At 44.6% G+C, this 222,990-nt stretch carries 211 protein-coding genes and 1 other RNA gene; 73 read left to right on the forward strand and 139 right to left on the reverse strand.

Annotated features, from left to right (window positions below; genetic code table 11):
* A partial coding sequence (galT, locus tag Q4592_RS12750; protein ID WP_303513634.1) for a galactose-1-phosphate uridylyltransferase occupies positions 1 to 830 on the reverse strand: 830 nt, incomplete at its 3' end.
* 54 nt (positions 831 to 884) lie between these two features.
* Positions 885 to 1,904: a UDP-glucose 4-epimerase GalE gene (gene galE, locus Q4592_RS12755; protein WP_137672305.1), complete on the reverse strand. Its 1,020-nt coding sequence runs from the start codon at positions 1,902 to 1,904 to the stop codon at positions 885 to 887.
* A gap of 252 nt (positions 1,905 to 2,156) precedes the next feature.
* On the opposite strand from galE, the gene Q4592_RS12760 reads away from it, so the two are divergent.
* The 3 genes from Q4592_RS12760 to Q4592_RS12770 are packed head-to-tail and all read left to right on the forward strand — an operon-like array spanning position 2,157 to position 5,232.
* Positions 2,157 to 3,476 (forward strand): hypothetical protein, encoded by a 1,320-nt coding sequence (locus Q4592_RS12760; protein ID WP_303513637.1) that lies wholly within the window; start codon positions 2,157 to 2,159, stop codon positions 3,474 to 3,476.
* Positions 3,473 to 4,495, forward strand: a complete 1,023-nt coding sequence (locus Q4592_RS12765) for a sensor histidine kinase (RefSeq protein ID WP_303513640.1) — start codon at positions 3,473 to 3,475, stop codon at positions 4,493 to 4,495. Before Q4592_RS12760 ends, Q4592_RS12765 begins: the two co-directional genes overlap by 4 nt.
* Positions 4,483 to 5,232: a LytTR family DNA-binding domain-containing protein gene (locus tag Q4592_RS12770; RefSeq protein WP_303513642.1), complete on the forward strand. Its 750-nt coding sequence runs from the start codon at positions 4,483 to 4,485 to the stop codon at positions 5,230 to 5,232. The genes Q4592_RS12765 and Q4592_RS12770 overlap by 13 nt, the downstream gene beginning before the upstream one ends.
* Before the next feature lie 75 nt (positions 5,233 to 5,307).
* On the opposite strand, the gene Q4592_RS12775 is transcribed toward Q4592_RS12770, so the two are convergent.
* Together Q4592_RS12775 and Q4592_RS12780 are read right to left on the reverse strand one after the other, a co-directional pair.
* The gene (locus tag Q4592_RS12775) at positions 5,308 to 7,011 is read right to left on the reverse strand and encodes a solute:sodium symporter family transporter (protein WP_137672309.1); all 1,704 of its coding nucleotides are present in this window, start codon (positions 7,009 to 7,011) and stop codon (positions 5,308 to 5,310) included.
* 66 nt (positions 7,012 to 7,077) lie between these two features.
* Positions 7,078 to 9,180, reverse strand: a complete 2,103-nt coding sequence (locus Q4592_RS12780; protein ID WP_303513648.1) for an alpha-galactosidase — start codon at positions 9,178 to 9,180, stop codon at positions 7,078 to 7,080.
* Positions 9,181 to 9,443: 263 nt separating this feature from the next.
* Here Q4592_RS12780 and Q4592_RS12785 point away from each other — a divergent pair, with 263 nt between their 5' ends.
* The gene (locus tag Q4592_RS12785; RefSeq protein ID WP_303513650.1) at positions 9,444 to 10,505 is read left to right on the forward strand and encodes a LacI family DNA-binding transcriptional regulator; all 1,062 of its coding nucleotides are present in this window, start codon (positions 9,444 to 9,446) and stop codon (positions 10,503 to 10,505) included.
* On the opposite strand, the gene Q4592_RS12790 is transcribed toward Q4592_RS12785, so the two are convergent.
* Positions 10,502 to 10,822, reverse strand: coding sequence for a hypothetical protein (locus Q4592_RS12790; protein WP_235836160.1), 321 nt, complete (start codon positions 10,820 to 10,822; stop codon positions 10,502 to 10,504). The two genes, Q4592_RS12785 and Q4592_RS12790, sit on opposite strands and share 4 nt — an antisense overlap.
* A gap of 213 nt (positions 10,823 to 11,035) precedes the next feature.
* On the opposite strand from Q4592_RS12790, the gene Q4592_RS12795 reads away from it, so the two are divergent.
* Positions 11,036 to 11,836: a PEP-CTERM sorting domain-containing protein gene (locus Q4592_RS12795; RefSeq protein WP_303513653.1), complete on the forward strand. Its 801-nt coding sequence runs from the start codon at positions 11,036 to 11,038 to the stop codon at positions 11,834 to 11,836.
* Between the two features lie 372 nt (positions 11,837 to 12,208).
* Here Q4592_RS12795 and Q4592_RS12800 read toward each other — a convergent pair whose 3' ends face one another.
* The gene (locus Q4592_RS12800; protein WP_303513655.1) at positions 12,209 to 12,865 is read right to left on the reverse strand and encodes a cupin domain-containing protein; all 657 of its coding nucleotides are present in this window, start codon (positions 12,863 to 12,865) and stop codon (positions 12,209 to 12,211) included.
* A 169-nt stretch (positions 12,866 to 13,034) separates the two neighbouring features.
* Here Q4592_RS12800 and Q4592_RS12805 point away from each other — a divergent pair, with 169 nt between their 5' ends.
* Positions 13,035 to 13,499, forward strand: coding sequence for an OsmC family protein (locus tag Q4592_RS12805; protein WP_303513658.1), 465 nt, complete (start codon positions 13,035 to 13,037; stop codon positions 13,497 to 13,499).
* A 72-nt stretch (positions 13,500 to 13,571) separates the two neighbouring features.
* Here the strand turns inward: Q4592_RS12805 and Q4592_RS12810 are convergent, their stop codons facing one another.
* Positions 13,572 to 14,057 carry a VOC family protein gene (locus Q4592_RS12810; RefSeq protein WP_303513661.1) on the reverse strand — a complete coding sequence of 162 codons (486 nt, stop codon included), beginning with the start codon at positions 14,055 to 14,057 and terminating at the stop codon, positions 13,572 to 13,574.
* 346 nt (positions 14,058 to 14,403) lie between these two features.
* Between Q4592_RS12810 and Q4592_RS12815 the strand changes: the two genes are divergently transcribed.
* The 8 genes from Q4592_RS12815 (at position 14,404) to serA (ending at position 21,528) form a co-directional block, all read left to right on the forward strand.
* Positions 14,404 to 15,033, forward strand: coding sequence for a hypothetical protein (locus Q4592_RS12815; RefSeq protein WP_303513664.1), 630 nt, complete (start codon positions 14,404 to 14,406; stop codon positions 15,031 to 15,033).
* A 9-nt stretch (positions 15,034 to 15,042) separates the two neighbouring features.
* Positions 15,043 to 15,729, forward strand: coding sequence for an ABC transporter ATP-binding protein (locus tag Q4592_RS12820; RefSeq protein ID WP_303513666.1), 687 nt, complete (start codon positions 15,043 to 15,045; stop codon positions 15,727 to 15,729).
* Positions 15,717 to 16,931 (forward strand): FtsX-like permease family protein, encoded by a 1,215-nt coding sequence (locus Q4592_RS12825; protein ID WP_303513667.1) that lies wholly within the window; start codon positions 15,717 to 15,719, stop codon positions 16,929 to 16,931. The genes Q4592_RS12820 and Q4592_RS12825 overlap by 13 nt, the downstream gene beginning before the upstream one ends.
* Complete coding sequence (locus Q4592_RS12830) at positions 16,924 to 17,667, forward strand: outer membrane lipoprotein-sorting protein (protein WP_303513669.1); 744 nt, start codon at positions 16,924 to 16,926, stop codon at positions 17,665 to 17,667. Before Q4592_RS12825 ends, Q4592_RS12830 begins: the two co-directional genes overlap by 8 nt.
* Positions 17,668 to 17,826: 159 nt before the next feature.
* Positions 17,827 to 18,549 (forward strand): YebC/PmpR family DNA-binding transcriptional regulator, encoded by a 723-nt coding sequence (locus Q4592_RS12835; protein ID WP_137672320.1) that lies wholly within the window; start codon positions 17,827 to 17,829, stop codon positions 18,547 to 18,549.
* Positions 18,550 to 18,663: 114 nt separating this feature from the next.
* The gene (locus tag Q4592_RS12840) at positions 18,664 to 19,254 is read left to right on the forward strand and encodes a 5-formyltetrahydrofolate cyclo-ligase (RefSeq protein WP_303513675.1); all 591 of its coding nucleotides are present in this window, start codon (positions 18,664 to 18,666) and stop codon (positions 19,252 to 19,254) included.
* Between the two features lie 136 nt (positions 19,255 to 19,390).
* Positions 19,391 to 20,044, forward strand: a complete 654-nt coding sequence (rpiA, locus tag Q4592_RS12845; RefSeq protein ID WP_303513677.1) for a ribose-5-phosphate isomerase RpiA — start codon at positions 19,391 to 19,393, stop codon at positions 20,042 to 20,044.
* Positions 20,045 to 20,298: 254 nt separating this feature from the next.
* Positions 20,299 to 21,528, forward strand: coding sequence for a phosphoglycerate dehydrogenase (serA, locus tag Q4592_RS12850; RefSeq protein ID WP_137672322.1), 1,230 nt, complete (start codon positions 20,299 to 20,301; stop codon positions 21,526 to 21,528).
* Positions 21,529 to 21,596: 68 nt separating this feature from the next.
* On the opposite strand, the gene Q4592_RS12855 is transcribed toward serA, so the two are convergent.
* The 4 genes from Q4592_RS12855 to Q4592_RS12870 all read right to left on the reverse strand — a co-directional run bounded on the left by Q4592_RS12855 (position 21,597) and on the right by Q4592_RS12870 (position 24,201).
* Positions 21,597 to 21,998, reverse strand: a complete 402-nt coding sequence (locus tag Q4592_RS12855; RefSeq protein ID WP_303513679.1) for a RidA family protein — start codon at positions 21,996 to 21,998, stop codon at positions 21,597 to 21,599.
* Between the two features lie 86 nt (positions 21,999 to 22,084).
* Complete coding sequence (locus Q4592_RS12860; protein WP_303513682.1) at positions 22,085 to 22,984, reverse strand: LysR family transcriptional regulator; 900 nt, start codon at positions 22,982 to 22,984, stop codon at positions 22,085 to 22,087.
* 195 nt (positions 22,985 to 23,179) lie between these two features.
* Positions 23,180 to 23,470, reverse strand: a complete 291-nt coding sequence (locus tag Q4592_RS12865; RefSeq protein ID WP_303513685.1) for a putative quinol monooxygenase — start codon at positions 23,468 to 23,470, stop codon at positions 23,180 to 23,182.
* Positions 23,471 to 23,652: 182 nt separating this feature from the next.
* Positions 23,653 to 24,201 (reverse strand): thioredoxin family protein, encoded by a 549-nt coding sequence (locus Q4592_RS12870; protein WP_303513687.1) that lies wholly within the window; start codon positions 24,199 to 24,201, stop codon positions 23,653 to 23,655.
* 275 nt (positions 24,202 to 24,476) lie between these two features.
* On the opposite strand from Q4592_RS12870, the gene Q4592_RS12875 reads away from it, so the two are divergent.
* Genes Q4592_RS12875 through Q4592_RS12890 form a run of 4 tightly spaced genes read left to right on the forward strand, consistent with a single transcriptional unit; the run spans position 24,477 to position 26,780 of the window.
* The gene (locus Q4592_RS12875; protein ID WP_303513690.1) at positions 24,477 to 25,448 is read left to right on the forward strand and encodes a CsgG/HfaB family protein; all 972 of its coding nucleotides are present in this window, start codon (positions 24,477 to 24,479) and stop codon (positions 25,446 to 25,448) included.
* Complete coding sequence (locus Q4592_RS12880; protein ID WP_137675335.1) at positions 25,448 to 25,774, forward strand: hypothetical protein; 327 nt, start codon at positions 25,448 to 25,450, stop codon at positions 25,772 to 25,774. The genes Q4592_RS12875 and Q4592_RS12880 overlap by 1 nt, the downstream gene beginning before the upstream one ends.
* Positions 25,775 to 26,143 carry a DUF4810 domain-containing protein gene (locus Q4592_RS12885; RefSeq protein ID WP_303513694.1) on the forward strand — a complete coding sequence of 123 codons (369 nt, stop codon included), beginning with the start codon at positions 25,775 to 25,777 and terminating at the stop codon, positions 26,141 to 26,143.
* Between the two features lies 1 nt (position 26,144).
* Positions 26,145 to 26,780 (forward strand): GNA1162 family protein, encoded by a 636-nt coding sequence (locus Q4592_RS12890; protein WP_137675333.1) that lies wholly within the window; start codon positions 26,145 to 26,147, stop codon positions 26,778 to 26,780.
* 43 nt (positions 26,781 to 26,823) lie between these two features.
* Here Q4592_RS12890 and Q4592_RS12895 read toward each other — a convergent pair whose 3' ends face one another.
* The gene (locus Q4592_RS12895; RefSeq protein WP_303513699.1) at positions 26,824 to 27,813 is read right to left on the reverse strand and encodes a LacI family DNA-binding transcriptional regulator; all 990 of its coding nucleotides are present in this window, start codon (positions 27,811 to 27,813) and stop codon (positions 26,824 to 26,826) included.
* Between the two features lie 351 nt (positions 27,814 to 28,164).
* On the opposite strand from Q4592_RS12895, the gene Q4592_RS12900 reads away from it, so the two are divergent.
* The 6 genes from Q4592_RS12900 to Q4592_RS12925 are packed head-to-tail and all read left to right on the forward strand — an operon-like array spanning position 28,165 to position 34,098.
* Entirely contained in the window at positions 28,165 to 29,217 is a 1,053-nt protein-coding gene (locus Q4592_RS12900) for a sugar phosphate isomerase/epimerase (protein ID WP_303513702.1), read from the forward strand.
* A gap of 10 nt (positions 29,218 to 29,227) precedes the next feature.
* On the forward strand, positions 29,228 to 29,404 hold the full coding sequence (locus Q4592_RS12905) for a hypothetical protein (RefSeq protein WP_303513706.1): 177 nt from the start codon (positions 29,228 to 29,230) through the stop codon (positions 29,402 to 29,404).
* Positions 29,397 to 30,566 carry a Gfo/Idh/MocA family protein gene (locus tag Q4592_RS12910; RefSeq protein ID WP_303513709.1) on the forward strand — a complete coding sequence of 390 codons (1,170 nt, stop codon included), beginning with the start codon at positions 29,397 to 29,399 and terminating at the stop codon, positions 30,564 to 30,566. The genes Q4592_RS12905 and Q4592_RS12910 overlap by 8 nt, the downstream gene beginning before the upstream one ends.
* The gene (locus tag Q4592_RS12915; RefSeq protein ID WP_303513711.1) at positions 30,553 to 32,088 is read left to right on the forward strand and encodes a sugar ABC transporter ATP-binding protein; all 1,536 of its coding nucleotides are present in this window, start codon (positions 30,553 to 30,555) and stop codon (positions 32,086 to 32,088) included. The genes Q4592_RS12910 and Q4592_RS12915 overlap by 14 nt, the downstream gene beginning before the upstream one ends.
* A complete protein-coding gene (locus Q4592_RS12920) occupies positions 32,085 to 33,086 on the forward strand; it encodes an ABC transporter permease (RefSeq protein ID WP_235836274.1) in 1,002 nt (333 codons plus the stop codon). Before Q4592_RS12915 ends, Q4592_RS12920 begins: the two co-directional genes overlap by 4 nt.
* A gap of 37 nt (positions 33,087 to 33,123) precedes the next feature.
* A complete protein-coding gene (locus Q4592_RS12925; protein ID WP_303513717.1) occupies positions 33,124 to 34,098 on the forward strand; it encodes a substrate-binding domain-containing protein in 975 nt (324 codons plus the stop codon).
* A gap of 126 nt (positions 34,099 to 34,224) precedes the next feature.
* Here the strand turns inward: Q4592_RS12925 and Q4592_RS12930 are convergent, their stop codons facing one another.
* The 12 genes from Q4592_RS12930 to tkt form a co-directional block, all read right to left on the reverse strand.
* The gene (locus Q4592_RS12930; protein WP_303513720.1) at positions 34,225 to 34,914 is read right to left on the reverse strand and encodes an SIMPL domain-containing protein; all 690 of its coding nucleotides are present in this window, start codon (positions 34,912 to 34,914) and stop codon (positions 34,225 to 34,227) included.
* Between the two features lie 20 nt (positions 34,915 to 34,934).
* Positions 34,935 to 36,866: an EAL domain-containing protein gene (locus Q4592_RS12935; RefSeq protein ID WP_303513723.1), complete on the reverse strand. Its 1,932-nt coding sequence runs from the start codon at positions 36,864 to 36,866 to the stop codon at positions 34,935 to 34,937.
* A gap of 9 nt (positions 36,867 to 36,875) precedes the next feature.
* Positions 36,876 to 37,547 (reverse strand): transglutaminase-like cysteine peptidase, encoded by a 672-nt coding sequence (locus Q4592_RS12940; protein WP_303513725.1) that lies wholly within the window; start codon positions 37,545 to 37,547, stop codon positions 36,876 to 36,878.
* Positions 37,548 to 37,556: 9 nt separating this feature from the next.
* Positions 37,557 to 38,159: an OmpA family protein gene (locus Q4592_RS12945; protein WP_137675324.1), complete on the reverse strand. Its 603-nt coding sequence runs from the start codon at positions 38,157 to 38,159 to the stop codon at positions 37,557 to 37,559.
* Positions 38,159 to 39,454 carry a TolC family outer membrane protein gene (locus Q4592_RS12950; RefSeq protein ID WP_303513727.1) on the reverse strand — a complete coding sequence of 432 codons (1,296 nt, stop codon included), beginning with the start codon at positions 39,452 to 39,454 and terminating at the stop codon, positions 38,159 to 38,161. Before Q4592_RS12950 ends, Q4592_RS12945 begins: the two co-directional genes overlap by 1 nt.
* Before the next feature lie 48 nt (positions 39,455 to 39,502).
* Positions 39,503 to 40,897: an HlyD family type I secretion periplasmic adaptor subunit gene (locus Q4592_RS12955; RefSeq protein WP_303513729.1), complete on the reverse strand. Its 1,395-nt coding sequence runs from the start codon at positions 40,895 to 40,897 to the stop codon at positions 39,503 to 39,505.
* Complete coding sequence (locus Q4592_RS12960) at positions 40,890 to 43,049, reverse strand: type I secretion system permease/ATPase (protein WP_303513731.1); 2,160 nt, start codon at positions 43,047 to 43,049, stop codon at positions 40,890 to 40,892. The genes Q4592_RS12955 and Q4592_RS12960 overlap by 8 nt, the downstream gene beginning before the upstream one ends.
* A gap of 82 nt (positions 43,050 to 43,131) precedes the next feature.
* Positions 43,132 to 49,548 (reverse strand): retention module-containing protein, encoded by a 6,417-nt coding sequence (locus Q4592_RS12965; RefSeq protein WP_303513733.1) that lies wholly within the window; start codon positions 49,546 to 49,548, stop codon positions 43,132 to 43,134.
* Between the two features lie 435 nt (positions 49,549 to 49,983).
* Positions 49,984 to 51,060 carry a class II fructose-bisphosphate aldolase gene (gene fbaA, locus Q4592_RS12970; RefSeq protein WP_137675319.1) on the reverse strand — a complete coding sequence of 359 codons (1,077 nt, stop codon included), beginning with the start codon at positions 51,058 to 51,060 and terminating at the stop codon, positions 49,984 to 49,986.
* A gap of 98 nt (positions 51,061 to 51,158) precedes the next feature.
* Positions 51,159 to 52,322, reverse strand: coding sequence for a phosphoglycerate kinase (locus Q4592_RS12975; RefSeq protein WP_303513736.1), 1,164 nt, complete (start codon positions 52,320 to 52,322; stop codon positions 51,159 to 51,161).
* 58 nt (positions 52,323 to 52,380) lie between these two features.
* Positions 52,381 to 53,406: an erythrose-4-phosphate dehydrogenase gene (gene epd / locus Q4592_RS12980; RefSeq protein WP_303513737.1), complete on the reverse strand. Its 1,026-nt coding sequence runs from the start codon at positions 53,404 to 53,406 to the stop codon at positions 52,381 to 52,383.
* Positions 53,407 to 53,492: 86 nt separating this feature from the next.
* On the reverse strand, positions 53,493 to 55,487 hold the full coding sequence (gene tkt / locus Q4592_RS12985; RefSeq protein ID WP_137675316.1) for a transketolase: 1,995 nt from the start codon (positions 55,485 to 55,487) through the stop codon (positions 53,493 to 53,495).
* A gap of 208 nt (positions 55,488 to 55,695) precedes the next feature.
* Here tkt and Q4592_RS12990 point away from each other — a divergent pair, with 208 nt between their 5' ends.
* The 9 genes from Q4592_RS12990 to Q4592_RS13030 all read left to right on the forward strand — a co-directional run bounded on the left by Q4592_RS12990 (position 55,696) and on the right by Q4592_RS13030 (position 64,312).
* Positions 55,696 to 56,967, forward strand: coding sequence for a chloride channel protein (locus Q4592_RS12990; RefSeq protein ID WP_303513740.1), 1,272 nt, complete (start codon positions 55,696 to 55,698; stop codon positions 56,965 to 56,967).
* A 419-nt stretch (positions 56,968 to 57,386) separates the two neighbouring features.
* Positions 57,387 to 57,932: a hypothetical protein gene (locus Q4592_RS12995; protein ID WP_303513742.1), complete on the forward strand. Its 546-nt coding sequence runs from the start codon at positions 57,387 to 57,389 to the stop codon at positions 57,930 to 57,932.
* 407 nt (positions 57,933 to 58,339) lie between these two features.
* Positions 58,340 to 59,491, forward strand: coding sequence for a methionine adenosyltransferase (gene metK, locus Q4592_RS13000; protein ID WP_137675313.1), 1,152 nt, complete (start codon positions 58,340 to 58,342; stop codon positions 59,489 to 59,491).
* A 116-nt stretch (positions 59,492 to 59,607) separates the two neighbouring features.
* Positions 59,608 to 60,078 carry a SprT family zinc-dependent metalloprotease gene (locus Q4592_RS13005; protein WP_303513743.1) on the forward strand — a complete coding sequence of 157 codons (471 nt, stop codon included), beginning with the start codon at positions 59,608 to 59,610 and terminating at the stop codon, positions 60,076 to 60,078.
* Positions 60,079 to 60,199: 121 nt separating this feature from the next.
* The gene (gene rsmE / locus Q4592_RS13010) at positions 60,200 to 60,931 is read left to right on the forward strand and encodes a 16S rRNA (uracil(1498)-N(3))-methyltransferase (RefSeq protein ID WP_303513744.1); all 732 of its coding nucleotides are present in this window, start codon (positions 60,200 to 60,202) and stop codon (positions 60,929 to 60,931) included.
* Positions 60,932 to 61,888, forward strand: coding sequence for a glutathione synthase (gshB, locus tag Q4592_RS13015; RefSeq protein ID WP_137675310.1), 957 nt, complete (start codon positions 60,932 to 60,934; stop codon positions 61,886 to 61,888).
* A 27-nt stretch (positions 61,889 to 61,915) separates the two neighbouring features.
* Positions 61,916 to 62,479, forward strand: coding sequence for a YqgE/AlgH family protein (locus tag Q4592_RS13020; protein ID WP_303513748.1), 564 nt, complete (start codon positions 61,916 to 61,918; stop codon positions 62,477 to 62,479).
* A gap of 94 nt (positions 62,480 to 62,573) precedes the next feature.
* Positions 62,574 to 63,002 (forward strand): Holliday junction resolvase RuvX, encoded by a 429-nt coding sequence (ruvX, locus tag Q4592_RS13025; protein WP_303513750.1) that lies wholly within the window; start codon positions 62,574 to 62,576, stop codon positions 63,000 to 63,002.
* Between the two features lie 65 nt (positions 63,003 to 63,067).
* The gene (locus Q4592_RS13030) at positions 63,068 to 64,312 is read left to right on the forward strand and encodes a DUF3592 domain-containing protein (RefSeq protein ID WP_303513753.1); all 1,245 of its coding nucleotides are present in this window, start codon (positions 63,068 to 63,070) and stop codon (positions 64,310 to 64,312) included.
* A 59-nt stretch (positions 64,313 to 64,371) separates the two neighbouring features.
* On the opposite strand, the gene Q4592_RS13035 is transcribed toward Q4592_RS13030, so the two are convergent.
* Complete coding sequence (locus Q4592_RS13035) at positions 64,372 to 65,781, reverse strand: sodium:alanine symporter family protein (RefSeq protein ID WP_303513756.1); 1,410 nt, start codon at positions 65,779 to 65,781, stop codon at positions 64,372 to 64,374.
* Between the two features lie 305 nt (positions 65,782 to 66,086).
* On the opposite strand from Q4592_RS13035, the gene Q4592_RS13040 reads away from it, so the two are divergent.
* Positions 66,087 to 66,254 (forward strand): DUF3545 family protein, encoded by a 168-nt coding sequence (locus Q4592_RS13040; RefSeq protein ID WP_137673748.1) that lies wholly within the window; start codon positions 66,087 to 66,089, stop codon positions 66,252 to 66,254.
* 49 nt (positions 66,255 to 66,303) lie between these two features.
* Here Q4592_RS13040 and Q4592_RS13045 read toward each other — a convergent pair whose 3' ends face one another.
* Positions 66,304 to 66,855 carry a hemerythrin domain-containing protein gene (locus Q4592_RS13045; RefSeq protein ID WP_303513759.1) on the reverse strand — a complete coding sequence of 184 codons (552 nt, stop codon included), beginning with the start codon at positions 66,853 to 66,855 and terminating at the stop codon, positions 66,304 to 66,306.
* A 429-nt stretch (positions 66,856 to 67,284) separates the two neighbouring features.
* Here Q4592_RS13045 and grcA point away from each other — a divergent pair, with 429 nt between their 5' ends.
* Positions 67,285 to 67,665 (forward strand): autonomous glycyl radical cofactor GrcA, encoded by a 381-nt coding sequence (gene grcA, locus Q4592_RS13050; protein WP_303513762.1) that lies wholly within the window; start codon positions 67,285 to 67,287, stop codon positions 67,663 to 67,665.
* 73 nt (positions 67,666 to 67,738) lie between these two features.
* On the opposite strand, the gene tesB is transcribed toward grcA, so the two are convergent.
* The 4 genes from tesB to thrA all read right to left on the reverse strand — a co-directional run bounded on the left by tesB (position 67,739) and on the right by thrA (position 73,564).
* Positions 67,739 to 68,599: an acyl-CoA thioesterase II gene (gene tesB, locus Q4592_RS13055; protein ID WP_137673745.1), complete on the reverse strand. Its 861-nt coding sequence runs from the start codon at positions 68,597 to 68,599 to the stop codon at positions 67,739 to 67,741.
* 252 nt (positions 68,600 to 68,851) lie between these two features.
* Positions 68,852 to 70,129, reverse strand: coding sequence for a threonine synthase (gene thrC, locus Q4592_RS13060; protein WP_303513764.1), 1,278 nt, complete (start codon positions 70,127 to 70,129; stop codon positions 68,852 to 68,854).
* Positions 70,126 to 71,091: a homoserine kinase gene (thrB, locus tag Q4592_RS13065; RefSeq protein ID WP_137673742.1), complete on the reverse strand. Its 966-nt coding sequence runs from the start codon at positions 71,089 to 71,091 to the stop codon at positions 70,126 to 70,128. Before thrB ends, thrC begins: the two co-directional genes overlap by 4 nt.
* Before the next feature lies 1 nt (position 71,092).
* The gene (gene thrA, locus Q4592_RS13070; protein WP_303513767.1) at positions 71,093 to 73,564 is read right to left on the reverse strand and encodes a bifunctional aspartate kinase/homoserine dehydrogenase I; all 2,472 of its coding nucleotides are present in this window, start codon (positions 73,562 to 73,564) and stop codon (positions 71,093 to 71,095) included.
* A gap of 567 nt (positions 73,565 to 74,131) precedes the next feature.
* On the opposite strand from thrA, the gene aceK reads away from it, so the two are divergent.
* Both aceK and Q4592_RS13080 read left to right on the forward strand, forming a co-directional pair.
* Complete coding sequence (gene aceK, locus Q4592_RS13075; RefSeq protein WP_303513768.1) at positions 74,132 to 75,838, forward strand: bifunctional isocitrate dehydrogenase kinase/phosphatase; 1,707 nt, start codon at positions 74,132 to 74,134, stop codon at positions 75,836 to 75,838.
* Between the two features lie 134 nt (positions 75,839 to 75,972).
* The gene (locus Q4592_RS13080; RefSeq protein WP_303513770.1) at positions 75,973 to 76,524 is read left to right on the forward strand and encodes a hypothetical protein; all 552 of its coding nucleotides are present in this window, start codon (positions 75,973 to 75,975) and stop codon (positions 76,522 to 76,524) included.
* Here Q4592_RS13080 and Q4592_RS13085 read toward each other — a convergent pair.
* Positions 76,521 to 77,018, reverse strand: a complete 498-nt coding sequence (locus Q4592_RS13085; RefSeq protein WP_303513772.1) for a putative 4-hydroxy-4-methyl-2-oxoglutarate aldolase — start codon at positions 77,016 to 77,018, stop codon at positions 76,521 to 76,523. The genes Q4592_RS13080 and Q4592_RS13085 overlap by 4 nt on opposite strands.
* A 750-nt stretch (positions 77,019 to 77,768) precedes the next feature.
* Here Q4592_RS13085 and arcA point away from each other — a divergent pair.
* Together arcA and pykF are read left to right on the forward strand one after the other, a co-directional pair.
* Complete coding sequence (gene arcA / locus Q4592_RS13090) at positions 77,769 to 78,479, forward strand: two-component system response regulator ArcA (RefSeq protein ID WP_137673737.1); 711 nt, start codon at positions 77,769 to 77,771, stop codon at positions 78,477 to 78,479.
* 251 nt (positions 78,480 to 78,730) lie between these two features.
* Positions 78,731 to 80,143, forward strand: a complete 1,413-nt coding sequence (gene pykF / locus Q4592_RS13095) for a pyruvate kinase PykF (RefSeq protein ID WP_137673736.1) — start codon at positions 78,731 to 78,733, stop codon at positions 80,141 to 80,143.
* Positions 80,144 to 80,193: 50 nt separating this feature from the next.
* Here the strand turns inward: pykF and Q4592_RS13100 are convergent, their stop codons facing one another.
* Both Q4592_RS13100 and Q4592_RS13105 read right to left on the reverse strand, forming a co-directional pair.
* Positions 80,194 to 80,790 (reverse strand): gamma-glutamylcyclotransferase family protein, encoded by a 597-nt coding sequence (locus Q4592_RS13100; protein ID WP_303513780.1) that lies wholly within the window; start codon positions 80,788 to 80,790, stop codon positions 80,194 to 80,196.
* 48 nt (positions 80,791 to 80,838) lie between these two features.
* A complete protein-coding gene (locus Q4592_RS13105) occupies positions 80,839 to 81,408 on the reverse strand; it encodes an SOS response-associated peptidase family protein (protein WP_303513783.1) in 570 nt (189 codons plus the stop codon).
* 113 nt (positions 81,409 to 81,521) lie between these two features.
* On the opposite strand from Q4592_RS13105, the gene Q4592_RS13110 reads away from it, so the two are divergent.
* Positions 81,522 to 81,977 carry a methylglyoxal synthase gene (locus Q4592_RS13110; RefSeq protein WP_303513786.1) on the forward strand — a complete coding sequence of 152 codons (456 nt, stop codon included), beginning with the start codon at positions 81,522 to 81,524 and terminating at the stop codon, positions 81,975 to 81,977.
* Between the two features lie 8 nt (positions 81,978 to 81,985).
* Here the strand turns inward: Q4592_RS13110 and Q4592_RS13115 are convergent, their stop codons facing one another.
* The 3 genes from Q4592_RS13115 to Q4592_RS13125 all read right to left on the reverse strand — a co-directional run bounded on the left by Q4592_RS13115 (position 81,986) and on the right by Q4592_RS13125 (position 84,492).
* Positions 81,986 to 82,624, reverse strand: a complete 639-nt coding sequence (locus tag Q4592_RS13115; protein ID WP_303513789.1) for a super-infection exclusion protein B — start codon at positions 82,622 to 82,624, stop codon at positions 81,986 to 81,988.
* Between the two features lie 116 nt (positions 82,625 to 82,740).
* On the reverse strand, positions 82,741 to 83,733 hold the full coding sequence (dusA, locus tag Q4592_RS13120) for a tRNA dihydrouridine(20/20a) synthase DusA (protein ID WP_303513792.1): 993 nt from the start codon (positions 83,731 to 83,733) through the stop codon (positions 82,741 to 82,743).
* Positions 83,734 to 83,874: 141 nt separating this feature from the next.
* Entirely contained in the window at positions 83,875 to 84,492 is a 618-nt protein-coding gene (locus Q4592_RS13125; protein ID WP_303513794.1) for a hypothetical protein, read from the reverse strand.
* A gap of 359 nt (positions 84,493 to 84,851) precedes the next feature.
* On the opposite strand from Q4592_RS13125, the gene Q4592_RS13130 reads away from it, so the two are divergent.
* Positions 84,852 to 85,319, forward strand: coding sequence for a chemotaxis protein CheX (locus Q4592_RS13130; protein ID WP_137673729.1), 468 nt, complete (start codon positions 84,852 to 84,854; stop codon positions 85,317 to 85,319).
* A gap of 65 nt (positions 85,320 to 85,384) precedes the next feature.
* Here the strand turns inward: Q4592_RS13130 and Q4592_RS13135 are convergent, their stop codons facing one another.
* From Q4592_RS13135 to Q4592_RS13210, 16 genes are all read right to left on the reverse strand, one after another.
* Complete coding sequence (locus Q4592_RS13135) at positions 85,385 to 85,990, reverse strand: peroxiredoxin C (RefSeq protein ID WP_137673728.1); 606 nt, start codon at positions 85,988 to 85,990, stop codon at positions 85,385 to 85,387.
* Between the two features lie 167 nt (positions 85,991 to 86,157).
* Positions 86,158 to 87,237, reverse strand: a complete 1,080-nt coding sequence (gene alr / locus Q4592_RS13140; RefSeq protein ID WP_303513796.1) for an alanine racemase — start codon at positions 87,235 to 87,237, stop codon at positions 86,158 to 86,160.
* Positions 87,238 to 87,243: 6 nt separating this feature from the next.
* Positions 87,244 to 88,662: a replicative DNA helicase gene (dnaB, locus tag Q4592_RS13145; protein ID WP_137673756.1), complete on the reverse strand. Its 1,419-nt coding sequence runs from the start codon at positions 88,660 to 88,662 to the stop codon at positions 87,244 to 87,246.
* Positions 88,663 to 88,792: 130 nt separating this feature from the next.
* Positions 88,793 to 89,086 (reverse strand): cytochrome c, encoded by a 294-nt coding sequence (locus tag Q4592_RS13150; protein ID WP_137673726.1) that lies wholly within the window; start codon positions 89,084 to 89,086, stop codon positions 88,793 to 88,795.
* A gap of 123 nt (positions 89,087 to 89,209) precedes the next feature.
* Positions 89,210 to 89,842, reverse strand: coding sequence for an ATP-binding cassette domain-containing protein (locus Q4592_RS13155; RefSeq protein ID WP_303513799.1), 633 nt, complete (start codon positions 89,840 to 89,842; stop codon positions 89,210 to 89,212).
* Complete coding sequence (locus Q4592_RS13160; protein WP_303513800.1) at positions 89,842 to 91,530, reverse strand: ABC transporter permease; 1,689 nt, start codon at positions 91,528 to 91,530, stop codon at positions 89,842 to 89,844. The genes Q4592_RS13155 and Q4592_RS13160 overlap by 1 nt, the downstream gene beginning before the upstream one ends.
* Entirely contained in the window at positions 91,527 to 92,711 is a 1,185-nt protein-coding gene (locus tag Q4592_RS13165) for an ABC transporter substrate-binding protein (RefSeq protein WP_303513802.1), read from the reverse strand. Before Q4592_RS13165 ends, Q4592_RS13160 begins: the two co-directional genes overlap by 4 nt.
* A gap of 157 nt (positions 92,712 to 92,868) precedes the next feature.
* Complete coding sequence (gene rplI / locus Q4592_RS13170; protein WP_137673722.1) at positions 92,869 to 93,321, reverse strand: 50S ribosomal protein L9; 453 nt, start codon at positions 93,319 to 93,321, stop codon at positions 92,869 to 92,871.
* Between the two features lie 49 nt (positions 93,322 to 93,370).
* Complete coding sequence (gene rpsR / locus Q4592_RS13175) at positions 93,371 to 93,598, reverse strand: 30S ribosomal protein S18 (RefSeq protein WP_137673721.1); 228 nt, start codon at positions 93,596 to 93,598, stop codon at positions 93,371 to 93,373.
* Positions 93,599 to 93,602: 4 nt separating this feature from the next.
* Positions 93,603 to 93,917 carry a primosomal replication protein N gene (priB, locus tag Q4592_RS13180; protein WP_137673720.1) on the reverse strand — a complete coding sequence of 105 codons (315 nt, stop codon included), beginning with the start codon at positions 93,915 to 93,917 and terminating at the stop codon, positions 93,603 to 93,605.
* Positions 93,918 to 93,922: 5 nt separating this feature from the next.
* Positions 93,923 to 94,372: a 30S ribosomal protein S6 gene (gene rpsF / locus Q4592_RS13185; protein WP_303513809.1), complete on the reverse strand. Its 450-nt coding sequence runs from the start codon at positions 94,370 to 94,372 to the stop codon at positions 93,923 to 93,925.
* A 197-nt stretch (positions 94,373 to 94,569) separates the two neighbouring features.
* On the reverse strand, positions 94,570 to 95,304 hold the full coding sequence (gene rlmB, locus Q4592_RS13190) for a 23S rRNA (guanosine(2251)-2'-O)-methyltransferase RlmB (RefSeq protein WP_137673718.1): 735 nt from the start codon (positions 95,302 to 95,304) through the stop codon (positions 94,570 to 94,572).
* A 2-nt stretch (positions 95,305 to 95,306) separates the two neighbouring features.
* Positions 95,307 to 97,835 carry a ribonuclease R gene (rnr, locus tag Q4592_RS13195; RefSeq protein WP_303513812.1) on the reverse strand — a complete coding sequence of 843 codons (2,529 nt, stop codon included), beginning with the start codon at positions 97,833 to 97,835 and terminating at the stop codon, positions 95,307 to 95,309.
* Positions 97,836 to 97,912: 77 nt separating this feature from the next.
* Positions 97,913 to 98,632 carry a tetratricopeptide repeat protein gene (locus Q4592_RS13200; protein ID WP_137673716.1) on the reverse strand — a complete coding sequence of 240 codons (720 nt, stop codon included), beginning with the start codon at positions 98,630 to 98,632 and terminating at the stop codon, positions 97,913 to 97,915.
* 117 nt (positions 98,633 to 98,749) lie between these two features.
* A complete protein-coding gene (gene mdh, locus Q4592_RS13205; protein WP_303513817.1) occupies positions 98,750 to 99,679 on the reverse strand; it encodes a malate dehydrogenase in 930 nt (309 codons plus the stop codon).
* 180 nt (positions 99,680 to 99,859) lie between these two features.
* Positions 99,860 to 100,567 (reverse strand): transporter substrate-binding domain-containing protein, encoded by a 708-nt coding sequence (locus tag Q4592_RS13210; protein WP_303513820.1) that lies wholly within the window; start codon positions 100,565 to 100,567, stop codon positions 99,860 to 99,862.
* Between the two features lie 189 nt (positions 100,568 to 100,756).
* Here Q4592_RS13210 and argR point away from each other — a divergent pair, with 189 nt between their 5' ends.
* A complete protein-coding gene (gene argR, locus Q4592_RS13215) occupies positions 100,757 to 101,224 on the forward strand; it encodes a transcriptional regulator ArgR (RefSeq protein WP_137673713.1) in 468 nt (155 codons plus the stop codon).
* A gap of 24 nt (positions 101,225 to 101,248) precedes the next feature.
* Here the strand turns inward: argR and Q4592_RS13220 are convergent, their stop codons facing one another.
* The 15 genes from Q4592_RS13220 to ampD form a co-directional block, all read right to left on the reverse strand.
* Entirely contained in the window at positions 101,249 to 102,301 is a 1,053-nt protein-coding gene (locus Q4592_RS13220) for an ABC transporter ATP-binding protein (RefSeq protein ID WP_303513821.1), read from the reverse strand.
* Positions 102,302 to 102,308: 7 nt separating this feature from the next.
* Positions 102,309 to 103,994 carry an iron ABC transporter permease gene (locus Q4592_RS13225; protein WP_303513823.1) on the reverse strand — a complete coding sequence of 562 codons (1,686 nt, stop codon included), beginning with the start codon at positions 103,992 to 103,994 and terminating at the stop codon, positions 102,309 to 102,311.
* Positions 103,995 to 104,096: 102 nt separating this feature from the next.
* Positions 104,097 to 105,131: an extracellular solute-binding protein gene (locus Q4592_RS13230; RefSeq protein ID WP_303513825.1), complete on the reverse strand. Its 1,035-nt coding sequence runs from the start codon at positions 105,129 to 105,131 to the stop codon at positions 104,097 to 104,099.
* 133 nt (positions 105,132 to 105,264) lie between these two features.
* Positions 105,265 to 106,536: an ammonium transporter gene (locus Q4592_RS13235; RefSeq protein WP_137673709.1), complete on the reverse strand. Its 1,272-nt coding sequence runs from the start codon at positions 106,534 to 106,536 to the stop codon at positions 105,265 to 105,267.
* A 45-nt stretch (positions 106,537 to 106,581) separates the two neighbouring features.
* On the reverse strand, positions 106,582 to 106,920 hold the full coding sequence (locus Q4592_RS13240) for a P-II family nitrogen regulator (protein ID WP_016400812.1): 339 nt from the start codon (positions 106,918 to 106,920) through the stop codon (positions 106,582 to 106,584).
* A gap of 349 nt (positions 106,921 to 107,269) precedes the next feature.
* The gene (locus Q4592_RS13245) at positions 107,270 to 107,617 is read right to left on the reverse strand and encodes a YacL family protein (RefSeq protein ID WP_303513836.1); all 348 of its coding nucleotides are present in this window, start codon (positions 107,615 to 107,617) and stop codon (positions 107,270 to 107,272) included.
* Positions 107,618 to 107,627: 10 nt separating this feature from the next.
* Complete coding sequence (locus Q4592_RS13250; RefSeq protein WP_303513841.1) at positions 107,628 to 108,446, reverse strand: winged helix-turn-helix domain-containing protein; 819 nt, start codon at positions 108,444 to 108,446, stop codon at positions 107,628 to 107,630.
* 229 nt (positions 108,447 to 108,675) lie between these two features.
* Positions 108,676 to 111,273 carry a bifunctional aconitate hydratase 2/2-methylisocitrate dehydratase gene (gene acnB / locus Q4592_RS13255; protein ID WP_303513844.1) on the reverse strand — a complete coding sequence of 866 codons (2,598 nt, stop codon included), beginning with the start codon at positions 111,271 to 111,273 and terminating at the stop codon, positions 108,676 to 108,678.
* 233 nt (positions 111,274 to 111,506) lie between these two features.
* The gene (locus tag Q4592_RS13260) at positions 111,507 to 113,723 is read right to left on the reverse strand and encodes a patatin-like phospholipase family protein (RefSeq protein ID WP_303513847.1); all 2,217 of its coding nucleotides are present in this window, start codon (positions 113,721 to 113,723) and stop codon (positions 111,507 to 111,509) included.
* Between the two features lie 80 nt (positions 113,724 to 113,803).
* Positions 113,804 to 115,234: a dihydrolipoyl dehydrogenase gene (gene lpdA, locus Q4592_RS13265; protein ID WP_137673704.1), complete on the reverse strand. Its 1,431-nt coding sequence runs from the start codon at positions 115,232 to 115,234 to the stop codon at positions 113,804 to 113,806.
* Between the two features lie 131 nt (positions 115,235 to 115,365).
* Positions 115,366 to 117,228 (reverse strand): pyruvate dehydrogenase complex dihydrolipoyllysine-residue acetyltransferase, encoded by a 1,863-nt coding sequence (gene aceF, locus Q4592_RS13270; RefSeq protein WP_303513852.1) that lies wholly within the window; start codon positions 117,226 to 117,228, stop codon positions 115,366 to 115,368.
* Between the two features lie 11 nt (positions 117,229 to 117,239).
* Entirely contained in the window at positions 117,240 to 119,897 is a 2,658-nt protein-coding gene (gene aceE, locus Q4592_RS13275; RefSeq protein ID WP_303513855.1) for a pyruvate dehydrogenase (acetyl-transferring), homodimeric type, read from the reverse strand.
* 57 nt (positions 119,898 to 119,954) lie between these two features.
* Positions 119,955 to 120,719, reverse strand: coding sequence for a pyruvate dehydrogenase complex transcriptional repressor PdhR (gene pdhR, locus Q4592_RS13280; RefSeq protein WP_303513857.1), 765 nt, complete (start codon positions 120,717 to 120,719; stop codon positions 119,955 to 119,957).
* 257 nt (positions 120,720 to 120,976) lie between these two features.
* Positions 120,977 to 121,831, reverse strand: coding sequence for a beta-lactamase regulator AmpE (gene ampE / locus Q4592_RS13285; RefSeq protein WP_303513860.1), 855 nt, complete (start codon positions 121,829 to 121,831; stop codon positions 120,977 to 120,979).
* Positions 121,832 to 121,905: 74 nt separating this feature from the next.
* Positions 121,906 to 122,445 (reverse strand): 1,6-anhydro-N-acetylmuramyl-L-alanine amidase AmpD, encoded by a 540-nt coding sequence (gene ampD, locus Q4592_RS13290; protein WP_303513863.1) that lies wholly within the window; start codon positions 122,443 to 122,445, stop codon positions 121,906 to 121,908.
* Positions 122,446 to 122,602: 157 nt separating this feature from the next.
* On the opposite strand from ampD, the gene nadC reads away from it, so the two are divergent.
* The 8 genes from nadC to yacG all read left to right on the forward strand — a co-directional run bounded on the left by nadC (position 122,603) and on the right by yacG (position 129,686).
* Complete coding sequence (gene nadC / locus Q4592_RS13295) at positions 122,603 to 123,442, forward strand: carboxylating nicotinate-nucleotide diphosphorylase (protein WP_303513866.1); 840 nt, start codon at positions 122,603 to 122,605, stop codon at positions 123,440 to 123,442.
* 254 nt (positions 123,443 to 123,696) lie between these two features.
* Positions 123,697 to 124,155, forward strand: a complete 459-nt coding sequence (locus Q4592_RS13300) for a prepilin-type N-terminal cleavage/methylation domain-containing protein (RefSeq protein WP_303513867.1) — start codon at positions 123,697 to 123,699, stop codon at positions 124,153 to 124,155.
* Between the two features lie 11 nt (positions 124,156 to 124,166).
* A complete protein-coding gene (gene pilB / locus Q4592_RS13305; RefSeq protein ID WP_303513870.1) occupies positions 124,167 to 125,870 on the forward strand; it encodes a type IV-A pilus assembly ATPase PilB in 1,704 nt (567 codons plus the stop codon).
* 86 nt (positions 125,871 to 125,956) lie between these two features.
* Entirely contained in the window at positions 125,957 to 127,204 is a 1,248-nt protein-coding gene (locus tag Q4592_RS13310) for a type II secretion system F family protein (RefSeq protein WP_303513872.1), read from the forward strand.
* 2 nt (positions 127,205 to 127,206) lie between these two features.
* A complete protein-coding gene (locus tag Q4592_RS13315; protein ID WP_303513874.1) occupies positions 127,207 to 128,085 on the forward strand; it encodes an A24 family peptidase in 879 nt (292 codons plus the stop codon).
* Positions 128,085 to 128,687, forward strand: coding sequence for a dephospho-CoA kinase (gene coaE / locus Q4592_RS13320; RefSeq protein ID WP_303513877.1), 603 nt, complete (start codon positions 128,085 to 128,087; stop codon positions 128,685 to 128,687). Before Q4592_RS13315 ends, coaE begins: the two co-directional genes overlap by 1 nt.
* Positions 128,688 to 128,745: 58 nt before the next feature.
* Positions 128,746 to 129,486, forward strand: a complete 741-nt coding sequence (zapD, locus tag Q4592_RS13325; RefSeq protein WP_303513879.1) for a cell division protein ZapD — start codon at positions 128,746 to 128,748, stop codon at positions 129,484 to 129,486.
* Positions 129,486 to 129,686 (forward strand): DNA gyrase inhibitor YacG, encoded by a 201-nt coding sequence (yacG, locus tag Q4592_RS13330; protein WP_137673691.1) that lies wholly within the window; start codon positions 129,486 to 129,488, stop codon positions 129,684 to 129,686. Before zapD ends, yacG begins: the two co-directional genes overlap by 1 nt.
* On the opposite strand, the gene mutT is transcribed toward yacG, so the two are convergent.
* The 3 genes from mutT to Q4592_RS13345 form a co-directional block, all read right to left on the reverse strand.
* A complete protein-coding gene (mutT, locus tag Q4592_RS13335; protein ID WP_303513883.1) occupies positions 129,683 to 130,090 on the reverse strand; it encodes an 8-oxo-dGTP diphosphatase MutT in 408 nt (135 codons plus the stop codon). The two genes, yacG and mutT, sit on opposite strands and share 4 nt — an antisense overlap.
* A gap of 61 nt (positions 130,091 to 130,151) precedes the next feature.
* Positions 130,152 to 132,866 (reverse strand): preprotein translocase subunit SecA, encoded by a 2,715-nt coding sequence (secA, locus tag Q4592_RS13340; protein WP_303513885.1) that lies wholly within the window; start codon positions 132,864 to 132,866, stop codon positions 130,152 to 130,154.
* Between the two features lie 35 nt (positions 132,867 to 132,901).
* A complete protein-coding gene (locus tag Q4592_RS13345; RefSeq protein WP_303513887.1) occupies positions 132,902 to 133,825 on the reverse strand; it encodes a M23 family metallopeptidase in 924 nt (307 codons plus the stop codon).
* Between the two features lie 18 nt (positions 133,826 to 133,843).
* On the opposite strand from Q4592_RS13345, the gene Q4592_RS13350 reads away from it, so the two are divergent.
* Positions 133,844 to 134,299 carry a DUF721 domain-containing protein gene (locus Q4592_RS13350; RefSeq protein ID WP_137673687.1) on the forward strand — a complete coding sequence of 152 codons (456 nt, stop codon included), beginning with the start codon at positions 133,844 to 133,846 and terminating at the stop codon, positions 134,297 to 134,299.
* 22 nt (positions 134,300 to 134,321) lie between these two features.
* On the opposite strand, the gene lpxC is transcribed toward Q4592_RS13350, so the two are convergent.
* The 18 genes from lpxC to rsmI all read right to left on the reverse strand — a co-directional run bounded on the left by lpxC (position 134,322) and on the right by rsmI (position 153,481).
* Complete coding sequence (gene lpxC / locus Q4592_RS13355; RefSeq protein WP_137673686.1) at positions 134,322 to 135,239, reverse strand: UDP-3-O-acyl-N-acetylglucosamine deacetylase; 918 nt, start codon at positions 135,237 to 135,239, stop codon at positions 134,322 to 134,324.
* A gap of 107 nt (positions 135,240 to 135,346) precedes the next feature.
* On the reverse strand, positions 135,347 to 136,495 hold the full coding sequence (gene ftsZ, locus Q4592_RS13360) for a cell division protein FtsZ (RefSeq protein WP_137673685.1): 1,149 nt from the start codon (positions 136,493 to 136,495) through the stop codon (positions 135,347 to 135,349).
* 38 nt (positions 136,496 to 136,533) lie between these two features.
* On the reverse strand, positions 136,534 to 137,790 hold the full coding sequence (ftsA, locus tag Q4592_RS13365; RefSeq protein ID WP_137673684.1) for a cell division protein FtsA: 1,257 nt from the start codon (positions 137,788 to 137,790) through the stop codon (positions 136,534 to 136,536).
* A complete protein-coding gene (locus Q4592_RS13370) occupies positions 137,771 to 138,529 on the reverse strand; it encodes a cell division protein FtsQ/DivIB (protein ID WP_303513891.1) in 759 nt (252 codons plus the stop codon). Before Q4592_RS13370 ends, ftsA begins: the two co-directional genes overlap by 20 nt.
* Positions 138,529 to 139,452 (reverse strand): D-alanine--D-alanine ligase, encoded by a 924-nt coding sequence (locus tag Q4592_RS13375; RefSeq protein WP_303513892.1) that lies wholly within the window; start codon positions 139,450 to 139,452, stop codon positions 138,529 to 138,531. Before Q4592_RS13375 ends, Q4592_RS13370 begins: the two co-directional genes overlap by 1 nt.
* Positions 139,452 to 140,906 carry a UDP-N-acetylmuramate--L-alanine ligase gene (murC, locus tag Q4592_RS13380; protein WP_303513893.1) on the reverse strand — a complete coding sequence of 485 codons (1,455 nt, stop codon included), beginning with the start codon at positions 140,904 to 140,906 and terminating at the stop codon, positions 139,452 to 139,454. The genes Q4592_RS13375 and murC overlap by 1 nt, the downstream gene beginning before the upstream one ends.
* Entirely contained in the window at positions 140,907 to 141,992 is a 1,086-nt protein-coding gene (murG, locus tag Q4592_RS13385; protein WP_303513894.1) for an undecaprenyldiphospho-muramoylpentapeptide beta-N-acetylglucosaminyltransferase, read from the reverse strand.
* Positions 141,985 to 143,193: a cell division protein FtsW gene (gene ftsW / locus Q4592_RS13390; RefSeq protein ID WP_137673679.1), complete on the reverse strand. Its 1,209-nt coding sequence runs from the start codon at positions 143,191 to 143,193 to the stop codon at positions 141,985 to 141,987. The genes murG and ftsW overlap by 8 nt, the downstream gene beginning before the upstream one ends.
* Positions 143,190 to 144,494, reverse strand: a complete 1,305-nt coding sequence (gene murD, locus Q4592_RS13395) for a UDP-N-acetylmuramoyl-L-alanine--D-glutamate ligase (protein ID WP_303513896.1) — start codon at positions 144,492 to 144,494, stop codon at positions 143,190 to 143,192. The genes ftsW and murD overlap by 4 nt, the downstream gene beginning before the upstream one ends.
* Positions 144,495 to 144,515: 21 nt before the next feature.
* The gene (gene mraY / locus Q4592_RS13400) at positions 144,516 to 145,598 is read right to left on the reverse strand and encodes a phospho-N-acetylmuramoyl-pentapeptide-transferase (protein WP_137673678.1); all 1,083 of its coding nucleotides are present in this window, start codon (positions 145,596 to 145,598) and stop codon (positions 144,516 to 144,518) included.
* Positions 145,592 to 146,971 carry a UDP-N-acetylmuramoyl-tripeptide--D-alanyl-D-alanine ligase gene (murF, locus tag Q4592_RS13405; RefSeq protein ID WP_303513897.1) on the reverse strand — a complete coding sequence of 460 codons (1,380 nt, stop codon included), beginning with the start codon at positions 146,969 to 146,971 and terminating at the stop codon, positions 145,592 to 145,594. The genes mraY and murF overlap by 7 nt, the downstream gene beginning before the upstream one ends.
* Positions 146,968 to 148,443: a UDP-N-acetylmuramoyl-L-alanyl-D-glutamate--2,6-diaminopimelate ligase gene (gene murE / locus Q4592_RS13410; protein ID WP_303513899.1), complete on the reverse strand. Its 1,476-nt coding sequence runs from the start codon at positions 148,441 to 148,443 to the stop codon at positions 146,968 to 146,970. Before murE ends, murF begins: the two co-directional genes overlap by 4 nt.
* Positions 148,430 to 150,160 carry a penicillin-binding transpeptidase domain-containing protein gene (locus tag Q4592_RS13415; RefSeq protein WP_137673675.1) on the reverse strand — a complete coding sequence of 577 codons (1,731 nt, stop codon included), beginning with the start codon at positions 150,158 to 150,160 and terminating at the stop codon, positions 148,430 to 148,432. Before Q4592_RS13415 ends, murE begins: the two co-directional genes overlap by 14 nt.
* Positions 150,160 to 150,477: a cell division protein FtsL gene (ftsL, locus tag Q4592_RS13420; protein ID WP_137673674.1), complete on the reverse strand. Its 318-nt coding sequence runs from the start codon at positions 150,475 to 150,477 to the stop codon at positions 150,160 to 150,162. The genes Q4592_RS13415 and ftsL overlap by 1 nt, the downstream gene beginning before the upstream one ends.
* A complete protein-coding gene (gene rsmH / locus Q4592_RS13425; protein ID WP_303513902.1) occupies positions 150,477 to 151,412 on the reverse strand; it encodes a 16S rRNA (cytosine(1402)-N(4))-methyltransferase RsmH in 936 nt (311 codons plus the stop codon). The genes ftsL and rsmH overlap by 1 nt, the downstream gene beginning before the upstream one ends.
* 1 nt (position 151,413) lies before the next feature.
* Complete coding sequence (gene mraZ, locus Q4592_RS13430; protein ID WP_303513904.1) at positions 151,414 to 151,869, reverse strand: division/cell wall cluster transcriptional repressor MraZ; 456 nt, start codon at positions 151,867 to 151,869, stop codon at positions 151,414 to 151,416.
* A gap of 347 nt (positions 151,870 to 152,216) precedes the next feature.
* Positions 152,217 to 152,600, reverse strand: an RNA gene (gene rnpB, locus Q4592_RS13435) — RNase P RNA component class A.
* A 41-nt stretch (positions 152,601 to 152,641) separates the two neighbouring features.
* The gene (gene rsmI / locus Q4592_RS13440) at positions 152,642 to 153,481 is read right to left on the reverse strand and encodes a 16S rRNA (cytidine(1402)-2'-O)-methyltransferase (protein ID WP_303513906.1); all 840 of its coding nucleotides are present in this window, start codon (positions 153,479 to 153,481) and stop codon (positions 152,642 to 152,644) included.
* Between the two features lie 139 nt (positions 153,482 to 153,620).
* Between rsmI and Q4592_RS13445 the strand changes: the two genes are divergently transcribed.
* From Q4592_RS13445 to dolP, 4 genes are read left to right on the forward strand one after another with little or no spacing between them, the layout of a single operon-like run.
* A complete protein-coding gene (locus Q4592_RS13445) occupies positions 153,621 to 155,510 on the forward strand; it encodes a penicillin-binding protein activator (protein ID WP_303513907.1) in 1,890 nt (629 codons plus the stop codon).
* A complete protein-coding gene (locus tag Q4592_RS13450) occupies positions 155,503 to 155,850 on the forward strand; it encodes a YraN family protein (protein ID WP_303513908.1) in 348 nt (115 codons plus the stop codon). Before Q4592_RS13445 ends, Q4592_RS13450 begins: the two co-directional genes overlap by 8 nt.
* Before the next feature lies 1 nt (position 155,851).
* Positions 155,852 to 156,442 carry an SIS domain-containing protein gene (locus tag Q4592_RS13455; protein WP_303513909.1) on the forward strand — a complete coding sequence of 197 codons (591 nt, stop codon included), beginning with the start codon at positions 155,852 to 155,854 and terminating at the stop codon, positions 156,440 to 156,442.
* A 3-nt stretch (positions 156,443 to 156,445) separates the two neighbouring features.
* Positions 156,446 to 157,018 carry a division/outer membrane stress-associated lipid-binding lipoprotein gene (dolP, locus tag Q4592_RS13460; RefSeq protein WP_303513911.1) on the forward strand — a complete coding sequence of 191 codons (573 nt, stop codon included), beginning with the start codon at positions 156,446 to 156,448 and terminating at the stop codon, positions 157,016 to 157,018.
* Positions 157,019 to 157,062: 44 nt separating this feature from the next.
* Here the strand turns inward: dolP and Q4592_RS13465 are convergent, their stop codons facing one another.
* The 8 genes from Q4592_RS13465 to zapE form a co-directional block, all read right to left on the reverse strand.
* Positions 157,063 to 157,464, reverse strand: coding sequence for a ClpXP protease specificity-enhancing factor (locus tag Q4592_RS13465; protein WP_303513912.1), 402 nt, complete (start codon positions 157,462 to 157,464; stop codon positions 157,063 to 157,065).
* 11 nt (positions 157,465 to 157,475) lie between these two features.
* Entirely contained in the window at positions 157,476 to 158,111 is a 636-nt protein-coding gene (sspA, locus tag Q4592_RS13470; RefSeq protein WP_137673666.1) for a stringent starvation protein SspA, read from the reverse strand.
* Positions 158,112 to 158,197: 86 nt separating this feature from the next.
* Positions 158,198 to 158,932, reverse strand: a complete 735-nt coding sequence (locus Q4592_RS13475) for a cytochrome c1 (protein ID WP_303514037.1) — start codon at positions 158,930 to 158,932, stop codon at positions 158,198 to 158,200.
* Complete coding sequence (locus Q4592_RS13480) at positions 158,932 to 160,143, reverse strand: cytochrome bc complex cytochrome b subunit (RefSeq protein WP_137673665.1); 1,212 nt, start codon at positions 160,141 to 160,143, stop codon at positions 158,932 to 158,934. The genes Q4592_RS13475 and Q4592_RS13480 overlap by 1 nt, the downstream gene beginning before the upstream one ends.
* A 1-nt stretch (position 160,144) precedes the next feature.
* Complete coding sequence (gene petA, locus Q4592_RS13485) at positions 160,145 to 160,735, reverse strand: ubiquinol-cytochrome c reductase iron-sulfur subunit (RefSeq protein ID WP_137673664.1); 591 nt, start codon at positions 160,733 to 160,735, stop codon at positions 160,145 to 160,147.
* A gap of 242 nt (positions 160,736 to 160,977) precedes the next feature.
* Entirely contained in the window at positions 160,978 to 161,370 is a 393-nt protein-coding gene (rpsI, locus tag Q4592_RS13490; RefSeq protein WP_040306930.1) for a 30S ribosomal protein S9, read from the reverse strand.
* A gap of 17 nt (positions 161,371 to 161,387) precedes the next feature.
* Positions 161,388 to 161,816 carry a 50S ribosomal protein L13 gene (rplM, locus tag Q4592_RS13495; protein ID WP_137673663.1) on the reverse strand — a complete coding sequence of 143 codons (429 nt, stop codon included), beginning with the start codon at positions 161,814 to 161,816 and terminating at the stop codon, positions 161,388 to 161,390.
* Positions 161,817 to 162,008: 192 nt separating this feature from the next.
* Positions 162,009 to 163,127, reverse strand: a complete 1,119-nt coding sequence (zapE, locus tag Q4592_RS13500) for a cell division protein ZapE (protein WP_303513921.1) — start codon at positions 163,125 to 163,127, stop codon at positions 162,009 to 162,011.
* Positions 163,128 to 163,234: 107 nt separating this feature from the next.
* On the opposite strand from zapE, the gene Q4592_RS13505 reads away from it, so the two are divergent.
* The 3 genes from Q4592_RS13505 (at position 163,235) to degS (ending at position 166,282) form a co-directional block, all read left to right on the forward strand.
* Positions 163,235 to 163,642, forward strand: a complete 408-nt coding sequence (locus tag Q4592_RS13505) for a YhcB family protein (RefSeq protein WP_137673661.1) — start codon at positions 163,235 to 163,237, stop codon at positions 163,640 to 163,642.
* 80 nt (positions 163,643 to 163,722) lie between these two features.
* Positions 163,723 to 165,090, forward strand: coding sequence for a DegQ family serine endoprotease (locus Q4592_RS13510; protein WP_303513924.1), 1,368 nt, complete (start codon positions 163,723 to 163,725; stop codon positions 165,088 to 165,090).
* Positions 165,091 to 165,187: 97 nt separating this feature from the next.
* The gene (degS, locus tag Q4592_RS13515; protein ID WP_303513926.1) at positions 165,188 to 166,282 is read left to right on the forward strand and encodes an outer membrane-stress sensor serine endopeptidase DegS; all 1,095 of its coding nucleotides are present in this window, start codon (positions 165,188 to 165,190) and stop codon (positions 166,280 to 166,282) included.
* Here the strand turns inward: degS and murA are convergent.
* Genes murA through Q4592_RS13550 form a run of 7 tightly spaced genes read right to left on the reverse strand, consistent with a single transcriptional unit; the run spans position 166,266 to position 170,798 of the window.
* The gene (murA, locus tag Q4592_RS13520; RefSeq protein ID WP_303513928.1) at positions 166,266 to 167,531 is read right to left on the reverse strand and encodes a UDP-N-acetylglucosamine 1-carboxyvinyltransferase; all 1,266 of its coding nucleotides are present in this window, start codon (positions 167,529 to 167,531) and stop codon (positions 166,266 to 166,268) included. The genes degS and murA overlap by 17 nt on opposite strands.
* 15 nt (positions 167,532 to 167,546) lie before the next feature.
* The gene (locus Q4592_RS13525) at positions 167,547 to 167,801 is read right to left on the reverse strand and encodes a BolA family protein (protein WP_137673657.1); all 255 of its coding nucleotides are present in this window, start codon (positions 167,799 to 167,801) and stop codon (positions 167,547 to 167,549) included.
* Between the two features lie 22 nt (positions 167,802 to 167,823).
* The gene (locus Q4592_RS13530) at positions 167,824 to 168,102 is read right to left on the reverse strand and encodes a lipid asymmetry maintenance protein MlaB (RefSeq protein WP_303513931.1); all 279 of its coding nucleotides are present in this window, start codon (positions 168,100 to 168,102) and stop codon (positions 167,824 to 167,826) included.
* Positions 168,102 to 168,740 (reverse strand): phospholipid-binding protein MlaC, encoded by a 639-nt coding sequence (locus Q4592_RS13535; RefSeq protein WP_303513933.1) that lies wholly within the window; start codon positions 168,738 to 168,740, stop codon positions 168,102 to 168,104. Before Q4592_RS13535 ends, Q4592_RS13530 begins: the two co-directional genes overlap by 1 nt.
* A gap of 2 nt (positions 168,741 to 168,742) precedes the next feature.
* Positions 168,743 to 169,210, reverse strand: a complete 468-nt coding sequence (mlaD, locus tag Q4592_RS13540) for an outer membrane lipid asymmetry maintenance protein MlaD (RefSeq protein WP_303513935.1) — start codon at positions 169,208 to 169,210, stop codon at positions 168,743 to 168,745.
* Positions 169,211 to 169,224: 14 nt separating this feature from the next.
* The gene (mlaE, locus tag Q4592_RS13545; RefSeq protein ID WP_303513937.1) at positions 169,225 to 170,001 is read right to left on the reverse strand and encodes a lipid asymmetry maintenance ABC transporter permease subunit MlaE; all 777 of its coding nucleotides are present in this window, start codon (positions 169,999 to 170,001) and stop codon (positions 169,225 to 169,227) included.
* On the reverse strand, positions 169,998 to 170,798 hold the full coding sequence (locus Q4592_RS13550) for an ATP-binding cassette domain-containing protein (RefSeq protein WP_303513939.1): 801 nt from the start codon (positions 170,796 to 170,798) through the stop codon (positions 169,998 to 170,000). Before Q4592_RS13550 ends, mlaE begins: the two co-directional genes overlap by 4 nt.
* Before the next feature lie 147 nt (positions 170,799 to 170,945).
* Between Q4592_RS13550 and Q4592_RS13555 the strand changes: the two genes are divergently transcribed.
* From Q4592_RS13555 to mgtE, 12 genes are all read left to right on the forward strand, one after another.
* Positions 170,946 to 171,914, forward strand: coding sequence for a calcium/sodium antiporter (locus Q4592_RS13555; protein ID WP_303513942.1), 969 nt, complete (start codon positions 170,946 to 170,948; stop codon positions 171,912 to 171,914).
* A 40-nt stretch (positions 171,915 to 171,954) separates the two neighbouring features.
* Positions 171,955 to 172,920 (forward strand): KpsF/GutQ family sugar-phosphate isomerase, encoded by a 966-nt coding sequence (locus tag Q4592_RS13560; RefSeq protein WP_303513945.1) that lies wholly within the window; start codon positions 171,955 to 171,957, stop codon positions 172,918 to 172,920.
* Positions 172,920 to 173,471: a 3-deoxy-manno-octulosonate-8-phosphatase KdsC gene (gene kdsC / locus Q4592_RS13565; RefSeq protein WP_303513947.1), complete on the forward strand. Its 552-nt coding sequence runs from the start codon at positions 172,920 to 172,922 to the stop codon at positions 173,469 to 173,471. Before Q4592_RS13560 ends, kdsC begins: the two co-directional genes overlap by 1 nt.
* Positions 173,468 to 174,025 (forward strand): LPS export ABC transporter periplasmic protein LptC, encoded by a 558-nt coding sequence (gene lptC / locus Q4592_RS13570; RefSeq protein WP_137673648.1) that lies wholly within the window; start codon positions 173,468 to 173,470, stop codon positions 174,023 to 174,025. Before kdsC ends, lptC begins: the two co-directional genes overlap by 4 nt.
* Positions 174,026 to 174,050: 25 nt before the next feature.
* Positions 174,051 to 174,527, forward strand: a complete 477-nt coding sequence (lptA, locus tag Q4592_RS13575) for a lipopolysaccharide transport periplasmic protein LptA (RefSeq protein WP_137673752.1) — start codon at positions 174,051 to 174,053, stop codon at positions 174,525 to 174,527.
* Positions 174,528 to 174,529: 2 nt separating this feature from the next.
* Complete coding sequence (lptB, locus tag Q4592_RS13580) at positions 174,530 to 175,255, forward strand: LPS export ABC transporter ATP-binding protein (RefSeq protein ID WP_303513952.1); 726 nt, start codon at positions 174,530 to 174,532, stop codon at positions 175,253 to 175,255.
* A gap of 50 nt (positions 175,256 to 175,305) precedes the next feature.
* Positions 175,306 to 176,808 carry an RNA polymerase factor sigma-54 gene (locus tag Q4592_RS13585; RefSeq protein WP_303513955.1) on the forward strand — a complete coding sequence of 501 codons (1,503 nt, stop codon included), beginning with the start codon at positions 175,306 to 175,308 and terminating at the stop codon, positions 176,806 to 176,808.
* Between the two features lie 23 nt (positions 176,809 to 176,831).
* A complete protein-coding gene (gene hpf, locus Q4592_RS13590) occupies positions 176,832 to 177,119 on the forward strand; it encodes a ribosome hibernation promoting factor (protein ID WP_137673645.1) in 288 nt (95 codons plus the stop codon).
* An 8-nt stretch (positions 177,120 to 177,127) separates the two neighbouring features.
* Positions 177,128 to 177,571: a PTS IIA-like nitrogen regulatory protein PtsN gene (ptsN, locus tag Q4592_RS13595; protein WP_137673644.1), complete on the forward strand. Its 444-nt coding sequence runs from the start codon at positions 177,128 to 177,130 to the stop codon at positions 177,569 to 177,571.
* Positions 177,572 to 177,597: 26 nt separating this feature from the next.
* On the forward strand, positions 177,598 to 178,455 hold the full coding sequence (gene rapZ / locus Q4592_RS13600) for an RNase adapter RapZ (RefSeq protein ID WP_303513958.1): 858 nt from the start codon (positions 177,598 to 177,600) through the stop codon (positions 178,453 to 178,455).
* On the forward strand, positions 178,421 to 178,711 hold the full coding sequence (locus tag Q4592_RS13605) for an HPr family phosphocarrier protein (protein ID WP_174235950.1): 291 nt from the start codon (positions 178,421 to 178,423) through the stop codon (positions 178,709 to 178,711). The genes rapZ and Q4592_RS13605 overlap by 35 nt, the downstream gene beginning before the upstream one ends.
* 69 nt (positions 178,712 to 178,780) lie before the next feature.
* A complete protein-coding gene (mgtE, locus tag Q4592_RS13610) occupies positions 178,781 to 180,142 on the forward strand; it encodes a magnesium transporter (protein ID WP_303513962.1) in 1,362 nt (453 codons plus the stop codon).
* A gap of 82 nt (positions 180,143 to 180,224) precedes the next feature.
* Here the strand turns inward: mgtE and pmbA are convergent, their stop codons facing one another.
* Positions 180,225 to 181,562: a metalloprotease PmbA gene (gene pmbA, locus Q4592_RS13615; RefSeq protein ID WP_303513965.1), complete on the reverse strand. Its 1,338-nt coding sequence runs from the start codon at positions 181,560 to 181,562 to the stop codon at positions 180,225 to 180,227.
* Positions 181,563 to 181,666: 104 nt separating this feature from the next.
* On the opposite strand from pmbA, the gene yjgA reads away from it, so the two are divergent.
* Positions 181,667 to 182,170 carry a ribosome biogenesis factor YjgA gene (gene yjgA, locus Q4592_RS13620; protein ID WP_137673639.1) on the forward strand — a complete coding sequence of 168 codons (504 nt, stop codon included), beginning with the start codon at positions 181,667 to 181,669 and terminating at the stop codon, positions 182,168 to 182,170.
* Between the two features lie 25 nt (positions 182,171 to 182,195).
* Here yjgA and tldD read toward each other — a convergent pair whose 3' ends face one another.
* The 32 genes from tldD to Q4592_RS13780 all read right to left on the reverse strand — a co-directional run bounded on the left by tldD (position 182,196) and on the right by Q4592_RS13780 (position 217,527).
* Positions 182,196 to 183,641, reverse strand: a complete 1,446-nt coding sequence (gene tldD, locus Q4592_RS13625; protein ID WP_303513971.1) for a metalloprotease TldD — start codon at positions 183,639 to 183,641, stop codon at positions 182,196 to 182,198.
* A 5-nt stretch (positions 183,642 to 183,646) separates the two neighbouring features.
* Complete coding sequence (locus Q4592_RS13630) at positions 183,647 to 184,471, reverse strand: carbon-nitrogen hydrolase family protein (RefSeq protein WP_303513974.1); 825 nt, start codon at positions 184,469 to 184,471, stop codon at positions 183,647 to 183,649.
* On the reverse strand, positions 184,471 to 188,337 hold the full coding sequence (locus tag Q4592_RS13635; RefSeq protein ID WP_303513976.1) for a YhdP family protein: 3,867 nt from the start codon (positions 188,335 to 188,337) through the stop codon (positions 184,471 to 184,473). The genes Q4592_RS13630 and Q4592_RS13635 overlap by 1 nt, the downstream gene beginning before the upstream one ends.
* Before the next feature lie 4 nt (positions 188,338 to 188,341).
* Positions 188,342 to 189,811, reverse strand: coding sequence for a ribonuclease G (rng, locus tag Q4592_RS13640; protein WP_303513977.1), 1,470 nt, complete (start codon positions 189,809 to 189,811; stop codon positions 188,342 to 188,344).
* A gap of 6 nt (positions 189,812 to 189,817) precedes the next feature.
* A complete protein-coding gene (locus Q4592_RS13645; RefSeq protein ID WP_303513979.1) occupies positions 189,818 to 190,393 on the reverse strand; it encodes a nucleoside triphosphate pyrophosphatase in 576 nt (191 codons plus the stop codon).
* Entirely contained in the window at positions 190,393 to 190,878 is a 486-nt protein-coding gene (gene mreD / locus Q4592_RS13650; RefSeq protein WP_137673634.1) for a rod shape-determining protein MreD, read from the reverse strand. The genes Q4592_RS13645 and mreD overlap by 1 nt, the downstream gene beginning before the upstream one ends.
* Before the next feature lie 27 nt (positions 190,879 to 190,905).
* Positions 190,906 to 191,721, reverse strand: a complete 816-nt coding sequence (mreC, locus tag Q4592_RS13655) for a rod shape-determining protein MreC (protein ID WP_137673633.1) — start codon at positions 191,719 to 191,721, stop codon at positions 190,906 to 190,908.
* Between the two features lie 76 nt (positions 191,722 to 191,797).
* Positions 191,798 to 192,841 (reverse strand): rod shape-determining protein, encoded by a 1,044-nt coding sequence (locus tag Q4592_RS13660; RefSeq protein WP_016400728.1) that lies wholly within the window; start codon positions 192,839 to 192,841, stop codon positions 191,798 to 191,800.
* A 181-nt stretch (positions 192,842 to 193,022) separates the two neighbouring features.
* Positions 193,023 to 196,928, reverse strand: a complete 3,906-nt coding sequence (locus tag Q4592_RS13665) for a DUF6701 domain-containing protein (RefSeq protein WP_303513987.1) — start codon at positions 196,926 to 196,928, stop codon at positions 193,023 to 193,025.
* Positions 196,925 to 197,389 carry a hypothetical protein gene (locus tag Q4592_RS13670; protein WP_303513989.1) on the reverse strand — a complete coding sequence of 155 codons (465 nt, stop codon included), beginning with the start codon at positions 197,387 to 197,389 and terminating at the stop codon, positions 196,925 to 196,927. The genes Q4592_RS13665 and Q4592_RS13670 overlap by 4 nt, the downstream gene beginning before the upstream one ends.
* Positions 197,361 to 198,194, reverse strand: coding sequence for a PilW family protein (locus tag Q4592_RS13675; RefSeq protein WP_303513990.1), 834 nt, complete (start codon positions 198,192 to 198,194; stop codon positions 197,361 to 197,363). The genes Q4592_RS13670 and Q4592_RS13675 overlap by 29 nt, the downstream gene beginning before the upstream one ends.
* Positions 198,194 to 198,721, reverse strand: a complete 528-nt coding sequence (locus Q4592_RS13680) for a prepilin-type N-terminal cleavage/methylation domain-containing protein (RefSeq protein WP_303513992.1) — start codon at positions 198,719 to 198,721, stop codon at positions 198,194 to 198,196. Before Q4592_RS13680 ends, Q4592_RS13675 begins: the two co-directional genes overlap by 1 nt.
* On the reverse strand, positions 198,708 to 199,184 hold the full coding sequence (locus Q4592_RS13685) for a type II secretion system protein (RefSeq protein WP_303513995.1): 477 nt from the start codon (positions 199,182 to 199,184) through the stop codon (positions 198,708 to 198,710). The genes Q4592_RS13680 and Q4592_RS13685 overlap by 14 nt, the downstream gene beginning before the upstream one ends.
* 47 nt (positions 199,185 to 199,231) lie before the next feature.
* The gene (locus Q4592_RS13690) at positions 199,232 to 199,696 is read right to left on the reverse strand and encodes a prepilin-type N-terminal cleavage/methylation domain-containing protein (protein ID WP_303513998.1); all 465 of its coding nucleotides are present in this window, start codon (positions 199,694 to 199,696) and stop codon (positions 199,232 to 199,234) included.
* A gap of 36 nt (positions 199,697 to 199,732) precedes the next feature.
* On the reverse strand, positions 199,733 to 200,383 hold the full coding sequence (locus Q4592_RS13695) for a Tfp pilus assembly protein FimT/FimU (RefSeq protein WP_303514000.1): 651 nt from the start codon (positions 200,381 to 200,383) through the stop codon (positions 199,733 to 199,735).
* Between the two features lie 25 nt (positions 200,384 to 200,408).
* Positions 200,409 to 200,900, reverse strand: coding sequence for a hypothetical protein (locus Q4592_RS13700; protein ID WP_303514002.1), 492 nt, complete (start codon positions 200,898 to 200,900; stop codon positions 200,409 to 200,411).
* Positions 200,901 to 202,130, reverse strand: a complete 1,230-nt coding sequence (locus Q4592_RS13705) for a type II secretion system F family protein (RefSeq protein ID WP_137673625.1) — start codon at positions 202,128 to 202,130, stop codon at positions 200,901 to 200,903.
* Positions 202,130 to 203,878, reverse strand: a complete 1,749-nt coding sequence (locus Q4592_RS13710) for a GspE/PulE family protein (protein WP_303514006.1) — start codon at positions 203,876 to 203,878, stop codon at positions 202,130 to 202,132. The genes Q4592_RS13705 and Q4592_RS13710 overlap by 1 nt, the downstream gene beginning before the upstream one ends.
* A gap of 2 nt (positions 203,879 to 203,880) precedes the next feature.
* Positions 203,881 to 205,086 carry a lipopolysaccharide assembly protein LapB gene (locus tag Q4592_RS13715; protein ID WP_303514008.1) on the reverse strand — a complete coding sequence of 402 codons (1,206 nt, stop codon included), beginning with the start codon at positions 205,084 to 205,086 and terminating at the stop codon, positions 203,881 to 203,883.
* Positions 205,083 to 205,988 (reverse strand): ExeA family protein, encoded by a 906-nt coding sequence (locus Q4592_RS13720; RefSeq protein ID WP_137673622.1) that lies wholly within the window; start codon positions 205,986 to 205,988, stop codon positions 205,083 to 205,085. The genes Q4592_RS13715 and Q4592_RS13720 overlap by 4 nt, the downstream gene beginning before the upstream one ends.
* 9 nt (positions 205,989 to 205,997) lie before the next feature.
* Entirely contained in the window at positions 205,998 to 207,713 is a 1,716-nt protein-coding gene (gene mshL / locus Q4592_RS13725) for a pilus (MSHA type) biogenesis protein MshL (protein WP_303514011.1), read from the reverse strand.
* Between the two features lie 3 nt (positions 207,714 to 207,716).
* Complete coding sequence (locus Q4592_RS13730; protein ID WP_137673620.1) at positions 207,717 to 208,058, reverse strand: hypothetical protein; 342 nt, start codon at positions 208,056 to 208,058, stop codon at positions 207,717 to 207,719.
* The gene (gene gspM / locus Q4592_RS13735) at positions 208,051 to 208,704 is read right to left on the reverse strand and encodes a type II secretion system protein GspM (protein WP_303514012.1); all 654 of its coding nucleotides are present in this window, start codon (positions 208,702 to 208,704) and stop codon (positions 208,051 to 208,053) included. Before gspM ends, Q4592_RS13730 begins: the two co-directional genes overlap by 8 nt.
* Positions 208,697 to 209,308, reverse strand: a complete 612-nt coding sequence (locus tag Q4592_RS13740) for a PilN domain-containing protein (protein ID WP_303514014.1) — start codon at positions 209,306 to 209,308, stop codon at positions 208,697 to 208,699. Before Q4592_RS13740 ends, gspM begins: the two co-directional genes overlap by 8 nt.
* Positions 209,305 to 210,186, reverse strand: coding sequence for a hypothetical protein (locus tag Q4592_RS13745; RefSeq protein WP_303514016.1), 882 nt, complete (start codon positions 210,184 to 210,186; stop codon positions 209,305 to 209,307). Before Q4592_RS13745 ends, Q4592_RS13740 begins: the two co-directional genes overlap by 4 nt.
* Before the next feature lie 185 nt (positions 210,187 to 210,371).
* The gene (locus Q4592_RS13750; RefSeq protein ID WP_303514018.1) at positions 210,372 to 212,264 is read right to left on the reverse strand and encodes an EAL domain-containing protein; all 1,893 of its coding nucleotides are present in this window, start codon (positions 212,262 to 212,264) and stop codon (positions 210,372 to 210,374) included.
* 150 nt (positions 212,265 to 212,414) lie between these two features.
* A complete protein-coding gene (gene ilvN, locus Q4592_RS13755) occupies positions 212,415 to 212,909 on the reverse strand; it encodes an acetolactate synthase small subunit (protein ID WP_137673615.1) in 495 nt (164 codons plus the stop codon).
* Positions 212,909 to 214,627, reverse strand: coding sequence for an acetolactate synthase 3 large subunit (locus Q4592_RS13760; RefSeq protein WP_303514020.1), 1,719 nt, complete (start codon positions 214,625 to 214,627; stop codon positions 212,909 to 212,911). The genes ilvN and Q4592_RS13760 overlap by 1 nt, the downstream gene beginning before the upstream one ends.
* Positions 214,628 to 214,912: 285 nt before the next feature.
* Entirely contained in the window at positions 214,913 to 215,068 is a 156-nt protein-coding gene (locus tag Q4592_RS13765; RefSeq protein WP_174235948.1) for a hypothetical protein, read from the reverse strand.
* A gap of 17 nt (positions 215,069 to 215,085) precedes the next feature.
* Entirely contained in the window at positions 215,086 to 216,192 is a 1,107-nt protein-coding gene (locus tag Q4592_RS13770) for an MJ1255/VC2487 family glycosyltransferase (RefSeq protein ID WP_303514023.1), read from the reverse strand.
* A 10-nt stretch (positions 216,193 to 216,202) separates the two neighbouring features.
* Positions 216,203 to 216,691 (reverse strand): phosphatase PAP2 family protein, encoded by a 489-nt coding sequence (locus Q4592_RS13775; protein WP_303514025.1) that lies wholly within the window; start codon positions 216,689 to 216,691, stop codon positions 216,203 to 216,205.
* 182 nt (positions 216,692 to 216,873) lie between these two features.
* Positions 216,874 to 217,527, reverse strand: a complete 654-nt coding sequence (locus Q4592_RS13780; RefSeq protein WP_303514027.1) for an NAD(P)H-binding protein — start codon at positions 217,525 to 217,527, stop codon at positions 216,874 to 216,876.
* 180 nt (positions 217,528 to 217,707) lie between these two features.
* On the opposite strand from Q4592_RS13780, the gene leuA reads away from it, so the two are divergent.
* Both leuA and Q4592_RS13790 read left to right on the forward strand, forming a co-directional pair.
* Positions 217,708 to 219,282: a 2-isopropylmalate synthase gene (leuA, locus tag Q4592_RS13785; protein WP_303514029.1), complete on the forward strand. Its 1,575-nt coding sequence runs from the start codon at positions 217,708 to 217,710 to the stop codon at positions 219,280 to 219,282.
* A 25-nt stretch (positions 219,283 to 219,307) separates the two neighbouring features.
* Positions 219,308 to 220,273, forward strand: a complete 966-nt coding sequence (locus Q4592_RS13790) for a hypothetical protein (protein WP_303514031.1) — start codon at positions 219,308 to 219,310, stop codon at positions 220,271 to 220,273.
* Here Q4592_RS13790 and Q4592_RS13795 read toward each other — a convergent pair.
* The 3 genes from Q4592_RS13795 to Q4592_RS13805 all read right to left on the reverse strand — a co-directional run bounded on the left by Q4592_RS13795 (position 220,257) and on the right by Q4592_RS13805 (position 222,691).
* On the reverse strand, positions 220,257 to 220,535 hold the full coding sequence (locus tag Q4592_RS13795) for a PilZ domain-containing protein (RefSeq protein ID WP_137673608.1): 279 nt from the start codon (positions 220,533 to 220,535) through the stop codon (positions 220,257 to 220,259). The genes Q4592_RS13790 and Q4592_RS13795 overlap by 17 nt on opposite strands.
* A 10-nt stretch (positions 220,536 to 220,545) precedes the next feature.
* Positions 220,546 to 221,931, reverse strand: coding sequence for a PhoH family protein (locus tag Q4592_RS13800; RefSeq protein WP_303514033.1), 1,386 nt, complete (start codon positions 221,929 to 221,931; stop codon positions 220,546 to 220,548).
* A gap of 121 nt (positions 221,932 to 222,052) precedes the next feature.
* Positions 222,053 to 222,691, reverse strand: a complete 639-nt coding sequence (locus Q4592_RS13805) for a hypothetical protein (protein ID WP_303514035.1) — start codon at positions 222,689 to 222,691, stop codon at positions 222,053 to 222,055.
* Positions 222,692 to 222,990 lie beyond the last annotated feature (299 nt).

Consider the following 222,990-nt stretch of genomic DNA (forward strand, 5'->3'; position numbering starts at 1 on the left):
GGGAATGAGCACTGAAATAGGTTGTCGTAACGGCTGGTGAGTTTTTTCATCGCCAGTGCTAAGTCATCACGCTGAGCGTCACTGAGCTCACTCATCCGGCGAATATGGGTTTTAGGCATGAGCATGGTTTCAAAAGGCCAAGCGGCCCAATACGGCACGACCGCTATCCAATGTTCAGTTTCCACCACAGTGCGGCTGCCATCGGCTTGCTCTCGAGTGGCGTAATCCACCAGCAAGTTGCTGCCGTGCTGGGCGGTATAATCACGCAAGTGTTGGTCTTTACGCTCAATCTCGTTAGGGAGAAAGCTGTTGGCCCAGATTTGGCCATGTGGATGAGGCTGCGAGCAGCCCATGGTTTCGCCCTTGTTCTCAAAGGCTTGTACCCACAGGTAATCTTTACCTAATTCTTCAATTTGTTCATTCCAGGTATCAATCACCCCGCGAATTGCCGTGGTGGATAACTCCGGCAGGGTTTTACTGTGGTCTGGCGAGAAACAAATCACCCGGCTTAAGCCCCGGGCTTCCATGCTGGTAAACAAGGGGTCGGTGGCAGCGGGTACGCTGGGTGAATCGGTCATCAGTGCGGCAAAGTCATTACCAAAGACATAAGTGCCTGTGTAATCCGGGTTTTTATCACCCGATACACGGGTATTACCAGCACACAAAAAACAGCCGGCATCGTAGCTAGGCAAGGTCGCCGCAGACGGCGCTTCATCTTGGCCACTCCAAGGACGTTTAGCACGGTGCGGCGACACCAATATCCACTGTCCCGTTAAAGGGTTATAACGGCGATGCGGATGCTCGGTAGGGTCAAAGTCTGTGTTTAACATGGGGTCTAACTCCGTTCAAAGCGCCCTTTTAAGGCGCTCATTATTTCTAAAATTCTAGTTGTCGTAACCGTTAGGGTTATTGGATTGCCAATGCCACGTATCTGCTGTCATATCTTCAACACTGCGGCTAGCCTTCCAGCCCAGCTGTTGCTCGGCTTTGTCGGTAGCAGCCCAACATTCGGCAATATCACCGTTACGGCGCGGGCAAATCTCATAGGCAATATCTTTACCGCAAGCGTTGCCAAAGGCCTTAAGCATTTCCAGAACAGAACTGCCTTTACCGGTGCCTAAGTTAAAGATGTGCAAGCCAGCTTGCTCGCCCACTTTGGTTAACGCGGCTACGTGGCCATCGGCTAAGTCCATTACGTGGATATAGTCGCGAACACCAGTGCCATCAGGTGTTGGGTAATCATCACCAAATACTGATAGGCTTTCGCGACGCCCTACTGCCACTTGGGCAATAAACGGCATAAGGTTGTTAGGAATACCTTGCGGATCTTCACCCATAGTGCCGCTTGGATGGGCACCTACTGGGTTAAAGTAACGTAGCAAAGTAACGCTTAAGTCAGGTGCGGCTAATTGAATATCACGGTAGCACTCTTCCACCATGTATTTGCTGCGTCCGTAAGGATTGGTTACATCACCGGTAGGTGTGTTTTCATTAATAGGCATTTCGCTAGGTTCGCCATAAACGGTAGCTGATGAGCTAAATACAATGCTTTTCACGCCCGCTTTTCGCATTACGTCGATCAGCACTAAAGAACCATTTACGTTGTTATCATAATACTCAAACGGCTTTTGCACCGACTCGCCCACGGCTTTTAGGCCAGCAAAGTGAATCACCGAGTCAATCTTGTGCTCGTTAAATATCTTTTCTAGCACGCTGCGGTCTCGCACGTCACCTTGATAAAAAACCGGTTGTTGTTGAGTTAAGCTTTCAATACGCGCCAGCACTTCACTTTTACTGTTGCATAAATTATCCAGAATGATCGGAGTTAAACCGGCGTTAATCATTTGCACGCAAGTGTGGCTGCCAATGTATCCCATGCCACCAGTTACTAAGATCTTATTCATTTGCTCTCCTTATTGATTGAGCGCCTTACCCATACTTTATGGCCGCGTTATACGACCGTTCAGAACCAACTAACAGTATTTAATCACAAAAAGGGAAAACGTTTCCACAACTATTCATTGAAAAGTCAACGAATCCCACCATAAACTTGATCTTCTGCACAAATACGCCTCACCACAAAGGGAAAACGTTTACCCAAAAAGTCATAATATTAAACAAAAACGGTAAGAAAACCGTGTTACTGCTGCTCTTTGGTGAATCAGAATGATTATCCAACACCCACAATTAACCGTTTATCTGAGTTAATCCCCCTTTATCGCATTTACCCTGAGCTTTGCCAGCAGCGCTTTATGCTAAGGCTAAAAGGAATTGACCTAGGACGCATTTTGCTTGGTATTCGAATATGTAGTTACTGCTTTGCTGCTTTGATAAGCCTTAGTGCCCATGCAGCTTGGCAGCAACAATGGCAATTAGAATTAGACAGCGGCTATGCTCAAGCGTCGGCTAGCCCGGTATTTGCCAGCCAAGACCAGTGGTTTGCCGATGCCGCCTTACGCTGGTATCCACAATACCATAATCTGCAAGGGCAGCTGGTCGCCCTGAGTCAGAGCAAACAAAAACAAGACAATCAACATGACTTGATTCTTGCTGAGTTATTTTGGAAAACAGAACTGGCCGAACGTGACTTACTCGTTGGCAAGCAACGGATCGACTTAGGGGTGAGTTATGGATTCCGCCCACTAGACATGTTTTTACCCTACCGGCGCAATCCGGTCGCGATTCAAGTAGAGGAAGGCGTAGGCGTGTTTAGCCTAAGCCAGTTTAGTGGCAATGGAGAATACGCTCTGTTTTACACTGATTCTTATTTGGCGACAGATTCAGAAGGTTTACAACAACGCGGAGCAGGCTTGCGCTGGTATCAACTTAGCAATAATAGTGAATGGCAAACCCTTGCTTACTACGATAATCAACGGGCACTAAACTTAGGCGGCAGTTGGGTAAGCACCTTTGGTGATGCCTGGGAAGTGCACGCCGAGAGCCGTTACCAGCAACATTACCGGCGCATGGTAAGCCACTTAACACAAACCAACATTGGCCAAGTTGCTCCCATCTCTGAGCAAGAGTTTGATGATGGCATACAAGCGCTGCTGGGAATGACATGGGCAAACTTAGCCGGCGACAACCTAATAGTGGAATATTGGTTTGATAACCGCGCATTAAGCCAGCAGCAGTGGCAACAGGTAGCCGATGTTAGCCGCTATTTAGCCCAACAGGATGGTGGTTTGAATCAACTACGCTATTCGCAGGGCGCGGTGTTTAACGGACAGAATTTAATGCAACACAATGTAATGCTGCATTGGCATCGCGATATAGAAGATTGGCAACCAGCCTTTGACTTAATGCTAACGCCTGAAGATGGCGGCGTGATCGCCACAGCAAGGCTGGACTATGAATTTGTCCAAGGATGGACGCTTGGTGCAAGGCTGCGTTATCTTGGAGGTGCTGACAACGCCGTTTACCAATTATTACCAGAAAGTAGAGTTGGCTTAATAAAACTTGAGGGACGCTTTTGAAATCGAATTGCTATAAATCACTAGGGCGTTCACTAGCCATATGTGCATTGTTTTCTATTCCCATAGCATACCTTACCAATGCAATTTGGGGCGGCCCATACTGGATGCACTTTATTATTGCCTTAGTATTTGGCTGCGTGGGCACCATGGCCACCATGCTCATCGATTGGCTTTTCCCCAAATTAGATACCTTTTGGAGTTTTGTACTCAGCGCCCCTATTACTTTAAGCTTAGGCAGTGCCCACACCTGGTATTGGATCAGCCCTTATTACGACAATTTTAATTGGCCATTAATGTTAAAAGTTGTCTTGATTGGCCTGCTATTTTGCGCGGCGATTTACTACTACTTTTTTAGCCGAGAACAAAACCTTGAAATGTCCTCTGCCCTACAAACCGCCGAGTTAGAAAAGCTTAAAGCAGAGCAAGCACTTACCTACAGCCAGCTTCAGTTATTGCAAAGCCAAATAGAACCACATTTCTTATTTAATACCTTAGCCAACTTAAAAGCCCTCATCGCAGTAGAACCCAAACAAGCTGAGGTGCTTTTAGATAAGTTTACCGAGCTACTCAGGGTCACCCTTAAAAAGAGCCGCCAAGAAAGCATTCGCTTAGAAGATGAAGTAGCAGGAATTAGCGCTTATTTGGCGATTCAGCAAATTCGCTTAGGCGAGCGCCTGCAGTTTAATATTGAATTAGACAGCCCTAATCTCACGCAACAACAAATCCCCCCCATGTTGTTACAACCACTGGTAGAAAATGCAGTATTTCATGGTATTGAACCCAAACCTGAAGGCGGCGATGTGAGTGTTCACATAGCGATGCAAGACCAGCGCTGGAAGATAGCAATTAGTGATACTGGCATCGGTTTTCAGCCATCACCGAAGCAAGGTAATGGTATGGCATTGGCCAATATTCAGCAGCGCTTAGCCAGCCTTTACCCTAATCAGGCAAGTTTGAGCATAAGCCCACAAGCAAGCGGTGGCACCTTGGCTACCTTGGAGTTTCCATGCGAGCAATAATTGTTGATGACGAACCGCTATTACGCTTTCACCTAGACAAAATGTTAGCTGAATGCTGGCCAGAACTAGACATAGTAGATAAAGCCGGTGATGGACCAAGTGCACTTACCGCCGTAGAACAGCTCGGCGCCGACATTGTGTTTTTAGACATTCGCATGCCCGGCATGACAGGTATAGAAGTCGCCCAAAAGCTTAATCAACTTGAGCAACCTCCACACATTGTGTTTACCACCGCATTTGATGAATACGCCGTACAAGCCTTTGAGCAGCAAGCCATTGATTACTTGCTAAAACCGCTTGATGAACAGCGTTTGTTACAAACTTGCCAACGAATTCAGCAGCGCCAAGCTAGCCCACAAACCAAACCAGATTATGACTTACAAGCCCTAGTGACGGCACTGGACGACAAGCCGCAATATCTACAATGGATTAAAGCCAGCAAAGGAGAATCGCTAGAGTTAGTGGCCATAGACAGCGTATTGGCTTTTGTTGCCGAAGATAAATACACCACGGTGCGCAGCCAGCAAGGCGATTATGTTATTCGAACTCCGCTAAAAGAGTTGCTGGGACAAATTCAGCCAGGGCATTTTTGGCAAATTCATCGCTCCACCTTAGTCAAAGTGAATAGCATTAAGCGCGTTAACAAGAACATGTTAGGCAAGCTAACGGTAGAGTTAGTGGATGGCAGCCAATACCCCGTTAGCCGCAGCGCTAATCATTTTTTTAAAGCAATGTAAGCCCTGACTCATTACCGCCTCTAATACAAAAAAGCCCAGCTAGTTAGCTGGGCAAATAACACAACGAACTAGGAATTAACCTGCTTCAACCTCTGGTTGCAGTTGCTTGCGTTTCATATGTCTAAAGAAGATCCCCACTAACATAATCAAGCCACAGAAACCGTAGGTTTGCATAATCGTTGGATCGTCTGACATTAGGCCCACGTCAGAGAACATAATGAAGGCACCTAGCACCATATAAAGCACCACGGCTGAGGCTTCAAAACGGAATTCCCACGGCGTAACGTCCATGCTTTCATTAATTGGCATCACATAGGCCTGCTCACGCGGTTTAATAGCGCCAATCACAAACATTAAGATGGTACACACCACAAACAGAATCGCTAATTGGTGTAAGAAGTGTAGCGGCGTTTCGAATACCAACTGCATCGCTGCGTAAGAAGATACAAACACAACTAACGACACTTTAGCGGCAATAGCGGGTACCCGTTTTGAAATATAACCTACAAATACAATGGTGAAAATTGGCACACTAAAGAAGCCGGCAACCATTTGTAAGTATTGGAATAGACCTTCTGGCGCAAACATAATAAACGGGGCAATACATACTGCAATAATGGCAATCAATACCCCAAAGATTCGGCCTTTAGCCACCAGCTCTTGGTCTGATTTACCTTCACCAAATAATGGCTTGTAAACGTTAAGCGCGAACAAGGTTGTTGAGCTGTTCAGTACACCGTTAAAGGTACTAAGAATGGCACCAAACATTACCGCGACAAAAAAGCCCACTAATGGTTTTGGCAGTACTTCATTCACTAATCGGGTGTACATAGTGTCTGGGTTGCCTGCGTCGGCGCCAAACATATGAAATGCAATAATGCCTGGAATAATCAAAAATAGTGGCGAGATAACCTTAATGGCACCGGCTAAAATCACCCCTTTCTGGCCTTCTTTAAGGTTTTTAGCACCTAAAGCGCGCTGGATAATCGATTGATCGGTTCCCCAATAATATAAGTTTACTAAAAGCAAACCGGTAAACAGCGTTGAGAACGGCAGTGGGTCACTGGATGTGCCTACCGATTGTAACTTCTCTGGCGCAACAGTAATGATTTGGTGTAAACCGTCACCAAAGCTGCCGCCACCTAGCACCATTAAACCAAACACTGGGATCATTAAACCACCAATGATCAAACCAACACCATTGATCGTATCGGCTATCACCACAGCTTTTAAACCACCATAAATGGCGTAGAAAAAGCCGAGAATACCAATGGTGGCAGAAATAATCGCAATCGCAGCAAACTCAGAGACACCCAGTAAGGTTTGAATATCGAAGATTTCACCCAGTACCACTGCACCTGCGTACAAAGTGGTAGGCAAAATGTTAATCACGTACTGGCACAAGAACAGCAAGGTAACGAACTTCTTCACCGATAAGTCGTAACGGCTTTCTAAGAAGTCTGGAATGGTAGTAATACCTTGCTTTAAATAACGCGGCACTAATAACAGCGCAATAATCACTAAGGTAACGCCCGACGCCACTTCCCAGCCCATTACACTCATATTGTGAGTGTAAGCTTGGGCACTCATGCCCACAAAACTGGTGGCACTAAGGTTGGTTAAAATCAGCGAGCTAGCAATTAAGCCGCCGGTTAAACTGCGGCCACCTAAAAAGTAGCCATCTTGTGAATCGTGCTTGTTTTTCTTCACTTTGTTGTAGGTAAACACCCCAACAAAGCCAGTAAACAGCAAGAACGATAAGAACACTGTTATAGACATAGTTAATCCTTCATAAAGTTGGCGAGTGGCGGTCACTGGCCACTCGGTGAATACAAAAATTGTTGGTTAGATGCGTTTTAGGTGCACCATTAGTGCTGACTCTGGATCGAGAATCGGTAAGGTAAGGCCAATTTCTCGTAGGTTATCGCCGCTCAAGGTGAGGGTTTTATCAAGCCAACTTGGGCGCTGCTTCATCAGTTGAAAACTGGTTTCTGGCATTTCTACTAACTTCACTTGGTAGTGCGCATTTTTGTCTACACAGCTCACTCGTAAAGGAGCAGGCAAGGCGTAATCGGGCATGGCTAGTTGGCAAACAGTAATCAACATTTCGTCGTCACTTTGCACACCGTTGATATGCTGGCGATGGTCTGAGGCATTTAAACGGAAACTACGGCCAGTATGTAACAACTGGCGATACTGCTTATGCAAGGCAATGTAATGAGCAAATGCTTGTTTCTCTTGCGGGTCGACTTTTACAGGATCTAGCTCTACGCCCATATGGCCGCTAAGTGCGGTCATGCCACGCATATTGATGTGGTGACAACGACGAGTAGTGTGGCTTTCTCCAGGACCAATATGTGCACCCATTACTTCTGGTGGGAAGAAATAGCTCATACCACGCTGAATAGTTTGACGCTCTAAGGCATCGTTACAATCAGAAGCCCAAAAACGGTGAGTACGTTTAAGAATTTCAAAATCGATTCGACCACCGCCCGACGAACAAGACTCAATTTCAACTTTAGGGTGTGCAGCAAGTAGTTTGTCGAGTAAGGCATATAAGGCCTTGGTTTGGCCGTTTACTGCTGGGCGACCAATATGTCCAGGCTGCACCAATTCTCGGTTCATATCCCACTTAAGGTAGGCAATATTGTAACGCGTCAACAATTCGCTTAAGCGCTCAAATAAGTACTTAAAGCAGTCTTGGTTTTGTAGATCCAATACATACTGCCAACGGCCTGAAGGCTGGTGATAACCTTTAAGCTCCAATACCCACTCTGGGTGCTCGCGGAACAAAATGGAATCTTTGCTGATCATCTCTGGTTCAACCCATAAACCAAATTCCATGCCCTGTTGGTTCACGTGTTCAATAACCGGCTCTAGGCCATTAGGATATTTTTTCTCATCGAGGTACCAATCGCCTAAAGCACTGCGCTCACCATCGCGGCCAATAAACCAGCCATCATCAATAATGAAGCGCTCTACACCCATCTCGGCGGCTTCGCTAGCCATTTTCATAATGTATTCAGGATCATGTTCAAAGTAGATCCCTTCCCATGTATTAAGGTGCACCGGACGAGGTTTGTTCTCTGGGAAATGAATAATGTTGGCGCGAACATAACGGTGGAAGCGATCTGAAATGCCATTTAAACCGGTATTGCTGCAACAAGCATATAACCACGGCGTACTATAGCTTTGCATATAATCTAGGCGTACTTCACCAGCTAATAGCAGTTCACCGGCTTGAACAAACCGGCGGCCGTCACTTTTTACATCGGCGCGCAATTGGTGATTACCGCTCCAGCCTAGGTGGAAACCCCACACTTGGCCATTTTGTTGGTCAAAGTTGTTACTGCCTGCAAATAGCCCTGGAAAGTTTTCATGCGATGTACGACCGCGACGATTCTCCTGCATAAAACCACCGTGAGAGAATGCTTGGCGATGGGTTTGAAATTCTCGGCTCCAGCGGCCATGAAAAGTCATTAGTTCGTTAGCATGATGTGGCAACGGCAAGGTAGCAGACAACTTAGTGAGGTAGTATTTGGTATGAACCAAATTGGTCACAGTAATACGCTTTTTCACCACATCACTGTCGTAATCTAATTCAATCTCAATACTTAACTCTAGGTTAGCGACCTCATCGCGTAGGGTGAACACCGCGCAACCATCACTAGCGTAATGATTGGTGGTGGTAAACACCGGCGCCCAATCAAATCCATTGCGGTGTCCTTCAATACCCGGTGCATTAAAATGACCACTACCCAGCTCAGGACATAGCGTTAAGGGTACATCTACGTCTAAACGTGCTTGTGAAATCGGCCGCTCAGTAGACAGCAGTAAATCTTCATCAATTTGTTCAATCTTGTTTCCCCAATGCAAAATTTCGGGAACACGTTCAACTTTAATAATCAGGCTGCAATTTTTGCTACAAAGGTGAATAATCTGGCTCATCGCTATATCCATGTGTTTGCGTAAACATTGAGCGCAATATGCGCTTTTATTGCTTAATAAACTAACAAACCGGTTTTAATGCGTGACACAGATCAAAAGGGAAAACGTTTACTTGTGACAAGGATCAAATAATGTTTACGAAAACATGCAAGTGATAGGAAGCCTTATTCGCAGTTTAGGTGCATCGATAAGATTTCCTTAGATCGCAGTGTTACACTTTGCCACTATAAGTAACTAGGTCGGAAGAAGTAAGGGATTTACAGGTGAACGTGACATTCAAACAAGTGGCAGAATTAGCCGGCGTATCTACGCAAACCGTGTCACGAGTCACCAATGGCGCCAGCAATGTTGCCCAAGATACCCGTGACAAAGTGAATGCGGCCATTGAACAGCTAGGTTATGTGCCCAACAAAGGGGCTCAGCTGTTAAGTGGTGCTAAATCAATGGTAATTGGGCTAATTACTTTGGACGTGTCGTTACACGGTATTTCGATTATTGCTAACAACATCCGTAAACAAGCCAAATTGCGCGACTACGGTATTGCATTGTCGGTGGTAGACGAACACGCCTTTGACAAAATTGTAGAGGCCACTCGCGAACTAAAATCACAACGCATTGAGTACATTATTGTCAATCTGCCGCTTACCAAAGTGGAAGCCGAGCAACTTGTGATGTTATTTGCCGACTTACATTTTGTATTTATTGATGTGCCCTACGATAGCCAGGTAAACCTAGTTAGTGCCGCTCATCAGCAGGGTGCAGCCGATGCCGCCAGTATAATGTTAAAACAGCAGCGCAATCGCTTATTGCTGATTACGGGTCCCAGTGACTCCAGTGCTTCACAGTTGCGTTTACAGGGTTGGTTAGAACAAATCCACCAGCACCAAGCTACCGTAGTAGCTCAGTTGGAAGGGGACTGGCTAGCCAGCAGTGGTTACCAACTAACCCGAGAGGCTTTAGCTAATGGCGCAAACATAAACGGAGTACTGGTAGCCAGTGACCAAATGGCGTTAGGGGTGTTGCGCGCCTTACACGAACAAGGCTTAAGCGTGCCTCAACAAGTGGCGGTAATAGGCTTTGATGACAGTGCCGACAGCGCCTATTTTTACCCGCCGCTAAGCACCATTAAGCAAGATTTTGCTCAAATATCGGAGCAGGCCGTTGCCATGTTATTTAGTGATGAAAGCAGCCCTCGCCCTACTAAAGCATCCATTGCGACTCAAGTTGTTGAACGGCAAAGCACTCAAGTATTCACAGAAAGCAGCTACCAAAAATCAAATATTGAGCAATTACTTCAGCAAATTAAAAATGCCCTACCCGATTAGCTAAAAGCGGGTGCTAACAGCCTTACTTTTACGCTTTGCTCTTCGATAAGACTAAACACAGTGGGCCGAATATTGTCTATCCACCACTGATCATAGAGATTTTCATAAATCTCTTGGCGGCTCACTTCATCGTCAAATTCACGCAGCCAAACAAACCACTCTCGGTTTTCCTCATCTCGATATAAGTAGCTGTTAAGTAACTTAACCCCCTTGCTGATCTGGTAAGGCAGAATCTCTTGATTCATCAACGCCAACCATTGCTCAGTTTTACCCGCTTGTATTCGATACTCGCGTAACTCTATTACTGCCATATTCATTGTCTCTATTTAACTAAGCTATTGATATTAAAAGCATGTCAGCTTCTTTTACAAATGCAACTATTTGATATGTAAAAGAAAAGTTAAATCCCATACTAATCATAAGGTTATAAACATCGGACCAGTTATTGCTTATAGATAATTGAATCAATATATTTGCTGATTTAGCAAAAATCAATTAATACCAATAACTTACCAATGGAATGTATAAAAATGAAATATTTCCCCTCTCTTTGTTCCGCATTACTATTAGCTGCTTCGAGTGGAGCAAGCGCGGTACCGTTTTACTTAGATTTGGGCGGTAATACCACGGCCACCGCAGACTACCTTACAACCAATGTTCAGGCTCAATCTACCTTACAAAATGGCAGTTGTTCAGCGGGTGTATGTGGGCCAAACGCTAACTCTACCTTTACCGAAGAAGGTCATGGCAGCGCTACAGGCATATTCAGAAACCCAAATACGCCATTGTATTCAGCTGGGTTAGGTAACAACTGGGCGATGTCATTTGACTACAACGATTTGGGTGGCAACTTCAATAACGATGGCAAAGTATTTTTTGATGCTGGCGGCCACATCAATGTTAGCTACAGCGAAATTTTAGGTTTTGACCAAGTCAGTGGCGAAGTAGTCTACGGCGACAGCATTAAAGTCGCTCAACTAGTGGTTGATTCTGGTACCGCGGTTATGGGTGACGTTGCACTTAAAGGATCTTTAGATTACAGCTGGTACGATCAAGCCGTTGATGATGCCTTGGCTGAAGGGTTCTTTGGCACCGATTACGGCTCGTTATACGAGCTTTGGTTGAATGACGACAATCTAGTATGGCAGCTTAACTTTAACATTACCGATAATACGTCTAATCCTTACCTAGGTGACGAAAACAGTGCTGTTAGAAGTAGCTCACTAAACGGTAAGTTCGCCATTGTATCAGTACCAGAACCAGGCACTATCGCACTATTTGGTTTTGGCTTAATCGCTTTAGGTTTACGACGTCAACACAGCAAATCCTAATCCTTTAGGCGTTGTTTACTTGCAGGTGCCACTATTTGTCCCTTTGGCATCTGCATTTTTTACTAAAACACCCACTCCCTCACGTTTAAGCCAACCGCAATCTTCAAGAATCTTTACCTTTACAGCGAGTTACCCCCTAATCCGATAAACTGAATGACAATACGCTGAACAGGTACGTTGTTTAATTTTCAGTCCTTCTTGGTTTGTTTTGCAAGCAGTATCACAAATTGTAATACAATATTAATATAAAGTATTACTCATTAAGCTACTGCAATGTTGCTAACACTTAAACGTTCAACATTGCACAAGGCAAAAAGTTTGTAAGGGCGGTGCCCGCCCGACTCTCCTCATTAGGGCACCGCTTTTACACCTTCAGTACTCAACGGGCAAATGGCCAGTTTTCACCAAAATAATGGTGTCCTGTTCAACAAAAGGGTGGTGTTTGCTCATGTGCGGGCTACGCAGCCAAGTATGTTTAGGGTAGTCTCCATGCTCGTCTTTAAATTCACCTGACAACACCATTATTTCTTCACCACCAAAATGACTATGGGGTTGAAAAACTTCTCCGGCAGGCCATTTCACTAAGGCAACATGTTCATGTTCAAAGGCATGCAAGGGCATTACCTGTAAGCCTCCTATCCCCGGTAACCAAGCGGTACTTCTGGTATCTACCCTCACCTCTTCAAGGTCGTTGGCATTGAACTGATTGAGCTTTACAAAAATCACACAGCCTTGCTTACTAAACGGGCTATGTTTACTGCCTGGTGGATTACGGATATAAGTACCCGTAGGGTAGTCACCCTGTTCATCAGAAAACACCCCCTCTAGCACAAATATTTCTTCGCCCATTGGGTGCGGGTGTTCCGGAAAATACGAATCAGCGTGATACTGCACAACACTAGTCACATGGCCTGATTCTTTCGCTTCACGCTCAAGCGGTTTACGCAGTACGCCTGCCGATGGGCTGGTTAGCCAATCCATTTGCTCGGTATTAATTGCCAAGGCTTGGCTAAAATCCATATTCAACATTACCGTTCCTCTTTTACAGCTGTATCTAATAGAGTCGACTTGTTAGCAACAAATTTCAAGCTCAGCCAAGATGACATTGACAGTACTCATCGCAATACATTGACACGGCATTCACCGAGCAGCATGCTAACGCTTAAATAGCTGATGTGAATGAATACAAGGAAGTGAGATGTCTAAGTATTGCGCCACCATTGAATGGCAACGCCAAGAGCATGAGAACTACACCGATAACCAGTACAGCCGCGGTCATTTATGGCATTTTGATGGCGGCCAAAGTGTGCCAGCATCTTCTTCGCCGCATGTGGTTCCGCTCCCTCATTCAGTAGAGGCGAACGTAGATCCCGAAGAAGCCTTTGTCGCGTCTTTATCTAGCTGCCACATGCTTTTTTTCTTGTCGATTGCCGCTAAAAACCGCTTAGTGGTAAATAGCTATGTAGACCAAGCGGTAGGCATAATGGCAATGAATGAACACGGAAAAATGGCTATGACCGAAGTAATACTTAACCCTAAGGTAAGCTTTGCAGATAAAGAGATTAACTTCACAAAGCTGGAAAAGATGCACCATCAAGCTCATCAGCAGTGTTTTATTGCTAATTCCGTTACCACCAAAATAACCACTCATATCGTGGCGTAATGCTAAAGCACTTATGGCTAAAGTAGATCGAAAAAGGGTTGGCCTATAGCCAACCCTTTCTTTTGCTCTCTATTATTCGTACTCAGAAGAATAGGTTTCTTCGTAGCTATGAGAGTAAAGCTCAAACAAGGTGCCAAACGGGTCTTCTAGGTACACCATTTTAGCTTGCTTGCTGTCATCTTCTGGGTGATAACGCATGATGTCCATTCTCACTTTACCGCCATACTGCTCGGTCTTTTTAATCACGCCTTCAAAGTCATCGGTTTCAAGGCTAAAGTGAAATAGTCCGATGCGAGAAAAATCTACATCGTGGCGCTGTTCACGATCTTTCATTTCAAACAGTTCAAAACCAACACCGTCGCTGGTAACTAGGTGTGCAATATTAAAACCTTTAAACCCTTCACCAAATACTGCAATACACATACGGCCAATCGCCGTTTCATGTTCTTCCACGACTTCGCTTTTACCCATTACTACCTTAAGGCCTAGTACTTTGGTGTAAAATTCAACGGCTTTATCCATATCGGCAACCATGATACCTACATGACTCATTTTCATAATTTGCTCCACAATCTGTTGTTAATTCGTGACTTGTTTTGATGGGATGAGTATATGGAACAACGCCAATCACAGGAAATTATAAAAACTTATAAAAATGATAACAATTTATTATGGATTGGCAGTACGGATAATCATGAGGCTCACAGCCGCTAGGTGCGATACCAAAACCTAGCGAGTAGCTAAAGCCTGATGGCTGTGTTTGTTGAAGCAAGCAAAGTTTGATTTCACTTATCAGCAAACCAATCCCTTGGTCAGATTATGTCACCATTCATCGCATCGAGATGTTTAAACCAAGCGCTAATCGTAACCTTAGTCAGCAACCTCACACTGACAAGGAATGATCATGAAGACGCTAACTCTCGCCAGCCTATTACTCGTTTGCAGTTACTCAGCCACCGCCAGTATTAACGACCAGCAACTCGCCTCGTACTACCAGGCAGCGCAAGGTGACTATTCACAACTTGACCAACTGTATAAAGAGTTGCAGCAAGCTCACCAGCAGCAACCCACAGACCCTTGGACATTATTTTACCTAGGCGGCACCGAAACTTTTAAAGGGGATGATGCCTGGCTACCGTGGACAAAAATGAGTTACACCGAAGATGGCTTGGCTCGAATAGACAAAGCCTTAAACATGATTACCGAGCAGCAATGGCAACAACAATATCGCTACTTGCCTCAGGCCATTTATATGCAAGCAACCGCTGCGGTCACATTCACCAAAGTACCCGACTTTTTTAACTACCAACAACAAGGCATGAGCTTGTTTAAACAAGTGCTAAACGATAGCCGTTTTTTGCAATCTCCTGCGCAAGCCACCAGCTGGGTATTTAGCTACGCCATTGAAGCAGCATTAGATGCCGAGCAGCCAGAACTTGCCGAGCAATGGTTTAGCCAGCTAAAACAACGTGGCTTAAACGACGAGTTTGGTAAAAATGCTGAACAGTTAATGACGCAACACGCCAAGGGTTAGGGATCAGTTATGTTGCAATTTAAGCAGGTATCTAAGTACTACCAAACTGGGCAAATACAACAGCAAGCACTAAAGCACATCAGCGAGCAAATTCAAACGGGCGAGATGATTGGTTTGTGTGGGCCTTCTGGTTCCGGTAAAAGCACGCTGCTAAATATTTGTGGCTTGCTCGACCTAAGCTATCAAGGAGAACTGTATTTTGATGGTCACAAGTTAGATAACGACCCACAACACTGCATGATACTGCGTAGACAACAGTTGGGATTTGTCTTTCAGCGTTTCAATTTGGTGCCGGTTATGAGTGCCTTCGAGAACGTTGAATACCCGCTCATGCTAAACAAGGTAGCCACCAGCGAACGCAAACAACGAGTGATGCAAATATTGGATGCCGTGGGCATGGCCGAGTTTGCACACTCAAAACCTGATCGCCTATCTGGTGGTCAGCAACAACGTATTGCCGTGGCTCGCGCTTTGGTACACAAGCCCCGTTTGGTCATCGCCGATGAACCCACCGCCAGCCTAGATAGCCATACCGCGCATCAAGTAGTAGAGCTAATGAAAGACATTGGTAAAAGCCACCAAACCACCTTTGTGATTGCTACTCACGATAGCCGTATGAGCGAACATTGCAGCCGGCTGATTCAACTACAAGACGGACAAATACTGGCTAAGGAGGCTGCCGCATGCGTCGCTTAAAACATGCTTTACTCAACGTGCAACGCAACCGCCGGCGCAGCGTAATGTCGGTGTTAATTATTGCCATTGCGGTACTCGCTTTAATCAGTGCCGGGGGCTTTGGATTATTCACTTATCAATCGCTAGCTGAAGCCGCCGCCAGAGATACCGGACACTTAACCCTATCCAGCCAGCAATACTTTACAGAGCAAGAAGACTTCCCGCTGCAATACGGCTTAGCTGACTGGCAACAGCAACGCCAAGCGTTAATGGCGATTAATGGCATAAAAGCCGTACAACCAAGAATAGAGTTTAGTGGGCTGATCAGTAACGGCGATAAATCAGCGATATTTATTGGCCAAGGCGTTCTCGCCAGCGAGTTCACTCAAAAAGGGCCATTTTTAGATGTAAAAGCAGGCCAACTGCTAAACCCAGAAGAACGCCAAGAACAACCACAAATTTTATTAGGCGAGGAGCTCGCTCGTAACATGAAGGCCAAACCGGGCGATTGGATAACATTGCTCAGCACCACCACCGAAGGCGCGCTCAATGCTTACGACTTTATGGTGCAAGGTATTGTTTCTACTGGTGTACCAGAAATGGACAAACGCTTGGTATATGTATCATTAGATTTTAGCCAAGCCTTATTAGCCACCGATAAAGTAAGTTTGATGTCGGTATTTGCCTTCGCCAATCAAGACATAGAACAATTAAAACAACAGGTTGAGCAGCAACAAGCTAGCTTGTTAGTCACCCCTTGGTGGAAACAAGCTTTCTTCTACGAAGCCGTGAAAGGTTTGTATAACCGCATTTTTGGTGTAATGGGCATCATCATGGCTTTAGTGGTATTTGTATCGCTGTTCAATACCTTAAGCATGTCGGTGACCGAACGCACTCGAGAAATTGGCACTTTGTCGGCACTAGGCACTGCTAACTCGGAACAACTAATAGGTTTTGTGTTAGAAGCGGTTGTACTGGCGGTTATCGGCAGCTTAATAGGTCTGCTTTTAAGTGGGTCGGTATCGCTGTTTTTATTGTTCGCCGATATTCAAATGCCACCGCCACCCGGGCGCAGCGTAGGTTACCCCTTGCATATTACTTTCTCTTTGTTTCTTGCAGCTATCGTCTCCTTCGGCGTGGTGTGTATTTGTGCGCTAGCCTCGGCTATTGCCGCGAACAAAGGTCTAAAGAAACCCATCACCGAGGCACTTATTTATGTTTAGTCTCTTTAAGTTGTGGCTGCTCGGCAGCTTATTTTCAATCGGCTTTGCTCAGGCCAATGATGAGGTCACGCTGCGCTTACTGGAAGCCGATAGTTATCGGCTGCAAAGCAGCTCGGCAAAAATAGTCACTCAAGTCAGCCAGTTTGAAAAGCAAACCCTAAAAAAGAAACACTATTACAACGTGTATATTCGCCCAGAACGGGAGTCTTTAGTGGTGTTTAAAGCCCAGTCGGAACTGGGACAAAAAATGTTGATGTTAGGTGATAACTATTGGTTATTGATGCCAAACAGCCGCCGACCGATTCGCATTACGCCAATGCAAAAGCTGCTTGGCGAAGCCTCGGTAGGTGATGTGTCTACCTTAACTTGGAGTGAGGATTACCAAGGTGAACTGGGTGAAACCAAACAAATAGAGGGTGTGAAGGCGATTCACTTAAAACTGGAGGCGAAAACCAGTGGCGCGAGTTATCAAAAAATTGATTTATGGCTCGCCCAAGAAAGCAATTTTCCACTGCAAGCCGATTTATATTTAAAGTCAGGAAAGCTCGCCAAGCAAGCCTACTTTGAGCAAGGCCAACGGCAGGGCCGCGCCGTAGTAAAAACCATGACCTTGGTGGATAGTATTCAAACCAGTAAAAGCACGGTGATTAACTATCAGTCGGTCGAACCCCACAGCTTAGCCGACAAATATTATAACCCGGCTTATTTGAGTAAACAGTCACTAGAGCAGCTCTAAACATCAATAAATCGTGAGGTGGTAACAGTTAAATGCCTCACGATTTAGCAACTTTAGCCTTATTCTTTGCTCCTAAACCGCGCCAGCCCTTGTTCCTTGCGTTTCAGCTGGTAAAATCCTCCTCAGAATTTTTAAGCATCGATAAAAAAGAGCATCCCAATGGGCAGAAGTTTTGAAGTACGTAAGGCCTCTATGGCCAAAACCGCTGGTGCAAAAACCAAGGTTTATTCTAAATACAGTAAAGAAATTTATGTTATCGCCAAAAACGGCGGTGCCGACATTGAAGCCAATCTACAGCTACGCAGCGTAGTAGACCGCGCCAAAAAAGATCAGGTGCCTAGCCACGTGATCGACAAAGCCATTGATAAAGCCAAAGGCGGCGCAGGTGAAGACTACGTGCCAGCCGTTTACGAAGGTTATGGCCCAGGCGGATGTATGGTGATTGTGGAGTGTTTAACCGACAACAACAGCCGTACCTTTACCGACGTTCGCCAAGCCTTTGTAAAAACCAAATCTAAAATTGGTAACCAAGGCAGTGTGGCTCATATGTTTGACCACCAATCAATTTTTGCATTTAAAGGTGACGACGAAGACGCCATTCTAGAAATTCTATTAATGGACGACGTAGAAGTGACTGACGTTGAGAGTGAAGACGGCATGATTACCGTATTTGCCCCGCACACTGAATACTTCAAGGTGAAAACCTCGCTGACTCAGGCTATGCCAGAGCTAGAATTTGAAATGGAAGAAATTAGCTTTATTCCGCAAAACTACACCACAGTAAGCGGCGACGACGTAGCCATGTTTGAAAAATTTCAAGCCATGTTAGATGACTGCGACGACGTTCAAAATGTTTACCATAACGTAGAGTTAGCAGACTAGTTAGTTTACCTCTAGTGACTTCAACCAAGCCTGCACCTCAGGCTTGGTGGCCTCTCGGCCTTGCTTGATTAACCATCTCCATGCACACTGATTGTTCTACTTAACCATCTCGTTATGTTTATGACTCAGCCAGATACTCGCCAGCAATTACGCCAACAAGTTCGCCAACAGCGCAGCGCGTTAAGTCACTCTCAACAGCAAGAAGCCAGCCAAGCGATTCTCGACTTGCTACAACACGATCCTAACATCGCCAATATGCAACACATTGCCTTGTATTTAGCCTTTGATGGCGAAGTAAATCTCACTGGATTAATAGAATGGTTATGGCAACAAAACAAACACGTTTATGTGCCACTTATCGACCCACATCAAGATGGCCAAATGTGCTTTCATCGCTATCAAGCCACCAGCCCAATGCAAACCAATCGCTTTGGCATTAGTGAGCCCGTGTTTGATAAAAGCCAAGTAACAACCAGCCAACAGCTCGACGTAGTGCTAGCGCCATTGGTCGCCTTTGATTCTCAAGGTAATCGCCTAGGCATGGGTGGAGGTTATTACGATCGTTTATTGGCCACAATAAACGGCGAGCAACCTTTGGTAATTGGCATGGCACATGATTGCCAGCAAATTAACCAAGTGCCCGTTCAAGCCTGGGATCAGCCTTTAAAACAAATTATTACCCCTAGCAAGCACTGGCGTTGGTAAGCTAATAATTTGTCACATTGCTTTACTAAAAAACCAGCAATCTCAATTGGCGTTAATTGCAACGCTTGGTTATAATCCGCGCCAAATTAGCCAGCTTAATTGGCACCCCACTCTTCACTTTGCTCGGAGCACTGTAATGACACAAGATGAAATGAAAAAAGCCGCTGGCTGGGCCGCATTGGAATATGTTCAAGAAGACACCATTGTTGGCGTAGGCACAGGCTCTACCGTAAACCATTTCATTGACGCCTTAGCGACCATGAAAGACCGTATCCAAGGCGCTGTATCTAGCTCTGAAGCATCAACCGAAAAGCTACTAGGCTACGGCATTGAAGTGTTTGATTTAAATAGCGTTAGCGAACTATCGGTATATGTAGACGGCGCAGATGAAATTAACGAACATAACCACATGATTAAAGGCGGTGGCGCAGCGCTAACTCGCGAGAAAATCATTGCAGCGGTTGCCGACCAGTTCATTTGTATCGTAGACAATACTAAAGAAGTGCCTATTTTAGGTGAGTTTCCGTTACCCGTAGAAGTGATTCCAATGGCTCGTAGCTATGTTGCTCGCCAATTAGTGAAATTAGGCGGTGACCCGGTTTACCGTGAAGGCGTAACCACCGACAATGGCAACGTGATTTTAGATGTGTACAACATGAAAATCATCGACCCAGTGAAAATGGAAAAAGATATTAACGCTATAGTGGGCGTAGTCACTAATGGCTTGTTTGCAGATCGCGGTGCAAACCAAGTGATAATTGGTACTCCTGAAGGGGCCAAAGAACGCTAAACCAGCAAGCCATTGAGAAAAAAGAGCGCAGCAAGCGCTCTTTTTTTTGTGAAATATTCCAACACACCAAAGAATACTTCGGTAAAACTTCAGATAAACATAATATTTAAGCGATAAAGTTCACCAATTACCACTTTAGCAGTGAATTATTCACAATATGAATATATTTTGATGTAATAAAATTACATTCCCTAAGTGCTGCTTTTTTGCTAAATTTAGCCGCTCAGCGGTAACATGGGTATTAGGAAGCAAACATGGCAAAGTATTCGTTAGGCAAGGAAAAAATCAAAGTATTGTTGTTAGAGGGTTTACACCCTAGCTCACTGCAATCTTTCCAATCTGCGGGTTATGAAAATGTAGAAATGATCAAAACCTCGCTAGCAGAAGAAGAACTAATTGAGAAAATCAAAGATGTTCACTTCATTGGTATTCGCTCCCGTACAGACCTAAACGAACGTGTGTTAGCAGCCGCTAACAAACTGGTAGCTATTGGTTGCTTCTGTATTGGTACCAACCAAGTTGATCTTAAAGCAGCTCAACAAAAAGGTGTGCCAGTATTTAACGCCCCTTTCTCTAATACTCGAAGCGTAGCTGAACTCGTATTAGGTGAAATTATATTACTACTGCGCGGCATTCCAGAGAAAAACGCCAAAGCTCACCGCGGTGAGTGGATAAAATCTGCCGACAGCTCATATGAAGCGCGCGGTAAAAAGCTAGGTATTATTGGTTACGGCCACATTGGTACTCAGCTAGGTATTCTGGCAGAAACCTTAGGTATGCAAGTTTACTACTACGACATCGAAAACAAACTGTCGCTAGGTAACGCTACTCAAGTTGCAGACTTAGATCAGTTACTCGCCATGAGCGACGTAGTGAGCCTACACGTACCAGAAACAGCACAAACCAAATACATGTTTGGCGAAGCGCAACTGGCAGCAATGAAGCAAGGTTCTATTCTTATTAATGCCTCTCGCGGCACAGTGGTAGAGATTGACTCATTGGTGTCTGTACTCGAAAGCAAAAAGCTTGCTGGCGCGGCCATTGATGTGTTCCCAACCGAGCCTAAATCAAACAAAGAAGAGTTTGTGTCTGCATTACGCGGCTTTGACAACGTAATTCTTAGCCCACACGTAGGCGGCTCAACTCAAGAAGCACAAGAAAACATTGGTATTGAAGTAGCCTCTAAACTGGCTAAATACTCTGATAACGGTTCAACCCTATCAGCGGTAAACTTCCCAGAAGTTGCTCTGCCTGAGCATACTGGCACCAGTCGTTTGTTACACATCCACCATAACCAACCGGGTGTGCTAACCAAAATCAACTTGGCCTTTGCTGAAGACTCAATCAACATTGCCGCTCAGTACCTACAAACTAACGACAGTATTGGTTACGTAGTGATTGACGTAGAAACAGCTCAAGCCGAGCAAGCAATTAACAAACTTAAAGAGATTGAAGGCACAATTCGCGCCCGCATTCTTCACTAAAAGCTAATTGCTAGAATGTAAAAAAGCCAGTCAATTGACTGGCTTTTTTTATTGCCGCTAAAAGAGGCTTAATCCGCTAGTTCGGCCACCGCTTCTATCTCAATAAGCATCTCTGGACTTGCTAAAGAAGTCACGCCGACCCCAGTTAAAGCAGGACGAACTTCACCTAAGTATTTGGTTAATACAGGAGCAATACTTTGCATATGTTCAGATACTTCACCTCTTACAAAAATTCGCACTTGCAGTAGCTTTTCCATCGACGAGCCAGCCGCATCCAATACAGTTTTTAAGTGAGTAAAAGCGACATCAGCTTGGCCTGCAATATCGCTATTTTGTACGACGAAATCGGCTGACCAATCAACTTGCCCCGACACAAACACCAAACCAAGTTTGTTTGATACTGTCGCTTGAGATAAGCCATTTGCAGAACCATCGTAAAGATTGTCAGGGTTTACTTTTACAATATTCATATTCTTCTCCTAGAGTGTTAAACACCCTGAAGAGTAATCAGCTCGCTTAAACCAAACAATCAAGCACAGCTTGTAGCAGCTACAAGCTAGGCAGATGCAAGCTCCTTAGCAATCAACTTAACTTGTTCAATCAACCATTGTATTAAGGGGTCGTTAGCCACACTGGGATGAAATGCTGCGACCAGTTCATAACCAGGCGGATATTTAACTAGGGGAATCGCATGCAAACCATCTTCTGGTAGCAAACGTGAAGGAATAAAGCCGACCAAATTACTCGACTTGATAAGCTGTTTAGCCAAATAGAAGCTAGGAGCAGAGACCGCGACCTTACGCTGTAAGCCTTGCTGCTGAAACCATGCATCGGCTGAACCCAACAAGCTGCTGCTAGCGGGGTTGGTCACCACAAACTCATGCTCAACTAACTCCTTCAAACTCAAATGGCCTTGCTCGCTCTCCAAAGGTTTCGCTGCTACGCAACAATACTTCTCGGTAAGCAAAGGCTCTAGGTTTAGCCCCTCTGGAACATAAGCAGATGTAGTGAATACCAAATCTATTTCACCTTGGCTCATTTTCTTATTCAAAGAATTGAATTCTACGTTTGTTATCAGCACCTTAGTGTTGGGGCTGTATAGTTTTAGCCTTATCGCCAGCTCTTTCACTAGCACCTGTTGCGCATAATCGGTGGCCGATACAACAACAGCTCTTGGTAAGTCACGATGATCTATTTGCGAGGCAACGGGAATTGCATTGAGGTTGCTAAGCACCGACTCAACATAAGGTTGAATATGCTTCGCATAAGGTGTTGGCACCACCCCATGCCCCTCAGCAACAAATAAGCGATCACCAAGTAACGCTCTCATTTTCTTTAGTTTTGCACTAATGGCCTGCTGAGAGATATGCAGCTTTTCAGAGGCCAAAGACAAATTTTGACTGGCATAAAGCGCATTTAAAGTGCGTAAGTGATGAAGCTCTAAGTTATCAATCATATGCCTCCCTACTAGATACACAAAATGTATTCGTCAACCGGTGTACCTCAGCTTAAGTCTTAGCTGGTACTGCCTGTAAAGCCGCACTTAAAGCGGCTTAAGGCTAACGCATATAGCTAGGATAATATAAACTAAAAGGCTGCTAGATCACTATCTAGCAGCCTTTCACATACAACTTGAATTCGCAGTTTCACACTAGGCAATTTGGGTCATTTCATTCAATACAAACTCTTCTACTGCGCCTTCGGTGGCTGCCATGTACTCAGCTAAATGAGTATTACCCATGTGAGTTTGCCATAGCTCGCGAGAGGTCCAATTCTCGTAAAACATGAAATGAGCTGGGTTATCATTGTCTTGATGAAGATCGTAATTAATACAGCCTTCTTCTGCACGAGTTACTTCGATTAGCTTTAACAACTCGGCTTTTACCAAATCAATCTTATCTGCATTTGCTTTAATGTTTGCAACAATTGTTAGTGTAGGCATGGTGAATTCCTCTCAGTGATATGTCGTGCTTTGCTCTAACATAATCAATACTAGCTTTGCTTCGTGAAACGTAAAACAGCCTTAAGTTTGAATTATTATCAATTACTTTTTGATAATTTTTACTCTAATCTTTTAAGAACATAGTTGTCTCCCAACAACACCACGTAAGTAAAAACCAGCTGTTAGTTTCGCCATTTTATTGAGCAGCCCATACTTGGCACTTGCTCTTTTGGTCCTAGATCTGTTGCGGCGATTAGCCGCATTGCATTAATTAGCTCAGGCGTTCTAACCGATGCTTCCCCCATGCGAGCATCATCTAAACGCCCTCGGTATTGCAACTCTCCTCGGTGATTAAAGCCAAAGAAATCAGGCGTACATACCGCCTTGTATTGCTTACCTACCACTTGGTTTTCATCGACCAAATAAGGAAACTCAAAAGCATGTTTTTTGGCAAACAGTTTCATGTTCGCTGGTGAATCTTCAGCGACCGTCCGGTAGTCATTCGACATAACAGCCAGTACATTGATTCCTTCACTCATTAGCTGCTTAGTGTCTTCGGCTAAGCGTTCAGCAATTCGTTGAACATAAGGGCAATGATTACAAATAAACATAATCAACGAGCCTTTATCGCCTAAGTGCTCACTCAGGGTATAAGCATTTCCGTCAGCATCTTTTAAGCTAAAGTTAGGAGCCTGCCAGCCAAAATCACAGATGGTGGAATCTAATAGCATCGATAATCCTTACACGACAAAACAACAATTAATTCGCTTTAAGATAGCAGATAAAACCAATTGTAGGCGTTCAATACAAAATGAATTGTTTGGTGACTTTATAGCCATTTCACAAATCTAGAAAACAAAGGAAGAGTAATGCTATGTCAATGAAAAACAGTACATTTCCGTTTTATACTATTTTATAAAAATACTTATCAGATCAAACCTTCCGCATCGCATTGTGATATATTCCCATCACTATTGATAATGGAAATATTAATGTGAGTTTACTTATGACAAAACAACCCCATCGTATCGGATTAGCAATATTAACCTCGGTCCTACTATCGGCTTGTTCTACTCAGTCCCCTCAGGTTGAATCAGTCGAGAATAATAACTCGCAAGAGCAACAACTCGAAGCTCAACAAGCCTTAACAACTCCTGCCCAACCTCTACTAAAGAGAAAAGTGGCTTTGGGCCGTATAACAAATGAAACGATTTACGGGAAAAGCCTACTCAGGGACTCAAAAGGGGACGTATTAGGCAAGCAGGTAACGGATATGTTATCTAAAGCTCTGACAGAGTCAGGAAGTTATTTAGTATTCGAACGCCCTGATATAGAACGCTTAAAAGACGAAGCAGCCCTGACCGGTGAAAGCTTGGATTTAATCGGTGTAGATACACTAATTATTGGCTCCCTAACAGAGTTTGGCAGAAAAACTGAAGGTGAATCAGGATTTCTGTCTTCAACTAAGACGCAAGTAGCACATGCAAAAGTAGACCTGCGCTTGGTCGACTCTAAAACCGGACACGTTTACCACTCTTTATCTGGTGCCGGCGAAGCGTCGACGGAATCTGCTTCAGTAGCAGGGTTTGGGTCTAAAGCTTCATATGATGGCACACTCAATGATTTAGCTATTTCCAACGCTATTTCTGATGCGGTCAACAAACTAACAGCGCAAATCCAAAAAAGGCCTTGGAAAACTGACATTCTTGCCATTGAAGACGGACTCATTTACATCAGTGGTGGTGCAAGCCAAGGTGTTTCCGAAGAAATGGAGTTTGATATTGTCACCAAAGGGAAAGAGGTAAAATCCAAGCAAACAGGATTTACAGTTACTCTTCCTGGTAAGAAAGTAGGAAAAATCAAAGTTATTCAACTATTCGGCGAAAGCGAAACCAATGAGGGCGCGATCGCAGAGGTAATTGATGGCCCAATGAATAATTTAGACATTACCACCGTTGACGTAATGGAGACCAAATAATGATTAGAAATACTCTTATTGTTCTGCTGCTAAGTTTAGTCGGCTTGTCAGCATGTGTACAAATGCCCACGTCTACCAGCACAACGATAGATAACCGACCACAATTGTCATTTATTGCCGCATCAGAGCAAATAAATTTAAGCGATTATTCTGTTTGGGTTGACGGTTTAGAGTCAGGACTTGCTTCAGATTACCAAGCTGAAAAAGCCGCTCTAAGAGTGTTATCTGGCACTCACCAAATTGAGCTAAAAAAGGCTGGTGAGATCATCCAAAAAGAGACCATTTACTTGGGTGATGGCGTTACTAAACATATGGTAGTGAACTAAATGAACGATTTACGATTTTGCTTAATACTATTTGTTAGTTTTTTATCTGGATGCACGTCAACGCAAACGACTCTTTATAACTGGGGAGGCTACGATGAAGGTATTTATGAGTATTACTACGACCCTGTTGAAGCGGCAAACTTTCCCGAATTAATGGAAGCTCATATTCTTCAATTAGAAAACAATAATCAGACTCCAGCGCCAGGTCTTTATGCTGAAGTTGGAACTTTTAAACTGAAAACAGGCGATACTAATAACGCGATCAGTTTTTATAAAAAAGAAGCTGAAACATGGCCAGAAAGTAAGCCTTTAATGGATGCCATTGTACAAAATCTAGAACGACAAACTGATACTGAAGAGAGTAAATAACATGTTAAAGCCATTAGTTTTGTTTTTCATGGTAACTCTTTTAGCAGCTTGCCAGTCTACCCCTGTTCCTGAACAAGAATTCGACCTAGGAGAGCCTCGTTCAATTCTAATCTTACCCGTGGTTAACCATAGTGTAGATGTTGAAGCCCCGCTTTCAGTTTACAGCTCACTACCAGTGATGCTAGCTGAAAAAGGCTACTATATTTTTCCTATCAATACGGTGAAAACTATACTGGAATATGAAGGTCTATATGAAGCTGAAGAGATCCATCAACTACCAAGCACTTCTTTAGCAGAAATGTTTAATGCAGATACGGTTCTCTACGTAACGATTAACCGCTGGGACACAACATACCTATTACTTTCTAGTACCACAATTGTGGATATCTCATACGAGATTCGAGGTAAACAAGGAGAAGTCCTTTGGCAAGCCGACAAGCATATGGAATATACCCCGCAGAATTCTTCTACAGGAAACTTACTAGGAGATTTAATCGGCGCTGCAATTACAGCGACAATTAATCGAGCGGCGCCTGATTATATGCCTTTAACAAGAACAGCTAATTACCAAGTGTTTTACGGTGATGCCGCTACTTATCTACCAAATGGCCCTTACTTACCTGAAGCGGTGAAATAGTCACTTCAACAAAGGCCTATAAGTTTAAATAAACCAATAGGCCTTACTTTTTCGGCGAAGTACAACTGGCTCGGACTAACAACTGGGTAGGAACAATAGTGTCTTGGTTGGCTTTTCCGCCTTGCAAAATCTTCATTAAGGTATTAGCTGCCGTTTTGCCTATATCTTCTTGAGGCTGGCGAATGGTGGTGAGTTCTGGGTTGGTATATTCAGCAAATAGCAGATCGTCGAAGCCGACTATTGATAAGTCTTGCGGCACTTTTATGCCCAGCTGTGTAGCGGCTTTCATTGCGCCCAGTGCCATCATATCGTTAAAGCAGAATAATGCGGTCATTGCATAATGCTGATGCAGGCGCATAAACGCGCTATAGCCTGATTGAAAACTAAAATCACCATCCTCAAAAGCGGCTTCATCGCTCTCTATATTTACTTGCTGCAGGCCATCCTGATAACCGGCTTTTCGGTCTACACATATTGGGTTTTCCATAGGTCCTGTAATGCAACCTATTCGGCTATGGCCGATATCTAGCAAATAATCTACCGCCCGCTTGGCCGAGCCTCGATTATCAATTCGAACAGTAGGAATCGGAAAACCAGGGAAATACTCACAAGCCATGACCATGGGTATTTCGGTGCCTTGGCGAATTTCCATCGGCAGTTCTGCGGTCAGTGAAATAATGCCATCGGCTTGCTTACTGCGCACTAAATCCATATAAGCCTTAGCTTGTGCAACGGTATGAATAGAGTCCCCCAGCAGTACCTTATAGCCATTATTTAAAGCGACTTGCTGAATACCACGAACAATACTGGCAAAAAACATGTTGGCAATATCTGGCACAATAACCACTATGGTCTTGGACTCACTACGGCGTAAATTACGCGCAATAACGTTGGGCGAAAAGCCTGACTCCGCCACCGCTAATTCCACCTTCAAGCGCGTTTTTTCAGACACTTTTTCGGGGTTCATCATCGCACGTGATACCGTTGCGGTAGAGACTCCCGCCAACTTGGCAACATCTTTAATGGTCGGCATAGTGCGTCCTTTCTAGCCACAAAACTTAGCAAAAACTGCTTAAACTCTGCACAAAATGTAACGGATTACATCAATTATTGTAAAGTACTTTATTTTAAATCACTTACAGTCGCCCACCCTCAATCGTTCAAAAAATAAACTTTTACAGCCGTCACATTTTCGCAACATCATCTAGATAAAAGGAAAAATATTGTATAAGTTTTATTCAGCTACTAAATAAATGCCATGCAATGCGGCGAACTAAGCCACTAGCCCAAACTGGGAGCATGGTTTTTTTAAACAATAAAATGTAATCGATTACATTGATGGCGATGAACGGCATCACTCTAAACATCGATAAAAGGATTGCTGATGAAAACTCTTCAAGGACCAGCCTTATTCCTCGCCCAATTTGCTAGCGACGAAGCGCCCTTTAATTCACTCGCATCAATATCCGCTTGGGCGGCTAGCGTGGGGTATAAAGGAGTACAAATGCCCTCTTGGGATAAACGCTTATTTGATCTAGAGCGCGCAGCAGAAGATCTCTCATATTGCCAAGAAGTATTAAGCCTACTCAAAAACAATGGCCTTACCCTTACCGAGCTTTCTACTCACCTTCAAGGGCAGCTTGTGGCGGTACACCCAGCTTACGATGAAATGTTCGATGGATTCGCTCCTGAATCAGTAAGAGGCAACCCCAGCCTTCGCCAAGAGTGGGCCGTAAACCAAATGCTACTCGCAGCAAAAGCCTCTAAAAACTTAGGTTTACGCGCACACGCTACTTTCTCGGGTGCATTACTTTGGCCTTATATGTACCCATGGCCACAGCGCCCGCAAGGTTTGGTTGAAACGGGCTTTGCTGAACTGGCTAAGCGCTGGCTACCGATCCTTGATGCCTTTGATGAAGCAGGTGTAGATGTTTGCTACGAGATCCACCCCGGAGAAGATTTACATGACGGCATTAGTTTTGAAATGTTCTTGGAAGCAGTTAAGCAGCATCCGCGTTGCAATATCTTGTATGACCCTAGCCATTTTGTTCTGCAGCAACTGGATTATTTAGACTTTATTGACCGTTACCACCCTCGAATAAAAATGTTCCATGTAAAAGATGCTGAATTTAACCCAACCGGGCAACAAGGTGTATATGGCGGTTATCAAAGCTGGACGGAACGCGCGGGGCGCTTTCGCTCGCTAGGTGATGGCCAAGTGGACTTTGTTGGTATTTTTTCCAAGTTAGCACAATACAACTTCGATGGTTGGGCGGTGGTTGAATGGGAATGCTGCCTCAAACATCCAGAAGCGGGGGCTATTGAAGGAGCCGCCTTTGTCGAGCAGCACATCATTGAAGTCACCGACAAAGCCTTCGACGATTTTGCCGACAGTGCCATCGACCAAGCTGCCAACCAACGTATTTTAGGTTTGTAAGGGGTTATTCATGAATAGAACTAGATTGGGCATGGTAGCCGGTGCACCCAAAGGGGTAACTTACCAACAAGGTAATAGTCGCCTCACTAGCAAGGTGTTATCCCACTATAACAAGCTAACCCAAAGTGCCATTAACCACGCCGCCAGCAAAGGCATTATTGGCTTGCAAGGAGAGCATCATGGATAGAATTAAACTAGGAATGGTTGGCGGTGGCAGCGGAGCATTTATTGGTGCTATTCACCGAATTGCTGCTCGCTTGGATAACCATTATGAATTAGTTGCAGGGGCTTTGAGTGCTAATCCAGAGCGAGCGGCACAGTCGGCGCTTGATCTGGGCATTGCGAACGAACGCAGCTACAGTGATTACTCAGTGATGGCAAGCGCTGAAGCCGCTCGTAAAGATGGTATTGAGGCGGTAAGTATTGTTACCCCTAACCACTTGCACTTCCCCATTGCTAAGGCATTTTTAGCGGCTGGTATTCATGTAATTTGCGATAAACCCATGACGTGCTCGTTGCATGAAGCCTTAGAACTGAAAAACCTTGCCAATAACAGCGGCAAGCTATTTGTACTCACTCATAATTACAGCGCCTACCCAATGGTTCGCCAAGCTCAGCACATGGTGAATGAAGGGATACTCGGTAAGCTGCGCTTAGTACAAGTAGAGTATGCCCAAGACTGGCTTACTACTGCGGCAGAAAATACCGGCAATAAACAAGCCGAATGGCGCACCGATCCAAAACGCTCTGGCCCAGCAGGTTGCTTAGGCGACATTGGCACTCACGCCTTTAACTTAGCCGCGTTTATTAGTGGTTTACAGCTTGAGCAAGTGAGCGCTGAATTAAGCACCTTTGTTGAAGGACGAGTATTGGACGACAATGTTCAAGCCATGCTGCGCTTTGAACAAGGTGTGCGCGGTATGCTGTGGAGTTCGCAGGTTGCCCCAGGCAATGAAAACGGCTTACGCATTCGAATTTACGGCAGTGATGGCGGCCTTGAATGGTCGCAAGAGCACCCCAACCAATTACTCTACAGCCCTTTTGCTCAACCCAGTCGTATCCTCAGTCGCGCAGGGTACGGTTATCAATCAGAGGCTGAACACCTAGCTCGAACACCAGCAGGTCACCCTGAAGGTTACCTAGAGGGTTTTGCCAACCTTTATACCGAAACAGCTCAAGCTATACGGGCGGCCCGTAATGGTGATTCTCCCGCCGAGATTTTAAACAACAGTTTGTTACCTGGAGTGAAACAAGGTGTAGAAGGTTTGCAGTTCATCAACGCGATGATTCATTCCTCACAAAACGATGGCAAGTGGACACCTTTGGAGAATGTGCATGAGCTTACCTGAACCCATTTTAAGCTTAGAGAAGATCTCTAAAAGCTTTTCCGGCGTGCAAGTGTTGCATGCGATTAGCGTGCAAGTAAACGCCGGAGAAGTAATGGGGATTTTGGGTGAAAATGGCGCGGGGAAATCCACTCTGCTTAAAATCATTTCAGGGATTTACCAACGCAGTAGTGGGCGAGTATTGGTGGCTGGAGAGGCGGTAGAAATCACCAGCCCTAGTGATGCTAAAGCCTTGGGCATTGCAATGATCCCGCAAGAATTTAACTTAATTGCTAGCTTAAGTGTCTTTGAAAACATCTTTTTAGGCCAAGAGCTAAAAGGTCGCCTATTACTCAACAAAAAAGCGATGCGCCAACGCACTCACCAACTGCTGAATTTACTAGAGACCCAGCTATCGCCAGATGCACTAATCGAAGAACTTAGCGTGGCTGAAAAGCAAATGGTGGAGATTGCTAAGGCCCTGGTCAACGAAGCGCGCATTTTGATCATGGATGAGCCCACCACCGTGCTTACCAGCCAAGAAGTGGAAGTGCTGTTTAAGCTTATCGACAAACTAAAAGCGCAGGGTGTCACTATTTTATTCATTTCTCACAAACTAAAAGAAGTGAAACAACTCTGCGACCGTTTGATTATTTTGCGCGATGGTGAGCTGATATCCGTCGATCAGGTTAGCGAAATCAATGAGCAAGACATGGCGCGAAAAATGGTAGGGCGCGAACTCAACCAAGTGTTCCCTCCTCGCTCACAAGTACAACGTAAAGTTGCCTTAAAGGTAGAAAACTTGGCGGTTAAAAATCTATTAAGCAACATCAGCTTTGAAGTACGCCAAGGCGAAGTACTGGGGTTTGCCGGGTTAATAGGCAGTGGCCGCACCGAAACCGCCGAAGCCATTATGGGTTTACGCCGCCGCCAAACAGGCGACATTTATGTACAACAGCAAGCGGTACAAATTCACAGCATTAAAGACGCAGTAAAACATGGCTTAGCTTATTTAAGTGAAGATCGTCAAGGCTGCGGTTTAACGATGAACTTTAATTTGCCTGAAAACATTAGCCTTATCTCACTAAACAACTACAGCAAAGGCTTTATTAATCACGCTCAAACCCGAGAAAAAGCCCAGCAATATGTTCGAAAGTTCGATATTAAAGCCGCCTCATTGGATACCGAATTGCTCTATTTGAGCGGAGGTAATCAGCAAAAGGTGTACTTGTCTAAATGGATGGACACTCAACCACAAGTACTGATTTTAGATGAGCCTACCCGCGGGGTAGATGTAAATACTAAAAAAGAAATTTACCACTTTGTGCAGAGCATGACCGAGCAAGGTTTAGCGGTAGTGGTTATTTCATCAGATATGGAAGAACTCATTGGGCTCGCTCACCGGGTATTGGTGATGCGCGAAGGTCAGATTCAAGGAGAGTTACATGATCAGGACATCAACGAACAACAAATCATGTTTTTGGCCGCAGGTTTGCAAAGCCAGGCAGCGCCGTTATCTGCGACGCTACAGGAGAACCACCAATGAGTGAGGTAGCCAAAATGGATACTAAATCTAACTCTTCGTCAGCTAGCTGGGTAACTAGGCTACCTAAATTTACACTCTCTAACTGGGCACCGTTAGTTGCGTTATTGGTATTAGTGGTACTTTCTGCCATGGCCAGTGAGCACTTTCTCATCCCTAGAAACCTTACCAATGTATTACGCCAAGTGTCTTATACCGGCATTATCGCGCTAGGGATGACTTTTGTGATTATCGCTGGCGGCATCGATTTATCGGTAGGCTCCATGGTGGCATTAGTGGGCGTATTGGTGATTATGCTGCTCAACTATATGGGCGATGGCTGGATGGCGGTAACCGTATCAATAGCGGCTGCCATGGCCATGGGAGCCGCTTTTGGTGCGGTAAATGGTTTACTTACCACCAAGGGAAAGATTACCGCCTTTGTTGCCACCTTAGCCACCATGTCTATCTTTCGCTCGCTCACCCTATACATCAGTGATGCCGGAGAAATGGTCTCGCAAAACAATCACTACCCAGATATTGGCGGCGGCTACTGGATGGGTATTCCTATTCCGGTGTGGTTGTTTATTGGCTTAGCCTTTGTGGGCCACATCATTTTGCGCCATACCGCTTTTGGTCGCCATGTGTGTGCGGTGGGGTCAAACCCCAAGGTTGCCACCTACTCGGCGATTAACGTTAAGCGGGTTTACTTTTTAACTTTTGTGATTGTGGGATTCACCGTGGGTTTGTCTGCGGTAATGCTGTCATCACGTCTTAATTCGGTGAGCCCCGGTGACGCGGGTTTGTTTTACGAACTGGATGCCATTGCCGCGGTAGTTATTGGCGGAACCTCGCTAGCGGGCGGCAAAGGCACACTATGGGGCACCGTTATTGGTGCCATCATCTTAGGCATTATTAACAACATGCTGAACTTAATGGGGGTTTCACCCTATTTACAAGGAACGGTAAAAGGTTTGGTTATTTTGATTGCAGTGTTAATGCAATTCAAACGTGACCGCTAAAACCAAGCCGTAGATAACAAACAAAGGAGAGTAACTCATGCGTTTATTGCAACACATAGGAAAACTACTACTTGCGGCTATGCTAATTGCCTCGCTGGGCATTAATGCGGCGGTAGCCAAAACCTTAAAAGTGGGTGTATCCGTTCCCTCAGCAGATCACGGTTGGACAGCCGGTTTACTTTGGTGGGCTGAAAAAGCTGCCGCAGACTTTAAGAAAAGTGAAGATGATGTTGAGTTCTACGTGGTGGCTGCGAGCTCGGGCTCTAAGCAAGTGGGCGATGTAGAAGATTTAATGATTAAAGGCATTGATGCCTTAGTTATTTTGCCGCACAACCCAGCCACGTTGCAAAAAGTGATTGAAGAGGCTTATGGCAGTGGTATTTATACCGTAGTGGTAGACCGCGAGCTTGAAACCCCAGCGCAAAACGTGTTTATTGCCGGCGACAATGCAGGCCTAGGCAGCGTGAGCGGTGAATGGTTAGCCAAGGAAATGGATGGCAAAGGCAAAGTGGTAGTGATTGAAGGCATGTCGATCCCGATTAATAAGCAGCGGGTAGATGCTTTTAACGATGTTATTGCCCAGCACAAAGGCATGAGCATACTAGACAGCCAGCCTGCTGATTGGTCAACCCAGAAAGCCTTAGCCGTAATGGAAAACTACTTACAAAAACACCCTGAAATTGATGCGGTTTGGTGCCAAGATGACGACATGTTAAAAGGCGTGATGCAGGCAATTAAAGAGTCTGGCCGAACCGATATTAAAACAGTACTTGGCGGTGCAGGCTCGCAAGACATCATCAAAATGGTGGTAGATGGAAACCCAGTAGTGCGTGCTACCGTGACTTACCCGCCGAGCATGGTGGCCTCTGGCATCGCATTAGCGATTACTGGCGCTCGTCATGAAATGCTAGGTAAGATGTACCATAGTGCGCCATCGCGAGTTATTTTGGCGGCAGAATTGGTTGATACAAATAACGCTAGCGAGTTTGTCGTGGCCGATGCCGCATATTAGTACGCGACTGAGTTAAATCACTTAACGGTAAAGTTAAATTTTACCCACAAAAAAGCGAAATAGACCTAGTCTGTTTCGCTTTTTAACGCCTCACCTCAGCAACTGATTAAGGTAATAACCCGGATACTATTCTTCAGTCAATAACTCAAAGCTCACATCAACACTGTCGTTATACGTTAACTGCGCCGCTTGATAAGAACTTGCACCAGCATCTGCAGCGGCCATGCTAACCCGTTCAATCTTCATTAATGGAATAGCAGACTGATTACGGTAGTTGATCTCAACCACAGGGCCTAGTTGGCCATTATAGCCATCGGCTAACTGCTTAGCTTTAACGTAAGAGTCGGCAATAGCCATTGAACGCACTTGTTGCTTGTGTTGGTCTTCTTGCGAGCTTTTATACTGCAAGTTACGCACTTCATTCACGCCACTCAACATGGCTGCATCGAGTACTTGAGTAAGCCCGTCTAAATTAGCGAGTTCAACAATAATGCTACGCTGTGCGCGATAACCTACAAATACCCGCTCACGATCTTGGTATTTATATTCCGCTTGAATTTGCAGTTGGCTGGCTTCAAAACGGTCAGAGTCGGTTAACAAACCGGCTAAGTTAGATTGAGTCACTTTTACTACTTGATCAACTTGTTGCTTAGCGTCACTGGCGGTTTTCGCCAAGCTGCTTGCATGTAGGTCTAATTGAACTTGGTCTGCTATAACCACCAGCTTCGCCTCACCGCTGGTATGTAACAAAGCCGCAAATGCTGGCATGGTAGTCACGCTACAAGCCAATAACACTGGTAATAAAATCTTCTTCATCTCTACCCCTTTAAACTTCACTATTCAGCCAATTTAAAACGCTGAGGAGGTGCAACATAACCCTGATAGGCGTCCACTGGCAAGGCCGATAACAATTCTACCTGCTGCTGGTTCTCTACTCGTTGCGCCACCGTTACAATTTGTAAGTTCCTTGCAGCCCGGCAAATGGCACTAAGGAAATGAGTATCACCCTCTTCTGCCAGCGCTTGAGCGGTATACCCATAATCAATTTTCACGTAATTAGGTTTTACCCTGCTTAAATAGCTTAATGAGTTTAAATTACGCCCGTATTGATCAATCCCAATCTGGAAGCCTAACGCTCGCAACAAGCCTAAAGTTTTTTCCAACTCTGCATTTTCTTGGAGAAAAGCCGTTTCCGGGATCTCAAAGGCCATTCTGTGAGCGACTGATTTAAACTGCACTGCAGCCCCACCCAACCAAGTTAAAAAACTTTGCTCACTAATGGCAGACAACGTTAGGTTAATGGCTAAACTTAAATCCGCATGTTTGCTCAGCGCACTGGCGGCTTGCTCAACCACCATTTGGTCAAACTTGGCACCTAACCTAAACTGCTCAACTGCAGGCATAAATTGCCCTGCCGCATAGTGCTGAGCGTCTACTTCAATTGTTGTAAATAGCTCATGGTGCAATACTTTATCGCTATGGATAAAATTCACAATCTGGGTTTTGTAAGCTAAGCTCTGGCGGCTAATGGTGGTTTCTAACAACTGCTTCCACTGGCTGCGTGGAATATGCGTATGCTCCACATCCGCTAAACTAAAGAACCCCTCTCGCAGCTCCCGTGCGACATGCAAAGCAGTATCAGCAGCAGTCAGTAGTTCGCCAATGTTTTCGTCTTTTTGGCGCAATACCAAGCCAATCACTAACGGCCGTGGCATGTATTGTTTCCACGTTGCTAAGCGCTCTAAGATGTCTTGGTGAACTTGCTGTGCTAAGTCCAGCAACTGTTGCTGATCAAATCCCTCGGCTAATACCGCAAACTCAAGATTACTGATACGCGCAAACACTAACTGTTGCTGCTGTTGGGTATAAGCAGTAAACAGCTCGCCAACTGAATGGATAAATTCATCGCGGGCGCTAAATCCTTCTTTTACATGGATCGCTTCGATAATGTCTAAAGATATTAAGGCTAAGCCGCCCACCCCAGATTCTGCCAACCATGACTTACTTTGATTAATAAAATAGGCGCGGTTCCCTAAACCGGATACCGAATCTTGAAAAGCTTGCTCGCGTAATGCGTTGGCTTCTTTAACTTGGCTTTCAAACTGCAGAGCGATGTTGTCAGACATATGATTAATCGCCCCCACAACACTGCGCAGCTCTAGAGTATGCGGCAGCGGAATAGTTTGGCCAAACTCGCGTTGCTCGATCAACTTAGCTTGCTGCTGGATCTGCTCTAGTGGCTTAAGTACGTAACGCAGCGCCCGCATTAACATAAGCACCGTGGCTAAGTAACCCACTACAAATAACTTGGCGAGATCTACCATGGCATTCCATAGCTGCAAATAAGCAAAGCCAGAATGCCCCACCACGGTTAGCTCGCCTAACTGCATCCACCCGCTGGTAAGCACTTGCTGCTGAGAACTAGGCTGGAATAGTTCAAAAGAAGTAAACCATTCTGGTACCCCTTCAATTGCACTGCTGTTTTGGCGATCTATTACGCTCTCGTCGGCAAATAGCGTCAAGCTAATTTGTTGGTAATAACCACTATCGAACATGGCATTAATTACCGACTCAGCCCCTACTACATCATCATCTTCCAAATAAGGGCTTAAAGATAAACCCAAAGAGGTGCTGGTATTGTTTACATCCGATAATTGCTGCTCAGACAAATAGCTACGGGTATTGCCAATTTCAATACTGAACACTACGGCTAACAAACCTCCGTAGATAAGCAGTACTACAATCAACAATTGTCGATATAAGGTCATAGTGTTCCCCTAAGCATCAAAATTCTTTATCGGTTTTTTAAGTTTATTCAGTCGCCAGCGCTGCTGTAAATCAGTCCACAATTTCAAACGACTCGATTTACCCGCCAGCTGGCCGCGGCCTTTTTCTTTCATCAACCAAAGATGCTGACCATTAAAGCTGTAAATAGGCACAAGGTCATCACGCTGAGTCGCGGGTAAAATAGTTGGGTTGATGTTGTCGAGAATAATCGGCACAGATGAAGGCGTTTGATAATAAGCCACCACCATATGAAATTGGTTGTAGGTAAGTGATTTTACATAAACTAAGCGCATTTTCTCATCACTTACGCCTAGCTCAATCAGTGAGAAATATTTGGCAATACTGAAGTCGTCACAGTCACCGGCTGCTGCGCCCAAAAACTCTACAGGTGTCGCCCAATAGTCTTTTTGGCCCCAAACATCGATATCGTCGACAAACTGCATTTGATTGAAGAAGTCATTCACGGTGTGCAGCTGTTCTGTTTCCGATAGCGCATGGCCGTCGCTAATCACCTGCCGCCAGGCTCTTACGCGTTGCTCGGCTTTATCACCATAGAAAGAGCGAACGGTTGCGGCGAGTTCTTCTAGCTGATAACCGGTGGCAAGAATGAGTACTGGCCAAAGCAGTACTAGCATCCACCACCGAGCTAGAAGACGCCGCATCTAGAGTCTCTACTGTTTTAAATGAGGAGTGTAGATAGACCAACGAGGAACAACTTTGCGGTACTCTTCTTGAACAAAGATTCTCGCTCTACGATTAGCTGCCTCAGATTGCTCAGAATCTCCCGCTACTAGCAGCTCTTCTTCACCAATGGCTTCTAGCTCTATGCGCTCAGCTGGCACCGCATAATCAGTAATCAATTGCTGACGAACACTCGCCGCTCGACGCTTAGAAAGTTTCAAGTTGTAAGATTTACTACCACTGGCACTGGCGTAGCCTTCAACGCTGATTTTAACCTCAGGGTATTTTTGCATGAAGTCAGCCACTTGTTGCAACTGAGGCTCAAATTCACCAGTAAGTTTACTGGAATCGTGGCCAAAAAAGACCATTAATTCGTAACCGTCATCAATGCTTTGAAATTCAGAACAGCCGTCGTTATCTACTGCGGCTCCTTCTTCAGTATCAGGGCAAAGGTCTCGTTCATTAATCACACCGTCGCTGTCTTGATCTTGACGGTCATAGTTGGCGGTTTCAGCCTTATAAGTTTCGGCAGATTGACTACACGCAGTTAGAGCTAAAATAGCGGCTGCGACAATTAAGCTTTTGTTGTTCATTAAAAGTTCCAGTCCTCAGGTCGGTTAACACGTAATGCTTCAAGCAGTAGGCCGGTAGCATTTAGTAAGCGGTATTTAGCACGCAGCTCATCGATATCTGCGCCAATAAATTCGTTTTGAGCTTCGAAAAGTTCGTTTTCGGTATTTAGTACATCAAGCAAGCTACGCTTGCCTAAATTGAATTGTTTTTTGTAGGCCTCAACCGTTTGAAAGCTCGCTTCAACGTGTTGTTGTAGAAACGATTTCTGGCGCACTAATACATCCCATGCGTTCCAGGCTAAACGAGTGCCTTCGGTGACTTGTCGGTGGGCGTCATCTCCCACGGCCTTGGCGCGATTTACATCATAAGCACTGCGGCGAATTTCGGCAGCATCACTACCACCATTGAATAAGTTGTAACGCAAACGCAGCATGGCTGCTAATTCGTAGTCTTTGGTATCATCGTAACCTTTACGGTTATTATCCCAATTACCATCGAGCTCCACGGCTATCTCAGGGTAGTTGCTGGCTTTGGCTACGGTGTTTTGGGCGTTGGCTGCGGCAACATCAAACTGAGCAGCTTTTAGGGTAGGATGAACATCTAATGCTGCGGCCAAAGCAGCATCTAAATCAGCAGGTAACAAGGCAATATCAGCGCCGGGTAGCACCAAATCATTAGGTAAGGTATTCACCACCCGTAAAAACTGAGTTTGTGCATCAAGTAGGTTATTTTTAGCCGATAACGCGTTAGTTGTAGCACGCGCTACCCTGCCGTTTACTTGGGTTAAATCGGCACTAGAACCCACTCCTGAATCGGTGCGTTTTTTAATGTCTTTTTGAATGGCTAAGTGAGTTTGCAGGTTACTATCTGCGAGTTCTAACAGTTGTTCTTGCTTTACGACTTCTAGGTAAACATCGACGACCCGCAGCGCGATGTTTTCAGCGTCGTTATATAGCAGCCACTGATCGGCTCGCGCTTCATTTTCAGTACGCGACACTTCACCTGTGGTAGCAAAACCACTAAACAAGAGCTGACGAATGCTAACCCCAACTTCTGTTGGAGTACCACTTTCTACCTGAGGCTCTTCGGTTTCTGTGCGAGCCCAGCCCGCTCCAGCAGTTAAATCTACGGTTGGGTAGTAGCCACCTTTAGCCCCTTGGTATTGCTCGGTACTGGCTTTAAACTGGTTAAAAGAAGATTGTAACTGAGGGTGCTCAGTTAATACTTTAGCCACCGCCTGCTCAAGAGACTGAGCACAAGCAAGGTTAGAGCCCATTAACAGACCTGATGCTAAGGTCAAGCTCAGCTTATTCATTAACACTCCTTGTCATTTGCTAAGCAACGGCTTAGCAAATACACATTCTTATCGTTCGCGTAGCGCAGATTGTTGCGCTTTAATTATTGGTTTTAATAGATAATCTAAAATACTTTTCTTACCCGTAATGATATCCACACTTGATAGCATTCCTGGAATAATCGGCAATGGTGTATCGTCTGTACCGAGATAATTCTTGTCGGTTCTCACTCTCACCAAATAATAACTATTGCCTTCTTCATCTAAAATAGTGTCTGCACTAATATGTTCTAGCTGCCCGTCTAAGCCACCATAGATGGAAAAGTCGTAAGCACTGAATTTAACAACAGTTTTAAGCCCCGGGCGAAGAAATGCAATATCTTTCGGCTGAATTTTCGCTTCCACCAATAACTTATCTTCAATTGGTACGATTTCCATGATGCTCATGCCCGGCTGAACCACACCACCAACGGTATTAATGTAAATCTTTTTAACCGTGCCTTTAACCGGCGAAACTACCGAGGTTCTGTCTACCCTATCACGCAAGCCCACTTGCCCTTCGCTCAGTGGTTGTAGCTCAGCTTCAATTTGATTCAGCTCTCGGCGCGCTTCGCTTAAAAACGCTAACGCAATATCACGGCGCTTATATATTGTTTCGGCAATCGCGCTGCGAATTTTAGGTTCAAGTAATTTGCTGCTTTGTAACTCACCCTTTAAATCGTTCGCTTGTCGGCGCAATTTAAGAATTTCCACTTGCGAAACAATGCCTTCTTCCGCCAAGGGTTTGGTAATTTTTAGTTCTTCTAATACTAAATTGTAACTTTGATTTACGTGCAAGATTTTGGACTTTAGCTCCACTATCTCTTGTTGTTTCTGATCGATTTGCCCTGCAGTAATAGAAAGCTGATTTTGCAAGGCTCGTAAGCGAGCGGTTTTTTGTAGTTGCTGGCCGGTCACTTCCGATGGGTATTTCAACTTAAACTCATCGTTAAACTCGATTTCTACATCGGTAACTTTTACCTGTTCTTGCCATTGCTCGAACGCCAAATTAGGGTCTAACTGAATACTGGCAATTTCACTTCTTAAGCGAGCAACATCACCTTCTAGGTTTATCACTCTTTGCTCTTGCTCGCGAAAGTCTGAGCGAAAACGAGTATCGTCGATAAGTAATAAGGGCTGAGCAGGTTCTACTTGCTCGCCTTCCCTAACCAAGATTTGTTTAAGGATACCGCCTTCCAAGTTTTGAATTGTTTGAATCTGTTGAGATGGGATCACCTTGCCATTGCCAATAGTGACTTCATCTACCTGAGCCCAATGCGCCCAAGATATTGCGCTCACTAGTAAGACAAAAATAAGCCACAACAAGCGACGCGAGCGACGCGGTGTTTTCATCAACATTGCGGCGTTAATGTCATCAACAAACTTAAGCTCTGCCTCAGAAATATCAGGCCTTTGCTTACTCATTGGGAGACCTCACTTTGCCGCTGCGTAATAGCTCTAATACTTCCGCTTTAGAACCATTGGCCACTACTGCTCCTCTATCTAATACAATGATACGGTCAACCAGATCTAACATCGACATCTTGTGAGTGATTAAAATAAAGGTTTTGTCCTCTGCTACTTGCTTTAATCGAGATTTAACTAAGTTCTCAGAGAACGCGTCCATACTGCTTGTTGGTTCGTCTAACACTAATACTGGCGGGTTAAACAACAAAGCGCGGGCTAATGCGACCGCTTGGCGTTGTCCACCAGAGAGGTACTGACCTCGCTCGCCAACTTGTCTGTCTAAACCCTCTGGGTCAACGTCAGTAAACTGCGTCACTCCGGCAAGCTCTGCGGCACGGAAGATTAGCTCATCTTCAATGTGCGGTACCCCTAGCGTAATGTTGTCTCGAATAGAACCATAAAATAAATTTATGTCTTGCGGTAAACAGCCGATTTTTTGGCGAACATCCGCCGGGCTAATTTGCTTTAAATCGACACCATCGAGGCGAATGGCACCTTGCTGGGGTATATAAAAACCGAGTAATAGTTTTTCTAAGCTGGTTTTTCCCGCGCCAATTTTACCAATAATGGCTACTTTCTCTTTGGCTTTAATTGAGAAGCTCACTTGCTTCAAAACTTGCTGTTCACTGCCAGGATAAGTAAAGCTCACATCGCTAAAACTAATCGCACCATCAAAATGAGAACGATGCATATAGCGCTCTAAATTCTCATCTGGCAGCTGCATAATATCTTCAAGGTTTTCTAAGGCTGATTGCGCTTGGTTATATCTTGTAGCCAATAGCGACACCTGAGAAAAAGGCACTAACGCTCGCCCAGTTAACATAACTGCGGCAACTAAGCCTCCCATCGAGAGATTACCTTGAGAGATTTGGAATACCCCCACAACTACCAGTAATACAGTAGTACTTTGTGAGACAAAGGCATTCACATTACCTACCGAGGTGGCAAGCTTTTTAATAGCCATATTCCAAGTAGCAATGTTACCAACGAGCTCTTCCCAATTATGTTGAAACTGGCTTTCGGCTCCTGCCAATTTAAGGGATTCGATACCATTTAAACTCTCAATTAAGTGAGCATTTTTTTGGCTAGCAAACCGGCTGCCTAACTCAACTTCTTGATGCATTTTCCGTTTGATGTAAAACGAATAAAGCAGCATTAATACTGCAGCCCCTGCTGGCACTAACGCCAAGGGGCCAGCCACCAAGGCGATGACTAACAAGAACAGCAATGAGAACGGTACGTCAACCAAGGCAGCAACCGTAGAAGAAGTAATAAACTCTCGAATAGAATCAAATTCTTGCACGTTTTTAGCAAAAGCCCCTACCGACGGAGGCCTTACTTCTGCCTTTATGTTTAACAGTTTTTCAAAAATTCGAGCAGACAACAAAATGTCCGATTTTTTAGCCGCTAAATCCAGCGTATAAGCGCGCATTTGCTTTAAGGCAAAATCAAACACCAATACCAAGGCCATACCTGCGGTAAGCACCCACAACGTATCAATGGCTGAGTTTGGCACGACTCTGTCGTAGACGTTCATAACAAACAGCGGTGAAGCTATCGCAAACAAGTTGAGGAATAACGATGCCACCAAGGCATCCCGATAAATGGGCGCAGAACGACGCAGAGTATTCCAAAACCAATGGCCCTGCTTGTTGCTCAGGGATTCCGGCGAGCGAGCGTCAAAACGGTAGCGTTTGCGCACATAGCAGCAAAAACCCGTGTAGTCTGGGGCGAGTTTGTCTAGAGAGATGGTTTCATGGCTATCTGGAAGTTCTGGCCAAGCTACTTCAACAGAATCAGAAGTACGTGAAACGAGAACACACGAACGACCATCTTTTAACAATAAGATACAGGGTAAGAGTAATTCAGGAATTTTGCCGATAGGCTTTTTTACAAGGGATGCATCCATGCCTGCTCGCAAAGCAGCACGCGGCAATAAAGCCGGTGTGAGCAGCCCTTCTTCCAAAGGTAATCCCGCTGACAACGCTCGAGCAGAAAAAGGCTTACCATAAAACTTGGACAAAAATACCAAACTGTTCAGTAAGGGATCAATGCGTTCTGCGGTTACATCTAAATCACGATATTGCTGCTGTGGTTTTGCGTCCTGCACCTAGCATCCTTTCCTAAATATAAAACATCAAGAGTAAGCCTTAGCTTACTCTTGAAAGTGGGTTTTCCCAAACGTAAACGGCCTAGTTGTCTACATTAAGCTGCTGATCTTCAATCAATTGAGTCAAAATATCATTATCACTCATACCACTGAAATCGACATCTTTAAGGGTGATGGTTTGATGAACACTCTCGCCATTAGCTCCACCATCTTTATCAATTGATATGATCGTTTCAACAGCGCCACCATTGCTTATGGTTTCAAACGACAAATAAGACTCTAAACTCGCTTCGGTTTCGCCTTGTAATAAATCACTCAAGTTAAGTACATCAGGGGCGTTATTCGGATCACTATCGTCTTTTAAGGTAAAGTCGTTAATGGTGTCATTGATGGTGCCTTGATCGTCACCGTCAAGCCAAGCAAACATATCACTATCATCACCACCAATTAATACGTCGTTACCTTGGCCACCAATTAATAAATCAGCGCCTTCGCCACCCTCAAGTTGATCGTCGCCAGCATAGCCTACCAAAGCATCATCACCCGCTTCACCAGTAATGGTATTGGCAGATTCATTACCCACCAACACCTCATCACCATCTCTACCATCAACAGAGTTACCATGAACACCAATAAGCTCTGCAGTTGCAGTATCGATAACATCGTTAGTATCATCAATAATGGTATAGTCAAATTGCTCCTGCACATCATCATCAGCTTTTTTTACATAATCCGCGTTGGTTACGTCAATAGTTAAATAAAGCTGATAATCACCACTCTTTGAAGGGTTGTCAGCGACTATTTGGAAATAGTACTCACCTTCATATTGGGCTTCATAACCATCTTTGGGGCCCTGCCAGTTTTCACCAAATTTAGTTATCAATTTACCGTCTTTATCATAAAGATATAGATCTGTTTTCACAGAAGGTTGTCCCGAAACAGGATCCATGTTTGCCCAGATTTTTTCACCTTTCGCTAGAGATATCTTTAACCAATCCTGATCATGACCATTTGTAGCGTCACTATCACTAGCAAGGCTTCCTTTAAATGAATATGAATACCCATTAGGTAACTGAATAAAATCAGCATCATTAGAGCTAAATAGAGAACGGTCAGTTAAATCTACAGCAGTTGCGAGGCTATTGTTAAGACCATTTAATTCACTATCATTCTCATTTTCTGAGCCGGTGATAGCTTTATCTTCAGTTTCAAAGTTACTATCGTGAATACCTAGGCCTACATCATCAATTGAACTAAATAGAATTTCATCGCTGCCAGCCACAGAACCGCCTACGACATTATCGATTTCAAGCAAAGAGATCTCTTCGCCAGTGTCATTCCACAGCAAGGCCAAACTTGGTACGCTAATTGTGCTACTACCATCTTGGTTTGTAATAATGACATCACGATTAGCATCTACAGCTGCTTCAAATATAGTACTAATTTCAATATCAATAGAATGAGAGTCGCCATCCAAGTCCGTTACTGAGACCTCTAAACTCTCTTGTTTACCCCATCCATCGCTATCTACATCCAACTCATATGAATAAGCTCCTGTAGAAAAATCAAGCAAAAACAAACCACCCAAAGCCGTTGTAATATTGATGTTTTTCGCCTGCTGTGGTTCAGCGTATGGGTCATAATAATAAGTGTGGGGGCCAGAAACTGTCTCAATAGTAATAGTGCTTACATACCCTTCATCGGCTCCGACCATAAAACCATTAGTTGAAGCTGTTTTGAACAGACCCAAAGAAGCCTCAATATCAGAGTCAAGATAGCTTTTTATAAGTGTAACCGAGAGGTCGTTTACATCTTCGACAATAAAAGCAAATTCATCGGTTGCTGATTCCGAAGCTACATCTTCTAGAACCCCCAAATCTGCATCACCAATCCCAATACCATAGCTGGTGTCTAGGTTATTTTCGACAAAGGAATCCCATGCAGCTAATCCATTTAGACCTTCATACTCAACAGTGTCATCAACACCGTGACCAGAAGTAGGTTCACCATCAGAGATAAAATACAACAAAGTGTTGTCAGCAAGCGGTTGATTAATCGAGGTACTGGTCGCTATCACTTCATTCAGAGCCAAATCATAATGGGTCCCCCCTCCCGAATTAAGGCTTTCAAGGAAACTAATTGCTTCAGATACATCGTCACTAATCCAACCACTAGTCTTCACCGATTCCGAAAAACCAATGACCTGAACGTTTACATTTCCGCGAGAGTCTGCCTGTTCAATCAGGCCAGATAAAGCTTCTACAGCAATACCAAGATAATCCCCTCCATTCGTCATACTGGCAGAAGTATCGAGTACCAACACTAAGTTCGTAGTCACCAATAGAGGACTAGAAGCTAAGTTATGATATACATCGCTACCCACCGGAGCATCATCAACGATACTAACTTCTAACTTGCCTTGAGTAGCGAAGCCCTCTGCGGGGTTACTCACAACATAATCGAAGCTTTCGGTGACGCCATCACCATTAAGGCTTGACGAGTTCAATTGGTACTCGTAATCGCCTTTGAAAAAACCGTTGTAGTCTTCGGTATAAACCGTTAGCGAGCCTTGTTCAGTATCAAAGCTAATCACACCATTTACGTCAGCAGTGTTCACTCCACCATCATAACCGATACTAGAAATGGCTAAGCCATCAACCACCCCACCATCATTACTGAGCAAGTTACCCGTTGTTAGCGTAGCTGCGACGCCAGCGTCCGAACCAGTATCTAAACCAGCTTCAAATACTTGCGCTGAATCATTAACGAGATCAACGACATTTCCAGATACGCTAGCTGAACTTTCAGCGCCAAATTCGTCCTGTAAAACATAATTAAAATCAACTGCGCCATTACCATCTGCATTAGCAGTAAAGCTAATTACTCCTGCCGCTGTCACGTTAACAACACCATTGGCTACAGCAATATCTTGCGCAATTCTCGGGGTAAGTTCTGTGCCGTTAATTGATTTAATGCTTATCGCATCACCTTCCAGATCGCTATCGTTAGCCAACAAATCTAATTGGACAGATTCAGAAGGCGCTACATTTGAGAAATCATCGTCTTGAGCATCTGGCGCGTCATTATCTGGTCTTAAATCTAAGCTGGCACTGCCGCCTACCGTTTGCGGGTCACTAGCGCCATTTGTACTGCCATTGTCGGTGATGTCGTAGCTGAAGCTCACTTCGGTATCGTCATTAGCAGCTGGCGTGTAAGTCCAAGTACCGTCGTTGTTATTAACTAAACTACCGCTCCCCACACTGATTTGAAGGTTACTTACCGTTAAGTCATCACCTTCGATATCTGCTGCGCTAGCTAACAATTCATCACTGGTTATAGTACGTGCACTGCTGTCTTCTGCTATCGGCGTTAATACCACCGCATCGGTTTCCGGTGCATCATTCACGGGAGTAATGTCTAAGCTGGCACTGCCGCTTACCGTTTGCGGGTCACTAGCGCCATTTGTACTGCCATTGTCGGTGATGTCGTAGCTGAAACTCACTTCTGTGTCGTCATTAGCAGCTGGCGTGTAAGTCCAAGTACCGTCGTTGTTATTAACTAAGCTACCGCTCCCTGCGCTAATTTGCAGGTTACTTATCGTTAAGTCATCACCTTCGATATCTCCTGCGCTAGCTAACAGTTCATCACTAGTTATAGTACGTGCACCGCTGTCTTCTGCTATCGGCGTTAATACCACCGCATCGGTTTCCGGTGCATCATTCACGGGAGTAATGTCTAAGCTGGCACTGCCGCTTACCGTTTGCGGGTCACTAGCGCCATTTGTACTGCCATTGTCGGTGATGTCGTAGCTGAAACTCACTTCTGTGTCGTCATTAGCAGCTGGCGTGTAAGTCCAAGTACCGTCGTTGTTATTAACTAAGCTACCGCTCCCTGCGCTAATTTGCAGGTTACTTATCGTTAAGTCATCACCTTCGATATCTCCTGCGCTAGCTAACAGTTCATCACTAGTAATAGTACGAGCACCGCTGTCTTCCGCTATTGGCGTTAATACCACCGCATCGGTTTCAGGTGCATCATTCACGGGAGTAATGTCTAAGTTGGCATTGCCGCTTACCGTTTGCGGGTCACTAGCGCCATTTGTACTGCCATTGTCGGTGATGTCATAGCTGAAACTCACTTCTGTGTCGTCATTAGCAGCTGGCGTGTAAGTCCAAGTACCGTCGTTGTTATTAACTAAGCTACCGCTCCCTGCGCTAATTTGCAGGTTACTTATCGTTAAGTCATCACCTTCGATATCTCCTGCGCTAGCTAACAGTTCATCACTAGTAATAGTACGAGCACCGCTGTCTTCCGCTATTGGCGTTAATACCACCGCATCGGTTTCAGGTGCATCATTCACGGGAGTAATGTCTAAGTTGGCACTGCCGCTTACCGTTTGCGGGTCACTAGCGCCATCTGTACTGCCATTGTCGGTGATGTCGTAGCTGAAACTCACTTCTGTGTCGTCATTAGCAGCTGGCGTGTAAGTCCAAGTACCGTCGTTGTTATTGACTAAGCTACCGCTCCCTGCGCTAATTTGCAGGTTACTTACCGTTAAGTCATCACTTTCGATATCTCCTGCGCTAGCTAACAGTTCATCACTGGTTATAGTACGCGCACCGCTGTCTTCTGCTATCGGCGTTAGTACCACCGCATCGGTGTCCGGTGCATCATTCACACGAACAACATTCACGATGTCGCTATCAGCTGCGGTTTGTCCATTCGCGCTGACTTGAACATTAATGGAGAGTTCAGACAAGTTTAAAGCATCACTGTTTACTGCCGCCACGCCATCAGCGGTGAGTTTGACTTGGTTACCATCAATAACAAAATAGCCATCGTCGTTGTTCAACAACTGGTAAGTCTGCACATCTCCATCTGGATCGCTTGAGGTAAAATTGGCAACAATTGTATCTGTGCTGACTGCATCTTCAGTGACGCTTTGAGCAACCACGTCTATCGTTGGAGCTTGATCTACAGGTGTGCTTGGTTCGTCATCCACCCTTACAATGCTAAGCGTATCGCTATCAGTGGCAGTAAGGCCATTAGCTTCAACTTGAACGGTCAAATCCAAGCTTGTCAGATTTAAGCTGTCATTATTAATCGCCGCCACGCCATCAGCGGTGAGTTTGACTTGGTTACCATCAATAACAAAATAACCATCGTCGTTGTTCAACAACATGTAAGTCTGCACATCTCCATCTGGATCGCTTGAGGTAAAATTGGCAACAATTGTATCTGTACTCACTGCATCTTCAGTGACGCTTTGAGCAACCACGTCTATCGTTGGAGCTTGATCTTCTGGTGTACTTGGTTCGTCATCCACTCTTACAATGCTAAGCAAATCGCTATCGGCAGCAGTAAGGCCATTAGCTTCAACTTGAACGGTCAAATCAAGACTTGTCAGATTTAAGCTGTCATTATTAATCGCCGCCACGCCATCAGCGGTGAGTTTGACTTGATTACCATCTAAAACAAAATAGCCGTCATCGTTATTCAACAATTGGTAAGTTTGAACGTCACCATCAGGATCGTTTGAGGTAAAATTGGCAACAACTGTATCAGTACTCACTGCATCTTCAGTGACGCTTTGAGCAACCACGTCTATCGTTGGAGCTTGATCTACAGGCGTGGCGGGCTCGTCGTCTACTCTAACAATCTCGACGGAAGCACTATCAGAAGCCGTTAGGCCATTAGCTTCAACTTGTATGGTTAAATTCAAAGTCGTTAAATTGAGTTGGTCATTGTTAACTGCGGCAATACCCGCATCACTCAACTTAATTTCGTTTCCATCAATAACAAAAAAACCGTCGGTATCATTTAGTAAGCTGTGATTTAAAACATCACCGTCGGCATCATTTGATGTAAAGCTAGCAATAACGGTATCGGCATCCACTAAATCTTCAGTAATACTTCCAGCAGTAAGCGTAATCGTTGGTGCTTGATCGGGGCTAGGCGCTGGAGGAGAGGGTTCAGGTTGGGAGTTATCGATTGCTGCTAGCGGTTCTGGAGCGTTTGTATCAGAGTCCGTTTGGGCTGCATTAGTTGGAACTTGGGGAGCTTGGGTATCAAAACCAGTTTGAGCAATGGTTTCTCCACCAACTCTATCGATCGTAATAAACCCACCGTTGCCAGCTGCTTCACCATCCGCAGCAGTAGGAGCGCCACCAGCCGCAGTCGCTTCAAACAACTCCGTTGGGTCAGCACCTTCTAAAATGGCTTGTTGCAAAGCGTCTACATCAAGATCATTAGCCGCGCTTAAAGGGCCTTCTGCAATATCAACATTGGGAAGTTGAGTAGCACTATTGTCACCAAGCAGGTACTGGTCTTCACCATAGTAAAAGCCAAGTTGCGCACCTTGGGAAGTAATAATCATTTCGCCAGGCACAACACTATCACCTGGTTGCAGGGATCTAATATTGCCTTGGGCATCTACTGCAAACGCTTGTCCTTGTATTGATACAATCGTTGCATTTGATGTTGCAATGCTCTGTTCCATCTGATTATTCCTTTCAAACTTTATTTAACATGCCCGCTATCCGCAGCCAGCGACTCAGCCTATATCGAAGGGCTTAGAGTATAAATTTTAGTCAATAGACCTTAGTTTAACGAATGAATTTTTCTAATCTAAACCTAAGATCAAACTTAAGAGCCTGAATAGCTTAGGAAAATACTTAATACTAAAACTATAAATATAGAAAATTCATTGGCTTATAAAGCTAAAGTAAAACAATCATGAACTAAAAGCGAGAAAATTGAAGAGGTAGGATAAGTGAACAAATAGCTGGCGGAGTGCCACTTTAAACGTAAATTAAAATGTACAATTCATCAATTATGGCTGAAGTAAATCCATCTAATGCCATTTACTTGTGATTCAAAAACGAATAAGGCTCGCCAAAGCGAGCCTTAAGTAACATAGCCTTAAATGACTAAATTACAGTACGTCTACTGCATTTAAGTCAGAGAACGCTTTTTCTAAACGAGCAACCATTGAAGATTGACCAGCACGTAACCATACGCGAGGATCGTAGTGCTTCTTGTTAGGTTGATCAGCACCTTTAGGGTTACCGATTTGGCCTTGTAGGTAATCAAAGTTTTCAGCTGAGTAAGTACGGATACCATCCCAAGTTGCCCACTGAGTATCAGTGTCGATGTTCATTTTGATAACACCGTAGCCGATAGACTCTTGGATTTCTGCTTCAGAAGAACCAGAACCACCGTGGAATACAAAGTTAAGTGCGTTTGGTGCAATACCAAATTTCTCAGCACAGTAAGCTTGTGAATCACGTAGGATAGTAGGAGTAAGTACTACGTTACCCGCTTGGTAAACACCGTGTACGTTACCGAAAGAAGCAGCAATAGTGAAACGTGGGCTAACAGCCATTAGTTTCTCGTATGCATATGCTACGTCTTCAGGAGAAGTGTAAAGCTCAGATGCGTCCATGTCAGAGTTATCTACGCCGTCTTCTTCGCCACCAGTACAGCCAAGTTCGATTTCGATAGTCATGTTCATTTTAGCCATGCGCTCTAGGTACTTAGCACATGTATCAATGTTTTCTTCTAGAGACTCTTCACTTAGGTCAAGCATGTGAGAAGAGAAAAGAGGCTTACCAGTTTGAGCGAAGAACTCTTCACCAGCATCTAGAAGACCGTCGATCCAAGGAAGCAATTTCTTAGCCGCGTGGTCAGTGTGCAGGATAACTGGAACACCGTAGGTTTCAGCAACAGCGTGTACATATTTTGCACCAGCAACAGCACCAAGGATTTGAGCACCTTGACCTTCAAGTTTAACACCTTTACCTGCGAAGAAACCTGCACCGCCGTTAGAGAACTGAACAACAACTGGAGACTTAACTTTAGCCGCAGCTTCTAGTACGCCGTTGATTGAGTCAGTGTTAACTACGTTTACCGCTGGTAGTGCGAATTTGTTTTCTTTAGCAATTTCGAAAACTTTCTGTACGTCATCACCAGAGATTACACCTGGTTTAACTGCGTCAAAGATCTTAGACATAGCAATGGTTCCATTTAGTCTTGTTGATTAAAAATTCTTGTTTCTGTAACAGAGTATTCTAATACAGAAAATCGGGAGCTGCGCTCCCGATTACGTTCTTAGCCTTTTGCACGCTCTTCAAGCATGGCTACAGCTGGTAATACTTTGCCTTCTACAAACTCTAGGAAAGCGCCGCCGCCCGTAGAGATGTAAGATACATCGGCTTTAATACCAAACTTGTCGATGGCCGCTAGTGTATCACCACCACCCGCTACAGAGAAGCCTGCAGACTCGGCGATTGCTTTAGAAATACCCGCGGTACCTGCTTCAAAATTCTTGAATTCAAATACGCCAACAGGGCCATTCCAAAGGATAGTTTTAGCATTGCCAATAATTTCAGCAAGAGCTGCTGTAGAATCTGGGCCTAAGTCGAAGATCATGTCGTCGTCTTGTACTTCAGAAACATTTTTGATTTCAGCTTCTGCATTTTCATCAAAGGCTTTAGCACAGGCAACATCAGTGGCTACAGGAATAGCACACTCTTTCATTAGTTTTTTAGCGGTATCTACTAGGTCAGCTTCGTATAAAGATTTACCTACATTGTGGCCATCTGCAGCGATGAAAGTATTAGCAATACCGCCACCCACTACAAGTTGGTCAGCAATTTTAGATAAAGACTCAAGCACTGTTAATTTAGTTGATACTTTAGAACCACCAACAATAGCCACTAACGGACGAGCCGGGTTGTCCATTGCTTTACCAAGCGCTTCTAGTTCAGCAGCAAGTAAAGGACCGGCACACGCTACAGGCGCGTTAGTACCTACACCATGGGTAGAAGCTTGGGCGCGGTGAGCTGTACCAAATGCGTCCATAACGAAGATGTCACACAATGCAGCATACTTCTTAGATAGCTCTTCTTCGTTTTTCTTCTCGCCTTTGTTGAAACGTACATTTTCTAGTACAACCAACTCGCCAGTGTTTAGCTCAAGGCCATTTAGGTAATCTTTCGCTAATTTAACGTCACAATCTAGTGCGTCGTTTAAGTAGTTAACTACAGGAGCTAGTGAGAATTCTTCAGCGTATTCGCCTTCAGTTGGACGACCTAGGTGAGAAGTAACCATTACTTTAGCGCCAGCTTCTATACAACGCTTAATAGTAGGAAGAGATGCTAGGATACGTGCATCAGAAGTTACTTTACCGTCTTTTACTGGAACGTTTAGATCAGCACGAATGAATACGCGTTTGCCTGCAAGATCTAAATCGGTCATTTTGATAATTGACATTATCTGTCCTCTATAGTTTTTGAAAATTAAACTTACAGTTTAGCCAGCATAGCTAAACCTACAATTCGGTATTACTCATTAATTCTGCGGTGTCTAACATACGATTAGCAAAGCCCCATTCGTTGTCACACCAGGCCAACACTTTTACTAAGTGCTCGCCGCTAACCCGTGTTTGAGAACCATCAATAATGCTTGAATGACTATCGTGATTAAAGTCGATAGACACCAAAGGTTCTTCGGTGTAGCTCAATATGCCGCTTAATTTACCGCAAAGTGCGGCTTGTATGGCTTGATTTATATCAGAAACTGTAACTTTTTTACACAATGTTACACTTAAGTCCATCGCCGTAACGTTTTGCGTAGGCACCCTCACCGCAATGGCTTCAAACTTACCGGCGAATTTAGGCAAGATTCGCTCTACACCCTTAGCCAGCTTAGTATCAACAGGAATGATTGACTGCCCAGCCGCACGGGTTCTGCGTAAGTCAGTATGGTAGGCATCAATGACCTGTTGGTCGTTCATTGCTGAGTGAATTGTAGTAATAGTACCACATTCAACCCCAAAGGCTTCATCTAAGACCTGAATCACCGGTACGATACAATTGGTCGTACAAGAGCCATTTGAAACCACTTTGTCGCTAGCACTCAGCAAATCTTCATTTACACCATAGACTACCGTTTGATCTACGCAAGGATCGGCAGGGTGAGAAAACAAAACTTTCTTTGCCCCGGCGTCAATATGCATTTGCGCATCGGCCACCGAGCTAAAACGCCCAGTACATTCCATGACAATATCTACCGCTAAATCTCTCCACGGTAACTGATTGGGCTCGCTTTGATGCAGCAGTTGAATGGCTTGACCTTCTACTGTGAGCGTTTCGCCTTGCAGCAATACATCTTCAGCAAACGTGCCATGGGTAGAATCGTATTTAAGCAGATGAGCCATTGCTTCTGGGCTGGCCAGCTCATTAATTGCAACGATTTTGATTTTGTGTTGACGGTGAGATTCAAATAAAGCGCGAAGCACGCTGCGACCAATTCGGCCGAAACCATTTATCGCTACTTTGATAGGCTGACGAGGCATAATAATCGCCTTTTTCTATAACGCTGAAACAAAGAACCCTCTTAGCAGAGGGTTCTATTTATTACTGAACGAGCACTTGTGAGTGCTTACAGAAGTTCGTTCGCCATGTTCACTAAGTTTTCTTTAGTGAAACCAAATAGCTTGAACAATTCACCCGCTGGCGCTGACTCACCGAAGGTCGTCATACCCAGTACTTTGCCATCAAAGCCAACGTACTTGTACCAGAAATCTGCAATTCCCGCTTCAACAGCAATACGTTTGCGTACAGCAATAGGTAGCACTGATTCACGGTATTCTGGCGATTGTGCATCAAACACATCAGTGGCTGGCATTGACACTACGCGCACTGCTTTACCTGCAGCCGTTAGTTCATCCGCTGCTGCTACCGCTAGCTCAACTTCTGAACCAGTAGCAATCAAGATAAGCTCTGGCGTACCAGCGCAATCTTTCAGTACGTAACCACCACGCGCAACATCAGCTAGTTGCTGTGCATCACGCGGTTGCGGCGCTAAACCTTGACGAGAGAAGATAAGCGAAGTGGGGCTATCGGTACTTTCTACCGCATGACGCCAAGCAACCGCTGACTCTACTGAATCACATGGACGCCAGGTGCTCATGTTAGGTGTTAAACGTAAGCTAGCAGTTTGCTCTACCGCTTGGTGAGTTGGGCCATCTTCGCCCAAACCAATTGAATCGTGGGTATAAACAAAAATTGCCGGTTGCTTCATCAAAGCAGCCATACGTAAAGCGTTACGTGCATATTCCATAAACATTAGGAACGTAGCACCGTAAGGCTTTAAACCACCATGCAAAGTCATACCATTCATAATGGCCGACATACCAAACTCACGCACACCGTAGTGCATGTAGTTGCCTGATGCATCTTCGGCGGTTACCGCTTCAGAACCAGACCACATAGTAAGGTTAGAAGGTGCTAAATCAGCACTACCACCTAGTAGCTCTGGCAATTTAGGGCCAAAGGCCTCTAAGGTTTTTTGTGAAGACTGACGAGTAGCAATTTTAGCTTGGCTTGCTTGAAGCTCGCTAATGTAGTTGTCGGCAAACTCTTTCCAATCACTTGGCATTTGGCCAGTCACACGACGCTTGAACTCAGCTGCTAATGCAGGGTGAGCCGCTTCATAGCCGGCAAACAATTGGTTCCACTCTGACTGTGATTTCTCACCCGCAGTTTTAGCGTCCCACGCTTGGTAAACATCTTGTGGGATTTCAAACGCAGCATGTGGCCAGTTTAAGAACTCACGAGCAGCTGCAATTTCTTCAGCACCTAGTGGAGCACCGTGACAATCATGGCTACCCGATTTGTTTGGCGAACCAAAACCAATCACTGTTTTACAACAAATCATGGTTGGGCGAGTCGTTTCAGCTTGAGCGGCTTTAATCGCTGCGCTAATGGCTTCACTATCGTGGCCATCTACGCCACCAATTACATGCCAGCCGTAAGATTCAAAACGCTTAACGGTATCGTCGGTAAACCAACCTTCTACGTCACCGTCAATAGAGATGCCATTGTCATCCCAGAATGCGATAAGCTTACCTAGGCCTTGAGTACCCGCTAAAGAACAAGCTTCATGCGAGATACCTTCCATCAAACAGCCATCACCTAAGAAGGTGTAAGTGTAGTGATCAACAACCGGGAAACCATCTTGGTTAAATTGCGCCGCTAAGATTTTCTCAGCCAGTGCCATACCTACGGCATTAGTAATGCCTTGGCCTAGCGGGCCAGTAGTGGTTTCTACGCCAGGTGCGTAACCGTACTCTGGGTGACCAGGTGTTTTAGAATGAAGCTGACGGAAGTTTTTAAGCTCTTCAATCGGAAGTTGATACCCAGATAGGTGCAACAGAGAATACAGCAACATAGAGCCATGGCCGTTAGATAAAACAAAGCGGTCACGGTCTGCCCAAGTTGGGTCAGTTGGATTGTGTTTCAAAAAGTCGCGCCATAGAACTTCAGCAATATCAGCCATTCCCATTGGAGCACCAGGGTGACCAGAGTTAGCTTGCTGAACTGCATCCATACTTAAAGCACGGATAGCGTTGGCGTATTGACGACGAGAAGACATGAATTTCTCCTGCAAATATTAGGGCTATAGGGTGTCGAGAGGCGCGTATTGTCACAAAGTCAACGGTGTTACTCAATAAATATCTAAAAAGAATAACCAGATTTATTAAAAAACTCTGCTAATTGCTTAAGCAAACTCATATTTACAGCTGACAAGGACGTGATAAAGTCTTGATATAAGAAATATTGAGGGACGGTAAACCAACTAGATGGCAAATAATTTTGCATTTCGCAGCCGCAGTTTTTTTGTTTACCTGTTCATTGGTTTGTTCTCTAGTGGTATTGCCTTGCTATTTAGCGACCTTGCCCACCTTAATCCTAATTTTTTGCTTAATCAGCCCCTTCCCCCATACTCGCTTCCTTTACTCGCAGCCTTAAGCATCTTGTTGCTTGAACGGCTGTTTGCTAACTACAAACAAGTGGGTTTAATTTTTGTGGTTAAAGCCTACCATTTTGATGAAGGGCAACTTCATTGGGGCAATTTAGCTTATCAATTCGCTGTGGGACTAATACTTACTTGGGGCGGTTTCGCTGTTGGCGTAGTTGGGCCTGCTTGTTACCTTACCGCGGTAGTGGCCAGTAATCTCTCTCACGCAGCTCGCCTTACTCAAGGACAAATTCGCTTAAGTGTCGCGTGCGGCACAGCCGCCGCAGTAGCCGCCTTATTTAATGCTCCACTGGCAGGAACCGTTATCGCTTACGAGTTAGTGATGCGCCGCTTTAACTGGCGGTCAATTGCTACCATTGCAATATGCGCCTATACCGCTAGCGTTGTTTCCGATTTACATGGTGGCAGTATGTTAAGCATCGACCTCCCCGACCAATCTTTTACTTGGGCGGGGCTGCCTCAATTTGCGTTGCTTGGCATGTTGTGTGGTTTATTTGCCACTTTATTGGTGCGAGCGATTCGTTCTATTCCAACACTTAAGCGCAGTTATGCAGTGGCTATCGCTGCAGGTATCACTGCCTTAGCGGGAGTAATTAATCCACACTGGTTAGGTTTAGAGCCCATTACTCCAAATGGCTTATTGAGCTGGGAATTAGCCTTAACTGAGCAACACCTGTGGTTGCTTGCCAGAATAGTACTCACCACAGTAGCCTTAGCCTTTGCCTTGCCAGGTGGTAGCTTAGGGCCCATGTTAGTGATTGGTGGCATTTTAGGTAGCATTATCGGTAATGTAATTCCTAATGCCCCCAACTCGATGCTTGTTATCGTTGGCATGGGCGCAATGTTTGGTGCTGTTTTTCGCACTCCTTGGGCCGCATTCTTACTCATTACCGAACAAACCTTGCAAGTAGAGATTGTACTGCCGGCCGTTGTGGCCTGTTTGTGTGCCAGCGCTGTTGCCAAGTATCTATTCCGTTCGCCTAGTTTGATCGAGCAACAATTACTTAATGCCCAGATCCGCTTAATCAATAGCCCAGTACTGGTAAAAGAAGAAAACAAAACCTTAAACAACGAACAAATACAACAACACTAAATCGAATTGACGACTGTTTATGTGCCGATGCGATCGTCAATATATCTTCATCTTAGCAGCCTACTCGCTAATTTAATCAAGCAATAAGAGCTCAACGCTCAAATCTGCGTAAGCATCAGCCCAGTGCGACGTCGGAAATAAAACCAACCTCCGACAATTCAATAGAGTTGTAATTAATACATAGCTATGAAGAAAGCTGTATAAACGGATAATCCCTTGTTAAGCAAGATAACGCTTTGCCTCTAAAGTATTGATTTAACCTATACAATCGTCTCAACCAGCAACTATTCACTTAAATATTTGGTTTATTTAAAAATGAGAGCGCTATCACAGTAAATTACTGTGGGCTTACGGCTTAGAGTGATCTACTATGCCAGAGATATTAATAGTGGCTTTGTATTTATAGAGGGAAATTTTTTATGCGCCGCCTAGTTGTACTGTTAATAATGGCTATGTTACCTAGCCAAGTTTTAGCTTCAGTCAATACCGAAACCACCACTTTCCGCCCTAATAGTCGGGTTATAGAAAGTTTCACCGATAAGTATGGTGTCAGCACTAAACAAATACCTAGCCTCAAAAAATTTGATGCTGGCCAATACTTCTACTCGCAACGTCTTGAGTACTATGAATTCATTTGGTCATGTAAAGAATACGGTGATAATGGCCAATGCCTAGATTTAGTGCGTAGCCCTCGCCCCCCCTTACGTTTAGTGTCTTTTGTGCATGACCGTAATGACGAAAGTAAGATCCAAGCTGATTTGGTGATGATTTATAACCAGCAGAACGAAAAGAAAATTGAGCTCATCAATCTCAGTAAGGACAAATCTGCGCGTAGCAAATATCAGGTTTCTACCTTACCAATATTGTTAGTGGTACGTGGCGATAAAGAAATTGCGCGAAAAACTGGACTAGAAACCCGGCAGAATATGAGCAACTGGATTAAGCATGAACTCAGCAAGCCTTGATAAAGCTGCTTGATTCAAGCTGTAAACACATAGCCGCACCTGAGGCGGCTAGGTTATCTTTATGCACTAGCGACAATCACCACTTGTTTAGTTTCTTACTAAGCCATAAAGAAGCATTGTAATTCCCCCTTTCAGATATATCACCAGCCCGAATTGAACATATTTAAGCCCACCAGTTAACCCCTTATTCTTAAGATAGAATAGTGGGTGAACGTTAAATAAACGCCTGCCAGGCATCCTGTCAGCGCTATCCAGCACTAAGCAAAACAAATCAATACAACAAAACTAATCCACTAAGGTGAATTTTTTTCATTAATAAGCGCTAGCAAATCTGTAAACCCTCACTTAGAATAGACGTCCAGATGGTAAAACATCCATACGTATATAATCATTTACGAGATATAAACATGGCTACTCATTTATTTACTTCAGAATCAGTGTCTGAAGGGCATCCAGATAAAATTGCAGATCAAATCTCTGACGCAGTATTAGACGCAATCTTAGAGCAAGACCCTAAGGCACGTGTAGCCTGTGAAACTTACGTAAAAACCGGCATGGTAATGGTTGGCGGCGAAATTAACACCTCAGCTTGGGTTGATATTGAAGAGATTACTCGCTCAACCGTGCGCGACATTGGTTACACTCACTCAGACATGGGCTTTGATGCTGATTCTTGTGCGGTACTCAACGTTGTAGGCAAGCAAAGCCCAGACATTAACCAAGGTGTTGACCGCTCTCGCCCAGAAGAACAAGGCGCTGGCGACCAAGGTTTAATGTTTGGTTACGCCACCAACGAAACCGACGTATTAATGCCAGCTCCTATTACCTACTCGCATCTATTGGTTAAGCGCCAAGCAGAAGTACGTAAAAATGGCACTTTAGATTGGTTACGCCCAGATGCAAAATCGCAAGTCACCTTTGCTTACGAAAACGGCATCATCACTGGCGTTGACGCGGTCGTGTTATCTACTCAGCATTGTGACAGCATTTCTACTGCCGATTTACGTGAAGCAGTAATGGAAGAAATCATTAAGCCAGTATTGCCAGCGCAATGGTTAAATGAAAATACCCAATACCATATAAACCCAACTGGTCGTTTTGTAATTGGTGGCCCAATGGGTGACTGTGGTTTAACCGGTCGTAAAATTATTGTAGATACCTACGGCGGCATGGCGCGTCATGGCGGCGGTGCATTCTCTGGTAAAGATCCTTCAAAAGTAGACCGTAGTGCCGCTTATGCTGGTCGTTATGTAGCTAAGAACATTGTGGCTGCAGGTTTAGCAGACCGCTGTGAAATTCAAGTGTCTTACGCCATTGGTGTTGCAGAGCCTACCTCAATTAGCATTGAAACCTTTGGTACAGGCAAAATTGCCGACGACAAATTGGTTGCATTAGTACGCAAACACTTCGATCTACGCCCTTACGGTATTCTAAGCATGTTAGATTTGGAGCGTCCGATCTACAAAGCAACTGCGGCTTACGGCCACTTTGGTCGTGAAGAATTCCCTTGGGAAGCGACCGATAAAGCAGAGTTACTAAAGAGCGAAGCTGGCCTTTAAACCAGAGGTAAACTCGCCAAGCTAAGCCGAAAGCGTATAATCCTTGATTATCCTTTCGGCTTTTTTGATCGTTAAACATTACTGACCATTTAACACTATGGAGAACTCAAGTTAGCGTGCAACGCCTAAACCAAACCGTAGAAGATTGCTTTATCCAAGCTGAGACTTTTTTTGAGCGAACATTTACCCGCCCAGAAATACTGTTATCGGCGCGTAATAGCAAAGTGGCAGGCAGTGCTAACTTAAGCCGCTGGCGTTTGCGCTTTAATGCCCACTTTTATCAGCAACAACCTGAACACTTTCTAGCACAAACAGTTCCTCATGAAGTCGCTCATATCATCTGCCATGCGGTGTATGGCCGAGTAAAACCACACGGTAAAGAGTGGCAAGCCATTATGTTAAACGTATTTAACTGCCCGCCGCACACCACGCATAACTACTCGCTTGAAAGCATAAAAATCAACAGCGTTGAATACCGCTGTGCGTGCCAAAGTCACCTGCTCAGCATCCGTCGCCACAACAAGGTACTTAAAGGCGCGAGCTATCAATGCCGCACCTGCAGACAGGTTCTTCAAATAAGTCAGTGAAGAGAGGTGCCTTATCCTTCCCAGATTCATAGAGTTGCTGGGAATAAACCAGCAATAGGTTTATTCTTTAGCAGTAAAACCAACCATTTTTCTTGCTAGATTACGGAGCCACCTTCTTACCATGCGCATTCCTCGTATTTATCAGCCTCAATCGCTCGCGCTACATCAACTCACAGAGTTAGATGAAGAAGCCGCTAATCATGTGGGCCGAGTATTAAGAATGGAAGCAGGTCAACAACTTGAGCTATTTAATAGCGATGGTAACAACTACCCAGCCATCATTGAGAGCAGCAGCAAAAAGCATGTGTCTGTAAAAATTACTGAAGTGCATGTCAATGATTCTGAATCACCGCTAGATATTCATCTAGGCCAAGTTATTTCTCGTGGTGATCGCATGGAATTCACCATTCAAAAATCTGTAGAGCTAGGCGTAAACAAAATTACCCCTCTCACCAGCGAGCGCTGTGGCGTAAAACTGAATCAAGAACGGTTCGAGAAAAAACGCCAGCAATGGCAAAAAATTGCAATCGCTGCCTGCGAGCAATCAGGCAGAAGCATCGTGCCTGAAGTAGCACCACTGCAAAGTTTAGAGCAATGGGCTAGCGAGACCTCATCAGCAATGAAGTTGAATTTGCATCCAAAGGCCCCATATAGCATTAAGACCCTGCCTACTCCTGAAAATGGAGTACGCTTACTAATTGGGCCAGAAGGCGGCTTAAGTGCTCAAGAAATTGAAGTATGTAATCAATACCAATTTCAAGAGACCATTTTAGGCCCCCGTGTATTGCGCACAGAAACCGCCGCATTAACGGCAATCACCGCTTTGCAATGTCAATTTGGAGACTTAGCATAAATGAGTATTAAACTCGGTATCGTGATGGACCCCATCGCCAACATTAACATTAAAAAAGACTCAAGCTTTGCCATGTTGATGGAAGCGCAAAAGCGCGGCTACGAAATTTACTACATGGAAATGCAAGATCTTTACTTAGATGGCGGCCGTGCAGCGGCCAATATGCGCCCACTTGCGGTACAAGAGAATCCTCAATCTTGGTACGAACTTGGCAGCCAAGTAGACCAGAGCCTCAGTGAGCTCGACGTGATACTGATGCGTAAAGATCCGCCTTTTGATACTGAGTTTATTTACGCCACCTACATACTAGAGCGCGCAGAAGCTGAAGGCAGTTTAATTATTAACAAGCCACAAAGCCTACGTGACGCCAACGAAAAGCTGTTTACCGCATGGTTCTCTGAATTTACGCCAACCACCTTAGTTAGCAGTGATATGCCGCGCCTTAAAGCGTTCCATCAACAACATAAAGACGTCATTATGAAGCCGCTAGACGGCATGGGTGGCGCGTCTATATTCCGCCTAAAAGATGGCGATCCTAATGTAGGCGTAATCTTAGAAACCCTCACCAATCACGGTCAAGAATATTGCATGGCGCAAAAGTTCATTCCCGAGATTGTGGATGGTGATAAGCGTATTTTGATTGTAGACGGCGAACCAATGCCTTATTGCTTAGCGCGCATTCCCTCTAAAGGAGAAACTCGCGGTAACTTAGCAGCAGGAGGCCGTGGTGTTGCACAACCGCTGTCCGAAAGCGATTGGAACATTGCCAACTCAATTGGCCCATCTCTTAAAGAAAAGGGTTTAGTCTTTGTGGGCTTAGACGTGATTGGCGATAAAGTCACCGAAATTAACGTTACCAGTCCAACCTGTATTAAAGAGATTGAAGCCGCCTACGATATATCTATCACAGGTAAGTTAATGGATGCGATTGAAGCTAGACTTAAAGCATCAACCTAGACAGTAGTAAGGTTTAATTTGGAAGCAATGAATACCCTGCAAAATCAGTTTTTAATCGCCATGCCGAGCCTGAACGACCCGTTCTTTAAGCGCTCGGTAGTTTACCTCTGCGAGCACAACGATGAAGGCGCTATGGGCCTAGTCATCAATGTTCCTGTCGATTTATCGGTAGAGTCCTTGCTAGAGCAAATAGAATTGCAAGATCAAGTAGAGATGATCCGCCAAGATTTAGATAAACCGGTTTACCAAGGTGGACCAGTAGCTCAAGAACGCGGTTTTGTTTTGCACTCGCCAGTTAAAGGCTTTAGCAGTAGCTTAGAAATAAGCGATGAACTGATGGTGACCACCTCAAAAGATGTGCTCGATACCCTAGGCACAGATTCTCAACCCAGTGAATACATTGTTACCTTAGGTTACGCCAGCTGGGAAGCGGGTCAGTTAGAGCAAGAGATTGCCGAAAATTCTTGGCTAACCCTGCCCGCCAGTACCGATATCATTTTTAAGACACCAAGCCATAAGCGCTGGGAGGCCGCGGCTAATCACTTAGGTATTGATATCTGGCAACTATCTAGCCAAGTGGGGCACGCGTAATGAATGCAAAACCGCAGTGTTCTTGCAAGCTTCTCAGTACTGCTTGTCTAGAATCATGGCAGCCTTCTAACATTAAACCACTAGGTCGAAGATAATGGCGCGCGAAGGAGAACGTTCAGTACTGGCATTTGATTTTGGAACCAAAAGCATTGGTGTAGCCATTGGCCAAGAGCTCACTGGCAGCGCTAAACCATTAACCGCAATCAAAGCTCAAGATGGGATCCCTTCCTGGCCCCTATTAGAAAAGCTACTGGAACAATGGCAGCCCGATTTATTAGTGATTGGTTTACCGCTGAATATGGACGGTACCGAGCAAGATATTACCAGCCGCGCTAAAAAATTCGCCAACCGCTTACACGGCCGCTTTGGCTATCAAATTGCGATGCAAGACGAGCGACTAACCACAGTAGATGCCAAAGAAAAGTTATTTGAATTAGGTGGCTATAAAGCCCTTGAAAAAGGTGCGGTAGACAGCCTAGCAGCCGCCCTTATCTTTGAAAGCTGGTGCGCTGAGCAATATTAAGGTTTCCCCCGTATTTACTATCAATAGATACTAAATGGATTTGGTATCGGATCTAGGAATAGCAAATGAACGCAACACAGAGACAAGGAAGTCTTAAACAACTCGGGAAAAAAGCCGCAATGCTTTTTTGGTTAGTTAGTGCCTGCTTGGCTTATTTAACCGGTCATTTATTCGCGAGCAACTATAGCTATATCAATTATAGCCAAGTTCTGACTGCAGAGGTCACCCAAAAGTCCTCTTACACCAGTAATACCAGCAGCTCATCTCAGTCAAGAGCATTACACCTAAACATTATTTACCAGTTCGAAAATCCAAGTGTAGCGGGTAAGTTAGAGCGAGAGTTAGAGCTAGCACCTTTGGTATACGGACAAATGCGTCAAGGTGATGCAATAGCCATTTATTACAACCCCGCTATGTCACCAAAATCACGGATTGCTCACCCAGTGCAAGTTTGGTTTACGACTGTACTTAGCTTAGTGATATTTATGTTTTCTGTACTAGTTTCTTTCATCGTCACCAAACACAGCGTGCTTGACCAGCAAGGTAGCAAAAAGTTTGCATACTGGATGTTGCTGATACTCTGCTCGCCAATTGCAGTAAACCAACTATTAATGAAGCAGCACAATAAACAACTCGCTAGCGAATTAGCTTCAGAGCAATCTTGGCCGAGCTGGCCAGAATTTGAAGAGGCAGTACCTAAGCCGGCATGGTGGAGCGAGGTTCCTATAAAATACTTCGACCCAATGAGTTATACCAGCGAAGAATACCAAAGCTATGTGGAGCAAAACAAAGGGTCTGATAAACACTTACGCCGTTTTAAAGTTGCTTACGTTTTTATGCTACTGCATCAAGATGACCCCTTACAACAAGGGTGGGATTTAGCGAGAGGAACAACACGAGAATTCATGCCTTTATATGAGTTTTTCTTGGAACACTATATGACAAGCCAGTGGGATGGAGATTGTTATAGCAACGTTTGCAACGACGCCACTCAAATGGTTGAAATGGCAGGTGACTTAATCTCCATGAAGCTAGATGAAAACCAAGTGGAATCGTCGCAAGTAATTGCTGAAAATATCATGCAATACAAGTACGCGCGTGGTAACAACCGAGGGAAATACTATTTTCTATCGTCTTATCGACGCTTACTTGAACATACCCACGATCAAGCATATGCCCAAGAAATTCTGAGTGGTTTAGTTTCTGAATGTCTTGTCGAAGCGCAAGGCTTGAACAATCCAAGCTTATTAAGAAAATGGCAAAAATTTTGGACGACGAGTCAGCGAGAAGTCGGCATGTTCAGCAGCTAATTTTTAATCAAAAAAGCCAACTGATATCAGTTGGCTTTTTACCACGTATAAGTAAGAACTTACTTCTTAGAGCTCGACCAGATTTCTGGATCTATTTGCTGCTTCAGTTCTGGGTAATCGTCGCTGTTAAAAGTAGGCACTTTGCCTGCATCTAATTGGCGGTTATAGTCCTTAGCCAGTTTAACTACTACGCCAGAGAGCATTAAAATAGCCACTAAGTTAACAATTGCCATAAAGCCCATCGATACATCTGCTAGATTCCAAATAATATCAATCTTCACTACCGCACCAAACATCACCATTGAGAGCACTAATAAGCGGAAAATCCATAAACCCGCTTTATGGTTATGCTCGAGGAAAATCAAGTTTGTTTCAGCGTAAGAATAATTACCCACAATAGAAGTGAAGGCAAAGAAGATAATTGCCACGCCAACAAAATAGCTTCCCCACTCACCCACTTGGCCACTAAGTGCTTGTTGGGTTAACGCGATACCATCACCCGTTAATTGCTCATTGTAGCTAAGCAAAATAATGGCTGCTGTCGCGGTACAAATCACTAGAGTATCGATAAACACACCCAACATTTGCACGTAACCTTGCGATGCAGGATGAGGCGGGTAAGGCGTTGCCGTAGCCGCTGCATTTGGTGCACTACCCATACCTGCTTCGTTAGAAAACAAACCGCGCTTAATACCGTTCATCATGGCGGCGCCTAAGGCACCAGCACCTGCTTCTTGAAAGCCAAATGCCGAGCGGAAGATTAAACTAAACACCTCAGGCATTTGTTGAATATTCATCAGCACAACCACTAAGGCCACTAGCACGTAAGCTAAGGCCATAATCGGTACCACTAACTCGGCAAAACGAGCAATACTGCGAATGCCACCAAAGATGATTAATGCAGCTGCAGCCACTAAGATGCCGCCAACCACATATTTTTCAAAGCCAAATGCTTCGTGTAAGGCTGAAGCAATTGAGTTAGCTTGTACCGCGTTAAAGACTAAACCAAACGCTACAATCAAACAGATAGCGAAGATCACGCCCATCCAACGTTTACCTAGGCCCTGCTCCATGTAATAAGAAGGCCCACCCCGGAAGTTACCGTCGCTGTCTTTGATTTTGTAGAGCTGGGCCAAGCTGCTTTCTGCAAAGCTGGTAGCCATGCCTAGCAATGCCACTACCCACATCCAGAACACCGCTCCAGGCCCACCAAGACTAATGGCTAAGGCAACACCAGCTAAATTACCGGTACCGACACGAGCCGCCAGGCTGGTACACAAGGCTTGGAAAGAAGAAATACCGCTAGCATCGCCTTTACGACTCGATTTCATTACTGAAAACATGTGTCCAAAATGACGAAACTGAATAAATTTAGTTCGCACGGTGAATAGAACACCGGTACCCAGCAGCAAATAGATGAGCAAATTGCCCCAAAGTACGTCGTTTAACCAGTTCACAATCTCATTCATGGTTTACATTCACCTTACTTTTGTTGTTCGTTTAAAACCTAGCTTAGGTTTAAATGAGCGCGGAGTTTAGGCGTGAGCAACTAACCATGCTTTGATATATAACAAAAACAAGATAAAAACACGGCCGTATATAAATAAAAGTTATTTATGCTGGTAACTAAGTTACAGACTACATATAAAGCATAGGAAGTTTCACAAAATTTGATGAAAAAGATTGGCCACGGTAACTTTTTTGCAACATTAGTATTTTACTTTTTGTGCACGTGTGGTACTTATTAATTGCAACAACATACAAGGAGATAACCATGGATAGGCTAGACTTGGATACTGTTGAAACAAGTAAATCTTCTCGCAGTTCAAATAAGAAGCGTAAATGGCGTGAAATAGAAGCCATTAAAGATAAGATTCGTTTACAAAAGGAACTACAGTCAATCGACAATAGTTTTGACCTTCAAACTGAATACGAATACTAAATAAAAAAACCCGGCTAAGCCGGGTTTTTTGTTACTGGGTATTTGCTGACTATTCTTGTGGCTCAGATAGCTTAATGCGTTCTGATAGAGCTTTGTATTGCTCTTGCACACGATGACCAAACAATGGATCTTCATAATTGCCGTGCTGCCAACTTTGCTCTATCGCACGCCAATCGTCAGCGGTTAGGTGGCGTTTTAATGCAGGGAAAATCACCTCTTCTTCATAGTTAAGATGTTCCCACTGCGCCTTAATAAAGGCTTCTAACTTGTCACTGAACTGGTCAAGCGGAACCACTGCATCCAGCAAAATAATGTCAAGAATATCACTCAACTCATCAGTCATTTCCAACAGATGTTGGTGTTGCTTTTTCAGTTGGTCGGAAAGGTCATCCTCTACAACACGATACTTAACGTAGTATTCGTAAATTAAATCTTCTTTAGGATGGTGGTAACGATCTGCGTATTCTTGCATGTAGCTAATGATATGAGCGATCAACTTGTACTTAACCGCTTTTTCATTGCGAATGTGAGCCAACTTCTGCTCTAACACCTTCAGCAACTTAGCGATATTTTGATGATCTTGATGAAGACTTTGTAACATTGCTTCTCCTTGGCTAACCAGCACTCTTTAAATCAGTATAAAGGACTCACCGTTGTACTTTAATTGCGCTAGATCGTTTATTAGACAGATTTGCTTTTCGCTCAGTTCACACTTTTTAAGATAAACACCCCAAAATGGGATCACACACAGTTATGTAACCACTAAACCATAAAAAACAAATGCTTGAATAACAAATCGACCACTACTGCTTAGATATTATTCAAACACAGCTTCACCTCCTAGCACAAGCCAATAAACTTACTCTTAACCCTCATCAATAAAATTAATAATAAAATTCAAAAAAAACCCTTTTTTGATTAAGGTCAATTGTAGTATAGTTACAGCAAGTGGCGATAATGATTCGATAAGTGGCTCAAGGATCGCTATATTATGTAATAAAATTACAATTTTTAGCTAATGAGGTATGTTATGACCACAGGTATTCAAATTACTAAAGCAGACAACGACGCACTATTGGGTTCTTTCTGGCTATTAGATAACGAGCAAAGCCAAGCTCGTTGCCTATGTGTAAAAGATGAGCTGTACGCTGAAGATGAAGTGGTAGCTATCGATGCATTGGGTCAAATCGAGTATCGTGAAGTGCCAATGAAAGCACAACCTATTGAAGAAGGTGGCCAACACCTAAACGTGAACGTACTACGTCGCGAAACCCTAGAAGATGCTGTTAAGCACCCAGAAAAGTACCCACAACTAACCATTCGTGTTTCAGGTTATGCGGTACGTTTTAACTCGCTAACGACTGAGCAACAACAGGACGTAATTACACGTACCTTTACTGAATCTTTATAAGCTTCAGTTTCGCTCAATAAAAAAAAGCATGCCTAGGCATGCTTTTTTTAGTTTTAGTACAGGCTAAATAAGCTTAATCACGCTCTCTAATCAACCCTTCTTGAATGGTTGATGCCACCAGCTTACCTTCACGCGTAAAGAACTGCCCTCTCACTAGGCCACGCCCTTGAGAAGCCGCTGGGCTGTCGACAACATACAATAACCACTCGTCTAAGCGAAAATCTTGGTGATACCACATGCTGTGGTCAATAGTGGCAGTTTGTATAGAGGGCTCAATAAACGAGCGACCATGTGGCTGCAAAGCTGTAGGCAAAAAGTTAAAGTCTGAGGCGTAAGCCAGCAAATAACGGTGAATACGGCCATCGTCTGGCATTTGTCCATTTGCTTTAAACCATACGCAACGTTTAGCTTCTAGCTTTTCAGGCTGCAAAGGGTTAACAAAGCTTACCGGGCGCATTTCTAATGGCTTGTCGCAAATAAACTTATCTCGCACCGCATCAGGCAGTTGATCGCGCAATTGAAAAGCATACTCTTGTTCTGACTGCAGCTCTTCCGGTGCGGGCACTTGCGGCATTTCATCTTGGTGTTCAAAGCCAATGGTAGGCTCTTGAAATGAAGCAGTCATATAAAAGATAGGCTTACCAAACTGAATAGCTTTCACTCGGCGAGTAGACATGCTTCGCCCGTCGCGAATACTTTCAATGTCATAAACGATTCGGTGGTTGGGATCGCCGGGGCGTAGAAAGTAAGAGTGAAAAGAATGAACTTGGCGCTTCTCATCTACCGTTTCTTTAGCAGCCGATAACGCCTGCCCCATTACTTGGCCGCCAAACACAGCACCAAAACCTAAATCTTGGCTACAGCCACGAAACAGCCCTTCTTCAATACGCTCTAGGGTAAGCAGCTCAAGTAGATCTTTTAACACTTTACTCATAGTTATTTTGATTTTGTCCTAGCAATCCCTGCAATATGCGCGAGAACGAAACAAAGATCAACTCGGGGTCAAACTAGGCTGCCACTAAAGACCAAACTGATTAACTTTAATTGGCTTGATACTCGCCTCAGCCAACCGCTTGCCATAATAGTTTAGCCGCTTAATCCCCTCGACTTTTCTTACTATCAGCTCAAATAAAAACAGCGCCAAATAAGGCGCTGTTTAGTGCTTCCTGCTTAGCTTAGGCTGAACTTAAATGCTCATAAGCAGTTCACGTAGTTGAGCAAAATCTGCAGGCATTTCTTTAGATAAAAGCGCTAAATCTGCTCGGTCTGCTAACGGCTTAGGTAAACCGATTTCGCGCTCCAATATATCTTCAACGCTTTCTTTAAACTTAGCGGGGTGCGCGGTACATAAGAACAAACCTTGCTCGCCCTCGGCCAATTGCTCGGTTAGCTGTTGGTAAGCAATTGCGCCATGCGGTTCACATACATAGCCTGCGTCATCTAAAGCTTTAACAGCTTCAGCAGTTTGAGCATCGCTCATTACGCCTTTACCTAGGTCACTAAGTGGCCAACCTTTGGTTTTAAACAGCTCTTCTACACGTGGCCAGTTGTTTGGCTGGCTTACGTCCATTGCATTAGATAGCGTAGCTTGAGTAGGCTTTGGCTCCCAATTACCTGAGGCCAAATAGCGCGGTACCGTGTCGTTTGCGTTAGTTGCGGCAATAAAGCGTTTAATTGGCAAACCCATCGCTTTTGCAATCAGGCCAGCTGTTAGGTTACCAAAGTTACCTGACGGCACAGAAACCACTAATTGCTCACGCTGTGCTTTTGACAACTGAGCAGCCGCTTCGAAGTAGTAACATACCTGCGCCACTAAACGGCTAATATTGATTGAGTTCGCAGAGTTTAGACCAATCGCTTGTTTCAGTGCTTCATCGTCAAAAGACTGCTTCACCATGGCTTGGCAAGCATCAAAGTCAGCTTCAACTGCAACAGTGGTAATGTTACCGCCTAAGGTACAGAACAGCTTTTCTTGTAGCGGACTAATTTTACCTTTTGGATAAAGCACCACAACATTGATGTTTTCCATGCCATAAAATGCATGTGCCACCGCAGCGCCAGTATCGCCAGAAGTTGCGGTTAAAATAGTGGTTTTATTGCCATTAGAAAATTTAGCTAAACACTGCGCCATAAAACGGCCACCAAAGTCTTTAAACGCTAAAGTTGGGCCGTGGAATAATTCTAGAGCACTAATTTTATCGCTTACCTTGGCCAAGGGCGCAGGGAAGATAAAAGCCTTAGTGACCATTTCTAGCAATTCTTGCTCAGACAACTCGTTATCTAGCAATGCCGCTAACAACTTTGCACAGCGCGGATGAAAATCCAGATCAAGCAACGCGTCAATATCATCAAAGGCTGGAATATTATCAGGGAAAAACAAACCTTGCTGTTTGCCTAAACCTTGTTTAACCGCTTGAGTAAAGCTAACTTGTTCTTCGTTGTGTTTTAGATTGTATAAGTTCATAGCGACGTTCCTGTTACTCGTGTGCCCTGTTCATCGATTTTACAAACATGGCAAAATCCATCTTCGTTTTGAATAAAGTGTTGTTCTAACCAGCTTTTGGTGCGTTGTGCTTGCTCAAGCACTGGCGTAACAATAAATATTGTTGGTCCAGAGCCAGAAATACCGCTAGCTAAAGCGCCGCTTTGAGCGGCAAAACTGCGTACTTCATCAAAGCCCGGAATAAGTGCCGCGCGATAAGGTTCGGCGATAATATTGTCTTTTAGCAACGTCGCCGCTAGCTCAGGTTGTTTGCTGTAACTAGCATGTACAAATCCGGCTAAATTACGGCCAAACTCTAAGGTATCTTGGCGACGGTATTGCGCAGGTAAAATTGAACGAGCCTGCGCGGTAGAGATATTAATGCCTGGGTAGGCAACAATCCAATACCAATCTTCAAAATGGGGAATCGCTTGGCTAGTGGCGCCTTCTTGCTGCAACATCAGTTGCATGCCGCCCAAGTAACAAGGGGCTACGTTGTCGTAATGCACACTGCCGCTAATCTGCCCTTCTAGCTCGCCCATCATAATAAGCATTTGCTCTTTATCAAAGGGCGTATCAACAAAAGCATTTAAGCCTTCTAAAGCGGCTACCACCGAACAAGCACTAGAGCCTAAACCACTGCCTATTGGCAAGTTTTTCTCTAGGGTCATTTTTACACACGCTAAGGGCTTGCCAACCTGCTCGGCATACTGCTTAGCAAAATAGTGGTAGCAATCGTAAAGAATGTTTTGTTTAGGATCGGCCGGTAGCTTGTGGGCAAAATCACCCACGTTCTCAATGACGACATCATCACCTTCAGCGGCTTCCACCATTACTCTATCCCCCAACAAACGGCCGTCGATTGGAGATAAGGCAGCGCCTAGGGAATCAAAGCCAACACTGACATTGGCCGTTGAGGCTGGAGCATAAACAACAACACTCATATTATACCTCTTGGTTCCAGTTTAAGGTTCTTAGTACGTCTGCAAATACACCCGCAGCAGTTACTGCAGTACCAGCACCGTAGCCACGTAATACTAATGGAATCGGTTGGTAGTAGCGGCTGTAAAAGGCTAAGGCATTTTCGCCGTCTTTAACACGGTTTAATGGGTCGTCGGCTGCAACCGCACTTAACGATACTTTGCATACACCTTTATCAATGCTACCAAGGTAACGTAATACCTTACCTTCGGCTGCGGCATCTTCCATCAGCTTGGTAAAGTAAGCATCGGCTTCTGGTAGGCGCGCCATAAAGGCTTCCGTATCGCCACTTGAATCAAAGTTTGGCGGTAAGGCTTTATCTATTTGAATGTCTTCGATGCTTAAAGGCATGCCCGCTTCACGAGCCAGAATAAGCAGTTTACGAGCAACGTCCATACCCGATAAATCATCACGCGGATCAGGCTCGGTAAAGCCGTTTTCACGAGCAATAGTTGTTGCCTCGGAGAAGCTCATGCCTTCATCTAATTTACCAAAGATGAAAGATAACGAGCCAGAAAGGATCCCGTTAAAGCGTTCCAGCTTATCGCCAGCTTTAAGCAAGTTTTGTAGGTTTTCAATTACTGGTAAACCAGCACCTACGTTAGTGTCGTATAAAAACTTACGGCGCATTGCCAAGGCAGTTTTACGTAGTTGTTGGTAATACTCCATGCTTGAAGTATTGGCCTTTTTATTGGCAGTAACTACGTGAAAGCCATTAGCTAGAAACTCGGCGTATTTGCCGGCAATATCATCGTTGCTAGTACAATCTACTATCACCGGGTTAATAAGGTGGCTTTGGCCAACTAAGTCAGTAACGTTGGCTAAACTGAAACCACCATTCTCTTCGGTAGCCTCTAGCTGTTGTTGCCAGTTCTCTAAATCTAAGCCTTTAGCATCAAGCAGTAACTTACGACTGTTCGCCACACCACATACCCGAATACCAATTTGCTGCTCTTTTAAATGGCCTTGTTGAGCATGAATTTGCTCAACTAAAGCACCACCAACACCGCCTACGCCAATCAGGAATAAATCAATGTAATGCATGCTGTTAAAGAAGTTTTGGTGACAAGCGCGAATCGCCTCGGCGGCTTTCTCTTGAGATACCACTGCCGAAATAGAACGCTCTGAAGAGCCTTGCGCAATCGCAACAATGTTAATTGCCACTTCAGCAAGAGAGGTGAAAAAGCGTGCAGCAACCCCTTTGCTACGGCGCATGCTATCGCCCACCAGCGAAATAATCGCCAGCTTGTCGATAGTTTCAATCGGCTCTAATAGTTGATTCGCTAGCTCTAGCTCAAACTCTTCGTTTAAGGCCTCAAGCGCGCGAGTGGCGTCAATACTATGAATACAAAAGCTAACGCTATATTCGCAGCTAGACTGAGTAATTAGCGCCACTGATACTTTACTGCGCGAAATGCTTTCAAAAATACGCCCTGCCATGCCAACCATACCTTTCATGCCTGGGCCTGAAACAGTAAGCATCGTCAGCTCTGATAAACTGGATAAAGCTTTAACCGGTAGGTCATCTTGAGCAGGGCTTTGTGCCCCAATCAAGGTACCCTCACCCTGCGGGTTAAAAGTGTTCTTGATGAGGCAAGGGATATGGTACTGAGCGATAGGCGCAATAGTTTTAGGGTGCAATACTTTCGCACCAAAGTAACTAAGCTCCATCGCTTCTGGGTAGCTTAAGCTACGCAATAAACGTGCGTCTTCAACAATTCGTGGGTCGCAGTTATATACGCCGTCTACGTCGGTCCAAATTTCACAACATTCAGCATCCAAACAAGCTGCTAATACAGCTGCACTATAATCTGAACCATTGCGGCCAAGAACCACGGTTTCACCTTGGTCATTACCAGCGGTAAAGCCAGGCATTAAGTAAATAACACCTTCTTGAATCATAGCGCGATTTAAACGCTGCTTAGACGCTTGAATATCAACAACCGCTTCTAGATAGCCGCCAGAATTGGCAACCAATTTTTGCTGAGGAATAATGATCTCAGCACTATGACCACGCACTGATAGCAAGTGGTTCATTGTGTGAATGCTAAGTTTTTCACCAGTAGAGAGTACTTTAGCGCGAATGTTGTCTGGGCATTGCTGTAACAAGGCAACACCTTTAAGTAGTTGGCGGAGTTCGCCCAACTCTTGATGCACCATTAACTGCATTTGCTCAATCGCAAAACCAGCGTACTTAGCCTTTAACTGGGTAAGCAAGGCTTGGAAGGTTTCCTCAATACGGTTTAAATAGCTTTCGCCATCATTACCGTGACTCACTTTGTCGACGACAGCGACTAAGTCATTGGTCACGCCAGCAGGAGCCGACAGTACCACAGCCATTTGAGATTGATGCTGATTGCTTAACACAATATCGGCAGCGCGATTAAAGCGCTCAGCGTCAGCTAAAGATGATCCACCAAATTTTAAAACTCGCATTGTTCCTCCCAAAAAAAAACCCGCATCGTGAGTGATACGGGCTTTCTTCGATGTAGTTATTTGCTACAACCAGCCCGACCCGCATGTAGTAATGCGGGTAATCGTTCCGGTGGTTGTGTAAACAAAATGTACTGACATCTGAATAAAAAATCTAAATCCAATTTATGTTCATACCATAACCAGCTGGGCGCTATAGTCAAGTTTTATTTGTTTAGCATAATGGGGAAAACAAGCCTTTAAAGGCCAAGAACAGCCTTAAGCCCTGATTTTTGCTAATAATCTCAGCAGTCGCTAGCTCCAGCTTTATCTCCTCAAAGATAACTTGTAGTGAATGCTTCATAAGTTTTATACGAATAATTAAGCATTTATAATCCAATCTCTCGCTCAACTCCCACCTTTGATTATCCTTCATTCAACATAAGTAACCCCTAGAGTCGAAAACAAACTAAACGCCTTCGCCCGCTATCTGGCTGGCTAATTAAGGTAACCGAAGCCCAGCAATAAAAATTTGAACAGGTGTTTAAATCCTGCCATAGTGGATAAAAAAACAACAATAAGAAAATACCTATGAATGAATTGATGGAACACCAAGCTGCCCACGCCATGCTGCAGCGCTTCAATAGCTTCTACCAATGCTTTTTAGAAGTAACCCGAGGCGCTAAACAACGCTTTGAAGATGCCGATTGGATGTCGGTACAACTCGCTTCTCGTGAGCGTATTCGTCTTTATGACCACCACGTAACCGAAGCCCGAGAAGCCATTAAACAGCTCACCGGCCATCTACAGCGCAGCAACGAGTTTTGCGCAGCGGTTAAATCTCACTATTCAGACTTGCTTAAGCAGCATGATAACTTTGAAGTTGCTGAATCTTTCTTTAATTCGGTTTACCAACGCTTGTTCCATCATCGATATATAGAAGAAAGCCAACTCTTTATAAGACCGAGTCGCTGCAGTAAATTATTTGACTATCAGTTACTCACAAAGCGGTATCAAGATACTCAACTAAAACGCTTACTGCATAGCTTGTTTGAAGATTATGGCTTTAGTATCGATTATGAAGACTTAACTCGCGATATCTCTTTTATCACTGAGCGACTTAATCAAGTACCTCAGCTTGCGGGTCAACAATTACACAAAATCACCATGCTGCAGCCAGTGTTTTACCGTAACAAAGCCGCCTATTTAATCGGCCACTATAAAAGTGAAGGATTAAGTTTCCCAATGGTGTTTCCTCTGCTTAATCAACATGGCAAAGTGAGTGTTGATACGGTGCTTATCGATAGCGATGAAGTGAGCATTATCTTTGGCTTTGCCCGCTCCTACTTTATGGTGGATGCCCCCGCACCAAGGCGCATTGTGAATTTTCTAAAGCAATTGCTCCCTAATAAAACAGATTACGAGTTGTTTACCGCTATTGGTTGTCAAAAACACGGTAAAACCGAATTGTATCGTCACTACCTCAATCACTTACATAATTCGAGCGATCAATTCGAACTTGCGCTTGGCATTAAAGGTATGGTGATGAGCGTATTCACCCTGCCTTCTTATGATGTCGTCTTCAAAATCATTAAGGATGAATTTACTCCGCCCAAAGATGTTAGCCATGCCATCGTTAAAGAGAAGTACCGTTTGGTAAAACAACATGATCGGGTGGGCAGAATGGCCGACACGCAAGAGTTTTCTAATGTAGAGTTTCCGCTAGCACGTTTTAGCCAAACCTTGTTAGATGAGTTACACGCGGTAGCGCCATCAATGTTACATATAGAAGGCGAGTCCATCACCATTAAGCACCTTTATACCGAACGCAAAATGATCCCGCTCAATATGTATTTGGATAAAGCTGATGAAGCACAAACACGACAAGTTATTGATGAGTACGGCAACGCCATTAAACAACTCGCTGCCGCCAATATTTTCCCCGGCGATATGTTATTTAAGAATTTTGGAGTGACCCGTCATGGTCGTGTAGTATTTTACGATTATGATGAAATTTCTTACATGACCGAGTGTAACTTTAGAGAGTTTCCAAAATCTCAATATCCCGAAGATCAATGGGGTGCCCATCCAAGCTATTCCGTTGGGCCCAATGACATTTTCCCTGAAGAGTTTGCCACCTTTCTGTTAGGTAAACCCGTTGTTAAACAGGTCTTTAGAGAGTTACACGCTGAGCTGTTTCAAGCCAAGTATTGGCAGCAACTACAGCAGAACATTAAAAATGGTCTGTTTGAAGACGTTTATCCTTATCGAAGACGTCGCCGATTTGTAAACAGGTAGAGGATCCTGCTACAAAATTATGGGAAATGATCATTTAATCGGTTTTGTTTAAATTTTTGAGGATCTGCGGTGATCTTAAGCAAAGGATCAACCATACTACTTTTTAGAAACAAAAATAATAATAAGGAGCAGCGGTGGCTAAGTTACTATTTCAGCATTCACTTGTTGTTGCTCTTTTTGTCGTTTCTGGCGCGGTGTTTGCCGCAGATGTTGAAAGTGAAATGAGCCTAAGTTACGGCGATGGCGAACATATACAGCTGTCTTCCCGTAGCCAAGTAAAAAATTGGTACGTCACGGGTTACAACAATAGCCAGTTTGTAGCCACTGGTGACGATAACGACGCTCAATCTTGGTTCTTTAACGGCGGCTATCAGCACAAACTGCGCAGCGAATTGTCTTTATTTGTTGAAGCAGGGGTAAATAACCAATACGACGATATTGCCACCCGCAAAGGTTTCAACCTTTCCACAGGGGTAAATTATCAACCCCTAAAAAGCCTCTCAATTCAAAGTAAGCTGGTGCAGGTTCACCAACCTAAATACGACAATACCGAGCATAGTCTAGAGCTGTCGAGTACTTACCACTTACTTAAAAATATTGATGTTAAAGCTGTTTATCAAGTAGAAGCACAGCAAGATAAACAAACTCAGCAACAGTTACAGTTTGGTTTAGGCTACCGCTTCTAAGCAAAACCTTCAGGTAGCTCTAAGGCCTGTTCACTCACTAGCACACCATTCTCATCAGCATAAACGAACATACCGGGCTTTATCTCTTGGCCAGCCAACTCAATACTACAGTTAAGCTCACCTAAGCCTTTTCGTTCGGTTTTCATTGGGCATGCTGCTAAAGCTCTAACCCCCAAGTCCATGGTATTAATGGCGCTTACATCACGGATAGCTCCATTGATTACCACACCAGCCCAACCTTGCACATAGGCAGAGTCAGCAATTAAATCGCCCATTAAAGCACGCTCTACACTTCCACCTCCGTCTACCACCAGCACCTTACCCTCACCCGGAGTGGCTAATAACTCTTTAACTCGGCTATTATCTTGCCAACATTTTACAGTGACCACTTGCCCCCAAAATAACGGCTTAGCACCATAGAGAGTAAATATCGGATCTAATAGTTTTACCTGCTCAGGGTAAAGGTCACAAAGCTCGGGAAGAAGGTCTTGCATGGCGGTCATCCTTTATCATCAAGTTATACAATATACCAATGGTCGGCTTAGGCCTAAGTTGAAATAGCTTGCTTAATACACAGCCATTCGCGCAGATAACAGTGGTCGTTTATCCAACTAAAAATCTTTTGCCTGAAAAGCTTTGCAATATGTTGCACATCAATTAACGAGCGATCAACAACTGCACTAAAATCGTAATGATTTAGATCACGCCAGCCTGCCGTAAGCCAGCAGTGAGTAAACTGAAGCAACTGTAAACATGAAACTAAATAACAGTCTTACTTTCGACTGAATAATCGGATTCTCGTAACACTAAAAGGATTACTCACGGTAATTATCGCAAGCCATTGATATTTAAAGTTAGCAATGACCCAAAAGATAGTGTTTTCATATAAAGTAAACATGTAGTTTATTTTCAGTATTGTCTTTTAAAAATCGTTAAAATGGTCAATTCCGATTGATTTGAATCAAAAGCACAGCAGAAAACGTAAGCTTTTTTCAGTCTCAAGTTGTTATATCACTGTTAAGCCCATAGAATATGTTTATTGCTTGTAACGAACAATGCATATAGAAGGTCTCATACGCCGATTTAACACGCGTTTCAGGCAAACTATTTGTCTATTTTTTTGCCATTCAACGAGTTTTAACACAAACTCAACATGGATTGAATTAAGTAGCGATTGCTTTGCACCTTTTATTTGAGCTACTTGTTCGCAAGCCCACTTATTCTAAACAGCATTGGGGAAGACCATGACACCGAATATTTTAATCGTCGAGGACGAATTGGTCACTCGTAACACGCTAAAAAGCACTTTTGAAGCCGAAGGCTACAACGTGTTTGAAGCTATCGACGGCAATGAAATGAATAGCGTGCTTGAAGCGCACTCTGTTCACTTAATTATCATGGATATTAACCTTCCTGGTAAAAACGGCTTGTTATTAGCACGCGAATTACGTGATCGTGAACAAATTGCCTTGATGTTCTTAACAGGCAGAGACAACGAAGTAGACAAGATTTTAGGCTTAGAAATTGGTGCAGATGACTACATTACTAAACCATTCAATCCTCGCGAGCTAACTATTCGAGCTCGCAACTTGTTAAACCGCACTGTAAATGGTCAAGCAGCCAATGAAGATAAAGGCTCTGTTGAAGAATATCGCTTCAACGGCTGGACCTTAGATATTAACAGTCGCTCTTTAGTAAGCCCTCATCAAGAAACCTACAAACTACCACGCAGCGAGTTTCGCGCAATGTTGCACTTTGTAGAAAACCCTGGGCAGATTCAAACCCGAGCTGACTTGCTTAAGAAGATGACCGGCCGTGAGCTTAAGCCACATGACCGTACTGTAGACGTTACCATTCGTCGCATTAGAAAACACTTCGAATCAATCCCTGAAACGCCAGAGATCATCGCGACTATTCACGGCGAAGGTTATCGTTTTTGTGGTGAAATTGAGTAAGCAATAAATGCTCAACAAAACCTCGCAGTTTCGCGAGGTTTTTTTATACTTGCTAGATGCTCAATAAATGAGCAGGCTGGCAAGGTTTTACAAAATTGAACAAATTACCAGCCACATTTACAGCCAATAAATCGACAATATTTTGATCGACATTCTGATTTGTAGTTATTTTTCTACATATCCTTTTGTGATCAATCTTGTATAATGTGCGCAGATTTTTTTACTAGCATCCTTAACGGAGAGTCACTTCAATGAAGAAAACCAAAATAGTTTGTACCATTGGTCCAAAAACTGAATCGGTAGAAATGCTAACTAAGTTAGTTGAATCAGGCATGAACGTAATGCGTCTTAACTTCTCTCACGGGGACTTTGCAGAGCACGGCACTCGCATCAACAACCTACGTGAAGTTATTAAGAACACGGGCAAATCTGCTGCTGTTTTATTGGATACTAAAGGTCCAGAAATCCGCACGATTAAACTAGCTGGCGGCGATGACGTAAGCTTAGTTGCAGGTCAAGAGTTCACATTCACTACTGACCAAACAATTATCGGCGACTCAACTCGCGTAGCGGTAACTTACCCTGGTTTAGCGGCTGACTTGAAAGTAGGCAACATCATCTTAGTAGATGACGGCCTAATCGAAATGGAAGTTATTGCGGTTTCTGACGACGAAGTTAAGTGTACTGTTCTTAACAACGGTGACCTAGGCGAAAACAAAGGTGTTAACCTTCCTGGCGTAATCGTTCAACTACCTGCACTTTCAGCTAAAGATAAAGGCGACTTAATCTTTGGTTGTGAGCAAGGCGTAGATTTCATCGCTGCATCTTTCATTCGTAAGAAAGAAGACGTACTAGAAATTCGTCAACTTCTTAAAGAGAATGGTGGCGACGCTATCCAAATCATCTCTAAAATCGAAAACCAAGAAGGCGTAGATAACTTCGACGAAATTCTAGAAGTATCTGACGGCATCATGGTTGCTCGTGGTGACTTAGGTGTTGAAATCCCAGTTGAAGAAGTAATTTTCGCTCAGAAAATGATGATTGAGAAATGTAACCGTGCTCGTAAGCTGGTTATCACTGCAACACAAATGCTTGACTCAATGATCAAAAACCCACGTCCAACTCGCGCTGAAGCGGGCGACGTTGCTAACGCAATCTTAGACGGTACTGATGCAGTAATGCTTTCTGGTGAGTCTGCTAAAGGTAAATACCCTGTAGAAGCGGTATCTATCATGGCAACTATTTGTGAGCGTACTGACGCAGTAATGCCTTCTAACCTAGATCCAGCACGTGATAGCGGTAAACTACGCATCACTGAAGCGGTATGTAAAGGTGCTGTTGAAGCGTCTGAGAAGCTAAGTGCTCCTCTTATCGTTGTGGCTACTGAAGGCGGTAAATCAGCTAAGTCTGTTCGTAAGTACTTCCCTAAAGCGAACATTTTAGCGATTACTACTAACACTAAAACATCTGCTCAACTTTGTTTGACTAAAGGTGTTTACCCACATGTTGTTGATAGCATTGAAAGCACTGACGCATTCTACGCTCTAGGTAAAGACCTAGCGATGGAATCAGGTCTTGCTAACAAAGGCGACATCATTGTGATGGTATCTGGTGCGCTAGTACCTTCTGGTACTACTAACACTTCTTCTGTACACGTACTGTAATTTTACGTTTACTGAATCGAAGTTAAAAAAGGCGCCTTAGGCGCCTTTTTTTATGCGGGTGATTTATTCGGTTTTAACTCGGTTAAATGTGCCATGTCATTCAAGATTGAATCAATTTGCTCCAAGGCTAAAGCACTCATATTTATCGCCCGTGGATAAAGGGGTTGATGGCGATCATCCTGCCAATGATTTACCCAATAATTAGTCGACAATAAAAACTCTCGTGCATATTCTTCATTTACCGCTAAACACCCACGTAAACATACATCTAAGTAGGTTTGTAAAATGGGGCTGTTTGCTTGTGGGTGCCAATACTCCTTTGCCACATAGGTATAGATCTTAACAACTTCACCAGGCAAATCGTCGAGCAAATCAAGTTGTTGAATATCAAGCAGTACACGGTCATAGTCTTGTTCTCGCTTATCTAACTCTGGCAAGAATGTCTCGTCAAACGGAATCAGTACCCCGTTTACGCTAGCATTACTATCTGGAGTAATGACTACGGCAGAACGGTCTTCGGCACTTTTCAAACCGCTCCAATAACGCTGATACCCGTGTAAGCGCGCCGCATAGGCGTGTTCTCCGGGAAAGGTGCACTGGCGGCAATCAGTATCAATTAAACTGCCATAACCAAAAATGTAAATCATCGCTCACTCCGATTAAAAAATAATATCGCTGACTTTATCGCGAACAAACTAAAACAAACCTAGCTGCGGGCTATTGCTAGAGACATGATAATGAAACTGTTGAGGCTTAGATTGAGACGCTTGACCAGCAAGCCAAGCTAATCCGCTTTCTAACTCAAACAATAAAGGCATACGGTGATGATATTGCGTTAATTGACTGCTCGCATTTTGAGTTAGCACTACCAGCCGAGCTTGCTCATGTTGGTGTTGGCGAATATATAAAGCGCCTAATAGCAGCAAGTGGCTATGGTCTAGACGAAATTCGAAACGCTCCTGATTGCGCCATTCATGCCAGGCTTTAACGGGAAGTAAACAACGCTGACTTAACCAAGCTTGGCTAAACATAGCTTTATCTGCAGCGGTTTCTGCCCGAGCGTTAATGATTAACTGACTCGTTTGAGGATGCTGAATTCCCCAGAGATAGTGCTCACAAGTTAGTTTTCCTTGAGTAAAAGTTATCGCAGGCAAAGACTCGCTGGGTCGATATTGCTTAGTTTCACCAAAATCTAAAAATAACGAATCTACGCCAATTACTTGTCGTATTTCGTATTCACCACCAATCATCACACTGCCGCACACGTTTTGCGATCCCTACCCTTATGTTCTGTCTGCTATCGCTAGCTAATAGTAAATACAAACAGTAACATAATCTGCAGTAAAGGCTTTCAATCTAAGAGTATTTAAGAGGTAGCATGGATACAACAACTCGCAAAATGCACGAGCGAAAACGCATTGCCTTAGTGGCTCATGATCATAAAAAGAGCGCGCTAATAAAATGGGCTAAGATCCACCAAGAAGCATTAGTACAACATCAGTTATTTGGCACTGGCACTACCGGCACCTTATTATCACAACAGGGCTTTGAGGTAGAAGCACTATTAAGTGGACCAATGGGCGGTGACCAACAACTGGGAGCGATGATCGCGGAAGGGAAAATAGATTTAATGATCTTTTTCTGGGATCCATTAGATGCGGTTCCTCACGACCCAGATGTAAAAGCCTTGCTACGCTTGGCTGCGGTATGGAACATTCCTATGGCAACAAACCAAGCAACGGCTGACTTTATCTTAGCCAGCCGTCATTTCAATCAGGAGTTTTCGGTAGATGTTCCTGACTATGCAGGTTACCTGAAACAACGCACAAAATAAGCAGCACGTTATGCGGCTGTTTGGCTCTCTGCTTCACCCGCTCGGATCCTAAATAACTTCCCAGAGTGAGTACGGTTAGCTTTGTAGTCAGGCTGTAAAAAGCGAGGGCGAATTGATTTTAAATGCTCAATCTGTTCCTCGTTTAATTTACCCACTGGCAAGCCCAAGGCTTTGTAACTTAATAATGGTCGTGCTGCCAGGTTAATCATCATGTCAACGTTACTACGCTGTTCTTGCACATGCTGCTGATTAATCGGTTTAAGTACCCCATTCTCCAACAAGTTAACCACTGCCGGTTCGTTGAGAGGCAAACTTAAAACACTGCGTCGAGCAATAATAAACTCACGTAGAATCGCTCGTTCAGAATGATCTAAACACGCAACCATTGACGACAAACGCTGTAGCTCTTTGCGATGTTGAACTGCCCCACTTAAGCTAGTCACTAACAACAGCAAGCCACGGCTAATAAAATAAGCTAAACCCACTACACAACTAAAGGTAAGCACTAAGCTAAGTTGGCTATTTATGCTGGCTTCGGGTAGCCATTGGTTTGGTATCATTAACAGCAAACCACTAGCGATTAGTAGCCACGCCATTAAAATGTCTAATACCCCCCAACGGGCAATTAAACGACTTAAAAATTCCATTGTTTCACTCTCCTGACAAAAAGCTGACTCTTCGCAGGTAGTGATAGCAAGGGCTATGCCAGATAACAAACTGGCCGCATTAAGCGGCCAGTTTTTAACAATAAAGCGAGCAGTATTTACGCTTCTTGATGCTCGGGAACCAATGCCAGCGCGGCTTGCATTACCTCTATGCCCGCGCCAGATTTATGCGCATTCTCACTAAGGTGACGACGCCAAGCTCTGGCACCTACGCAACCTTGAAACAAGCCAAGTATATGACGGCTAATGTGCTGCAAACGCCCACCCTGAGCTAGATGCTGCTCAATATAAGGAAACATTAACTCAGCGACCTGATGTCGACTTAATTGTGGAGAGTGATCGTCAAAGATCCGTTGATCCACCTCAGCTAACAAATAAGGATTTTGGTAAACCTCACGCCCTAACATTACCCCGTCAAGGTGGTCTAAGTGTTGTTCAGCTTGCTCTAAGCTATTGATACCGCCATTTACACTAATGGTGAGTTGAGGATAATCTTTTTTCACTTGATAAGCGCGAGAGTAATCAAGCGGCGGAATGTCACGATTCTGTTTAGGGCTTAAGCCAGATAACCACGCTTTACGCGCATGAATAATAAAGGTTTCGCATCCCGCTTGAGCAACCGGTTCAATAAAGTCTTTTAGAAACTGATAGCTATCTTGCTCATCAATCCCAATACGAGTTTTCACCGTTACTGGTATTTTTACCTGGTGTTGCATTTCGCTAACACACTCGGCCACTAAGTTTGGTTCAGCCATTAAACAAGCGCCAAAACGGCCGTTTTGAACACGGTCTGACGGGCAACCAACGTTAATGTTTACCTCGTCATAACCTAAGTCTTCAGCACGTTTAGCACACTCGGTAAGCTCTGTGGGATTGGAACCACCAAGTTGTAAGGCTATTGGGTGTTCTGGATCCGAAAACCCTAAGTAATCGCCCTTTCCATGCAAAATGGCACCGGTTGTCACCATTTCAGTATACAGCAAGGTATTCTTCGTCATTAATCGGTGGAAGTAACGGCAGTGGCGGTCGGTCCAATCAAGCATTGGAGCGACAGAAAAGCGATGTGCTTGGTAAGGTAAATCTTTAGTCATGAGCTCAACATTTAAACAAAGGTAAAATAATCAACGAACTACAGCAGCTAAAGCGCACCTTTTGCGAATGCAGCTCAAATCAGCCAGTGATTATACTATGAGTTGAGGATCATTAACTAATTTGCCACTGAGCTTTGACGGTTATTTAACGGAGCTAGAATCCTTATTCGTAAATTGAAAGCGATCAGCAAATACCCAGTTTGATAACCAACGATGTTTACCACTCACTTCGCCTTCAAAGGCTGTTACACCATTAATCGTGTATATCCCTTGTTTAGGCTGTATTCGATAGGCTATTTGCCATAACGGGTCACTATAGGCTTCATCACCTTTAGCCACCTGCCCTTCTACTTCGCTAAAAGAACCTACGAACTCATGTACATTACTGCCTTTTTGATCAATAAATGAGCCCGTTAGATCCTCATTAATAATCAGTGAAACGGTCCAGTTATTTGCCTGGTAATCGCTGGCATTTTGATAAACAAAAACGCGGCCATCACTTTGTTTACCTAACTTCAATTCACCATTAAATATAGTCACCAAGCCTTGATCGGTAACTGTTTTATCATAAACAAATGACCCCATCTCCCAGCGGTCGCCGTCGCGGTAAGGTTTGGTATAACGAATGGTTCGCACGTAGTCTGGTCCTTCAAAGTTAAGCACAAACATTTCACTATTTTGCTCGACTTCAGCAACGGCAAATGGCGTTAACAACATAGCTAAGCAAGCTTGGCTAATCACCGTGACACACTTTTTCATTTCACATCCTTGCGATTAAGATTTTTAAGAGTGGACCCAACAGCTCACTTTAATATATATCAGTGAGATAACTACCATATGAATTACGGCGACTACAGTCTCCTATTTTAAATGGCCTTATAGTATTCAAAATTATTCCTAGCTATCAATAAAGAAGCGCCTTGCTTACTAATAGCAAGTCTGTCGCATTGATTCAGTGAAACACATCTTAAAAATATTACTTATAGTTGCAGCTCATCGGATCTCGTGCGATTCTTAAGTAATTCTCAATTATTTTTGTGCTTTTAGTCAAATAGCCCTCTCTTTGGTTCTATTATTGGCTTTGACCATATTCACTCAGCAGGAAGTAATCTGTCACTATGGACGTTAATTTTGTAAACCCATTTCTTAAGTCTCTGTTAAATGTGCTAGAAACAATGGCTCAAATGGAGTTAAAACCGGGCAAGCCTGGAGTAAAGAAAGACGAGATCGCGCGTGGCGATGTATCAGGTTTAATTGGTATGGTTGGCCCGCAAACCAAAGGCTCTTTATCCATCAGTTTTGATAAAGGATTGGCCATCGAGATTATGCGACGCATGTTAGGCGAAGCCCCTGATTCGATTAATGAGGAAGTCACCGATATGGTGGGTGAGATTACCAATATGGTAACCGGTGGAGCGAAACGTTTGTTAGCCGAAAGCGGCTATGATTTCGATATGGCTACTCCTGTGGTGGTATCTGGCCCTTCGCATACTATTACTCATAAAACTGAAGGCCCTAAGGTATTGATTCCTTTCTCTTCAATTCATGGTAATGCCACTATCGAAATTTGCTTCGAAAACGTCTAGTCACAAATATTAGATACAAAAAAGCCCGCGTTAGCGGGCTTTTTAATGTCTGGGCAGCGAAAGTCTTATAGGCCTTCAGCGTTAGCAGACAAGTACTTAGCAACACCTTCTGGGCTTGCGTCCATACCTTCTTTACCTTCTTCCCACTGAGCAGGACAAACTTCACCGTGCTTTTCGTGAAAGTTTAATGCGTCAACCATACGTAGCATTTCGTCAATGTTACGGCCTAGTGGAAGGTCGTTCACTACTTGGTGACGAACAACACCAGCGGTATCGATTAGGAAAGAACCACGGAACGCTACGCCAGCTTCTGGATGCTCTACATCGTAAGCTTGGCAGATTTCGTGTTTAACGTCGGCAATTAGAGGGTATTGAACTTGGCCGATACCACCATCTTCAATAGCAGTGTTACGCCATGCGTTATGTGAGAATTGTGAATCGATAGAAACACCGATTACTTCAACACCTTTAGCTTGGAAATCTTTAAAGCGGTGATCAAAAGCAATCAATTCTGAAGGACAAACAAAAGTAAAATCTAGCGGGTAAAAGAACACTACCGCAGCTTTACCTTTGATGTGCTCACTTAAAGTGAAGCTATCAACAATTTCACCGTTACCTAATACAGCAGCGGCAGTAAAGTCTGGAGCAGGACGACCAACTAATACACTCATTTCGAATTCCTTGTTAAATAGGTTATCAATATCGCTACGAATAATGCGCTAAATTTGTCGAATAGACGAATTGATCTAATCAATTAGTTTGATAGGCAAAAACTATCAAATAAACGATTAATAATTCAGCATCCAATTAATAGCCTAAATAATGGCACTTGTAAATACTACTGAGTGTAACTGAGACGAACTCTAGAGGTTAATTTTGTGACGAGCTCGTAAGCAATGGTGTCCACCGCTTCAGCAATTCGTTCTGCGGGTAGCTCAGGGCCCCACAACACAACCCGGTCACCCACTTGGTCTTGGCTATCAATTCCCAAATCTACACACAACATGTCCATTGATACGCGACCCACGATGGGTACTATTCGGCCATTTAACCAAACAGGCGTACCATTTGGCGCACTGCGCGGATAACCGTCACCGTAACCCATCGCTACCACGCCCAACTTGGTGTTTTGCTCGGCATGCCAAGTAGCACCGTAACCTACACTCTCTCCCTGCGGGTGCTCGCGTACCGCGATAAGATTTGATTGCAGGGTCATGGCTGGTATTAATCCAAAATCAGCACCACTGTTGTGATTTTGAGGAGAAATGCCGTACAAAGAAATTCCCGGACGATTCCAATCTGAATGCGCTTGTGGCCACAATAAAACGCCGGCTGAATTAGCCAGAGAACACTCAGCATTAAGCTCCGCTTTTAGCGTTTCAAAACACCTTATTTGCTGCGGTGTCAGCGGGTGATCAACGTCATCAGCACAGGCAAAGTGGCTGATAAGCTTAAGGTTAGCTTGAATATTGTTACAGCTTTTCAAACGTGGCAATAAGGCTTTAAACTGCTCTGGTAGTAAACCTAAGCGATGCATGCCGGTATCAAGCTTTATCCATGTATCTAGTGGCTTAGCCAGCTTAAGCGGCTCTATCAGTGCCAGCTGTTGCTCACTGTGAATAACCGTAGCAATATTGTGTTCAGCCAAGGATTGGGCTTCTTGGCTATCAAAAAAGCCCTCTAAAGCGAGGATAGGCGCCACTATCCCTTCTTGGCGCAGAGCGAGTGCTTCTTTGGTTCTTGCTACTGCAAAGCCATCGGCTATATCGGCCAAGCCTTGTGCTACTTCCAGCATGCCATGCCCATAGGCATTGGCTTTTATCACCACCAAAATTTTACTGTTCGGTGCGCGTTGTTTTAATACTGAGAAGTTATGTCTTAAAGCTGACAATGACACCAAGGCATTTGCAATATTCATTGGTAATTATTCGTCATCGTAAAATTCACCAGCCCAGTTATCAAAGCGCGAGAACTGGCCTTGGAAGGTAAGTGGTACGCGGCCAATTGGACCGTTACGTTGTTTACCAATAATGATTTCAGCTAAACCTTTATTTTCGGTGCCTTCGTTATAAACCTCATCGCGGTAAATAAACATAATCAAATCGGCATCCTGCTCAATAGAGCCCGATTCACGCAAATCCGAGTTCACCGGACGTTTATCAGCACGCTGCTCCAAACTACGGTTAAGCTGTGATAGCGCCACTACCGGTACATTTAGTTCTTTTGCTAAGGATTTAAGTGAGCGAGAAATTTCGGCAATTTCTAAGGTACGGTTTTCGCTTAAGCCCGGCACCTGCATCAACTGCAGGTAATCGATCATAATCATGCTCAAACCACCTTCTTCACGGGCAACACGGCGAGCACGAGAGCGAACTTCAGTAGGTGTTAGACCAGAAGAATCATCCACATACATTTTTGACTTTTCGGCCATTAAGCCCATGGTAGATGACAAACGCGCCCAATCATCATCGTCTAGGGCACCGGTTCTGATTTTAGTTTGATCAATGCGGCCCAGTGAGGCCAGCATACGCATCATAATTTGTTCTGCCGGCATCTCTAAACTAAAGATAAGCACCGGTTTATCGCGAGTCATTGCGGCGTATTCACACAGGTTCATCGCAAAGGTGGTTTTACCCATAGAAGGACGCGCCGCCACAATGATCAAATCAGAGCCCTGCAAACCCGCAGTTTTCTTATCTAAGTCAGCAAAGCCTGTAGAAACACCGGTTACGCCATCGTTTGGTGATTTGTATAGTTCTTCAATTTTATCAATGGTTTGTGCCAGCAAGCCTTTAACTTCTTTAGGGCCTTCATTAGCATTAGCGCGTGACTCGGCAATTTTAAATACTTTGCTCTCTGCAAAGTCGAGCAAGTCACTACTTTTACGTCCAGCCGGCTCGTAGCAGCTATCGGCAATTTCATTGGCTACCGAAATCAATTCACGCGTCACCGCTCGCTCTCGAACAATTTCTGCGTAGGCGCGAATGTTCGCTGCACTCGGTGTGTTTTTAGCAATCTCACCTAAATAAGCAAAACCGCCTATATCATCAAGTTGCTCTTGTCGCTCCAACTCCTCAGACACCGTCACCAAATCAATGGGTTGACCACCTTCGGCCAAACGGTGCATCGCAGAAAAAGTATATTGGTGGGCGCGCTGATAAAAATCTTGTTCTACAACTAGCTCAGACACGTTATCCCAAGCATTGTTATCTAACATTAAGCCGCCCAAAACGGCTTGCTCAGCTTCTAAGGAATGCGGTGGCACCTTTAACTGATCAATCTGAGAATCTCTGGGCTTTTTGTCTTTATCTTTAAATTTACGAGAGGGCGCGCTGGCTGCCATAATCTTCATTGCGGTTGTTTTTTCTGGCCACTATTATGCGGGAAGATTGAAGTGACACCAAGTAACATTTCCTGAATGGCAGAAACTAAAAAGCCAGCCCTAGGCTGGCTTAGTGCTAACGCTCACTTAACTACATTTTTGCGAAGTAAGCAGCTAGTTCAGCAATTTCAGCGTCGCTTAAATTCATTGCCTGCCCTTGCATTACAGCAGCTTGGCCACCATTACGCTGTTTATCACGATAAGCTTTTAATGAAGAAACCAAGTACTGTTCGTTTTGGCCCGCAAGATTGGGGTAACCAGGAATAGCTGCTACTCCGTTAGCACCATGACAAGCTGCACATAAAGGTGCCTTGGCTGGGGCTGCATTCGCTGTTGATGCGACAAATGGAAGTGACAATGCTAGTGCAAAAATCAATTTGTTCATCTTCATCCTCTTTATTGTTATTGGGGATCTCAATCATTGAGTCCTGACGCTCTCGCTCCACACAATAAAGCCTCAGGAAAAACCAGCTTATCAAATAAAACTCAACAGCAACAGTTTATTACCCTAGCTGTTATTGTCAGCAAATAAAGAGATTGGTGGTGCTTGTAAGCTATCTTCTTGGTCATGAGTGACTAGAATTGCAGGGATATTCAGAGCTTCAATTCTATCGCGAACAAACTCCCGAAACTGTTTGCGTAAGGGTTTATCCAACTTACTGAAGGGTTCGTCTAATAGCAGAACTTTAGGCTCAGCCAGTAGGCTTCGCAATACACTAACCCTCGCCCGCTGCCCTCCAGACAAGCTGGCAATATCGCGCTGCTGAAAGCCAGACATGCCAGCATCACTTAAAGCCTGCTCAATAATAGAGTTTGCATTGCTTTGCTTATCACTTGCTAATGCGTATTGCAGATTTTGCCCCACCGTAAAGTGTGGGAACAATAAATCATCTTGAAACAATATCCCAACTCGCCGCTTCGCTTGCTCAAGCTCGAGAATGTCTTTCCCCGCTAGCTTAATGCTACCACTGCAAGACAAAGAGGGATCTAAAGTGCCGGCTATTGCAGCCAATAAGCTTGATTTGCCACACCCACTAGGGCCCATGATAGTCACTATTTCACCTTTAGCGACTGACAAATTGAGCTCACTGATTAAGTATTTACCAGATAAACTCAAACTAAAATGACTAATGTCTAACACTAGGTTTGCATTCCTCGGTGATGGCGGTAGCGCCATTTAGGCCAAATAATAACCATGCTGTATACCAGTAAAGGTAACAAGGTTTGCCATATAACCATAACCGCTGTGACTCTGCGGTCACCACCTGAGGCTAACGCTACCGCCTCAGTAGTTAACGTGGTGACTCGGCCACCACCCACAAACAAAGTAGGCAGGTACTGAGCAATACTTACCGCAAAACCAATAGCAAATGCTAAACCCAGCGGCCGAGTGAGCATGGGTAATTTGATTCTCAGAAAGCTACGCCAGTAGGAGTGCGATAAACTAATTGCAGCCTGCATATAACGATTATCGAAGCTTCGATAGTTATCCACTAACGCCAGGTATACATAAGGTAAAACAAAAATCAGATGTGCCCACACTACAGTCAACAAACTGCCGTCTAAACGGTATTTAAATAACTGAACTTGTACACCAAACAAAAATACCACCTGCGGCAACAGCAAAGGCAAGTACATAACTAACGACCACCAGCGTGAGGGCTGAGCCTGCTTTAGTTGGTACTCTAAACAGCCAACCACCAATACCAAGCTGCTTGCCGATGATAACAAAGCAATACTCAAACTGTTTAGCAGCGGCGTATACAAATAACTGCCTGCTTGTTGCCAATAATGCCAACCCCACTGTGCGGGCAAAGCATCGGGAAAGCGCCAGCGCCAAGTAAAAGACCAAATGACAATAATCAGCAAACTTAATACTAACAACAGCACCGTCCCCACTAACAAAATACGCGCGGGTTTCGCACTAGAGGAAGCTTTTCTTAAGCCCTTCAATGCGCTTTGTAAATTGTGCTTTAAATAAAGCTTCTCTAGCAGCACTGCCACTAACAAGCTCAGAATAACTGCAGCCAACAACAATAAAGAGCCTGCTGCGCCCAACAAGCGCATTTCGATATTGCTATCGCTAAACCATTGCCAAACGAGTAATGCAAAGGTCACTGGCTTTGTGGGGCCAATAATTTGAGCAACATCCACTACCGTTAACGAAAACGCAAGAACCGTAAAAAATGGCAAGCGAATACGCTTAATTAGCTGGGGGAATAAAACTTGCCGCCAGATTTGCTGGCTGGAATACGCAAAGCTTTGGCCTATCGCCAAGCTGCGTTGTACCGGTAGTTGAGAGCACGCAGCCATTAATACCAGTAACATAAATGGCAATTCTTTAATCCATAGAGTAACAATTAAGCTCAAACCCCACGCATCTTGCGTGCTTTGCCACATAGGCGGGTAATCGAAACCAGTTAACCAAGGTGAAACCAAGCGAACTAACCAGCCACTGGGTGCAAGTAGGAACAATAGCGCAATCGCCATGGCTGCATGAGGAATAGCGAGAAACGGGGCTAAACTTTTTTCTAGGAATCGCCACCAAGCACTTTGGTAGCAGTGCATAATTAGCCACAAAGCGCTAACTAGAGAAAGGATAGCGGCGACCCAGCCAGTAAATATACTTAACGCCAGCGAATGCCATAAAGAGGAGTAACTAAACAGTTCACGCCAAACCGATAAATTCAATTCGGTTTTAGAAGCGATAGGCAAATAGCCAAAAGCTGGTAACAGAGTATCAACAAATCCAAACAACAAAGGCAGTAACAACAACACACTAGTAGCTAGCGGAAACAGTATTACTGCCTTTTTAGATATGCCCTTCATCGACTATAACGACGCAACCACTCTGCTTCTAGCAAAGCTACCCAAGTGGCGTGAGGTTCGCCCCTAACATTGGCGCGGTCTGCAGCGCTTAAACTGGCGCTATTGCCCTGTTGCTTAGCAAACAACTGTTGTTGCTCATTACTGAGTTTATCTAGTGCCAATACTGTTGGATCGCCCCAATAAGCTAAATCCGCTTTGCGGGCTTGGGCCTCTGGTGACAACATAAAGTTGGCCACCACCATGGCTGCGGCACTAGAGTCACTATTAAACGGAATTGCTAAAAAGTGAGTATTACCCACGGTTCCACTTTGGTGAACATAACTACGCACCGAATCTGGCAGTAAACCTTGCTCAATAGCGGCTGCAGGATCGTTGGGGTTAAAGCTGAAAGCAATACTTAACTCACCGTCGTTAAGCAACTGTTGCATTTGGCCACTGCCACTAGGAAAGCTATGGCCACGGCGCCACATTAATGGATGTAATTTGTCTAAATAGGCCCACAAACCTGCAGTAACTTTATCAAAGGTTTGCTTGTTGACAGGTTGATACAGCTGCTCGCTATCGCTAATAGTTTCTAACAGGGCCTGCTTAATAAAGGTGGCTCCATAAAAGCTTGGCGGCGCTGGGTAAGTAAATAGTCCCGGTTGTTTTTCCAGGTAAGATAATAGCTTGGCCATTGACTTAGGTGCCTGCGGCAAGCGTTTGCTATCGTGATAGAAAGTGAGCTGCGCCCCACCCCAAGGTGATTCATAACCTTCAACAGGCAAAGTGAAGTCATACAGTAAAGCAGGATTATTCTCATCGGTTAAGGCCATATTAGGTAAGTGCTGACTATATGGGCCATAGAGTAATTTAGCTTCTTTTAACGCGCGGAAGTTCTCTCCGTTTACCCACATTAGGTCTACGCTGCCACCGTTAGTGCGGCCACTCACCTTCTCCGCCAAAATACGACTCACTACATTAGCGGTGTCGTTAATTTTTACGTGTTCTAACTTTACACCGTAACGCTGCTCCACTTGTTCGCCAGCCCAGCGAATATAAGCGTTGATATTATCAGCCCCCGCCCAAGCGTTAAAATAAACAGTTTGTCCCTTCGCTTGCTGTTCCACTTCAGACCAAGTGGATGCCGCGTGGGAAACCATACTCAGCAAAGCCGTTACCAACACTATTATTAAACGCACACTAACTCTCCTTGTTCAGTCGCTAAAACAGAACACTACATTGTTGCTATAGTGAAACCGGATTAGCCTAAATAATCTTTCAAAATCCTTTAAAATCATAGCCTAAAAACAAAAAAACCGCGCCTAGGCGCGGTTTTTTCAAGCTATATAACTGAAATTATTCAGCAGCAACAACTTGTAGAGTAACAGTAGCATTAACGTCTGTGTGAACTTGAATAACAACTTCAATTTCACCAGTGTTACGTAATACACCGTTTGGTAGGCGAACTTCAGATTTAACTACTTCAACACCAGCAGCAGTAACAACATCAGCGATGTCGCGAGTACCGATAGAACCGAATAGCTTACCTTCTTCACCAGCTTTAGCTTCGATAACAATCGCTTCAAGAGCGTTTAGTTTCTCAGCGCGAGCTTCAGATACTTTCAAAGTTTCTGCTAGTTTAGCTTCTAATTCAGAACGGCGAGCTTCAAAAACTTCAACGTTGCCTTTAGTAGCTGGTACAGCTTTACCTTGTGGAATCAAGAAGTTACGAGCGTAACCTGCTTTAACATTAACTTGATCACCCAAACCGCCTAAGTTAGCGATTTTGTCTAATAGAATAATTTCCATTACCTTTCCTCGATTAATTCGATTGAGTTAGGCTAATTGCAACAAGGATTTACTTATGTAAATCAGTGTATGGCAATAGAGCCAGGTAACGAGCACGTTTAATAGCGCGTGCAAGTTGACGTTGGTATTTAGCGCTTGTACCAGTAATACGACTAGGTACAATTTTACCACTTTCAGTGATGTAGTTTTTCAGAGTTGTTGTATCTTTATAATCGATCTCAACAACGCCTTCCGCTGAAAAGCGGCAGAATTTACGACGACGGAAAAAACGTGCCATAACATTATCCTCGTGATAACAAATCAATTTCAGAAGCATGAAGTACCAATCGGTATGTACCGTTGGCCGCTTTGTGGCTATTTATAAAACCACTTACTTTTACTTCACACCCCATACTTATATGCGATGAATCTTGCTTCAAAATATCGCCACTTGCGACTACTGCCATCTGGCAATAGGCTTGGCGCGAAAATCCAGCTTCTTGTTGCTGCGAACGATGCTCTAGCCAAAACTGACAATGTGCAACACCGGCCGGACTAGTAGAGCGTTTTGGTGCGCGTAATACCCGCCCCTGCAGTACTAATCTATTCTCAGACATACGTCTTATTCTTCGCTAGCTGACTCTTCTTTAGCTGACTCTACGTTAGCTTCTACTGCTGGTGCTTCTTCAGTTGCTGGTGCAGCTTCTTCACGACGAGCTGGACGCTCATCATCGCGGCGAGCTGGACGCTCATCACGAGCTTTAGCAATTGGAGACATCTCTGTAGCAGCAGACTTAGTGCGCATGATCATGTTACGGATAACAGCATCGTTGAAACGGAAAGCAGTTTCCAATTCATCAACAACTTCTGCGCTAGCTTCAATGTTCAAAAGAACATAGTGGGCTTTGTGCAATTTTTCGATTGGGTAAGCCAATTGACGGCGGCCCCAGTCTTCCAAACGATGAATGCTACCGCCGTTATCAGTGATAACTGCTGAGTAACGCTCGATCATGCCTGGAACTTGTTCGCTCTGGTCTGGGTGGACCATGAATACGATTTCGTAATGACGCATTATTGCTCCCTACGGGTTATAGCCTCGTTCATGGTACAGCCGGACCGAAGAGGCAAGGAACTAAAAGTAAAATGACTGTTTTAGGGGCGCTGATTCTATGCGAAGGCGAGAATTTAATCAAGTTAAATTAAAGCCGCTGTTAGATTATCTAAACAGCGGCTTTTCTGTTGGTGCTTATACGGCGCTAAGGCCTGTGTTTAACGGCGCTGACGTACTGCTTCAAATAAACAAATACCAGCAGCAACCGATACGTTTAAACTAGAGACGGTACCCGCCATTGGAAGCTTAACCAGCTCATCACAAGTTTCGCGTGTTAAGCGGCGCATGCCTGTACCCTCGGCACCCATCACTAATGCCATTGGCCCTTGCAACTTGGTGTCGTAAATAAACTGCTCAGCCTCACCTGCAGTGCCCACTACCCATACACCTAATTGCTGTAATTCGCGCAAGGTTCTGGCTAGGTTAGTCACCACCACTAGCGGTACCGTCTCTGCTGCACCACTGGCCACTTTGCGTACCGTAGCATTTAGCTGAGCAGAGTTATCTTTAGGCACAATTACGCCAACTACGCCCGCTGCATCGGCATTACGTAAACAAGCGCCTAGATTATGTGGATCCGTTACGCCATCCAATATTAAGAATAGCGGCGCTGTCGTTGATTCAACTAATTGCTTTAAATCATGCTCATTATAGCCGCGCCCTGCTTTTACTCGTGCCACAATACCTTGGTGCTGAGTGCTCTCTGCTTTGTCATCTAAAGCTTTACGAGGCATAAACTGCACAGATGCCCCTAAGCGACGCATTTCATTCAGTAGCGGTAATAAGCGGTCATCTTGACGACCTTTAAGCGCGAATACTTCAATAATACGCTCTGGGCTGCGCTCTAATAATGCTTGCACTGCGTGCAGGCCATAAATTACTTGTTGGCTCATGATTAATTCTTCTGTTGTTTAGCGGCTGTGCGCTCTTGTTTACCAGGGCGTTGCTTGCGTTTTTTCTTGGGCTTCTTACGCGGTTTGGCCTTGGCGTCATTATTCGGTTTTGCTTTCTTAGCATCAGGGTCACGCTGCTGCCAAGGGCTAAAGCCACCTTTGTTCTCAGAACTGGTGTCTTTATTGCTGTCACTAGCAGTACTTGGCTTGCGTCGTTTGCCTTTATTTTTTGTATCGCGATGGCGTGGTTTCTTTTTACCGCCATTGCGCCCAGTGGTTTCTCGCTCTTCACCAGGTTTGGTAAAACGCTTGCCGCGGCCACCATCTTTACCACTGCGCTGTGGGCGGTCAAACTCATCGGCTTGGCCATCTTTATTAACGATGACAAATTCCATTTTACGATCAGCCATATTTACCGACGCGACTTTTACCGTTACCGCATCACCAATGCGGAAACGTTTGCCGGTTTTCTCACCCACCAGTATCTGACGAGCTGCATCATAATGATAATAATCGCCACGTAAAGAATTGATGTGCACTAGGCCATCAATATGGAACTCTTCTAAACGGGCAAAAAAGCCAAATCCGGTGACTGCTGCAATGGTAGCCGGTAATACCGTACCTACATGATCTTGCATGTATTCGCACTTAAGGCTGTCTGACACTTCACGTGTTGCATCATCGGCGCGACGCTCGGTCATTGAACAAGCTTCACCAAACTTATCCATTTCGTCATCTTGATATGAATAGCCGCCTGTCACTGTCCACTTATTTTTAACAGTTTTACCTGCCGCTTCCGCCTCAAGCTTGTTGACTAAAAATTTAATCACCCGGTGCAATAACAAATCTGGGTAGCGGCGGATCGGCGACGTAAAGTGCGCATAAGACTTAAGCGCTAAACCAAAGTGTCCTAAATTATCAGGTTGATAAACCGCCTGCATCATTGAACGCAGCAACATGGTTTGAATTAGTTCTAAATCTGGACGCTCTTGAATTGATGCCACCAAAGTAAAATAGTCACTCGGCTGAGGCTCATCACCACCACCCAGCGGCAAGCCTAGCTCATTCAAAAAGCCTCTAAAGTTAGTCAGGCGTTCTTTACCCGGTCGGTCGTGTACCCGATACAAAATAGCTTGCTGATGTTTCTCTACAAATTTTGCAGCCGCTACGTTTGCTTGAATCATGCATTCTTCAATCATCTTGTGCGCGTCGTTACGGGTTAGCGGCACAATTTGCTCGATTTTGCGTTGAGCATTAAAAATAAAGCGGGTTTCTTGAGTTTCTAGCTCAATACCACCACGCTGTGCGCGGCTAACTTTTAGCGCACTATAAAGACGATGTAACTCTTGCAGATGCGGAACTTGATCGGCATAACGTTGCGCTAGCGCTTCATCACCATCGAGAATTGCCGCCACTTTGTTATAAGTAAATCGCGCATGTGAATGCATCACCGCTTCGTAAAACTTATAGCCCGACAAACGCCCCGCTGCCGAGATAGTCATTTCAGCCACCATACACAGGCGATCGACTTGCGGGTTCAGTGAACACAAACCATTAGATAACTGCTCTGGCAGCATAGGAATCACTTGATCTGGGAAATAGACTGAATTACCGCGATTAAGCGCTTCTCTATCTAAGGCGGCGTCTGGGCGTACATAATAAGACACATCAGCAATGGCGACCCACAAACGCCAGCCACCTGATTTTTTCGCCTCACAGAACACGGCGTCATCAAAGTCGCGGGCATCTTCACCATCAATGGTGACTAATGGTAAGTCACGCAAATCAACTCGATTTTGCTTAGCAGCCTCATCCACTTCTTCTTCAAGCTTGCTCACCGCTTTAGTGACCGCATTTGGCCAATCATGCGGAATATCATGGTTGCGTAAAGCCACCTGAACTTCCATGCCCGGAGCCATTTTCTCGCCCAGAATGTCGGTTACTTTACCCACCGCCAGTTTTGGCGCGGCAGGACGACTAACTACTTCAATCACCACAACTTGGCCTTGGCGAGCCCCGGCGGTATCATTTTTACCAATCAAGATGTCTTGGTTAATCCGCGAATCATCTGGCACCACGTAACGGTGATTGCCTTCAACAAAGTAACGGCCAACTAATTCGACCTTACCCGCTTTAAGCACTTTTATAATTTGGCCTTCTCGGCGGCCTTTTTTATCCATACTCGACGGCGCAGCCAGAACAAAGTCGTTATGAAACACTTTGCGCATTTCTTTAGCCGGAAGGAATAAGTCGGTGCCTTCTTGAGTGGTTTTCAAAAAACCAAAACCATCGCGATGACCAATAATGGTGCCGGTAACCAAACCTAAACGTTCTGGCAAGGTATAGGCGCCAATACGTGTAGTGACTAACAAGCCTTCTTCTAACATATGCGTTAAGGTTGCCGAAAAATGGGCTTGCTGTTCTTCAGAACATAACGCATGCAGCCAGTCTTTAGAGACAGGTGCCATTTCTTCGGTTAAGGCATTGAGTAAGGTCGATGTAAGAGTGGCCGACGCAGCCTGATTTTGCATTAACTAACCTACCAAGTTGAGCAATTGAGGGGATTACCCTTCAAGAATAGCTCTATGTTAATGCTTTGCGCGTGGCTTTAGTAGGGTTGGTTACTGGCTTTAGCTTTGGCTACCACGTAATCGGGCATCTTCGATGCTAGTGAAGCAAGCAATTGGCTGGCTTCTCGGTGCGTTTTTTTATCGGCAATAATAGAGTGATGTAACCAGCGGTAAGCATCTTCGTAATCGTAAGGACTGCCCTTACCTTCAACATACAGTGAGACCAAACGTAATTGAGCCGGAACAAAGCCTTGACCAGCTGATTCTCTCAGCAAAGGAATTGCTTTAGCATAGTCTTGCTGTACCAAGGTGCCAGTAGCGTAGTAGCGCCCCAGTTGTTCCATGGCAGCGGCTAAACCTTGATTTGCGGCGCGCCACATGTACATCACACCTAATTCTGGGTTGGGCTCTACACATACCCCCCAAGCCAGCATGTCGCCCCACAAAAACTGATAAGCGGGAATGGCTACTTTCTCGGCGCGCGCTTCAATGTCTTCCACCAATTGACAGTCGTCGGCTTTTACACGTGTTAGGTGCTGGTTATTGTTAATCCAAGTAATTAATTCATCTTGCCTATACAGCTGAACCGCTTCTATATCTGATGGGCTAGTATACTCAGTGGGATCAATAGTTACCGGCTCTGCTTGCTGCTGAGGAGCATCAAGTTCGTCTTCTACCGACAAAGCGTCAATAGACTCAGCAAACGCCGAGGTGCTTAAGCCTGCTGCTAGAAGTAATGAAATGAGTTGCTTATTCATAGCCGTTCCTATCGTCTTAACAATTATGCTATCGGCAAGGCTGGCAAAAACTAAAGTGACTTTTTAGCCACAAAAAAAGGAGTGCAAGCACTCCTTAGTATCGGCTAGTGGAAGAGTTTAAACAAACTCAACACCTTTATCGATATCGCCGTGTAAGGTATCTAACATACCTTCAACTGCGGCTTTTTCAAAGGCGCTAATCTCACCATAAGGTAAGATTTCAGCAACACCTTGAGGGCCCAAACGGATAGGTTGAGCAAAGAACTTAGCATGCTCGCTGCCACCGTCTACGTAAGCACACTCAATCACGTCTTCGCCTTGCGCTGCTTTAACTAAAGACAAACAGAAACGTGCTGCTGCTTGGCCCATAGAAAGTGTCGCACTACCGCCACCGGCTTTAGCTTCAACAACTTCTGTACCGGCATTTTGGATGCGTGTAGTCATTGTTGCAATTTCTTCATCAGTAAACGAAATACCGTCTAACTGAGAAAGCAATGGCAAAATTGTTACACCGCTATGGCCGCCAATAACGTTAAGTTTAATGTCTGCTGGGTTTAGGCCTTTCGCTTCAGCGATAAAGGTTTCTGAGCGAATCACGTCTAGTGTGGTTACACCAAACAATTTAGCGGGATCATATACGCCAGCATTTTTTAATACTTCGGCCGCGATTGGAACCGTGGTATTTACTGGGTTAGTGATAATACCAATACATGCCTTTGGACAAGTAACGGCAACTTTCTCGATAAGGTTTTTAACGATGCCCGCGTTGATATTAAATAGATCTGAGCGATCCATACCAGGTTTACGCGCTACACCGGCAGAAATTAGAACAATATCGGCACCTTCTAGGGCCGGGCTAGGGTCTTCGCCTGCGAATCCTTTAATGGCCACTTGTGTAGGGATGTGGCTCAAATCTACAGCAACACCAGGTGTTACTGGGGCGATGTCATAAAGCGAAAGTTCAGAACCAGCGGGTAACTGGGTTTTTAATAGTAATGAAAGGGCTTGGCCAATTCCGCCTGCAGCACCTAATACGGCAACTTTCATCCAACTTCTCCATGCTTTTTTGTAATTGTAGAGGGGATGTCTATAAAGACAGAAACAAGATAACGGAATCCGCTCTAAAATACAATTTAGCAACATTTTTAAAGCAACTTTAAAACAGTAAAAAGCTGCCTTAATCACACTTTAACTATAGGGTTTAAGACCTTGGTCTAACAGTGTTTGTTAGTTAAAGAAGGACTGGTATATTGTTCGGTAACTGCCGTTATTTTTTAACACATTAAGCGCATGGTTGATTTGATTCAGCAGATCTTCGTTTTGCTTTGAAACCGCCATACCTAACCCGCTCGCTGGATAGTTTTCATCCACTTGAGTCACAAAATCCGGATGGCTTGCCAACCAATAGTGAGCTGCTGCCGAATCTAAAAATACTGCATCAATTTTAGCTTGATTCAAATCTGCTAAGGCGAGTTGATAACTGGGGTAAGCAATCGATAGAATATTAGGCCGTTGTTCACGTAAGAAGCGCATAAAGCTCGAGCCACTTTGTACTGCAACCACTGAGTTGCTTGCAACTTCTAGCTCAGGCTTCGAGAGATAAACCGCCATATTATCGAAATAAGCATCACTAAAGCTTACTAAGGTTTTACGTTGCTCGGTAATATCTAAGGCTGATATCGCCACATCGTAATGATCGGCAGCAACGCTAGATAACAAACTATCAAAGGGCTGATGGTAAAACTCACACTCTCGATTTATTTGTTCACAAATGGCCTTAGCCAACTCAATATCGAAACCCACCAGCTGCTTGTGCTCATCAAATGATTCAAAGGGCGGATAAGATGCTTCGGTAACCACTCGCAGAGGTTTATCGTCAGCAAGTACTGATTGAAGTACGAGCAAAGGAAGAAAGAACAGAGATTTTAGCCACATAGTTAACTACACACCAAGTTTGATGTTGCTATCATAATTCAGCTTAGCAAAGCCTCACAAGAAAATGTTGGCTAATTGAACAACAATTATGTGTTTCACTATGCATTTATATGCATAAAACTAGAATAAAGTTGATATACATATAAAAGTTGGCGACAATAACCGCGGATTTACAAGCTCGGATCACCGATGAAATATAGCGATAAACAAGAACAGTTAATTAAAGCATTTAAATCACTGTTAAAAGAAGAACGTTTTGGCTCTCAAGCTGAAATAGTGACCGCCCTACAAGATCAGGGTTTCGAAAATATCAACCAATCGAAAGTGTCACGCATGCTAAGCAAGTTTGGCGCAGTGCGTACTCGAAACGCAAAAATGGAAATGGTTTACTGCCTACCTGCAGAGCTAGGTGTTCCTACTGTTTCTAGTCAATTAAAAATCTTAGTACTAGAAATGGATTTTAACGATGCCTTAATCGTTATTCATACTAGCCCTGGTGCGGCGCAGTTAATTGCCCGTTTGCTAGATTCATTAGGTAAAGCTGAAGGTATTCTTGGCACCATTGCTGGTGATGATACTATTTTTATTACCCCTACCCGCCAAGTTGCGATTGCCGATGTATTTCAATCGGTAAAAGAACTGTTTGAAGTCGCCTAAGGCTTCAAACAACACTTCCCCAAACTACACTTTGGGGAAGACAAATGCCGCATCACCATTAACCGATAACCATACCTTAGTGCCCGGACTTGCTTGCCAATGGTCACGCATTCGCGCATGAATCACCTGCTCAGGTAATTCAGCTAGCTGTAACCTAAAGTGCGTTTCATTACCCATTGAATGCACCGAGATAATACTCGCTTCTACTTGTTGGCTGTTTTCAAGCTGATGCACCACCACATCTTTAGCGCGAACAATCACCTCTGCCAGTTCGCCATCGTTAATTTGATTGGCCGAAAACGCCCCTAAAGCGGTACTAACCGCACCTTGCTCTGCAGGTACAACAAAGCGATTGCTTGGGCCAAACAATGCTGCCACAAAGGCATTTTCTGGCTGATTGTAGATTTCTTGAGGGCTAGCATTTTGAACGATTTCGCCCTGCTCCATCACAACAATACGATCCGCGATAAACATCGCCTCTAGCGGGTCGTGAGTCACCATCACTGCGGGGGTTTTGGTTTTCTTCAATACGTCGAGGGTTTCTTCTCGCACTTGTTGGCGTAAATGCTCATCGAGTGCAGAGAACGGTTCGTCCAACAACATGGTGTTAGGCTCTGGAGCTAAAGCGCGTAATAGGGCGACACGCTGCTGCTGGCCACCCGACAAAGTATGCGGAAAGCGATCTAGCAGACCTTGCATGCCCATGTTGTTTAAGCTTTCTTCAATCCACTGGCGACGCTTTGGTAAATCTTGTTGCTTGCGTAGTCCGTACTCTATATTGGTTTTAACACTCATATGCGGAAACAAGGCATAGTCTTGAAACATCATACCTATCGCGCGTTGCTCTGGAGCTAAGTGTATAGCTTGTGCCGGGGCTGCTACTAACTTGTCTTGCAAGTACAGCTCACCACTTTGCAGCCGTTCTAAACCTGCGATTAAACGCAATAAAGTAGTTTTTCCGCAGCCTGATGGGCCCAGCAGCGCTACAATTTGGTTTTCTTCAACCTCAATACTGACATCTTTAAGCGCCTGCTGTTCACCGTAGAAATGATTAACTTTACGTAAAACAATACTCATTGCGGGTTTAGTGTCCTTGTGGGCGCTGTTCTGAAGAGCCAATATTTCGACTCATAATGATAACCGGAAGAATACCTGCCAATAATATGGTTAAGGCTGCTAAAGCACTTTGCTCTAGTTGCTCCAAAGAGGCTAAATCCCATACTTGAGTAGACAAGGTATTAAAATTGAACGGCCTTAAAATTAAGGTAATTGGCAGCTCTTTCATGGTGTCGACAAATACTAATAACATAGCAGTAAGTAAGCTTGGCCTGATCAGCGGCAAATGGATCCGCCACAGCGTTTTACCAGAGCGGCTGCCTAATACTCGAGAAGCGTCGTCCATTTCTGGCGTAATTTTAGTTAGGCTGGCATCTAGGGTGCGGTAACTTAAGGCAATAAAACGTAAAGAGTAAGCCAACACTAAAGCCCCTCCTGTGCCGGTAAGCAGTAAACCTGTAGGGTAGTTAAACCAAGCTTTCATTAAGCTATCGACCGCATTATCAAACAAGCCAAGCGGATACAAAATACCTACCGCCAATACCGCACCAGGAATCGCATAACCCAGCGTTGCTGCCTCGGCGATGCTGCGCATCTTATTACTTTTAGATAAACGTACTCCATAGGCTAGTAATAAACCCAAGGCTGTAGTGAGTAACGCCGCCATTGCAGCTAACGAAAAGCTATTCCACGCATTAGTTAAATACTGGTCAAAGCCAGAATCTAAGTTACGTAAAGCATAATTACTTAACACCGTGACCGGCAGGATGAACCCCAAACTAATCGGCAACAAACAAAGTAGCGTGGCCGTCCAAGCTTTAGCGCCTTTAAGAGGCTCGGCAAACATTGCTGGAGATTGCCCAGTCAACTTGTAAAACTTACCTGCGTTGCGGCTGTAACGCTCTAGCCCCAGCAGTAAAATAGAGAAACTCACCAACATTAAGGCAATTTGTGCAGCGGCCGACAAGCTACTCATGTTCAGCCATACATCAAAAATACCCGCGGTAAGCGTGGGTACCGCAAAAAACTCTACGGTGCCATATTCATTAATGGTTTCCATTAAGGCTAAAGTCACACCCACTACTATGGCTGGCCTGGCCAATGGAAGTGCTACTTTAAAAAAGCTTTGTGTTTGGCTTTTCCCTAAACAGCGACTCATTTCAAACAGCTGCGCGGCTTGCTCGACAAATGCAGCACGAGCCAACAAATACACATAAGGGTAAAGCACTAAACTGAGTACAGCGATAGCACCTTGAATCGAGCGGATCTCAGGAAACCAATAATCGCGCGCGGTTTGCCAGCCAAAAATTGCCCGCAAGCTTTTTTGCACAAAACCGGCGTATTCCAATTGATCGGTTATCACAAAGGCCAATATGTAACTCGGCACAGCTAAAGGCAGCAAAAGTGCCCATACAAAAACAGATTTTAAAGGGAAGTTAAATCGAGTAACCAGCCACGCCGCCCCTGTACCAATAAAAGCGGTAAACAGGGCAACTCCCATACACAACAGCAGGGTGTTTTTAACATATATCCAAAACACCGTATCGAGCAGATGCTGCCAAATTTCTTGGTTATTCGCCCAAGATAACTTAAATAAGGTGATGACCGGAATAAACGCCAGAATGGCAATCGCAAGCGCTATCCATACCCATAGATCGAAGCGAGATTTAGACAACAATAATCGAACCGAAGTAGACGTAGCGGTAGTGCTCATAGCTTCCAAACAAAAAACGGCGCTGCGCCGTATACACAAAAAAAGCTGACCTCAGGCCAGCTTTATCTAAGCTTGCAGATAGAACAGCAAGTTTAGCAACCTTTACATATCAAAGCCAACGCGGTCAACCAAGCGAGCTGCTGCTGCGCGCTGGTCTGCTACGTCTTGTAACGAAATGCGGTCAGATTTGAAATCGCCTAAGCTTTCAATGAACTCGTCGGTTTTAATGCCAGCGCGTACAGGTTCTTCAAAGTTAGCGGTAGCGTACAGGCCTTGAGCCGTTTCACCCACTAAGAACTCTAGCAACTTAATCGCATTATCTTTGTTTTTAGCGGTATTCAGTAAACCAGCACCCGAAATGTTAATGTGCTGACCGCGGCCACCCACTTGTTGGTCTAAGTACTCAACACGGATTTGCTCGGCCCACTGCTGTTGCTCAGGGCTTTTAGTGTTGTAAAACATTTTACCCATGTAGTAGCGGTTGGCGATAGCAAGGTCACATTGACCTTCGAAAATAGCCTTAGCTTGAGCACGGTCATTACCTTGAGGTTTGCGAGCTAAGTTGTCTTTAACGCCGCGTAACCATGTTTCAGCAGCTTCTTCACCATCTTCGGCAATCACAGAAGCAATTAAACCAATGTTATATACATGTTTGCCTGAGCGCGTACAAATGCGACCCTTCCACTTTGGATCAGCTAAATCATTCAGAGACGCTAACTCACCCTCTTTCACACGATCTTTATGTGCGTAAACAACACGAGCACGTGTGGTTAAGGCAAACCAAAGGTTCTCTGGGTGGCGCAAGTGCGCGGGTACAACGTCATTTAATACTGGTGAATCTACCGCTTCAAACAAACCAGCAGCACGTACTTCTTCCAAGCGACCAATATCAACGGTAAGCACTAAATCAGCAGGGTTATTCGCACCAGCAGCCTTAATCTTTTCGGCTAAGCCTTTTTCTGCGTGAACAACATTTACCTTAATGCCAGTTTCGACGGTAAATGCATCGGTAAGTGGTTGTAGTAGGCTTTGTTGGCGGTATGAGTACAAGTTAACTTCTTCTGCAGCAATGGCTGGCGTAGCAACAACCAATGAAGCCAATACGGCTACCAACGAAGAGAATACAGATTTGTTCACAAGCGAATCCTTCAAATAGTTAAACGCAAATCGTTATCATTTGACTTAAGATTAACATGCGTTAACTAAATTGCCTATGTTTTAAAACAAAAAAAGGCCTGCAAAAGCAGGCCTTTTTGATAACAAGTTATTCTTAGTTAGAAGATTTAACTGTTACGAACTCTGGGTATGCATCGATACCACAATCAGACAGGTCCATACCGTTCATTTCTTCTTCTTCTGTTACTCGAATACCCATTACGGCTTTCAAGATACTCCAAACAATGAAGCTTGAAACGAATACCCAACCAAAGATAGTTAAGGCACCAATGATTTGGCCAGAGAAACTAGAACCATCGTTAGTTAGTGGAACAAGTAGTAGACCGAACAAACCAACTACACCGTGAACTGAGATAGCACCTACTGGATCATCAATCTTAATCTTGTCGAAGAATACGATTGAAGCAACTACCAATACGCCTGCTACAGCACCAAACATAGTGGCTTGAAGCGCAGTAGGAGTAGAAGGTTCAGCAGTAATTGCTACTAGGCCAGCCAATGCGCCGTTTAGTAACATTGTTAGGTCAGCTTTGCCCCAAGTTAACTTACACACAAGTAGAGCAGAAACAGCACCCGCTGCCGCAGCTGCGTTAGTGTTTAGGAATACCATAGCAACAGAGTGAGCGCTTGAGGCATCAGCGAGTTTCAATACAGAACCGCCATTGAAGCCGAACCAACCCATCCATAAGATGAAAGTACCTACAGTAGCAAGTGGCATGTTTGAACCCGGGATTGGGTTAACAGAACCATTTTTGCTGTATTTACCTTTACGAGCGCCGAGTAGCAATACACCAGACAATGCTGCAGCAGCACCTGCTAAGTGAACAATACCTGAACCAGCGAAGTCAGAGAAACCAAGGTCGCCTAAGTTGTAAAGACCAAATACGTCTGCACCGCCCCATGTCCAGCTACCTTCTAGAGGGTAGATGAAACCAGTTAGCACTACAGCAAAGATTAAGAATGCCCAAAGCTTCATACGCTCAGCAACCGCACCAGATACGATAGACATTGCTGTAGCTACAAATACTACTTGGAAGAAGAAGTCAGAAGCACCTGAGTATACGCTGCCGCCTTCAAAGCCTTCTTCAGCTTTAGAAGCCAGTACGCCACCAAGGTCAAAGGCTTCGATGCCTGATAAGAAGATGCCACCGTCGTACATGATTGAGTAACCACATACCAAGTACATGATACAAGCGATAGAATAAAGAGCGATGTTCTTAGTAAGAATCTCTGTGGTGTTTTTAGCACGAACTAAACCTGCTTCCAACATTGAAAAGCCAGCAGCCATCCACATAACTAATGCGCCACACACCAAAAAGTAGAAGGTGTCCATGGCATATTGCAGTTGATAAATTTCGTTTTCCATAATTACTTCCCCGTAATCCCTGTTATAAGCTTGCTAAGGTTTCCCTTAGATAGCCTCTGCATCCATTTCGCCAGTACGAATACGTACTACGTTGCTTAAGTCGTATACAAAAATCTTACCGTCACCAATTTTGCCGGTGTAAGCTGCACTAGAAATAGCTTCGATAATGCGATCTACATTTTCTGAGCTAGTAGCGATTTCCAATTTTACTTTAGGTAGAAAATCAACTTGGTATTCAGCACCACGGTAAAGTTCTGTGTGACCTTTTTGACGACCAAAGCCTTTAACTTCAGATACGGTTAAACCATCTACGCCTACTTCGGCGATGGCTTCACGCACGTCATCCAATTTGAATGGCTTGATTATCGCGCTAATTAGTTTCATTTGAGCTCCTCCAAAGAGTCATCGATTAACTTTTCTCGAATAACAACTTACAAGCGGTGTGCCAAAAGCGCATAAACCATAAAAAACAAAGAGTTAAAAACAAAAACCTAATTGACAAAAAAATCACGCGCACCAACTTGGTGCCAATATTTTTAACATTGTTCTATTTTGGCTCACAAAATTTCACAACAAAATCCAGCAGCACTAATTAAGTGCAAACACTATTAAGGACAAATAAACAGGGAAAAGAAAACTAACAGGTAAGTAGCTAAGCTAATGAGCAATAAGGATTAATGATTCAAACAAGTAATGCGGAAAAGGATGCTAGGTGGAAAGTTGTTGCACCAATTTAATATTTAATAATAGATTTTAACAGTTCGATGAAATCGTCATAACCGCACGCACTGTGGGCGGCGTCTAAACTCAAGGCTTCTTCTAGTAAACCCGGATGTTCACTTGATTCGTCTGTAGAGACTTCAATGCTTACTTCGTCGCAACTTGCCACGAAACGAAACTCGGCGCTATCTAAACAAAGCTCATCTAAACCACTAAGCTGTTCGAGTTGCGCTAACAAGCGCAGAACAAACTGACGATCTTTATTTAATTCACGCTCAAGCCACATCGAAAAACACCGATGCTCGTCTCCGCAATCAATAATAAATTCGCCGTCCAAAGAACGGCGTATCGTCAGTTCCATACTTATTAGTCTAGTTGCTCATGCAAGTTGACTGCAAGTTTACGTTAACCGAAGTGTTTAGCATAGTAGGTACAAGATCGTAGGCTACATTAGGCTTTAGTTTGAAACGAGCCGCTAGCGCAGATTTAATCTGTTTTTCTAGCACTTCGTTATTAACCGGTTTAACCACTAAGCCCTGCACGTCCATCAATACGTTAAAGCCTAGCAACTGCTTGCTAGCCTCCGACGCCATTGACAAAATAGCAATGTCTGAACTGGCAAGTGTTTGCCCAGTGCGGATAGCTTTGATTAGTTTTAAGCCTTCGGCATTCGCCAAATCAGTATCTACAATCACAACCTGAAACTCATTGGTCATTAGGCGATCATGTAATAAGCCTGCATTAGAAAACATTTCCAAATGCTTTAATTCGCCATCTTCCATATGTGATTGGATCTGTTGGCATGTTGCAGGGTCACTCAACAGCAGCGCTTTGGCTTGCACTTGAGCCGGTTCAGCTTTAGTTCGGTTAGGTTGACCTACTGACTCACATCTAGCGATATAGCCCTTTTTAGGGATTGTCGCAATGGTTAAGTCGGTATTGTTTAGCGTGGTAATCACTTTACGTAACTGGGATATATGTTGATTAATAGTATGGTCGGAAACACTACGTCCCCATACTGCGTCAGACAAGTCGTCTCTCCCCACAACTTGATTGACATGTTTACATAAATATCCCAATAAATGGGTTCTCAATGGTCCTAAATAGGCACTTTTATCCTTAAACGTAATACTATTTTGGCTCATATCTACGGCCAAAGGGCCAACTACAACAACATCATTAAAGGACATATAGTTTTCCAACAGCAAGTAAATGAGCTAGTCAAATCTAGCATGCACTTTATACCAGTAAATACTAAAATATCCTATGACAAATAGCGCAAAATAGCAAAAAATTACAAAAAACTTACATAAAAACAGCTACAAATTGACAAATGCGGCATAAAAAATGTAAAAAAGGTAAAGTGAAAGGCAAAAAAAAAGCACAGCTATTAGCTGTGCTTGTCGATTTTGCAGAAGGTTAAACTGCAGCTTGAACGATTACCTCATCAGCGACTTTGGTGTAGTCACTAATTTGATCAAAGTTTAAGTAGCGGTAAGTATCTGCTGCAGTTGCATCAATTTGCTTAGCGTATTCTAAGTACTCGGCTGGAGTAGGAAGCTTACCTAAAATGGCTGATACAGCGGCTAACTCTGCCGACGCAAGATATACATTGGCGCCAGTACCTAAGCGGTTCGGGAAGTTACGTGTAGACGTAGACACTACCGTTGAGTTGTCGGCTACTCGTGCTTGGTTACCCATACACAATGAACAACCTGGGATCTCGGTGCGAGCACCTACACGGCCATAGATTCCGTAATAGCCTTCTTCAGTTAACTGCTTTTGGTCCATACGTGTTGGCGGAGCAACCCACATGCGTGTAGGTAACGAGCCAGTATGTTTATCAAGTAGTTTACCCGCAGCTCGGAAATGGCCAATGTTGGTCATACAAGAGCCAAGGAATACTTCATCAATTTTTTGGCCGGCCACTTCAGACAGCAAACGTGCGTCATCTGGGTCGTTTGGTGCACACAATACAGGCTCACCAATATCAGCTAAGTCAATCTCGATAATTTCAGCGTACTCTGCGTCTTTATCGGCTTCCATTAACTCTGGATTAGCTACCCACTCTTGCATTGCAGTAATACGGCGCTCAATGGTACGGCGGTCGCCATAACCTTCAGCAATCATCCACTTCAACATAACAATGTTAGAGTTTAAGTACTCAATGATTGGCTCTTTCGCAAGCTTGATGGTACAACCCGCGGCACTACGCTCAGCAGAAGCATCAGACAATTCAAAAGCTTGTTCAACTTTTAAGTTTTCTAAGCCTTCAATTTCTAGAATGCGACCAGAGAAAGCGTTTTTCTTGCCTTTCTTCTCAACAGTTAACAAACCGTTTTGAATCGCTGCGTAAGGAATGGCATGAACCAAATCACGCAATGTGATACCAGGCTTCATCTCACCTTTAAAACGCACCAAGATTGACTCAGGCATATCCAATGGCATAACACCGGTTGCAGCTGCGAATGCCACTAGACCAGAACCCGCAGGGAATGAAATACCAATTGGGAAACGTGTATGTGAATCACCACCAGTACCCACAGTATCTGGTAACAACATACGGTTTAGCCAAGAGTGAATAACACCATCACCAGGGCGTAATGAAACACCGCCACGATTCATAATGAAGTCAGGCAAAGTATGGTGAGTAGTTACGTCTACTGGTTTAGGGTAAGCCGCCGTGTGGCAGAATGACTGCATGGTTAGGTCTGCAGAGAAACCTAAACACGCTAAATCTTTAAGTTCATCACGGGTCATTGGTCCAGTTGTATCTTGCGAACCCACAGTTGTCATTTTAGGCTCACAGTATTGGCCAGGACGGATCCCTTCAACACTACACGCTTTACCTACCATTTTTTGCGCCAGCGTAAAGCCTTTGCTTGAAGCAGCAACATCTTGAGGACGTTTAAATACTTCTGATGGTGCTAAACCTAAAGAAACACGGGCACGGTCAGTTAAGCCACGGCCAATAATTAGAGGAATACGGCCACCAGCGCGTACTTCGTCTAACAACACCTCTGTTTTAAGCTCGAAGGTTGATATCACTTCATCGCTACCAGCTTTTTTCACTTCACCAGCAAATGGGTAAATGTCGATAACATCGCCCATCGCAAGTTGTTCCACATCTAGCTCAATCGGCAACGCACCCGCATCTTCCATGGTGTTGAAGAAGATAGGGGCAATTTTACCACCTAGACAGAAACCACCACCGCGCTTGTTTGGTACATTAGGGATATCGTCACCCATCAACCACAGCACAGAGTTAGTCGCAGATTTACGTGAAGAACCAGTACCAACAACATCACCTACGTAAACTAAAGGGTGACCTTTTTCTTGTAGTGCTTCAATTTGCTTCATTGGCCCAATAGTGCCCGCTTGATCAGGTTCAATACCTTCTCGTGCGTTTTTAAGCATGGCTAAAGCATGTAATGGAATGTCTGGGCGTGACCAAGCATCAGGTGCTGGAGACAAGTCATCGGTATTGGTTTCACCGGTTACTTTAAATACAGTTAGTGTCGATTTCTCAGCTAACTCAGGACGGTTTAAGAACCATTCTGCGTCAGCCCAACTTTGCATCACTTGTTGTGCAAAGTTATTGCCCGTTTTGGCTTTTTCTTCCACGTCGTGGAAAGAATCAAACATTAGCAGGGTATGCGATAAGGCTTTAACTGCAATCGGGGCTAATTCGGCGTTATCCAATAATGAGATAAGCGGCTCGATGTTGTAACCACCTTGCATGGTGCCTAACAACTCTGTTGCATAAGCAGCTGACACGATAGGTGAAGTCACCTCTCCTGTAGTAACAGCGGCAAGAAAACCAGCTTTTACATAGGCGGCTTCGTCTACACCAGGGGGAATTCGATTAGCTAATAAATCCAGAAGGAATGCGTCTTCACCTGCTGGCGGAGCTTTTAATAACTCTACTAATCCTGCAGTTTGTTCAGCATCTAGGGGTTTAGGTACAATACCTTCAACAGCACGCTCTTCGACGTGTTTGCGGTAGCTTTCTAGCACGGCTCGCTCCTTATTGTAATAATGCCCGTAGGGGATATCCATATATATGGGCCATTGGGTAGCTGGCCTCATCGGGCTGAGATTATAGCCGTTTTAACTATAAATTAAAATATCGGCATTTTTAATAAACCACCAAAAATCAAACAAAAACCTTTAATTACAATAAGATAAATGCATTATTATACTTTAGCCACAAAGCCTAAAGTTACAATTTATTCACATTTGTCACGTATTTAGAAGTCATTGCCAATAAACAAATATAAGGTTTGCTCAGTTTGATTATGCCCATAAGCCAACACTATTGGCCCTAGCATGCTGGTATCTAGAGCCATAAATACGCTCCCAGCCCAAATGGCGCTGTCATATGAAATGTCGCTAGAGTTGTTCCACACCCCACCATTTTCTAGTGAGCCACCAACAAATACAGGCGCTTGAAAAGCCGGCGATTGGTAATGATGAAGTTGGTAAAAATACATTAAGCCGGTTAGCGCTTTGTAGCGGCCAGATAGCTGCTCGTAGGTAAAACCAGACAACCTTAGGAAGCCACCAAGATCTTGAGCATCAGTAGGAATGATAAAATCACTGCCGGTGCTTCCGTATTCACCAAACCAATTGAAATTGTGCTTATCCCAACCAAACGGCACCTTCCAACGTGTTTCAAAACTGGGCGCTAGTACGCTAGAAAACTCATCCACGTCCTCATGATAAAGCGTAAAATTAACATCTAGCATTTTCCCTTGGGTTGGAAAGGCCCAACTATTTAAGGTGTCGTAATCAAACTTAAAATAAGGCCCATACAGCCAATAGTTTGCTTCTGCAGCGATACCATTAACTTCAATATTGCCATGTTTTGCCGCTAGACCTACCGCCCATTCTTGCCAAGGTTGATAATTCCACGCTAAGTGAGTGCGAAACTGCAGATCAGAGAAACTAGCCTCTAGGTATTCAAAGTCTTCCGATATTCCGTAAAGGCGACGATTACGTTTATCGTATTCTGCCGAAATCGCCCAAGAGTACTTTAAGCTTTCGGTTATTGGTGAGTAGTATTCGGTATACAGTCGTTTAATCGAACCTATTTCAACTTCATTACGCCACTCGGCGCCCAAATCGTTTAAATTGGTTAAGGTAAAACCCAAGCCTATGTTGGCTTCAGTTCTATCGGAGAAGTTCTCTTGTAAGCCTATCTTCATGTCAAAGTAGCCCGGACCCCAGCTTTTCTCCTGAGTGTCCACATGAATTACATTCTCGCCTTGCTCAGTGCTAATGCGATAATCTACCCGCTCAAATGTTCCTAAGGCATACAGCTGGCTAATTTTTTCTTCTAACTCAGCCTTAGATAAAAGCTCACCTTGGTTGAGTTTTAAACGCGCTAAAATAACCTCATCACTAAGGCTTGAGTCGTTATTTAGCTCGATACGGCTTACTACAAACTCCTCATGTAACTTGAGCTGTGCTTTACGCTCAGTAACAGTTTGCCGATAGGCCAAATACTCTTGATGTTGCTCGATAACACCTATCCGTTTAGCTAATTCGGCAATAGGCTCCCTGCCCGCTTCTTTACCTCGTTGTAACGCTAGCGGCATAGCAGAGAAGTCCGCGGTATCTACTCCCGTCATATCAGGAGAAATTAATAAATCATCGGCGCTTAACAACGCTATTTGTCGTTCGGTGCCAGAGCGAGTTAAAAAGATAGATAGCTGATCCACCACATCAACCGCGGTATTAAGTTGGCCCTGTTTTTTAAGCCGTGAACCAATATCAACTGCGATAATAATATCGGCACCCATCTCTTTAAGTACATCCACCGGCATGTTGTTTACTACCCCTCCATCAGACAGCTGTTTACCGTCTAACTCCACTGGACGTAGTGCTCCCGGCACCGACATACTGGCTTGCATAGCGACCGCTAAATCACCTCGCTCAAGTATATAAGGTTTCATTTCAGCCATATCGGTGGCGACTGCGCGATAGGGAATTGCGAGCTCGTCAAAGCTTGCTAGCGCTTCTAGATTACTGGTGGCAAAACGGAGAATTTCGGCCATGGTTTGACCTTGTACAGCGCCTTTGGGTATTTGAATACCTTGCTCATTTAGCCCCAAAGGTAGAGAGATCTGATAATCGTCTTGTTGTTTTTTACTGCGTAGCGACAACTCGCTTCGTGTTACATCGTCAACAAAGCCGCTTTCCCAATGAATAGAAAATGTTAATGCTTCTATTTCTTCAGCGGTATAGCCCATTGCTAACATAGCGCCGAAGTAAGCGCCCATACTGGTACCTGCAACATAATCAACGGGAACATTGTATTCTTCTAAAAGTTGCATAACCCCAAGATGCGCAGCACCTTTAGCGCCACCACCACTTAACGCTAAGCCTATTTTAGGACGCGCTACTACGCTAAAAGCAGTAGATAAAAAAACTAACAGTAATAGGCTATTGCGCAAACGCGGCATCAAGAGTCATTCCTTTGAAAACAAACAATAAAGGCAGCCAAGGCTGCCTTTATAACTTTAGTTTTTAAAACTATCTGAGTCTATTTTTTCTTTTTCTTAGCTTTGGCATTTGGAAGGTCGGTAATGCTGCCTTCGAAAATTTCTGCCGCTAAACCTACAGACTCATGCAAGGTTGGGTGAGCATGAATAGTTAATGCAATATCTTCAGCATCACAACCCATCTCAATGGCTAGGCCAATTTCACCAAGCAATTCACCGCCATTGGTACCCACAACTGCGCCACCAATTACACGACCAGATTCTTTATCAAAAATCATCTTAGTCATACCGTCTGGGCAATCTGATGCGATAGCGCGACCAGAAGCAGCCCAAGGGAATACCGATGCTTCGTAGTTAATACCCTGTGCTTTAGCTTCTTTCTCGGTTAAGCCAACCCATGCCATCTCGGGCTCGGTGTAAGCAATAGAAGGAATCACTTTAGGATCAAAGAAGTGCTTCTTGCCAGAGATAACTTCAGCAGCAACATGGCCTTCGTGCACACCTTTATGAGCCAACATAGGTTGACCAACAATGTCACCAATAGCATGAATGTGCGGTACGTTTGTACGAAGTTGCTTATCAACTTCAATGAAACCACGTTCGGTTACTTCGATGCCTGCTTTTTCAGCTTCTAAGCCCAAGCCATTTGGTACACGGCCTACAGCTACTAGTACTGCGTCGTAACGTACTGGTTCATGTGGCGCTTGCTTACCTTCGTAAGTCACGTATAAACCATCGGTTTTAGACTCTACGGCTATCACTTTGGTTTCTAACATGATGTTGAACTTGTCTTTCACCTTCTTGGTGTAAGCACGCACAACGTCTTTATCAGCAGCAGGTACTAGCTGGTCAGCAAATTCAACTACATCAATCTCACTGCCTAGTGCGCCGTATACTGTACCCATTTCTAGGCCAATAATACCGCCACCCAATACCAACAATTTGCCTGGAACTTCTTTTAGTTCTAGTGCATCTGTTGAATCCCAAACACGTGGATCATTATGTGGGATAAATGGTAATTTAACTGGGCGAGAGCCCGCAGCAATAATCGCGTTATCGAAGTTGATAGTTGTGACGCCTTCGTCACCTTCAACTTGCAATGAGTTAGCGCCAGTAAACTTACCTAGGCCCTGAACTACTTTAACTTTACGCATTTTAGCCATACCGTCGAGGCCGCCAGTCAGTTGACTGATGACTTTTTCTTTCCAGGTACGGATTTTATTAATGTCGGTTTGTGGCTCACCAAATACAATGCCGTGCTCAGCCAGTGATTTTGCTTCTTCAATCACTTTAGCTACGTGCAATAGTGCTTTTGATGGGATACAGCCCACATTCAAACATACTCCGCCGAGGGTGGCGTAGCGTTCTACAATTACTGTTTCCAAACCTAAATCGGCAGCACGGAAGGCAGCAGAATAACCTGCAGGGCCTGCACCCAGTACTACCACCTGGGTCTTGATTTCCTTACTCATTGATGACCTCTTGGTATTGTTATGTTGTAAAGCTGCTGTAGGGTAAATCTGTTAACCATGCAGCTAAACTGAGTTTACGGTTAATCGGTATAAAAAAGAAGAGCCGGGTGATAAACACCCAGCTCTTATTACTAAAGTACTAGTCGGCGAATATCACCTAACAAGCCACTTAAGGTGGAGATGAATCTAGCTCCATCTGCACCATCAATCACTCGATGGTCATAAGACAATGCCAGCGGTAGCATTAACTTCGGTACAAAGTCTTTACCATTCCACTTAGGTTTCATCTCACTGCGTGATACACCTAAAATGGCCACTTCAGGCGCATTTACAATAGGCGTGAACTGCGTACCACCAATGCCACCAAGGCTAGATATAGTGAAACAGCCACCTTGCATGTCTGAGGCTGTTAGTTTACCTGCTCGTGCTTTCTTCGAAATTTCTACCAGCTCTTCTGAAAGCTGGTAAACACCTTTCTTGTTCACATCACGCACTACCGGTACAACCAAGCCGTTTGGCGTGTCCACCGCAATACCAATGTGAATATATTTCTTCATGATAAGGCTATTGCCATCATCTGAAAGCGCCGAGTTAAACTTAGGCATAGCTTCTAGGGTTTTAGCAGCTGCTTTTAGCATAAATACGAGAGGCGTAATCTTGAAACCAAGCTGTTGCTTCTCAGCAATCACGTTCTGCTCTTTACGGAAGGCTTCCATTTCTGAAATGTCAGCTTCGTCAAATTGAGTAACGTGTGGGATCTTCACCCAGTTACGGTGTAAAGCAGGGCCAGAGATTTTCTGAATGCGTGATAACGGAACTTCTTCCACTTCACCAAATTTAGAGTAATCAATACTCGGCCAAGCTGCTACAGCCATACCCGCGCCACCAGCAGAAGCACCAGACTCAAGTACTTTAACTGCTTGTTTAACGTAAGCTTGTACGTCTTCTTTAACGATACGGCCCTTACGACCAGACGCTTTAACCTTGGCTAAATCAACCCCGAATTCACGAGCTAAACGACGAATAACCGGTGAAGCATGTACGTAGGCACTGTTTTCAACAAACTCACCTGCTTTAGCAGGAGCGCTTGCCGTTTTAGCTGGCGCAGGAGCCGCTGCAGGTGGTTTAGCAGCTTCAGCTGGTGCCGCCGCTGGTGCGCTAGCAACAGGCGCTGCAGATGTAACTTCAAACACCATAATCAGCGAGCCAGTTTTTACTTTATCGCCAGTCGTAACCTTAAGCTCTTTAACCACACCAGCAAACGGCGCTGGTACTTCCATAGCGGCTTTGTCACCTTCTACAGAAATCAGAGTTTGTTCAAGCTCAACAGTGTCGCCAACCGATACAGTTACTTCGGTGACTTCAACTTCGTCGTCACCAATATCAGGGATTAGAACTTGCTGCTCTTGTTTAGCTGCTGGAGCCGCAGGTGCGGCCTCTGCAACAGGAGCTGAAGCAGGCGCGGAACCAGCTACTTCAAACTCCATAATAAGAGAACCGGTAGTCACTTTATCGCCTACCGCTACGCTAATCGCTTTTACCGTGCCAACAAATGGAGCAGGTACTTCCATAGCGGCTTTATCGCCTTCTACAGAAATAAGCGTTTGCTCAGCGTCAATAACATCACCCACACTCACTGCGATTTCAGTAATTTCTACTTCATCATCGCCAATATCTGGTACGTGCACTAACTCTACCGAGCTAGCAGCAGGCGTTGCTGATGCAACCGGCGCTTCTGCTGCTGGCGTTGCAGCTGCAGCACCTTCGGCTTCAAAGATCATAATCAGTGCGTTTGTCGCAACACTGTCACCCACCGCTACTTTAATTTCTTTCACAACACCCGCTTGAGATGCTGGTACTTCCATAGCGGCTTTGTCGCCTTCTACCGAAATAAGCGATTGCTCTAACTCTACGCTGTCGCCCACATTGACAAGAATTTCGGTAACTTCTACTTCATCATCGCCAATATCTGGTACAAAAATTTCAATACTCATATCACTCGCCCTTACGCGTAGAGAGGGTTAACTTTGTCAGTGTCGATGCCATATTTTTCAATCGCTTCTACCACTAACTTCTTATCAATAGTTCCAGCTTTAGCTAACTCAGCTAACGAAGCTACAACTATGTAATCGGCATTCACTTCAAAGTGACGACGTAGATTTTCACGGCTATCACTGCGGCCAAATCCATCAGTACCTAATACTTTGTAACTACCAGGAATGTAAGCACGCACTTGCTCGGCGTATTGCTTCATGTAATCGGTAGCGGCAATGGTCGGTAAATCACTTAAAGCTTCAGTAATAAACGGTACTTGCTCTTCCGCTTCTGGCTTAAGCATGTTCAAACGCTCAACAGCTTGGCCTTCGCGGGTCAGTTCGTTAAACGAGGTAACACTGAATACTTCAGAGGCTACGTCGTATTCTTCACTCAACACTTTAGCGGCCTTAAGTACTTGCTGCATGATAGTGCCAGAGCCCAATAACTGAACCTGCGCCTTGCTACCTTTATTACTCTCAAACTTGTAGATACCTTTGCGGATACCGTCAGCTGCGCCTTCTGGCATAGCTGGTTGATGATAGTTTTCATTCATCAAGGTTAAGTAGTAGTAAATGTTCTCTTGTTCACCGTACATACGGCGCAAACCATCTTGCAGAATTACCGCTACTTCAAAGGCAAAGCTTGGGTCGTAAGAAATACAGTTTGGAATGGTGTTAGCCAAGATTAAGCTGTGACCATCTTCGTGCTGCAAACCTTCGCCATTTAGGGTGGTTCTACCGGCTGTAGCGCCCAATAAGAAACCGCGCGCTTGTTGGTCCCCCGCCATCCAACACATATCACCAACACGTTGGAAACCAAACATTGAGTAATAGATGTAGAACGGAATCATTGGTACATCGTTGGTGCTGTATGACGTAGCAGCAGCAACCCATGAGCTCATGGCACCTAATTCGTTAATCCCTTCTTGCAATACTTGACCGCTAGTATCTTCTTTATAGTAAGACACTTGCTCTCTGTCTTGCGGGGTATAAACCTGACCGCCAGGGTTGTAAATCCCCACTTGGCGGAACAAACCTTCCATACCAAAGGTACGTGCTTCATCAGCAATAATCGGCACGATGTTTTTACCAATACCTTTGTTCTTAAGCATGACATTTAATGCTCGAACGTAAGCCATAGTGGTAGATATTTCGCGCTTTTGCTCACCTAATAAGGCATCAAACTCGCTCAACTCAGGGATCTCTAAGTCTTTAGTAAATTTAGGCAAACGTGTTGGCGTGTAACCTTTTAACTCTTTACGGCGAGCATGCAGGTAATCGTATTCTGCAGTGCCAGGCTTAAGTTCAATGTAAGGCAGATTAGGTAAGTCTGCATCACTTACGTCTACACCTAAACGGTCACGGAATTGCTGAACATAGTTCATGTCCATTTTCTTCACGCCGTGAGCAATGTTTTTGCCTTGAGCTGCTTCGCCCATACCGTAACCTTTAACCGTTTTGGCTAAGATAACAGTAGGTACGCCGGCTGTTTTACGTGCTTTATCAAAGGCGGCGTAAAGTTTAACCGGATCATGGCCACCACGACGCAAAGCAAAAATTTCGTCGTCACTCATATCTTTAACTAATTCAGCGGTTTCACTGTATTTACCAAAGAAGTGCTCACGCACATAAGCGCCATATTTTGCTTTAAAGGTTTGGTAATCGCCGTCAATGGTTTCGTTCATCAACTGCAATAACTTACCAGAACTGTCTTTCGCTAGCAGGCTGTCCCACTCACTACCCCAAACCACTTTAATCACATTCCAGCCAGCACCTTTAAATAGGCCTTCTAGCTCTTGAATGATTTTGCCGTTACCCATTACTGGGCCGTCTAAGCGCTGTAAGTTACAGTTAATAAGGAAACATAAGTTATCTAACTTTTCACGAGCAGCGAAAGAAATCGCACCGCGTGATTCTGGCTCGTCCATCTCGCCATCACCCAAGAACGCGTAAACACGTTGCTGAGTACAGTCTTTTAAGCCACGACCGGTAAGGTACTTAAGGAAACGGGCTTGATAAATAGCAGAGATAGGGCCAAGGCCCATAGACACAGTAGGAAACTGCCAGAACTCAGGCATTAACTTAGGGTGCGGGTAAGAGCTTAAACCGTTACCGCCTACTTCTTGGCGGAAGTTATCTAGTTGCTCAGTCGTTAAACGCCCTTCAACAAATGCGCGAGCGTAAATACCCGGAGAGATGTGCCCTTGGTAGTAAACTAAATCACCGCCATCTTGCTCATTTCGCGCACGAAAGAAGTGGTTAAAACACACCTCATAAAATGCAGCAGAAGACTGATAAGACGCCATGTGGCCGCCTAGGTCGAGGTCCTTTTTAGACGCGCGCAATACAATCATAATTGCATTCCAGCGAATAATAGAACGAATCCGACGCTCTATTGCACTGTCGCCAGGGTATTCAGGCTCATCTGACACTGCGATAGTATTGATGTAATCGCTAGTGATAGACCCGCCAGGGCCGGCTAATCCATCAATCTTAGCGTTAGCAATGACCTGCTCTAACAAGAACTGTGCACGTTCAACGCCTTCCTCACGGATCACAGATTCAATGGCGTCGATCCACTCACTGGTTTCTAGCGAGTCAACATCATGCTTCAGTACCTCTGACATGGCTGTTTCCTTATCAGTTATTAATAGTTTTCCAAACCCTAGTTTTTAAGGCTTGGGTTACACTTTCAATTGTTTTAAACGACGATTAGACCGCTCTACACGGCTATCTTCTCGCTCAATCAGCAATAGCGTTTCTTCAATAAACGCCAAATGTTTGTGTGAAGCTTCTCTCGCGTCATCTGGCTTCCCATCTAAGATGGCCTGCAGCATTAACGACCGATGGTGGCGAATTTTCTCGGCAACATCTGGGCGTGTATACAAGAGTTGAAAATTGTCCATAATGTTTTTTTCCAACAATGGACTTAAGCCTCTAATCAAATGAAACAACACCAAGTTATGTGATGCCTCGGTAATCGCTTCATAAAAATTTAAAACTGCTTTTGCTTCGTTTTGAGTATTTCCATCTTGCTGAGCTAACTCTATGCGCTCGTGACAAGCCTGAATTTTATCTAAATCAGCCTCGGTCCCTCTTAGGGCCGCATAATAGGCAGAAATCCCCTCAACAGCGTGACGAAACTCCAACAAGTCTAGTTGGCTTTCATCATGATTGGACAATAAATCAAACAAGGGATCGGTAAGCGCTTCGCGCAACTTTTGCTGTACGTAAGTACCGCCACCTTGTCGCCTTACTACCAAGCCTTTCGCTTCCAATTTTTGAATCGCTTCACGCAGTGATGGACGTGAAACATCGAACTGAATAGCCAACTCGCGTTCGGCAGGCAAACGCTCACCTGGTGGTAAACTCCCTTCTACAATCATTCGCTCTAATTGCTTAGCAATTACGTCGGCGAGTTTAGGTGGTTTAATTCGTTGGTAGCTCATCGATTCCTATCAATTTGAATATTGGTAATACCAATTTACACGCAGCAAATTAACAAATCAGAAACACCCTGTCCAGAAAAATTGACCCACATCAATTTAGCCAGCACCTATTGCCAGATATGTAAAGTCTATTGTCCTACAAATATAATTGGTCAGACCTTTTTTTGTGCACAAGATCGACCGAATGTAACAAAGGGGAAGGAGTTAACAATGAAATGTGAAAATTAGTCGAGTTTGCTACAACCCGACTGATAGGGCTAAATTAACCAACCAGCGATAGTTAGCAAGGCGATAATCGCAATCGCAAACATAATTCCGCGCTTAGCTAAACTAACGAAACGGCAGGTAGTCGCCACACACAACATCTCGTGTTCAGATTCGTCGCCAGAAAGTTCTGCTGCTACCGCCACCTTGGCCAACCAATAACCGTTGCTATGGGTAGTATCATTTAAAGCTTGCAACCAAATGGGTAAAGCTGCTGAGGTATTGCCTACCGCCAAATAACATAAACTCGCTAAACGGCTTGGCAACCAATCAATATAGTGCATGAAATTATTTACCGTAGGCGCAAGAGCCTGTACCTCGGTGCTTTTATGTAAATACAAGCCGCGGCTGCAACCATAAAACACAGCGCCAGCAGGCCCCGCTAATACATAGAAAAAGATCACCGCAAAATAGTAACGATAGTTAAGCCACATGAGCTGGGTGCCAGTAGAGAGAGCAATAGATTCTTTTTCATCAGTCTGATGCAGCGGGTGAATTTGGCTCAATAGCTGTTGGTTAAACTCATTACAGGCTTGCTCATTACCACTAGCGGCAGCCCGAAGGTAATCACGATAACCTTGCTGCAATGGCGGGCAACCTAAAGTAAGCAGTGGAATAAAAATCCATAAAGCTAAACTGGGTAAACCAAACAGCCAACCAGTTAAGCTAACTTGCAAGTAAGCAAGCAGCAGCGTAGGCAATACCACCGCCATAACAATCTGCCATGTTGCAGATAAACTGTCGAAACGCTGCAACCACCAATGAAATACATGCTGCCACCACCAACTGGCGCCAATTCGGCGAGCACGTTCTAAACTCAAGGCTAACAAAAGTGAAATTAAAGACATGTTGCTGAATTTACTCCATAAACGTCAGCTTGATAATAAATATTAAGTTAATTACTTAGCGATATCTAGCGACTTTATAATGCGTCTAGGTATCGGATCCAATCAAACTCCGAACCAGGATCGGTTTTCCTTCCTGGAGCAATATCACTATGTGCCACAATGCGCTGCTTGGTAATGGCTGGGTAGCTACTTTGCAGAAGTTTAGTGACCTCTATTAAGCATTGATATTGCTCTGAAGTATAGCGGCTTGTATCGGTGCCTTCTAACTCAATGCCAATGGAGTAATCATTGCAGTTTTCATGATTCTCGAAAGAAGATACACCAGCATGCCAAGCCCGTTTATCAAAAGGTACGTATTGAGTTACCCGTCCGGCTCTATCAATTAGCAAGTGGGCTGAAACTTCTAGACCTTGAAGATCATGAAAGCTTGGTTCTGCGGAACAATCGAGACAACCACTAAACAAATCATCAATATATTGATTACCAAACTCGCCCTCTGGCAAACTTATACAGTGAATAACCAATAAACTCACTTCGGCCTTAGGCCGCAAATTATAGAATGCACTGGGTATTTGCCTAGCTGAAACCAGTTGATGTTGTGCGTTGATTCTCAAGCCTAAACCTCCGTATAACCTATACCAAATGTAGCTACTCATAATAAAGACTAGATTAGCCCATGCAAGCGTGAAGCTTCTGCGTTAAAATACGCCAATATTATGATGATAATTCACTTATCTACTTCACATCTACTAACCACCAGAGAAACGATGCATGAACGCTGAACAATTGCGTGCCAACGTAAGCGCCGCTTTAGTTGAAGATTTAGGAACACTCGACGCAAACTTAGACATTACCGCCGCCCTTATTCCAGAGCAGCAAATAAGCAAAGCAAAAATCATTAGCCGTGAATCCGCCACCTTTGCAGGTAAAGCATTTGCCGATGAAGTGTTTCGTCAGCTTGGTGATGAAGTAGAAATTGAGTGGTTAGTGGCCGATGGCGATAGAGTAGTTGAAGACCAAGCACTTTGTTTTTTAACTGGCCCAGCAAGAATCTTGCTCACTGGCGAGCGCTCTGCGCTTAATTTTATTCAAACCCTATCCGGCATTGCCACTCAAGTTGCCGAATACATGGACTTGCTAGAAGGCACTAACTGCAAGCTACTCGATACCCGTAAAACTCTCCCTGGATTACGTTATGCCTCTAAATACGCAGTAACTTGTGGTGCAGGAACCAATCATCGTTTTGGCTTGCACGACGCATTCTTAATTAAAGAAAACCACATCATGGCCTGTGGTGGCATTAAACAAGCTATCGAAAAAGCCCGCCTTTTATCTCCAGGTAAAAAGGTAGAAGTAGAAGTAGAGAATCTCAATGAGCTTGAGCAAGCATTAGATGCCAATTGTGATGTGGTAATGCTAGACAATTTCTCTGTGGCATTAATGAAACAAGCGGTGGAATTAAACCAAGGCCGAGCAAAATTAGAGGCCTCAGGAAACATGACCCTAACAACAATTCGTCAGTATGCCGAAACCGGCGTAGACTTCATTTCTGTGGGTGCTTTAACTAAACATGTCAAGGCCTTAGACCTAAGTATGCGATTTGTCGCCTAATAAATGTTAATGCGAACATCCTTGTGTACACCTAGATGTACACAAGGGATTTAATAAGTGTTGCTAAGATCACGATATCATTGCCTTTTTTCAATAAAAGCTATACTTTTTTAAGTCGTATGCTTTAATGTGAAACTCATTTATAGCATCGTGGTATCAGGGACGTAGGAACAACTCAATTGTTTCACCACAACTCTGAACAAAAACAACGGTAAATGAATAACTTCAAAAAACTTGTGTAAAGGAAAGACGCAATGAAAACCATCCAAAACCTTCAAACCAAAGTTGCTAACAAGCAATCAGGTTTTACTCTTATTGAATTAATGATCGTAGTAGCGATTATCGCTATTTTAGCGGCAGTAGCACTTCCGGCTTACCAAACATACACTTCAAAATCAAGATTTTCAGAAACAGTGTTAGCTGTTGGACCTAGCAAAACCTCGCTTGAAATTTGTGTTCAAACAAATGCCATATCTGCTCCTTCTTCAACTAATGATGAGTGTTACACTAAAGCTACAAACTTGGCTGCAACTTCAGCCACTGGTGACTTTGTTGAAAAAGTTGAAATTACAGTTGCGTCTAATGAATATGTGATCACCGCAACATCTGCTGGGTTACCAGAGAATAAGACTTATATCCTTTCAGGTGCAGTTTCTGGCGGGGCAGTAACTTGGGACAAAACGGGTTCATGTATCGCTGCAGACCTTTGTTAATATAATTTACAATGTCTAATAACAACTTAAACGGCCTAGCTTCAAGCTTGGCCGTTTCTTTTCCAGAAAAAGAAACTCAGCTAATTGAGCTCTATAAGCGCAGTATTCAAGAGCAAACGGCGTTTACGTCGGTACTCATTGAAAACGAATTGATTTCTAGTCGAGACCTTGCAGATTTTTGTGAAGCACAATTTGGCATTCCGTTGCTAGACTTAGACGCGATTGAGCTTACCGAAATCCCGCAAAGCTTCTTAAACGAAAAGTTAATATTCAAACACCACGTACTACCGGTTTATAGCCAAAACCAAACGCTTTATGTTGCAATGGCTGACCCAAGCAATGTAGCTGCCCTTGAAGATTTTGGTTTTAGTTTTGGACTACATGTTGAAGCGCTTTTGGTTGAGGAAACTAAACTACATAAAGCAATTCAATCCCTTGTAGATGATACCTCTAACTTAGATATCGGCGACATCTCTGATGACGATATCAGTGGCCTAGAGGTAAGCGATGAAAACTCTCGGCTTGATGAAAAGCAAGATAATAAAGAAGATGATGCACCGATTGTTGTTTATATCAACAAGATATTGATGGACTCTATCCGTCGAGGCGCTTCAGATTTACATTTTGAACCTTATGAGCATAAATACCGAATTCGTTTTCGTATTGACGGCATATTGCATGAAATTGCTAGCCCCCCTATTAACCTTGCTAATCGATTTTCTGCTCGCCTTAAAGTGATGGCGCGTATGGACATCGCAGAGCGTCGCTTGCCGCAAGACGGGCGAATTAAGCTAAAAACTGGCCGTAACAAAGCCATTGATATGCGGGTTAACTCACTTCCCACTATGTGGGGGGAAAAGATTGTAATTCGTATTTTGGACTCATCTGCCGCCAATCTTAATATCGATATTCTCGGCTATGATGACAAACAGAAGAAACTATATTTAGATGCTCTTGCTCGTCCGCAAGGGATGATACTGGTCACAGGCCCAACGGGCTCCGGTAAAACGGTATCTTTATATACAGGTTTAAATATTCTAAATACCACAGAAACCAACATATCAACGGCAGAAGATCCGGTAGAGATTAACTTACCTGGCGTTAACCAAGTTCTTATTAATAACAAGGCTGGGATGACCTTCGCCAGCGCTTTGCGCGCCTTTTTACGCCAAGATCCCGACATTGTAATGGTCGGTGAAATTCGAGATTTAGAAACAGCAGAGATTTCGATCAAGGCAGCCCAAACTGGTCACTTGGTGTTATCAACTTTGCATACAAATTCAGCGGCAGAAACATTAACTCGTTTACTAAATATGGGCGTGCCTGCATTTAACATTGCCTCTTCAGTGAGTTTAATTATTGCTCAGCGCCTAGCCCGTAAATTATGTGAACATTGTAAAAAACCAAAAATGGTAGAAGCCATTTTGCTACCAAAAATGGGCTTTACTCAAACGCAAATTGATTCTGGTATTAAATTATTTGATCCGGTCGGCTGTGACCAATGCACGGGGGGGTATAAAGGGCGAGTGGGTATTTACGAAGTGATGCCAATGAGTTCTGCAATCGCCAAGCTAATAATGTTAGAAGGTAATTCTATCCAAATAGCAGAGCAAGCCGCAGAAGAAGGTATGTATTCATTGCGTATGTCGGCCCTAGAAAAAGCCCGCTTAGGTGTTACAAGCCTCTCCGAAGTCGAACGAGTCACAAATGTGTAACTCCACCCACTACGTAATGTAATCACCTGATATATTTAGACAACTGGCTTTATACAAATTAAGTAACAAAAATTAGCAAGGATGTTATGGCTACCGCAACGACCACTAAACGAAAAATCGCTGTAAAAAAAATTAACGCTTATACCTGGAGCGGAGTAAACCGCAAAGGTGGTAAGGTTAGTGGTGAATATCAAGCTGAGACGATCAGTCAAGTAAAAGCGGAGCTACGCCGACAGGGTATAACGGTTACCAAAACCAAAAAGAAAACGGAGAATTTTCTTTCTAAGTTGGGTAACAGAATCAATGCCATGGATATTGCTGTAATGTCTCGGCAAATAGCCACCATGTTGCAAGCTGGCGTGCCATTAGTCCAAAGCTTTAACATAATTTCGAAAAGTGTAGAAAAACCAGCAATGCGTGAGCTCATCTCTGAGGTTGCTGCTGAAGTGGAGTCAGGTACGGCACTATCAGATACGCTAAGAAAACACCCTCTTTATTTCGATAGTCTTTATTGCGATTTAATTGAAGCTGGCGAGCAAAGCGGTGCTTTAGAAACCATTTATGACCGTGTTGCAATATACAAAGAAAAAGCCGAAGCACTAAAATCAAAAATTAAAAAAGCGATGTTCTACCCTGTGTCGGTGATTATTGTTGCAATTATTGTAACCACGATTCTTTTACTATTTGTTATTCCGCAATTTGAAGAAATTTTTGCGAGCTTTGATGCTGAACTCCCCGCTTTCACCCAGTTTGTAATTGGTATTTCTCGCTTTCTACAAGATTATTGGCCACTTATTTTCGGTGGAATTTTTGTGGCTAGTTATGCATACGTGCAAGCTTTTAGGCGATCCCAAGCGGTTAAAGATGCCACTGACAGATTCATTCTTAAAATTCCAGTAATAAATCCTATCTTGCATAAAGCAGCGATGGCACGTTTTGCAAGAACACTATCGACTACTTTCGCCGCAGGCATTCCCCTTATTGATGCTTTAAAGTCGGCTGCAGGAGCCTCTGGTAATGTGGTCTATAGAAACGCTATCGATGCCATACGTATCGAGGTCACTGGCGGTATGCAAATGAATATTGCTATGCGTACCGTAGAAATTTTTCCGGATATGGTTACACAAATGGTGATGATTGGTGAGGAGTCGGGCTCATTAGATAGCATGCTTGATAAAGTGGCTAATATTTATGAGCAACAGGTGGATGACGCAGTAGATGGCTTAACAAGCCTTATTGAACCACTGATTATGGCTGTGCTAGGTGTGTTAGTTGGTGGTATGGTAGTAGCCATGTATTTACCAATCTTTAAACTAGGCTCAGTTGTAAGCTAAGCATGCAAAATTTTATTCTACTCTACCCAGCCACTGCGCTGGGTTTCTGCTTATTAATAGCTCTGTGTATTGGCTCTTTTTTGAACGTGGTGATTCACCGCTTACCTATAATGTTACAGCGAGAGTGGAAAATAGAATGTCGCTCTTTTTTGGCTGATGAACTAAAAGATAACCCCAAATCAGAAGCCGACACTTACAACTTAATGATTCCCCGTTCAGCCTGCCCAAGCTGTAACAGCCTAATCACTGCTTGGCAAAACATCCCAGTTATTAGTTGGCTAATCCTTCGAGGAAAGTGCGCGAATTGTAAGGCTCCAATCAGTGCTCGTTACCCCTTAGTAGAGTTAGCTTCAGGCTTATTAACTCTGGCGTGTTGGTGGCAATTTGGTCTTAGTTTACCGTTTGTTTTTGCTAGCCTGTTTTGCATCATTTTGCTCTGCCTCACCATGATCGATTTAGATACCATGTATTTGCCCGATCAAATCACTCTACCAACCTTATGGTTAGGTTTGCTCTTCAACTTGGATACGGGCTTTGTTAGTTTGAATGATGCTGTGCTTGGTGCGGCTATCGGTTATGGCTTTTTGTGGAGCTTATTTTGGGTATTTAAATTACTCACCGGTAAAGAAGGTATGGGTTACGGTGATTTCAAACTGCTAGCGATGATAGGCGCTTGGTTTGGCTGGCAAGCCCTGCCTCTAACCATTCTGTTATCTTCGTTTGCAGGGGCGGCCATCGGTATTGGGCTAATTGTGTTTCGCAAACACCAACAAAGCAAACCTATTCCATTTGGTCCCTATCTCGCTTTAGGGGCGCTTTGCTATTTATTGTTTGGTGACACTATTCATGCTTGGTACTTTTCTTACCTTGGAATCGCCTAATGATTATTGGTTTAACGGGTGGTATTGCCAGCGGTAAGAGCCAAGTTTCCCATTGTTTTGAAGAGCTTGGAATAACGGTTGTAGACGCAGATATTGTTGCTAGAGAAGTGGTGAATATAGGCCAGCCTGCTCTAGCCCAAATCGCAGAGTATTTTGGGCAAACTATTTTGCTTGAAAATGGGGAGCTTAATCGCGCTAAATTACGCCAAGAAATTTTTGCTGATGAAGAGAAAAAGAACTGGCTAAATCAACTGATGCATCCACTCATTCGCGAAACAATGCTCACCCAGCTAAATCAAGCTCAAGGCGCCTACAAAGTCTTAGTTGCTCCGCTGCTTTTGGAAAATAAACTCAACAAGCTAGTAGACCGAGTGCTCGTTGTAGATGCTCCAACCAATACCCAGATAGAACGCACCATCGCTAGAGATAATGTAAGTTCAACCCAAGCGCAACAAATTATCGATGCCCAGATGAAACGGGAAGCAAAACTCGCCGCTGCCGATGACATCATTGAAAACAATGCCGATCTTCCAACCTTACAGCTAAAAGTTAAAGCATTACACCAGTTTTACCTTGATCTCAGTAAAAGCCATGACAGTTAATCCTCCAATGGTTACACTAGCGCAGATAAGCCACCCAAAGCTGTAAAACTGAGTTCTCATGGCCGCATTGATTTTTGAACACCCTTTAAACGAAAAAGTAAGAAACTACTTACGCTTAGAGCAATTGTTTGAGCAACTAATGCTGTCCAAAGCACTGCAACATCCACTGCAACAGCAGCAGTTCTTTCGAGTGCTGTTTGAAGTGGCTGAAGTATTAGAACGCTGTGAATGGCGCGCCGACTTACTTAAAGATTTAGCTAAACAGGCTGAAAAGCTCGACCAATGGGCATCAATGCCAAATGTTGATACCAGTAAAATTGAAGAGCTCTTGTTACAAGTTAAAACCTTTATCGCCGCCATAGCTAAGCATACTCGTGTATCTGACCACCTTAAAAATGATCGGCTACTTGCGAGTATTCGACAGCGACTTTGTTTGCCAGGCGGAAACAGTAGCTTCGACTTGCCCTATTTGCATTTATGGTTAAATCAGCCACAAGCGTTAATAAACTCTCAAGTCCAGCAATGGTTAAGCCCATTTCAATTAGTGGCTGAAGCCATCAAACACTTATTAAATCTACTCAGAGAACAGCACAGTGATGCTGATGTAATCGCCCATAAGGGCTTTTATCAAGGGGTTGCAGCCGAATGTGGCCTGTTGCGTATTGAGGTAGATACCAAGTTTCAATGTTATCCAACCGTTAGCGGACATAAACACCGCTTTGCGATAAAATTTGTTAGTGCGGTGAATGCTGAAGTAGCCGATATTCCCTGCCGCCTTTATTGTTGTAAGATTGCTTAATGAAAAAACCTAATGCTCCGCAAGTAAAATGCCCTACCTGTGATACCACCGTGATTTGGCAAGCCAGCAGTGAATACAGACCTTTTTGCAGTGAACGCTGTAAGCTTATTGATTTAGGCGAATGGGCCAATGAAGAGAAGTTTATCGCCGGACAGGACCTACAAGAAGACGAAGATAAACCCGATAGCTGGGAATTTTAATCCGCACTAAAGCCAGATTTAAGAATTTCTTCTAGAATCACCTCATTGGCTTCTGGAAAATTTAAGTCAACCAGTTCATTTCTGTTTACCCAGCGAATTTCTTGTTGTTCAGCGCCTTGTGGCTCACCTGAGTAGCGAGTTAGCGTATAAACATGTAAACATACCTTTTTATCGCCATAGTCGTGCTCAACGCGAATAAGAGGCTTACAGCTATCTTTATCTACAACGATTAACAGTTCTTCCTCCAACTCTCTAGACAACGCATCTACAACAAGCTCTCCATCTTCAATTTTGCCACCTGGAAACTCCCACTTTCCACCTTGATGCTGTGCTTGGTTACGTAAACTAAGTAAGATTCTCTCACCATCAACAATCACGCCCACAGCTACATTTACAATTTTCATTATCTTTCCTTACTCATAAAAAAAGAGAGCCTGAGCTCTCTTTTCAATAGACTTTGTAACCTTAAGAAAGCTTACCGTGACATTGTTTGTATTTCTTACCGGAGCCACATGGGCAAGGGTCATTACGACCCACTTTTTGTCCATCGCGAACGACCGTATGGCCGGGCTCAGCTGATTCCTCAGTTTGGCCCTGCGATTGTTGCTGGCGCAATTTCATTGCTCGCTCTTCAGCTTCACGACGTTTGGCTTCCATCGCTTCAACTTCTTCAGGAGCTTGAACTTGAACACGACTCAAGATACTTACTACATCCAACTTCAGCGCTTCAAGCATTTGCATGAATAACTCGTAAGACTCACGCTTATACTCTTGCTTGGGATTCTTCTGAGCATAACCACGTAAGTGAATACCTTGGCGAAGATGATCCATTGCAGCTAAATGCTCTTTCCATAACTGATCAAGCGTTTGCAACATTACAGATTTTTCAAATTGCTTAATAGGATCAGCACCTACAGTGTCAATTTTAATCTGATAATCAGCTATAGCGGCTTCTAAGATTTTTTCACGAAGTTTTTCTTCATGTAATTTATCGTCTTCATCAAGCCATTTTTGAATCGATAAATCTAAGCCAAAATCGCTTTTTAAGCGCTGCTCAAGTTCGCTAACTTGCCACATTTCTTCAAGCGATTGCTGGGGGATATATTCATCAATGACACTTGAATACACATCCTCACGAATGGCTTCAATGGTTTCGGTGATGCTATCACTGTCCATCAAGTCATTACGCTGTTCGTAAACGACCTTACGCTGATCATTGGCCACGTCATCAAACTCAAGCAGAGATTTACGTACATCAAAGTTACGCCCTTCTACTTTACGCTGAGCATTCTCAATAGCACGAGTCACCCAAGGGTGCTCAATCGCTTCACCTTGCTCCATGCCTAGTTTTTTCATCATACCGGTTACTCGATCTGATGCAAAAATACGCATTAAGCTGTCTTCCATTGATAAATAGAAGCGCGTAGAACCTGGGTCACCTTGACGCCCAGAACGACCTCGTAGCTGGTTATCAATACGACGAGATTCATGTCGCTCAGTACCAATAATATGTAACCCGCCAGCGGCTAGCACAGCATCATGGCGTAATTGCCATTGTTGTTTCACTTCAGCGATTTTCTGTTCGGTCGCGTCTTCACCTAAAGCGCTGATCTCAACCTGTAAGTTACCACCCAACACGATATCGGTACCACGTCCGGCCATGTTGGTAGCAATAGTCACAGCACCTGCAGTACCTGCTTCAGCGACAATGTCTGCTTCTTTCTCATGAAATTTAGCGTTTAGTACATTGTGCTTAACTTTTTCTTTCTTAAGAATACTAGAAAGCAGCTCTGAGTTTTCAATAGAAACCGTACCCACAAGAACCGGTCGCTCGGCTTTCACACATTCGCGAATATCGTCAATAATCGCTTGGTATTTTTCTTCTGCTGTCAGATAAACCAAATCCCCTTGGTCATCACGAACCATTGGTTTGTTGGTGGGCACTACAACAGTGTCTAAGCCATAAATTGATTGAAATTCAAATGCTTCGGTATCAGCAGTACCCGTCATACCAGACAACTTCTCGTATAAACGGAAGTAGTTTTGGAAGGTAATTGACGCCAGCGTTTGGTTTTCGTTCTGAATAGCTACGCCTTCTTTAGCTTCTACAGCTTGGTGTAAACCTTCAGACCAGCGGCGACCAGGCATTGTACGACCAGTGTGCTCATCTACAATCACGATTTCGTTAGTATCGCTAACGATGTAGTCAACGTTACGCTCAAACAAAGTGTGAGCACGCAAACCAGCATTAACGTGGTGAAGCATACTAATATTAGCGGCGTTATATAAAGAATCGCCTTGCTCCAACATGCCACGTTCTTGCAGTGTTTCTTCTACAAATATCTGACCATTTTCGGTTAGGTGAACCTGCTTGTTCTTCTCGTCAAGCGTATAGTGACCGTCGCCAATAAGCTCTTCAGTATCTTCCTCTGCTTGGCGAACCAATAATGGAATGATGTCATTAATCTTTTTATATGATTCTGAGCTATCTTCAGCCGGACCAGAAATAATTAATGGTGTACGTGCTTCATCGATTAAGATTGAATCCACTTCATCGATAACTGCGTAATTTAGTGGACGCTGAACGCGTTGCTCTGGCGCAAAAGCCATGTTGTCACGCAAGTAGTCAAAACCAAATTCGTTGTTAGTTCCGTAGGTAATATCAGCTGCGTACGCCGCTTTTTTCGCTTCATGGTCCATACCAGAAACGTTCACAGCAACACTTAGGCCCAAGTATTCAAACAACGGGCGATTCCAATCAGCATCACGCTGAGCAAGATAATCGTTCACCGTAATAACGTGCACACCTTTGCCCGTTACGCCGTTTAAATAAGCCGGTAAGGTTGCGGTTAAGGTTTTACCTTCACCGGTACGCATTTCGGCAATTTTGTTGTCGTTAAGTACCATGCCGCCAATTAACTGCACATCAAAATGGCGCATTTCAAATACACGCTTAGATGCTTCACGCACAACCGCGAATGCTTCTGGCAAAATGGCCTCTAGAGTCTCGCCCTTTTCTAAGCGCTCTCTAAATTCGCCCGCCTTAGCTTGTATTTCTTCAGCAGACAGTTTCTCGTACTCGGGCTCTAAAGCGCTAATAGTGATAGCGACTTTACGCATCTTTTTGATGGTACGATCATTTCGAGTACCAACGATTTTTGTTACTAATTTACTAATCATGAAACACTACTTTTGCTAAGACGAAATCCAATTTTCTAGGCACTGGCTTTGCGGTAAATAAACTTACTGGGATTTAGCGGACGACCGTTTTTCAGCACTTCAAAGTGCACGTGAGACCCAGTTGAACGGCCGGTACTGCCCATCAACGCAATCTCATCCCCTTTACTTACAACATCACCCTCTTTTACTAATACAGCTTTAGCATGCGCGTAACGTGTTACCATTCCGTTACCATGCTCAATTTCAACTAGGTTACCATAACCAAAGCGGCTTCCCGCCCAAACAACGACTCCAGAACCTACCGAGCGTATTTTGGTTCCTTCTTTACCCGCGATATCTACACCTTTATGGCGAGCCTTACGCTTAGTAAAAGGATCTACTCGAGTACCAAATGGCGAAGAAATCCAAATACCCGGTCCCTTTGCAGGCCAACCAGATATATAACTACTATTAACTAGATGGTGACTTTGTTGCCAAGATTCAAGCAGATTCAGTGATTTTTTCTTTGCACCCACTTGAGCTTCTAGCTGGCCAAGGTCAAAAATGAGAGTATCACTGCGATGGACTGTACTATCTATATCCAACATTGGGCCGCCCATAGGCGGCGTATTGGTAAAATCAAACTCTGCAGCGAACTCTGTGTCTTCAATGAGCCGAGCACCTAAGGCATTTAGCCGCGTCATTTCCACCTGCATTTGGCCAACTTTTGCTGCCAACTGGCTATAACGATGCCGCAACTGTTGCTCGTATTGCTCGAGCTTCGGTTCTGCCTGCAAGCGGTCTAGTTGCCCCAGTAATAGTGTTTGCTGTTTGGCGAGGTTTTGATATTGCTGCACGCCCCATAAGCTAATACTACAGAGCAAAGCGACTAACAAGAATGCGAACCACGCTAATCGCAAGGGATTAAAACGAACGGTTCTGGTCTCACCTTTATGGGCGTATACTAAACTTAATTTCATATATAAATGTTAACTTTAATGTCCAAACGTCAGCATCAGCCGATTTCGATAGAACGTATATTTCACCAGAAACAGTTCACGCAAATCGAGCAGCCTTTACAACAACGTGTGCAGCTACAGCAACTTGGCAGCGAAATTTTGGCGCGCTACAAACTACAGCAATGCCGTATCGTTAATATGCGTCAAGGAGTCGCTATTATCGAAGCACCCAGTTCGGCCTGGCTAACGCGTTTAAAACAGTTTCGTTTTGATTTACTCAGCGAGCTGCGCAAAGCCATACCAGGGGTTGTCAGTTTGGAACTAAAAATAAATCCCGAATTGAAAAGTATTAAACCAGAAGCTGAGGTAAAAAGCACTGGAAAACGCCAGCTAAGCGCCCAAGCAGCCAAACATATCACAGAATTAGCAAAACACGTACCCGATGAACTGAGGGAAAAGCTGGAAAAATTAGCGGCGCTGAGCGGAGAGAGTTAGCCAGCGCCGACCAAATTGGACTTTAGAAGCTGTATACCGGTTGTTGATATGCAGCTGGTGCTTCGGCTTTGTCTTCGAAAGTGACAATTTCCCAAGCATGTTGTTGCTCTAGCATTGCGCGAACTAAATTGTTGTTTAGCGCGTGACCTGATTTATGAGCACGTAAATGACCAAGGATAGGTAGTCCTGCCATATACAAATCGCCCACAGCATCAAGAAGCTTGTGCTTAACAAATTCGTCATCATAACGAAGGCCATCTTCGTTAAGAATTCGATATTCATCTAACACTACTGCGTTCTCTAAACTTCCGCCTAAGGCTAAGTTTTTAGACTGCAAGTACTCAATGTCACGCATAAAACCAAAGGTTCTCGCACGGCTAATATCTTTAACAAAACTATCTGCAGAGAAGTTCATTGAAATCGCTTGATTACGCCCTTCCATTGCTGGGTGGTCAAAATCAATTGAGAAATCAATTTTAAAGCCTTCATTACTTGGCAGTAATTCGGCCCACTTATCTTCATGCTCTACACGAATAGCTTGTTTAATTCGAATAAACTTTTTAGCTGAAGCTTGCTCTTCAATACCCGCTGATTGTAATAAGAATACAAACGGGCTTGAGCTGCCATCCATCACTGGAAGTTCAGGAGCATCAACATCAATAATTACATTATCCAAGCCTAACGCTGCAATTGCGGCCATTAAGTGCTCTACCGTAGATATACGGTTGCCTGCATCGTCAATAAGACAAGTACATAACATGGTATCGCGCACTAACTCTGCTTTTGCAGGGATCGTTACAACCGGATCGAGATCGGTACGGTTAAACAGAATACCGGTATTCGCAGGTGCTGGACGTAAGACCATGGTGACCTTGTGCCCGGAATGCAAACCGATGCCTGTCGCTTGTACTGACTTTTCAAGAGTCCGTTGTTTAAGCATAAAAATTCCTCTGCTTTACGACCAATAAACTAGATGGTCGGACATCTTAACACAAGTTTGATATACATCACAAACTTTTGTCTAAAACTTCAGCAATCGCCAACAGATTAATCTGCTTGGCGACGCAAAAATGCTGGGATGTCTAAATAATCACCATCACCACCGGCACTGCGTGGTTCTGCATTTACTACAGCTGCTGGTTCTTCAACCATAGGAGCGGTATCAACAGGCATAGTGCGGGCTACAGGCTCAGCATTTACTGCTTGCTGCGGCTTAACAATCGAGATATCTGGGCGACGTTCTGCGCCAATACCTGTTGCGACTACAGTAACACGCAACTCATCGCTCATTTCAGGGTCAATAACTGCACCTACTACTACTGTAGCGTTCTCTGAAGCAAAACCTTTCACAGCATTACCCACGGTTTCGAATTCTTCGATGCTCATATCAAAGCCAGCGGTAATATTTACCAATATTCCGCGCGCGCCGGCTAAATCGACGTCTTCAAGCAATGGGCTTGAAATAGCTAATTCGGCAGCTTCTTCTGCACGATCTTCACCAGCAGCAATACCAGTACCCATCATAGCAGTGCCCATTTCGCGCATTACCGTGCGAACATCAGCGAAATCCACGTTAATTAAACCAGGGCGTGTGATTAGCTCAGCAATACCTTGTACTGCGCCGAGTAATACGTTGTTCGCGGCTTTAAAGGCATCTAACAATGAAACACCACGACCAAGAACTTTTAACAGCTTATCGTTAGGAATAGTGATTAACGAATCCACATTTTTACTGAGTTGTTCAATACCTTGCTGAGCATAACTCGTACGCTTCTTGCCTTCAAAGCCAAAAGGTTTAGTTACAACCGCTACCGTAAGAATACCGAGTTCTTTGGCAACTTCAGCAACAACGGGTGCAGCACCAGTACCTGTACCACCGCCCATACCAGCAGCAATAAATACCATATCAGCACCTTGTAATTGGCTCATTAGCGCATCGCGATCTTCCATCGCAGCTTCACGCCCCACCTCTGGGTTAGCGCCAGCCCCTAATCCCTTGGTGATGGCCCCACCAATTTGTAGAGTATTGTCAGCACCAGAATTACGCAGTGCTTGCGCGTCTGTATTGATAGTGATGAACTCCACCCCTTCAATAGACTGTGCAACCATATGCTCAACAGCGTTACCGCCGCCGCCACCTACGCCTACAACTTTAATTACCGCTTCATCGGTATGGCTATCCATAATCTCAAACATAGTTCTCTCTCCGCTTGGTTTCTGCCAACTAGCAAAAACTAAAATTCACCTTTAAACCAACTGTGCAATCGCTTCGCGATATTGCCAACACTACTAATGTTCTTTACTTCAATTGGTTTTTCACTTTGGTTTTCCATTCCGTAATGCAACAAACCTACTGCAGTTGAGTAAGTGGGTGCTTGTACGTATTCTGTTAGGCCTGCTACGTTATTGGCAGAACCAACCCGCACTTGGCATTGTAAAATTTTCTCGGCGCATTCAACTACGCCCTCTATTTGCGAGGCGCCGCCGGTTAGCACAACCCCTGCACCTAGTTGTAACTTGGTTCCCTGCGCCTGCATATCTTCGGTTAGTTCGTCTAACTTAGATTTAATCATGCCAAACAACTCGCTGTAGCGAGGTTCAATAACCTCGGCTAAGGTTTGGCGTTGCAAGCTACGAGATGGTCGTCCGCCTACACTTGGCACTTCAATGGTATCGTCACGACTTACCATGCTACCTAGCGCACAGCCATAACGAACCTTAACCGCTTCAGCGTCATTTAATGGCGTACCGAATACCGTTGCTATATCTCGTGTCACCGAGTTACCCGCGAACGGGACTACCGAGGTATGGCGCAGTGCACCGCCAGTGTAAACTGCAATATCCATGGTGCCCGAGCCAATATCGACCACACACACTCCAAGCTCTTTTTCATCGTCGGTGAGTACCGCATAGCTCGACGCCAACGCAGAGAAAATAAGTTGATCTACTTTAAGGTCGCAGCGCTCTACACACTTAACAATATTTTTTACCATGTCGTTATGGCAAGCAATCAAGTGTACCTTCGCTTCCATACGCACACCGGATAAACCAATCGGGTTTTTAATACCCTCTTGAAAGTCGATGGCAAACTCTTGAGGCAGTACATGCAGGATGCGATGCTCGTCGGGCAATTTTACTGACTTTGCAGTGTGAATAGCATTGTCCACATCATCCTGCGTCACTTCTTCATCGCTAATGGGCACCATGCCTTTTTCATTCAAACAGCGAATATGGCGACCGGAAACGCCTAAGTAAACAGAGCTTATTTTGCAGTCGGCCATGAGTTCAGCTTCTTGCAAAGCGCGTTGCACAGTTTTGACCACAGAGTCGAGGTCATTCACTCCGCCTTTGTCCATGCCTTTAGCCGGATGACTGCCCACACCAATAATGCTCATTTCATTACTAGGCAATACCTCACCAATTAATGCGGTGATTTTTGCACTACCAATGTCTAAGCCAACTATTAGTTTTCTATCCGTTACTTTGGTCATTTGCTGCCAAACCTTCCTGTTTCTTCCATCCCACTGCAAAACCAGTGTCATAGCGTAAATCTATGTATTCCACAGCGTCTTGTTTAAGCTGTGGGTAAACCGCAACAAAACGCTCGATGCGATTAAGTTTGTCTTCTTTTCCTAGCTTGAGCACCATGCCGCCAGCCAACTCTACTTGCCAAGCGTGTCGTTCGTTTAACGCCAAGCCAACAATAATCAATTGGTGGCGCTGCAATACTCGCTGCAATTGCTCAAAAGTGGTTAATACCGCTCCAGCTTGTTCATCAGGCCCGCTTAAAGTGGCTAGTTTATTCACCACACGTTGTTGTGGTGCTTCAAATATTTGTCCTTGCTTATTGAGCAAAGCTGCATTGTTCCAACGAGCCACCACTTGCTGCTCTCGTAAGGCAATTGATAACTTATCTGGCCATTGCTTACGCACTGTAACTTGCTTTACCCAAGGCAATAGCTCTAGTTGCTGCTTCACCTCAGACACATTTAAACTGAAAAAATTACCCGCTTCAGGTAACGCCGCTAAGCTTTCTTGTAATTCGTTGTCCAATACATAATCGCGTTTTCCTGATACCAGTAAACGGTTCATTGGGCTTAACTGCTTATCGCTTACGCTGTTATAAACTGAGTACACCCCATAAGCTAAACTCAGCAGTACCAGAACAAAAAATACAACACCAGCCCAATAGGCGGTTTGCTGCTTTTGCTGGTCGCTTAGCGTCATCATTAATGCGCCAAATCCAAAATACTAACCACTAACTGGTCAAAATTAATGCCTGTTTGCTTTGCCGCCATAGGCACTAAACTTTTCTCTGTCATACCTGGAGAAGTGTTCACCTCTAACAAGTACCAATTACCTTGTTGGTCAGCCATAAAGTCTACTCGTCCCCAACCTTCGCAATCTACCGACTTAAAGGCTTGCATGGCAATATTTGCCAGCTCTTGTTCTGCTTGCTCGTCTAAGCCACTTGGGCAGAAATACTCAGTAGAGTTACTTTGGTACTTAGCGTTGTAGTCATAAAATGTGTGAGGCGTTTGCATTCTTATAGAAGGCAATACCTTATCTCCCACAATCGATACCGTGTATTCCGCGCCCGTGATCCATTGTTCAACCAAAACCCGCGAATCAAACTCAAATGCATTGGTAATCGCCTCTTCTAGCTGCTCTACCGTTTCCGCTTTGGCCATGCCAATGCTTGAGCCTTCTAGCGCTGGCTTAACCATAACTACACCAGATAAACGCTCTAAAATGCCGGCTGCATCTGTCGCTTGATAATCTTGTTTATCTACAATCGCGTAATCGGCGGTAGGCAAACCAATATTTTGCCAAATTTGCTTACAGCGAATTTTATCCATCGCTAGGGCTGCTCCCAATACTCGGCTGCCTGTGTAAGGCAAACCTAAGTACTCCAAAGCTCCTTGCAACGTACCGTCTTCGCCACCGCGACCATGTAAGGCAATAAACACATGGCTGTACTTGCGCTGCTTTAGAATATTTAGATCAAACCCTTTAGTGTCTATACCTTCAGCTTGAATCCCAGCTCTTAACAAACCAGCCAACACCGCATTGCCAGATTTTAGCGATACTTCTCGTTCGGCAGAGTCTCCGCCAAATAACACCGCTACACGATTCATACGTAAACTGGCCATTAACTGTTACTGCCTTTTAATTTATCGATACTCAGTTTTAACTCACCCAACTCGCGCGCTAATACACCAATATTTCCCGCACCTTGGGTTAACACCACGTCACCATCTTCAATCACATCGGCGAGCAAGGCGTTTAACTCGCTAGGTTGTTTAACGTAAATCGGCTCTAAACCACGTTGGCGTAAGCTTCTACACAAGGCTCGACTATCGGCACCAGCAATTACATCTTCACCCGCCGAGTAAACTTCAAGTAACAATAAGCTGTCTACTTGGGCCAATACATCAACAAAATCTTCGTAAAGATCACGCGTTCGGCTGTAACGATGAGGCTGAAATGCCATCACCAAGCGGCGCTCTGGCCAAGCCGCACGTGCCGCTTTTACTGTGGCCAACACTTCGGTTGGGTGGTGGCCATAATCATCGACTAACAACGCGGAGCCATTTCCTGTAGCAAACTCGCCGTATTGCTGGAAACGACGGCCAATACCGGCAAAGCTATTTAACGCTTCAACAATCGCGCTATCTTCGATGCCATCTTCGGTAGCTACTGCAATCGCTGCTGCAGCATTTAAAGCGTTATGTTCGCCTGGCATGTTCAAGGCTATGCTTAACTGCTCGTGACCAACGCGGTTTACCGTGAACGAACAACGGTCTCCCTGCTGAGCAAAATTCTCAATCCGAACATCAGCGTTATCTGAAAAACCGTAAGTGATAATTTGACGACCGATTTGCGGCAACAAAGTTTGTACGCCTTCGTCATCGATACACATTACCGCTACACCGTAAAATGGTAGGTTGTGCAAAAAATCGATAAACGTAGCGTGCAACTGCGCTTCGTCTCCACCATAGGTTTCCATATGGTCAGGTTCAACATTTGTCACTACCGCGACCATGGGCTGAAGATGCAGAAAAGAAGCGTCACTTTCGTCAGCTTCTGCAATTAGGTAACGACTTTTACCTAAGCGCGCATTAGTACCCGCACTGTTTAACAAACCGCCAATAACAAAGGTAGGGTCACGTTCTGCTTGACCATAAATACTGGCGATTAAACTGGTGGTTGTGGTTTTACCATGAGTACCGGCCACGGCAACACCATGACGGTAACGCATCAGTTCAGCCAACATTTCGGCGCGACGCACTACAGGAATACGCGCCGCTCGAGCTGCCTGTACTTCGGGGTTATCTTCACGAATAGCGGTAGAAACCACCACTACGTTAGCGCCCTGAATATTGCTTTCGTCGTGGTTGAAAAAAACTTCAGCTCCAACCGATTGCAAGCGCTCAGTCATCGCGCTAGCAGCTTGGTCAGAGCCAGAGATTTGGTAGCCTTCATTAGCCAATACTTCTGCAATACCGCCCATACCGGCGCCACCAATCCCTACGAAGTGAATGCGCTTCACTTTTCGCATCTCTGGAATCATGGTTCGTAACTTGGCTAATTCAACTTTACTCATCTAACTACTCTTTGTTAACGCTTGGCACACTGCGGCTACTTTTTCAGTGGCATTCACAGAGGCCTGCTGTCGAGCATTACGTGCGCAAGCTAAGCGCAATGCTGGGTCAGCAAATTCATGTAATAACGCCGCAATATTTTGCGGCAAAAAATCGCTTTGTTTTAATAAACGTGCGGCATTAGCTTTTACCAAAAATTGTGCATTCTTGGTTTGATGATCATCAACGGCATAAGGCAGAGGTACAAATAGTGCAGGAATACCCGCTGCGGCCACCTCTGACACCGTTAGCGCGCCAGCGCGACAGAGTATCACATCAGCCCACTGGTAAGCTGCAGCCATATCATCAATAAATTCAACTATTTTAGGTGCATCACTCAAATTTTCATCAAGTCCTTGGCACTGATAGGCATCAACCGCACTTGCCTGCTTATCTTTACCAGCTTGGTGCCAAATATTTAGGTCTAGACCACTGTGTTTAATACCCGCCGCAAGCTTTTCGTTAAACACTTGAGCACCTAAACTGCCACCAATAACCAAAAGATTATAATCAGTTCGGTCGGCCAGTTCTTTTTCTGGCAAAGTTATTACCGAGTGGCGAACCGGATTACCCACAACATCTGCATTTGGCAGCGCACCAGGAAAAGCCATTAATGATTTTTTGGCAATTTTCGCCAACATTTTATTGGTTAAACCTGCTGCCGCATTTTGCTCATGCAATACCAAAGGTTTGCCCATTAGCCATGCAGCAATGCCACCAGGGCCACTAGCAAAACCGCCCATTCCCAACACTACGTCGGGCTGAAAGCGCTTAATCACTGCTCGCGCTTGCCTAACAGCATTAAGTAACTTAAATGGTGCAGCAAGTTTGCGAAGTAAGCCGTTACCACGCACACCTTTGATGCTAATAAAATCGATCGGATAACCATGCTTAGGCACCAGTTGAGCTTCCATTCGCTCAGCAGTACCTAACCAAGAAATTTCCCAGCCTTGCTCTTTTAGGTAATCAGCCACCGCTAGCCCAGGGAACACATGCCCGCCAGTGCCGCCAGCCATAACCAATAACTTTTTCTGAGTAGTATCAACCATGAGCATCCCTCGTATAGGCCTGGCATTTTGCCAAACGAAGTTCGTGGTCGATTCTTAATAAAATAGCTACCGCAATAGACATCGCCAATAAACTAGAGCCACCATAGCTAATCAGTGGCAAGGTAAGACCTTTAGTGGGCACTAACCCAGATGCCGCCCCAACATTCACCATGGTTTGGAAGCTAAACCAAATACCGATACCGCAGGCCAAATAGCCTGCGAACGCTTGTTCCGCCAGTAAAGCGCGTTTACCAATGATCATGGCGCGTGATACCAGCAATATTTGCAATAACAACACGGCGCATACGCCAATAAAACCTAGCTCTTCGGCTAATACCGCAATAACAAAATCCGTATGTGCCTCGGGCAAATATTCTAACTTTTGAATAGAGTTACCTAAACCCTCACCCAGCCAGTCACCACGGCCAAAAGCCATCAACGATTGGGTTAATTGATAACCACTTCCAAAGGGGTCTTGCCATGGGTCTAAAAACGAAGATACACGGCGCATTCGGTAAGGTTCCGCAATCACCAAGGTCACTACCGCAACAATGCCGGTGAACATCAAACCGAAGAATTGAATCAGTTTTGCACCCGCTAAAAACAACATACCAACGGTGGTAACAAACATCACAATCACACTACCAAGATCAGGCTGAGCCAGCAGCAGTACCGCTAAGAAGAAAAACACCACAAGTGGCTTTAAGAAACCTTTTAAGTTTTCGCGCACTTGCTCATGGCGACGCACTAAATAGCCAGCCAAATAGGTAAACAACGCCAACTTAGCAAACTCTGCCGGCTGAATATTAATTGGCCCTAAGCCAATCCAGCGGCTACTGCCGTTAATGTTACGGCCAATAATCAATACTAAAACTAAGGCTACTCCAGCAAGCAACAACAACTTAGCATTATGCGACTGCCACCAGGCAATAGGAATTTGCACAACCACCGCAACCGCAGCCAAACAAAGGACCAAATAAATACCATGGCGTTTAGCAAAACGAAATGGGTCGTCATTTAGTGCAATACCTTCTGGTATTGACGATGAAGCCACCATGACCAAGCCAGTCACCATTAGGCACAAAGCCAACCAAAGTAACTGGCGGTCAAATAACAGCGGCTCTTGAGCGTCTTTAGTCTCTGGGTTCAATCTCAGCCAAAGGCTGCTAAACCAAGCTTGAGGTTTTGCCACTATATTCATAATGCCTCCACCAGTTCGCAGAAGTGCTGACCGCGCATTTCAAAGTTCTTATACATATCTAAACTGGCGCAGGCTGGTGATAACAACACTATATCTCCGGCTTTAGCTTGCTCGGCACACCAAGTAAAGGCTTCGTTGAGATCATTTTTTAATTGAATACTATGTTCGAGTTCTCGGAAACGGTGCTTGTCTTTACCAAAGGCCACTATTCCAGCTAACTTTGCAAAAGCGGGCGCTAACTCAGCTAACTCACCACCTTTACTATCGCCACCAGCAATCAACCATAAATTAGCCTTCCCAGTGCTCAACCCCTGAAGCGCAGCCAAGGTAGCACCTACATTGGTAGCTTTTGAATCGTTAATCCACGCAATATCGTTTTTACGTGACACTAACTGGCAGCGATGCGCCAAACCTGTGAACTGCTTAGCAGCCTCTATACAAGCGCCTAACTCTGCGCCTACCGCCTCTGCCAATGCTAAAGCAGCCAAAATATTAGCGTAGTTATGGGTGCCTACCAAAGGCAGTTCATTGGTATGAACTAAAATCTCGTCACCGCGCATTAGCTGCAGCTTATCAACACTTAAGCAATAATCTGCTATTTGGTTCACCGAAAAACTAAGCGTTGGATGAGAGCCGGTAATCGGCGTAGATTGCGCGTCATCCAAATTAACAACCGCCCATTCGGCACCCTTGTAAATTTTTTGTTTTGCCGCGATGTACTCCGCCAAACCTTGGTAGCGATCCATATGGTCTTCGCTAACATTTAACAAAGTCGCCGCTTTCGCAGTTAAGCTAGAGGTGGTTTCCAATTGGAAGCTAGATAACTCCAGCACATACAGCTCAACTTCATCGGCTAACAAGTCCAGAGCTGGCACTCCAATATTGCCACCAACAGCAACCTTCATCCCAGCCTGCTTAGCCATATCGCCCACTAAACTGGTTACCGTGCTTTTGCCGTTAGATCCGGTTATCGCCACAATCGGTGCCGCGGCATAGTGGCAAAACAGCTCTACATCGCCAATCAGCTCAATTCCCGCCTTGGCTAAGGTCTGTAGTTCAGGCGTAGCCAAAGCAATTCCAGGGCTAACAATAACAACATCGCAATCAAGTAGCTTAGCCAGTGGTAACTCACCGCATACTACCTCTAAGTGTTCAGGAAGCTGAGCAAGACCAGGCGGTTGTTTGCGGGTATCACATACCAACGGTGATACGGCATGCTTGAGTAAAAAGCGCACGCTACTAAGGCCGCTGGCGCCAAGGCCAACAACTGCGTAACGTTTATCTAGCTGCAATCTACTCACTGTATTCACTCGTTCCTAAATTTATCGAACTTTTAAGGTAGCTAAACCAATCAATACCAAGATCAAAGAGATGATCCAAAAGCGTACAATCACTCGTGGTTCCGGCCAGCCTTTAAGCTCGTAATGGTGATGAATGGGCGCCATACGAAAAATTCGCTGTCCGCGTAACTTGTAAGAACCCACTTGTAAAATTACCGACACCGTTTCCATGACAAAAACACCGCCCATAATCACTAGTAACAGCTCTTGGCGAACCAACACCGCTACCGCACCCAGTGCAGCACCAATGGCTAGCGAACCTACATCGCCCATAAATACCTGCGCAGGATAGGTATTGAACCAAAGAAATGCCAAGCCAGCGCCCACCATGGCCATACACACAATAACTAGCTCACTAGACTCAGGAATGTATGGAATGAACAAATAGCTAGAAAAGTTAACGTTACCGGTTAAATAAGCAATTAGCGCAAAGGCCGATGCCACCATTACGCTCGGCATAATGGCTAAGCCGTCTAAACCGTCGGTTAAATTTACCGCGTTGCTGCTACCCACAATTACCAAATAAGTCAGCGGAATAAACAGCCAACCCAATTGAGGCATTATGTCTTTAATGAACGGCAGCACCAGCTGAGTTTGCGCTGCGGAATCAGCACTCCAGAACAAATACACAGCAACAATAAGCGCAACCACCGATTGCCAAAAATACTTCCAACGGGCAATTAATCCTGCAGGATCTTTACGTATAACTTTGCGGTAATCATCAACAAAACCAATGGCACCGTAACTACCAAAAACAAACAACATTACCCATACATAAGGGTTATCTAAACGTGCCCACAGTAAGGTAGATAAAAAAACTGAAGCAATGATCAATACACCGCCCATCGTCGGCGTGCCTGACTTGCTTAAATGCGACTCAGGACCGTCGTTACGGACTGTTTGGCCAATTTGTAGTAGTTGTAAACGACGAATCAGTTTTGGCCCCATCCACAAACCAAATACCAAAGCCGTTAACGCACTAACAATGGCGCGAAAGGTTAAGTAACCAAATAGCGAAAATCCACTAAAGTATTGCTGCAGATATTCCGCCAACCAAACTAACATTCCAAACCCTTCTTATAATATTGCTGTAACTGTTTAACGACATTTTCCATGTGGGTCGAACGCGACCCTTTCACAAGAACAAGCGAGGCTTTACCGGCTTGCTCCTCTAAGCTTTTAATCAACTGCTTAACTAGCGTGTCATGGCTGTCAAAACCTAGTGAGGACTGACCAATTTCAGCCAGCACCTCGTCAAAAGACGCGCCATAAGAATACAAGCTGATGTTGCTGTCAAGCGCTCTGCTCACTAAGTCTTTATGTACTTGTTTAGTTTGCTGCCCCATCTCTCCCATAGCACCAGCAATGAGGAAGCGCTTACCTTCAAAACTTGCCAGAATGTCCACCGCAGCATTAAATGATGCTGGGTTTGCGTTGTAGCTATCGTCGATCAAATTGATAGACGCACTCAACGATTGAAGGTTCACCCTGCCGGGCACTTTCTCAAGCGAGGCCAAGCCTTGTTGAACGTGCTGCAAATTAGCCCCCATAGCCATAGCTAACGCCGCAGCAGCAACAGCGTTTTTAACATTATGCTCACCGGCTAAATTTATTTGAACATCAACCTGCCCTAGAGGGGTATGTAAACTAAATCGACTGCCTGTTAAGCCAATCGAATTGATGTTGCTGGCAAAGAAATCGGCTTGCTTATTGTCCAAAGCAAAATGCTGCACGGCAGCTGGGCTTGCGGCTTTATCAAGATAAGCTTGATATTCAGAACCTAGCTCACAAATAGCGGTTTGCTCAGCGGTTAAGTCCAAAAACAATTCTGATTTTGCTTTTAGCACGCCATGTTGGTCGCCAAAGCCTTCGATGTGAGCGTCAGAAACGTTATTGATCAACGCTGCTTGAGGCTTAACTAAGTTAACGGTGTAGGCGATTTCACCAATATGGTTTGCCCCCAACTCCAAAACACCCACTTGATGCTGAGGCTCTGCACGCAATAAAGACAGCGGAACACCGATGTCATTGTTAAAATTGCCTTTAGTGGCTAGCACTTGTTTTGACTGAGTCAAAATAGCACTGCACATTTCTTTTACTGTTGTTTTACCGTTACTGCCGGTAATCGCACAGCACGCTAGGCCTAGTTTCTCACGTAAGTAACTGCCTACTTGCCCTAAAGCAATACGGCAATCCGCCACCACTAATTGAGGCACATTTATCGCTAGCTTACGCTCTACAATTAAGGCTATAGCGCCTTGTTCAAGCGCTTTATCGGCAAATTCATGGGCATCAAATCGCTCCCCTACTAGGGCAATAAATAACCCCTTAGGCATTGCTTGGCGAGTATCAGTACTCACCTGCTCAATGGTTAAGTCTTGGCCATGTAGCTGGGCATTTAACGGGGCTTGTAATTCAGCAAGCGTTAATGGAATCATACGGATGCCCCCACTAACTGCTGCACTAACGCACGCTCATCATAATCTCGTACTTCTGCACCAATAATTTGATAGCTCTCATGGCCTTTACCGGCCACCAAAATAATGTCTTTCGCGCCACTTTGTTCAATCGCTTGAGCAATAGCAGCCGAGCGTTCATGGACTACCGTTACTTTCTCCGAATGCTGAAAGCCCAACAGAATGTCTTCTACGATTGCGTTAGCATCTTCAAATCGTGGGTTATCGTCAGTCACTATCACTTGATCCGCTTTTTGCTCTGCAATGGCCGCCATTAGTGGCCTCTTACCCTTGTCACGATCACCACCACAGCCAAAAATACAAATAAGCTTGCCATGACAATGCTGACGCAGCGCGCTTAGCGCTTTATCTAGGGCATCAGGTGTATGTGCATAATCCACTACCACAGAACACTTACCCGTAAACAGTTCCATTCTTCCGGGCACTGCATTTAGCTTTGGTAGCGACCCAATAATATCGGCAAATTCAAGGCCAATATGCTGCAAACAAGCTATCGCCGCTAATAAGTTGTCGGCATTAAACCGCCCTAATAGCGGGCTTTGAAAATGCACTTTTTCATGGCTGGCATCTGGGCTGAGTAAATAGCCACTCGCCCCTAGTTCACTGAACTGTAAATCACCAATTTGCCAAGCGGCTCGGCTATCTTCCAGAGACAAGGCTTGAGCGCTTGGATAATGCTGTAATAACTGCTTACCAAAGCCATCATCGGCATTGATTAATCGACACTCTAAACTTGGCCAATCAAACAAAGCTTGCTTGGCGCGACCATATTCCGCCATGCTGCCGTGATAATCTAAATGGTCACGGCTTAAATTTGTAAAAATAGCTACCTTGAAAGGGACACTCGCCACACGTTGTTGCACCAATCCGTGAGAAGAAATCTCCATCGCTACTAACTTGAATCCCTGCTGGTGCATCTCTGCTAGTTGGCGTTGAATTGTGATTGCATCAGCAGTGGTATTCTCGCTGGCGATCAACTGCCCGGGCTTACCATTACCTAAAGTACCGGTTACCGCTGCAGGTACTCCATTTAAGTTGGCTAAATTAGCAATTAAATGAGTAACGGTACTTTTGCCGTTTGTGCCAGTCACCCCAACCAGTGTTAGAGGGTTACCATCAGGGAAATAGGCCGACGAAGCCAATTGTGACAACTGACGATTTAAACGCCAAAATTGAATGCAAGGCACTTTATTTAACCACGAGATATGGCCATGATCCTTTTCATCATCCGCGTCGATAATGACCGCTACAGCACCCGCATTAATGGCTGCTTCAATATAATTTCTACCGTCTACTTGATGGCCTTTTACCGCCACGAAGATGTCACCAGAGGTAATCTCTCGGCTGTTAAGCGAGAGATGTTTAAAACTAATGTCGGGTGCAACCGAAATAGCAAATCGGGCTAACAGGGCAGATAAATCAGGTGTTGCCATTGCTGCCTCCATTTAGCTGTACAACTTTGCTGTTGTTGTCGTCAGGGGCTACATTTAAATACTGCAATCCACCCTGCATCACTTTTGAAAATACCGGTGCAGCAACATCGCCACCATAATAACGGTCATTTTTCGGCTCATTAACAAATACAGCAATGGCCAGCTTGGGGTTACTCACGGGGGCTACACCAGCAAAAATAGCAACGTAGTCATCACCATAACCACCACGCACCGCTTTACGGCTTGTGCCAGTTTTACCCGCAACACGATAGCCAGGTACCGCAGCTTTTTGCCCAGTACCGCCATCTTGAATTACCGACTCCATCATCTCTAAAACAGCTTGAGCCTTGTTTTGCTCAAACACCCGCTCTCCGGTAGCCGCTTGTTGTAACTTAATAATTGACGTTGGACGGAATACGCCGCCAGAGCCCATGGTTGCATAGGCTTGTGCTAACTGTAACGGCGTGACCATCAAGCCATAACCAAAGGATAAAGTAGCTAACTCGAAATCTGACCAGCGGCGACGCTGCGGCATTTGACCGCCAGACTCACCCACTAAACCTAGGCCTGAGTCGTTACCAAATCCCACGTCATAGAAAGTATCTAACATACCTTCTACGCCCACTTTAAGAGCTAATTGACTTGTGGCAACGTTGCTGGATTTTTGAATAACCTTGGTGAGGCTGATTTCTCCGTAGTTCCGTGAGTCTCGTACACGTCTACCGCCAATCTGCATCCAACCTGGGTTCGTATTGATCATGCTGGTCGCGCCAATGTGGTCACGCTCTAAAGCCGCAATCACCGATAGCGGTTTTACGGTTGAACCAGGCTCGTAACTATCGGTAATCGCGCGATTGCGATAGCGATAACTTTGAAATTCGTTACGGTTATTAGGATTGAACGACGGGCTGTTAGCCATCGCTAGCACTTCGCCAGTATCAATGTCTAATACCACCACACTGCCCGACGTAGCTTGAGTATCTGCTACTGCTTTCTTGAGCTCGCGATAGGCAATGGCTTGAATTCGTTGATCGATACTTAAGGCGATGTTTTGAGCTTGTTTCGCTTGATGAATTACCGCTAAATCTTCAACCACTCGGCCAAGGCGATCTTTACGTACTTTACGCTTGCCCGGCTCACCCGTTAACCAGTCATCGTAGCTACGTTCAATGCCTTCTAAGCCGTTATCGTCAATGTTGGTAAAGCCAACAAGGTGAGCACTCACTTCACCGGTAGGGTAAAAACGACGTGACTCAGGCTTTAAGTAGACACCTTTAATTTTGAGTTTTTCTACGTACCCTGCCACTGCGGCACTGACTTGGCGTTGCAGATATACAAAGCGACGTTTCGGGTTACTAACCCGTTGCTGCAGGCTATCTACATCGGTATCAAGTACTTTGGCAAGAGCAACCCAGGCTTCTTTGTTTTCAAAACTATGTTGATCAGCAACATGCTTAGGATCGGCCCACACCGCACGAACCGGAACACTAACAGCCAGTTCGTTGCCTAAACGGTCGGTAATTACGCCACGTTCAGCGTAACCCGTCTTGGTTCGAATAGAACGTAAATCGCCTTGCTCAATTAACATATCAGGCGCAATTACTTGGATATAGGCAGCGCGACTAACCAGAGCGGTAAACACCAGGCAAACTACTGCCATCACTAGCACAAAGCGCCAATGAATAAACAGTCCATGTTTGTTTGCTTTACTGTTCATTACTGCCTTATTACCACTTGATCTTTAATTTTAGGTCGATGCATATCCAAGCGTTTCTTGGCGATGCTCTCAATGCGGCTGTGTTCAGCCAAGGCATTCTGTTCAATTAATAGGTGTCGCCACTCTACATTTAACTCGTCACGGCTCATCATCAACAACTCACGTTGCTCCACAAACATACGAGTATGGTGAGTGGCCCATACCACGCAAAAAGCCGATACTACGGCGGCAATTAACAACAAAAATTGCTGTTTGTTACGCCACAGGTCTTTTAACATTGCCCGTAACAAATTGGGCTGGCGATTAAGCTCGCTCATTACAATCGTCTAGCTACTCGCAATACTGAACTGCGCGAACGCGGGTTCACTTCTATTTCGGCGGCACTAGGCTTGATAGCACGACTCACCGCTTTTAAGTAACGGCCACTAGCCAGTTGCTCTTCGGTTAATGGCAAACCTCTTGGATATTGCTCACCCTTTTCTTGCTTGCGAATAAAGCGTTTTACCATTCTGTCTTCTAAAGAATGGAAGCTAATTACCGCTAAACGTCCATCGGTAGCAAGGCTATTCATTGCGCCCAATAAAGCAGTGTCAATTTCATCCAACTCACTATTTATATAGATGCGTATAGCCTGAAAGCTACGGGTAGCAGGATGCTTAAATTTGTCTTTAACTGGGCAGGCTTCATCAATAATCTTGGCTAACTGCAAGGTACCGGTAAGCTCGGTTTCCGCTCTAGCATTCACAATGCCGTGAGCAATACGTTTGCCAAACTTTTCTTCGCCAAAGGTTTTTATAACCCAAGCAATGTCTTCTTCGGCCGCGTGAGTTAACCACTGTGCAGCCGTTTGGCCCTGCGAAGTATCCATGCGCATATCTAATGGGCCATCACGTAAAAAGCTAAAGCCACGCTCTGCATCGTCTAACTGCGGTGAAGACACACCAAGATCGAGTAATACGCCGTCTATTTTTTTGGCTAAACCTAGCTCAGTAATGTATTTCTCTATCCCCGAGAATGGCCCATGAACAATTTGAAAGCGCGGGTCGTTAGCAAATTGCTTGGCCGCTTCAATAGCTCGAGGATCACGGTCGATAGCAATGAGTCGCCCGTTTGGGCCTAATTGCTGCAAAATAGCGCGACTATGTCCACCTCTACCAAAGGTGCCATCTACATAAATACCATCTTCTTTAATGGCTAAACCGTCGATACATTCCTGCAGCAGTACCGAGGTATGGGCAAATTCAGTACTCATGCTAAAGTGAAAAATCCTTTAGGTTATCGGTTAACATATCAACGTCCTCTTCTAGGGCAATATCTGCAACAATTTGTTGCTGCCATTGCTCGTCTGACCATAACTCAAACTTATTGAGTTGCCCGACTAGCATAATTTTTTTCTCCAAGCTGGCATGTTGGCGCAGCGGAGGCGGAATAAGCAAACGGCCGTTTTTATCCATTTCACAATCATCGGCATAGCCCAATAGCAAACGCTGCAAGCGGCGCTCGGCAGGATTCATGCTAGAAAGGCGTTTAAGTTTGCGCTCTATTTCTTCCCATTCGGCTAATGGATAAAGCAATAAACAACGATGATTAATGTCGATGGTGCACACCATTTGCCCGTGGCACTCGTCCATCAACCACTCGCGATAACGGGTCGGCATTGTAAGCCGTCCTTTCGCGTCTAGATTGATTGAGCTGGCACCACGTAACATCAGTGTTAATTCCCCATTTATCCCTAACTAAATTCAGTTGTTGGTCAAATAGATCCACTTAGATCCACTTTATCCCACAATTCACTAAGTTTAAGGACGAGTCTCCCCCTTTGCAAGCGACCTTGAGCAAGAAAATGAACAAATTTCCACCAACTTTAAATAAGAAAAGGCTAAAGACTTGATATACAAAGCAGCAAGGCAGATTTGCTATAAAAAATAATTCAAATTAAATGTCGTTTTTTTGTTTAAAGACAAACAGTGAAGGCTGAGTTAGCAGAGATTCGCTCGCAGTTTTTAATGATAAAAACAGAAAAGCCCTGTTGGCATAGCAACAGGGCTTTAAAATTAGAGGGAGTTGGCCGATAAGCCGGGTTTTGTCGTGAACAACCATTCGTCTAGGCCGTTAATTGCTTAACGGCTCAAGCAGCCTACCCGCCCCCAACGCGGGTCGCGCCTTAAGGGGGCCTATTTGGCCTTGCTCCGGGTGGAGTTTACCTCGCCGCAATCTGTTACCAGATGCGCGGTGCGCTCTTACCGCACCCTTTCAGCCTTACCTGTACTCACGAATGAGCCATCGGCGGTCTTCTCTCTGCTGCACTTGTCGTGGGCTCGCGCCCCCCAGGCGTTACCTGGCACCCTACCCTATAGAGCCCGGACTTTCCTCCCCTTCGCCCGTCTGCCACTCTCGAAAGAGCACACAACGACGAAGCAGCGGTTGTCTAGCCAACTCCGGTGGCGGACTATAGCAAACTATAAGCAGCAAGAATAGCGCTTATTCTGCTTGTTTTAAGCCATATTCATAAAGCGCGTTTTTCTTCAATCCGTAGATTTTAGCGGTAAGCGCGGCCGCCTTTTTTAAAGGCAATTCGGTTTGCAATAATTTAAGCGTATCTAAAGCGTCTACCGGTAATTGATCACTGTTTTTTTGGTGCCCCGACACCACCAACACTATTTCACCTTTCTGTTGATTGGCATCCGCCTTTACCCACGCTAATAGCTCGGCGGCCGGTAACGACTTTATCGTTTCAAAGGTTTTAGTGATTTCGCGCGCCATCACAACCTGACGCTCATCCCCTAAACACAAAACTATATCCGCCAAGCTATCAACGATACGGTGAGGTGACTCGTAATACACAACCGTACGCGTTTCTTGTCGTAACTCGTTAAGTCGCTCTTGGCGCGCTTTAGTTTTAGCAGGTAGAAAGCCTTCATATAGAAAGCGGTCAGTAGGCAAACCAGCTACCGATAAAGCCGCTATCGCCGCACATGCGCCCGGTAATGGCACCACTGGGTAACCTTTCGCTCGAAAAGCATTGACCAAATGATAACCAGGGTCATTAATCAGTGGCGTGCCAGCGTCAGACACTAGAGCAATGTCTTTACCCTCCAACAGGTTTTGCTCTAACCAAGCAATTTTTTGCTGTTCGTTATGGTCGTGCACGGCAACACACCGAGTACCAATTTCGTAGTGGGACAATAAACGACCGGTATTGCGAGTGTCCTCTGCCGCAATCATCGATACGTTTTTTAGCACCTCGATAGCACGTAATGTAATATCAGCCAAATTGCCGATGGGAGTTGCCACAATATATAAGGTGCCGATAGCTGACATAAACTAACCTCTGGTAAAAACGGCCTCTACTTTAATCAAAAGCGTCACTTGCCTCAATCTTTCGCCACTTCGATTGTAGATTATTTAGCGTTAGGCTCTTAATATATGCACTAACTAATCAATACTAGTGGTATGAACCTTGAAACATAACCTGATTTCAGCGCTACGTTATATCAGTTTAAGCCTTGTGCTTATACTCGCGGCCTGTACAAGTGGCCCAACCAAGCCACCCGTTGTTGCTATTGAATTACCGTCAATTGCACTTGCGCCAGAACATAACGCAGAATTTTACTTGGATCAGGCCAGCATCGCGCCGGTTGAACAAAGCTTTGAGTGGGAGTTGCTTGCGGCTAAAGCCTACTACCAGCAAGGTATGTATCAAGCAGGTGATGCGGTAACCACATCACTCAGTAAACAGGCCGCCACGCCCAAACAAGCAGCAGGTTTACGAATCGTGCAAGCCTATGCTCAACAGCAGCAAGGCAATTACACAAAAGCGCTGGGCATATTAGATTTTGATCCACTTTGGCAACTGCCTGATGATTACTGGTTTGCTTATTACCTGAGCCGTGGTGATATCTACCAACAACAAAACAACCCGCTAGCCGCAGCAGGCGCATATATTGAGCTAGACCGCTACTTAGCAGAAGAGTCTCGCGAAGGTAACCACCAAAACATTTGGCAACAACTTAAACCACTAACAGCATTTACCCTGCGCAGCTTTCAGCAACCTGGAAACGAGCTAAGAAACGGCTGGTTAGAAATTGTAGCGATTAGTAATGAACCCAAGCAATCTCCAGAAAAATTGATTGCTACTCTACAAAATTGGAAAACTGATTACCCAGAGCACCCAGCTCTAGACTATGTCGGCGGTGATTTGGCTAAAGCATTAAGCATTAGTCCTTACGCCCCTAAAAAAATCGCCGTGTTGTTGCCATTAACCGGTAAGTATCAAAGCAACGCTTTAGCGGTAAAAGACGGCCTAGTATCGGCTTTCTTAGATCAACAAAGCGAGTTTTATAGTGATGCCGAGTTGGTATTTTACGACACTCAAGCCCAGGCTATGGAAACACTATATCCACAATTGGAGCTAGACCAAATAGACTTTATTGTTGGGCCATTGCTTAAATCGCAGCTACGTAGCTTGGTAAATCTTGCCCCGAGCATGCCAGTGTTTGCACTTAACGATATTCAAGCGACCGAAAATGACGCTCAATTCTTCTTTCCGTTGTCTCCAGAAGACGAAGCTAAACAAGCCGCGCAATTCATGGCTCAGCGAGAAGAACAAAACCCACTTATTTTAGCGCCACAAAGTAGCTTGGGCACTCGCATGGGAGAAGCCTTTAGTGAAGAGTGGAAACTGCATTCAAGTTCACCGGTAGATGTTGTTTTTTACGCAAACCGCAACGATTTACAGCGTGCGGTACGCAAGCTGTTACACACTGATACCAGCCAACAACGCATTAGTCAGTTTAAACAAATTGTTGGCCAAGATATTGAAGCCGAAGTACGTTCTCGCAGTGATGCAAATTCGCTGTACTTAGTCGGTACCAATACTGAAACCAAACTGATAAAGGCCTTTATTGATGTTACCGTAAGCCCCTTTGCTGTTAGCCCACGTTTATATGCAAGCTCGCGCAGCTACGATAAAAATGATGAGACCAGCGAGAATGAGTTAGACGGTATTTACATTAGTGAGATGCCTTGGATACTTGAACAACAGTCGGTGAACTCGATTCGCCACCAACAGCTATGGCCGAGTTCATCAGACTCGCAAAAACGCCTGTATGGCCTAGGTTACGATGCTTACAGCTTAATTAACCAATTGGCGCAGATGCGTGGTTACTCTGAGTACCAGTTTAAAGGCTTAACTGGAAATCTAAGCGTTGACCAACAAGGTTTAGTCGTACGCCAGCTAACGTGGACACAGTATAAAAATGGCCAATTGGTTCCCTTGGAAATTCAAGCTGACACGATTCAAGAAAGCACTGTTCAAGAAAGCAATATTCAAGAAAGTCCAGTTGAATAAAGGCCAAGCCGCCGAACAACAAGCGGCTGATTACCTAAAACAACAAGGGCTAAGGCTGGTCGAGCAGAACTATCATTGCCGACGAGGCGAAATAGATTTAATTTGTAAGCAGGCTGACACCTGGGTATTTGTTGAAGTTAAATACCGAAAAAGCCGTGATTTTGGCGGCGCAGTAGCAGCAGTTGATCAGCATAAAATACGCCGAATATTGCTAAGTGCGCAACACTACTTACAACAACAAAATTTGAACCAATTTGATACTGCCATGCGTTTTGACGTAGTGGCCATTCAGGAACAAGCACCGCACTTGGAATGGTTCCAAAACGCCTTTGGGGAATGAGATGCAAGAACGAATAAAAGAAATCTTTAGAGAAAGCATTCAGACAAAAATAGCCGCAGCCGAGGCCCTACCTGATGCTATTGAAAAGGCCACTATTATTATTGCGCAAGCTTTACTTAATGGTAATAAATTGCTGATTGCAGGCAATGGCTCGGCAGCAGCACTAGCTCAACAGTTCTCGGCCAACTTAGTCAACCGCTTTGATACCGAACGCCCAAGCTTACCGGCATTGGCCTTAAGTACCGACAGCTCAGTGTTGTCAGCTATCGCTAACGATTACTCTTTTGATGAAGTATTTGCCAAGCAAATTCGCGCTCTAGGGCAACAAGGCGACATTTTGGTGGCCATTTCAGACTCAGGCAACTGCCGTAATGTGATTAAAGCCATGGAGGCTGCGGTGAATCGCGACATGAGTATTATTGGCCTTACTGGTAAAGATGGCGGAGAAATGGCAGGTTTACTTAGCGAGCAAGATGTAGAGATTAGAGTACCAGGCGAGCAAAGTGTTCGAATCAACGAAGTACACTTACTGGCCCTAAATAGTTTATGTGATTTAGTCGACCGTACGTTGTTTCCCCAACAAGAGGATTAGAGGATGTTACGTTTAGTCAGCATTATCGTTTTAGCCGGGCTGCTTCAAGCTTGCGCTGGAGCGGTGGTAGTAGGAGCAGGGGTTGCCGCAGGCGCAGCCACCGACAGACGCACAATTGGCACTCAGTTTGACGACCAAGGGATTGAGCTACAAGCATTAAATGCCTTAGGTCAATCAGATGAGATTTGGCGTAACAGTAAACTTTCTGTTGTGGCCTTAAATGGTCGAACATTAATTGTTGGGCAAACACCAAGCGAAGAAAACTTTAACCAAATTACCCAAATTGTAAAAGAGGTTGAAGGAGTTCAGCAGGTACTGAATGAAGTTCGTATCAAGCCCCCCGTCTCACTGGGTGTACGCAGTAACGATTCGTGGATCACCACCAAAGTGAAGTTTAAGATATACGAAGACAGTAAGCTTCCGCCAGGAAAAATCAAAGTAATCACAGAAGATAGCGAAGTGTTTTTGATTGGTGTTGTTACTGCTCAAGAAGAGAGCCTAGCCATTGATATTGCCAGACATGAAACAGGTGTAAGCAAAGTCATTAAGGTATTTGAGTTAGTAGACGAAAGCTAAACGCTCAATTTAAGACACAAAAAAAGCGCCAATTGGCGCTTTTTTTATTTAACGATCGTTAGCGTAGGTTTCTTTGGTGGTTCTTCTACCACCTCAGTCTGTACATCGCTTTCAAGCTCTTCTGCTGGCTCGTAAGCAGCTTCAGGCTCAAATACCGTACCAGCGCCATTCTCGCGAGCGTAAATGGCTACAACCGCGGCCATGGGCACATACACTTGAAAAGGCTTACCGCCAAACCGCGCACTAAAGCCAACATGCTCCAAATCCATACTGAATGCACCTACCGCAGAGGGGGCAATATTCAATACTATCTGTCCGTCATTAACAAACTGACTGGGAACCGTTACGTTGCTTTGCGTTGCGTCTACCACCAAATGCGGTGTTAATTCGTTATCTAACAACCAGTCGAAAAAAGCCTTAAGTAAATAAGGCCTATTTGGTGTCATCTCGCTAGTCATTAACCTAAGAACCCATCGCGAATTTCGCGTTCAGAATCAGTTAATGATGCTTGGAAAGATTCACGGTCGAATACACGGATCATGTAAGACTTAATCTCTTTAGAACCATTACCTACAAGCTCAATACCTAAAGTAGGTAAGCGCCACAATAAAGGTGCTAGGTAGCAATCTACTAAGCTAAATTCTTCACTCATGAAGTAAGGCATTTCAGCAAAAACAGGAGCGATACCAATTAAGCTTTCGGTTAATTGTTTGCGCGCTGCATCAGCGTTGTCGCCTTTTTCAATTTGCTCAACCAATGTATACCAGTCATTTTTGATGCGGTGCATCATTAAACGACTTGAACCACGAGATACAGGATAAACCGGCATTAGTGGCGGATGAGGAAAACGCTCGTCTAAATATTCCATAATGATCTGAGATTGGTATAACACCAATTCACGATCAACCAAGGTAGGAACAGAGCTGTACGGATTCAAATCAATCAAATCTTCCGGCAAGTTATCCGGGTCAACCTGATTAATTTCTACGCTGACGCCTTTCTCAGCCAATACGATACGTACCTGATGACTATATAAGTCGTTAGCACCAGAGTATAGCGTCATTACCGAACGCTTGTTGGCAGCTACAGCCATTGAATCCTCCAAAAACCATCAAAAATAAATACACAAACGGCAACAGCATAAATGCTATTGCCGATAAACAAATACTAGCTTATGACTTAGTGTACGTCGCGCCAGTATTCTTTCTTCAATAGATAACTAATAATAAAGAAGATAAACAGGAACCCTAACACCCAATAACCTAGGCGTTTACGCTCTAGCTGAATCGGTTCAGCTGAATAAACCAAGAAGTTAACGAGGTCTAATACTGCGTGGTCATATTCATCGTCGCTCATCTCACCGCTACCATCTGATTCGATGCCAACATAGATTTGCTGTTCTTCACCATCAATCATTCTTGTTTCGTAGACTGCATTAGGTACACCTTGCAACTCTTGCAATACGTGTGGCATACCAACACTTGGGAAAACTTTGTTATTCACCCCAAATGGACGAGTCTCATCAACGTAAAATGTACGTAGGTAGGTATAAACCCAATCTGCTCCACGCACTCGAGCAACTAAAGTTAAATCTGGTGCTGGAGCACCAAACCATTTAGCTGCATCATCTTCCTGAATCGCATTTTCCATCAATTCACCCGGCTTTACCCCGGTAAAAATCAAGTTTTCTTCCATTAATTTAACTGGAATACCTAAATCTTCAGCTACGCGGTTATAACGTTGGTACTGAGTACTGTGACAACCGAAGCAATAGTTCATGAACAACTTAGCACCATTTTGCAACGAGGCGTTGTCAGTCAGGTCGTAATTGGCTTTGTCTAAGTGTACGTTGCCACCCGCCCCAAACGCTAAGCTAGGGACAAGTAACGCTAATGCTAAAAAGACATTCTTCATCATTTAGTTACCCTATCTGGAAGTGGCTTAGTTTTCTCATTCTTGCTGTAAATCCAGAGTAATAAGAAATAGGCAAAGTAACCAAAAGAGGTGATTTGCGCCAATAACGTTAGAGCAGGAGTCGAAGGCAATACACCTAGAACCCCCAAGATAATGAAACAAATTACAAACTGTGCAATGTTTAGTTTATGTATGGTGCTGCGATAACGAATCGACTTAACCTTACAACGGTCTAACCACGGCAGAACAAACAGCACTGCGATAGACAAGCCCATCATTACTACACCCAATAGTTTATCAGGGACCGCACGCAAAATGGCGTAAAACGGTGTGAAATACCAAACGGGGGCAATATGGTCCGGTGTTTTCAGAGGGTTAGCCGCTTCAAAGTTTGGTTTTTCGAGGAAATAACCTCCACCATCAGGGAAGAAGAACATCACCCAACAGAAGAAGAACAAGAAGCCTACAATCGCCGCTAAGTCTTTTACTGTAAAGTACGGGTGGAAAGGAATACCATCCTTTGGCCAACCGTTTTCATCTTTGTTCTCTTTAATTTCGATGCCGTCTGGGTTATTCGACCCTACTTCATGCAAAGCAACAATATGTAAGAACACCAACATAACCAATACTAGTGGCAGTGCAATAACATGCAGTGCAAAGAACCGGTTAAGGGTTGCGCCCGAGATTACGTAGTCACCACGTATCCATAGGGTTAAATCATCGCCAATAACGGGGATAGCCCCAAATAGCGAGATAATTACCTGCGCGCCCCAGTAGGACATTTGCCCCCAAGGTAACAAGTAACCCATAAAGGCTTCAGCCATTAATACCAAGAAAATTAACATCCCGAACAACCAAATCAGTTCGCGAGGTTTCTGGTAAGAGCCGTAAATTAAACCGCGGTACATATGCAAATAAATCACAACAAAGAAGGCTGAAGCCCCCGTTGAATGCATATATCGCAGTAGCCAGCCATATTCCACATCACGCATGATGTATTCAATAGAGGCAAAAGCACCATCGCCAGATGGGTTGTAATTCATGGTTAGCCAAATCCCAGTAAGGATTTGGTTAACTAATACCACCATGGCGATAAAGCCAAAAATATACCAAAAGTTGAAGTTTTTTGGCGTTGGGTATTGGCCCACATGTTTGTTGTAGGTCTTGGTCAACGGGATCCGTTCATCGATCCAACCGATAAGTGCCTTCATCTTATGCCTCTCCCTGGTCCAAACCGACCAAAATGGTTGTTTCATCAACGTAGTGATGAGGAGGTACAACCAAATTCAGTGGTGCGGGTACACTTTGGAAAACCCGTCCAGCCATATCAAATTTCGAACCATGACATGGACAGAAGAATCCGTATTCAACACCTTGAACTTGCTCACCAAAGCTACCAGGTAAGTAAGTAGGTGAACAACCGAGGTGAGTACACAAACCAACACCAATGAACAGCTCAGGCTTAATTGAGCGATGCACATTAACTGTGTATTCGGGCTGTTGAGGCTCCTCAGAGTCAGGATCTCGTAACTTGTCACCAAGGGTGTTCAAGTTATCGAGAACCGATTGAGGACGGCTAACCACCCAAACAGGCTTACCACGCCATTCTACACGTAGTAATTGTCCAGGTTCTATTTTGCTAACATCCACTTCTACCGGTGCTCCAGCTGCTTTAGCTTTGGCACTCGGATTCCATGAACTGATAAAAGGTACTGCGGCAAACGTTGCTCCTACACCACCGACAACAGCTGTTGTCCAGGTTAGGAAGCGACGACGGCCAGCATCGACAGGAGCGTTGCTCATCCAATGTCTCTCCGGTAAGGATCCGCGCAATTATTGTAATTTTCCTTGCGGCATGCTGCACAAGGTAGCGTTTTTCTGCTACTGGTAGCGTTTACTTGCTACTACATTATTGCAGGTAAATGCGAACAAAATAGTAATAAAAAACACACAAATTGACAAGGGAAATCAAGGTTTTTAACCTTTTAGAATAAAGAAAAGCCCGGCATAGCCGAGCTTTTTTGTAACACGAATGTGCGTAGCAATTAACGTTTAGAGAACTGCGGACGACGACGTGCTTTACGTAGACCAACTTTCTTACGCTCAACTTTACGAGCATCGCGAGTAACGAAGCCAGCTTTACGTAATTCAGGACGTAGACTTTCGTCGTATTCCATTAGTGCACGTGTAATACCGTGACGGATAGCACCAGCTTGACCAGTTGTGCCACCACCTTTAACTGTAACGAGTAAGTCAACTTTTTCTAACAATTCAGTTAGTTCAAGTGGTTGACGAACTACCATACGAGCAGTTTCACGGCCAAAGTAAACGTCCAAAGTGCGGTTGTTTACAGTGATGTTACCACTACCTGCTTTTAAAAATACGCGAGCAGTAGAGCTTTTGCGACGGCCAGTGCCGTAGTATTGATTCTCAGCCATTATTAAAATTCCGTAACTTAAATGTCTAATACTTGTGGTTGCTGAGCCGCATGAGTGTGCTCAGGTCCAGCGAATACTTTCAGTTTACGGAACATTGCACGGCCTAGAGGACCTTTTGGCAACATACCTTTCACTGCAGACTGGATAACACGCTCAGGTGCTTTATCGATTAACTTTTCAAAGCTAATTGATTTTAAGCCACCAGGGTAACCAGTGTGCGAGTGGTAAATTTTACCTTTCGCTTTGTTGCCCGTTACGGCTACTTTCTCAGCGTTGATTACGACGATGTAATCGCCAGTATCTACGTGAGGAGTATATTCAGCTTTATGCTTACCGCGTAGGCGAGAAGCGATTTCAGTTGCGATACGACCCAGAGTTTTACCATCTGCATCTACAACGTACCAGTCGCGTTTTACGCTGTCTGGCTTGGCTACAAAAGTTTTCATTTGTATATATAACCCAAAATAACTGTTACACACGTGTTTGTGAAAATCACAAACGTGAAAATAGCCACTCATGGTATCCCTTCGAATACGGAGTAGACTTGACTGTTAGTGCCACCAAATCGGTGACATGTAACGTGGGGTGGCAAGATTATAGGGGAAGTACAAAAAAAAACCACCTTTAATCTAGATTATTTAAGGTAAGTGTTCTCTTTCTAGATATTCGTGAGACTGCATTTCTTGTAAACGAGACAAACAGCGTTCAAATTCAAAACTTAAGCGTCCCCCTTTATACAATTTCTCTAGCGCCACCTCGGCAGCAATAATAAGCGTAACATTACGCTCATAAAACTCGTCAATTAGGGCAATAAAGCGGCGAGCAGCGTCGTCATTTTTAGCACCCATGGCCACCACGCCCGATAGCAATACCGTGTGGTAGAGCCTTGCCAACTCAATGTAATCTAATTGACTACGCGCGCCTTCACACAGTTCAGCAAACTCTATGTGCAATACACTGTCGGCTTCATTGACAAAATTAATCATCCGTTGATTTATTTCAATTTGACCAAGTTGCTGGCGAGGCTCGTTAGACAATTGTAAAAAATATTGCGCCAGATTTTGTTCGGCTTGTTTATCTAAAGGGTAATGATAAATCTCAGCCTCATTAAGGGTACGCATTCTATAATCACTACCACCATCTACATTCAGTATTTGGCAGTGTTGTTGAATTAACTTTATAGTCGGCATGAAACGCTGACGCTGTAAGCCATTTCGGTAAAGATCTTCAGGTGGAATATTTGAAGTCGCCACCAGCGTAACGCCACGCTCAAACAAGGCCTCAAACAAAGTGCCCAACAGCATTGCGTCGGTAATGTCTGAAACAAAAAACTCGTCAAAACAGATAACCTCTGCTTCAGTAATCAAACGGTCGGCGACTATTTCAAGCGGATTGCTTTGCCCATCAAGGGTTTTGAGTTCGTGATGAACTCGCTGCATAAAGCGGTGAAAATGCACCCGCATTTTACGCTGCTGCGGCAGGCAATTAAAAAAGGTATCCATAAGATAGGTTTTCCCCCTACCTACTCCACCCCACATATAAAGGCCTTGCACACTTTGCTGGCGGGCCACTTCCTGGCTCCTCGAAAAGCGCGCTTTTAGTTTTCCGAATAAGGAAGGTTTGCTTAGTGTTAACGCTGGTTTATCAGAGAGTTGTTCGTAAACTCTTTGTAGCTGAGCTACTGCAAAGGCTTGTGCATTGTCTTTTACAAAATCATCACGTTGCAGATCTTGCTCATATTGTAGCTGTGGAGTCATCCTTTCCCTATTCCCAAAACCCGCAAAAATTAGACCAAAATTGATAGTACCATGTGAAACCATTCTCAAGTATATTGAAAGTTCATCAAGACCAACAAAGGAATAATATGAGCGCAATTAGCAGTATGATTTTTCTTCTTATTGGTGTCGCTATTGGTTTCTTCCTTAGTCGTATGGCATCTAAACCAGCCGGAACTAACGACGCCAGCATGAAGCAAGAGTTAGCACAAAACAAAGCCGAATTAGATAGCTATAAAGAGCAAGTTCAGGAGCACTTTTCTACCAGTGCCCAACTACTTGAAGATATGGCTAAGCAGTACCAAGGCATTTACGAGCATATGGCAAGTCAGTCAAAATCATTGATTAGTGATGACGTAGCCCAGCCGCAGCTATTCGCCGATTATCAAGAAAAGTTAGAAGTAGATGACAGCGTTGAATCAAATGACGCGCAGCCTAAAGACTATTCTAACGAGCCATCAGGTTTATTTACCGAAGCGCAGCGTAAAGCTAGCTAAATCATTGAACTTTTTAAACTAAGCAGGGTCTTTAAGATCCTGCTTTTTTATCATGACAACTGTTTATTGAGGGTATTTAAATGAGCAAGTCCACAAAGAAATTTGTCATTTTGCTGTTTTCACTTTTCCTTGGCACCACCACACTGCAAGCTCAGGCTGCACTGCCGTTTTCTGTAGGTGGAGAGCCTCTGCCTAGTTTAGCCCCAGTACTGGAGCAAACCACCCCCGCAGTGGTGAATATCTCAGTTGCGGGGACTAAAGTCTCTCAGCAACAACTCCCAGAGTTATTTAAGTATTTCTTCGGACCCGGTGGTAACCCAGATACTGGCGAACAAGAGCGTCCATTTCAGGGTTTAGGCTCGGGCGTGGTGATTGATGCTAAAAAGGGTTACGTGATTACTAACTATCACGTTATTCATGAAGCTGACGAAATCGTAGTGACCTTAAAAGATGGCCGCACCTTTGAAGCAGAAGTATTAGGCAGTGACCGCCACACCGATATTGCCCTACTAAAAATTGATGCCGACGAGCTGGTTGATATAAAGCTGTCTGATTCTGATGAACTCCGAGTGGGTGACTTTGCCATCGCTATTGGCAATCCATTTGGTCTTGGCCAAACGGTTACCTCAGGCATTGTAAGTGCACTAGGTCGTAGCGGCTTAAATATCGAAAACCTCGAGAACTTTATTCAAACCGATGCCGCCATTAATAGCGGTAACTCAGGTGGCGCGTTAATTAACTTACGCGGTGAGTTAATCGGTATTAACACCGCCATTATCGCCCCTAATGGCGGTAATATTGGCATTGGATTTGCCATCCCAAGCAACATGGTACGTAACCTAGCAGACCAAATTATTGAATTTGGCGAGGTACGCCGCGGCGTATTAGGCGTTACAGGTGGCGAACTAAACAGCGATTTAGCCAAAGCCTTTGGTACCGACTCGCAGCACGGCGCATTTGTAAATCAAGTGATGCAAGGCTCAGCAGCAGATCAAGCAGGCATTAAGCCAGGCGATATTATTATTGCTGTTGATGATAAAAAGGTGAAAAGCTTTGCGGAACTGCGCGCCAAAATAGGCACCATGGGTGCAGGTAAAACCATTAAGATCGGCGCGATTCGAGATGGCGAAGACATTAGTTTTAAAGTTACTTTGCAGCAAGCTGAAGAGCAAAACATTAACGCTAAAGTTATGCATCCAGCCCTAGAAGGCGCGAGTTTGAGCTCTACCGCTAAAGGCGCTGATATTTCTGGCGTAGTGGTCAGTAAAATTCAACGCAACTCAAAGGCCTTTGCTAACGGTTTTGAAGAAGGCGATATTATTATCGGTATTAACAAAATCCGAATTAGCAGCATCGCCGACTTACGCAAGCTACTAGAAACCGAACCCAAAGTACTCGCGGTAAATATTCAACGCGGTGACGAAAACTTGTACCGCATCATTCAGTAAACTGAATAAGCTAACAACGAAGGCGACTTATTAGTCGCCTTTTCTTTTGTCTCTAGAATCAGCGTGCTATGCTGAGACTCTAGCTGGAGAAGAACAATTGTTAGCTATAATCAAGTATTTACTCAAGCCTGCTATTTTTGGTTTAGCGATGGCAATCGGAATTTTGTTTGCCTTCCCTGAGTTTCGGGAGAACAGCAAGCAGCTATTAGACGACTATACCGATACCCCATTGGTTAGTTACGCACAAGCCTCTAGACGAGCAGCTCCTGCCGTTGTAAACATTTATACTCGCAGCTTCCTGCAATCTTATGTGAATGTAGACAGCCAGCTAGAATCTCAAGGTTTGGGATCGGGCGTGATCATGTCGAAACAGGGCTTTGTTTTAACCAATCTGCACGTGATTGCCAATTCAGACCAAATTGTTATTGCCTTACAAGACGGACGAGTATTTAACGCTGAGCTAGTTGGTGGAGACATCATCACTGACTTAGCCGTGCTGAAGATTGACGCCTCGCCAGATTTACCAGTAATTCCACAAAACGACCAACTTGCCACCCAAGTGGGTGACGTAGTACTGGCTATTGGTAACCCCTATAACGTGGGCCAAACGATTACCCAAGGCATTATTAGTGCAGCGGGCCGTAGTGGGATGAGCTCTACCGGTCGTCAAGACTTTCTGCAAACAGATGCTGCTATTAACCGTGGTAATTCTGGCGGTGCCTTAGTCAATACTCGCGGTGAGTTAGTAGGCATTAATACCTCGGCCTATCACTTAAACGATGCAGCAGATACTTACGGTATTAGCTTCGCTATCCCTTTTGTATTAGCTAAAAAAATCATGCAGAGCCTGATTAAAGACGGCACGATTGTGCGTGGTTATTTAGGCTTAGATGGACAAAAAATCACTCCACTGCTGGCTTCACGTCTTAAATTAAATGAAACACGTGGAGTGATTGTTAGTGGTATAGATCCACAAGGGCCAGCGGGAAAAGCAGGTATTTTGGCTAACGATATTTTAGTGAGTTTAGCCGGCCAAGATATTGAATCTATTAAACAGGCCATGGATATTGTTGCCGAAACACGACCAGGTTCAGAGATCATGGTTCGCTTATACAGAAACGGGGAACTGCTAGAGCTCCCCGTTACTATTACCGAACTAAAACTGCCAGTTAGACCTACGAGCGGTCGTTAAAACGCGTAATTTTTGCACCTAATTTAGCAAACTTAGTTTCAATATTTTGATAACCACGGTCGATATGGTAAATCCGGTCGACCACGGTTTCACCTTCAGCCACCAAAGCCGCAATCACTAAGCTTGCAGAAGCACGTAAATCAGTCGCCATTACTTGGGCGCCCGTTAGGTGTTCTGAATGCTTACAAATAGCGGTGTTGCCTTCTAGCTCTATTTCTGCGCCCATACGCATCAACTCGGGTACATGCATAAAACGGTTTTCAAAAATCGTTTCAGTCACATGACCAGTCCCTTCGGCCACAATATTCAGTACCGTGAACTGTGCTTGCATGTCGGTAGGAAACGCTGGGTGCGGCGCAGTTTTAACATTAACCGCTTTAAGTGAGCAGCCTTGCATATCTACTTCAATCCAATCACTGCCACTGCTTACATTTGCCCCCGCTTCTTCAAGCTTGGCCAATACCGATTCCATCAATGTAGGGTCGGTATGAGTACAACGCACTTTACCGCCCGTTACCGCTGCACCCACTAAGTAAGTACCGGTTTCAATACGGTCTGGCAATACACTGTACTCACCGCTGTGTAGGCTGTCTACGCCAGTAATTACGATAGTATCTGTACCCGCACCTTTAATATCGGCGCCAAGGGTGTTTAAGAAGTCGGCTAGGTCTACCACTTCAGGTTCACGAGCAGCGTTTTCAATAATGGTTTCGCCTTCAGCTAACGCCGCCGCCATCATCAGGTTTTCAGTGCCAGTTACGCTCACCATATCCATGAAGATTCGGGCGCCCTTCAAGCGGCCGTCTACACGGGCTTTTACATAACCGTCTTCAACACTCATGTTGGCTTGCATTAGCTCCAAACCATGAATGTGCAAATTAACTGGACGTGCACCAATGGCACAACCACCAGGTAGTGATACGTCGGCTTCACCATAGCGGGCAACCAATGGGCCTAGTGCCATAATCGATGCGCGCATGGTTTTTACCAAATCGTAAGGCGCAACAAAGTCATTAGCTTTACCGGCTTTAACAATCACGGTCTCGCCGCTGACTTCGACTTCGCGGCCTAAATGCTCAAGCATTTTACAGGTTGTGCCAATGTCTCTTAGTTGAGGGACATTGTGCAAGGTCACTTGCTCTTCACATAACAAGGTAGCAAAAAGGATCGGCAATGCCGCATTTTTTGCACCAGAGATGGCCACTTCGCCTTCTAAACGACAGCCACCTTCAATTCTAAACTTATCCACAACTACTCCTAGCGACTACAGTTGGCCAAATTTTTGTTGCTTTTGCCATTCATCAGGAGTGAACGCCTTAATCCCTAAAGCGTGAATTTCGTTACTCGCAATGTACTCTTTCAGTGGTGCGTATACCGCTTGTTGTTTTTTAACGCGCGATAGTTCCGTAAACATTGCACCAACAGCAACAACTTGAAAGTGATTACCTTCCCCAGTTACTTGCACATGGTCTAGCTCAAGCGCTTGCGATAAAATTTGTTCAATTTGTTCTGGTTGCATTATAACGCTCCGCTAATGTGCTTTAGTTTTCAAATTGCAGCAAGGCGTCTAACTCATAGAGAGTCAACAGCTGCTTGGCTTGATCAGGGCAATGCTTAACAATTAAGCGATTGCTAGGTTCAGGTTTTAAGGCGGTGATGATAGCGGCTATTCCTGCAGAGTCAATCCGCTTAAGTTTGGCTAAGTCGAGTTCTGTGGCTTGGCACTTTGCTAACTGAGGCCACTGGGCAGCAACATCATCTGCGTTCCACTCACCAATTAAACGAAGCGTTTGCTGCTCAAGCTTAAGCTCAGCGCTCATTACTTGGCCTCATTTGCGGCAAAGTTTTTGTCTTGCAGCAACTTAATGACACCGTCTATACCGTTACTACGAATCAAGCTGTCCATTTCTGATTGCTTCGTTGACAGCAAACTAACACCTTCAGCGATCAAGTCGTAGGCCAACCAGCGGTCGCTGCTATCTTCAGTTTTTTTCTTGAGTTTACGAAACTTAAACTCGAGTTTAATCGGCGGGCGTTCTCCATCAATAAACTGGGCTTTTACGCCAACTTTCTTTTTCCCTTCTACTGACTTCTCAGGTTCAATCGACACTTGCTGCTGTTTGTATTGCCCTAAAGCCTGCTTGTAAGTACTCACTAAATATTCTTTGAACGCAGCGGTAAACTCACTTCTTTGTTCTTTTGTGGTTTTTTTAATTTGTTTTCCCAAGACCACAAACGACGCATAGCGATAATCAATATGCGGCATCAGCTGCTCGCGCACAATGTCTTCAATTTGTTGGTCAGCATCAGCGGCTTCACGGTCTACTTCAGCCAAGCGGCTAAAAGTTTGTTCTGCTACATAAGCCATTAAGCGATAAGGGTTGTCGTCTACTTCATCGGCCCAAGTACTGGCACTAAGCAATAGCGACACTACCAACATCAAGCTGCGTATAAACATGCTTACTCCTCCGATACCGAAAATAGAAACTGACCAATCAGTTCTTCTAATACTATGGCCGATTTGGTGTCTTCAATCACGTCACCGTCATTCAAGTTCTCTATGTCTTCTAATACAAAACCAGGAGTTAGGCCAATGTACTGCTCACCTAACAAACCAGCAGTAAGAATTGATAAGGAACTGGTTTCTGGATAATAACCGTATTGGCGATACATGCTTAACGTTACCTTTGGCATGTAATCTTCTATATCTAGGTTAATCTGTTCTACACGACCGACGACAACCCCCCCTACTTTCACTGGTGAACGTGCTTTTAAACCCCCAATATTGTCGAACTTGGCATACAGGGTATACGTATCAGTATTGTTCCCAAATTGGCTATCCGCGATTTTTAAGGCCAATACCAATAAGGCAGCAATGCCTAACAAAACAAATGCGCCTACCGACAACTCTACTTTATTTACTTTCATGTTATTCCCTAAACCTAGCTGCCAAACATTAATGCGGTTAATACAAAATCTAAAGCTAATACCAACAACGACGCGTGAACCACGCTGCGAGTTGTAGCTTGGCTAATCCCTTGAGCACTGGGTAAAGCGTCGTAACCATTAAATAACGCTACCCACACAACGGTGATGGCAAACACCGCACTTTTTATCATGCCATTGCCAATGTCTTGGCCAAATTCAATAGAGGCTGCGGTAATCGACCAAAAGCTACCGTTATCGACACCTAACCACTCTACGCCAACCAAAAAACCGCCCCATATTCCCACCAGGTTAAACATTAAGGTCAGTAGTGGCATAGCAATAAAGCCAGCCCATAATCTTGGAGCAACCACTCGTTTAAGTGGATCTACCGCCATCATCTCCATACTAGATAGCTGCTCGGTTGTTTTCATCAAACCAATTTCAGCGGTTAAGGCGGAACCTGCCCGCCCTGCGAACAACAACGCGGTAACCACAGGACCTAACTCACGCAATAAAGACAAAGCAACCATAGGACCTAGGCTAGTCTCAGCGCCAAAGTCGACTAAAATATGATAGCCCTGCAGTGCCAACACCATGCCAATAAATAAGCCAGAAACCAGAATAATTGGCAGAGATTGCACCCCCACCACATAAACTTGTTTAACCGTATCTTTTACAAGCTGAGCACTCGGCCAAGTCGCCAATGCATGCCAAAGCATCAAGCTCGCTCGGCCAATGGCGCTAACTCGAGCTAAAGCGTTACGCCCTAACCTTGCAATAAATTCAATCATAAGCTTGCCTTCAGTGCGCTAGCGTAATCGTCTGCAGGATAATGAAAAGCAGCGGGGCCATCGGCTTGGCCTTTTAGAAATTGCGCTAAACGCGGGTTTGGATTCGCCGCGATGTCGGCAACACTGCCTTGGGCTAGTACGCTGTGGCCGTCTATCACAAAAACGTAGTCAGCAATGCTAAGTACTTCGTTTACATCATGAGAAACAATCACTGAGGTAAGCTGCAAGCTTTGATTAAGCCCTTGAATTAACTTAATCAATACCCCCATTGAAATAGGGTCTTGACCCACGAACGGTTCATCATAAAGGATTATTTCGGGTTCTAGCGCTATCGCTCTGGCCAGCGCCACTCGACGAGCCATTCCGCCAGATAGATCGCTCGGCATCAACTTAGCTGTACCGCGCAAGCCCACTGTTTGCAGTTTCATTAATACCAGGTTGCGTAATACAGCTTCCGGCAACTGAGTATGCTCACGCAGCGGGAATGCAACGTTCTCAAACACATTTAAATCACTAAACAAAGCACCACTTTGAAACAACATACCAATGCGTTTACGCAGTTTAAATAATTCATTCCGTTTGAGCTGATGCACATTCTGTCCATCAATCAATACCTCACCCGCGGTGGGTTGTAACTGCCCACCAATAAGTTTGAGCAAGGTAGTTTTGCCAATGCCGCTGGGGCCCATAATGGCTGTGATTTTACCGCGTTGGATACGTAAATCTAAGCCATCAAAAATGACTTTATTAGCGCGCTGAAACGCCAGTTGTTTTACTTCAATCAAACTATCCGCCACTCCGTGAGCAATCTTGATTGGCCAAGGCAGACATATTATTGAGATAATTGATGACACTCAAGGCTAAACTCTTCCCTTTTGCAGGGAAAATGCCGACAATGCTCCGATTTTTTTGCATCGTTGATGTTTTATAACTGAAGGATTCACATGTTAGTTGAATGTTTATTATTGGTATTGGGCCTCGCACTGTTGGTGTGGAGTGCCGACCGCTTTGTTTATGGTGCAGCCGCCATTGCTAATAATTTTGGTTTACCACCAATGATCATCGGCTTAACTATTGTGGCTTTAGGTTCTTCTGCACCAGAGGTTATGGTGTCAGCCACTGCCGCCCTAGAAGGCAAAATGAATACCGCCGTGGGCAACGTAATTGGCTCTAATATTACCAACATTACTCTGGTACTAGGCATCACCGCCTTGCTTAAGCCGCTAATAGTATCCTCCTCTACCCTGTTTAGAGAGCTACCTATGGTATTAGTAGCCACCGCAGTTGCCGGCTGGGTGCTTCATGATAAACACCTAGGTTACCAAGAAGGGTTTGTGTTACTCACTCTGTTTGTAGCGTTAATGGCCTACTTAATTATCAACTCATTGCGCCAGCGCAAAGGCGCCAACGTTGACCCAATGATCGAGGAAGCTGAATCAGAAGTACCTAACGATGTACCAACTAGCAAAGCATTGCTTTGGCTAGCGGTGGGTATGGTTGTGCTTCCACTCAGTGCTGATTTATTAGTGGGTTCTGCCTCGGAGATTGCTCGTTACTTTGGTATGAGCGACTTGGTGATTGGCCTCACCATTATTGCCATTGGCACCAGCTTGCCAGAGCTAGCAGCCTGTGTAGCCGGTGTCATCAAGAAAGAGGATGACCTAGTTCTGGGCAATATTATCGGCTCTAATCTGTTTAACATTCTAGCAGTACTGGCTGTCCCGGCGTTCATAGCGCCAGGGGCAATTGACGCCAACGCTGCTGGCCGCGATTTTTATGTGATGATGGGTGTTACTGTACTGTTGTTCATCATGGCGATGGGCTTTGGTAAAAGCCGCAAAATCACTCGTTGGGAAGGCGGCTTATTGTTAAGCGGCTTCATAGGCTATCAACTGCTATTATTTCTAGCCTAAGCAGCTGTTATTACTGATTTAAGAAACTAAGGGGAAATGAGTGTCGTTTGATTACATTGCTTCAGCCAAGCAAGTCCTTGAGATTGAAAGCTTAGCTATTGAAAATCTCCATCAATATATTGATCAAGAATTTGCCGCCGCCTGCGAAATGCTTTTAGCTTGTAAAGGTAAGGTGATTCTTACTGGTATGGGTAAATCAGGCCACATTGCCAATAAAATCGCCGCTACTTTAGCCTCTACCGGCACCGCCGCATTTTTTGTTCACCCTGGCGAAGCCTGCCACGGTGATTTAGGCATGATTGCTGCCGAAGACATTGTATTAGCCTTGTCTAATTCCGGCGAATCAGAAGAGATACTCTCGCTCTACCCTGTATTTAACCGAATTGGTGTTCGTTCTATTGCGATGACCAGCAACCCCAACTCGTCTATGGCCAAGCTTGCCAACTACCATTTATGTATCTCAGTACCTCGTGAAGCCTGCCCATTAGGGTTAGCGCCTACCGCAAGCTCTACAGCAACCTTGGTAATGGGCGACGCGTTGGCGGTAGCACTATTAGAAGCCCGTGGGTTTACTGCCGATGATTTTGCGCTATCTCATCCTGGCGGCACTTTAGGTAAAAAATTATTGTTAAGTGTGAGTGACTTAATGCTAAGCGGGGAACAAATCCCTCTAGTAACAGTCGAACAAACTATTCGTGAAGCATTGTTCGAAATTACTGCCAAAGGTTTAGGTATGGTGGGAATTGTTGATGCTAAGCAGCAATTGGTGGGTATTTTTACCGACGGCGACTTACGTCGAATACTTGATCAACGCATCGATATACATGACACACCAATTGGCCAAGTAATGACTAAAAACCCCAAAGTCATTGAAGACTCTTGGTTAGCCTTTGACGCCTTAAAGCTGATGAAAGCCAAATCAATTAACGGCTTGTTTGTATTAAACCAACAGACCGTAGTGGGGGCCTTTAACATGCATACCCTGCTGCAGGCTGGAGTATATTAATGACGATTAACACGCCTTATGGCTCGGTAAGCTCGCAAAACTTTACCCGTGCTAAAAACATCAAATTGCTTATTTGCGATGTTGATGGAGTGTTTTCCGATGGCCGGATTTACCTTGGCAACGATGGTGAAGAGCTAAAAGCCTTTCATACTCACGATGGCTTTGGCATTAAAGCCTTGTTAAACATTGGTGTAGAAGTGGCCATTATTACCGGCCGCCAATCTACTATCGTAGAAAAACGCATGCAGGCTTTAGGTGTAAGCCGCATTTACCAAGGCCAACAAAACAAGATGGTGGCCTACCAACAAATGCTCGAACAACTCAACCTGTCAGCTGACAAAGTGGCATACATTGGCGACGATGTGGTTGATACACCGGTAATGCGCGCGTGTGGCTTAGGTGTTGCAGTACATGACGCCCACCCGCTGTGTAAACAAGATGCTAACTTAGTTACCATTACCCCAGGTGGTTTTGGCGCAGTACGCGAGCTTTGTGATCTGATACTGCAAGCCAAAGATCAGCTAGAATATGCTCAAGGTATGAGTGTATGAATCGCGTTACGCTGTTTTTTGCGAGCCTGTTCGTTCTCGCCTTGGTGTTGTGGCAATTAAGCCCCTCAGATCCTAAACAACAAAGCGCTCAACGCGAAGCCAGCAAGCCCAACTTTGTTGCAGAGAAACTCTATAGCGTCAGCTTTGGCGAAAACGGCAGCCCACGTTACCGTATCTACGCCGAACAAATGGAGTTTTTTGAACAACTTAAGCACACAGAATTTACTCAACCAAAGATTTTGGTTTACCCAGATCCTCGTCAACCTGTATGGCAAATTGTGGCTGATCACGCTACAGTACAGCAGCAACAAACTGTCACCTTAAATGACAATGTAGTGATTAAAAACTTAAGTCGTGGCGAGTATGTTCGCGACATAATTACCGAAAGTTTGGAAATCGATCTGCAAAGCGAAACCATGAGCAGCGATCAACCTGTTACCGTGTATGGCCCATCGTACGAACTGTATGGTGTTGGCATGGACGGTGATCTAGCTAACGAAATAGTGACTTTATTAGATGATATCGAAGCGGTTTACCACAACCCACAAGAGTAAGTTAGCGCTAGCGGCTAGCTTGTTTATGCTTTCTTGGGGTTCTCAAGCACTTGAAGACGACTTCAACAAACAAATTATTGTTGATGCCGACCGCCAGCAGGTCAACATCAAAGAAAACCGCGTCACTTTCTACAATAATGTAGTGGTGACTCAAGGTTCAATAAAAATGCACGCCGAAGAACTCAGCGTAATAGGTAGTGAAGAAAAAGGCAGCGAGGTGATGATCGCCAAAGGCGAACCGGCAACTTTTTACCAACTACTAGACAGCGGCAAGCCGATTGAAGCAGAGGCCAACGAGGTGCGTTACGATTTAAAAACGCAGACCCTCACCTTAACCAACAATGCTCAGCTCAAGCAAGAAGAGAGCTTAGTAAAAGGCCAAATGATTAAATACAGCATTAATAAACAAGAGATGGTTGCTCAAGGCGATGAAAATAATCGCGTAACCACTATCTTCCTGCCTCAGCAATTAGAAGAACTCTCCCCCGAGGACAATGAGTAATCATGAGTACCTTAATCGCTGAGAACCTTGCCAAAAGCTACAAAGGTCGCAAGGTAGTAAAGAACGTCAGTTTAAATGTAGAAACCGGGAAAATTGTTGGTTTACTAGGGCCAAACGGCGCCGGTAAAACCACTACCTTCTACATGGTGGTTGGTCTAGTGCCGCGAGACCAAGGCCGAATACTTATCGATGACGATGATCTGTCTAGCACCGCTATGCATACTCGTGCACGAAAAGGCATTGGTTATCTCCCGCAAGAGGCCTCTATCTTTCGCCGTTTATCGGTAGAAAAAAATATTCTGGCGGTATTAGAAACCCGTAAGGATTTGGACAAAGAGCAGCAGATTGGCGCATTGGACGATTTGCTAGAAGAGTTTCACATTGGCCATATTCGCAAAAATCTTGGTATGAGCCTGTCAGGCGGAGAGCGTCGCCGGGTAGAAATTGCCCGCGCCTTAGCCGCAGCCCCTAAGTTTATTTTGCTTGACGAACCCTTCGCTGGGGTAGATCCTATTTCCGTTATTGATATTAAAAAAATCATTGAACACCTGCGTGATCGCGGTCTAGGTGTATTAATTACCGACCACAATGTAAGGGAAACTCTCGATGTTTGTGAGCATGCCTATATCGTTAGTCAGGGTGAATTGATAGCCTCAGGTAAGCCACAAGAAATACTTGAAAACGAGCACGTGAAACGAGTTTATCTCGGTGAACAATTCAAGCTATAGTTAAAGTGCAGCTTAGAAAATAATATAAAAAGAAGGGATAGCGGTAGTTAATGAAAGCATCTTTGCAGTTGCGTCTTGGTCAGCAGTTAACCATGACCCCCCAGTTACAACAGGCCATACGCTTACTCCAGCTTTCAACCCTGGATTTACAGCAAGAAATTCAAGAGGCTCTGGAAAGTAACCCTCTGCTTGAGGCGGATGAGTCACATTCGAATGATAGTGACGCAACAGACGCTAAGTCAGCCAATGAAAAATCTACAGAAGCCGAATCTAGCGCCGACGTAGACAGCAGCCAAATGGAAGCTGGCGATGCCATTAACCAAGAAACTGTTTCTGATGACCTGCCCGTAGACTCCACTTGGGACGATATTTATAGCGCCAGTTCCGCGCCAGCTAGCTCATCGAGCGGCAGTAGCGGTGGTGACGACAATGATATGTTATTCCAAGGCGAAACCGTTGATTCCTTACAAGATCACATGCTGTGGCAAATGCGCCTTACTCCTTTCAGCGAAGTAGACCAAGCCATTGCTTTAGCCATTATTGATGCAGTAGATGAATCAGGTTACCTCACACAAGATTGTGAACAGTTATTAGATGGCCTCAATTCTAGTGACAATAACGACTTAGATGTAGAGCTTGACGAAATTGAAGCAGTACTAAAACGGATTCAGCATTTCGACCCCGTAGGCATTGCCGCGCGCTCGCTACAAGAATGCTTGTTAATTCAATTAAGTCGTTTTTCCCCAGAAACACCATGGCTAAATGAAGCCAAAGATGTGGTGTCTAACCATATCGATGTATTAGCCAATCGAGATTTTCGCTTATTGGCTCGAAAGACCAAATTAAAAGAAGACCAGCTGCGCGAAGTGATGCGTTTGATTCACACCTTAGAGCCACGCCCGGGTAACGCTGTTGAGCCAAACCAAGCCCAATACGTTATTCCCGATGTTTCCGTAGTGAAGCGTCAAGGTCGCTGGGTGGTAGAGCTAAACCCCGATGCGATGCCGAAGCTAAGAGTAAACTCTCACTATGCATCCTTAAGTAAAACGTCTAATGCCACCGATACTCAGTTTATCCGTAGCCACTTACAAGAAGCCAAGTGGTTTATTAAGAGTATTGAAAGCCGCAACGAAACCTTACTCAAAGTCTCTAACTGTATCGTTCACCACCAACAAGCCTTCTTCGAATACGGTGAAGAAGCAATGAAGCCAATGGTGCTGAACGATGTAGCCGAAGCAGTAGAAATGCACGAATCAACAATTTCGCGAGTGACAACTCAAAAATTCATGCATACACCTCGCGGCATTTTCGAACTTAAATATTTCTTCTCTAGCCATGTGGCTACCGATGGCGGCGGTGAATGTTCATCTACCGCTATTCGTGCATTAATTAAGAAACTGGTTGCTGCCGAAAATACCAGTAAACCTCTCAGCGATAGTAAGATTGCTGATATTTTGGCAGATCAGGGGATCAAGGTGGCAAGGCGTACGATTGCAAAATATCGTGAGTCTTTAGCGATACCACCTTCTAACCAACGTAAGAGCCTACTTTAAGGCCAATCAAGGGGACTATATTTATGCAAATTAATCTTACCGGACACCACGTTGATATTACTGAGTCTTTAAAAGAATATGTCCATAACAAGTTTGCCAAGCTCACTCGACGATTTGACCAGATAAACAATGTTCATGTCATCCTCAACGTCGAGAAGCTCAATCAAATCGCAGAAGCCACCTTACATTTAAATGGCGGTGAATTATTCGCTACCGCTGAACATTCAGATATGTATGCCGCCATTGATGGCCTCATCGACAAACTTGACCGCCAAGTTATCAAACATAAAGAAAAACTTAACAAACATTAGTCACCTCCATGCAAATAGATAAAGTACTAAGCTTGGATTGCACTCAAAGTGCAGTCCAATGCTCTTCAAAAAAACGCGCCTTAGAAATCATTAGTGAACTAGCCGCTGGTCAACTGGATACGACAGCTCAATGTATATTTGAGAGTTTGTTGAATAGAGAAAAAATGGGCAGCACCGGTATCGGGCAAGGCGTGGCAATACCTCATGGCCGCATTGATAAACAGCATCAAACAACCGCTGTTTTTTTACGTTGTGATCCTCCAATTGCTTTTGACGCCATTGACAATAAACCTGTTGATTTGGTTTTTGCCTTACTGGTACCAGAAGATCAGTGTAAACAACACCTCAACACCTTATCTCAAGTAGCTGAAAAACTTAACGATAAGCAAGTATGCAAACAACTTCGTTGTGCACAAAGTGATGACGAATTATACGACATCATGGTAGCCTAATACTCTAATCACCGTTAGGGATAGTCATGGAACTCATTATCGTGAGTGGGCGTTCTGGTTCAGGAAAAACCGTCGCCTTGAGAGTACTAGAAGATCTGGGCTACTATTGTGTAGACAACCTCCCGGTTGTGTTATGGCAATCTCTTATCGATAACTTAAAAAATACTTACTCTAAAGTAGCAATAAGTATCGATATTCGAAACCTTCCAGACGAACCTTCGCCGATAGGCCAAATTATTCGCAACGCCGGCCCTGATGTGAATCTGTTAAGCATTTTTTTAGATGCTAAAGACGAGGCGCTGATCCGCCGTTACAGCGAAACTCGGCGAGTTCACCCGCTGAGTCAAACCAATTTGTCTCTGGCTGAAGCGATTGAATCGGAAACCGAGCTGCTGGCACCGTTATCTCGAAATGCTGATTTACGCATCGATACTTCACGCTTATCAGTGCATGAGCTAAGTGGCTTAATTCGCTCTAGAGTAACTGGCGATCAGCAACAACAGTTAATTTTAGTGTTTGAATCATTTGGCTTTAAAAACGGCGTGCCTAATGATGCTGACTATATGTTTGATGCTAGATTTCTGCCTAACCCTCATTGGCAAGAAGAGTTGCGGCCACTGACAGGCTTAGATAAACCTGTTCAAGAGTATTTATCTGCACAAGCTTTGGTCAATCAATACATTGAGCAAATTCGTGATTTACTACAATCTTGGTTACCGCATTTGGAAGCCAATAACCGCGCTTACCTAACCATTGCCATTGGTTGCACTGGTGGCCAACACCGCAGTGTTTACGTAGCAGAAAAATTAGCTGAACACTTTAGTGCCCAGCGTAAAGTACAACGTCGCCATCGCACTTTGGAACACCGTCTTGAAGCTCACTAGGCAAGTTATCGTTAAAAACAAGCTGGGGTTGCATGCTCGCCCAGCGACAAAACTGGTAGAGCTGGCCCAGAAATTTGATGCTGAACTAACCATTATCGATGGCGAGAAAACCGCCTCTGCCGCCAGTGTAATGGGCTTGTTGGTGTTAGCCAGCGCTCAAGGAAATACCTTAACCATTATTTCCGAAGGGGACGATGCCACTGCCGCTTTAGATGCCGTTCAAGCGTTAATAGAAGCGAATTTCGACGAAGAATAAACCAAAGCGCAATAAACACACGCTACACTTAGCAAGCGCCGCTTAAACAAACAATAATAGGGAATGCTTATGCCGGAAGAGATGGAGTTAAACCCTAATCAGCACAAACGCTTACAGGAGCTTAACCAAGCTCTAGACAGCGGTATGTTTGTGCATGTTAGGCGCATGCTTCATCAAATGCCGGCCTGTGACGTAGCCTTACTGCTAGAATCTAGCCCCCCAGCAGGGCGGAAAGTGTTATGGCAACTCACCGATCCTGAACAACACGGCGAAATTCTCGAAGAACTTAACGAAGACGTAATGGAAGGCGTGCTGCAATTAATGGCGCCAGAGACGCTTGCCGCAGCCACCGAAGGCATGGACACCGATGACATCGCTTACGTGCTGCGTAGCCTGCCTGATAGTGTTTATCAAGAAGTATTAGAACAGATGGACGGGCAAGATCGCCATCGTGTAGAAGCCGCCTTAGCCTACCCTGAAGATACTGCCGGCAGTATCATGAACACTGATACCATCACCATTCGTGCCGACGTCACCATTGATGTGGTATTACGCTACTTACGGGTGCGCGGTGAATTACCCGAAGCCACTGACGCCCTGTATGTGGTGGACGAGGATGATTCACTACTCGGCGATATCCCCTTATCGACCCTGCTTACCGTTAACCCAAATGTTAACGTTCGCGACGTGATGGACAGTAAGGCAGAGACTATTCCGGTAGCGATGGATGAAGACGATGTAGCGGCATTATTTGAACGCCACGACTGGATATCTGCTCCTGTCGTCGATGAACAAGGCCACTTATTGGGCCGAGTAACCATTGATGATGTGGTTGATATTATTCGAGAAAATGCCGAGCACAGCATGATGGGCATGGCCGGCATGGATGATGACGAAGATACCTTTGCGCCAGTAATAAAAAGTACTCAACGTAGAACCTTTTGGCTGGCAATAAACTTATGCGCAGCGTTAATCGCAGCCTCTATCAGTAACATGTTTGAGTCTACCTTGGAACAATTAGCCACCTTGGCAATTTTAATGACGATTGTCCCTAGTATGGGAGGCATTGCCGGTAATCAAACACTTGCCTTGGTAATCCGTGGCTTAGCTGTGGGGCATATTGGGGAAGGTAACTCACGCTGGCTCATCGGCAAAGAAGCAGCTATTGGCATGCTCAATGGTATGATTTGGGCCACGGTGATTGCGCTAGTGGTAACCTTTTGGAAAGGGGATTGGACACTGGGAGTGATCATTGCAGGCGCGATGTTTGTAAATATGTCATTAGCCGGGCTTGCTGGCGTCACTATTCCTCTGCTAATGAAGAAATTTAACATCGACCCAGCATTAGCTGGCGGTATGGCTTTAACCACCATTACAGATGTAATGGGCTTATTCTCTTTCTTAGGAATGGCCACCTTAATACTGGCTTAAACACAGCTAGAGGCCAGAAACGAGAACAGAGCTAGAGCAAGCAATTCAGCTTCTTTGTGGCTCTAGCCCAATCCAATTGTCTTTAGCTACCTGCAATCTTCATTGAAGAAATCAATATCGAGCCCGTTTGAATAGCACTCTCTTTATCGAAATCATCAGCAATAGCGACAACATTCGCAAACATTTCAGGCAAAGTACTGGCCACGGTGATTTCATGTACTGGAAAAGCAATTTCACCATTTTCTACCCAGTATCCAGCAGCGCCGCGAGAATAGTCTCCAGTTACCGTATTTACCCCTTGGCCCATCATTTCGGTTACCAATAAGCCGGTCCCCATTTGCTTTAACAGCTCAGCCCTATTTACACCGCTGTTTTTCACAAGCCAATTATGAATACCGCCCGCATGCCCTGTACTTTGCATACCCAACTTACGGCCCGCATAAGTCGTTAATAGATAAGACTCCAAAACACCGTCGGCAATAATGTGTTTAACTTTAGGTGCTACACCTTCGCTGTCAAAAGGCGTACTGGATAAGCCCTTTTTAACAAATGGGTCTTCGTAAATAGACAACCAACTCGGGAACAATTTTTTACCCAAACTATCGAGTAAAAATGACGAACGACGATATAAATTACCGCCACTAATCGCTCCAATTAAATGGCCAAACAAGCTACCCGCCACCTCTTGATCAAATACTACAGGTACTTCACAAGTCGAAATTTTGCGACTACCTAAACGACCTAGGGTTTTACTGGTCGCTTGAGCAGCAATCTCTTCAATACTGTCGAGGTCAGAGAAGTCACGCGCTACGCTGTAGGCGTAATCACGTTGCATATCTTTTTCACCGGCGATCAACATACAACTAATACTATGACGACTGGTCGGGTAACCGCCAACAAAACCGTGGCTATTCCCAAATACTTTAACCCCGTAGTGGCTATTAATGTTCGCCCCATCACTGGCTTTAATTTTAGGGTTAGCCAACGCTAATCCCTCACACTTTTTGGCAAGCTCAATAAAACGGTCTGGTTCTAGTGGGTGTGGGTGGAATAAATCTAAATCAGGAATATCAGTAGCGAGTAGCTCTTTGTCAGCAATTCCGGCAGCTTTATCTGCCGAAGTAAATTTAGAAATATCGTAAGCCGCTTTCACTGCATTCTTAATCGCTTCAGGGCTTAAATCTGAGGTTGAAGCACTGCCCTTACAGTTAGCCGTATAAACCGCGATCCCCAAGGCACCATCGTGATTAAACTCCAGCGTTTCCACTTCTTGATCACGAGTAGCCACGCAAATTCCGGTTTGCTTAGAAATCGACACTTCCGATTCGTCGGCTCCTAGTTGTTTGGCTTCTTGAATGGCAAACTCTACAGCCTGTTTTAATTGGCTTAACTCTTGGCTAACTTGTTTTTCAGGGCTCATTGTTATTCTTCATCTCCATGCATTTCCCTAGCATAACAAAACTCATCGAGCGACCATATGCAAGAACTGGTAAGATATGAAAAAAAGTACCATGAGAGTTAAAAATGAAGAAAGAACAGCCCATTGATGATGACGATTGGATCAGTAAATCCGAAATCAAGCGAGAAGCAGACCGGCTGAAAAAACTAGGTGCCGATTTGGTTGGATTAACCAATCCGCAGCTAGCCACTATTGAGATGAGTCCAACCTTACGCGAAGCCATTGCGCTAGCTAAACGTTTGAAAGACAAACGCGAAGCCTCACGCCGCCATATGAACTACATTGGCAAAGTGATGCGTACTGAAAATGAAGAGCAAATTAATGCTGGCTTAGACAAGATCCGTAATAAACATATTTATCAGGCTCAAGCACAACTTGCGTTAGATAAACAACGTGATCTCTTAATTGCCGAAGGCGATTCAGCGATTAATAACTTGGTAGCTGAGAACCCTAACTTTGAGCGCCAAAAGCTTCGCCAATTAGTCCGCCAAGCAAAAAAAGAATTAGAGCAAGAAAAGCCAGACAAAGCCCATCAAGAACTGGCTAAATACCTAAAAGAACATCATTAAAAAAGGGGCTTAACGCCCCTTTTTATTATGCTGTACCACCTACAGTAAGCTCATCCAGCTTCAAGCTAGGCTGTCCTACTCCTACCGGTACACTTTGACCTTCTTTACCACATACACCAACACCTTGGTCTAGCGCAAGGTCATTGCCAACCATCGACACTTGCTGCATCGCTTCTGGTCCGCTACCAATTAAGGTGGCGCCTTTAATTGGCGCGGTAATTTTGCCGTCTTCGATGAGGTAAGCTTCTGAGGCAGAAAATACAAATTTACCTGATGTAATATCTACTTGGCCACCACCAAAGTTGGGCGCATAAATACCTCGTTTAACCGAAGCAATAAGCTCTTCGGGTTCACTTTCACCAGGCAACATATAAGTATTTGTCATACGCGGTAGAGGCAAATGGGCATAAGACTCGCGTCGGCCATTACCGGTAGAATGCGTATTCATAAGCTGGGCGTTGTGCTTGTCTTGCATGTAGCCTTTAAGCACACCTTTTTCAATCAATACATTGTATTGGCCTGGCGTACCCTCATCATCGATACTGACCGAACCACGACGATTTCCCATCGTGCCGTCGTCTACCACTGTACATAAGCTGGAGGCGACTTGCTCACCCATGCAACCACTAAAGGCAGAGGAGCCCTTACGGTTAAAATCACCCTCTAAACCATGGCCTACCGCTTCATGCAGCAACACGCCTGGCCAACCGGCACCTAACACTACCGGCATAAGTCCAGCTGGGGCATCTACTGCTTCCAAATTCACTAAGGCTTGGCGTACGGCTTCATCAACAAAGCCCATCGCCCGTTCGCGGCCATTTACGTCTTCCAAGAAATAGCTATAGTTGCTTCGGCCACCGCCACCAGCAGAGCCTCGCTCACGGCGCTCGTTTCGCTCTACCAATACGCTACAGTTAAAGCGAATTAACGGGCGAATATCTGCAGCTAAGGTACCGTCACTGGCAGCTACTAACACTTCTTCATAAACGCCACTTAAGCTAACGATCACTTGTGTCACTGAAGAATCTAAGCTTCGCGCATATTTATCTGCACGTTCTAACAAAGCAATTTTTTGTTGGTTAGATAAGCTAACTAAAGGGTTGTCTGACTGATAAAACTGCTCAGCGCTAACGCGAGTAAACGGTTTTACTTTTGCGGAACCTGCTTTAGCACTAATACCTCGGGCAGCCTGGCAAGTTTGAATTAACGCGCTTTGATTAATCACATCTGAATAAGCGAAGCCGGTTTGTTCGCCACTAATCGCGCGAACACCAACGCCCTGCTCAATGTTATAGCTACCTTCTTTTACAATGCCGTCTTCTAGCACCCAAGACTCATGGCGGCTATGTTGAAAATACAGATCAGCGTAATCAATTTGGTGTTTTGCTACCTCGGTCAGCGCCATTGTTAATTCTTGCTCGCCAATGCCACCCGGCACCAGTAATGACTGACTGACTTTTTCAAACGACATAGTGTTTATTCTCTCCACCCTAAATGTAATTGACCATGCAACGGCACGGGCATCCGGTCCCTAACTTGCTTTAACAACTGCGGATTAAATTCGGCTCTTGCTGGCGCTATTCCGCTTGTTTGTAGATCTAAACAACGCCCCCATGGATCCACTATCATCGAGTGTCCCCATGTTTGGCGTTGGTTATCATGTGTTCCAGTTTGATTTGCAGCAATCAGATATAACTGATTTTCGATGGCTCGAGCTTGTAACAGTGGCTGCCAATGGGCTTCCCCCGTTAGCGCAGTAAACGCTGCAGGAACTAATACAATATCACAGCCCTGTTGGCGCAGCAGCTGAAATAAATAAGGAAAACGTAAATCAAAACAAATCGCCATACCAACGCGAATTTCATCAATATCAAACCAAGCAAGCTGCTGGCCCGCAACAAAACTATCTGATTCTCTATAGCTGCCTACGTTGTCGGCAACCTCAACATCGAATAAATGCAATTTATGATAATGCTGCAGTAGCTCACCATCAGGAGAAAACGCTAAACTGGAGGTATAACAACGAGCATTATCATCAGCTTGTGTTGGCACGCTTCCCGCCACCAAATAAATAGCATAGCGTTTGGCCTGTTCGGCTAACCATTGTTGAATAGGGCCATTTGCAAGAGGCTCAGCAATACTGATATACGCTTGGTCTCCGCCACCATATTGAGCAAAGTTCTCTGGCAACAATACCAAATCTCCCGCGTGTGGCAGGGCCTGTTTTAGCAACTCTTCAGCTTGCGCTAAGTTGTCCACCAGTGAACTTCCAGAAGTCATTTGCAAGGCAATTAAATTCATCAGCGAGACTCCTTAGGACGAAACTTATCTGGCACTTTAATTTCTTGTTTAACCCGCTCTAATTCTATCAACTCTGGCTCGCCAATATTGCCCGTGAGTGCAAAGTCAATTTGAGTTACCACTTCCACCACTGGTTCTAACAACTTAGATAAAGCCAATACGGCTACTCCAGTAGCGGGAGTGACCAAAAATGCCGCCAGTACCGGCAAGCTTGAAGTAACTTTAGGAGAGTAGCTCACTAAGTAATCAATTTGACCATCTCGAAAATCAACCTCGCCTTTGCCTCGCATAGAACCGGCCACACCATCAAAGAAAAAGTCCTGATTATTACCAACGCCCTGTTTAAAGGTGATGCTGCCGCTCAATGAGTCAAAGTGCATGCCTTTTTCAAATACGTCGCTAAAATCCAATTTAAGTCGGCGACGAATAGTATCCAAACTGGCTAAGGTTAATAAACGGGTACCTTTATCGCTCATTTCCGTCACCACGCCCTTGTCGGCTTGAACCTTGATATTGCCATCTAAGCTGCTCATTTCAGGACTCAATAAGCTATCGCGCCAGTTAACATCAAAAGTGAAACGTGCAGGCGTTCCTTTTAGCGGGCTTTCTTGGCCGAGATCCTCAAATACTTTTTCCATACTGGTGCTCTCAAAAGAACCTGCTAAGCCAGCTTGCTCGGCTCCGTCTGGGGCATTCCAAAACAAAGCTGAAGTTAATTGGCTATGTCCCCAATCAACCCATAAGCGGCCGTTTTCCATCGCTTGGTTCTCGATCGGCAAATCAACTTTTACATTTCCTAAACGGTAATCTCCAAGCTGACAACCGCTGCAGCTGAGCTTGAGAGGCGGCAAAACTTTTAACAAACTACGACCACTGGTTTCTGAAGTAGTTTGTCGTGACTCCAGTTTTTGTAAGTCTTGTTCTACTTGTTCTTCAAAACGGCCAAAATCAATTTGTTCTAAATTCGCCTTTTCAATAACAATATTTACTGGCTGTTCAACCGAGGGATGCTTAGGTGCCGCAAGGCTAGCCACTAACTGCTCGGACTCTATTTGTAACTGGGTTTTACTGCGCGGTAAAAACGCAATATCAAAGTTATCCAGTGTTTGCTCCAGCAAAGTTGCTTTAGTGACCGCGCCTCGTACAAACATTAACTCTGGCACTTCTAAACTCACGTTGGTGTAGTCTGTTTCAGGCTTCTCAGGGGTAAATTTAATTTGCTCTTTTGCCCAAAAAAGCCACGGTTCCAGATCCAGCTCAGGAAAATCGAAAGACATGGCTAAGCCTTCCCCTTCCCACAACAAGTTGTTATCAGCACCTAAATTAAGCAGTGCGTATTTCAGCTTCTTTTGGTCGTCAGTAAACTCTACTTTTGCTGTAGCAGATACCAACTGATTAGACTCTAATTGAAATTTACTAGTAAGGTGATCGCCGTTAACGCTAAGCGCAGTAGGCCAGCTAAGGGTTGACGCCTTGTTCATTGGTGCGGGCAAGTTCATGCTCACCCCCAGTAAATCGCTTCGAAAGTCACCGTTGTAATCAAACAAACCTTCCGGCTTAAGGCGAATATCTAAATCCCCTTGCCAACGTAAATTACCTTTTGCGTACTCGGTAAGTGGAATACCAAAAGCACGCTCAGCCTCCACCAATGGCCATCGCCCTGCTAAATCAAAGTTAAGCAGGTAATTATCAGCGTCCGCTTCAGTATTAAACTTGATGTCTAAGGGCATCCCCCGCCACAGGGCTGATAAGTTATTGGTACGCAATTGCTCATTCTGAAAATACAAGCGGCCGTTTAGCTGACTAAGGCTCATGCCCGCTGGTAACACTTCAATGCCATTACCATTGAAGTCTACATGACCATTTACCTCAACATCTCCGTCAGAGAGGGGAATATTAAGGTAAATTTCACCCGCTACATCACCATCTCCTAACGGAAGCTGCTGCAGGCTTGCACTTAAGGCTTCAATCGGTGATTGCAGTAAATAGTCTTGTACCGCACTGGCTGGTCCAGCAATTTCACCAGTAATAAACAGTTCCGACCCGCTATAAAATTTAGGAATACTGGCACTAATACGTTGTGCAGGAACCTCACCTAAACGCGCCCTATTACTCTCCATAAACAGGCCATCATTCTGAAATAGCAAATCTAGCTGCAACTCTTCTAAGGCAGGCCAATCTGGATCAAACTTAAAGGTAGCGTCATCTAGCGGTACAAAGGCTTGGAAAATGCCATTGTGTTGGTCATAGGGATAGTTGTTTAACTGCCCGTACCAAAGGATTTGGCTATCTTTTGCAGCGCCAGCTAAGAGTGCGCCTTCTAAGTAGGAAAATACCTTATCCGGCATTACATTTGGGTAATACCAATAGGCCTTGCCGGCATCTTTAATCTCGGCATTAGCCATTAAACTCAGTAGTGGCCACTTGCCTTTTTCCGGCCAAATAAGCGCCCATTGACCAGCAAAATCTAATTCAGGAGTAAGCAATTGGGTGGCGTCACTCTTTAGGCTTAAGCCCGCATCACCAAAGTTAATTTCGATCTCTGATGCAAGTTGTTGTACTTGCCAAGTCTCTATAAATTGAGCTGCGAGCTGGAATGCCCCTTGCTGTTGCAAGCTTAAGTGAGCACCTTGTTTATCGCCACGAATGTTTGCATTTAGCGCGTGAATACTAGGCAGGTAAGATTGTCCCACGGTGCTCAAGCCAGAAATATCAGCCTGATAGGTCAGGGCTTTGTCGGCATGTGAGTAATTGAGTTGCAACTGGTCTAATTGGCCTTCGGTGATCAACCTTGACCAAGCAATCTCCCCTTCCTGTTCCAGTGCCACTAAGGCTGGTGACCAGGTGGCTAGGTCAAACTCGGCGAGGCGCCAAGCTTGACCTTGCTTATTGAGCAAGGCTTGCAGGGAAAAATCAGCGTCAAGGCTATTAACACTAATCTCCCAGGGCAGCTTATCGATACGCCAATCATCGGCAACTTTAAGACCTTGGGCTAAACCACTGTCGATAACCAAATGCTGTTCGTTGTCAGCTCCCCAATAAACATAACTAGGTTGCCATTGCACGACCCAACGTTGCTGTTGATCAGCACCAAAATCAACCCATAAAGACAGGTTTAAATCACTACCTAGATGTTCTGAACTTCGTCCTAATAAACGCGGCATAGCATTTAAGTTAAGCTGTTGCCCTTTAGCAAATAGTTTCCCGTTTAAAGAGTCTACATTTGAAGCATCACCTATCAGGTCAACTCGAAAGCTTATTCGGCCATTTTGTAAATCTTGCCCAATAAGTATTTCACCGTTTCCTTGGTGTAGTTGACCATTGTTCACCCAATCTAAACTGGCGATATCAAAGTTCATACTATGCTCAGGAAACTCAATTTCTATCAAGCTATTGGTTAAGCTAAAACGAGTTAATTGGCCTAGAAATACATCGGCAATGGCTTGATAACTTTGGCTAAAATCACGCTGGGAGCGCGCACTATGGGGGTCAATAGCTAACTGAAAATTAACTTGGTCGAGCACCAAGTCTTTAAATACCACTTGGCCTTGCTCAATACTTTGCCAGAGATCTAACTCCAACATCAATGCGCCTACACTGAAGGTAGTTTCTCGGTTTTCTCCAATCGCTACTTGGCTATCTTCAAATACCAACATAGGGCGAAAATTATGCATGCGCGCACTAAGCTGGCCAATAGTTAAATCGGCTTGCTGTCCATCCACCAGCCAAGACGCTAAGTCGTCTTTGTAGTTAGTCGCAAAACTTAAAATGCCGCGTGCAATACTCAAGCACACGGCAACAATAACCGATAATAACGCTAAACCATGCCAGCACTTTCTCGCTCCGCGAGCAAAAGGAGTTGCCATAGATTTACATTAACACCACGTCAAACTGCTCTTGGCTATACATAGGTTCTGTTTGAACACGTACTTGCTTTCCAATAAAGACCTCTAATTCAGCTAAACTATGCGACTCATCTCCCATTAGCATTTCAGCTACTTTGGTTGATGCATACACGATGAAGTTATCGGCGTCGTAAGCCCGGTTAACCCGAATGATTTCTCGCAAAGCTTCATAGCAAACAGTCTCAACTGTTTTCACTGTGCCGCGGCCACGACAAGTTGGACACTCGCCGCATAGGATATGTTCAATACTTTCACGAGTACGTTTACGTGTCATCTCAACTAAACCAAGTTGCGAGAAGCCACTAATGTTAGTTTTAGCACGATCTTTAGCCAGCGCTAACTCTAGGCTATGCAGTACTCTGCGCTGGTGTTCCGAATCGGTCATATCAATGAAATCGATAATCACAATGCCACCCAGGTTACGTAAACGTAGCTGACGAGCAATAGATTGAGTGGCTTCAATATTGGTGTTAAAAATGGTTTCTTCGAGATTTCGATGACCAACAAAAGCGCCGGTGTTGATGTCGATAGTGGTCATCGCTTCGGTTTGATCGATAATCAAATAACCGCCAGACTTTAAGTCTACACGGCGTTTTAGCGCTCGCTGAATTTCATTTTCTACATCAAATAAATCAAATATCGGTCGGTCGCCAGCGTAATACTCAAGAATTTCAGTAAACTCAGGAACAAATTCTGCGCTAAAAGAAATTAGTTGCTCATAAGTCTCTCGCGAGTCAACACGAATTCGGTCTAAATGGGTGCCCACAAAATCACGAATAATACGTAAAGCCAAATTCAGTTCTGCATACAGCTTACTTTTACTAGGAGAGCTCTCTTTGCGTTGCAGTACCTTACGCCAAACTCGTTTTAAAAAGGCGGCGTCTTGCTCGAGCTCGTCGGCACCTACTCCTTCGGCAGCAGTACGAATAATAAAGCCACCTAAATCATCAACAAAATCACTACAGATTTCTTTAAGACGATCACGCTCTTCTTCACTTTCAATGCGCTGCGATACCCCTACGTGGCTGCTACCAGGCATAAACACTAAGTAACGAGAAGGGAGGGTAATATCAGTGGTTAAACGCGCGCCTTTGGTACCGAGTGGATCTTTTACCACCTGCACCATAATATCTTGGCCTTGGCGTACCAACTCAGCAATATTGCCTGCTTGAAAGTGTTCCTGCTCAGTAACATCCACGCACTCTGTGTGTGGCACAATGTCAGAAGCATGTAGAAACGCAGCTTTATCTAAACCTATATCTACAAATGCCGCTTGCATACCAGGTAATACTCGGCTCACACGGCCTTTATACATATTACCCACAATGCCACGGCGGGCATCACGTTCAACATGGGTTTCTTGCAAAATCCCGCTATCAACTAGGGCAACACGAGTTTCTGTAGGTGTAACATTGATCAATAATTCTGCTGACATAATAACCTAGCGAGTTAAATGTAAATGAAGTAAACGGTCAGTCTCTACCAAAGGTAGGCCGACCACCGAGCTATAACTACCTTCAATACGCTCGACAAACTTACCACCTACACCTTGAATGGCGTAACTGCCTGCTTTGTCACAAGGTTCTCCACTATCCCAATAATCCACCATTTGTTTGGCAGAAAGAGCGCAAAAATAGACCGAGGTAGTGACTAACTGCGTATGCGCTTTTGAGTGATGATACAGGCTGACCGCCGTCATTACTTGGTGCTGCTTAGCACTTAGTAAAGTCAACATGCGTTGGCTGTCATTTGCATCTTGTGGCTTACCTAAAATATGGCCATCACATACCACAATAGTATCTGAGCCCAACACGGCAATAGAAGAATCGTTTTGCTGATGATAAACCGCCGCGGCTTTTTGCTCCGCTAACCTGCATACCAGTTGTTCTGGAAGCTCACCAACAATCGGGGTTTCATCAATATCAGCAGCTTGAGCGGTAAATGGCCAGTCAAGTTGAGCCAACAACTCTACTCGTCTTGGTGAGGATGAGGCTAAAATCAGTGTAGTTGACGACATTAAGAAATCTTCCATTGGCGACGTAGTTTGCGTAACAACAAAAATATCCAAGGCCAAGCCACAGATGTAGTAATCACTGGGTAAAAGTACCCCGCAGGTAACTGAATATCTTGCACTAGGTATTCAGCCCAAAACACTACAATTTTGGCTAAACCAGTCATACCACCCACAACCAGAGCTTGCTGCCACACTGAAAAATTGCGTAAACGGGTAAAGTTAGTTGCGACAATATACGCCACAATAGACATCGCCAATGCTCTAACGCCTAAAGTGGAGCCTAGCAATATATCGAGAATGAACCCTACAACAAAAGCGACGCCCACATTGCTGCGATGCGGTAAGGCAATGGTCCAATAAAAAACACATACCAATACCCAATCAGGGCGGAACGCATCGGCCACTAAGGGTAGCGGAATAATCGCTAAAATTAATGCGATAAACAAACTGCCAATAATGGCGCCACGGCCATTAATCTTCTCAATCATGTTGTGCCTTTATACTGCCACTCAAACTTAGGGCCAAATCAACAATAGGTAGCGCAAGCGATCTAATTCAACCACCGGTGTCGCCACCACATCGGCATAGGGTTTACCTTCTTGATAGTCGAATCGATTCACTACCGCTACCGGATACCCTTCAGGAAACACTCCACCTAAACCAGAGGTTACTAACACATCACCTTCACCAATGTCAGTACTGCGCGGAATATGTGGTAGCTGTAATCGACTGAGCTCACCAGTACCGGTGGCTACGGCGCGAATATCGTTACGAGCAATCCGCACCGGAATACCATGGCTAGCATCAGTAATGAGTAATATTCGGCTAGTAGTCGTGCCTACATGTAATACTTGGCCAATAACACCGATATCGTTAATCACCGGCTGACCTTCGTACACGCCATCCAATTTGCCTTTATCTATCACCACTTGGTGAGAAAAAGGATCTGAATCTACCGCCATAATTTCAGCCACCAGCTTACGGCTGTCATTTCGGACTGGTGAGCCTAATAACGCGCGCAAGCGGGTATTTTCTTTAGCAAGGCTTTCCATTAACAGTTGGTCTGCTCGGTTAAGTATCAACTGTTCTTTTAAGGAGCTGTTTTCTCGTTTGAGCTGTTCACGAGTAATCACTTGATTAGACATCGAGTCCATAAGTTGACCCGGCATGTTAGCAATGTATTGCAGAGGGCTTACAGCGGAATGTAAATAAACACGAACCTGTTTGAAGGCTATCAGTTTACTATCGATAAAAATCAAAGAAATTGACAATACAACAGCGAGCGCAAGGCGAAGCTCTAGAGATGGACCTGGGCCGAAGATAGGTTTCATCGGTCGTTACCTGAGTAGTTGTCGAGTTGTTTCAAATAAAGCAACGGGCACAATACTGTGCCCGTGCTACAGCAGCTTATTCGTAGTGGAATAAGTCGCCGCCGTGCATGTCGATCATTTCGATAGCTTTACCGCCACCACGCGCCACACAAGTTAGCGGATCGTCTGCAACCACAACTGGAATACCCGTTTCTTCCATGAGTAAACGGTCTAAGTCACGCACGAGTGCGCCACCACCGGTGAGTACCATACCACGCTCAGAAATGTCAGAGGCAAGCTCTGGTGGGCTTTGCTCAAGGGCAACCATTACTGCACTAACAATACCGGAAAGCGGCTCTTGCAGTGCTTCTAAAATTTCATTGCTGTTTAAAGTGAAGCTTCTTGGAACACCTTCGGCTAGGTTACGACCACGTACTTCAATTTCACGAACTTCATCTCCCGGATAAGCAGAGCCAATCACATGTTTGATGCGCTCAGCGGTTGCTTCACCAATTAGGCTGCCGTAGTTACGGCGCACGTAGTTTATAATGGCATCGTCAAATTTATCGCCACCAATACGTACTGAAGATGAATACACCACGCCATTCAACGAGATAATAGCCACTTCGGTGGTACCACCACCAATATCCACCACCATAGAACCAGTTGCTTCAGATACCGGCAAACCGGCACCAATAGCTGCAGCCATTGGCTCATCAATAAGATAAACCTCACGCGCACCTGCTCCCATGGCCGATTCACGAATAGCTCGACGCTCAACCTGAGTAGAACCACAAGGTACACACACTAAAACTCGAGGACTAGGACGTAAGAAGTTGTTGTCATGCACTTGCTTGATAAAATGCTGTAACATTTTCTCTGTCACGTAGAAATCTGCAATTACCCCGTCTTTCATTGGGCGAATCGCTAATATGTTACCTGGAGTTCGTCCGAGCATTTGCTTAGCGGCATGTCCTACCGCTGCTACACTTTTTGGGCTGCCAGCGCGCTCTTGGCGAATCGCCACTACTGAAGGTTCGTTAAGAACGATCCCCTGATCTTTAACATAAATAAGTGTATTAGCTGTTCCTAAGTCGATAGACAAATCGTTAGAAAACAAGCCTCGAAGCTTTTTAAACATAGCTGGGAAAATCCTGAGAAATAGTGTCGATGATACGCGATTAAAACTTGGCTCACTTTACCAACGCAGGCACCGATGAGCAAGCATACTATAGAGAGAAGCCAAGGATAGTGAAGACTATCACCTAGCTAATCCAATATCTTTGAACCAAGGTGTACATTTTTCATACAAAACTTAAGATTTATAGCATCCGGCGATAAATAACCCTGTCACTTTGTCGGAAAATACCAAAGGTGACTTGTCCAGCACCTGCTGCGTCGTCTGCACTCTCAAAGCTTCCATTGCCATTCCAATCTTCGCGTAACCAATTCAAGTTAGTGTCTAGGTTAAACCAATAATCGACACTACCAGTGTTACCTTCGCCCGGAGCGGTAAAGTCGACCCAAATGACACCTTGGTTAGCAATACCAGGGCTACGGAGACTAACAGTTGAAGTACCGCCACCTACCGTTGCATTTGTAGCATCTGTTTTAGGAGAAAAATCTAGAGGTGCAAGATTTAAGTTACTACAAGCGTCTTCGGTATTGCGAATGTACTGAGTACCGTCGAAGTACTGTAAATCACCAGTGACGGCAATCGCTTGCAACTCAGAACCAAAGCCGTTGTTGAGTTTTATGCGGCCATGGCGTAGTTCTGGTACGGTGCCTAAATCACAATAAGAACCTTCATCAGAATCTATACCGCAATCAAAACCACCAGCATCAGGATCGGAAACAATATCTGCACTAAGCAAAGTCGCATGATCAAAATATAGATTGTAAAACAAGCGTAACTTGCCATCTGTTACTGGGGCTTGTGCCACTAAAGGTTTTAACAAACCAGCCATTACTTCATCGGTTTGCGCAAATACGCCTTGGGTCCATAAAGCGCTAGCATCATCAATCTCCAACCCATCGTCGAAACCAGAGATGCTAGAGCTACTATTAAACTGCCAACGGCTAAAATCAGTATTTACTGGGAAACCACCATTTGTGTGATTTTCTGTGATCGAGCCATTAGCACTCTCGGCTTGTAATATCCAAGTCACTTTTTGCTCTTTCTGGCCAATATAACTAAAGTCCCCTACAGTACATGCTGCCCCTAGCACTGCCGACGACATTTCAAAGTGATGAGGGTAAAACATACCCACCTCAGTATTTGCCACACTGACGTCATAATCTATAACAGTCGATAGATCTGTACCGTCAGGATAAACAAAAGTGTAATTCAGATACTCGCTGATCCAACCGGAGTAATTGATACTTCCCACCTCGTGGTACTCGTTTTCGTCAACCACCACGATGCCGGCAATCTGACTGACAATAACGCCATCATTAAATGTGCCTAATACGCCACTATCTGGCGAGGCGAGATCAGCTTTGAGCCCAAGCTTATCGGTGTCAGCGATAAAATTAGCCGCATCACATGAAGAATCGGTTACCGAAGACGGTGTGCAATTTGCTATTCGCGCCGCTAACCAAGATTTAAAAGGCGTGCCAGCCCTGGCAAATGGCACTGTATCATTACTTGAACTCGGGTTAGTTTCGTTGACTTCATTTTCAATCAACGCCCACTCAAATCTATCTGGTATCAATTCAGCGCTAGCAATGCCTAACAAGGTAGTGGTATTTCCATCCACCACAGAGCCCTCTTCATCCCAAAAATTAATGCCTAATCGGCCTACATCTGGATACCGAAGATCTATTTCTGCTAAACCACCAACAAAGTTAATAGCCACTGCTGTACGTAGTGCTTGGGTAGTGCTTACATCCACATAACTATTGGTGCTTTGGTTCTTTACTGCTAACTGCCGAGTGCCAGATGCTGGTAGCGTATAATCAGTCCAAAAACGAAGATTCTTCTGCCCTTCATAATTAGTGATTGGGCGACACTCGGTTCCATCAGGGTCTTTACCCACAACTGTAAGTTGTAATTTAAACTCTGTATTTGCCTTATGAGGATTCTCGCCCCATGCTCCCACCAGTTTTTCTTCAAAACCATAAGCATTGAAAGTTACTAGGGTAGAATCACCTACCGTGCCATCTACAACAGTTATAGTTACGGGGCCTTCCAGAGGATGGAATAAACCTAAACTCACCTCACCTAAATCAGCAGCAGCGAAACCATAACTTGCTTTGCCGTTGTTATTTTCTGGTACTAGGTTGCCTAGTCCGTTTCCTTTCGACCAGGTACCTTTATTGCTGGAGGTGGATAGATTCACCGTTCCTACAAAACTTTGATCCACTTGCCCATCAAGAGTTGCTTGAATGGTCACCCCATGTATATCACAGGTTAAACCAAAGTCCTGAGCAGATATATTGAGCCCAGGAACAGCCACCGAAGCATTAGAACTAAATGCCATGTAGCTGTAGCTTTCCGCTAAATGGCTTCGTTCATTATCAAGGTATTGGTCTTCCTCTGTAATCATTGAGAAATCAGCCGCGTTGTGCTGACAGCGTCTCAACCAACCGCCATTGTTACCTCTACGTTCATTTTTGCTGGCCACCAATATAGGCGGCGAAGAGAACAAGTTGTTTTGATAAGGAGTGGTGTAATCACACGTTGCTTGCGGTGTAATAGTGCTTCCACCACTACCGTGAGTTAACGAGTTACCAAATTGATAATTAATGACTTCATTATCTACAGTAATGGCTCCTACTACTGGCTCTGTTGCGAGGTAGGCGACGGTTTCATCTTGTAAGTCAGTGTAATAAATTGAGTCATTTTGTGAGTTACAATAACGTGCGAAAAAGCGGAAGTCGTAGGCTTCACTGTTATCAATCGCTAAGCGAATACCATTATTGTTATATTCTGACGTGGTGGTGAGCCAGCAATTGTTGTTACGCGACTGGCTTTGATGCAACACCACCGACAAATTGTTGGGCATATCTACATTAAAATAGTCTCTGTCGGGAAACGGAAAAGCAGTATTGGTGCTTATCTTGCCCGCTCTTAACTCAGTGCCGTCTTCGAGAAAATGCTCACCTTCATTAACAGCAATCCAATCTACTGCTTCTATGTTTTTTGATGCCGTGGAGTTGAAAGGAGGCTCTTGTCGTACCCATGTAAATTTATCAACATCTACACTGGTGACTAGCGCAGCTACCGGTCCGTCATTGTTTGGATCGTTAGCATCGATAGGCGTCATCAAAAAGACTAGAGGTTTAGACAGATAAGTTTGGTCAAATGTAACCGTACCACCATTTTGCCCTGCGCCAGCGCTGCCAAACTGCAATAGAAGTGGTTCTGTCACGCTACTATTACACAGAGGAGAAAAATCAACTTCTCCTGGATTAGCAATTCCTCGAACAATCGACTCGTTTACCATTACCACATCGCGTTGCTGGGTGAATAACGCCCCCTCTAATTCGGCTTGGTAATTTAAAGCAATGTTCCGTCTAGCGTAACCAATAAAAGCAGACTCAGTTTCATTGGCTAAATCGATGCCCTCTCGGGTATAAATGGCCAAACGTAAAGGGTCGCCATTTACATTCAACTTAGCTTGGTAACCTGCGGTGACGTTGCCACCCACAAATATTTTTATCGTACCACTGGAGCCAAGCAATTCTAGTGTGGCCTCCTGGCCGATGGTAAAATCACCATCTATCCAATACGTCCCTGGCGTGAGGCGTAAAGCAGATTGATAACCTACATTCACATTCTCAATAAAATACTCATTACGATCACTAGAAAAGTTGATAGTACTTTGAGTAGCCCCTTGAATATCTGCAAAATTATTTGTGTTATAGCTTCCTGATCCAAGCGTGACCGTTTGTTGATAACCCACATTAACGGACTGCCCGTTGTTAATTTTTTCAATATTAACATTGCTACCCGCCGAGGCTAAACTTCCGCTAGCCACACAATCGGTATTGGCATCAGGACAAGTATTTCCATCTGACGAGCTAACTTTATCAACGCTAGCTATATCTAATCGCCCTTGATTGCTTCCATAGACACGCGCTAACCAATTTATCTCCAAACGACGATTATTTTGTGAAGATGCTATAGGGCTGGTAAATACGTCTACACAATCAACGGCTAAAGCTAACTGAGGAATCACCAGAAGACTAATAAGAAGAGGGCTAATTAGTGCCGTTAATCTCATAAGCCGCTCCTCGCTTGAATTTGTTGAGAACGTTGGACGAGAACCTCACCAGAGCCGCAAGAAGCGGTGGCTTGCAAATCAAAAAAGCGCGCATTTAATTGCGCTATATCGTTTTGTTGACAGGTAACTGCCACACTGCAGCTACCAAAAGCTTGCCCATTTAAAGTAGGATTCGGCGTCACATCGTTGCAATTTCCTGGGGTTGTATTCGGTGTATTTAAAGGAAACAGTTCAGACAAGCTTTGTTCTAAGCCAGAATAAGCGGCTAACTCGGCACGAGTACCTAATACATCCCAAGCTGCATTGCGAGAGGTATCTTGTAGCATCACCGTTAATGCAGCACTAATTAACGCCATCACCACAATCACAAAAATCGCAATCACCAACGCACTACCCTGCTGCTTAGCAGTGTGGCTAACTAGTTGTCCCTGCTTAAGGCTGGTTGAGAATGACGATGTCATGATTAAATTCCACTACCTCATTATTTTCAACAAACCGCAAGCGTAAGTTCACTAAGCCGTTTCTGGTCAAGCTAGGCTGTACCACCTGAAAGGGTTGCACGGTACTAGGGTTTTCGAGTTTACTCGCCATTAGTACACCGGTACCACTGTCAGCTGGCTGAAAACGCAGCAAGCGATTGTTTTCAACACAATAGCGAATCGGCTCCCCCAATATAAAAGTTCTCTGTGAGGGTGAGTCAGTAGTAAAACTCACTGATGTTGCATTATTTGAAGAATCGGAAAAACCTAGGGTACTGGCTCCCGAGCTAGCATCTTCACTTATGTTAGCTAAGCAAAACACTTTGCCAGTTGCAGAATTACAGCCTGCGTTTACCAAACCTCCAGACGCCAGTAGCACTTCATCGGAGTTGAGTATGTAAGTGCTTAGCCAGGCTGGTTCTGCGGTAGAGATACTCAATGGTTGACTTGGTGAAGTAACTACCGCTGCTGACGCCGAACTACTCGGGGCAACAGGAATGTCAATATAAGTATGCGCCGAGATGGTAGGCACAAAACTCAAACAATAATCAGTGATACCGGCCCCATTAGGATCTAAGCGAGCACTATTCGGTAAACTATTGTGCAACTCTCTGTTTAGGCGCTCAATGGCAAAACGCGCCTCACCTAGCAACACCTGTCTATCAGCACTTTGACGGTAAATAAGGCTGCCAGTACGCAAAAAGTCGGTGGTAGCAATCGCCAGTATTGCCAATAACACCATGGTAATGACGAGTTCAATAAGCGTAAAACCCATTTGCTTAGTCATTAGTAATTCCACCGATAAGCACTAAAGGCGTAATCAGCGCCATTAGGCGCCCTTATCCACAAATCGATGCGTTTAGCTGCATTAATGCCATTTTCGGAACTATCGATAGCCACTCGATAAGAATAGTTACGGTAAATATTGGCTAAGTTAGTTCCTAAACTGTCGTCAATAGCGACAAAATTACCATTAGTATTGTAATCATCCACATCGTTATATTGAGAGCGAGTTTCTCCGTCCGGACCATAGCTATCTGCGGCTTTACAAGCAGGCTGCCCTGTTTCACCACAGCGCCACAGGCCTCCGCCAGTATGATCCGAGTTTTCGTCAAATGACTTTGACAATATTTCATTCATTAGGCTAGACCCTAATTCGGCCGATCGTACTTGGTAAATAGGATCAATGCTACGCACCGCTTGAGGTGCTAAAAATGAGGTAATGACTACAAGCGAAATCGCAAGCACGACTATGCCAACAATCAGCTCAATCAAAGTAAACCCGCTATTTCTGTAGCTTTTACAAGGGCGCATGAATATAGCCCTCTGACTCTATAACAATGGTGTGAGTTTCTTCACCTTGAACACTAATGATGCAGGGGAATTGCGAACATAAGCTAGAATCAACCAGCCTAACTCGCCCAAGTCCATCAAAACGAATAACACCTTGGCTAAGAGTGAGATCGCTAGAAAAAGAGATATCTTCTAAGAAATCAGCAGAGTTAATACAGTTGCCGTTGGTAGCAAGCTCTCCAGAAAAATAATTATCGCTGTTTATCTGCAAAAAAAAGCAATCTTGATAATGGTTCATTGCTTGGGTTTGTACTAAATGTAAACGACTTAGCAATTGCTCGCGCAGGCTTATTTCAGCAAAGCCACCGCGGAAAAATTTGGGTAGTACTGTTATGGCAAGGATGCCAATGAGGATAAGCGTAATCACCAGCTCAATAATGGTAAAGCCGGAATGTCGAGGATGAGGTTTAGAGTTTTTTTTCAATCTAATAGTTCAGAAGTTAAGGCTAGCCGAAGCTAGCCTTAAAAAGATTAACAGCCAGAAGGATCAACTACGTAAGTTGGTAATTCAGTGTTATCAGTACCCGATGCTTGGGTGTATGTAACTGTACAAGCTGCACCAGAAGCTGCCGAGCTAGGAGTGAATACTATATTAGAGTCAGCGGTCACAGTTGCATCCCAATCGCCAGTATTAGCATCCACCCAGTTTAAGTAGTCAGCGTTAGCTTGAGGGTAACCAAAAGCTGTAGCGATAGTTGTACCCGCATCAGATACAGAGTCCGAAGGTTGACGCTCTACGCCATTTATCGCAGCTTTACTATACACCAAATTAGCCCCACCTTTTAAGGCAGCCTCTAAGCCACTCAGAGTTGAAGCCCTAGCATCAGTTTGTAAGTTTAAAAACTTAGGTGCTGCAGTCACAGCCAAAATACCTAAGATGATGATAACAATCACCAATTCAATTAGCGTAAAACCTTGCTGTTTAGTTGTCTTCATTTCTATATCCTTAGAAAATTATTGATTTATAAATCGTTAGTTAGAAATATTTGTAAAAACTCGCCCTGCGGCGGGTTGGTACGTAAAGTTATTAAAAGAGCCTTCGTCATTGCCAGGATCAACGTAAGACCCATCGCTATTTTTTGCCAAGGAGTTAACTTGGTAGAAAATACATCTGGTCGCTTCAGCGGCGCCAGTCACCGTGGTGTAATACTTAAAATAATCGCCTTGAGCGGCAACCTCAGCAAAAGTGCTAGTCGCTCGAGCCGGGTTTTGTAAAATAGCGTCCCATACTTTTAGGCACTTTTCGCCGCTAAGCGCGCCAGGGTCAACATCTTCATCATCGCTGGTTACAGGGTAACCAGGCGCAACACTACCGTTAGATATTTGAGCAGCAGTAGGGGTTGTTAAATACACCTTCTGAGTATCGTAAATCACGGCATTCTTACCGTTTTCACTCGGTCGACCTTCAGCTTCCCATTGCGCTCGCGCTAAAGAAACGCCTGTAGCAAACCCACCCGCTACGCCCTCAAGGCTGGCTACCTTGGCTTCTTCTGTTACATCCAAAAATCGTGGTAATGCGGTAACAGCGAGGATCCCCAACACCACAATAACAATCACCAACTCGATCAATGAGAAGCCGACTTGCCTGTATTTGTTAGCACTTAGGCTAGGATAAATTGTCACTTGTTAGTTACTCCTCAAATCAGCTTTACAGCCATTCCTTTGTAATCGAACCTTGTTGCGGGCTGTACACCATCACCGCTAACTGCTCAAAGGTAAAATAACAACGCTGCTGTAAAAATTCAGCATCACTTGCCTTCCCTTCAAAACTCAACTCAACACCCACTATTTGCTGCCATAAAACCAAGCAATCTTGTCGACTGCTAACGACGGGCCAACCAGACTTAGTCATTCTAAGCGTGATCGGTTCTAGTGCCTTTTGTTCACCGGTTAAACTATCGAGTTGATAAAGATTTACCTCTAAGAACTCGGGTCTAAATCTGGCGATCCATAAACCGTGAACCTGCGCTAACTGATTGACCCAAGTTTGAGTATATTCTTCTACAACTTGCTGCTCTGCTTGCTCAATTGTCCTAACAAAGCTAATTAAAAGCAATAATACGACTAATAAAACTATGCAGAATGTCACAATCCAGCTGAAGCGAGAACGGTTATTTTCCAGTAAATCTTGCCGATTCACTTAACCACCTCGAACTGCACGCATCATGTCCCACATTGGCGTAAAGATACCCAAAGCAAGAATTAGCACCATACCTGCGACCACGCTAATTAGTATTGGTTCAATTCGCGCGGTTAAACTCTTTAAATCATAGTCCACTTCACGCTCATAAAACTCAGCAGCTTCGGTCAGCAATTCATCCACTTGGCCGGTTTCTTCACCCACCGAAATCATCTGTAATACCAAGGGCGTAAACAACTCGCTAGCGATGGCATTGCGTAACAAGCTCTCTCCGCGTTCAATACCTCGGCGCATCTCTACAATACGCTCTGCCATAAAGGCATTATCTACCGCACTGGCCACTAGTGATAAAGCTTGATTTAACGGAACGCCTGCGCCCAACATCATGGCAAAACTACGAGAAAAGCGCGCTAATAAAGAACGTTCAATCACCGAGCCAACCACCGGTAAACGCAAGCGGGTTTTATCCCACAACATCCGCCCCTTAGGAGTGGCTACATACCATCTCACCAAAAACACCGAACCAATTGCTAACACTAATAACAGCGGCCAAAAGTTCACAAAAAAGTTCGACGTTCCTATCAATATTCTGGTAGCTAAGGGTAACTCCACATTAAATCGACCAAATATTTCAGCAAATTGTGGAATAACAAATATATTCAAAATCACCATGGCGATAACAATCGCCAAAATCACAAAAGTGGGATAACGCATCGCGGTTTTAATCCGCTTTCGAGTATCCATTTCTAATTCTAAGTACTGTGATAACTGCAAAAACGCTTGCTCTAGTTGGCCAGTATTTTCGCCCACATGCACAATACTTACAAACAACTGTGAGAATACTTTTGGGTATTCCGCCATTGATGTGGATAACGCCCGCCCACTACTTAGCGCATCCGATACCCCCGCCAAGGAACGGCGTAATAGCTTGCTGTGAGCCGTTTCGGCTAGGCCATTTATCGCCCGCATAATGGGTATGCCAGCTTTGGTTAGTGAGTACATTTGACGAGTGAATACCACCAACTCATCAATTTTAATTCGCCCTTCCCATAAGCTACTGACATCTAAACTACCAAAACCCTCGCCTTGCACTTTTCCTTCGGCAATTTTAATCGGCGTTAAGCCGCGACGAAGTAAACTTTCTGCAGCAGCATTTTGATTAGCCGCCTCAATATCGCCGTTAATTAGGCGACCTGTGCTATCGCGAACTTGATAGCGAAAAATAGCCATTACACAGACTCTTCAGCTTGATTCACTACACTGCCGTAAACATCAATTTCTTCCACTAAACGCAGCACTTCTTCAATAGAGGTAACACCTTGTTTGGCGTAATCTAAGGCGGCTAAAGAGAGAGGTCTATATTGCTCAGACGCTTTGGCGACTTTGGAGAACTCATCGGGGTCATCACGACGCAAACACTCCATCATTGCTTCGTTTAACTCAAGCATTTCAAATACACCAATTCGACCTTTGTATCCGGTGTAATTACAGGTTTGACAACCTCGGCCTTTAAAGAAAACTTGCTGACTTAAATCTTGGCTACTGATGTGCTCTAGCCAGACTTTTTCTTCTAACGTGGCGGCTTGCTCTTGTTTGCAGTTGTCACATAAACGACGAACTAAACGTTGAGCAAGAATGGTTCTTAAGGAGCTTGCTACCAAATAACCCGCTGCGCCCATATCAATTAAACGCAGGGCACTAGTAATGGCATCGTTAGTGTGCAAAGTGGTAAGCACCAAGTGACCGGTTAAAGCGCCACGCAAGCCAATTTCTACGGTTTCTTGGTCACGCATCTCGCCCACTAGCAAAATATCGGGATCTTGACGCAAAGTTGTCCGTAAAATACTGGAAAAGTCGAGACCAATTTTGGTGTTTACTTGTACTTGGTTAATCCGAGGAAGACGATATTCAACCGGGTCTTCTACGGTAATAATTTTTGATTCTGGCTGATTAAGCTCACTTAAAGACCCGTACAAAGTGGTGGTTTTACCACTACCGGTTGGCCCTGTTACCACGATCATGCCATGAGGGCGATGCAATTGGCGACGGAAACGTTCCATAATGTCGGGCGGCATACCGGTTTGCTCTAAAGACAAAATGCCCGCAGACTGATCGAGCAAGCGCATAACTACCGATTCACCTGCCTGAATAGGCATGGTAGATAAACGTACATCAATAGAGTGGCCACGTACCTTAATATTAAAGCGGCCATCTTGTGGTAAACGTTTCTCAGAAATATCTAACCCAGACATCAACTTCAAACGCAGCACCATGGCCGAGGCAATTTGCACTTCGTTTAATACACTTTCTTGTAGTACGCCATCTACCCGTTGGCGGATCCGTAATACTTTGTCGTCTGGCTCAATATGAATATCTGACGCACCAACTTGTACCGCATCTTCAAACAAGGATTGCAACAGCTTAACAACGGTGGTTTCGTTACTTTCGTCATCGGCAGTAGCCAAACCAATATCAAACTCATCGGCGCTGGCATATTCTTCTTTTAGCTCTTGGGCAAAACCTTCAATTTCACGAGTACGGCGATAAAAGCGGTCAAAAGCTTCTACCACTTGTGATTCACGAGCTACTACATATTTAAGCTGACTTGGCGCTAATAATCCGGCTAAGGTATCAATAGCCGAGAGATCGGCAGGGTCAGAAATGGCGACCGTAATTACGTCTCCATCTTTATGAATGACCAAAGCTCGTAAGCGTCGAGCGTGGACTTCACCCAACATAACCACTGCATTAGCGTCTACAGACACTTGAGCTAAATCGACAAAAGGAATACCGAGTTGGCGAGCCAAAAACTCCAGTAACTGCACTTCGGCAATAACCCCAAGTTCAATTAATGTCGCGCCTAACTTTCGCCCGGTTTGCTTTTGTTGAGCCAATGCGCTCATTAACTCAGGCTCACTAATAACTTGCTCACTCACCAGCAAGTCACCTAAACGCATTCGTAATTTGGGTTGCGCCATGTTTATTGCTCCAACTGTCGAATACGGTTTGCGACAAAATCGCGTGAATGACTAGAAAGCTGTCCCATCAGTTCCGCTTGGCGATAGGCGGCTAACGCCTCGTTGTAATGAGTTAACTTGTCGTTGGCAATGGCATAACCCATCCACCAGCGCGCGCGGCTCGGCTCATGCTTCACCAGTTTTTGATAAGCACTTAAGGCCAGATCTTGTTTGTTCAGGTTTTGCGCTAGGCCGGCTAACATGGCGTAGTAATCTACATTGCCACTCACCTCAGGTTCGGCACTCTCTAAATAGTAAATGGCTTGCGGCAGGTTTTCTTGTTGCACAAAGATACGCGCTAACATTACTCTAAATGAACCACGCAATGGGCTAAGTTGAACCCCCTCCTCTAACAAGCTCACAGCAGCACTTGCGTTGCCACGGCCAAACTCTAAGGCGGCTAATTGCTCTCTCACTTCATGTGCTTGATGATCGAGCTGTAAAGCTTTATTAAACTCTAAGCGCGCTTCTACTAATTGATTTTTGTCTAATGCTTGAAAACCGCGCCGAGTGTACAAGGCAACTTGTTGCTCTCGGTTAAGTTTCAGAGGTTTTATTTCCAAGCTCGACTCGTCACTTTCTATTTTCTTAGAAAGCTGAGCTTGACGTTCTACTGTTTCTACAGGTTTGTTAGCTTCAGGTTCACGCTCAACTCTAGCTTCAACGACCTCATCAGAAGCAATAGCATCATTTGGCGTCGTTATCTTTTCTGGCTCAACCTCAACGGTGGGAGTTGGTAGCGTCTGTTCAACGTCTGATTTAGGCTCTGGAGTCGCAACCAACTCCAACTCAGTAGTTATCTCCGGTGGTAAGTCATTAATGCTCAAGGTATCCACTGGTTCTACTATCAGCTCAGCACTGCTTGTAGGCTCGTTTAACTCAACGTCTATCGCAGCAGCTACTGCTTGAAGCTGTTCAGTCTCGGGAGAAATGGAGAGCGAACTGTTGTTCGTTGCTTCCGTCACTACTTCAACGTCACTTTTTAATTCTAAGTTGGTAAAGTAACGAAGCGCCAACCAAGCGGAAATCATTAATGCAATTAACACTAAACCCATAAGGATGTAGGCTCTAGCACTGCGGCCTGACTCTTCCACCAGTGGTGCCATACTTTGCGGGTTAGTTTGCTGACGCTTATCTAAATCTTTCAGCATTTGATTGATGACACTCATCGTAGTGCTCCCCACCAAATAACTAAACCAAGCAAGAAACATGCGGAGAAACCCAACACCAACAACGCGGTTTTAGCTGCTGGTAACGCCGCATCCTCGGTATCTTGTACGGCGGTTTTCACCATATTGACACTAACTTGTTGAGCACCTTGGCCGTAACACAGCATCAATACCTTGTGGGCTAATATATTAATTAAACGCGGTATTCCGCGGCTTGCCCGAGTTAGTAGTTTTAATGACCCTGCAGTAAACAACGGCCCACCACGGTAACCACTTAAATGTAAGCGATGCTGAATGTAACTAGCCACCTCATCCTTTTCTAAGGCGCGTAAACGGTACGAGAATGTGATGCGTTGGCGTAATTGGCGAAGTTGCTGGCTGGCTAAGCGCTCATCTAGCTCTGGTTGGCCAAACAGGACTACGTGTAATAATTTACGTTGTTCTGTTTCTAAATTTCCAAGCAGCCGAATCACTTCTAATGCTTCGTCACTTAAGGCCTGAGCTTCATCAATCAATAATACAACTGGTCGCTGTTGACTGGCTAATTCAATTAAGCAGTGATGAATCTGTTCCAATAAACTGTGCGAAGAGGCGCTTGGGTCGACCTTCAAGCCCAATTCGTTGGCTAATGCGGCATGGATTTGTTCAGCTGATAAACAAGGATTAGGCAAGTAAGCAAACTGGTACTCATCGCTCATTTCATTAAGCAGTTTGCGACAAAGCAACGTTTTACCGGTACCCACTTCGCCACTGACTTTAATAAAACCTTCGCCAGATTTAAGCGCAGTTTGCAGTACCTGTATCGCCTCGTCATGAGGTAATAAAGCCTGATACAAACCCGTGTTCGGCGTTAAACCAAACGGTGCTTGCGAAAGTCCAAAATGTTCCAGATATACTGCCACTTATGCCGCCTAGTTTTCTTCTGGATACCAAGTGTTCAGCAAATCCTGAGACTTCTGTAGCTCAATTTGCCAAGTATCTTCGGTCACCACTGTAGGCTGAATCAAAATTACTAATTCGGTTTTTTTGCTCGATATCGCTCTGTTGGTAAACAACTCGCCCAAGCCAGGAATAGAGCCAATAAACGGCACTTTAGAAATAATCTCTTCCTGTTTGGAGCTCATCAAGCCACCAATCACTACCACATCGCCAGAGTTCGCTTTAATAACCGTATCGGTTTCACGAATATCACTTTGGGCTAAGGGCAAATCGAGTTGCTCGCTAGAGCTACCAAAGCTAATCACTTTGCGTTGCTCTTTAACTTCTGTCACCGAGGGATGAACGTGCAGCAGCACTTGCCCGTTATCGTCAATTTGTGGAGTAACATCTAAAGCAACACCCGAGAAAAATGGTGTTAACTCTACGCTGGGGTTGGTCACTGGGTTGGTGCCCGAGATAGTAGTATTTGATACGTCAGTAACAAAGTACTCGTCGGTACCCACTTTAATAACAGCTTTTTGGTTATTTGACGCCGTAATGCGCGGGCTAGACAGTACGTTCACATCACCTTGAGTTTGCAACAAACTCACCACAGCTTGAAAGTTGCCATCGGTAACGGTTAATGCGCCACCGCCCCCTAATATTGCACTAATCGCATCACCAGGAATTTGCGAGGTATTGTTAAACAATACTTCTGTTGAGCCAATCACATCACCGGCGTTGGTCCAATCAATACCTTGTTGGTAACCATCACTTAAGGTGACTTCAATGATCTTGGCTTCTAAAATCACTTGACGCTGCAAGTTTCTTTCAGACTTAGCCAAAAAGGTTTTAATGGTACGAATTTCATCTGGAAAAGCGCGCACCGTAACCAAACCAGCTTGTGGGCTAACAACTACCATGCGGCCGTCATTGGCGTAAGAGGTATCGTTGCCACGATCTCGACGCATACTAATGCCAATCATGCCGCGTAAGGTTTCTTCAAGCTCATACCAAAAACGTGTTTCAGTCGCAGACTCAATTTTAGTGCCGTTAAAACTGTCACTCCGATTAGAATTACGGCTGCTGTTATTGTTGTTACTGGAGTTATTACTAGATGAATTGTTATTCGACGAGTTATTCGAAGAATTATTGCTCGAGCTATTATTATCGCTATCGCCACCAGTGATACCCCCCGAATTAATGCGGGTACGGGTATAGCCATAACGCTCTAACATTAAGTAGTTAAGTGGAATAGTTTCAATACGCATTCCCGCAGGGTAAACATGTAATATTTTACCGCTACGTTTAACGTCGTAACCATACATGTCAGACACCACATCAATGGCTTCTTTTAAGGTCACTTCTTTGAGTTTTAAGGTAATTTTACCCTCTACGCCCGGATGCATCGCCACGCTAAGAGGCGAGCCTTTAATCAAAGCAGGGAAGAAGGTTTTTGCGTCTACATTACGCGCATTTACGTCAAAGCGATGCTCAACCTGAAGCAAGTCTCCTTGCTGCAAGCCAAGTTCTGGCATTAGCTCTGCTTGCACTTCTGCGGGTAATTCTGGCGCTTTTATCGTAGACGGCACTGGTTTTTGCGCTTCAGAGATAGCTTGCTTAGCTTCTACAGGATCAGGCCTAGAGGTGGACTGGCAAGCACTTACCAATACAACGACACAGCCTATAAAAATCCGTTTGATATACATGTATTACTGCCCCTGCCCAGTGACGCGTTTCACTGACACCTTGTCTAATTGAATTCGATACTGCTTATTTGCTCGTGTTAACACTACGTAATCTTGATGCACACGGCTCAAGGTGTAACCTGATATTGATTGTTTTACGCCCACAAAGCGCTGATTAAGAATCGCCCCTGGCTCTTTCCCACCAACAATAATCGCTTGGATACTGGGTAAAGATACCTGCTTGGCGGCACTACTCGTGCTACTGCGACTATTAGGTGGCGCTGTAGGATCACTTAGCGGCGTAGCCAACACACTGCTGGTAAGCACTCCACATGAGAGCATTAACGCTAAAAAATACTTAGCCACTAATAAAATCCTTATTGGTGCTTAAGGTATAAATATCGATAGTAATATCGGCCCTTGGGTACTCAAGCACTTGGTAATCGATAAGTTGCCACAGGAATCGCTGCGGTAACTCTTCAACTACCTGCAAATACTTAACTAAAGGAAAATAGCCACCATTAAGTTTTAATCGAATACCGTGGCGATAAAAATTAAGGCTGTCGGCGCTGCTTTCTGCACTACTTAAAATCGCTTCAGGCGCTAAAGAATCCATAGAAACCAGCATCAAACCGTCACTTTTTTGCAGCAATTTCTCCAGTACTTCGGTCATCTGCTCAACGGGAATCAATCCCGCCTGCTGTAGCTCTAGTTTCTTATCTACTTGCTCTAGCTGAGCGTGTAACTGTAACAACTCAGCTTTAATGTCTTTATTAGGATCTTCGCGCAGTTTCATTTTACTGAATTCAATTAAATCGGCATTTTCAGCGTATTTACGCGTTGCTTCTGCCAACTCTGTTTCGGCTTTATTTTGCTTAATACTGGCGGGTTCTATCCACAAGTAATAACTCGGTAATATAATAACCAATAAGCCGGTAACAAGAATCAATAGGCGTTCTCGTAAACTAAGACCTGCGAAGGTAGCTTGCCACTGTTGCCACTGCTCACTCATTTGAGGCTCCTAATATGCTTTCGCTCTTAGTTGAACCACTTAAACTAAAGTGCAGTTGCTGGTCTTCATCTCTAAATATCTTCAAGCCAGCGAACTGTTGCTGCGACAAATCGGGGTAGGCCTTAAACTGCTTAAGCCATTTGGGCACCGCATCACTGCTGGTTGATTGCCCCGCTAAGGCCATACGACCACGCTGAATATTTATTTCAGTCAGCCATATTTGGCTATCTTCAATAGACGCCAAAGCATTAAGTGATGAAGAAAAGCCGCTGTTCGCATAACCATGTCCTTTAAGGCGCTGGTCTAACAATTGTTTCAATTTTAGCTCTTGTTGCACCAGGCTAACTTTACGCTGCAATCTTGGGTCTAAAGCGCGCTGCTCGATAGCGGCTTTTAGTTTATTAAGCTGTTGTTCTTGTTGATTAAGTAATTGGCGTTGAGCACTCGAGCTTACAACAGCGGCATTGGTTTGCTGTTGCTGCCAAAATCCCCATACCAATGCTAACACGCCAACAATTACCCAAGATATCACCGCTTGCCTTAGTGAACCTCGTTCTGGCTTTGGACGAAACTCCTCAACATAAAGGTTAATTCTCGTTTTCACGACAACACCCCTTCTTGTAAAGCAGCCAAGGCTGGCAAGTGATAATAGTACTCACTACTTTCAATCGATGAGAGTTCTAATAAATTAACTTTCGGGGTTAGATTTTGCTGCAACTGACGAGCAATTTCATCACAAAAACGGCTAGGAATCGCCAACTGAATAACGCTAACTTCTGGCAACTTTAGAGTGGCGCTAATGTAGTCTATTGAACGTTGTAGCTCTAAGCTCAAACTATCAAAGAAAGATTGGGTAAATTCAATTTCTTGCATCTGGCCCAACGCAGAAAAGGCACGTAGCTGACGAGTAAAAGATACTTGCCCTTGGCGAACCACAATAAGTTCTAAGTCACCGCCTTTGGGCTGCCATAACAACATTTGGCAACGCTCATTGGCTTCAAGAAAATTAATCGCTGCGAGGCTTTCAATAGTGATGCCTTCAATGGTTAAATCTTGCTGATTCGCCATATTCACCAGCTGCTGAATAATAGGTTTACGAACACACACTACATTGAGCTTTTCACTGGCCATTGGCGCGGCTGGCGCTTCGTAATAATCAACCGCTAAATCCAAGACCTGCTCTGCTACCATGTCTTTAATGGTCCAAGGCACTGCCCCCGCCAACTCTTCATCGGCGACTTTGGGTTTTTCTACCTGAAACTGTTGATAATGCGCATTACCTAGAACAAAAACAATTTGATGGTCGGCACCGAGTTGTGCCTCTTTACATAATGATGCTAACGCTTCTGGCCATTGCTCGATAGAGCTAACCGCCTTCTCAAAGGTTTGCTGTTGGTGATCGGCTAAAACCACAAGATCTGAGCGCAAATAGGCACTGCAACGAGTCTTCGCTGTATTTCTTCGCCAAAACGCTAAACCCATCCCTTTTCCTTTGAGTAATCCATGTAAAATCTACACAAGTAGTCTAAACTTTTCTGTTATTTTTTAAAGCATTGGCCGACAAATATGTGCTAATTCTCAAGATTAACGGCGGTATATCTAGTAACTGTAGATTAGACACTCAAATAACTCATACTTTTCTCACCAAAACGCCACTCTGAGATGATTTAAATGGGTTCTGGCTTGCTAAATAAGAAACCTTGCCCGTAATGCACACCTAAACGCTGCAAAACACGCCATTCTTCGTTGCGCTCTACACCTACAGCAATAACCTCTACGCGGTCAGAACAACTGGCCACTAACGAGCTCACTGCGAGCTGGTTAACTTGTCGAATCTGAATGTCTCGCACTAAACTAGTATGCAACTTCAAGTATTCAAGCTTTAACTCGCTAATGTATTGAGTACTCACTACCCGCTGCCCCGCTCGCTCCACCGCTAATTTAATGCCCTTTTTATTCAGTGCTTTTAAACGTAGCATTTCGGTGTCATTTAACTGCGATAACTGTATCTCGGGAAACTCTAAGACTAGTTTCTGACACTCTTTGTAAGGCACAGAGAAAACCCACTGCAGCAATTCACGCATCACCGACTGCTTTATTACAGTCGCAATATTCAAGTTAACACTGATAGGCTGGCGAGCGTATTTCACGTACTTCATGGCATAAGTTAAGGCATGCTCATCAAAGCTCGCCTGCAAACCGCTTTTCTCCGCCCAAGGTAAAAATACTCCAGCACTTATCACTTCGCCTTGGTAGTCGGTAATTCTGGCTAATAATTCGCGGTAACAAACTCGGCCATCTTCATCAACAACATCCTGCTGATAATAATGTAGCCCTTCATTGCTTAATACATGCTGCAACAGGGTGCGCCAGCGAACCGAACCCTTTCCGGTTTGGGTTGAACTTAATTCGCGAGGTACCACATACCACCCATTGTGGCGCTGCATTTGCGCAACACGCAATGCGTCTTCGGCTTGCTCAATCACTAATTGCGCGCTGTCACCATATTGATAACCAGCAATGCCAATGTAGAAAAAGTCATCCTCGTCCGCCACTTCAGGCAAAGGAATGCGCTCTAGCAGCTTGAGAATGCCCGCCGCTGTATCTTCCGCTTCATCTAAAGTGGAAAGCGGCATTAATAAGGCAAAGGCATCACCACTAAAGCGAGCTAAGTTCACATCTATGTTGCGGCGAGTGTACTGCTTTAATGCATCGGCACTTTGCTGCAAAATAGCATCACCTTCGTTACGGGCGTATTGGTAATTAACATCATCCATGCCCCGCAAGTAAACCAATAGTACCGCGCCGGTGTGTGCGTCGGCATCACCAATTTCCGCTTCTAACTGATTATAGAAATGGGTGCGGTTTGACAACTGAGTCAGCTCATCGACAAAAGCGTGATTACGAATAATACAGTCAAACCGGCTACGTTCTTGGCGTGCTTCAAGTAATTGTGTAATAAGTTGTTCAATGGCTTTACTGGCCGCATTAGGCCATTCCTTGGGACTACCCACTTGGACGTCACGCAATCGCCCCGCCAATATTTGGTTACCGCGCGTTTGCAGTAATTCTGCACCGAACATAATCTTTTTAAGCCAGCGGAACACCGCAATTAAGCTGAGTGCAACAATCAATACGCCGCCACCAATGCCCAACATGGCTTCGGGTTCGTAGGTAAGCTGTTTGAATGGTCGCTCTACCCAAATTTGAATCACAAAATCAGGATGGGCCATTAAGGGATAACGGTAAGACACCAAGCTATTGCTATTTCCGGTATAATTGAGTTCGCGAAAGGTATAAATCACCCCTCCACGGTTAGACACTTCTAATACTTGAATATTATGGGCCCGCAGCCAGTTAGGCAGCCATTGGGCAAACTCGGGTGTTTCGGGTTGAACACTCAACTGGCCATCAATTACCTCAACTACCGAGCGCAACTGGTGCTGCTGTTGGTTAAAGGCAAGTTGTCGGAAGGTTAATGCTCCACCTAGCAATACAAGCAGTACCGCGACTACTACGCAACTAATGGTAAATACAATGATCCGACTAGAGAATTTCATGCAAGGTGTTCCTCACCATCAAGCGCAATGGGCTCTACCATCCTTTGGTTTAGCCATCGCTTGAGTATATCAGTAATTATCGAAATGCTTGGAATCAATACAAAAAAAGACCAGCCTAAGCTGGTCTTTAACTCGACATTTCGAAAGAATTTATGGCCGAAGCATTCTCTCGCCGCGGCTCATGCCACAGACACCACTTCGCACCACTTCCAAAATCTCGGTTGATTGCGCTAAGGTTTTTACACAAGCATCCAGTTTGGCGCTATCGCCACTTAATTGCATGATATACATGCTTGGCGTTACATCAACGATTTGACCGCGGAAAATATCACAAGTTCGCATCACTTCTTCGCGGATTGCTCCAGCCGCACGAACTTTAACCAACATTATCTCACGCTCTACATGCTCAGCTTCGGTTAACTCCGATACTTTAAGCACATCAACCAGCTTGTTTAGCTGCTTGGTGATTTGCTCAATGGTATTTTCATCACCGTAAGTGCAAATGCTCATACGTGAAAGGGTTGGATCTTCAGTGGTAGAAACGGTTAATGAGTCAATATTAAAACCGCGCTGCGAGAACAAGCCAGTAACACGAGACAGAGCACCAGCTTCGTTTTCTAATAAAACTGAAATAATTCGGCGCATTATGTTCTCTCCGTTTTACTTAGCCACATGTCTTTCATCGCTTCGGTTTTTATTTGCATTGGATAAACGTGTTCTTCAGGGTCAACCATGATGTCCATAAACACGACTCGGTCTTTCATAGAGAAGGCTTTTTCCATGGCAGCATCTAGCTCATCAGGGTGATTCACTTGCATACCTACGTGGCCATAAGCTTCAGCAAGTTTGACAAAGTCTGGCACTGAATCCATGTAAGAATGAGATTGGCGACCATCGTAGAACATTTTCTGCCACTGCTTAACCATGCCTAGCGAGCGATTGTTTAAAGAAACAATTACCACCGGTACGTTGTATTGCAAGCAAGTCGACAACTCTTGAATGTTCATTTGAATAGAACCATCACCAGTTACACAGGCAACCGTAGCATCGGGGAAAGCAAACTTAACCCCCATAGCCGCTGGGAAACCAAAGCCCATGGTGCCTAAGCCACCAGAGTTAATCCAACGGCGAGGCTTATCAAAAGGATAATACAGGGCGGCGAACATTTGGTGCTGACCAACATCAGAGGTGACATAAGCATCACCTTTGGTCACGCGGTACATTGATTCAATCACCTGCTGAGGTTTAATCAAGGTATCGCTTTTTGCATAATCTAAACACTTGCGGCTGCGCCATTCGTCTACCTGAGCCCACCACGCTTTCAAGCTGTCGGCTTCGTTTTTAATGCCTGTTTCTTCAATACATTCCAGCATTTGCTCAATCACTGAATCAACAGAGCCAACGATAGGAATATCGGCACGAATGGTTTTTGATATAGAGGTTGGGTCAATATCAATGTGCAAGATAGTCGCGTTAGGACAGAACTTTTTCACGTTGTTCGTGACGCGGTCATCAAAGCGCGCACCCACCGCAAAAATCACGTCGGCATTATGCATCGACATGTTGGCTTCATAGGTGCCGTGCATACCCAGCATGCCCACAAAACGAGGGTCGGTGGAGGCAAATGCCCCTAAACCCATCAGGGTTGAGGTAACTGGCATATTAAACAAATCAACCAGCTTGCTAATTTGCTCGCCAGCTTCAGCCATAATTGCGCCGCCACCAATGTAGAGCACTGGGCGTTCGGCAGCAGCTAAGGCTTTAACTGCCTTTTTAATCTGACCTTTATGACCGGTTAACGTAGGGTTATACGACCGCATGTTAACCGATTTTGGATATTCGTAAGGGAACTTAAGCAGCGGATTCTGCACGTCCTTTGGTAAATCAATAACAACCGGACCCGGACGCCCTGTAGAGGCAATGTAATAAGCCTTTTTAATCGCGGCAGGGATCTCTTCGGCTTTTTTTACTAAAAAGCTGTGTTTAACCACTGGGCGAGAAACACCGATCATATCGGTTTCTTGGAAGGCATCTTGGCCTATCAAGCCAGTAGGCACTTGGCCGGATAACACCACCAAAGGGATTGAATCCATATAGGCGGTAGCGATACCGGTGATCGTGTTTGTAGCACCGGGACCAGAGGTCACCAATACAGTTCCTACTTCGCCAGTTGCGCGCGCATAGCCGTCGGCCATATGTACAGCGGCTTGCTCATGTCTAACCAAAACATGCTCAATATCACTGCTGTCAAATAGCGCATCGTAGACATCTAATACTGAGCCGCCAGGGTAACCAAAAATATGTTTAACACCCTGGTCCTGCAAACAGCGGATGACCATTTCGGCGCCGGATAACTTCTCCATGTTCAAGCCTCCAGGCTTTATTTATTTTAATTGTTGGGGATAACTCTTGTTATGTTGCGGGAAATTGGACTTATAATCCTGTCTTCCAAGGCTAGCACTTTAACGTTTCTTGCCCCCTAGCGTCTACGCTTTTGTCTAGTCTTTCTGCTCTTTTAAGCAGCTCATCCTATAAAAAATCTCAAGCAGGATAGAGCTTCAACAGACTATTCCCCCAAACAAACAATAAAAAACCGGATGATAAATAGATATCACCCGGTCACTTAGCGCTACACACAAGCATCATTATCACTTAATAGAATCATGCTCTTCTGTTAGCCAAATCTGTTGTTCGGGATCGGCATCTTCACTTAGCGAGATGCTTACTCCCATATCGTATAATTCTTGTAAAGTCATGTTATTGGCTAAGTCCATGACCTGGCCGTCTTCATTAGTAAAACGCATACTCACTCCTTGTAGGCTCATCCCGACACTTTAACTTTAGTCAAAGATTCAGCGCTTGGGGCTCGGTCACTCATGATATTCGCCATGAGCAACTGGCTAGCCGCAGGGTAGCTCACTTGCTGCCACATATCTTTTGCCATTGCTTCAAGGTTTTGCCACTGGTCATTCTTGATATAAGTCGCCAGCAACTCGGCAACATTGGGGTAATAAACCGGCTCAGCTTGATCCATCTGTAACCATGAATCCAACTGATAAGGTTCTAAGCTCTCAGCCACATGGGCTAAACCTAAGCTTTGCAGGGTATAGGCATTGGTCACTTGCTCAAATTGGCCAAACAGCGGTTTAACTAGCAATTTTTTGCCTGCCGCCATTGCTTCTGAAGGTAACTCAAAACCGGCATTACAAAACACCCCGGCACATGCGCGAAGATTGTCTAAAAACTCATTGCGACTTATTGGCTGTAGCTGAATATTTCCATCCGATACTGGATGCTTTATCTCAGGATGAAAACACACAAATTGATGGCCCGTAAATCGCTTCAACAAGGGCAAAATTTGATGCAAAGACTCAAACGGCAAATACACTAAAACCTTTCCGTTATTGCTTATGTTTTCTAACGTTTCCACCAGTGGCGGCACAATGGTCTGCTTAAAATCGGCCCAATGCACACCCAGATTGTATTTGCAGGGCGCAAAGTTGCGTACTAAACGACGATTCCAAAAGCCCATTTCTTTAGTAGGAATATCATGCAAGAACGCAGCTTGGTGAGAAATAGAAAGGCTATCTACACCTCGTTGCTTAGCAGCCCATGCACTTACTGGTTCAAAATCGTTAATCAATAGATCGTAAGATGACAAATCGAGCGCTTTCACATCTTGGGCAAACTGCCTTAATGACAAATCGTGAAACGTCGCCCATTTGTTCACACGCCCACCTTTATGGTGAAAACTCACTCCCTTCACCTTGCGATAGCGGCCAAACTCAGGAACATCTGGCATTTCACCTTCGCGACCAGACATAAGTACATCAACCTGTATACCTTGTTGCTTTAAGGCCGAGCAAAGCAAACGCGCACGAGTAATATGACCATTACCTGTACCTTGAACACCATAAAGAATTCGCATTTTTCTTAACCTAATTGATGCTGTAAACGATAAACAAACCTAAACTTGCTCCGGCGATAACATCACTAATGAAATGCACACCAAGCAATACTCGCGAGCAAGCCACTAAACTTGCCCAGGTAAATGCAATGCCAGACCAGCTGGGAAAAATTTGGGCGATACTTCCGGCCATGACAAAGGCGCCAGCACTGTGTCCTGATGGAAAGCTAAAGCGATCGGAAGGGCAGATAAATACCGGTAGTGACTTGGGGCGGTCTCGGCGAAATACTTGCTTAAGCACCAAGTAGCACATCAGCTCAATAACAAAGGCAGGTAAAGCAAGGCTCAAAAATGGGCCGGCAAATGGAGTGAATGCGATAATCCCGCCAAATAAGGCGTAGTAATAACCATCGCCGGAATGAGAGACCACCCGCGCTGCCTTAGCCACTTGCGCATTAAAGCGGTGGCCTAAACATGTGGCGGATATTGCATAATCCCACTGGCTCAATCGTTGTAACATACCAAGCTCCTTTCTGTGCTTTTCCACAGACTGGATAATTTGCTTTACCGCTAAATGAAGGTTACTTGACAAAACCATGACAACGTTCAGCTTAGTGATAACTTACACACTGAGAAGAACCTTACGAAGTAGGTGGATTAAGGGGGCTTGAAGGACTAATGACTAATGACAGTATTTTTCCATCAATGTTGAAACAAGGCTTCTCCCTGAACAACTTGTTTGGCGATATTGTCATCTAACAACGCGTAAACACTCATAGTGTGGGCTAATTGATCCGCAGAAATACCTCGCCAAGCACGTAATGGCGAATAAGGAGCACTAAATATTGGCTGCATAGCTGCCACCACCTGCTCAGAAAAACGCGGTTGTTTTCGCTTCCCAAGCAAAGGCCCCGGTCGAAACGCGATAAAACGTTGGAAACCTAGCTGAGCCAGTTGGTTTTCAAGTTCGCCCTTCAGCCGCAAATAATGTGACAGTGAATGTGCATTTGCTAGATACGAAGAGATAAGCAAACAATCGTTAACACCATTGCCTTTGGCCAATGTCGCAAATGCTAGCGGTAGCTCCAAATCAATCTTACGCATCGCCGCTTTGCTACCTGCTTGGCTAAGTGTGGTGCCTAAACAAATGAACAAGCTATCGCCTTCAATGTCTGCTTGCCACTGTGGCATATCAGCAAAATCGACCACGTGCTCACGCAGTTTGTCATCAGACACATTTAAGCTAGAGCGAACAAATACCACTACCTTGTGCCACTGATCATTAGCCAGAAGTTGCGTCACTAATTGCTGCCCCACCAAACCTGTAGCGCCAATCACAATTGCTGTTTTTGTCACGCTTATTACTCCTATTAATTTGTCGTTGAGTCACTGGCTCTATTTTTACTTAGCCGTTAAGATGTCAGCTTGCTAAAATAGCCGATATATTGTGCGCCTCGCATTCAATAACTAATAATAAACCTAATCACTATAACGTGCAGTTAGGCAAACACAGATAACATAGACAAGGATTAATGAATGTCTGACCTAGTCAAAATTTTTGATACCACCCTTCGTGACGGTGAACAAGCCTTAGCAGCCAGCTTAACGGTTAAAGAAAAGCTGCAAATTGCATTCGCCTTAGAACGTTTAGGCGTAGACATTATGGAAGTTGGCTTTCCAATTTCTTCTCCTGGCGATTTTGACTCAGTACAAACCATTGCTCGAGAGATTAAAAACTCCACTGTCTGTGCATTATCTCGCGCATTACCAAAAGACATTGATGTAGCCGCCGAGGCACTAAAAGTTGCTGAAGCCTTCCGTATTCATACCTTTATCTCTACATCAACCGTGCACGTAGAAAGCAAACTTAAACGTAGCTTTGACGACGTATTGGATATGGCAGTAAAGGCAGTAAAACACGCGCGTAACTATACCAACGACGTTGAATTTTCTTGTGAAGATGCCGGACGCACCCCTATTGATAATCTTTGCCGCATGGTTGAAGCCGCGATTAAAGCCGGCGCTACCACGGTAAATATTCCAGATACCGTTGGTTACACACTTCCTAGCGAGTTTGGTGGCATTATTAGCAACCTATTTAATCGAGTACCTAATATCGATCAAGCCGTTATATCGGTTCACTGTCACGATGATTTGGGTTTATCGGTAGCTAACTCTATTGCAGCTGTGCAGCAAGGTGCTCGCCAAATAGAATGTACCTTAAACGGGATTGGTGAACGTGCAGGCAACTGCTCACTCGAAGAAGTGGCCATGATCATCAATACTCGTAAAGATCAGCTCGGCGGTTTAACCAGCAATATTAAGTCTCAAGAAATTTACCGCGCGAGTCAGTTAGTCAGTCATTTGTGCAACATGCCAGTACAAGCTAATAAGGCCATCGTTGGCAGCAACGCCTTTTCACACTCTTCAGGCATTCACCAAGATGGCATGTTGAAGAATGAAAATACTTACGAAATCATGACACCCGAGAGCATTGGTTTAAACAAAAACAGCTTAAACCTTACCTCTCGCTCTGGTCGCCACGTAATCAAACACCGCATGCAGGAGTTAGGCTACAGCGAAGACGATTACGACTTAAATGAGTTATACGAGAGCTTTTTAGCACTCGCAGATCGTAAAGGCCAAGTCTTTGATTATGACTTAGAAGCCTTAGTATTCTTTAATAACTTACAAGATGAATCAGAGCATTATCGTTTAGAGTACTTAAGTGCTCAAAGTGGTTCTGATGTGGTTTCAACCGCCACCGTTAAGCTTATCGCCGGTGAAGAGACAATTCTCGAAGCCTCTACCGGGAATGGTCCAATCGATGCAGCCTACCGTTGCCTACGTAAAATAACTGGCTACGACATTAAGATTGACGACTACACCATTGAAGCCGCTGGCGGTGGCACAAGCGCTGCGCAAAAATCAGATATTAAAGATGCACTTGGTAAAGCTGATATTGTGGCAAACTACCAAGGCCGTAAATATCACGGCATGGGCCTAGCTACCGACATTGTTGAAGCTTCGGCTAAAGCCTTTGTCCACGTATTGAATCATATTCATCGTGCGGAACAGGTCGCCAAACAGAAACAATCTAAACTAGGCTAATAGTATTAAATCAGCCGGAGTAACAATGAAAAAAGGATTAATTCACTTACTCATTATCTCCGGCTTGATCAGTGCATTTTCTCAAGCAGAACAGCTGAGCTTTGATAGAAATGCAGGCAATTACAACTACCTCTGGAACGATCAACAAGGTAAGCAACAACAAATAGGCTTTAGCTTACTCAACTATCCACACCACCTCACAAAGTTTACTCAGTATCGCCCTCAACATGCTCAGCAATACGTGCTCTCTCAGCTAAAAAGCAGCCTAAGTAACATAGACCCTAAACAAGCACGAGTAACCTTTAATACTCAAAACGACCAACTCTCTTATCAGCTGCAGGGCAATGACCAAGCACTGTTAAAAGAAATAAATACTCAACTACACCAAGACATTGAGCAGCATTACCAAGACTATTTAAACCAACAATACTTTGTAGAACAACGTACCGTGGATGGTTCAATAGGAATTATGCCAGACCATAACCGTTTGGCTAAAGAGAGCGCCGAATATCTCACAAGTTGGTTAAACAGCAGCTTAAATGCTCTAGGGGACAAGGAAAGTAGCCCTAGGGAGGTCACTAATTATTTACTGGGGTTTGTACAATCTATTCCTTACAACCAACTACGTTCTAAAGACAATCTACGTGGCGCTGGTTACCTCACCCCAATTCAAGTTATTCGTAATAATGTAGGCGACTGCGATAGTAAATCAACGTTGATTGCTAGCGCCCTGAAAACAGCTTTTCCAAGGCTAGATATCGCCATTATTTATGTGCCAAATCATGCTTTGATTGCTTTGGCCATTCCAGTAAGAGCTAGTGATGAAACGGTGGAGATAAGAGGTAAGAAGTTTGTACTTGCTGAACCCACTGGGCCAGCGTTGTTTCAATTAGGGAAAGTAGCAAAAAGCAGTTCCCAGTACATCCATTCCGGACTTTATACCTATCAACGAATGGACTGGGAACCCCCAAAGTTTAAGAGAGTGAAGTAAATTCAACAGCGTAATCAATATCGCCTTCAGCTATACAACGTACCACTTTGCCCTTAGCACTAAAAGGTGCAACACCTTGACCACTTAAGGCGACTTCAACGTCATCGCCTAAGGCCAGTTTTACATCTTTTAAACTAATCCCCATGCCAGTAGCACTTAAGTCTTTACACAAACCCGAATAGCTTTGCTGGCCAACCCAGATACGTAACTCTGCATCAATTAGCATACGGTGAAATGCGCGCTTGTTCTCGTCTCCAATCATCTTTTACCTTCTATAGTTTTTCTTCTGCAAACGAGGCTAAACGGCTCCTCACTACGCCATTTAAGTAAACATTTGCACTTCCTTCAAAATCTTTAAAGCGCTCAACAATGTAAGTTAGCCCTGAGGTCACTGCCGACAAGTAATTGCTGTCAATTTGCGCTAAGTTACCACAGCATACCAATTTGGTTCCTTCACCGCAGCGAGTAATAATGGTTTTGAGCTGGGAAGCTGTTAAATTTTGACACTCATCCAAAAAGACAAAGGAATTTTGAATACTCCGTCCACGCATAAAGTTAACGGATTTGAACTGGATGTTGGCCTTTTCCATAATGTAATTCATTGAGCCTGACATCGATTCATCATGTTTGTGCAGCACTTCCAAAGTATCGGTAATCGCTGCCAGCCAAGGGGCCATTTTCTCTTCTTCAGTACCGGGTAAAAAACCAATCGATTCAGCAATTTCAGGGGTATTTCGAGTAACAATAATCTTGTCGTAGATCCCTTTTTCTACCACCATCTCTAAAGCAGCAGCCATTGCCAGCAATGTTTTACCACACCCGGCAGGGCCAGTAAGAATGACCAAATCGATACTTGGATCGAGCAAGGCATCAAACGCCATACCTTGATAGATATTCTTAGGATGAACACCCCAAGCATGTTTGGCCATCAGCCGTTCATAACCTAAGTCTAGTAGCTCGACCTTTTGCTCATCCTTTTTTACAACTCGCGCAGCAAAACTTTCGGTATCATCCACAATGTATTGATTTACATAGCATGGGCCTAGGATCTCAGCATCAATAACATGGTGGGTATCTCGACCTTCAGAGCTACTTTCACAGTCTTTAACACGCCCCCAAAAGCTACCTTCAAACTCTACAAAGCCCTTAGCTAATAGGCGAATATCATCTATCAATTGATCGGTACGATAGTCTTCGACAAGTTCTAGGCCGGCTCCTTTAGCCTTTAAGCGCATATTAATGTCTTTAGTAACAAGAACCACCTTTCGCGGGGCGTGCTTTTCTTGCAAATAGATAGCCGCATTAATAATACGGTTGTCGGGTTCATCAGCAGTAAAGTTTTGCTGATCTTTTTCTAAGGCGTGATCCGCAAAAATGGCGACTTTACCACTAGCTTGATTATCAGCTTCATTTTTGAGATTAATACCATTAACAATTTCTTCTGGAGACGCATCGGCAAAGACATCCTCTAGAGAGCGAATAGCTACTCGAGCATCGCGACTTACGTCTTTTTGCCTATCTTTAATTCGGTCTAATTCTTCGAGTACCGTCATCGGAATGACAACATCGTGTTCTTGAAATGAGTAAATAGCGAGGGGTTCGTGCAGCAGCACATTAGTATCGAGAATGAACAGTTTACTTGGAGCGTTATTTTCCATATTTGCCCTCCATAGGCCAACAGGCGATGTGAGAAGTATTGCAAACGTTCATCCTCAGGCTAAATCATCCTGATCGGCATTACAAATTAATAGTAATCAACTTAAACCAACTGCTTATAATTTAACCGTTAACTATCCGATCAACTTTATGCCAATAAGGAGTGTCATCATTGCTCGATTCTCGTAATTCTATTTCTACCTCACCGTGGCTAGCCCGTTTTGTTTCTTTGGGTATTTGGTTTTTTGGGAAGGCATACTCCCTAGCCAGTTCTTTCTGAAATAACTCATTTTCGACATCACCAGTCATTATTACCAAGTATTTTGCATCACCCAGCATTTTTAAAGTGAACCAACCAGCAGCGTAATAGGTCAATATTGAGCTCTCTACATTCATTGGGATAGTAAATGCCTTAACTGCTTGGTGGTTTTTATCCAAAGCGATAAATACCGGTAAGAAATATTTTGTGCCTGTAAGGCCATCTCCAGATATGAATGACTTAACTTTTATATATTTGCCTTTAGAGCTAGGAAGTTCATAAGCTTTAAAAAAACTTCGATTACCAGCAAATTCTTTCACATCAAGCGCAGAACCAAACTCTATGGAATGTTCACCCAATTTCAGTAACTCAAAATCCATATCATCGTAAGTGGCGCAGCAAATAGAAGCATCCACTAACTCAAGCTTTCGAGACTCTTCTGTCGACGCACACCCTGTAAGAAGTAAGCCAACGGTAATCAGCAAAAATATTCGAATTAACATAGAGTTCCTTTCCATCTAATATCAAAAATAGCAGTTTGTACATCTTAGCATTTTCTTAAAGTAGCATATTCATGCTTCCAAAATAACAGTTCAGCTTTGTATATTTATCAGCAAAATACTTAAGATAAATAGCTCGTAAACTAGTCAGGTTAACCGGTCATATGGAAGCGGGTTAAACATGAAACTGCCTATAGTGTTGGTGGGGATGTTGTTTGTATGGCTCGATAAATCGCAGGCAATAAAAAAGCCCGCTCATTGAGCGGGCTTAGTAATTGGCGCCTGGCGGTGACCTACTTTCA

The sequence above is a fragment of the Agarivorans sp. 1_MG-2023 genome (assembly GCF_030548385.1).
Lineage (GTDB): Bacteria > Pseudomonadota > Gammaproteobacteria > Enterobacterales > Celerinatantimonadaceae > Agarivorans.

What these genes read in the sequence shown, in the direction of transcription:
- galE (WP_137672305.1), bottom strand. Translation starts at nt 1,904, where the DNA reads ATGAATAAGATCTTAGTAACTGGTGGCATGGGATACATTGGCAGCCAC.
- Q4592_RS12770 (WP_303513642.1), top strand. Translation starts at nt 4,483, where the DNA reads ATGCGAGCAATAATTGTTGATGACGAACCGCTATTACGCTTTCACCTA.
- Q4592_RS12775 (WP_137672309.1), bottom strand. Translation starts at nt 7,011, where the DNA reads ATGTCTATAACAGTGTTCTTATCGTTCTTGCTGTTTACTGGCTTTGTT.
- Q4592_RS12780 (WP_303513648.1), bottom strand. Translation starts at nt 9,180, where the DNA reads ATGAGCCAGATTATTCACCTTTGTAGCAAAAATTGCAGCCTGATTATT.
- Q4592_RS12790 (WP_235836160.1), bottom strand. Translation starts at nt 10,822, where the DNA reads ATGAATATGGCAGTAATAGAGTTACGCGAGTATCGAATACAAGCGGGT.
- Q4592_RS12795 (WP_303513653.1), top strand. Translation starts at nt 11,036, where the DNA reads ATGAAATATTTCCCCTCTCTTTGTTCCGCATTACTATTAGCTGCTTCG.
- Q4592_RS12800 (WP_303513655.1), bottom strand. Translation starts at nt 12,865, where the DNA reads ATGTTGAATATGGATTTTAGCCAAGCCTTGGCAATTAATACCGAGCAA.
- Q4592_RS12805 (WP_303513658.1), top strand. Translation starts at nt 13,035, where the DNA reads ATGTCTAAGTATTGCGCCACCATTGAATGGCAACGCCAAGAGCATGAG.
- Q4592_RS12810 (WP_303513661.1), bottom strand. Translation starts at nt 14,057, where the DNA reads ATGAAAATGAGTCATGTAGGTATCATGGTTGCCGATATGGATAAAGCC.
- Q4592_RS12815 (WP_303513664.1), top strand. Translation starts at nt 14,404, where the DNA reads ATGAAGACGCTAACTCTCGCCAGCCTATTACTCGTTTGCAGTTACTCA.
- Q4592_RS12820 (WP_303513666.1), top strand. Translation starts at nt 15,043, where the DNA reads ATGTTGCAATTTAAGCAGGTATCTAAGTACTACCAAACTGGGCAAATA.
- Q4592_RS12825 (WP_303513667.1), top strand. Translation starts at nt 15,717, where the DNA reads ATGCGTCGCTTAAAACATGCTTTACTCAACGTGCAACGCAACCGCCGG.
- Q4592_RS12830 (WP_303513669.1), top strand. Translation starts at nt 16,924, where the DNA reads ATGTTTAGTCTCTTTAAGTTGTGGCTGCTCGGCAGCTTATTTTCAATC.
- Q4592_RS12835 (WP_137672320.1), top strand. Translation starts at nt 17,827, where the DNA reads ATGGGCAGAAGTTTTGAAGTACGTAAGGCCTCTATGGCCAAAACCGCT.
- Q4592_RS12840 (WP_303513675.1), top strand. Translation starts at nt 18,664, where the DNA reads ATGTTTATGACTCAGCCAGATACTCGCCAGCAATTACGCCAACAAGTT.
- rpiA (WP_303513677.1), top strand. Translation starts at nt 19,391, where the DNA reads ATGACACAAGATGAAATGAAAAAAGCCGCTGGCTGGGCCGCATTGGAA.
- serA (WP_137672322.1), top strand. Translation starts at nt 20,299, where the DNA reads ATGGCAAAGTATTCGTTAGGCAAGGAAAAAATCAAAGTATTGTTGTTA.
- Q4592_RS12855 (WP_303513679.1), bottom strand. Translation starts at nt 21,998, where the DNA reads ATGAATATTGTAAAAGTAAACCCTGACAATCTTTACGATGGTTCTGCA.
- Q4592_RS12860 (WP_303513682.1), bottom strand. Translation starts at nt 22,984, where the DNA reads ATGATTGATAACTTAGAGCTTCATCACTTACGCACTTTAAATGCGCTT.
- Q4592_RS12865 (WP_303513685.1), bottom strand. Translation starts at nt 23,470, where the DNA reads ATGCCTACACTAACAATTGTTGCAAACATTAAAGCAAATGCAGATAAG.
- Q4592_RS12870 (WP_303513687.1), bottom strand. Translation starts at nt 24,201, where the DNA reads ATGCTATTAGATTCCACCATCTGTGATTTTGGCTGGCAGGCTCCTAAC.
- Q4592_RS12875 (WP_303513690.1), top strand. Translation starts at nt 24,477, where the DNA reads ATGACAAAACAACCCCATCGTATCGGATTAGCAATATTAACCTCGGTC.
- Q4592_RS12880 (WP_137675335.1), top strand. Translation starts at nt 25,448, where the DNA reads ATGATTAGAAATACTCTTATTGTTCTGCTGCTAAGTTTAGTCGGCTTG.
- Q4592_RS12885 (WP_303513694.1), top strand. Translation starts at nt 25,775, where the DNA reads ATGAACGATTTACGATTTTGCTTAATACTATTTGTTAGTTTTTTATCT.
- Q4592_RS12890 (WP_137675333.1), top strand. Translation starts at nt 26,145, where the DNA reads ATGTTAAAGCCATTAGTTTTGTTTTTCATGGTAACTCTTTTAGCAGCT.
- Q4592_RS12895 (WP_303513699.1), bottom strand. Translation starts at nt 27,813, where the DNA reads ATGCCGACCATTAAAGATGTTGCCAAGTTGGCGGGAGTCTCTACCGCA.
- Q4592_RS12900 (WP_303513702.1), top strand. Translation starts at nt 28,165, where the DNA reads ATGAAAACTCTTCAAGGACCAGCCTTATTCCTCGCCCAATTTGCTAGC.
- Q4592_RS12905 (WP_303513706.1), top strand. Translation starts at nt 29,228, where the DNA reads ATGAATAGAACTAGATTGGGCATGGTAGCCGGTGCACCCAAAGGGGTA.
- Q4592_RS12910 (WP_303513709.1), top strand. Translation starts at nt 29,397, where the DNA reads ATGGATAGAATTAAACTAGGAATGGTTGGCGGTGGCAGCGGAGCATTT.
- Q4592_RS12915 (WP_303513711.1), top strand. Translation starts at nt 30,553, where the DNA reads ATGAGCTTACCTGAACCCATTTTAAGCTTAGAGAAGATCTCTAAAAGC.
- Q4592_RS12920 (WP_235836274.1), top strand. Translation starts at nt 32,085, where the DNA reads ATGAGTGAGGTAGCCAAAATGGATACTAAATCTAACTCTTCGTCAGCT.
- Q4592_RS12925 (WP_303513717.1), top strand. Translation starts at nt 33,124, where the DNA reads ATGCGTTTATTGCAACACATAGGAAAACTACTACTTGCGGCTATGCTA.
- Q4592_RS12930 (WP_303513720.1), bottom strand. Translation starts at nt 34,914, where the DNA reads ATGAAGAAGATTTTATTACCAGTGTTATTGGCTTGTAGCGTGACTACC.
- Q4592_RS12935 (WP_303513723.1), bottom strand. Translation starts at nt 36,866, where the DNA reads ATGACCTTATATCGACAATTGTTGATTGTAGTACTGCTTATCTACGGA.
- Q4592_RS12940 (WP_303513725.1), bottom strand. Translation starts at nt 37,547, where the DNA reads ATGCGGCGTCTTCTAGCTCGGTGGTGGATGCTAGTACTGCTTTGGCCA.
- Q4592_RS12945 (WP_137675324.1), bottom strand. Translation starts at nt 38,159, where the DNA reads ATGAACAACAAAAGCTTAATTGTCGCAGCCGCTATTTTAGCTCTAACT.
- Q4592_RS12950 (WP_303513727.1), bottom strand. Translation starts at nt 39,454, where the DNA reads ATGAATAAGCTGAGCTTGACCTTAGCATCAGGTCTGTTAATGGGCTCT.
- Q4592_RS12955 (WP_303513729.1), bottom strand. Translation starts at nt 40,897, where the DNA reads ATGAGTAAGCAAAGGCCTGATATTTCTGAGGCAGAGCTTAAGTTTGTT.
- Q4592_RS12965 (WP_303513733.1), bottom strand. Translation starts at nt 49,548, where the DNA reads ATGGAACAGAGCATTGCAACATCAAATGCAACGATTGTATCAATACAA.
- fbaA (WP_137675319.1), bottom strand. Translation starts at nt 51,060, where the DNA reads ATGTCTAAGATCTTTGACGCAGTTAAACCAGGTGTAATCTCTGGTGAT.
- Q4592_RS12975 (WP_303513736.1), bottom strand. Translation starts at nt 52,322, where the DNA reads ATGTCAATTATCAAAATGACCGATTTAGATCTTGCAGGCAAACGCGTA.
- epd (WP_303513737.1), bottom strand. Translation starts at nt 53,406, where the DNA reads ATGCCTCGTCAGCCTATCAAAGTAGCGATAAATGGTTTCGGCCGAATT.
- tkt (WP_137675316.1), bottom strand. Translation starts at nt 55,487, where the DNA reads ATGTCTTCTCGTCGTCAATACGCCAACGCTATCCGTGCTTTAAGTATG.
- Q4592_RS12990 (WP_303513740.1), top strand. Translation starts at nt 55,696, where the DNA reads ATGGCAAATAATTTTGCATTTCGCAGCCGCAGTTTTTTTGTTTACCTG.
- Q4592_RS12995 (WP_303513742.1), top strand. Translation starts at nt 57,387, where the DNA reads ATGCGCCGCCTAGTTGTACTGTTAATAATGGCTATGTTACCTAGCCAA.
- metK (WP_137675313.1), top strand. Translation starts at nt 58,340, where the DNA reads ATGGCTACTCATTTATTTACTTCAGAATCAGTGTCTGAAGGGCATCCA.
- rsmE (WP_303513744.1), top strand. Translation starts at nt 60,200, where the DNA reads ATGCGCATTCCTCGTATTTATCAGCCTCAATCGCTCGCGCTACATCAA.
- gshB (WP_137675310.1), top strand. Translation starts at nt 60,932, where the DNA reads ATGAGTATTAAACTCGGTATCGTGATGGACCCCATCGCCAACATTAAC.
- Q4592_RS13020 (WP_303513748.1), top strand. Translation starts at nt 61,916, where the DNA reads ATGAATACCCTGCAAAATCAGTTTTTAATCGCCATGCCGAGCCTGAAC.
- ruvX (WP_303513750.1), top strand. Translation starts at nt 62,574, where the DNA reads ATGGCGCGCGAAGGAGAACGTTCAGTACTGGCATTTGATTTTGGAACC.
- Q4592_RS13030 (WP_303513753.1), top strand. Translation starts at nt 63,068, where the DNA reads ATGAACGCAACACAGAGACAAGGAAGTCTTAAACAACTCGGGAAAAAA.
- Q4592_RS13035 (WP_303513756.1), bottom strand. Translation starts at nt 65,781, where the DNA reads ATGAATGAGATTGTGAACTGGTTAAACGACGTACTTTGGGGCAATTTG.
- Q4592_RS13040 (WP_137673748.1), top strand. Translation starts at nt 66,087, where the DNA reads ATGGATAGGCTAGACTTGGATACTGTTGAAACAAGTAAATCTTCTCGC.
- Q4592_RS13045 (WP_303513759.1), bottom strand. Translation starts at nt 66,855, where the DNA reads ATGTTACAAAGTCTTCATCAAGATCATCAAAATATCGCTAAGTTGCTG.
- grcA (WP_303513762.1), top strand. Translation starts at nt 67,285, where the DNA reads ATGACCACAGGTATTCAAATTACTAAAGCAGACAACGACGCACTATTG.
- tesB (WP_137673745.1), bottom strand. Translation starts at nt 68,599, where the DNA reads ATGAGTAAAGTGTTAAAAGATCTACTTGAGCTGCTTACCCTAGAGCGT.
- thrC (WP_303513764.1), bottom strand. Translation starts at nt 70,129, where the DNA reads ATGAACTTATACAATCTAAAACACAACGAAGAACAAGTTAGCTTTACT.
- thrB (WP_137673742.1), bottom strand. Translation starts at nt 71,091, where the DNA reads ATGAGTGTTGTTGTTTATGCTCCAGCCTCAACGGCCAATGTCAGTGTT.
- thrA (WP_303513767.1), bottom strand. Translation starts at nt 73,564, where the DNA reads ATGCGAGTTTTAAAATTTGGTGGATCATCTTTAGCTGACGCTGAGCGC.
- aceK (WP_303513768.1), top strand. Translation starts at nt 74,132, where the DNA reads ATGAATGAATTGATGGAACACCAAGCTGCCCACGCCATGCTGCAGCGC.
- Q4592_RS13085 (WP_303513772.1), bottom strand. Translation starts at nt 77,018, where the DNA reads ATGCAAGACCTTCTTCCCGAGCTTTGTGACCTTTACCCTGAGCAGGTA.
- arcA (WP_137673737.1), top strand. Translation starts at nt 77,769, where the DNA reads ATGACACCGAATATTTTAATCGTCGAGGACGAATTGGTCACTCGTAAC.
- pykF (WP_137673736.1), top strand. Translation starts at nt 78,731, where the DNA reads ATGAAGAAAACCAAAATAGTTTGTACCATTGGTCCAAAAACTGAATCG.
- Q4592_RS13100 (WP_303513780.1), bottom strand. Translation starts at nt 80,790, where the DNA reads ATGATTTACATTTTTGGTTATGGCAGTTTAATTGATACTGATTGCCGC.
- Q4592_RS13110 (WP_303513786.1), top strand. Translation starts at nt 81,522, where the DNA reads ATGGATACAACAACTCGCAAAATGCACGAGCGAAAACGCATTGCCTTA.
- Q4592_RS13115 (WP_303513789.1), bottom strand. Translation starts at nt 82,624, where the DNA reads ATGGAATTTTTAAGTCGTTTAATTGCCCGTTGGGGGGTATTAGACATT.
- dusA (WP_303513792.1), bottom strand. Translation starts at nt 83,733, where the DNA reads ATGACTAAAGATTTACCTTACCAAGCACATCGCTTTTCTGTCGCTCCA.
- Q4592_RS13125 (WP_303513794.1), bottom strand. Translation starts at nt 84,492, where the DNA reads ATGAAAAAGTGTGTCACGGTGATTAGCCAAGCTTGCTTAGCTATGTTG.
- Q4592_RS13130 (WP_137673729.1), top strand. Translation starts at nt 84,852, where the DNA reads ATGGACGTTAATTTTGTAAACCCATTTCTTAAGTCTCTGTTAAATGTG.
- Q4592_RS13135 (WP_137673728.1), bottom strand. Translation starts at nt 85,990, where the DNA reads ATGAGTGTATTAGTTGGTCGTCCTGCTCCAGACTTTACTGCCGCTGCT.
- alr (WP_303513796.1), bottom strand. Translation starts at nt 87,237, where the DNA reads ATGAATATTGCAAATGCCTTGGTGTCATTGTCAGCTTTAAGACATAAC.
- dnaB (WP_137673756.1), bottom strand. Translation starts at nt 88,662, where the DNA reads ATGGCAGCCAGCGCGCCCTCTCGTAAATTTAAAGATAAAGACAAAAAG.
- Q4592_RS13150 (WP_137673726.1), bottom strand. Translation starts at nt 89,086, where the DNA reads ATGAACAAATTGATTTTTGCACTAGCATTGTCACTTCCATTTGTCGCA.
- Q4592_RS13160 (WP_303513800.1), bottom strand. Translation starts at nt 91,530, where the DNA reads ATGAAGGGCATATCTAAAAAGGCAGTAATACTGTTTCCGCTAGCTACT.
- rplI (WP_137673722.1), bottom strand. Translation starts at nt 93,321, where the DNA reads ATGGAAATTATTCTATTAGACAAAATCGCTAACTTAGGCGGTTTGGGT.
- rpsR (WP_137673721.1), bottom strand. Translation starts at nt 93,598, where the DNA reads ATGGCACGTTTTTTCCGTCGTCGTAAATTCTGCCGCTTTTCAGCGGAA.
- priB (WP_137673720.1), bottom strand. Translation starts at nt 93,917, where the DNA reads ATGTCTGAGAATAGATTAGTACTGCAGGGGCGGGTATTACGCGCACCA.
- rpsF (WP_303513809.1), bottom strand. Translation starts at nt 94,372, where the DNA reads ATGCGTCATTACGAAATCGTATTCATGGTCCACCCAGACCAGAGCGAA.
- rlmB (WP_137673718.1), bottom strand. Translation starts at nt 95,304, where the DNA reads ATGAGCCAACAAGTAATTTATGGCCTGCACGCAGTGCAAGCATTATTA.
- rnr (WP_303513812.1), bottom strand. Translation starts at nt 97,835, where the DNA reads ATGCAAAATCAGGCTGCGTCGGCCACTCTTACATCGACCTTACTCAAT.
- Q4592_RS13200 (WP_137673716.1), bottom strand. Translation starts at nt 98,632, where the DNA reads ATGAATAAGCAACTCATTTCATTACTTCTAGCAGCAGGCTTAAGCACC.
- mdh (WP_303513817.1), bottom strand. Translation starts at nt 99,679, where the DNA reads ATGAAAGTTGCCGTATTAGGTGCTGCAGGCGGAATTGGCCAAGCCCTT.
- Q4592_RS13210 (WP_303513820.1), bottom strand. Translation starts at nt 100,567, where the DNA reads ATGTGGCTAAAATCTCTGTTCTTTCTTCCTTTGCTCGTACTTCAATCA.
- argR (WP_137673713.1), top strand. Translation starts at nt 100,757, where the DNA reads ATGAAATATAGCGATAAACAAGAACAGTTAATTAAAGCATTTAAATCA.
- Q4592_RS13220 (WP_303513821.1), bottom strand. Translation starts at nt 102,301, where the DNA reads ATGAGTATTGTTTTACGTAAAGTTAATCATTTCTACGGTGAACAGCAG.
- Q4592_RS13225 (WP_303513823.1), bottom strand. Translation starts at nt 103,994, where the DNA reads ATGAGCACTACCGCTACGTCTACTTCGGTTCGATTATTGTTGTCTAAA.
- Q4592_RS13235 (WP_137673709.1), bottom strand. Translation starts at nt 106,536, where the DNA reads ATGGAAAACGAAATTTATCAACTGCAATATGCCATGGACACCTTCTAC.
- Q4592_RS13240 (WP_016400812.1), bottom strand. Translation starts at nt 106,920, where the DNA reads ATGAAACTAATTAGCGCGATAATCAAGCCATTCAAATTGGATGACGTG.
- Q4592_RS13245 (WP_303513836.1), bottom strand. Translation starts at nt 107,617, where the DNA reads ATGGAACTGACGATACGCCGTTCTTTGGACGGCGAATTTATTATTGAT.
- Q4592_RS13250 (WP_303513841.1), bottom strand. Translation starts at nt 108,446, where the DNA reads ATGTCCTTTAATGATGTTGTTGTAGTTGGCCCTTTGGCCGTAGATATG.
- Q4592_RS13260 (WP_303513847.1), bottom strand. Translation starts at nt 113,723, where the DNA reads ATGCCGCGTTTGCGCAATAGCCTATTACTGTTAGTTTTTTTATCTACT.
- lpdA (WP_137673704.1), bottom strand. Translation starts at nt 115,234, where the DNA reads ATGAGTAAGGAAATCAAGACCCAGGTGGTAGTACTGGGTGCAGGCCCT.
- aceF (WP_303513852.1), bottom strand. Translation starts at nt 117,228, where the DNA reads ATGAGTATTGAAATTTTTGTACCAGATATTGGCGATGATGAAGTAGAA.
- aceE (WP_303513855.1), bottom strand. Translation starts at nt 119,897, where the DNA reads ATGTCAGAGGTACTGAAGCATGATGTTGACTCGCTAGAAACCAGTGAG.
- pdhR (WP_303513857.1), bottom strand. Translation starts at nt 120,719, where the DNA reads ATGAGCTACCAACGAATTAAACCACCTAAACTCGCCGACGTAATTGCT.
- ampE (WP_303513860.1), bottom strand. Translation starts at nt 121,831, where the DNA reads ATGTCTTTAATTTCACTTTTGTTAGCCTTGAGTTTAGAACGTGCTCGC.
- nadC (WP_303513866.1), top strand. Translation starts at nt 122,603, where the DNA reads ATGAACGCTGAACAATTGCGTGCCAACGTAAGCGCCGCTTTAGTTGAA.
- Q4592_RS13300 (WP_303513867.1), top strand. Translation starts at nt 123,697, where the DNA reads ATGAAAACCATCCAAAACCTTCAAACCAAAGTTGCTAACAAGCAATCA.
- pilB (WP_303513870.1), top strand. Translation starts at nt 124,167, where the DNA reads ATGTCTAATAACAACTTAAACGGCCTAGCTTCAAGCTTGGCCGTTTCT.
- Q4592_RS13310 (WP_303513872.1), top strand. Translation starts at nt 125,957, where the DNA reads ATGGCTACCGCAACGACCACTAAACGAAAAATCGCTGTAAAAAAAATT.
- Q4592_RS13315 (WP_303513874.1), top strand. Translation starts at nt 127,207, where the DNA reads ATGCAAAATTTTATTCTACTCTACCCAGCCACTGCGCTGGGTTTCTGC.
- coaE (WP_303513877.1), top strand. Translation starts at nt 128,085, where the DNA reads ATGATTATTGGTTTAACGGGTGGTATTGCCAGCGGTAAGAGCCAAGTT.
- zapD (WP_303513879.1), top strand. Translation starts at nt 128,746, where the DNA reads ATGGCCGCATTGATTTTTGAACACCCTTTAAACGAAAAAGTAAGAAAC.
- yacG (WP_137673691.1), top strand. Translation starts at nt 129,486, where the DNA reads ATGAAAAAACCTAATGCTCCGCAAGTAAAATGCCCTACCTGTGATACC.
- mutT (WP_303513883.1), bottom strand. Translation starts at nt 130,090, where the DNA reads ATGAAAATTGTAAATGTAGCTGTGGGCGTGATTGTTGATGGTGAGAGA.
- secA (WP_303513885.1), bottom strand. Translation starts at nt 132,866, where the DNA reads ATGATTAGTAAATTAGTAACAAAAATCGTTGGTACTCGAAATGATCGT.
- Q4592_RS13345 (WP_303513887.1), bottom strand. Translation starts at nt 133,825, where the DNA reads ATGAAATTAAGTTTAGTATACGCCCATAAAGGTGAGACCAGAACCGTT.
- Q4592_RS13350 (WP_137673687.1), top strand. Translation starts at nt 133,844, where the DNA reads ATGTCCAAACGTCAGCATCAGCCGATTTCGATAGAACGTATATTTCAC.
- lpxC (WP_137673686.1), bottom strand. Translation starts at nt 135,239, where the DNA reads ATGCTTAAACAACGGACTCTTGAAAAGTCAGTACAAGCGACAGGCATC.
- ftsZ (WP_137673685.1), bottom strand. Translation starts at nt 136,495, where the DNA reads ATGTTTGAGATTATGGATAGCCATACCGATGAAGCGGTAATTAAAGTT.
- ftsA (WP_137673684.1), bottom strand. Translation starts at nt 137,790, where the DNA reads ATGACCAAAGTAACGGATAGAAAACTAATAGTTGGCTTAGACATTGGT.
- Q4592_RS13370 (WP_303513891.1), bottom strand. Translation starts at nt 138,529, where the DNA reads ATGATGACGCTAAGCGACCAGCAAAAGCAGCAAACCGCCTATTGGGCT.
- Q4592_RS13375 (WP_303513892.1), bottom strand. Translation starts at nt 139,452, where the DNA reads ATGGCCAGTTTACGTATGAATCGTGTAGCGGTGTTATTTGGCGGAGAC.
- murC (WP_303513893.1), bottom strand. Translation starts at nt 140,906, where the DNA reads ATGAGTAAAGTTGAATTAGCCAAGTTACGAACCATGATTCCAGAGATG.
- murG (WP_303513894.1), bottom strand. Translation starts at nt 141,992, where the DNA reads ATGGTTGATACTACTCAGAAAAAGTTATTGGTTATGGCTGGCGGCACT.
- ftsW (WP_137673679.1), bottom strand. Translation starts at nt 143,193, where the DNA reads ATGAATATAGTGGCAAAACCTCAAGCTTGGTTTAGCAGCCTTTGGCTG.
- mraY (WP_137673678.1), bottom strand. Translation starts at nt 145,598, where the DNA reads ATGTTAGTTTGGTTGGCGGAATATCTGCAGCAATACTTTAGTGGATTT.
- murF (WP_303513897.1), bottom strand. Translation starts at nt 146,971, where the DNA reads ATGATTCCATTAACGCTTGCTGAATTACAAGCCCCGTTAAATGCCCAG.
- murE (WP_303513899.1), bottom strand. Translation starts at nt 148,443, where the DNA reads ATGGCAACACCTGATTTATCTGCCCTGTTAGCCCGATTTGCTATTTCG.
- Q4592_RS13415 (WP_137673675.1), bottom strand. Translation starts at nt 150,160, where the DNA reads ATGAACAGTAAAGCAAACAAACATGGACTGTTTATTCATTGGCGCTTT.
- ftsL (WP_137673674.1), bottom strand. Translation starts at nt 150,477, where the DNA reads ATGAGCGAGCTTAATCGCCAGCCCAATTTGTTACGGGCAATGTTAAAA.
- rsmH (WP_303513902.1), bottom strand. Translation starts at nt 151,412, where the DNA reads ATGAGTACTGAATTTGCCCATACCTCGGTACTGCTGCAGGAATGTATC.
- mraZ (WP_303513904.1), bottom strand. Translation starts at nt 151,869, where the DNA reads ATGTTACGTGGTGCCAGCTCAATCAATCTAGACGCGAAAGGACGGCTT.
- rsmI (WP_303513906.1), bottom strand. Translation starts at nt 153,481, where the DNA reads ATGTCAGCTATCGGCACCTTATATATTGTGGCAACTCCCATCGGCAAT.
- Q4592_RS13455 (WP_303513909.1), top strand. Translation starts at nt 155,852, where the DNA reads ATGCAAGAACGAATAAAAGAAATCTTTAGAGAAAGCATTCAGACAAAA.
- dolP (WP_303513911.1), top strand. Translation starts at nt 156,446, where the DNA reads ATGTTACGTTTAGTCAGCATTATCGTTTTAGCCGGGCTGCTTCAAGCT.
- Q4592_RS13465 (WP_303513912.1), bottom strand. Translation starts at nt 157,464, where the DNA reads ATGACACCAAATAGGCCTTATTTACTTAAGGCTTTTTTCGACTGGTTG.
- sspA (WP_137673666.1), bottom strand. Translation starts at nt 158,111, where the DNA reads ATGGCTGTAGCTGCCAACAAGCGTTCGGTAATGACGCTATACTCTGGT.
- Q4592_RS13475 (WP_303514037.1), bottom strand. Translation starts at nt 158,932, where the DNA reads ATGAAGAATGTCTTTTTAGCATTAGCGTTACTTGTCCCTAGCTTAGCG.
- Q4592_RS13480 (WP_137673665.1), bottom strand. Translation starts at nt 160,143, where the DNA reads ATGAAGGCACTTATCGGTTGGATCGATGAACGGATCCCGTTGACCAAG.
- petA (WP_137673664.1), bottom strand. Translation starts at nt 160,735, where the DNA reads ATGAGCAACGCTCCTGTCGATGCTGGCCGTCGTCGCTTCCTAACCTGG.
- rpsI (WP_040306930.1), bottom strand. Translation starts at nt 161,370, where the DNA reads ATGGCTGAGAATCAATACTACGGCACTGGCCGTCGCAAAAGCTCTACT.
- rplM (WP_137673663.1), bottom strand. Translation starts at nt 161,816, where the DNA reads ATGAAAACTTTTGTAGCCAAGCCAGACAGCGTAAAACGCGACTGGTAC.
- zapE (WP_303513921.1), bottom strand. Translation starts at nt 163,127, where the DNA reads ATGACTCCACAGCTACAATATGAGCAAGATCTGCAACGTGATGATTTT.
- Q4592_RS13505 (WP_137673661.1), top strand. Translation starts at nt 163,235, where the DNA reads ATGAGCGCAATTAGCAGTATGATTTTTCTTCTTATTGGTGTCGCTATT.
- Q4592_RS13510 (WP_303513924.1), top strand. Translation starts at nt 163,723, where the DNA reads ATGAGCAAGTCCACAAAGAAATTTGTCATTTTGCTGTTTTCACTTTTC.
- Q4592_RS13525 (WP_137673657.1), bottom strand. Translation starts at nt 167,801, where the DNA reads ATGCAACCAGAACAAATTGAACAAATTTTATCGCAAGCGCTTGAGCTA.
- Q4592_RS13530 (WP_303513931.1), bottom strand. Translation starts at nt 168,102, where the DNA reads ATGAGCGCTGAGCTTAAGCTTGAGCAGCAAACGCTTCGTTTAATTGGT.
- Q4592_RS13535 (WP_303513933.1), bottom strand. Translation starts at nt 168,740, where the DNA reads ATGTTTATACGCAGCTTGATGTTGGTAGTGTCGCTATTGCTTAGTGCC.
- mlaD (WP_303513935.1), bottom strand. Translation starts at nt 169,210, where the DNA reads ATGAAAGTAAATAAAGTAGAGTTGTCGGTAGGCGCATTTGTTTTGTTA.
- mlaE (WP_303513937.1), bottom strand. Translation starts at nt 170,001, where the DNA reads ATGATTGAATTTATTGCAAGGTTAGGGCGTAACGCTTTAGCTCGAGTT.
- Q4592_RS13555 (WP_303513942.1), top strand. Translation starts at nt 170,946, where the DNA reads ATGTTAGTTGAATGTTTATTATTGGTATTGGGCCTCGCACTGTTGGTG.
- kdsC (WP_303513947.1), top strand. Translation starts at nt 172,920, where the DNA reads ATGACGATTAACACGCCTTATGGCTCGGTAAGCTCGCAAAACTTTACC.
- lptC (WP_137673648.1), top strand. Translation starts at nt 173,468, where the DNA reads ATGAATCGCGTTACGCTGTTTTTTGCGAGCCTGTTCGTTCTCGCCTTG.
- lptA (WP_137673752.1), top strand. Translation starts at nt 174,051, where the DNA reads ATGCTTTCTTGGGGTTCTCAAGCACTTGAAGACGACTTCAACAAACAA.
- lptB (WP_303513952.1), top strand. Translation starts at nt 174,530, where the DNA reads ATGAGTACCTTAATCGCTGAGAACCTTGCCAAAAGCTACAAAGGTCGC.
- Q4592_RS13585 (WP_303513955.1), top strand. Translation starts at nt 175,306, where the DNA reads ATGAAAGCATCTTTGCAGTTGCGTCTTGGTCAGCAGTTAACCATGACC.
- hpf (WP_137673645.1), top strand. Translation starts at nt 176,832, where the DNA reads ATGCAAATTAATCTTACCGGACACCACGTTGATATTACTGAGTCTTTA.
- ptsN (WP_137673644.1), top strand. Translation starts at nt 177,128, where the DNA reads ATGCAAATAGATAAAGTACTAAGCTTGGATTGCACTCAAAGTGCAGTC.
- rapZ (WP_303513958.1), top strand. Translation starts at nt 177,598, where the DNA reads ATGGAACTCATTATCGTGAGTGGGCGTTCTGGTTCAGGAAAAACCGTC.
- mgtE (WP_303513962.1), top strand. Translation starts at nt 178,781, where the DNA reads ATGCCGGAAGAGATGGAGTTAAACCCTAATCAGCACAAACGCTTACAG.
- pmbA (WP_303513965.1), bottom strand. Translation starts at nt 181,562, where the DNA reads ATGAGCCCTGAAAAACAAGTTAGCCAAGAGTTAAGCCAATTAAAACAG.
- yjgA (WP_137673639.1), top strand. Translation starts at nt 181,667, where the DNA reads ATGAAGAAAGAACAGCCCATTGATGATGACGATTGGATCAGTAAATCC.
- tldD (WP_303513971.1), bottom strand. Translation starts at nt 183,641, where the DNA reads ATGTCGTTTGAAAAAGTCAGTCAGTCATTACTGGTGCCGGGTGGCATT.
- Q4592_RS13630 (WP_303513974.1), bottom strand. Translation starts at nt 184,471, where the DNA reads ATGAATTTAATTGCCTTGCAAATGACTTCTGGAAGTTCACTGGTGGAC.
- Q4592_RS13635 (WP_303513976.1), bottom strand. Translation starts at nt 188,337, where the DNA reads ATGGCAACTCCTTTTGCTCGCGGAGCGAGAAAGTGCTGGCATGGTTTA.
- rng (WP_303513977.1), bottom strand. Translation starts at nt 189,811, where the DNA reads ATGTCAGCAGAATTATTGATCAATGTTACACCTACAGAAACTCGTGTT.
- Q4592_RS13645 (WP_303513979.1), bottom strand. Translation starts at nt 190,393, where the DNA reads ATGTCGTCAACTACACTGATTTTAGCCTCATCCTCACCAAGACGAGTA.
- mreD (WP_137673634.1), bottom strand. Translation starts at nt 190,878, where the DNA reads ATGATTGAGAAGATTAATGGCCGTGGCGCCATTATTGGCAGTTTGTTT.
- mreC (WP_137673633.1), bottom strand. Translation starts at nt 191,721, where the DNA reads ATGAAACCTATCTTCGGCCCAGGTCCATCTCTAGAGCTTCGCCTTGCG.
- Q4592_RS13660 (WP_016400728.1), bottom strand. Translation starts at nt 192,841, where the DNA reads ATGTTTAAAAAGCTTCGAGGCTTGTTTTCTAACGATTTGTCTATCGAC.
- Q4592_RS13665 (WP_303513987.1), bottom strand. Translation starts at nt 196,928, where the DNA reads ATGAGATTAACGGCACTAATTAGCCCTCTTCTTATTAGTCTTCTGGTG.
- Q4592_RS13670 (WP_303513989.1), bottom strand. Translation starts at nt 197,389, where the DNA reads ATGACATCGTCATTCTCAACCAGCCTTAAGCAGGGACAACTAGTTAGC.
- Q4592_RS13675 (WP_303513990.1), bottom strand. Translation starts at nt 198,194, where the DNA reads ATGACTAAGCAAATGGGTTTTACGCTTATTGAACTCGTCATTACCATG.
- Q4592_RS13680 (WP_303513992.1), bottom strand. Translation starts at nt 198,721, where the DNA reads ATGCGCCCTTGTAAAAGCTACAGAAATAGCGGGTTTACTTTGATTGAG.
- Q4592_RS13690 (WP_303513998.1), bottom strand. Translation starts at nt 199,696, where the DNA reads ATGAAGACAACTAAACAGCAAGGTTTTACGCTAATTGAATTGGTGATT.
- Q4592_RS13705 (WP_137673625.1), bottom strand. Translation starts at nt 202,130, where the DNA reads ATGGCTATTTTTCGCTATCAAGTTCGCGATAGCACAGGTCGCCTAATT.
- Q4592_RS13710 (WP_303514006.1), bottom strand. Translation starts at nt 203,878, where the DNA reads ATGGCGCAACCCAAATTACGAATGCGTTTAGGTGACTTGCTGGTGAGT.
- Q4592_RS13715 (WP_303514008.1), bottom strand. Translation starts at nt 205,086, where the DNA reads ATGAGTGTCATCAATCAAATGCTGAAAGATTTAGATAAGCGTCAGCAA.
- mshL (WP_303514011.1), bottom strand. Translation starts at nt 207,713, where the DNA reads ATGTATATCAAACGGATTTTTATAGGCTGTGTCGTTGTATTGGTAAGT.
- gspM (WP_303514012.1), bottom strand. Translation starts at nt 208,704, where the DNA reads ATGAGTGAGCAGTGGCAACAGTGGCAAGCTACCTTCGCAGGTCTTAGT.
- Q4592_RS13745 (WP_303514016.1), bottom strand. Translation starts at nt 210,186, where the DNA reads ATGGGTTTAGCGTTTTGGCGAAGAAATACAGCGAAGACTCGTTGCAGT.
- Q4592_RS13750 (WP_303514018.1), bottom strand. Translation starts at nt 212,264, where the DNA reads ATGAAATTCTCTAGTCGGATCATTGTATTTACCATTAGTTGCGTAGTA.
- ilvN (WP_137673615.1), bottom strand. Translation starts at nt 212,909, where the DNA reads ATGCGCCGAATTATTTCAGTTTTATTAGAAAACGAAGCTGGTGCTCTG.
- Q4592_RS13760 (WP_303514020.1), bottom strand. Translation starts at nt 214,627, where the DNA reads ATGGAGAAGTTATCCGGCGCCGAAATGGTCATCCGCTGTTTGCAGGAC.
- Q4592_RS13765 (WP_174235948.1), bottom strand. Translation starts at nt 215,068, where the DNA reads ATGCGTTTTACTAATGAAGACGGCCAGGTCATGGACTTAGCCAATAAC.
- Q4592_RS13770 (WP_303514023.1), bottom strand. Translation starts at nt 216,192, where the DNA reads ATGCGAATTCTTTATGGTGTTCAAGGTACAGGTAATGGTCATATTACT.
- Q4592_RS13775 (WP_303514025.1), bottom strand. Translation starts at nt 216,691, where the DNA reads ATGTTACAACGATTGAGCCAGTGGGATTATGCAATATCCGCCACATGT.
- leuA (WP_303514029.1), top strand. Translation starts at nt 217,708, where the DNA reads ATGTCTGACCTAGTCAAAATTTTTGATACCACCCTTCGTGACGGTGAA.
- Q4592_RS13790 (WP_303514031.1), top strand. Translation starts at nt 219,308, where the DNA reads ATGAAAAAAGGATTAATTCACTTACTCATTATCTCCGGCTTGATCAGT.
- Q4592_RS13795 (WP_137673608.1), bottom strand. Translation starts at nt 220,535, where the DNA reads ATGATTGGAGACGAGAACAAGCGCGCATTTCACCGTATGCTAATTGAT.
- Q4592_RS13800 (WP_303514033.1), bottom strand. Translation starts at nt 221,931, where the DNA reads ATGGAAAATAACGCTCCAAGTAAACTGTTCATTCTCGATACTAATGTG.
- Q4592_RS13805 (WP_303514035.1), bottom strand. Translation starts at nt 222,691, where the DNA reads ATGTTAATTCGAATATTTTTGCTGATTACCGTTGGCTTACTTCTTACA.